Origin of the sequence: Luteimonas sp. MC1895 (assembly GCF_016457215.1) — a bacterium.
Lineage (GTDB): Bacteria > Pseudomonadota > Gammaproteobacteria > Xanthomonadales > Xanthomonadaceae > Luteimonas.
This window is the reverse complement of record NZ_JAEMDY010000001.1, coordinates 856,788-1,085,851: the sequence shown is the minus strand read 5'-3', so window position 1 is coordinate 1,085,851 and position 229,064 is coordinate 856,788. Positions and strand designations below refer to the sequence as shown.

At 71.4% G+C, this 229,064-nt stretch carries 194 protein-coding genes, 3 tRNA genes, 9 pseudogenes and 2 riboswitches (2 of these 208 cut by a window edge); of the genes and pseudogenes, 91 read left to right on the top strand and 115 right to left on the bottom strand.

Annotation, left to right across the window (positions count from 1 at the left end; translation table 11 throughout):
- Window positions 1-62: the 5' end (the start) of a phosphoenolpyruvate carboxykinase (GTP) gene (locus JG616_RS04775; RefSeq protein WP_199391821.1), read on the bottom strand. It extends 1,723 nt beyond the left edge of the window; only the first 62 of its 1,785 coding nucleotides appear in the window; its start codon is at window positions 60-62; its stop codon lies off the left edge, out of view.
- Window positions 63-168: 106 nt separating this feature from the next.
- Window positions 169-750, bottom strand: a complete 582-nt coding sequence (locus tag JG616_RS04770; protein WP_234446566.1) for a TetR/AcrR family transcriptional regulator — start codon at window positions 748-750, stop codon at window positions 169-171.
- 184 nt (window positions 751-934) lie between these two features.
- On the opposite strand from JG616_RS04770, the gene JG616_RS04765 reads away from it, so the two are divergent.
- Window positions 935-3,409: an acyl-CoA dehydrogenase gene (locus JG616_RS04765; RefSeq protein WP_199391820.1), complete on the top strand. Its 2,475-nt coding sequence runs from the start codon at window positions 935-937 to the stop codon at window positions 3,407-3,409.
- Window positions 3,410-3,465: 56 nt separating this feature from the next.
- Here JG616_RS04765 and JG616_RS04760 read toward each other — a convergent pair whose 3' ends face one another.
- From JG616_RS04760 to JG616_RS04745, 4 genes are read right to left on the bottom strand one after another with little or no spacing between them, the layout of a single operon-like run.
- The gene (locus JG616_RS04760; RefSeq protein WP_199391819.1) at window positions 3,466-4,692 is read right to left on the bottom strand and encodes an NAD-dependent epimerase/dehydratase family protein; all 1,227 of its coding nucleotides are present in this window, start codon (window positions 4,690-4,692) and stop codon (window positions 3,466-3,468) included.
- Window positions 4,670-6,043: an MFS transporter gene (locus JG616_RS04755; RefSeq protein WP_199391818.1), complete on the bottom strand. Its 1,374-nt coding sequence runs from the start codon at window positions 6,041-6,043 to the stop codon at window positions 4,670-4,672. The genes JG616_RS04760 and JG616_RS04755 overlap by 23 nt, the downstream gene beginning before the upstream one ends.
- Entirely contained in the window at window positions 6,040-7,935 is a 1,896-nt protein-coding gene (locus tag JG616_RS04750; protein WP_199391817.1) for a M48 family metallopeptidase, read from the bottom strand. Before JG616_RS04750 ends, JG616_RS04755 begins: the two co-directional genes overlap by 4 nt.
- Before the next feature lie 6 nt (window positions 7,936-7,941).
- Window positions 7,942-8,544, bottom strand: a complete 603-nt coding sequence (locus JG616_RS04745; protein ID WP_199391816.1) for a LemA family protein — start codon at window positions 8,542-8,544, stop codon at window positions 7,942-7,944.
- Window positions 8,545-8,627: 83 nt separating this feature from the next.
- On the opposite strand from JG616_RS04745, the pseudogene JG616_RS04740 reads away from it, so the two are divergent.
- A pseudogene (locus tag JG616_RS04740) lies at window positions 8,628-9,917 on the top strand (serine hydrolase domain-containing protein); the annotation flags it as partial.
- Window positions 9,918-10,139: 222 nt separating this feature from the next.
- Window positions 10,140-10,622, top strand: a pseudogene (locus JG616_RS13615) (hypothetical protein); the annotation flags it as partial.
- Between the two features lie 795 nt (window positions 10,623-11,417).
- Here JG616_RS13615 and gcvH read toward each other — a convergent pair.
- From gcvH to JG616_RS04705, 6 genes are all read right to left on the bottom strand, one after another.
- Window positions 11,418-11,810 (bottom strand): glycine cleavage system protein GcvH, encoded by a 393-nt coding sequence (gene gcvH / locus JG616_RS04730; protein WP_199360309.1) that lies wholly within the window; start codon window positions 11,808-11,810, stop codon window positions 11,418-11,420.
- 68 nt (window positions 11,811-11,878) lie between these two features.
- Window positions 11,879-12,979, bottom strand: coding sequence for a glycine cleavage system aminomethyltransferase GcvT (gcvT, locus tag JG616_RS04725; RefSeq protein ID WP_199391813.1), 1,101 nt, complete (start codon window positions 12,977-12,979; stop codon window positions 11,879-11,881).
- Window positions 12,980-13,092: 113 nt separating this feature from the next.
- The gene (locus tag JG616_RS04720; RefSeq protein ID WP_199391812.1) at window positions 13,093-13,533 is read right to left on the bottom strand and encodes an NfeD family protein; all 441 of its coding nucleotides are present in this window, start codon (window positions 13,531-13,533) and stop codon (window positions 13,093-13,095) included.
- 2 nt (window positions 13,534-13,535) lie between these two features.
- Window positions 13,536-14,498 carry an SPFH domain-containing protein gene (locus JG616_RS04715; protein ID WP_199391811.1) on the bottom strand — a complete coding sequence of 321 codons (963 nt, stop codon included), beginning with the start codon at window positions 14,496-14,498 and terminating at the stop codon, window positions 13,536-13,538.
- Between the two features lie 92 nt (window positions 14,499-14,590).
- Window positions 14,591-14,794, bottom strand: coding sequence for a hemin uptake protein HemP (locus JG616_RS04710; protein WP_199360301.1), 204 nt, complete (start codon window positions 14,792-14,794; stop codon window positions 14,591-14,593).
- A gap of 67 nt (window positions 14,795-14,861) precedes the next feature.
- Window positions 14,862-15,830, bottom strand: coding sequence for an aldo/keto reductase (locus tag JG616_RS04705; protein WP_199360298.1), 969 nt, complete (start codon window positions 15,828-15,830; stop codon window positions 14,862-14,864).
- A gap of 85 nt (window positions 15,831-15,915) precedes the next feature.
- On the opposite strand from JG616_RS04705, the gene JG616_RS04700 reads away from it, so the two are divergent.
- The 4 genes from JG616_RS04700 to dusB all read left to right on the top strand — a co-directional run bounded on the left by JG616_RS04700 (window position 15,916) and on the right by dusB (window position 20,432).
- Entirely contained in the window at window positions 15,916-17,046 is a 1,131-nt protein-coding gene (locus tag JG616_RS04700) for a GGDEF domain-containing protein (RefSeq protein WP_199360296.1), read from the top strand.
- A gap of 82 nt (window positions 17,047-17,128) precedes the next feature.
- Window positions 17,129-18,427: a nucleoside transporter C-terminal domain-containing protein gene (locus JG616_RS04695; RefSeq protein ID WP_199360294.1), complete on the top strand. Its 1,299-nt coding sequence runs from the start codon at window positions 17,129-17,131 to the stop codon at window positions 18,425-18,427.
- Window positions 18,428-18,437: 10 nt separating this feature from the next.
- The gene (locus JG616_RS04690; RefSeq protein ID WP_199391810.1) at window positions 18,438-19,406 is read left to right on the top strand and encodes a ribokinase; all 969 of its coding nucleotides are present in this window, start codon (window positions 18,438-18,440) and stop codon (window positions 19,404-19,406) included.
- Between the two features lie 27 nt (window positions 19,407-19,433).
- On the top strand, window positions 19,434-20,432 hold the full coding sequence (gene dusB, locus JG616_RS04685) for a tRNA dihydrouridine synthase DusB (protein ID WP_199360289.1): 999 nt from the start codon (window positions 19,434-19,436) through the stop codon (window positions 20,430-20,432).
- Window positions 20,433-20,512: 80 nt separating this feature from the next.
- Here dusB and JG616_RS04680 read toward each other — a convergent pair.
- Window positions 20,513-21,451 (bottom strand): annotated as a pseudogene (locus tag JG616_RS04680) (metal-dependent hydrolase); the annotation flags it as partial.
- A gap of 132 nt (window positions 21,452-21,583) precedes the next feature.
- Here JG616_RS04680 and metK point away from each other — a divergent pair.
- The gene (gene metK / locus JG616_RS04675; protein WP_199391808.1) at window positions 21,584-22,792 is read left to right on the top strand and encodes a methionine adenosyltransferase; all 1,209 of its coding nucleotides are present in this window, start codon (window positions 21,584-21,586) and stop codon (window positions 22,790-22,792) included.
- Between the two features lie 363 nt (window positions 22,793-23,155).
- Here the strand turns inward: metK and JG616_RS04670 are convergent, their stop codons facing one another.
- A complete protein-coding gene (locus JG616_RS04670) occupies window positions 23,156-25,426 on the bottom strand; it encodes a prolyl oligopeptidase family serine peptidase (protein ID WP_235972970.1) in 2,271 nt (756 codons plus the stop codon).
- A 329-nt stretch (window positions 25,427-25,755) separates the two neighbouring features.
- Window positions 25,756-27,507, bottom strand: a complete 1,752-nt coding sequence (locus JG616_RS04665; protein WP_199391807.1) for a LysM domain-containing protein — start codon at window positions 27,505-27,507, stop codon at window positions 25,756-25,758.
- Window positions 27,508-27,645: 138 nt separating this feature from the next.
- Window positions 27,646-27,731, top strand: a riboswitch (S-adenosyl-L-homocysteine riboswitch).
- Window positions 27,732-27,781: 50 nt separating this feature from the next.
- Between JG616_RS04665 and ahcY the strand changes: the two genes are divergently transcribed.
- Window positions 27,782-29,245 (top strand): adenosylhomocysteinase, encoded by a 1,464-nt coding sequence (ahcY, locus tag JG616_RS04660; RefSeq protein ID WP_199360280.1) that lies wholly within the window; start codon window positions 27,782-27,784, stop codon window positions 29,243-29,245.
- A gap of 66 nt (window positions 29,246-29,311) precedes the next feature.
- On the opposite strand, the gene JG616_RS04655 is transcribed toward ahcY, so the two are convergent.
- Entirely contained in the window at window positions 29,312-29,716 is a 405-nt protein-coding gene (locus tag JG616_RS04655; RefSeq protein ID WP_199360278.1) for a hypothetical protein, read from the bottom strand.
- Between the two features lie 26 nt (window positions 29,717-29,742).
- Entirely contained in the window at window positions 29,743-30,903 is a 1,161-nt protein-coding gene (locus JG616_RS04650) for a zinc-dependent alcohol dehydrogenase (RefSeq protein ID WP_199391806.1), read from the bottom strand.
- 178 nt (window positions 30,904-31,081) lie between these two features.
- On the opposite strand from JG616_RS04650, the gene metF reads away from it, so the two are divergent.
- From metF to JG616_RS04635, 3 genes are all read left to right on the top strand, one after another.
- Window positions 31,082-31,906: a methylenetetrahydrofolate reductase [NAD(P)H] gene (metF, locus tag JG616_RS04645; RefSeq protein WP_199360274.1), complete on the top strand. Its 825-nt coding sequence runs from the start codon at window positions 31,082-31,084 to the stop codon at window positions 31,904-31,906.
- A gap of 98 nt (window positions 31,907-32,004) precedes the next feature.
- A complete protein-coding gene (locus JG616_RS04640) occupies window positions 32,005-32,595 on the top strand; it encodes a DUF4124 domain-containing protein (protein WP_199391805.1) in 591 nt (196 codons plus the stop codon).
- Between the two features lie 43 nt (window positions 32,596-32,638).
- Window positions 32,639-33,556, top strand: a complete 918-nt coding sequence (locus JG616_RS04635; RefSeq protein ID WP_199360271.1) for a branched-chain amino acid transaminase — start codon at window positions 32,639-32,641, stop codon at window positions 33,554-33,556.
- An 18-nt stretch (window positions 33,557-33,574) separates the two neighbouring features.
- Here the strand turns inward: JG616_RS04635 and JG616_RS04630 are convergent, their stop codons facing one another.
- The 7 genes from JG616_RS04630 to JG616_RS04600 all read right to left on the bottom strand — a co-directional run bounded on the left by JG616_RS04630 (window position 33,575) and on the right by JG616_RS04600 (window position 39,785).
- A complete protein-coding gene (locus tag JG616_RS04630) occupies window positions 33,575-34,927 on the bottom strand; it encodes a HAMP domain-containing sensor histidine kinase (RefSeq protein ID WP_235972873.1) in 1,353 nt (450 codons plus the stop codon).
- Window positions 34,914-35,597 carry a response regulator transcription factor gene (locus JG616_RS04625; protein WP_191729758.1) on the bottom strand — a complete coding sequence of 228 codons (684 nt, stop codon included), beginning with the start codon at window positions 35,595-35,597 and terminating at the stop codon, window positions 34,914-34,916. Before JG616_RS04625 ends, JG616_RS04630 begins: the two co-directional genes overlap by 14 nt.
- A 9-nt stretch (window positions 35,598-35,606) precedes the next feature.
- A complete protein-coding gene (locus tag JG616_RS04620; RefSeq protein WP_199360269.1) occupies window positions 35,607-36,089 on the bottom strand; it encodes a hypothetical protein in 483 nt (160 codons plus the stop codon).
- Window positions 36,090-36,378: 289 nt separating this feature from the next.
- Entirely contained in the window at window positions 36,379-37,308 is a 930-nt protein-coding gene (rimK, locus tag JG616_RS04615) for a 30S ribosomal protein S6--L-glutamate ligase (RefSeq protein ID WP_199360268.1), read from the bottom strand.
- Window positions 37,309-37,328: 20 nt separating this feature from the next.
- The gene (locus JG616_RS04610) at window positions 37,329-37,706 is read right to left on the bottom strand and encodes a DUF6746 family protein (RefSeq protein WP_199360267.1); all 378 of its coding nucleotides are present in this window, start codon (window positions 37,704-37,706) and stop codon (window positions 37,329-37,331) included.
- 92 nt (window positions 37,707-37,798) lie between these two features.
- A tRNA-Gly gene (locus JG616_RS04605) sits at window positions 37,799-37,872 on the bottom strand.
- A gap of 77 nt (window positions 37,873-37,949) precedes the next feature.
- On the bottom strand, window positions 37,950-39,785 hold the full coding sequence (locus JG616_RS04600) for an autotransporter domain-containing protein (protein ID WP_199391803.1): 1,836 nt from the start codon (window positions 39,783-39,785) through the stop codon (window positions 37,950-37,952).
- Between the two features lie 151 nt (window positions 39,786-39,936).
- Between JG616_RS04600 and thiS the strand changes: the two genes are divergently transcribed.
- The 4 genes from thiS to JG616_RS04580 all read left to right on the top strand — a co-directional run bounded on the left by thiS (window position 39,937) and on the right by JG616_RS04580 (window position 43,733).
- Window positions 39,937-40,137 (top strand): sulfur carrier protein ThiS, encoded by a 201-nt coding sequence (gene thiS / locus JG616_RS04595; protein WP_199391968.1) that lies wholly within the window; start codon window positions 39,937-39,939, stop codon window positions 40,135-40,137.
- A gap of 28 nt (window positions 40,138-40,165) precedes the next feature.
- Window positions 40,166-40,966, top strand: coding sequence for a thiazole synthase (locus JG616_RS04590; protein ID WP_199391802.1), 801 nt, complete (start codon window positions 40,166-40,168; stop codon window positions 40,964-40,966).
- Window positions 40,967-41,141: 175 nt separating this feature from the next.
- Window positions 41,142-41,882: a tRNA (guanosine(46)-N7)-methyltransferase TrmB gene (gene trmB / locus JG616_RS04585; RefSeq protein ID WP_199360264.1), complete on the top strand. Its 741-nt coding sequence runs from the start codon at window positions 41,142-41,144 to the stop codon at window positions 41,880-41,882.
- A 9-nt stretch (window positions 41,883-41,891) separates the two neighbouring features.
- Complete coding sequence (locus JG616_RS04580) at window positions 41,892-43,733, top strand: SLC13 family permease (protein WP_199391801.1); 1,842 nt, start codon at window positions 41,892-41,894, stop codon at window positions 43,731-43,733.
- Window positions 43,734-43,742: 9 nt separating this feature from the next.
- Here JG616_RS04580 and JG616_RS04575 read toward each other — a convergent pair whose 3' ends face one another.
- On the bottom strand, window positions 43,743-44,078 hold the full coding sequence (locus JG616_RS04575) for a Rieske 2Fe-2S domain-containing protein (RefSeq protein ID WP_343224974.1): 336 nt from the start codon (window positions 44,076-44,078) through the stop codon (window positions 43,743-43,745).
- An 85-nt stretch (window positions 44,079-44,163) separates the two neighbouring features.
- Between JG616_RS04575 and JG616_RS04570 the strand changes: the two genes are divergently transcribed.
- The 4 genes from JG616_RS04570 (at window position 44,164) to JG616_RS04555 (ending at window position 47,224) form a co-directional block, all read left to right on the top strand.
- Window positions 44,164-44,460: a hypothetical protein gene (locus tag JG616_RS04570; protein WP_199391799.1), complete on the top strand. Its 297-nt coding sequence runs from the start codon at window positions 44,164-44,166 to the stop codon at window positions 44,458-44,460.
- A 26-nt stretch (window positions 44,461-44,486) separates the two neighbouring features.
- Entirely contained in the window at window positions 44,487-45,203 is a 717-nt protein-coding gene (locus JG616_RS04565) for a fumarylacetoacetate hydrolase family protein (RefSeq protein WP_199360260.1), read from the top strand.
- Between the two features lie 32 nt (window positions 45,204-45,235).
- Complete coding sequence (mscL, locus tag JG616_RS04560; protein ID WP_199391798.1) at window positions 45,236-45,646, top strand: large-conductance mechanosensitive channel protein MscL; 411 nt, start codon at window positions 45,236-45,238, stop codon at window positions 45,644-45,646.
- Between the two features lie 93 nt (window positions 45,647-45,739).
- Window positions 45,740-47,224, top strand: a complete 1,485-nt coding sequence (locus JG616_RS04555; RefSeq protein WP_199391797.1) for a M28 family peptidase — start codon at window positions 45,740-45,742, stop codon at window positions 47,222-47,224.
- 25 nt (window positions 47,225-47,249) lie between these two features.
- On the opposite strand, the gene JG616_RS04550 is transcribed toward JG616_RS04555, so the two are convergent.
- The 5 genes and pseudogenes from JG616_RS04550 to JG616_RS04530 form a co-directional block, all read right to left on the bottom strand.
- Window positions 47,250-48,917, bottom strand: coding sequence for a hypothetical protein (locus tag JG616_RS04550; protein ID WP_199391796.1), 1,668 nt, complete (start codon window positions 48,915-48,917; stop codon window positions 47,250-47,252).
- A pseudogene (locus JG616_RS04545) lies at window positions 48,914-49,651 on the bottom strand (TrmH family RNA methyltransferase); the annotation flags it as partial. The pseudogene JG616_RS04545 and the gene JG616_RS04550, both read right to left, overlap by 4 nt.
- Window positions 49,652-49,654: 3 nt before the next feature.
- Complete coding sequence (locus JG616_RS04540) at window positions 49,655-51,145, bottom strand: alanine/glycine:cation symporter family protein (RefSeq protein WP_199391794.1); 1,491 nt, start codon at window positions 51,143-51,145, stop codon at window positions 49,655-49,657.
- 125 nt (window positions 51,146-51,270) lie between these two features.
- Entirely contained in the window at window positions 51,271-54,414 is a 3,144-nt protein-coding gene (locus JG616_RS04535) for an efflux RND transporter permease subunit (RefSeq protein WP_199391793.1), read from the bottom strand.
- Window positions 54,415-54,417: 3 nt separating this feature from the next.
- Window positions 54,418-55,572, bottom strand: coding sequence for an efflux RND transporter periplasmic adaptor subunit (locus JG616_RS04530; protein WP_199391792.1), 1,155 nt, complete (start codon window positions 55,570-55,572; stop codon window positions 54,418-54,420).
- Between the two features lie 171 nt (window positions 55,573-55,743).
- Here JG616_RS04530 and cysK point away from each other — a divergent pair, with 171 nt between their 5' ends.
- Window positions 55,744-56,700, top strand: coding sequence for a cysteine synthase A (cysK, locus tag JG616_RS04525; protein WP_199391791.1), 957 nt, complete (start codon window positions 55,744-55,746; stop codon window positions 56,698-56,700).
- Window positions 56,701-56,882: 182 nt separating this feature from the next.
- On the opposite strand, the gene JG616_RS04520 is transcribed toward cysK, so the two are convergent.
- From JG616_RS04520 to lptF, 6 genes are all read right to left on the bottom strand, one after another.
- Window positions 56,883-57,890 carry a class I fructose-bisphosphate aldolase gene (locus JG616_RS04520; protein ID WP_199391790.1) on the bottom strand — a complete coding sequence of 336 codons (1,008 nt, stop codon included), beginning with the start codon at window positions 57,888-57,890 and terminating at the stop codon, window positions 56,883-56,885.
- Between the two features lie 67 nt (window positions 57,891-57,957).
- Complete coding sequence (gene pyk, locus JG616_RS04515; protein ID WP_199391789.1) at window positions 57,958-59,424, bottom strand: pyruvate kinase; 1,467 nt, start codon at window positions 59,422-59,424, stop codon at window positions 57,958-57,960.
- A gap of 87 nt (window positions 59,425-59,511) precedes the next feature.
- A complete protein-coding gene (locus JG616_RS04510) occupies window positions 59,512-60,687 on the bottom strand; it encodes a phosphoglycerate kinase (protein WP_199391788.1) in 1,176 nt (391 codons plus the stop codon).
- Between the two features lie 463 nt (window positions 60,688-61,150).
- On the bottom strand, window positions 61,151-61,621 hold the full coding sequence (locus tag JG616_RS04505; RefSeq protein ID WP_235972968.1) for a hypothetical protein: 471 nt from the start codon (window positions 61,619-61,621) through the stop codon (window positions 61,151-61,153).
- Window positions 61,622-61,773: 152 nt separating this feature from the next.
- A complete protein-coding gene (lptG, locus tag JG616_RS04500) occupies window positions 61,774-62,883 on the bottom strand; it encodes an LPS export ABC transporter permease LptG (RefSeq protein WP_199360248.1) in 1,110 nt (369 codons plus the stop codon).
- A complete protein-coding gene (gene lptF / locus JG616_RS04495; RefSeq protein WP_199391787.1) occupies window positions 62,880-63,977 on the bottom strand; it encodes an LPS export ABC transporter permease LptF in 1,098 nt (365 codons plus the stop codon). Before lptF ends, lptG begins: the two co-directional genes overlap by 4 nt.
- Before the next feature lie 143 nt (window positions 63,978-64,120).
- Here lptF and JG616_RS04490 point away from each other — a divergent pair, with 143 nt between their 5' ends.
- The 3 genes from JG616_RS04490 to JG616_RS04480 all read left to right on the top strand — a co-directional run bounded on the left by JG616_RS04490 (window position 64,121) and on the right by JG616_RS04480 (window position 69,009).
- Window positions 64,121-65,602, top strand: coding sequence for a leucyl aminopeptidase (locus tag JG616_RS04490; RefSeq protein WP_199391786.1), 1,482 nt, complete (start codon window positions 64,121-64,123; stop codon window positions 65,600-65,602).
- A 67-nt stretch (window positions 65,603-65,669) separates the two neighbouring features.
- Complete coding sequence (locus JG616_RS04485; RefSeq protein ID WP_199391785.1) at window positions 65,670-66,110, top strand: DNA polymerase III subunit chi; 441 nt, start codon at window positions 65,670-65,672, stop codon at window positions 66,108-66,110.
- Window positions 66,111-66,153: 43 nt separating this feature from the next.
- The gene (locus JG616_RS04480; RefSeq protein WP_199391784.1) at window positions 66,154-69,009 is read left to right on the top strand and encodes a valine--tRNA ligase; all 2,856 of its coding nucleotides are present in this window, start codon (window positions 66,154-66,156) and stop codon (window positions 69,007-69,009) included.
- A gap of 28 nt (window positions 69,010-69,037) precedes the next feature.
- Here the strand turns inward: JG616_RS04480 and rimI are convergent, their stop codons facing one another.
- From rimI to pssA, 3 genes and pseudogenes are all read right to left on the bottom strand, one after another.
- The gene (gene rimI, locus JG616_RS04475) at window positions 69,038-69,481 is read right to left on the bottom strand and encodes a ribosomal protein S18-alanine N-acetyltransferase (protein WP_199391966.1); all 444 of its coding nucleotides are present in this window, start codon (window positions 69,479-69,481) and stop codon (window positions 69,038-69,040) included.
- A 32-nt stretch (window positions 69,482-69,513) separates the two neighbouring features.
- A pseudogene (locus JG616_RS13610) lies at window positions 69,514-69,672 on the bottom strand (alanine acetyltransferase); the annotation flags it as partial.
- Window positions 69,673-69,788: 116 nt separating this feature from the next.
- Entirely contained in the window at window positions 69,789-70,559 is a 771-nt protein-coding gene (gene pssA, locus JG616_RS04465) for a CDP-diacylglycerol--serine O-phosphatidyltransferase (protein WP_199360243.1), read from the bottom strand.
- A 131-nt stretch (window positions 70,560-70,690) separates the two neighbouring features.
- Here pssA and JG616_RS04460 point away from each other — a divergent pair, with 131 nt between their 5' ends.
- From JG616_RS04460 to JG616_RS04445, 4 genes are all read left to right on the top strand, one after another.
- Complete coding sequence (locus tag JG616_RS04460) at window positions 70,691-71,077, top strand: DUF4124 domain-containing protein (RefSeq protein ID WP_199391783.1); 387 nt, start codon at window positions 70,691-70,693, stop codon at window positions 71,075-71,077.
- Between the two features lie 20 nt (window positions 71,078-71,097).
- Window positions 71,098-71,376, top strand: coding sequence for a DUF4124 domain-containing protein (locus JG616_RS04455; RefSeq protein WP_199391782.1), 279 nt, complete (start codon window positions 71,098-71,100; stop codon window positions 71,374-71,376).
- A 74-nt stretch (window positions 71,377-71,450) separates the two neighbouring features.
- Complete coding sequence (locus JG616_RS04450) at window positions 71,451-73,178, top strand: proline--tRNA ligase (RefSeq protein ID WP_199391781.1); 1,728 nt, start codon at window positions 71,451-71,453, stop codon at window positions 73,176-73,178.
- 124 nt (window positions 73,179-73,302) lie between these two features.
- The gene (locus JG616_RS04445) at window positions 73,303-73,674 is read left to right on the top strand and encodes an H-NS histone family protein (RefSeq protein ID WP_199360239.1); all 372 of its coding nucleotides are present in this window, start codon (window positions 73,303-73,305) and stop codon (window positions 73,672-73,674) included.
- A 297-nt stretch (window positions 73,675-73,971) separates the two neighbouring features.
- Here JG616_RS04445 and JG616_RS04440 read toward each other — a convergent pair whose 3' ends face one another.
- Window positions 73,972-75,216, bottom strand: a complete 1,245-nt coding sequence (locus JG616_RS04440) for a threonine/serine exporter family protein (RefSeq protein ID WP_199360238.1) — start codon at window positions 75,214-75,216, stop codon at window positions 73,972-73,974.
- Window positions 75,217-75,266: 50 nt separating this feature from the next.
- Between JG616_RS04440 and JG616_RS04435 the strand changes: the two genes are divergently transcribed.
- The 5 genes from JG616_RS04435 to JG616_RS04415 all read left to right on the top strand — a co-directional run bounded on the left by JG616_RS04435 (window position 75,267) and on the right by JG616_RS04415 (window position 80,563).
- Entirely contained in the window at window positions 75,267-76,376 is a 1,110-nt protein-coding gene (locus JG616_RS04435) for an ABC transporter permease (protein WP_199360237.1), read from the top strand.
- Window positions 76,373-77,173, top strand: coding sequence for an ATP-binding cassette domain-containing protein (locus JG616_RS04430; RefSeq protein WP_343224973.1), 801 nt, complete (start codon window positions 76,373-76,375; stop codon window positions 77,171-77,173). Before JG616_RS04435 ends, JG616_RS04430 begins: the two co-directional genes overlap by 4 nt.
- A gap of 4 nt (window positions 77,174-77,177) precedes the next feature.
- The gene (locus JG616_RS04425) at window positions 77,178-78,104 is read left to right on the top strand and encodes an MlaD family protein (protein WP_199360236.1); all 927 of its coding nucleotides are present in this window, start codon (window positions 77,178-77,180) and stop codon (window positions 78,102-78,104) included.
- A complete protein-coding gene (locus tag JG616_RS04420; RefSeq protein ID WP_199360235.1) occupies window positions 78,101-78,745 on the top strand; it encodes an ABC-type transport auxiliary lipoprotein family protein in 645 nt (214 codons plus the stop codon). Before JG616_RS04425 ends, JG616_RS04420 begins: the two co-directional genes overlap by 4 nt.
- Window positions 78,746-78,901: 156 nt before the next feature.
- A complete protein-coding gene (locus JG616_RS04415; RefSeq protein ID WP_199391780.1) occupies window positions 78,902-80,563 on the top strand; it encodes an electron transfer flavoprotein-ubiquinone oxidoreductase in 1,662 nt (553 codons plus the stop codon).
- Window positions 80,564-80,573: 10 nt separating this feature from the next.
- Here JG616_RS04415 and JG616_RS04410 read toward each other — a convergent pair whose 3' ends face one another.
- Entirely contained in the window at window positions 80,574-82,034 is a 1,461-nt protein-coding gene (locus JG616_RS04410; RefSeq protein ID WP_199391779.1) for a hypothetical protein, read from the bottom strand.
- Window positions 82,035-82,160: 126 nt separating this feature from the next.
- Between JG616_RS04410 and JG616_RS04405 the strand changes: the two genes are divergently transcribed.
- Entirely contained in the window at window positions 82,161-84,449 is a 2,289-nt protein-coding gene (locus tag JG616_RS04405) for a hypothetical protein (RefSeq protein WP_199391778.1), read from the top strand.
- Window positions 84,450-84,455: 6 nt separating this feature from the next.
- Here JG616_RS04405 and JG616_RS04400 read toward each other — a convergent pair whose 3' ends face one another.
- Complete coding sequence (locus JG616_RS04400) at window positions 84,456-85,985, bottom strand: hypothetical protein (protein ID WP_199391777.1); 1,530 nt, start codon at window positions 85,983-85,985, stop codon at window positions 84,456-84,458.
- A gap of 128 nt (window positions 85,986-86,113) precedes the next feature.
- On the opposite strand from JG616_RS04400, the gene JG616_RS04395 reads away from it, so the two are divergent.
- From JG616_RS04395 to JG616_RS04370, 6 genes are all read left to right on the top strand, one after another.
- Entirely contained in the window at window positions 86,114-87,217 is a 1,104-nt protein-coding gene (locus JG616_RS04395; RefSeq protein WP_199391776.1) for a DegT/DnrJ/EryC1/StrS family aminotransferase, read from the top strand.
- Window positions 87,202-88,158 (top strand): glycosyltransferase family 2 protein, encoded by a 957-nt coding sequence (locus JG616_RS04390; protein WP_199391775.1) that lies wholly within the window; start codon window positions 87,202-87,204, stop codon window positions 88,156-88,158. Before JG616_RS04395 ends, JG616_RS04390 begins: the two co-directional genes overlap by 16 nt.
- Window positions 88,158-89,147, top strand: a complete 990-nt coding sequence (locus JG616_RS04385; protein ID WP_199391774.1) for a WxcM-like domain-containing protein — start codon at window positions 88,158-88,160, stop codon at window positions 89,145-89,147. The genes JG616_RS04390 and JG616_RS04385 overlap by 1 nt, the downstream gene beginning before the upstream one ends.
- A complete protein-coding gene (locus tag JG616_RS04380; protein WP_199360227.1) occupies window positions 89,144-89,551 on the top strand; it encodes a GtrA family protein in 408 nt (135 codons plus the stop codon). The genes JG616_RS04385 and JG616_RS04380 overlap by 4 nt, the downstream gene beginning before the upstream one ends.
- Before the next feature lie 70 nt (window positions 89,552-89,621).
- On the top strand, window positions 89,622-90,374 hold the full coding sequence (locus JG616_RS04375; protein ID WP_199360226.1) for an electron transfer flavoprotein subunit beta/FixA family protein: 753 nt from the start codon (window positions 89,622-89,624) through the stop codon (window positions 90,372-90,374).
- A complete protein-coding gene (locus tag JG616_RS04370; protein WP_199360225.1) occupies window positions 90,374-91,315 on the top strand; it encodes an electron transfer flavoprotein subunit alpha/FixB family protein in 942 nt (313 codons plus the stop codon). Before JG616_RS04375 ends, JG616_RS04370 begins: the two co-directional genes overlap by 1 nt.
- Before the next feature lie 70 nt (window positions 91,316-91,385).
- Here the strand turns inward: JG616_RS04370 and JG616_RS04365 are convergent, their stop codons facing one another.
- Window positions 91,386-92,216: a class I SAM-dependent methyltransferase gene (locus tag JG616_RS04365; protein WP_199360224.1), complete on the bottom strand. Its 831-nt coding sequence runs from the start codon at window positions 92,214-92,216 to the stop codon at window positions 91,386-91,388.
- A gap of 29 nt (window positions 92,217-92,245) precedes the next feature.
- Entirely contained in the window at window positions 92,246-92,614 is a 369-nt protein-coding gene (locus JG616_RS04360; RefSeq protein ID WP_199360223.1) for an EamA family transporter, read from the bottom strand.
- Between the two features lie 178 nt (window positions 92,615-92,792).
- On the opposite strand from JG616_RS04360, the gene JG616_RS04355 reads away from it, so the two are divergent.
- Window positions 92,793-94,700, top strand: a complete 1,908-nt coding sequence (locus tag JG616_RS04355) for a DUF2142 domain-containing protein (RefSeq protein WP_199360222.1) — start codon at window positions 92,793-92,795, stop codon at window positions 94,698-94,700.
- 1 nt (window position 94,701) lies between these two features.
- Window positions 94,702-95,745 (top strand): glycosyltransferase family 2 protein, encoded by a 1,044-nt coding sequence (locus JG616_RS04350; protein WP_199360221.1) that lies wholly within the window; start codon window positions 94,702-94,704, stop codon window positions 95,743-95,745.
- A 45-nt stretch (window positions 95,746-95,790) separates the two neighbouring features.
- Here JG616_RS04350 and JG616_RS04345 read toward each other — a convergent pair whose 3' ends face one another.
- From JG616_RS04345 to JG616_RS04280, 14 genes are all read right to left on the bottom strand, one after another.
- Entirely contained in the window at window positions 95,791-96,423 is a 633-nt protein-coding gene (locus JG616_RS04345; protein WP_199391773.1) for a CoA transferase subunit B, read from the bottom strand.
- Window positions 96,423-97,154: a CoA transferase subunit A gene (locus JG616_RS04340; RefSeq protein WP_199360219.1), complete on the bottom strand. Its 732-nt coding sequence runs from the start codon at window positions 97,152-97,154 to the stop codon at window positions 96,423-96,425. Before JG616_RS04340 ends, JG616_RS04345 begins: the two co-directional genes overlap by 1 nt.
- An 81-nt stretch (window positions 97,155-97,235) precedes the next feature.
- Entirely contained in the window at window positions 97,236-100,742 is a 3,507-nt protein-coding gene (locus JG616_RS04335; protein WP_199360218.1) for a glycosyltransferase, read from the bottom strand.
- Window positions 100,739-102,115 carry an ABC transporter ATP-binding protein gene (locus JG616_RS04330; protein WP_199360217.1) on the bottom strand — a complete coding sequence of 459 codons (1,377 nt, stop codon included), beginning with the start codon at window positions 102,113-102,115 and terminating at the stop codon, window positions 100,739-100,741. Before JG616_RS04330 ends, JG616_RS04335 begins: the two co-directional genes overlap by 4 nt.
- Complete coding sequence (locus JG616_RS04325) at window positions 102,105-102,953, bottom strand: ABC transporter permease (RefSeq protein ID WP_199360216.1); 849 nt, start codon at window positions 102,951-102,953, stop codon at window positions 102,105-102,107. Before JG616_RS04325 ends, JG616_RS04330 begins: the two co-directional genes overlap by 11 nt.
- A gap of 27 nt (window positions 102,954-102,980) precedes the next feature.
- Window positions 102,981-103,520 carry a hypothetical protein gene (locus JG616_RS04320; protein WP_199391772.1) on the bottom strand — a complete coding sequence of 180 codons (540 nt, stop codon included), beginning with the start codon at window positions 103,518-103,520 and terminating at the stop codon, window positions 102,981-102,983.
- Between the two features lie 43 nt (window positions 103,521-103,563).
- Window positions 103,564-105,873: a glycosyltransferase family 2 protein gene (locus tag JG616_RS04315; RefSeq protein ID WP_199360214.1), complete on the bottom strand. Its 2,310-nt coding sequence runs from the start codon at window positions 105,871-105,873 to the stop codon at window positions 103,564-103,566.
- A complete protein-coding gene (locus tag JG616_RS13775; RefSeq protein ID WP_199391771.1) occupies window positions 105,870-108,155 on the bottom strand; it encodes a glycosyltransferase family 2 protein in 2,286 nt (761 codons plus the stop codon). The genes JG616_RS04315 and JG616_RS13775 overlap by 4 nt, the downstream gene beginning before the upstream one ends.
- Window positions 108,152-109,126 (bottom strand): hypothetical protein, encoded by a 975-nt coding sequence (locus JG616_RS04305; protein ID WP_199360212.1) that lies wholly within the window; start codon window positions 109,124-109,126, stop codon window positions 108,152-108,154. The genes JG616_RS13775 and JG616_RS04305 overlap by 4 nt, the downstream gene beginning before the upstream one ends.
- Window positions 109,123-110,319 (bottom strand): cystathionine gamma-synthase, encoded by a 1,197-nt coding sequence (locus JG616_RS04300; RefSeq protein ID WP_199391770.1) that lies wholly within the window; start codon window positions 110,317-110,319, stop codon window positions 109,123-109,125. Before JG616_RS04300 ends, JG616_RS04305 begins: the two co-directional genes overlap by 4 nt.
- 83 nt (window positions 110,320-110,402) lie before the next feature.
- On the bottom strand, window positions 110,403-111,779 hold the full coding sequence (locus tag JG616_RS04295; RefSeq protein WP_199391769.1) for a pyridoxal-phosphate dependent enzyme: 1,377 nt from the start codon (window positions 111,777-111,779) through the stop codon (window positions 110,403-110,405).
- Window positions 111,780-111,937: 158 nt separating this feature from the next.
- Complete coding sequence (locus JG616_RS04290; RefSeq protein ID WP_132998966.1) at window positions 111,938-112,156, bottom strand: YdcH family protein; 219 nt, start codon at window positions 112,154-112,156, stop codon at window positions 111,938-111,940.
- Between the two features lie 341 nt (window positions 112,157-112,497).
- The gene (locus tag JG616_RS04285; protein WP_199391768.1) at window positions 112,498-113,082 is read right to left on the bottom strand and encodes a hypothetical protein; all 585 of its coding nucleotides are present in this window, start codon (window positions 113,080-113,082) and stop codon (window positions 112,498-112,500) included.
- Window positions 113,079-113,465: a DUF4398 domain-containing protein gene (locus JG616_RS04280; protein WP_199360208.1), complete on the bottom strand. Its 387-nt coding sequence runs from the start codon at window positions 113,463-113,465 to the stop codon at window positions 113,079-113,081. The genes JG616_RS04285 and JG616_RS04280 overlap by 4 nt, the downstream gene beginning before the upstream one ends.
- 97 nt (window positions 113,466-113,562) lie before the next feature.
- Between JG616_RS04280 and JG616_RS04275 the strand changes: the two genes are divergently transcribed.
- Window positions 113,563-114,675: a PilT/PilU family type 4a pilus ATPase gene (locus tag JG616_RS04275; protein ID WP_199360207.1), complete on the top strand. Its 1,113-nt coding sequence runs from the start codon at window positions 113,563-113,565 to the stop codon at window positions 114,673-114,675.
- A gap of 179 nt (window positions 114,676-114,854) precedes the next feature.
- Here JG616_RS04275 and maiA read toward each other — a convergent pair whose 3' ends face one another.
- The 6 genes from maiA to rplM all read right to left on the bottom strand — a co-directional run bounded on the left by maiA (window position 114,855) and on the right by rplM (window position 118,683).
- The gene (gene maiA, locus JG616_RS04270) at window positions 114,855-115,571 is read right to left on the bottom strand and encodes a maleylacetoacetate isomerase (protein ID WP_199391767.1); all 717 of its coding nucleotides are present in this window, start codon (window positions 115,569-115,571) and stop codon (window positions 114,855-114,857) included.
- A gap of 54 nt (window positions 115,572-115,625) precedes the next feature.
- On the bottom strand, window positions 115,626-116,615 hold the full coding sequence (locus JG616_RS04265; RefSeq protein WP_199391766.1) for a fumarylacetoacetate hydrolase family protein: 990 nt from the start codon (window positions 116,613-116,615) through the stop codon (window positions 115,626-115,628).
- Window positions 116,616-116,823: 208 nt separating this feature from the next.
- Complete coding sequence (locus JG616_RS04260; RefSeq protein WP_199360204.1) at window positions 116,824-117,624, bottom strand: 2OG-Fe dioxygenase family protein; 801 nt, start codon at window positions 117,622-117,624, stop codon at window positions 116,824-116,826.
- A gap of 108 nt (window positions 117,625-117,732) precedes the next feature.
- Window positions 117,733-117,807 (bottom strand) — tRNA-Gln (locus JG616_RS04255).
- Window positions 117,808-117,858: 51 nt separating this feature from the next.
- Window positions 117,859-118,251: a 30S ribosomal protein S9 gene (gene rpsI, locus JG616_RS04250; RefSeq protein ID WP_199360203.1), complete on the bottom strand. Its 393-nt coding sequence runs from the start codon at window positions 118,249-118,251 to the stop codon at window positions 117,859-117,861.
- 3 nt (window positions 118,252-118,254) lie between these two features.
- Window positions 118,255-118,683 carry a 50S ribosomal protein L13 gene (gene rplM, locus JG616_RS04245; RefSeq protein WP_199360202.1) on the bottom strand — a complete coding sequence of 143 codons (429 nt, stop codon included), beginning with the start codon at window positions 118,681-118,683 and terminating at the stop codon, window positions 118,255-118,257.
- A gap of 216 nt (window positions 118,684-118,899) precedes the next feature.
- Here rplM and coq7 point away from each other — a divergent pair, with 216 nt between their 5' ends.
- A complete protein-coding gene (gene coq7, locus JG616_RS04240; RefSeq protein ID WP_199360201.1) occupies window positions 118,900-119,547 on the top strand; it encodes a 2-polyprenyl-3-methyl-6-methoxy-1,4-benzoquinone monooxygenase in 648 nt (215 codons plus the stop codon).
- A 111-nt stretch (window positions 119,548-119,658) separates the two neighbouring features.
- Here the strand turns inward: coq7 and sugE are convergent, their stop codons facing one another.
- On the bottom strand, window positions 119,659-119,976 hold the full coding sequence (gene sugE / locus JG616_RS04235; protein WP_199360200.1) for a quaternary ammonium compound efflux SMR transporter SugE: 318 nt from the start codon (window positions 119,974-119,976) through the stop codon (window positions 119,659-119,661).
- A 169-nt stretch (window positions 119,977-120,145) separates the two neighbouring features.
- The gene (speD, locus tag JG616_RS04230; RefSeq protein ID WP_144891047.1) at window positions 120,146-120,937 is read right to left on the bottom strand and encodes an adenosylmethionine decarboxylase; all 792 of its coding nucleotides are present in this window, start codon (window positions 120,935-120,937) and stop codon (window positions 120,146-120,148) included.
- 218 nt (window positions 120,938-121,155) lie between these two features.
- Here speD and crp point away from each other — a divergent pair, with 218 nt between their 5' ends.
- The 3 genes from crp (at window position 121,156) to JG616_RS04215 (ending at window position 123,095) form a co-directional block, all read left to right on the top strand.
- Window positions 121,156-121,788, top strand: coding sequence for a cAMP-activated global transcriptional regulator CRP (crp, locus tag JG616_RS04225; protein WP_234446562.1), 633 nt, complete (start codon window positions 121,156-121,158; stop codon window positions 121,786-121,788).
- A 5-nt stretch (window positions 121,789-121,793) separates the two neighbouring features.
- Entirely contained in the window at window positions 121,794-122,264 is a 471-nt protein-coding gene (locus tag JG616_RS04220; RefSeq protein WP_199360198.1) for a GNAT family N-acetyltransferase, read from the top strand.
- A 78-nt stretch (window positions 122,265-122,342) separates the two neighbouring features.
- A complete protein-coding gene (locus JG616_RS04215; RefSeq protein WP_199360197.1) occupies window positions 122,343-123,095 on the top strand; it encodes a sulfite exporter TauE/SafE family protein in 753 nt (250 codons plus the stop codon).
- Here JG616_RS04215 and JG616_RS04210 read toward each other — a convergent pair.
- From JG616_RS04210 to JG616_RS04195, 4 genes and pseudogenes are all read right to left on the bottom strand, one after another.
- Window positions 123,074-123,856, bottom strand: a complete 783-nt coding sequence (locus JG616_RS04210) for a haloacid dehalogenase-like hydrolase (RefSeq protein ID WP_199391765.1) — start codon at window positions 123,854-123,856, stop codon at window positions 123,074-123,076. The two genes, JG616_RS04215 and JG616_RS04210, sit on opposite strands and share 22 nt — an antisense overlap.
- Complete coding sequence (gene trpC / locus JG616_RS04205) at window positions 123,853-124,674, bottom strand: indole-3-glycerol phosphate synthase TrpC (protein ID WP_199391764.1); 822 nt, start codon at window positions 124,672-124,674, stop codon at window positions 123,853-123,855. The genes JG616_RS04210 and trpC overlap by 4 nt, the downstream gene beginning before the upstream one ends.
- Before the next feature lie 179 nt (window positions 124,675-124,853).
- Window positions 124,854-125,876 (bottom strand): annotated as a pseudogene (gene trpD / locus JG616_RS04200) (anthranilate phosphoribosyltransferase); the annotation flags it as partial.
- A 74-nt stretch (window positions 125,877-125,950) separates the two neighbouring features.
- Window positions 125,951-126,535 carry an aminodeoxychorismate/anthranilate synthase component II gene (locus tag JG616_RS04195; RefSeq protein WP_199391964.1) on the bottom strand — a complete coding sequence of 195 codons (585 nt, stop codon included), beginning with the start codon at window positions 126,533-126,535 and terminating at the stop codon, window positions 125,951-125,953.
- Between the two features lie 208 nt (window positions 126,536-126,743).
- Between JG616_RS04195 and coxB the strand changes: the two genes are divergently transcribed.
- The 4 genes from coxB to JG616_RS04175 are packed head-to-tail and all read left to right on the top strand — an operon-like array spanning window position 126,744 to window position 131,023.
- Window positions 126,744-127,565, top strand: a complete 822-nt coding sequence (coxB, locus tag JG616_RS04190; RefSeq protein ID WP_235972868.1) for a cytochrome c oxidase subunit II — start codon at window positions 126,744-126,746, stop codon at window positions 127,563-127,565.
- On the top strand, window positions 127,562-130,078 hold the full coding sequence (gene ctaD / locus JG616_RS04185; protein WP_199391762.1) for a cytochrome c oxidase subunit I: 2,517 nt from the start codon (window positions 127,562-127,564) through the stop codon (window positions 130,076-130,078). The genes coxB and ctaD overlap by 4 nt, the downstream gene beginning before the upstream one ends.
- A complete protein-coding gene (locus JG616_RS04180; RefSeq protein WP_199360190.1) occupies window positions 130,075-130,494 on the top strand; it encodes a hypothetical protein in 420 nt (139 codons plus the stop codon). Before ctaD ends, JG616_RS04180 begins: the two co-directional genes overlap by 4 nt.
- Window position 130,495: 1 nt before the next feature.
- Window positions 130,496-131,023, top strand: a complete 528-nt coding sequence (locus tag JG616_RS04175; RefSeq protein WP_199360189.1) for a DUF2231 domain-containing protein — start codon at window positions 130,496-130,498, stop codon at window positions 131,021-131,023.
- Window positions 131,024-131,053: 30 nt separating this feature from the next.
- Here the strand turns inward: JG616_RS04175 and JG616_RS04170 are convergent, their stop codons facing one another.
- Window positions 131,054-131,512 carry a CopD family protein gene (locus tag JG616_RS04170; protein ID WP_199360188.1) on the bottom strand — a complete coding sequence of 153 codons (459 nt, stop codon included), beginning with the start codon at window positions 131,510-131,512 and terminating at the stop codon, window positions 131,054-131,056.
- 60 nt (window positions 131,513-131,572) lie between these two features.
- Here JG616_RS04170 and JG616_RS04165 point away from each other — a divergent pair, with 60 nt between their 5' ends.
- Window positions 131,573-132,469, top strand: coding sequence for a cytochrome c oxidase assembly protein (locus tag JG616_RS04165; RefSeq protein ID WP_199391761.1), 897 nt, complete (start codon window positions 131,573-131,575; stop codon window positions 132,467-132,469).
- 21 nt (window positions 132,470-132,490) lie between these two features.
- Here the strand turns inward: JG616_RS04165 and trpE are convergent, their stop codons facing one another.
- The 4 genes from trpE to JG616_RS04145 all read right to left on the bottom strand — a co-directional run bounded on the left by trpE (window position 132,491) and on the right by JG616_RS04145 (window position 136,016).
- Window positions 132,491-133,969, bottom strand: coding sequence for an anthranilate synthase component I (gene trpE / locus JG616_RS04160; protein WP_199360186.1), 1,479 nt, complete (start codon window positions 133,967-133,969; stop codon window positions 132,491-132,493).
- On the bottom strand, window positions 133,966-134,922 hold the full coding sequence (gene yegS / locus JG616_RS04155; RefSeq protein WP_199391760.1) for a lipid kinase YegS: 957 nt from the start codon (window positions 134,920-134,922) through the stop codon (window positions 133,966-133,968). Before yegS ends, trpE begins: the two co-directional genes overlap by 4 nt.
- The gene (rpe, locus tag JG616_RS04150; protein ID WP_199391759.1) at window positions 134,919-135,605 is read right to left on the bottom strand and encodes a ribulose-phosphate 3-epimerase; all 687 of its coding nucleotides are present in this window, start codon (window positions 135,603-135,605) and stop codon (window positions 134,919-134,921) included. Before rpe ends, yegS begins: the two co-directional genes overlap by 4 nt.
- A gap of 81 nt (window positions 135,606-135,686) precedes the next feature.
- The gene (locus JG616_RS04145; RefSeq protein ID WP_199360183.1) at window positions 135,687-136,016 is read right to left on the bottom strand and encodes a DnaJ domain-containing protein; all 330 of its coding nucleotides are present in this window, start codon (window positions 136,014-136,016) and stop codon (window positions 135,687-135,689) included.
- A gap of 79 nt (window positions 136,017-136,095) precedes the next feature.
- Between JG616_RS04145 and JG616_RS04140 the strand changes: the two genes are divergently transcribed.
- Entirely contained in the window at window positions 136,096-137,034 is a 939-nt protein-coding gene (locus JG616_RS04140) for a phosphoribosylaminoimidazolesuccinocarboxamide synthase (RefSeq protein WP_199391758.1), read from the top strand.
- On the opposite strand, the gene glnE is transcribed toward JG616_RS04140, so the two are convergent.
- The 7 genes from glnE to JG616_RS04105 all read right to left on the bottom strand — a co-directional run bounded on the left by glnE (window position 137,018) and on the right by JG616_RS04105 (window position 147,013).
- Entirely contained in the window at window positions 137,018-139,843 is a 2,826-nt protein-coding gene (glnE, locus tag JG616_RS04135) for a bifunctional [glutamate--ammonia ligase]-adenylyl-L-tyrosine phosphorylase/[glutamate--ammonia-ligase] adenylyltransferase (RefSeq protein ID WP_199391757.1), read from the bottom strand. The two genes, JG616_RS04140 and glnE, sit on opposite strands and share 17 nt — an antisense overlap.
- A gap of 152 nt (window positions 139,844-139,995) precedes the next feature.
- Window positions 139,996-141,612 carry an NAD(P)/FAD-dependent oxidoreductase gene (locus JG616_RS04130; protein ID WP_199391756.1) on the bottom strand — a complete coding sequence of 539 codons (1,617 nt, stop codon included), beginning with the start codon at window positions 141,610-141,612 and terminating at the stop codon, window positions 139,996-139,998.
- 8 nt (window positions 141,613-141,620) lie between these two features.
- Window positions 141,621-142,790: a UDP-N-acetylglucosamine--N-acetylmuramyl-(pentapeptide) pyrophosphoryl-undecaprenol N-acetylglucosamine transferase gene (locus JG616_RS04125; RefSeq protein ID WP_199391755.1), complete on the bottom strand. Its 1,170-nt coding sequence runs from the start codon at window positions 142,788-142,790 to the stop codon at window positions 141,621-141,623.
- A 3-nt stretch (window positions 142,791-142,793) separates the two neighbouring features.
- Window positions 142,794-143,705 carry a DUF808 domain-containing protein gene (locus JG616_RS04120; RefSeq protein ID WP_199391754.1) on the bottom strand — a complete coding sequence of 304 codons (912 nt, stop codon included), beginning with the start codon at window positions 143,703-143,705 and terminating at the stop codon, window positions 142,794-142,796.
- 634 nt (window positions 143,706-144,339) lie between these two features.
- Complete coding sequence (gene groL / locus JG616_RS04115) at window positions 144,340-145,980, bottom strand: chaperonin GroEL (protein ID WP_199360177.1); 1,641 nt, start codon at window positions 145,978-145,980, stop codon at window positions 144,340-144,342.
- 84 nt (window positions 145,981-146,064) lie between these two features.
- Window positions 146,065-146,352 carry a co-chaperone GroES gene (locus tag JG616_RS04110; protein WP_199391753.1) on the bottom strand — a complete coding sequence of 96 codons (288 nt, stop codon included), beginning with the start codon at window positions 146,350-146,352 and terminating at the stop codon, window positions 146,065-146,067.
- Window positions 146,353-146,515: 163 nt separating this feature from the next.
- Window positions 146,516-147,013 (bottom strand): acyloxyacyl hydrolase, encoded by a 498-nt coding sequence (locus tag JG616_RS04105; RefSeq protein WP_199391752.1) that lies wholly within the window; start codon window positions 147,011-147,013, stop codon window positions 146,516-146,518.
- Between the two features lie 152 nt (window positions 147,014-147,165).
- Here JG616_RS04105 and JG616_RS04100 point away from each other — a divergent pair, with 152 nt between their 5' ends.
- From JG616_RS04100 to purD, 12 genes are all read left to right on the top strand, one after another.
- Window positions 147,166-149,064, top strand: coding sequence for an endonuclease (locus JG616_RS04100; protein WP_199391751.1), 1,899 nt, complete (start codon window positions 147,166-147,168; stop codon window positions 149,062-149,064).
- A gap of 628 nt (window positions 149,065-149,692) precedes the next feature.
- Entirely contained in the window at window positions 149,693-152,128 is a 2,436-nt protein-coding gene (locus JG616_RS04095; RefSeq protein WP_343224983.1) for a protein-disulfide reductase DsbD, read from the top strand.
- The gene (locus JG616_RS04090) at window positions 152,128-152,727 is read left to right on the top strand and encodes a TlpA disulfide reductase family protein (RefSeq protein ID WP_199360173.1); all 600 of its coding nucleotides are present in this window, start codon (window positions 152,128-152,130) and stop codon (window positions 152,725-152,727) included. Before JG616_RS04095 ends, JG616_RS04090 begins: the two co-directional genes overlap by 1 nt.
- Before the next feature lie 114 nt (window positions 152,728-152,841).
- A complete protein-coding gene (gene aroQ, locus JG616_RS04085; protein ID WP_199360172.1) occupies window positions 152,842-153,288 on the top strand; it encodes a type II 3-dehydroquinate dehydratase in 447 nt (148 codons plus the stop codon).
- Window positions 153,289-153,356: 68 nt separating this feature from the next.
- Complete coding sequence (accB, locus tag JG616_RS04080) at window positions 153,357-153,836, top strand: acetyl-CoA carboxylase biotin carboxyl carrier protein (protein ID WP_199360171.1); 480 nt, start codon at window positions 153,357-153,359, stop codon at window positions 153,834-153,836.
- Between the two features lie 10 nt (window positions 153,837-153,846).
- A complete protein-coding gene (gene accC / locus JG616_RS04075; protein WP_199360170.1) occupies window positions 153,847-155,214 on the top strand; it encodes an acetyl-CoA carboxylase biotin carboxylase subunit in 1,368 nt (455 codons plus the stop codon).
- Between the two features lie 132 nt (window positions 155,215-155,346).
- Window positions 155,347-157,344, top strand: a complete 1,998-nt coding sequence (locus tag JG616_RS04070) for a hypothetical protein (protein ID WP_199391750.1) — start codon at window positions 155,347-155,349, stop codon at window positions 157,342-157,344.
- A gap of 86 nt (window positions 157,345-157,430) precedes the next feature.
- The gene (gene prmA, locus JG616_RS04065) at window positions 157,431-158,348 is read left to right on the top strand and encodes a 50S ribosomal protein L11 methyltransferase (RefSeq protein WP_199391749.1); all 918 of its coding nucleotides are present in this window, start codon (window positions 157,431-157,433) and stop codon (window positions 158,346-158,348) included.
- A gap of 40 nt (window positions 158,349-158,388) precedes the next feature.
- Window positions 158,389-159,522, top strand: a complete 1,134-nt coding sequence (locus JG616_RS04060; RefSeq protein WP_199391748.1) for a DUF3426 domain-containing protein — start codon at window positions 158,389-158,391, stop codon at window positions 159,520-159,522.
- An 84-nt stretch (window positions 159,523-159,606) separates the two neighbouring features.
- Window positions 159,607-159,879: a DNA-binding transcriptional regulator Fis gene (gene fis, locus JG616_RS04055; protein WP_199360167.1), complete on the top strand. Its 273-nt coding sequence runs from the start codon at window positions 159,607-159,609 to the stop codon at window positions 159,877-159,879.
- A 67-nt stretch (window positions 159,880-159,946) separates the two neighbouring features.
- Window positions 159,947-161,530 (top strand): bifunctional phosphoribosylaminoimidazolecarboxamide formyltransferase/IMP cyclohydrolase, encoded by a 1,584-nt coding sequence (purH, locus tag JG616_RS04050; protein ID WP_199391747.1) that lies wholly within the window; start codon window positions 159,947-159,949, stop codon window positions 161,528-161,530.
- A 13-nt stretch (window positions 161,531-161,543) separates the two neighbouring features.
- Complete coding sequence (gene purD / locus JG616_RS04045; RefSeq protein ID WP_199360165.1) at window positions 161,544-162,830, top strand: phosphoribosylamine--glycine ligase; 1,287 nt, start codon at window positions 161,544-161,546, stop codon at window positions 162,828-162,830.
- A 21-nt stretch (window positions 162,831-162,851) separates the two neighbouring features.
- Here purD and JG616_RS04040 read toward each other — a convergent pair whose 3' ends face one another.
- From JG616_RS04040 to JG616_RS04030, 3 genes are read right to left on the bottom strand one after another with little or no spacing between them, the layout of a single operon-like run.
- A complete protein-coding gene (locus tag JG616_RS04040) occupies window positions 162,852-163,343 on the bottom strand; it encodes a TPM domain-containing protein (protein ID WP_343224971.1) in 492 nt (163 codons plus the stop codon).
- Window positions 163,344-163,351: 8 nt separating this feature from the next.
- On the bottom strand, window positions 163,352-164,242 hold the full coding sequence (locus JG616_RS04035; RefSeq protein ID WP_199391961.1) for a TPM domain-containing protein: 891 nt from the start codon (window positions 164,240-164,242) through the stop codon (window positions 163,352-163,354).
- A gap of 45 nt (window positions 164,243-164,287) precedes the next feature.
- Window positions 164,288-164,902 (bottom strand): LemA family protein, encoded by a 615-nt coding sequence (locus tag JG616_RS04030; protein WP_199391745.1) that lies wholly within the window; start codon window positions 164,900-164,902, stop codon window positions 164,288-164,290.
- A 130-nt stretch (window positions 164,903-165,032) separates the two neighbouring features.
- On the opposite strand from JG616_RS04030, the gene JG616_RS04025 reads away from it, so the two are divergent.
- Window positions 165,033-166,943 (top strand): MFS transporter, encoded by a 1,911-nt coding sequence (locus tag JG616_RS04025; protein WP_199391744.1) that lies wholly within the window; start codon window positions 165,033-165,035, stop codon window positions 166,941-166,943.
- A 92-nt stretch (window positions 166,944-167,035) separates the two neighbouring features.
- On the opposite strand, the gene JG616_RS04020 is transcribed toward JG616_RS04025, so the two are convergent.
- Genes JG616_RS04020 through JG616_RS04005 form a run of 4 tightly spaced genes read right to left on the bottom strand, consistent with a single transcriptional unit; the run spans window position 167,036 to window position 170,127 of the window.
- Entirely contained in the window at window positions 167,036-168,049 is a 1,014-nt protein-coding gene (locus JG616_RS04020) for a hypothetical protein (protein WP_199360929.1), read from the bottom strand.
- 41 nt (window positions 168,050-168,090) lie between these two features.
- Window positions 168,091-169,029, bottom strand: coding sequence for an NAD(+) diphosphatase (nudC, locus tag JG616_RS04015; protein WP_199391743.1), 939 nt, complete (start codon window positions 169,027-169,029; stop codon window positions 168,091-168,093).
- Window positions 169,026-169,400 (bottom strand): iron-sulfur cluster insertion protein ErpA, encoded by a 375-nt coding sequence (erpA, locus tag JG616_RS04010; protein WP_199360160.1) that lies wholly within the window; start codon window positions 169,398-169,400, stop codon window positions 169,026-169,028. Before erpA ends, nudC begins: the two co-directional genes overlap by 4 nt.
- A gap of 31 nt (window positions 169,401-169,431) precedes the next feature.
- Window positions 169,432-170,127 carry a DUF6776 family protein gene (locus JG616_RS04005; protein ID WP_199360159.1) on the bottom strand — a complete coding sequence of 232 codons (696 nt, stop codon included), beginning with the start codon at window positions 170,125-170,127 and terminating at the stop codon, window positions 169,432-169,434.
- Window positions 170,128-170,214: 87 nt separating this feature from the next.
- Here JG616_RS04005 and JG616_RS04000 point away from each other — a divergent pair, with 87 nt between their 5' ends.
- The 3 genes from JG616_RS04000 (at window position 170,215) to JG616_RS03990 (ending at window position 175,328) form a co-directional block, all read left to right on the top strand.
- On the top strand, window positions 170,215-170,796 hold the full coding sequence (locus tag JG616_RS04000; RefSeq protein ID WP_199360158.1) for a DUF4126 domain-containing protein: 582 nt from the start codon (window positions 170,215-170,217) through the stop codon (window positions 170,794-170,796).
- Between the two features lie 162 nt (window positions 170,797-170,958).
- Window positions 170,959-172,773: an EAL domain-containing response regulator gene (locus tag JG616_RS03995; protein ID WP_234446558.1), complete on the top strand. Its 1,815-nt coding sequence runs from the start codon at window positions 170,959-170,961 to the stop codon at window positions 172,771-172,773.
- A gap of 2 nt (window positions 172,774-172,775) precedes the next feature.
- Window positions 172,776-175,328: a hybrid sensor histidine kinase/response regulator gene (locus JG616_RS03990; RefSeq protein WP_235972865.1), complete on the top strand. Its 2,553-nt coding sequence runs from the start codon at window positions 172,776-172,778 to the stop codon at window positions 175,326-175,328.
- A 70-nt stretch (window positions 175,329-175,398) separates the two neighbouring features.
- Here the strand turns inward: JG616_RS03990 and bfr are convergent, their stop codons facing one another.
- From bfr to JG616_RS03975, 3 genes and pseudogenes are all read right to left on the bottom strand, one after another.
- A complete protein-coding gene (gene bfr, locus JG616_RS03985) occupies window positions 175,399-175,869 on the bottom strand; it encodes a bacterioferritin (protein ID WP_199360156.1) in 471 nt (156 codons plus the stop codon).
- A gap of 206 nt (window positions 175,870-176,075) precedes the next feature.
- Window positions 176,076-176,282, bottom strand: coding sequence for a (2Fe-2S)-binding protein (locus tag JG616_RS03980; protein WP_199360155.1), 207 nt, complete (start codon window positions 176,280-176,282; stop codon window positions 176,076-176,078).
- A gap of 208 nt (window positions 176,283-176,490) precedes the next feature.
- Window positions 176,491-176,982, bottom strand: a pseudogene (locus JG616_RS03975) (RNA pyrophosphohydrolase); the annotation flags it as partial.
- Window positions 176,983-177,136: 154 nt separating this feature from the next.
- Here JG616_RS03975 and JG616_RS03970 point away from each other — a divergent pair.
- Window positions 177,137-177,213 (top strand) — tRNA-Met (locus tag JG616_RS03970).
- A gap of 82 nt (window positions 177,214-177,295) precedes the next feature.
- Here JG616_RS03970 and JG616_RS03965 read toward each other — a convergent pair.
- The 12 genes and pseudogenes from JG616_RS03965 to JG616_RS13770 all read right to left on the bottom strand — a co-directional run bounded on the left by JG616_RS03965 (window position 177,296) and on the right by JG616_RS13770 (window position 188,964).
- Window positions 177,296-179,407, bottom strand: a complete 2,112-nt coding sequence (locus JG616_RS03965; protein ID WP_199391741.1) for a hypothetical protein — start codon at window positions 179,405-179,407, stop codon at window positions 177,296-177,298.
- Between the two features lie 12 nt (window positions 179,408-179,419).
- The gene (locus JG616_RS03960) at window positions 179,420-180,220 is read right to left on the bottom strand and encodes a CbbQ/NirQ/NorQ/GpvN family protein (RefSeq protein ID WP_343224970.1); all 801 of its coding nucleotides are present in this window, start codon (window positions 180,218-180,220) and stop codon (window positions 179,420-179,422) included.
- A gap of 3 nt (window positions 180,221-180,223) precedes the next feature.
- Window positions 180,224-181,591 (bottom strand): cbb3-type cytochrome c oxidase subunit I, encoded by a 1,368-nt coding sequence (locus tag JG616_RS03955; RefSeq protein ID WP_199391740.1) that lies wholly within the window; start codon window positions 181,589-181,591, stop codon window positions 180,224-180,226.
- 38 nt (window positions 181,592-181,629) lie between these two features.
- Window positions 181,630-182,466 (bottom strand): c-type cytochrome, encoded by an 837-nt coding sequence (locus JG616_RS03950; protein ID WP_199391739.1) that lies wholly within the window; start codon window positions 182,464-182,466, stop codon window positions 181,630-181,632.
- Between the two features lie 10 nt (window positions 182,467-182,476).
- Window positions 182,477-182,602 carry a hypothetical protein gene (locus JG616_RS13730; RefSeq protein ID WP_255527401.1) on the bottom strand — a complete coding sequence of 42 codons (126 nt, stop codon included), beginning with the start codon at window positions 182,600-182,602 and terminating at the stop codon, window positions 182,477-182,479.
- Window positions 182,603-182,706: 104 nt separating this feature from the next.
- The gene (locus JG616_RS03945) at window positions 182,707-183,441 is read right to left on the bottom strand and encodes an ABC transporter ATP-binding protein (protein ID WP_199391738.1); all 735 of its coding nucleotides are present in this window, start codon (window positions 183,439-183,441) and stop codon (window positions 182,707-182,709) included.
- The gene (locus JG616_RS03940) at window positions 183,434-184,633 is read right to left on the bottom strand and encodes an FtsX-like permease family protein (RefSeq protein WP_199360149.1); all 1,200 of its coding nucleotides are present in this window, start codon (window positions 184,631-184,633) and stop codon (window positions 183,434-183,436) included. Before JG616_RS03940 ends, JG616_RS03945 begins: the two co-directional genes overlap by 8 nt.
- Before the next feature lie 3 nt (window positions 184,634-184,636).
- Window positions 184,637-185,893, bottom strand: a complete 1,257-nt coding sequence (locus tag JG616_RS03935; RefSeq protein WP_199391737.1) for an efflux RND transporter periplasmic adaptor subunit — start codon at window positions 185,891-185,893, stop codon at window positions 184,637-184,639.
- A gap of 69 nt (window positions 185,894-185,962) precedes the next feature.
- Window positions 185,963-186,271 (bottom strand): BolA family protein, encoded by a 309-nt coding sequence (locus tag JG616_RS03930; RefSeq protein ID WP_199360147.1) that lies wholly within the window; start codon window positions 186,269-186,271, stop codon window positions 185,963-185,965.
- The gene (locus JG616_RS03925; RefSeq protein ID WP_199391736.1) at window positions 186,268-187,494 is read right to left on the bottom strand and encodes an acetate/propionate family kinase; all 1,227 of its coding nucleotides are present in this window, start codon (window positions 187,492-187,494) and stop codon (window positions 186,268-186,270) included. The genes JG616_RS03930 and JG616_RS03925 overlap by 4 nt, the downstream gene beginning before the upstream one ends.
- 20 nt (window positions 187,495-187,514) lie before the next feature.
- A pseudogene (locus tag JG616_RS03920) lies at window positions 187,515-188,444 on the bottom strand (bifunctional enoyl-CoA hydratase/phosphate acetyltransferase); the annotation flags it as partial.
- Window positions 188,445-188,517: 73 nt separating this feature from the next.
- On the bottom strand, window positions 188,518-188,964 hold the full coding sequence (locus tag JG616_RS13770) for a helix-turn-helix domain-containing protein (protein WP_199391735.1): 447 nt from the start codon (window positions 188,962-188,964) through the stop codon (window positions 188,518-188,520).
- A 189-nt stretch (window positions 188,965-189,153) separates the two neighbouring features.
- On the opposite strand from JG616_RS13770, the gene JG616_RS03910 reads away from it, so the two are divergent.
- The 5 genes from JG616_RS03910 to JG616_RS03890 all read left to right on the top strand — a co-directional run bounded on the left by JG616_RS03910 (window position 189,154) and on the right by JG616_RS03890 (window position 194,921).
- Window positions 189,154-189,891: a glycosyltransferase gene (locus JG616_RS03910; RefSeq protein ID WP_199391734.1), complete on the top strand. Its 738-nt coding sequence runs from the start codon at window positions 189,154-189,156 to the stop codon at window positions 189,889-189,891.
- A 94-nt stretch (window positions 189,892-189,985) separates the two neighbouring features.
- Window positions 189,986-192,601: a Fe/S-dependent 2-methylisocitrate dehydratase AcnD gene (gene acnD, locus JG616_RS03905; protein WP_199360144.1), complete on the top strand. Its 2,616-nt coding sequence runs from the start codon at window positions 189,986-189,988 to the stop codon at window positions 192,599-192,601.
- Between the two features lie 110 nt (window positions 192,602-192,711).
- Window positions 192,712-193,905, top strand: coding sequence for a 2-methylaconitate cis-trans isomerase PrpF (gene prpF, locus JG616_RS03900; protein ID WP_199391733.1), 1,194 nt, complete (start codon window positions 192,712-192,714; stop codon window positions 193,903-193,905).
- Between the two features lie 3 nt (window positions 193,906-193,908).
- Window positions 193,909-194,268 carry a 6-carboxytetrahydropterin synthase QueD gene (gene queD, locus JG616_RS03895; protein WP_199360142.1) on the top strand — a complete coding sequence of 120 codons (360 nt, stop codon included), beginning with the start codon at window positions 193,909-193,911 and terminating at the stop codon, window positions 194,266-194,268.
- 254 nt (window positions 194,269-194,522) lie between these two features.
- Window positions 194,523-194,921, top strand: coding sequence for a phasin family protein (locus JG616_RS03890; RefSeq protein WP_199360141.1), 399 nt, complete (start codon window positions 194,523-194,525; stop codon window positions 194,919-194,921).
- 107 nt (window positions 194,922-195,028) lie between these two features.
- Here the strand turns inward: JG616_RS03890 and JG616_RS03885 are convergent, their stop codons facing one another.
- Window positions 195,029-195,868 (bottom strand): chorismate mutase, encoded by an 840-nt coding sequence (locus tag JG616_RS03885; protein WP_235972863.1) that lies wholly within the window; start codon window positions 195,866-195,868, stop codon window positions 195,029-195,031.
- A 179-nt stretch (window positions 195,869-196,047) separates the two neighbouring features.
- Between JG616_RS03885 and JG616_RS03880 the strand changes: the two genes are divergently transcribed.
- The 3 genes from JG616_RS03880 (at window position 196,048) to JG616_RS03870 (ending at window position 199,522) form a co-directional block, all read left to right on the top strand.
- Entirely contained in the window at window positions 196,048-197,538 is a 1,491-nt protein-coding gene (locus tag JG616_RS03880) for a UbiD family decarboxylase (protein WP_199391732.1), read from the top strand.
- A gap of 69 nt (window positions 197,539-197,607) precedes the next feature.
- The gene (locus tag JG616_RS03875) at window positions 197,608-198,606 is read left to right on the top strand and encodes a peptidase U32 family protein (protein ID WP_199391731.1); all 999 of its coding nucleotides are present in this window, start codon (window positions 197,608-197,610) and stop codon (window positions 198,604-198,606) included.
- 28 nt (window positions 198,607-198,634) lie between these two features.
- A complete protein-coding gene (locus JG616_RS03870; RefSeq protein WP_199391730.1) occupies window positions 198,635-199,522 on the top strand; it encodes a U32 family peptidase in 888 nt (295 codons plus the stop codon).
- A gap of 69 nt (window positions 199,523-199,591) precedes the next feature.
- On the opposite strand, the gene JG616_RS03865 is transcribed toward JG616_RS03870, so the two are convergent.
- From JG616_RS03865 to bioD, 3 genes are all read right to left on the bottom strand, one after another.
- Window positions 199,592-202,783, bottom strand: coding sequence for a multidrug efflux RND transporter permease subunit (locus JG616_RS03865; RefSeq protein ID WP_199391729.1), 3,192 nt, complete (start codon window positions 202,781-202,783; stop codon window positions 199,592-199,594).
- Window positions 202,784-202,788: 5 nt separating this feature from the next.
- Complete coding sequence (locus tag JG616_RS03860; protein WP_199391728.1) at window positions 202,789-204,051, bottom strand: efflux RND transporter periplasmic adaptor subunit; 1,263 nt, start codon at window positions 204,049-204,051, stop codon at window positions 202,789-202,791.
- A gap of 73 nt (window positions 204,052-204,124) precedes the next feature.
- Window positions 204,125-204,883: a dethiobiotin synthase gene (gene bioD, locus JG616_RS03855; protein ID WP_199360135.1), complete on the bottom strand. Its 759-nt coding sequence runs from the start codon at window positions 204,881-204,883 to the stop codon at window positions 204,125-204,127.
- Here bioD and JG616_RS03850 point away from each other — a divergent pair.
- The 3 genes from JG616_RS03850 (at window position 204,882) to btuB (ending at window position 207,968) form a co-directional block, all read left to right on the top strand.
- Window positions 204,882-205,367: a GAF domain-containing protein gene (locus JG616_RS03850; RefSeq protein WP_199360134.1), complete on the top strand. Its 486-nt coding sequence runs from the start codon at window positions 204,882-204,884 to the stop codon at window positions 205,365-205,367. The two genes, bioD and JG616_RS03850, sit on opposite strands and share 2 nt — an antisense overlap.
- Complete coding sequence (locus tag JG616_RS03845) at window positions 205,364-205,714, top strand: TfoX/Sxy family protein (RefSeq protein ID WP_199391727.1); 351 nt, start codon at window positions 205,364-205,366, stop codon at window positions 205,712-205,714. Before JG616_RS03850 ends, JG616_RS03845 begins: the two co-directional genes overlap by 4 nt.
- A riboswitch (cobalamin riboswitch) is annotated at window positions 205,713-205,958 on the top strand. (Overlaps the previous gene by 2 nt.)
- A gap of 129 nt (window positions 205,959-206,087) precedes the next feature.
- Window positions 206,088-207,968, top strand: coding sequence for a TonB-dependent vitamin B12 receptor (btuB, locus tag JG616_RS03840; protein WP_199391726.1), 1,881 nt, complete (start codon window positions 206,088-206,090; stop codon window positions 207,966-207,968).
- A 204-nt stretch (window positions 207,969-208,172) separates the two neighbouring features.
- On the opposite strand, the gene gph is transcribed toward btuB, so the two are convergent.
- Genes gph through JG616_RS03825 form a run of 3 tightly spaced genes read right to left on the bottom strand, consistent with a single transcriptional unit; the run spans window position 208,173 to window position 210,882 of the window.
- Window positions 208,173-208,880 carry a phosphoglycolate phosphatase gene (gene gph / locus JG616_RS03835; RefSeq protein ID WP_199391725.1) on the bottom strand — a complete coding sequence of 236 codons (708 nt, stop codon included), beginning with the start codon at window positions 208,878-208,880 and terminating at the stop codon, window positions 208,173-208,175.
- 24 nt (window positions 208,881-208,904) lie between these two features.
- Complete coding sequence (locus JG616_RS03830) at window positions 208,905-210,200, bottom strand: HAMP domain-containing sensor histidine kinase (RefSeq protein WP_199391724.1); 1,296 nt, start codon at window positions 210,198-210,200, stop codon at window positions 208,905-208,907.
- Window positions 210,190-210,882: a response regulator transcription factor gene (locus JG616_RS03825; protein ID WP_199360129.1), complete on the bottom strand. Its 693-nt coding sequence runs from the start codon at window positions 210,880-210,882 to the stop codon at window positions 210,190-210,192. The genes JG616_RS03830 and JG616_RS03825 overlap by 11 nt, the downstream gene beginning before the upstream one ends.
- 118 nt (window positions 210,883-211,000) lie before the next feature.
- Between JG616_RS03825 and JG616_RS03820 the strand changes: the two genes are divergently transcribed.
- The 4 genes and pseudogenes from JG616_RS03820 to JG616_RS03805 form a co-directional block, all read left to right on the top strand.
- Window positions 211,001-212,716: a glycosyltransferase family 39 protein gene (locus JG616_RS03820; RefSeq protein ID WP_199391723.1), complete on the top strand. Its 1,716-nt coding sequence runs from the start codon at window positions 211,001-211,003 to the stop codon at window positions 212,714-212,716.
- Window positions 212,717-212,849: 133 nt separating this feature from the next.
- Window positions 212,850-214,511: a phosphoethanolamine--lipid A transferase gene (locus JG616_RS03815; RefSeq protein ID WP_199391722.1), complete on the top strand. Its 1,662-nt coding sequence runs from the start codon at window positions 212,850-212,852 to the stop codon at window positions 214,509-214,511.
- Between the two features lie 2 nt (window positions 214,512-214,513).
- On the top strand, window positions 214,514-215,287 hold the full coding sequence (locus JG616_RS03810; RefSeq protein ID WP_199391957.1) for a glycosyltransferase family 2 protein: 774 nt from the start codon (window positions 214,514-214,516) through the stop codon (window positions 215,285-215,287).
- Window positions 215,284-215,574, top strand: a pseudogene (locus JG616_RS03805) (lipid-A-disaccharide synthase N-terminal domain-containing protein); the annotation flags it as partial. The gene JG616_RS03810 and the pseudogene JG616_RS03805, both read left to right, overlap by 4 nt.
- A gap of 20 nt (window positions 215,575-215,594) precedes the next feature.
- Here JG616_RS03805 and dinB read toward each other — a convergent pair.
- Complete coding sequence (gene dinB, locus JG616_RS03800; protein WP_199391720.1) at window positions 215,595-216,662, bottom strand: DNA polymerase IV; 1,068 nt, start codon at window positions 216,660-216,662, stop codon at window positions 215,595-215,597.
- Between the two features lie 142 nt (window positions 216,663-216,804).
- Window positions 216,805-219,510 (bottom strand): bifunctional acetate--CoA ligase family protein/GNAT family N-acetyltransferase, encoded by a 2,706-nt coding sequence (locus JG616_RS03795; RefSeq protein WP_199391719.1) that lies wholly within the window; start codon window positions 219,508-219,510, stop codon window positions 216,805-216,807.
- A gap of 103 nt (window positions 219,511-219,613) precedes the next feature.
- Here JG616_RS03795 and iadA point away from each other — a divergent pair, with 103 nt between their 5' ends.
- The 6 genes from iadA (at window position 219,614) to JG616_RS03765 (ending at window position 228,257) form a co-directional block, all read left to right on the top strand.
- Window positions 219,614-220,780 carry a beta-aspartyl-peptidase gene (iadA, locus tag JG616_RS03790; protein WP_199391718.1) on the top strand — a complete coding sequence of 389 codons (1,167 nt, stop codon included), beginning with the start codon at window positions 219,614-219,616 and terminating at the stop codon, window positions 220,778-220,780.
- A gap of 15 nt (window positions 220,781-220,795) precedes the next feature.
- Window positions 220,796-221,635 carry a cyanophycinase gene (locus JG616_RS03785; protein ID WP_199391717.1) on the top strand — a complete coding sequence of 280 codons (840 nt, stop codon included), beginning with the start codon at window positions 220,796-220,798 and terminating at the stop codon, window positions 221,633-221,635.
- A gap of 18 nt (window positions 221,636-221,653) precedes the next feature.
- Window positions 221,654-224,440 carry a cyanophycin synthetase gene (cphA, locus tag JG616_RS03780; RefSeq protein ID WP_199360120.1) on the top strand — a complete coding sequence of 929 codons (2,787 nt, stop codon included), beginning with the start codon at window positions 221,654-221,656 and terminating at the stop codon, window positions 224,438-224,440.
- Window positions 224,441-224,454: 14 nt separating this feature from the next.
- The gene (locus JG616_RS03775; RefSeq protein ID WP_199391716.1) at window positions 224,455-226,251 is read left to right on the top strand and encodes a Mur ligase family protein; all 1,797 of its coding nucleotides are present in this window, start codon (window positions 224,455-224,457) and stop codon (window positions 226,249-226,251) included.
- 153 nt (window positions 226,252-226,404) lie between these two features.
- On the top strand, window positions 226,405-226,830 hold the full coding sequence (locus tag JG616_RS03770; RefSeq protein WP_199391715.1) for a DUF2231 domain-containing protein: 426 nt from the start codon (window positions 226,405-226,407) through the stop codon (window positions 226,828-226,830).
- Window positions 226,827-228,257 carry a sorbosone dehydrogenase family protein gene (locus JG616_RS03765; protein WP_199391714.1) on the top strand — a complete coding sequence of 477 codons (1,431 nt, stop codon included), beginning with the start codon at window positions 226,827-226,829 and terminating at the stop codon, window positions 228,255-228,257. The genes JG616_RS03770 and JG616_RS03765 overlap by 4 nt, the downstream gene beginning before the upstream one ends.
- Here the strand turns inward: JG616_RS03765 and JG616_RS03760 are convergent.
- Both JG616_RS03760 and JG616_RS03755 read right to left on the bottom strand, forming a co-directional pair.
- Window positions 228,254-228,718: a DUF2894 domain-containing protein gene (locus tag JG616_RS03760; RefSeq protein WP_235972861.1), complete on the bottom strand. Its 465-nt coding sequence runs from the start codon at window positions 228,716-228,718 to the stop codon at window positions 228,254-228,256. The genes JG616_RS03765 and JG616_RS03760 overlap by 4 nt on opposite strands.
- Before the next feature lie 2 nt (window positions 228,719-228,720).
- On the bottom strand, window positions 228,721-229,064 hold the final stretch of the coding sequence (locus tag JG616_RS03755; protein ID WP_199391713.1) for an OmpA family protein. Its footprint extends 406 nt past the window's final position; 344 of the gene's 750 nt are visible here — the last part of the coding sequence; the start codon falls outside the window, past its right edge; it ends in the stop codon at window positions 228,721-228,723.

Below are 229,064 nucleotides of genomic sequence, written 5' to 3'. Positions count from 1 at the left end.
TGCAGGGACGCAAGCCGGGTGCCGGGCGACGCTTCCGCGCCCTGCTGGGGAACTGCAATCATGTCTCGCGCCTCCGGAGTGCGCTTTTTTCAGGCAGGACCCGCAATTCTAGCGAGCGGGGACCGTGCCGCCGTGCTGCACCGCGTCATCGCGCGGCGCACCGGCGTCTCAACCGGGGACGAGCGTGCGCTCCATGTGCGACACGTACTCGTCGAACTCCTCCTGCGGCATGCGCGCCTGGTGCAGCTGCAGGTTGAGCTGGAGGAAGCCGACATAGGCGGCGTAGGTCAGCCGCGCGCGATGGCGCGCCTCGGTCCGCCCAAGCCCGGCCTGGCGGAAGGACGCCGTGAGGTAGTCCAGGCGGCGCTGCGACACGCGGCCGATCACCGGCTGCACCGCCGGATGGTCGGGCGCCTTCAGCAGCGCGCTGTACACGATGTGCGACTTGAACTCGCGCGCCACCATCTGGAACAGCGCGCGCAGGCGGTCGCGCGGGTCCGGGACGGCTTCGAGCTTTCCGAAGACATCCTGCTCCTCGTAGGCCTCCCAGCGTTCAAGCGCCGCCTGCAGCAGCGCGTCGCGCGACGGGAAGTGCCAGTAGAAGCTGCCCTTGGTCACGCCCAGCCGGCGCGCCAGCGGTTCCACCGCGAGCGCGGAGACCCCCTGCTCGGCGATGAGGTCCAGCGCGGCCTCGGCCCAGTCCCCGGCGCTGAGCCGGCTGCGTTCACCCTTGGCGGCGGTGGTCTTCATGCCGCCGAGTGTATCCATACGCTTGGGTGCGGGACAGCGCCGGGAGCCCACGGACGCGTTGACAGGCCGCCGCGGCGATGTCCATACTCGCCCGTATGGGCCAGTCTAGGGGATTCCGCCATTGGCGGAATACACGCTGGCCTCCATCAGCCAAGGCGGGCGCAATGCTCGCGGAGACCATGCCATGAGTATCGTCGTCCCCTTCCTCGTCCTGGTACTGGTCGGCGCCTTCGCCGCCTACCACCGCATGCGCCTGGCCACCTGGGCCGCGATCACCGCCGCCGCCCTCGCCGCGTGCTGGCTGCTGGGCGCGCACCGCGGCGCCACCATCGCGGCCATCGTGGTCGCCGTCCTGGTCGCCCTTCCGCTGCTGCTGCCCTTCATCCGCAAGCCGCTGATGACCGCGCCGCTGCTGAAGATCTTCCGGCGGATCCTGCCGCCGCTGTCGCAGACCGAACGCATCGCGCTGGAGGCCGGCTCGGTCGGCTTCGAGGGCGAACTGTTCTCGGGCGCGCCGGACTGGAACGTGCTGATGTCGCAGCCCAGGCCGCAGCTCACCGCCGAGGAACAGGCCTTCCTCGACGGCCCGGTCGAGCAGCTCTGCCTGATGACCGACGACTGGGACATCACCCACGTGCGCGCCGACCTGCCGCCGGAGATGTGGCAGTTCATGAAGGACCACCGCTTCTTCGGGATGATCATCCCCAAGGAGTACGGCGGCCTGGGCTTCAGCGCGCTGGCGCACCACAAGGTGATCCAGAAGCTGGCCTCGATCTCGAGCGTCGTCAGTTCGACGGTGGGCGTGCCCAACTCGCTCGGACCGGGCGAGCTGCTGATGCACTACGGCACCCGGGCGCAGAAGGACCATTACCTGCCGCGCCTGGCCGACGGCCGCGACGTGCCCTGCTTCGCCCTGACCGGTCCCTTCGCGGGCTCCGATGCCACCTCCATCCCCGACTTCGGCATCGTCTGCAAGGGCGAATGGGACGGCGGCCAGGTGCTGGGCGTCAGGCTCACTTTCGACAAGCGCTACATCACCCTGGCACCGGTGGCGTCGCTGATCGGCCTGGCCTTCCGCATGTACGACCCGGATGGCCTGCTGGGCGACGTGCGCGACATCGGCATCACCCTGGCGCTGGTGCCGCGCGACGTCGAGGGCATGGACGTCGGCCGCCGCCACTTCCCGCTCAACTCGCCGTTCCAGAACGGTCCCGTGCGCGGGCATGAGGTGTTCGTGCCGCTGAGCCAGATCATCGGCGAGGAGAACGGCTTCGGCGAGGGCTGGCGCATGCTCAGCGAGTGCCTGTCGATCGGCCGCTCGATCACCCTGCCCTCCACCGCCAGCGGCGGCGCCAAGTCCGGCGCGGTCACCACCGGTGCCTACGCGCGCATCCGCAAGCAGTTCGGGCTTTCGATCGGCCGCTTCGAGGGCGTGGAAGAGGCGCTGGCGCGCATCGGCGGCAAGGCCTATGCGATCAGCGCGCTGTCACAGGCCACCGCCGCCGCCGTCGATCGCGGCGACGTACCGGCGGTGCCGTCCGCGATCGCCAAGTACCACTGCACCGAGATGGGCCGCGACGTCGCCAAGGACGTCATGGACGTCATCGGCGGCAAGGGCATCATCCTCGGCCCGCGCAATTTCGCCGGCCGCGCCTGGCAGGCCTCGCCGATCGCGATCACGGTCGAGGGCGCCAACATCATGACCCGCAGCCTGCTGATCTTCGGCCAGGGCGCGATCCTCTGCCATCCGTGGGTGATGAAGGAGATGAAGGCGGCGCAGGATCCGGATGAGCGCGCAGGCGTGGAAGCGTTCGACCGCGCGCTGTTCGGCCACGTCGGCTATGCGATCTCCAACGCCGTGCGCTCGGTGTGGTTCGGGATCACCGGCTCGCGCTTCGGCCGCGCGCCCGGCGACGACTACACCCGCCGCTACTTCCGCCGCCTCAACCGCCACTCCGCCAACCTGGCGCTGATGGCCGACGTTTCGATGCTGATGCTGGGCGGCAAGCTGAAGTTCAAGGAGTCGCTGTCGGGCCGCCTGGGCGACGTGCTGAGCCACCTGTACATGACCAGCGCGATGCTCAAGCGCCACCACGACGAAGGCGCGCCGGTCGCCGACCAGCCGCTGCTGGCCTGGGCCTACCACGACAGCATCCACAAGATCGAAACCGCGCTGTCGGCCGCGCTGCGCAACTTCCCGATCCGTCCGGTGGGCTGGCTGATGTGGATGCTGATCTTCCCGCTCGGCCGCCGCGCCGTGGCCCCGGGCGACCGCCTCGGCCACCGCGTCGCCGCGCTGCTGATGACCCCGAACGAAGGCCGCGACCGCCTCGCCTCCGGCGTGTTCACCACGCCGTGCGCGAACAACCCGGCCGGCCGCATCAACAGCTACCTGGCCGCGGCCATCGCGGCCGAGCCGGTCGAGCGCAAGTTCCTGAAGGCGCTGAAGAACAAGGGCATCGAGGCGCTGGACTTCGCCAGCCAGCTCGACGAGGGCGTGCGCGAGGGCTGGATCTCGGCGGAGGAGCGCACGCAGCTGGAGGACCTGCGCGCGATGACGCTCGACACCATCAGCGTCGACGACTTCGAGCCGCACGAACTGCGCGCGGCGACGTACTACGATGGCCAGCGACCCGACGGGACGCGCGAAGCGGCCTGAGCAGGACCCGAGGGCGCCCACGCGGCGCCCTCGTCATTCCAGGGATCCGCGCGCCGTCAGCGCCGCGCGTGCCACGCCGCGAGCACGGCGGCTTCGCGATCGGGCGCGAGCCCGGCCTTGGGCTGCGCCCGCCGCTCCGCGGGCAGCGAGCGCCACCAGGCGAGCGTGTCGCCCACCGTGTCCTCGAGGGGGCGCGTGCGCAGCCCGACCGCATGCGCACGTGAGGTGCTGATGTGGCCGAATCCGGCGTAGTCGCCGGCCGCGGGGATCCACGCCGGCATGTCCTGCCAGGGCGACACGCCCTGCGCCTCCAGGAAGTCCGCCGGCACCCACGTCAGCGTGGAGTCGTGGCCTGGCGGCTGCGGGCACGGGGCGCGCACGCAGTGGATGGTGTTCATCCGCCGCGAGACCTCCTGGCAGGTGGCCAGCAGGCGCCCCATGGTGATCGAGCCCGCGGGCGCATCGGCGTTGTAGATGCCCACGTGGCGCCGTTCCAGCGCCAGCAGCAGGAAGTCCGCGAGATCGCGCACGTCGATGAACTGGGTCGGGTCGTCCTGCGTCCCGGGTGCGAGGATCTCGCCGCCCCGGTCGGCCCGCGCCGGCCACCAGGTGAAGCGGTCGGTGGTGTCGCCGGGGCCGACGATCAGGCCGGGGCGGACAATCGTGGTGCGCCCGGGGAGTTCGGCCTCGGCCGCGCGCTCGCACAGCGCCTTGAGCCCGCCGTAGGTGTCGCCCGTGACATCGGTGACGGCCGGATCGGCAAGGACTGCGAGCAGCGCGTCCTCGTCCTGGCCCGGGCGATTGGTCTTCGCGTAGACCGAGATCGTCGACACCATCAGGTACTGCGCGACGCGAGGCGCCAGCAGGCGGGCCGAGCGGGTGACGTCGTCCGGGACGTAGGCGGAGGTGTCCAGCACCACGTCCCAGCGGCGGTCGCCTTCCAGCGCCGACAGGTCGCTCTTGCGGTCGCCGCGGAGCTGCTCGATGTCGGCGAACGCCTCACCGGCGAAGCGCTCCGGATTGCTCCTGCCGCGGTTGAACAGGGTCAGCCTGTGGCCCTTCGCCCGCGCCGCGGCGACGAAGTGCGGGCCGAGGAAGCCGGTTCCACCCAGCACGAGGACGTCCAGGGTCCCCGGACTCCGCGCCGCGGCCGCGCTGCCGGCGGCCGGTCCAGCGCCCGCGTCCGCCGCGACACCGAGGCCGCGGGCGCAGGCCGGAAGGGCCAGGGCGACGGCGCCGGCCAGGCCGGCCTTCAGCAGCTCACGTCGGCTTGGATGGTGCATGCGCAGGCTCCGCGGAGGGGTCCTGCGGGAGCGTGCGCTCGGCGCGGACCACGCGCCATGCGCCGTAGGTCATGCCCAGGGCGATGCCCAGGCCGGCCAGGAAGACCATGCCCGATCCCAGCACCGCCAGCGCCTTGTGCAGCCAGACGAAGGTGAGGTCGCCGCCGCGATAGACCGCGGTGTCGATCACCGCCTTGGCCTTGTAGCGCTGCTCGCGATCGACGCGGGTGTAGAGCGTCTCGCGCGCCGGCTTGGCCAGCGAGAACTCGCTGGCCCGGGTCACGATCTGCACGATCGCCACCAGCATCGGCAGCGGCGAAGCCGACAGCGCGGCGAAGCCGAGCATGATGGCGAACGCCGGCAGCAGCAGCAGCGGCGCGATCCCGTAGCGCTGCAGCAGGAAGCGCGTCAGCAGCAGCTGGATGGCGATGGTGAGGCCATTGATCGCCCAGTCCAGCGTCGAGTAGAACGCCGCGCGCTCCTCGGGTGTGGCGTACGCCGCGCGCACGATCCGCGCCTGCTCGTTGTAGAGCAGCGTGCCCACCCCGACGCCGAAGAACATCAGGATCGCCAGCGCACGCAGCAGCGGACGCTGCCACACCAGGCGCAGACCGGCGAGCACCGATCCGCCCATCGCCTGCCCTGCCATCGCGCCGCCCTGGCGCTCGCGTGCCAGCGCCCACGGCCGCAGCTTCATGATGCAGAGCAGGCAGATGCCGAGGAACCCCGCCGACACCAGCAACAGGTTGGCCACGCCCACCGGCTCGACCAGGAAGCGGGTGATCGCCGGACCGACCAGGGCGCCCACGGTCCCGCCCGCCGCGATGTAGCCGTAGACCTGCTTGGCCTGCGCGTTGTCGAACACGTCGGCCATGAAGCTCCAGAACACCGTCACCGCGAACAGGTTGAACACCGCTACCCAGACGAAGAACGCGGCGCCGCGGCCGGCCATCCCGCTGTCGAAGGCCCACCAGAAGCCGAGCAGGCAGGCGATGAAGACCAGGTAGACCGCCGGCAGGAACACGCGTCGCGGAAAGCGCGACACCAGCGCGCCGTACAGCGGCTGCAGCAGCACCATCGCGATGAACGTCGCGGTGAACAGCAGCTGCAGCATGAAGTCGCCGACCTCGATGCCCATGCGCTCGCCGAGCGCGATCAGCCCGCGCGGGAACACCGAGGCCGCGTCCGTGGACGCTCCCATCGCGTCGCGCACCGGGCGCAGCACGTAATAGCCGCAGAGCAGGCTGAAGAAGTACAGCATCGCCCACCACAGCGGCGGCGAGGCGGCCAGCTCGCGGCGCAGCCGGCCCATGGTGCCGGCGGACGCCACTGCGCCCGAATCGCTGCTCATCCGGCGGTTCCGATCCGGGCGACGTCGGGCGGCAGCGGACAGTGCAGCACGCCGCAGATCGTGCGCAGCAGTTCGGCTTCGGCCACCGAGATCCGGCCATCGTGGCTCGCGGCGGCGGTCACCGCTTCCACCATCAGCTGCTTGGCCAGCGGCTCGAGCGCGTCCAGCGCGGGCCAGACCTCGTCGAGCGCGAGCACGCCGTTGGTCGGCGGTGCATACGGCAGGTGGTCGCGCGGAAGCACGCGCTGCAGGCCGGCGAGGTAGGCGCGCTGCGCGGCCGCCGGGTCGCCCGGGTTGCCGGCATGGGCGACGACCGCCAGCAACGTCGCGAACTCCTCGCGCACGCTGCCGGGCTTGCGCCGGCCGAAGCGCGCATGCCGCCGCGGATCCAGCGACTCGCGCAGCTGCACTTCCAGCAGGCGGCCCAGGCAGTACTCGAACAGCGACACCTTGCCGTCGCAGTGGACCACGGCGTGCACGGTGTCGAGCAGGGTCTCGAGTTCGGGACGCGGGCGCCGGCGCAGCACCGGGAACGCGAGCGCGGCCAGCGGCAGGCGCTGCATCGGATGCAGCGCCTGCAGGTCGCCGCCATGCAGCGCCTTGGCCCCGCGCGCGACCTCGTCGCCGAGGCGCGCGGTGATCTCCGGCAGCTGGCGCCCGCGCAGCGCCGCGTCGTCGTCCAGCAGCAGGCCGAGCACCAGCGGCACCACCGCCTCGCGCGACTGCGCCAGGCTGCGCAGCGAAGCCGGCATGCCGTGCACGATGGCGTCGGCGCGCTGGTAGTCGTCGACCTCGGGGTGGCCCACCTGCGCGGCCACCATCGGCGGCGTCACGTCCAGCCGGGCGTCATGCGCTGGCAGGCGGCCGGCATGGACGTCCAGGCCCATCATCCGGTCCTCCTGCAGCCCCGACGGCGGGGTCAGCGACCACTGCCGGCGCAGGCCTTCCAGCTGTTCGCCGCGGAACCCGGGCTCCAGCGCCTGGATGCGCTCGAGGATCGGCGGATGGGTGGCGAACAGGCCGCTGAAGCCGACGCCATCGCCGAAGAGCATGTGGCTGGCCTCCTCGGCATCGGCCCGGTCGCTCAGGCGCGCGCCGTCGGGCAGGCCCGCGATCTTCTTCAGCGCACCCGCGAGGCCGGTGGTCTGGCGCGTGAACTGCACGGCCGACGCGTCGGCCAGCCGCTCGCGCGAGCGGCTGACGCTGGCCTTAATCATCCGGCCGAAGAACATGCCGATGCTGCCGACCACCAGGGCGACCAGCGCGGCCATCATCACCGCCGCCGCATTGCGGTCGCGGCTGCCGCCCAGGTACAGCACCTTGCGGCCGATCAGGCTGATCATGAGGATGCCGAACAGCACGCCCATCAGGCGGATGTTGAGGCGCATGTCGCCGTTGGCGACGTGGCTGAACTCGTGGGCGATCACGCCCTGCAGTTCGTCGCGGTTGAGGCGGTCGAGCGCGCCGCGGGTGACCGCGATGGCGGCGTCGCTGGGCGAGTAGCCGGCGGCAAAAGCGTTGATCGCCGATTCGCCTTCCATCACGTAGAGGCCGGGCACCGGCACGCCCGAGGCGATCGCGATCTCCTCGACGACATTGCGCAGGCGGCGCAGCGAGGCGTCGCCGGTGTCCTGCGGCACCGGCGTGCCGCCGAACTGCAGGGCGACCGCGTCACCGCCGCCGCGCAGCGTGGCGAGCCGGTACAGCGAGCCCAGTCCGATCACCGCCAGCGTGCCCAGGGTGACGACGGCCAGCAGTGGCCAGTTGGCACCGGCGACCAGCAGCACCGCCAGGTCGATCGCCAGCACCATGCCGATCACCGCCAGCGCGAACAGCACCACCAGGCGGGTGCTGTTGCGGCGCGCCTTCGTCTGCTGCTCGAAGAAGTTCATCGAGCGTCAGAACTGGACGTTCGGCGCCTCGCGGACCTCGGCGCGGTCGGCCGGGATCTCCAGCAGGGCCGCGGCGTCGAAGTTGAACATGCCCGCGACGATGCTCGACGGGAACACTTCGCGCCGGTTGTTGTAGGCCATCACCGAGTCGTTGAAGGCCTGGCGCGCGAAGGCGACGCGGTTCTCGGTCGAGGTGAGCTCCTCGGTGAGCTGCATCATGTTCTGGTTGGCCTTGAGGTCCGGATAGGCCTCGGCAACCATCATCAGGCGTCCCAGCGCGCCGTTGAGCACGCCCTGCGACTGCGCGAGCTCGGCCATCGCCGCCGGATCACCGGGACTCGCCTTGGCCGCGGCCAGGCCGGACACCGCCGCGCCACGGGCGGCGATCACCGCCTCCAGCGTTTCACGCTCGTGCTTGAGGTAGCCCTTGGCGGTCTCGACCAGGTTCGGGATCAGGTCGAAGCGGCGCTGCAGCTGCACGTCGATCTGGGCGAAGGCGTTGCGGAACGCGTTGCGGGCGGTGACGAGGCCGTTGTAGATGCCGACGCCCCAGCCGATCGCGACCACGATCACGACAACAAACACCAGCAGGATCAGCAGGCTGGACATGAAAGCTCCCCTTGTTCATGCAATTGCGGAATCAGGGGCATATGATCACCCCGCAGTCGCAGCATACGCAGGGGATACGCCCGATGAAAGACGCAGCGCGCACGCCTCGTCGCCTCCTCCTCGGCGCCGGCCTGGTCGCATGCCTGACGCCGATGGCGGTGGGCACCGCGGCACAGACGGAACTCCGCCGGGAAGCCTCCAGTCATGTGCAGTCACCTCCGGCGCAGTCCCGCGCGGTGGTGGCGGATGCCTCGCCCCTCCTGCCGCCCGGCACGAAGCCGATGCCACTGGCCGATGGCTTCGACGTCGCGCGCTTCGAGGCGATGGCGCAGGCGGTGGTCGCCAACCAGCGCGTGCCGGGCCTGGCCATGGCCATCGTGCACAAGGGCGAAGTGCTCAGCGCACGTGGCTACGGCATCACCGACGTCAGCAACGCCGAGCCGGTCGACGCGCATACCGTGTTCCGCCTGGCCTCGCTGTCCAAGCCCTTCGCCGGCACCGTCACCGGCCTGCTGGTGGCGGAAGGCTCGCTGCGCTGGGACAGCCACATCGCCGACTTCATGCCGGCGCTGCAGCTCGCCCGTCCGGATGCGGCGGCACGCCTCACCGTGGCCGACGTGCTCAGCCACCGCGTGGGCCTGGGCCGCAACACCTACGACCGCGACATCGAGCGCAACGTCGACTACCGCAGCCTGGTGCAGCGGCTGGCCAACGCGCCGATGACCTGCGACGTCGGCGACTGCTACAGCTACCAGAACGTCGCCTTCAGCCTGGTGGGCGACGTGGTGTCCGCGGCCTCGGGCCAGTTCTTCAGCGAGGCGGTGGCCGGCCGCATCTTCAAGCCGCTGGGCATGGACGATGCAAGCTACGGCCTCGAAGGCATCCAGGCGAGTCCGCGCTGGGCCAAGCCGCACGTGCGCGCCGGCGGCGGCTGGCGATCGCTGATGCCCAAGCCGACCTATTACCGCGTGGCGCCCGCGGCGGGCGTCAACGCCAGCATCAGCGACATGGCGCAGTGGCTGATCGCGCAGTCGGGCCGTCGTCCCGACGTGCTGCCGGCCCCGCTGCTGGCGACCCTGCAGCAGCCGCTGGTGTCGACCCCCGGCGAGATGCGCAGCTCGGGCTGGCGCCGCCAGCGTCTGGGCGATGCCGGCTATGCGCTCGGCTGGCGCGTCTATGACTATTCCGGACACCGCGTGGTCTTCCACGCCGGCGCGGTGCAGGGCTACCGCGGCCTGATGGCGATGATGCCGGAGCGCGAGATCGGGGTGGTGGTGCTGTGGAACGGCGAGAGCAGCCTGCCGACGGGCCTGCTGCCGACCATCCTCGACAGCGCGATCGGCCTGGCGCCGCAGCAGTGGCTGGACGTGGACTTCGCGGACGTCGACGAGCTGCTGCTCGCCAATGCCGGCGAGGATGCCGGCGCGGTGTCGATATCGACCGGACCCGAGGCTGCCGCCGGCAGCGGCGGCGGCGCGGCGTCGGACGCCCGGCCGGAGTAACGAAAAAGCCCCTCCCCCGCCTGGGCTGCGGGAGAGGGGCCTGATTGACGGCTATCGGGGTAGCGTTACATCAGCGGCGCGGGAGCGGCCGGGATGGAAACGACCGGGGCCTTGCGCGGCGCACGCTTCTTCGCCGCCTTCTTGGCGGTCTTCTTCGCGGCCTTCTTGGCGGTGGTCTTGCGACCGGCGGCCTTCTTGGCGGGCGCCTTCTTCGCGGTCTTGCGCACCGCCTTCTTGGCGGCGGCCTTCTTGGCGGGGCTCTTGCGGACAGCCTTCTTGGCGGTCTTCTTCGCCGTCTTCTTCGCCGTCTTCTTGGCAGCCTTCTTGGCCGTCTTCTTGGTGGCCTTCTTCGCGGTCTTCCGGGTGGCCTTCTTGGCCGTGGCCTTCTTCGCCGTCTTCCGGGTGGCCTTCTTCGCGGCTGCCTTCTTCGCCGTCTTCTTCACGGCCTTCTTGGCGACCTTCTTCTTCGCGACCTTCTTCGCGACCTTGCGCGGTGCCGCCTTGCGCGCGGCCTTCTTCGCGGTCTTCTTCACCGCTTTCTTGGCGACTTTCTTCTTCGCGACTTTCTTCGTGGCCATGGAATGGCTCTCCTCGTCAGTGGGACTTGCAGGTACTACTGCCCAGTACGAAACACACCGCGGGTATCGGACCCGCGATCAACCGACGACGCGCTGGGCGCGTCGCACCGGATCCTGTTCCCGGGCCATCCTTGCCCGGCATCTGCGGGGAGCGCGGACGCTCCCTGTGTCGGTCCCTCGACACGAAAAAACCCGCTGCGCGATGCGCCGCGGGTTGCCTGCTCTGGTTCGCCTGGAGTTTTCGCGGGGAAGACGACGCCTGAGTCCACCATGTCGACCATCCGGGCGGAGGACTGAGTTGTGTTGCGCGTTGTCGTCCGGTTCGCACTCACTCGCTTCTGTGGCCACGTGTTGTTGGGCGAAACCTAATCACGGTTTTTTTCGCTGTCAACACCCGTCGCCTGCGTGTCGTCACGCCACGTCGATGCAAGAGCGGACGCGATGCGTCCGCCGACGTCGTCCGCTGCGTGCCGCGTCGACGCCGGAACACGCACGCGCCTGCAGGCGTTTTCATCAAAGGGCTTGTTTCAAGGCGTTTGCGTTCGCGCTCGACGGATCGACGTGGCGCGCGCGCGTCCCGGCGAGGCGGAAGACCTGCGCGTCGCGTGCGTCGATCCGGGGCGCACATGACGCGCGCGCCGCATGCGCGCCGGAGCACGCCGGGAAGGTCGCAGGACATGATTTGCGCGAAAGTGCGCGAAGCTTCGCGACGTTTCCGCGACCCGGAAACGCGAACGCCGGGCAATGCCCGGCGTCCGTATCGACATGCCGCGCAGCGCGCGGCGGATGCCGGTCAGGCTTCCTCTTCGACCAGCGCCGCGTAGGCGTCCGGATCGAGCAGCTCGTTCGCCTGCTCCGGCTCGCTCGCTTCGAGCACGAACAGCCAGCCTTCGCCGAACGCGTCCTCGTTGATCGTTTCCGGCTTGTCGGCGAGTGCCTCGTTGATCGCGACGATCGTCCCCGACATCGGCGCATAGATGTCCGAGGCGGCCTTGACCGACTCCACCACCGCACAGGCGGTGCCGGCTTCGACGCTGTCGCCGACGGCGGGCAGGTCGACGTAGACCAGGTCGCCGAGGAGTCCCTGGGCATGGTCCGAGATGCCGACGGTGACCTTGCCGTCGCCTTCGACGCGGGCCCACTCGTGGGACTTCATGAACTTCAGGTCGCCAGGGATGTCACTCATGTCTGCTGCTCCGGATCGCCGTGGTTGGGAGGTGGGGGGCTAGTGTAGCCAAGCATCGCGGCCGTGGATCAAATGCCGTCGCGCGGCTGGCCATCGCGGACGAAGGGCCAGGCGACCACGCGCACCGGGACCTCGCGGCCGCGGATGTCCACCCGGACATCGCCCGGCTCGCCCGCCGGGATCCGCGCCAGCGCGATCGACTTGCCGATCGTCGGCGCGAAGGTGCCGGAGAGGATCTCGCCGTCGCCGCTGCCGGCCAGCACCTTCTGCCCGTGCCGCAGCACGCCCTTCTCGTCCATCACCAGGCCGATGAGCTGGCGCGCGTCGCCGCGGGCCTGCTGCGCTTCGAGCGTGGCGCGGCCGTTGAAGTCGCGGCCTTCGTCCAGCGCCACCGTCCAGCCGAGCCCGGCTTCGTACGGCGTCGCCGATTCGTCCATGTCCTGGCCATACAGCGGCAGGCCCGCTTCCAGGCGCAGCGTGTCGCGCGCGCCCAGGCCGGCCGGCTTCACGCCCGCGGCCACCAGCGCGTCCCAGAACGCCACCGCGTGCTCGTCCGGCAGTGCGACCTCGAACCCGTCCTCGCCGGTATAGCCGGTGCGCGCGATGAACAGCGGCGCGCCATCGGTCGAGCGGACGTCGCGGCTGGCAAAGCGGCCCAGCTTCGCGACCGCCGCGCGATCGTCGGGATGCACGAGCGCCGCCACCTTGTCGCGCGCCTGCGGTCCCTGCACGGCGATCATCGCCAGGTCGTCGCGGACGCGGATGTCGAGGTCGAAGCCCTCGGCCTGGGCCTCGATCCAGGCCAGGTCCTTGTCGCGCGTGCCGGCATTCACGACCAGGCGCTGGAAGTCGTCGCCGAGGTTGTAGACGATCAGGTCGTCGATGACCCCACCGTCCGCATCGAGCATGCAGGTGTACAGGGCCTTGCCCTGGACCTTGAGCTTGTCGATCGAGTTGGCCAGCAGCCGGCGCAGGAATTCGCGCACGCGCGCGCCGTGCAGGTCGACCACGGTCATGTGCGAGACGTCGAACATGCCCGCGTCGCGACGCACGGCGTGGTGCTCCTCGATCTGCGAGCCGTAGTTGATCGGCATGTCCCAGCCACCGAAGTCGACCATCTTCGCGCCGAGCGCGCGGTGGGACGCGTTGAGGACGGTCTTTCGGGTCATGGGATGTCGGCTCCTGTGCGGTGGAAGGCCATTATCGCCCTTCGCACGCCGACCGGCACGGCCACAGGCGATACGGCCCGTTGCCGTTCCCGGATCCTGTAGGGGACAAGGGGTCAGCCGGCCTCGCGGACTTCCAGGACCATGCCGCTGGCGCCGATGACGCGCACCCGCTGCCCGGCTTCGAGCTCGGGACCGCTCACGTCCCAGTAGGCGTCATCCATCTTCACCCTGCCCCGCCCGCCGACGATGGCGCGATCCAGCGCGACCACGCGCCCGACCAGCTGCTCGGCGCGGCGGTTGAGCAGCGGCCGGTCGCTCGGACGCTCGCGGCGACGCCCCCACCTCAGGTAGGCCAGCACCGCGACCACGCTCAGCGCCACGAACAGCACCACCTGTGCCAGGAGCGACAGGCCCGGGAACAACAGCACCGCCAGCCAGACGAAGGCCGCGGCAATCCCCATCCAGAGCAGGAATGCGCCCGGGATGAAGGTCTCCGCCGCGATCAGCGCCAGCGCGATCGCGGCCCAGACGATGGTGGGCGTGCTCCAGGCCATCGTCAGATCTCCGGCCGCCTGGCGTCGATCCGCGCACGCGTATCGACCTGCTGCTTGCCCAGCGCCTCCTTGCCCAGCTCGGCGATGCCCGCGATCGAGCCGATGATCCCGCTGGTTTCCATCGGCATCATCACGAACTTGGCGTTGGGCGCCGTGGCGAGCTCGCGGAAGGCCTCCACGTACTTCTGCGCGATGAAGTAGTTGATCGCCTGCACGTCGCCCGACGCGATCGCGTTCGACACCATCTCCGTGGCCTTCGCCTCCGCCTCGGCCAGCCGCTCGCGCGCCTCGGCCTCGCGGTAGGCCGCCTCGCGCTCGCCTTCGGCCTGCAGGATCGCCGCCTGCTTCTCGCCCTCGGCGCGCAGGATCGCCGAGCTGCGATGGCCTTCGGCCTCCAGGATCACGGCGCGACGGTCGCGCTCGGCCTTCATCTGCCGGCCCATGGAATCGATCAGGTCGCGCGGCGGCTGGATGTCGCGGATCTCGATGCGGGTGACCTTGATGCCCCAGGGATTGGTGGCGTGGTCGACCACGTTGAGCAGCTGGGCGTTGATCGTCTCGCGGTTGCTGAGCGACTCGTCCAGGTCCATCGAGCCGATCACCGTGCGGATGTTGGTCTGCACCAGCGCGATCGTGGCGATCTCGAGGTTGGACACCTCGTAGGCGGCCTTGGCGGCGTCAAGCACCTGGAAGAACACCACGCCGTCGACCTTCACCACGGCGTTGTCCTTGGTGATGACCTCCTGCGAGGGCACGTCGAGGACCTGCTCCATGACGTTGACCTTGCGGCCGATCGCCTGCATCACCGGAATCAGCAGGTGCAGTCCCGGCGACAGCGTGTGCGTGTACTTGCCGAAGCGCTCGACGGTCCACTCGAAGCCCTGCGGCACGATGCGCACCATCTTGAAGAAAAAGATGATGAACGCGAGCGCCAGTACGGCGGCAATGAACGTGGTTCCGGACATTCCATACCCTCCCCATGCAATGGTTTCGAGTATAGACGCGGCCCGGAGCGCATCCGTGACCGCACGCGGGCCACACCGCGTGCGCGGCGGACCTACTTGGTGAGGATGAGCTTGTCGTTGCGCGTATGCCGCAGGCGATAGAGCTCGTTGCCGTGGCGGATCAGCACTTCGCGCTGGCCATCGAGCAGGCGCAGGCTGTCGACTTCGGCACGCTCGACGGGCGCGTCTGCGCCGCCGGCCGACGGCAGGTCGTCGGCCGCTTCGAAGGCGGACGGATGGACGCGGGAGGCCAGCATGGGGGACACCTCATCGATCGATGACCTCCGATGCTAATGATTCTCATTTGCCTGTCAACTGCCGGGTTCAGCCGACGGTTGCGGCCTCGACCCGCTGCCAGACGCCGTCGTCGAGGCCCCGGGCCAGCTCCAGCGCGCCCAGGTTCGCCTGCAGCTGCCCGACCCGGCTGGCGCCGAGGATCACGCTGGACACGTGCGGGTTGCGCAGGCACCAGGCGATGGCCAGCGCCGCAGGCTCGACGCCCAGCTCGCGCGCGAGCACGGTGAAGCGGCGGGCACGCTCCAGCAGCCCGGGCCCCTCGCCGCCATCCAGCCGTTCGCGCAGCCAGGGCTCGCGCGCCGCGCGCGAACCGGCGGGAATGCCATCGCCGTACTTGCCGGTCAGCACTCCGGAGGCCAGTGGCGACCACACCGTCAGGCCCAGGCCGAGTTCGGCGTACAGCGATGCGTACTCCAGCTCCACGCGCCTGCGGTTGAACAGGTTGTACTCGGGCTGCTCCATGGTCGGCGGCTGCAGCTGCCGCGCGCGCGCCACCGCATGCGCCTCGCGCACCAGCGCCGCGGGCCATTCGGACGTGCCCCAGTACATCACCTTGCCCTGGCGGACCAGCGCGTCCATGGCGGCCACCGTCTCGGCCACCGGCACGTCCGGATCGGGCCGATGGCAGAAGTACAGGTCGAGGTAGTCCACGCGCAGCCGCTTCAGCGCGGCGTGGCAGGCGTCGTGCAGGTGCTTGCGGGACAGCCCGCGCTGCAGCGGCAGCGGGCTGGCCGCCGAGCCGAACATCGCCTTGCTCGACACCGCATACCCGTCGCGCGGCAGGCGCAGGTCGGCGATCACGTCGCCCATCATCCGCTCGGCCTCGCCGTGGGCGTAGCTCTCGGCGTTGTCGAAGAAGTTGACGCCATGGTCCCAGGCTGCGGCGACCAGGTTGCGCGCCTCACCGCGCGGGATGGCGCCGCCGAAGGTCGTCCAGGCGCCGAACGACAGCGCGGACAGCGCGAGTCCCGAGCTGCCAAGCCTGCGGTATTCCATGGTCGACGCCTCCAGCGCGCTGTGTTGGGCGGCAGTTTACGCAAGCCGCCGCGCTATCCTCCCCGCAGGGAAGGGAGCACGGACGATGCACGCCAGCGACGGCGGGATACGCGACACGCTGCAGCGCCTGCTGGCGCCGCCGGACCAGGTCATGCGCCGGCTGGGTGCGGGCAGCGAGCGCCTGGTCGCCCGGGTCCGGCTGCTGCTCTCGGTCCTGGCACTGGCGCTGCCGCTGTTCGCCGCGGCGACCGGCGCGGGCATGGGCGGGATCCTCGCCTGCCTCGGCGCGGTCGTGCTGGCCAATGCCGTCGCCCTCGCCTGGCTGGTGCTGGCGCGACAGGAGCGGAGCTGGCTGCCCTTCGCCACCTGCACCTGGGACACCAGCCTGGTCACCGCCACGCTGGTGGCGATCGCGCTGCGCGATCCCTCCGCCGCGACCACCGGAGTCGCGGCCTGGTCGTGCTACCTCCTGGTGATCCTGTCGGCGGCGCTGCGCGCCGATGGCCGGCTGGCGCTCTACACCGGCGGCCTGGCCCTGCTGCAGTACGGCCTGTTCGCGCTGGCGGCCTACCTGGGCAGGACGCCTCCCGAGGCGGCCCTCGCGCTGCAGCCGGTCGCGACACGCATCGGCGCCGAGGCCCTGCGCATGCTGCTGCTGGTCCTGGCCACCGGGCTCGCGGCGGTCGCGGTGCGACGGATGCAGGCGCTGGTGGAAACATCGGGACACGACGCCCTGACCGGCCTGCCCAACCGCTCCTGGCTGGTGCAGCGCATGCCGCACGTGTTCGCGAACGCGCGCAACTCGGGCGCCTCGCTGACCCTGGTGCTGCTCGACGTCGACCGCTTCAAGCGCGTCAACGACGAGGCCGGGCCGCAGGCCGGCGACCGCGCACTGCGCCACATCGCCTCGACCATGAGCGAGATGCTCGCCGACACGGAATCACTGGCCAGGATCGGCGGCCAGGAGTTCGTGATGCTGCTGCACGGCCCGGCCGGCAGCGCCTGGGAACGCCTCGATCGCCTGCGCCGCACCCTGGTCGAGCGCCCCTTCCTGCCCGAGCGCGGCCAGGACGCCTTCGTCTTCACCTTCAGCGCCGGCCTGGCGGCCTGGCCGCAGGACGGCAGCAGCACGTCGAGCCTGCTCGGCTGCGCGGACCGCCGGCTGAAGTCGGCCAAGGCCGCCGGCGGCAACCGGATCGTGGCCCGGGACCCCTGACCGCGGTTGCCCGGCCCTGCGGCCTGCACTACGCTGCCCCGTCGCCGCGCGCCCGCGGCAGGTCCAGGGGATCGGCTTCACGATGGAAGTATTGACGCGGATCGGCTTCGGCCTCTTCGGCCTGGCCGTGCTCATCGGGATCACCTGGCTGTTCTCCAACAACAAGGGCAGGGTCGACTGGAAGCTGGTCGTCACCGGGGTCACCCTGCAGATCGCGTTCGCGGCGCTGGTGCTGCTGGTGCCGGGCGGGCGCGAGGTCTTCGACTGGCTGGGCCAGCTGTTCGTGCGCGTGCTGGGCTTCGTCAACGCCGGCTCCGAGTTCATCTTCGGCAGCCTGATGGACGTCAGCACCTACGGCTTCATCTTCGCCTTCCAGGTGCTGCCGACGATCATCTTCTTCGCCTCGCTGATGGCGGTGCTGTACCACTTCGGCGTGATGCAGCTGGTGGTGCGCGCCATGGCCTGGGCGATCACCAAGGTGATGCGGGTGTCCGGCGCCGAAACCACCAGCGTCTGCGCCAGCGTCTTCATCGGCCAGACCGAGGCGCCGCTGACCGTGCGTCCCTACATCTCGCGCATGACCGAGTCCGAGCTGATCACGATGATGATCGGCGGCATGGCGCACATCGCCGGCGGCGTGCTGGCGGCCTACGTCGGCATGCTCGGCGCGGGCGATCCGGCGCAGCAGGCCTTCTACGCCAAGCACCTGCTGGCGGCCTCGATCATGGCGGCGCCGGCGACGCTGGTGATCGCCAAGATCCTGATCCCGGAAACCGGTGAGCCGCTGACCCGCGGCACGGTGAAGATGGAGGTCGAGAACACCACCAGCAACGTCATCGACGCCGCCGCGGCGGGCGCCGGAGACGGCCTGAAGCTCGCGCTCAACATCGGCGCGATGCTGCTGGCCTTCATCGCGCTCATCGCGATGATCAACGCGCCGCTGACCTGGCTGGGCGACGTCACCGGCGTGGCCGCGGCGATCGGCAAGCCCACCGACCTGTCGGCGATCTTCGGCTACGTGCTGGCGCCGGTGGCGTGGCTGATCGGCGTGCCGTGGTCGGATGCCGGCACCGTCGGCTCGCTGATCGGACAGAAGGTTGTGATCAACGAATTCGTCGCGTACCTGCAGCTGGCCGACATCGTCAACGGTCGCGTCGAGGGCGTCAGCCTGAGCGACGAGGGCCGCCTGATCGCGACCTACGCCCTGTGCGGCTTCGCCAACTTCAGCTCGATCGCGATCCAGATCGGCGGCATCGGCGGACTGGCGCCCGACCGCCGCCAGGACCTGGCCCGCTTCGGCCTGCGCGCGGTGCTGGGTGGAACGATCGCCACGCTGATGACCGCGACCATCGCCGGCGTGCTGACCCATATCGGCGCCTGAGGCCGGGGCGATGTCGCGCGTCGTCGTCGCCGGCTCCTTCAACGTCGACCACGTCTGGCACTGCGCGGCCCTGCCGCGCGCCGGCGAGACGCTGGCCGGGGCGTATTCCACCGGCCCGGGCGGCAAGGGCTTCAACCAGGCGGTCGCCGCGGCGCTTGCCGGCGCGGCCACCACCTTCGTCTGCGCGCTCGGCGACGACGATGGCGGACGCCTCGCGCGCGGGCTCGCGGCCAGCCACGGGATCGACCTGCGCGCCCACGCCAGCGAGGAGCCGACCGGGACCGCCGGCATCTACGTGGGCGACGACGGCAGCAACAGCATCGTCATCGGGCCGGGCGCGAACGCGACGCTGACGCCGGACTTCGTGGCCGCGCAGGGCGTGGCGATCGCCGCCGCCGACGTGGTCCTGGCCCAACTCGAGTCGCCGGTGGACGCCATCGTCGAGACCCTGCGACTGGCACGCGCCAGCGGGGCCCACACCGTGCTCAACCCGGCGCCGGCCAATGCCGACTGCAGCCGCGGGCTGCTGGCGGTGGCCGAGGTGCTGACCCCCAACGAAACCGAGTTCGCCGCCCTGCTCGCGCGCCACTGCGGCGGCGACGTCGATCCCGGCACCCTCGCCGGCATGGACCGCGAGCGCCTGCACCGGCTTTGCCGCACCCTGCTGCCGCGCGGGACCGTAGTGCTGACCCTGGGCGCCGCGGGCTGCTTCGTGTCGCACCGCGAAGACACGCTGCGTGGCGATACCCAGGCCCACTACCGCTGTCCGGCGGCGGCGGCCAAGGTCGTCGACACCACCGGTGCCGGCGACGCGTTCAACGGCGCCCTGGCGGCGTCACTGGCGCGCGTGCCGGCGCAGCCGTTCGCGGCCCACGTGCGCTTCGCCTCGCGCTACGCCGCGCTGTCCACCGAACGCCCCGGCGCAGCGGCCGCGATGCCGCGCGCCGAGGACGTCGCCGCGCGGTTTCCGGACGCCTGAAGCCGCACGATCGGCGACAATGGCGGCATGCGCATCGGTGCCCACGCCATCAGCCCCAATGTCGTCCTCGCGCCCATGGCCGGCGTGACCGACAAGCCGTTCCGGCTGCTGTGCAAGCGGCTGGGGGCGGGCCTGGCGATGTCGGAGATGACCACGTCCGACCCGCGCTTCTGGGGCACGGAGAAATCCCTGCGGCGCATGGACCACGCGGGCGAGCCCGATCCGGTGGGCGTGCAGATCGCCGGCACCGAGCCGTCCCAGCTGGCCGACGCCGCGCGCCACAACGTGGACCATGGCGCGCAGATCATCGACATCAACATGGGCTGCCCGGCCAAGAAGGTCTGCAACGCCTGGGCCGGCTCGGCGCTGATGCGCGACGAGGCGCTGGTGGCGCGGATCCTGGAGGCGGTGGTCGCCGCGGTCGACGTCCCGGTGACGCTGAAGATTCGCACCGGCTGGGCCGCCGACCAGCGCAACGCCGTGGCGATCGCACGCATCGCCGAGGACTGCGGCGTGCAGGCGCTGGCCGTGCACGGACGCACCCGCGACCAGCAGTACACCGGCCACGCCGAGTACGCGACCATCGCCGAGGTGAAGTCGCGGCTGCGCATCCCGGTGATCGCCAACGGCGACATCGAGACACCCGACAAGGCGGCCGACGTGCTGCGCGCGACCGGAGCCGACGCGGTGATGGTCGGGCGCGCCGCGCAGGGCCGGCCGTGGATCTTCCGCGAGATCGCGCACTTCCTCGCCACCGGCGAGCGCCTGCCGCCGCCCGCGCTGTCCGAGGTCCGCGACATCCTGCTCGGCCACCTCCACGACCTGCACGCCTTCTATGGCGAGCCGTCGGGCGTGCGCATCGCGCGCAAGCACCTCGGCTGGTACGCGAAGGACCGGCCGGAGAACGCGGCCTTCCGCGCCGTGGTCAACCGCGCCGCGACCGCGCGCGAGCAGCTCGCACTTACCCGCGACTACTTCGACGCGCTGTCGGCCGGCGTGGCGCCCGCGCTGCCCTCCGCCGCCTGATCGCGGCCGGCCACCGCGCCGGGGTCCTGCCAGATCCGCTGCCAGGTGTCGTCCCAGGCCCGGCCGATGTCGCGTTCGACCCGCAGCTGCCGCGGCGGGATCGGCTGCCAGCCGCCGCCGCGGCGCGCGACCGCGAAATTGAAGAAATAGTCGGGTTCGTTGCCCATGCGCAGGTCGCTGAGCACGAGCTCGCCCTCGACCTGCGTGGCCCGCATGAAGCCGCGGTTGAACCAGGCCAGGCGCTCGACGGCGGGGACAGCCGCGGCCTCGCGCAGTGCACGCAGGTCGGAGCCATGCGGTTCGAACCGCATCGCGCCGCGGTCGGCGGCCAGCGAGTGGAAGCCTTCCACGTAGCCGTCCGGCGTCATCGCGACCACCCGCCAGAGCAGGGTGTTGAACGGCATCGGCACGGAAAACCTCGGCGCCTCCGCCAGGCCGATGGCGGCCAGCGCGCGATCCGCCTCGCGGTCGACCATGGACTTGGCCAGCAGCGACCAGCCGAGATAGGCCGTGCTCAGCACCAGCCCGGCGGCGAGCGCCCGCTGCGCCGCCACCTGTCCACGCAGCAGGAACGCGGCGATGCAGGCCAGGAGCAGCCAGATCGTGTACAGCGGGTCGATGATGAACACGCTCGACCACATCACCGGCGGGAGCGGCAGCGGCCACAGCAACTGGGTCCCGTAGACGGTGAATGCATCGAGCAGCGGATGCGTCAGCAGCGCCAGCTGGATCGCCCAGAACCAGCGCCGCGGTGCCTGCGCCACGCGCCCGCCCCGGCGACGGAACCACGCCCACAGCAGCCAGCCGAGCAGCGGCAGGACGAACAGCGAGTGACTCGCGCCGCGATGCAGGGTCATCAGCGCCACCGGATCGTCGGTGAACAGCGCGATGGGCAGCGAGTCGAGGTCGGGCAGCGTGCCGAGCGCCGCGCCCGCCAGCAGTGCGGCGCGGCGGTGCCCGGGCGGCGCGATGGCGGCCGCGACGGCGCCGCCGAGGACGATCTGGGTCAGTGAATCCATCCGCGCATGCTAGCCGCGCGCGCCGCCGGCCGCGATCGCGAAGGCACGCGCGAGACGGCACAATGCGCCGGTGGCCGCACGCATGTATCATGCGCGCCCATCTCTCCATCCGAATCAAGGGATATAAGGCCGATGTCCAGCACCCTGTTCACCTCCGAATCGGTCTCCGAAGGCCATCCGGACAAGATCGCGGACCAGATCTCCGACGCGGTCCTCGACGCCATCCTGAGCCAGGACAAGGGCGCACGCGTGGCTTGCGAGACCATGGTCAAGACCGGCGTGGCGATCGTCGCCGGCGAGATCACCACCTCCGCGTGGATCGACCTCGAGGCCCTGACCCGCAAGGTGATCCTCGACATCGGCTATGACTCCTCGGACGTCGGCTTCGACGGCGCCACCTGCGGCGTGCTGAACCTGATCGGCAAGCAGAGCCCGCACATCGCCCAGGGCGTGGACCGCAAGAAGCCCGAGGAAATGGGCGCCGGCGACCAGGGCCTGATGTTCGGCTACGCCACCAACGAGACCTCGAGCTTCATGCCGGCGGCGATCCACCTGTCACACCGCCTGGTCGAGCAGCAGGCGCGCGTGCGCAAGAAGAAGCGCTCGCCGCTGCCGTGGCTGCGCCCCGACGCCAAGAGCCAGGTCACCCTGCGCTACGAGGACGGCGTGGCCGTGGCCATCGACGCCGTCGTGCTGTCGACCCAGCACGCGCCGGGCGTGAAGCAGAAGGACCTCATCGAGGCCGTCCGCGAAGAGATCCTCAAGCCCGTGCTGCCGGCCAAGTGGCTGCACAAGGGCACCAAGTACCACATCAACCCGACCGGCAAGTTCGAGATCGGCGGCCCCGTGGGCGACTGCGGCCTGACCGGCCGCAAGATCATCGTCGACACCTACGGCGGCTGGGCCCGCCACGGCGGCGGCGCGTTCTCGGGCAAGGATCCGTCCAAGGTCGACCGCTCGGCCGCATACGCCGCGCGCTACGTCGCCAAGAACGTCGTGGCCGCGGGCCTGGCCGACCGCTGCGAGGTGCAGTTGAGCTACGCCATCGGCGTGGCCGAGCCGACCTCGATCTCGGTCACCACCTTCGGCACCGGCAACGTCGGCGACGACGTCATCGAGCGCCTGATCCGCCGCCACTTCGACCTGCGCCCCTACGGCATCATCAGGATGCTCGACCTGGTGCACCCGATCTACCAGCGCACCGCCAGCTACGGCCACTTCGGCCGCAAGCCGGAAGAGGTCAGCTACGTCGACGCCGCCGGCAAGCAGCACACCGCCACCGCCTTCTCCTGGGAGAAGACCGACAAGGCCGAAGAACTCCGCAAGGCCGCAAAGCTGTAGCAGCGGCTGCGATCGCGGCTGTAGGAGCGGCTACAGCCGCGATCGCAGCCGCAGGAAACGCGAACAAGCCGGGCCGCATTGCGCGGCCCGTCTTTTTTTGTACCTGTCACGCTCCGCCACGCCGGCGTGCAGTGCCTAAGCGTGATCGCCCGCGATCGCTCCGCCGGAGTCCGCGGCCGCAGCCGCAGCCGCAGCCGCAGCCGCAGCCGCAGCGTCATCCGATTCCCAGGATGACGTCGCGGTTGCAGCAATCGCGGCTGTAGCCGCTCCTACAGGGGGCGGGTCGTCGCGAGGTGCGAGCGTTTGGGTTCCCGAATGGCGATGACGGTCGGGCCCGGAGCATAGGCCCGACCAGGACGCGGATCAGGGCCGGGGCTTCGCCTCCTTGACGTGACTCTCCAGCCACGCGTCGGTCTCGGCCAGCATGTGCAGGATCGACTCCCGCGCGCGGTAGCCGTGTGATTCCCGCGGCAGCATCACCAGGCGCGCCGTGCCGCCAAGGCCCTTGATCGCGGAGAACAGGCGCTCGCTCTGCATCGGGAAGGTGCCGGAGTTGTTGTCCTCCTCGCCGTGGATCAGCAGCACCGGCTCGTCGATGCGGTCGGCGTGGTCGAAGGGCGACATCGCATGATAGGTCTCGGTGGCCTGCCAGTAGTTGCGTTCCTCGGCCTGGAAGCCGAACGGCGTCAGCGAACGGTTGTAGGCGCCGCTGCGCGCGATGCCGGCGCGGAACAGGTCCGAGTGCGCCAGCAGGTTGGCGGTCATGAAGGCGCCGTAGGAATGCCCGCCGATGGCGATGCGCCCACGGTCGGCGACGCCGCGTTCGACGACCGCGTCCACCGCCGCCCGCGCGCTGCCCACCAGCTGCCTCACGTAGGTGTCGTTGGGCTCGGACTCGCCCTCGCCGACGATCGGCATCGTCGGGCCGTCAAGCACCGCATAGCCGCGCGCGAGGAAGGCCAGCGGCCCCCAGTAGCTGATGCGGTTGAACCGGTGCGGCGAACCGCGCACCTGGCTGGCGGCATCGGCGGATTTGAACTCGCGCGGGTAGGCCCACATCAGCATCGGCAGCGGGCCGTCGCGCGCGGCGTCATGGCCCGCGGGCAGGTAGAGGTCGGCGGTGAGCTCCACGCCGTCGTCGCGCGTGTAGCGGATCTGCTCCTTGGTCACGTCGCGCAGCGCGGGCGTCGGGTGCGGGAAGTCGGTCAGCGCCACCGGCTCGCCATCGGCGCCGGGGCGGCGCAGCAGCACGTTGGCGGTCTGCGTCGGCGATTCGCGCGTGGTCAGGATGCGCGAAGCCTCGGCATCGAGCAGCGCGAACGGCGCTTCGTACCACGGCGCCTGCGAGTGGAACAGCCGTTCGGTCCGCCCGCTGGCCAGGTCCTGGCGGTCGAGGAAGGGACGATCGCCCTCGGCCGAGGCGCCGTCGCCGATGCGGTAGATGGTCTCGCCTCCGCCGGTGGTGAGCAGGCGTGCGAAGCCGCGCGCGTCGAGCTGCATGACCGGCGTCCCGGGATCCGCGTACCGGTCCTCGTAGGAGCCTTCGCGCAGCAGGACCGGCGCCGCACCGGTGTCCGGCGCCAGGCGCCATTCGCGCAGCTGCCGCGTCTTCCACCACGACTCCTGCAGCAGGGCCAGGCTTCCATGGCCCCAGGACACGCCGCGATAGCGCGTCGACAGGTCGGCCAGAATCCGCGGCTCGCCGGCGAACGGTGCCGCGTGCGCGAACACGCGGTCGCGCACGGCCGCCTCGCGCGACGGATCGCCGCCGTCCTGGGCTTCGGCCCAGACCAGGGTCGCCGGCGCGTCCGAGCGCCAGGCGATGCGGCGCACGCCGGTGGCGACGGCGTCATTGCCGGTCGGCAGGCCTTCCACCAGCGGCAGCGTCGCCACGGTGTGGACCAGGCGGCCGTCGAGGTCGATCACGTCGATGCGGCGCGGGAAGCGCGAGTACGGGACCAGGTGGGAGAACGGCCGCTCGAGCCGCTGGCGCAGCAGGTGGCGGCCGTCCGGCGCCACCGAGGCACCGACGTACATCTCCGGCGCGCCGATGGCGCGGGTCCGGCCATCGAGGTCGACGCGCAGCAGCTGGCTGGTCATGTAGTACGCGAACAGCGCTTCGTCCTGCGGGTTCGACAGCAGGTCCTGGTAGGTGCGCAGGCTCTGCACCTGGCCGCTGCCGCGGGTCTCCTGGATGTTCGGCCCCGGCGGGATGCCGTCGTCGGACGGCGCTGCGCCCTGCCCGTCCGGACGCACCAGCGCGATGAGTCCGCTGCCGTCGGGCAGCCAGTCGAAGCCGCTGCCGGTGACGCTGCCCAGGGGTCGGTCGAGCAGGCGCCGGGCCTGGCCCGCCGCGACGTCGACCAGCCACAGCTCGACGCGACCCGCGCGCCGGTCGACCTGGCTGAAGGCGATGTGGCGCTGGTCCGGCGACCACTGCAGCGACCCGAGTGCCAGCGGCTGCGGCAGGCCCTGGATGCGGCGCTCGCGGCCACCGTCGACTTCCTGCAGCCACAGGTCGTCGATGAAGCTGAAGGCGCTCGCCGAATGCGTGCGCGGATGGATGCGCAGTCCGGCGAGCTTGAGTTCCGGCTGGGCGACGACGTCGATGCCCGGCAGCGCCGGCACCCGCATGTAGGCGAGCAGGTCGCGGCGCGGCGAAAGCGACAGCTGCGGCACGGCGGGCGCATCGACGATCGCGCGCAGCTCGGAGGCCGGCAGGCGGTAGCCGCCGGCGCTGGCGGGGTCACGGGCCGCGTCGGCGGTGGCGGCCTGCTCGCGGGCCTGCGAGGGCCCGGGGAGGAACGCCAGGCAGGCGAGCAGCAGCGGCGCGGACAGCAGTCTGGAAACGGGCGTGGGCAAGGCGAAGGTCCTGCAGGTGGCAAACTCCGAGCCTAGCCCGTCGACGCGGCAGGGGGACCGTGGCGACGGTCATGGTCGCTACGATCCGCCGGCCGCGGCGCTCAGCTGTCGTGCACCGTCACCGTGCCCGGCAGTTGCACGTAGTTGCCGTCACCGAAGTTGCCGTCAGCGCCGCCGGAGATGGTGAAGAGGCGTTCCGCACTGCCGTAGTCGGAGCCGCCCAGGTTGCGCGCCATCCCGATCGCGAAGTCGAAGCTGCTCACCGGGTTGCCGTCGTAGTCCTGGGTGAGGACCCGCAACCCCGTGTTCATGCCGCCACTCGCCTCCAGCGCGCCCTCGGCGTGGGCCTTGAGCTGCCCCATCTCGGCTTCGGTATAGGTGATGGTGACGGTATCACCGGGCTTGACCGGGCCGTCCTGCGCCTTGCCGACGTCGCCCGTCTGCGCGGCGTTGATCATCTGCGACGTGTTCTCGTCGGCCTTGATCGTGAACGCATACGCGCGCTCGGAGACGATCTCCTTGCCTTCGGCGTCGAACGTCTGCGTCAGCGTCATTGGCACGTTGCCGCTGTACTGCAGGTTGACCGTGCGCTCGGCGGTGCCGTCGGGATAGGTGGTGACCACCGAGTCACCGGTGTTCTGCGCGCCGTCGATGCCCAGCTCCAGCGGACCCAGCTTCACGTCGACCTTGGCCTGCGACGAGTAGTCGAGCTTCTCGATCGTCTTCACTTCGGACACCCCGGGGCCGTTGTCGGCCGGCATGGTGCCGGTGGCCACGAAATCGTTGTACGCGGCCAGGCCGTCGGGCGTGGACAGGTCGAACTCGGCAGTCTTGAGCGTCGCGCCGCTCAGGCTGGTGTCGTTGCCGAGCATCAGCTTGACCTGTTCGAAGTCCAGGCCGACGCCGTTGTAGGCGCTGATCGCCTCGGTCGGCCCTGCGGTCACGCGCACGGTGTCGGTGCCGGTCTTCTCGACCAGGAGGCTGGTTCCCTCCTCGCTGGTCACCTTGGTTTCGACGGCGACGTTGCGGAAGGTGGCCTTGAACTCGTTGCTCGCGTAGCTGGCCCCGTCGAGCCTGATGACCGTGCCGGTCGGCATGGACGCGGGATCGAAGGGATTGACGCTGGCGAGGTCGGTGGTCTTCGCCGCCTGTTCCGGCATCGAGACTTCGTACGACGCCTTGATCCCGTCGGTACGGCCGTACTCCAGGCCGGCCTGCTTGACGTCCACGCCGGCGTTCAGCGTGACCGAGACGTCGCTGGACACCGTATAGGTGGTCACGCCGTCGGTGGTCTTCTGGCCGGCGACGACCGTGCTGCTGCCGTCGATGCCGAAGCTCAGGCCCACGCCCTTCGAGTTCTTGACGCTCTCGGTGAACCCGCCGTTGGCGGTCAGCGCGACCGTGCCCTTGTCGGGATCGACGCCGACGCTCGCCCCGGTCGTGGTGCCGCTCGTGGTCTTGCTGCCGTTGGCGTCGGTGGTGGTGGTCTTGTCGGTCTGCTTGCCGCCGACGGTCACACCGTCATCCGACACGCCGACGCTGGCCTCGCTCTTCGAGCTCGTGCCATTGGCATCAGTACCGGTCCTGGCGGTGTCGTCTCCCGTGGCCTTGACCGAGCCGCCCCCGCTGCCATCCTCGGCCGCGGCCGCCGGCAGGTTGAGCAGATCGCCGGGGTAGAGGTGGTCGGGATTGGCCAGCTGCGGATTGGCGCCGATCAGCGCCTGCGGCGTGGTGCCGTTGGCCTTTGCGATGCTGTCGATGGTCTCGCCGCGCACCACTTCGTGCTGCTTCGGCGGGGGCGGCGGAGGCGGCGGCTGGACGGGCTGCTGGTATCCGATGGCGTTGACGGTCATGGGGGGCTTCCGGTTGTTCCAGGATTCGCGCCAGCCTAGGCAATCCGGGCCCTGCGCTACACCCGGTCGGACCCTAGGTGGTGCCACGCGGACCACCGGCCGGGGTCCGCGCGGCCTGCGCGTTATATAATCCGCGGCTCCGCCGAGGGGCGCTGCGATGGACCGGCTTCGATGAAGCCGCCCACCAGGCTCGGCGATGACGATCTGAACGGCGCCCGGTTCACCCCACCGACCCCTCCCGCGAGCGGGACAGGGCGCGAAACCGGAGCAAGAGATGAACGCCGTGACCAAGACCAGCCCTGAACGCCAGTTTTCAACCGATGGCGACTACAAGATCGCCGACATCTCCCTGGCCGACTGGGGCCGCAAGGAGATCGACATCGCCGAGCACGAGATGCCGGGCCTGATGTCCATCCGCCGCAAGCATGCCGCCGAGGCGCCGCTGAAGGGCGTGCGCGTGACCGGCTCGCTGCACATGACCATCCAGACCGCGGTCCTCATCGAGACCCTCAACGACATCGGCGCCGATGTGCGCTGGGCGTCGTGCAACATCTTCTCCACCCAGGACCACGCCGCCGCGGCGATCGCCGCCACCGGCACCCCCGTGTTCGCCTGGAAGGGCGAGACCCTGGAGGAGTACTGGGACTGCACGCTCGACGCACTCTCCTTCCCCGACGGCCAGGGCGGCTTCCTCGGCCCGCAGATGGTGGTCGACGACGGCGGCGACGTGACCCTGCTGATCCACAAGGGCTACGAGCTCGAGCAGGGCGACACGTCCTGGGTCGACGCGCCCGCGGGCAGCCACGAGGAGCAGGTGATCAAGAACCTGCTCAAGCGCGTCGCCAAGGAGCGCCCGGGCTACTGGACCAGGGTCGTCGCCGACTGGAAGGGCGTGTCCGAAGAGACCACCACCGGCGTGCACCGCCTGTACCAGCTGGCCCAGGACGGCAAGCTGCTGGTGCCCGCGATCAACGTCAACGACTCGGTCACCAAGTCGAAGTTCGACAACCTGTACGGCTGCCGCGAGTCGCTGGCCGACGGCCTGAAGCGCGCGCTCGACGTGATGCTGGCCGGCAAGGTGGCGGTGGTCTGCGGCTACGGCGACGTCGGCAAGGGCTGCGCGGCGTCGCTGCGCGCCTACGGTGCGCGCGTGATCGTCACCGAGATCGACCCGATCTGCGCGCTGCAGGCGGCGATGGAGGGCTACGAGGTCTCGACCGTCGAGGACAGCCTCGGCGAGGCCGACATCTACGTCACCACCACCGGCAACAAGGACATCATCCGCGTCGAGCACATGACCGCGATGAAGGACCAGGCCATCGTCTGCAACATCGGCCACTTCGACAACGAGATCCAGGTCGATGCGCTGAAGGCGCTGGCGGGCGTGGAGATCGTCAACATCAAGCCGCAGGTGGACAAGTTCATCCTGCCGAACGGCAACGCGATGTTCCTGCTGGCCGAAGGCCGCCTGGTGAACCTGGGCTGCGCCACCGGCCACCCGAGCTTCGTGATGTCGAACTCGTTCTCCAACCAGACGCTGGCGCAGATCGACCTGTGGGCGAAGAAGGACGAGTACGCCAACAAGGTCTACATCCTGCCGAAGAAGCTCGACGAGGAAGTCGCGCGCCTGCACCTGGAGAAGATCGGCGTGAAGCTGACGAAGCTCACGAAGGAACAGGCCGACTACATCGGCGTGCCGGTGGAAGGTCCGTTCAAGCCGGAGCACTACCGGTACTGATCCGGCCCATCCGGGACAGCGGAACGGGCGCCTTCGGGCGCCCGTTCCGTTTGTGGCATCGGGTGGTCAGTCCGATGCCAGCCACCACACCAGCGCGGCGACGCCGACGCCCACGGCGGCGAGCTTCAGCGGCGAGCGCTTCAGGTCCCCGGCCATGCCTTCGACGACGTCGACGCGGTCGGCGGCGATCAGCATGAGCCAGTGGCCGACGTTGTTCTCGCTGCGCCTGAAGGCGGCGCGACGCATCACGCCGCTCAGGCCCTTGGGCGGCAGGCGGGTGCCGAAGGTGCGCGAGTGCTCCGGACGCTCCAGCGACTTCAGGATTTCGACGGTCATCGGCTGCTGCGGCGGCGGGTCGCTCCAGGGGACGTCCAGCCGCGGCGGCGTGCGCTCCATCGGCACGGCCGGCCGGTTCTCGTGCGCGAGGTCGGCGCCCCAGCCGGGGATGTGGGCGAATCGGGCCTTGTCCATGGTGGTCTCCCGTGCGTTGCCGGCCATTACGCGTCACCCCGCGCGGAGGGTGGGATCAGCACCGGCTTGATGCAGTTGTCGCGCTTGTTGACGAAGATGTCGTAGGCATCGGCCACGTCTTCCAGCGGGATGCGGTGGGTGATCATCTCGCGCGGCGAGATGTGGCCGGCGCGGATGTGTTCGATCAGCCGCGGCAGGTGCCGTTTCACGCTGGCCTGGTTCATGCGCAGCGTCAGGCCCTTGTTGACCGCGTTCCCGATCGGAATCATGTTGAAGGTCGGACCGTAGACGCCCACGATCGAGATCCGACCGCCCTTGCGCACGCTGTTGATCGCCCAGTGCAGCGCGATCGCCGAGCCACCCTGCAGCATGGCGATCTTGCCGGTGAAGGTGTGGAACGCGCTGCCGCTGGCGTCGCAGCCCACCGCGTCGATGCAGACGTCGGCGCCCATCCAGTCGGTCATCTTCTTCAGATGGGTGGCCATGTCGTCGACTTCGGTGAAGTTGACCGTCTCGCAGTGGGCGAACCCGCGCGCGAACTCGAGCCGGTACTCCTCGCGGTCGACCACGATCACGCGACCGGCGCCGAAGAACCAGGCGCTCTTCGCCGCGAACAGTCCCACCGGGCCGGCACCGAACACCACGACGGTGTCGCCCTCGCGGATGTCGCCCATCTCGGCGGCCTGGTAGCCCGTGGGGAAGGCGTCGGTCAGCAGCACCGCGTCCTCGATGTGGATGTCGTCGGGGATCACCATCGGGCCGACGTCGGCGAAGGGCACGCGCACCAGTTCGGCCTGCCCGCCGTCATAGCCGCCCGCCGTGTGCGTGTAGCCGTAGAAGCCGCCCATCGCGCTGGCCTGCGAATTGACGTTGTGGCAGTTGCCGTACAGCTCCTTCTGGCAGAAGTAGCAGCTGCCGCAGAAGATGTTGAACGGCACCAGTACCCGGTCGCCGACCTTCAGGTTCTGCACCGATGGACCGACCTCCTCCACCACGCCGGTGAACTCGTGGCCCACGATCTGGCCGACCCGGGTGTCGGGCACCAGGCCGTTGTAGATGTGGATGTCCGAGCCGCAGATGCACGAGCGGGTGACGCGCACGATGGCGTCGTTGGGATGTTCGATGGAGGGCTCGGCGACGTTCTCGATGCGCATCCTGCGCGGGCGGCGGTAGGTGGTTGCCAGCATGCGGCTCTCCTGGTGGCGCGGCCGGGATTCGCCGGCAGGACGCCGACCTTGGGGCGGGGCCCGTGAACACGGCGCGTGCGTGCCGCCAGGGCGCCTGCAAGTTCTTCCGGACCCGATCTATCCATCCATCCCGATAAAGCGATAGACTTCGGGGCGATCCCCGTTTCCGTCAGCCGCGATGATCCCGATCAGCTTCGAGTTCTATCCGCCCAAGAACGACGAGCAGCGGACGCAGCTCGCCCGCACGGCGTCCAGGCTCAAGGCCTGGTCGCCGGAATACGTGTCCTGCACCTTCGGCGCCGGTGGCTCCACGCTCAGCTACACGGGCGACACGGTGCGCGCCCTGATCCAGGAGCACGGCCTGGTCGCCGCTCCCCACCTCTCCTGCGTCGGCGGCACGCGCGACGAGATCGCCGCGCTGCTGCACAGCTATCGCGCGCACGGCTGCGGCCGGATCGTCGCGCTGCGCGGCGACCTGCCGTCGGGCATGGGCCATCCCGGCGAGTTCCGCCAGGCGGCGGAGCTGGTCGCCTTCATCCGCGCCGAGCACGGCGACTGCTTCCACATCGAAGTGGCCTGCTATCCAGAGACGCACCCCCAGGCCGAGGATGCGCTCGCCGACCTTCGCCACTTCAAGGCCAAGGTCGACGCCGGCGCCGACGGTGCCATCACCCAGTACTTCTACAACGCCGACGCCTACTTCCGCTTCGTCGACGCCGCCCGCGCGCTCGGCGTCGAGGTGCCGATCGTTCCCGGGATCATGCCGATCGCGAACTTCAGCCAGCTGAAGCGGTTCTCGGAAGCCTGCGGCGCCGAGATCCCGCGCTGGCTGGGCAAGCGCATGGCCGCCCACGGCGACGATGCCGCCAGCATCCGCGAGCTCGCCTGCGACTTCGTGGCCAGCCTGTGCCGGCGCCTGGTCGAGGGCGGCGCCCCGGGCCTGCACTTCTACACCCTCAACCTGGCCAGGCCGACCGTCTCCGTGCTCGAGCGCCTGGGCTGAAGCCGACGTCCACCACGCCCGTCGGGCGTTCGCCGCGGTACCCTTTGCCGATGCCGTCCCCGCGCCACCCCGTCCTGGCTGCCGCGCTGCTATGGGCCGTGGCGATCGCCACCCTTGCGCCCGCACCGGCCCAGGCCCAGGTCCGGCGCTGCACGACGCCCGATGGCGGCACCGTATACACCGACCGCAGCTGCGGTTCGCTGGGCGCGGTGGAGACCCGGCCCGACACCGGTGCAGGCAGCACGCCCGGCGCGGCGCTGCGCTACCGCGGCGGCTGCTCGCGCCGCCTGCAGGACCTGATCTTCGAGGTCACCTCGGCAATCGATGCGCGCGACACCAACTGGCTGGCGCGCAGCTACCACTGGGCCGGCATGGGCCATCGCAACGGCTATGCAGTGCTCGAGCGGCTGGACGCGATCGCCCGCCGCCCGCTGCTCAACGTCACCGCGCTGCGGCCCGCGCAGACCGTGGTCGTTGCCGCGCCCGGGGCGCCGCAGGCGACGACCGCCGCACCGGCACCGCTGTCGGCCCTGGTCATGGGCACGGCGGCGACGGCGCCGCGGGAACCGCCGGCACCGCGGCGGCCGGTTGCGCTGCGCATCGACCAGGTGCTGTCCGACGGCGCCACGCCCTCGACCACCACGTTCGGCCTGCGCCGGCACATGGACTGCTGGTGGATCTCGCTCTGAGCCCGTGCGGCACAATGGCGATCCACCGGACAGGAGCCGCGCGATGCACTACCCCGAATGGATCTGGCACAACGGCGGCATCAAGCCCTGGGCCGAGGCCACCACCCACGTCATGGCGCACGGCCTGCACTACGGCTCGTCGGTGTTCGAGGGCATCCGCGCCTATGCGACCCCGGGCGGCAGCGCGATCTTCCGCCTGCAGGACCACACCCGCCGCCTGTTCGCCTCGGCGCGCATCTACGAGATGGCGATCCCCTACACCGCCGCGGAGCTCGACGCCGCCTGCCACGAGGTGGTCCGGCGCAACGGCCTGCAGCAGGCTTACCTGCGCCCGGTGGCGTGGCGCGGCCTCGGAGGCTTCGGCCTGAGCGCCGAGACGCCGATCGACGTCGCGGTGGCGTCCTGGCACATGGGTCCCTACCTGGGCGAAGGCGCGCTGACCGAAGGCATCGACGCCTGCGTCTCCAGCTGGCAGCGCTTCGCACCCAATACCATCCCCGCCGGGGCCAAGGCCGGCGGCAACTACCTCTCCGGCCAGCTGGTGGCGCGCGAGGCGCGCCGGCTGGGCTTCGGCGAGGGCATCGCGCTGGCCTCGACCGGCCTGCTCAGCGAGGGCGCGGGCGAGAACCTGTTCCTGGTCTTCGACGGCGCGCTGCACACCACGCCGGTCAGCGCGGCGCTGCTCAACGGCATCACCCGCGACTCGATCATCCGCCTGGCGCGCGACGCCGGCATCGAGGTGGTCGAGCGCGACCTGCCGCGCGAATACCTCTACCTCTGCGACGAGCTCTTCATGTGCGGCACCGCCGCCGAGATCACCCCGATCCGCTCGGTGGACGGCCGCCAGGTCGGCGCCGGGCGTGCCGGGCCGGTGACGCGGCGGCTGCAGGAGCTGTTCTTCGGACTGTTCGACGGCAGCACGCCCGACCGCCATGGCTGGCTGCAGCCGCTGCAGGGCTGAGCCGGGGCGCGGGCCGCGCTAGGCCCTGCCCGCGTCCGCCTCGGCATCGGCATCGAAGCTGAGCGTGGCCACCACGCCGCGCTCCGCGCCCGGGACCACCCGCACCTGCCACTCGTAGAGCCGGCACAGCCGGCGCACGATCGACAGGCCGATGCCGCCGCCGTGGGTGTGCTCGGCGTGGCTGCCGCGGTAGCCGCGCTCGAACAGGTGCGCGGCGTCCTCGGCGCTGAGGCCCGGCCCGGAATCGATCACGTCGATCGCGCGATCGTGCAGGCGCACCACCACGCTGCCGGCGGTGGTGTACTTGATGGCGTTGCCGATCAGGTTGCCCAGCGCCACCGAGACCGCCGCCTCGGGTGCATCCACCACCAGGCGTCCGGGGCCGCCGTCCAGTCGCAGCTCCAGCGCCTTGGCGCCCAGCTGCGGGCGGTGCGCGTCCAGCAGCTGCTCGGCCACCCGGTAGACGTCGGTGCTGCCGTGGCCGCGCTCGGCGCGCGACAGCAGCAGCAGGGCGCTGATCAGGTCGGTGCACTGGGCCTCGGCACGCTGGATGCGCTGCAGCCGCGCCAGCGACTTGTCGTCGAGCCCCGGGCGCGACAGCAGGAGTTCGGCCGCGCCCTTGATCACCGCCAGCGGCGTGCGCAGTTCATGGCTCACGTCGGCGTTGAACTCGCGGTCGCGCTGGACCACCTCGGTCAGGCGCGCGGCGTAGTCGTCCAGCGCGGTCGCCAACTCGCCGACTTCGTCATCGGGGAAGTGCGGCGCCAGCGCCGCCGGGCGCGCGCTCTCGTCCGAGGTGCTCAGGAGGTTGGCGAGTTCCGACACCGGGCGCATCACGCGCGAGGCCGACCACCAGCCGATGAAGCCGGCCAGCACCGTGAACAGCACCACCGCCGCGATGAGGATCAGCTTGATGCGCGCGCGCACCTCGGCCGTGCTGGTCATGTCCTGGGCGACGAAGAACCAGTAGTCCGGGTCCTTCTTCACCACCAGGCGGTAGACGAAGGGCTCGCCGCCCTCGACGCCGTTCATGTTGTAGACGCCGGACTCGAGCGGGATCCAGTCCGGCTGCGCGTTGTGCCACTTGTCCGGGCCGAAGACATAGGCGCGCACGCTGCCGAGCGGCGACAGCTGTGCCGACTGGTCCTGGTAGAAGCGCTCGGCGTAGTCGTCGAGGTTTTCCTTGAGCACCGTGCCGACCGCCTGGTCCTCGACCACCGCGCCGACATAGGCCGCGGCGATGGCGAACATCGCCGTCAGGCCCAGCCCGAGCAGGGCGAAGGACAGGATGATGCGGCTGCGCAGCCGGCGGCGGTAACGCCGGCGCCCGAGCCCCTTGGGCACGGGCGCCGCGTCGTCAGCTTGAGGCATCCGGTGCCGCGATCCGGTATCCGATGCCATGGCGGGTCTGCACCAGCTGGGTGGGGAACGGCTTGTCGATCACCGCCCGCAGCCCGTGGATGTGCACGCGCAGGCTGTCCGAATCCGGCAGCTCCTCGCCCCAGACCCGGGTCTCGAGCTCCTGGCGGGTGACCACCGCCGGCGACGCCTCCATCAGCGACTGCAGGATCTTCAGCGCCGTGGGATTGAGCTGCACCAGCTTGCCTGCGCGGCGCACCTCGAGCGTGTCGAGGTTGTACTCGAGGTCGGCGACCTCGAGCACGCGGGTCTGCACGCCCTTGCCTCGGCGTGCCAGCGCGTTCAGCCGCACCTCGACCTCCTGCAGCGCGAACGGCTTGATCAGGTAGTCGTCGGCGCCGGAGTCGAAGCCCGCCAGCTTGCTGTCCAGGCTGTCGCGCGCGGTGAGCATCAGCACCGGGGTCTGCTTGCGGGCTTCGTTGCGCAGCTTCCGGCAGACCTCGATGCCGTCCATGCCCGGGAGGTTGAGGTCCAGCACCACGGCGTCGAAGTCATGGACCACCGCCAGGTGCAGGCCGGTCACGCCGTCGGCGGCGAAGTCGACGGTATGGCCGCGGTCCTCCAGGTAGTCGCCCAGGTTGGCGGCGATGTCCTGGTTGTCTTCGATGACGAGTATGCGCACTGGATCTCCTCAGGGGTCGCTGACCGGGCCCTGTGCCCGCGGGTTGTAGCGGAAGAAGTCGCTGGCCGCTTCGCGGTGGCGGCGACGCTCGGCCACTGTCAGGCACAGCGTGGTGGGGCGGTGTGAACCGGTCGGCTTCTCGCGCCGGCAGACCAGGCGGCTGTCCTTGTGCGCACGCACCAGCAGCGTGTTGACCCGCTCCTGCTCGTTGAACAGCTCCACCTTCGCCTCCGGCGACATCTGGTTGATGCTCTGCGCGCCTGCCAGCAGGGTCGAGATGCGGCCCAGCGAATCCTGCACCACGCGGACGTCGTCGGCCGAGATCTCGACATAGGTCTCCCCGTCACCGAGGGCCTTGTTGATGGCCGCACGCTGCTCGTTGAACGAGGCGTTGAGATCCAGGCCCTTGTCCGGCTTGAAGGCCTGGTCGCCGGAATTGATCGTGGCCGACGCGGTGGCCGGGAGCAGGAGTGCCAGGAGTGAGAACAGCATCAACTTGTGCATCTATGGACCTCGCAGGACATGTGGATGATGCATGCGGCCGTATGCCGTGGGGGGCATGTCGTCCGATTCTGCCTGCGCCGGACGGGTCGCACAAATCCTCTGCGACGGCGTCCGGATGCCCGGCGCGTGCCGGTATACAAAATGGCCCGGGCAAGAACCTTGCCCGGGCCGAAAGAAGTGTTGCCCCGATGACCGCAATCCACCTGACGACAGAGACCTGGAGACGCACGAGGGATTTCGGTCGTGCCACGCTACCGGCCGGCGAATTAAAGGGCCGTTAAACCTGGCGCCTGCGGGAAGGTCTCATCCGCTTCCGAGACGCCATGCCCCCGCCTGCGGCTCCTGCCGCAACGAAGTCGATGATCGTTCCCGCCACGTCGACACCCGTGGAACGCTCGATGCCCTCCAGGCCGGGCGAGGCGTTGACCTCCAGCACCAGCGGTCCACGCGCGGACAGGATCAGGTCCACCCCCGCGACGCCCAGGCCGAGCACGTCGGCCGCGCGCACCGCGACCCCGGCCGCCCCGGCATCCAGGTCGAAGGCCTCGGCGGCCCCCCCGCGGTGCAGGTTGGCGCGGAAGTCCCCATCCGGCGCCTGGCGTCGCATCGCGGCGACCACGCGGTCGCCGACCACCAGGCAGCGGATGTCGGCGCCCCCGGCTTCGGCGATGAACTCCTGCAGCAGGAAGGTGGCGTACAGCCCGCGCAGCGCATCGACCACGCCCCGGGAAGCCGAAGGCTTCTCGGTCAGCATGACGCCGCGCCCCTGGCTGCCCTCGGTGAGCTTGATCACGTGCGGCGGCGCCCCGAGCATCGCCAGCAGGTCGTCGGTGTCGTCGGGGTTGTCGCCGAACACGGTCACCGGCATGTCGATGCCCTGGGCCGCCAGCAGCTGGTGGCAGCGCAGCTTGTCGCGCGCGGCCGCGATCGCCGCCGATGGATTGGGCGTGTGGCAGCCCATCAGCTCGAACTGGTGCAGCACCGCGTTGCCGTAGCGGTTGATCGAGGCGCCGATGCGCGGGACCACCGCGCCATAACCCGCCAGCGGCTGCCCCTTGTAGCGCAGCGCGAAGCCGTCCTTGCCGATGCGCATATAGCAGCGCAGCGGATCGAGCACGCGCACGCTGTGCCCGCGCAGGCGCGCCGCCTCGACCAGCCGGCGCGTGGAGTAGAGCTTGCTGTTGCGCGACAGGATCGCGAGCTTCATCGGGGCAGGCCGCGGGGCGCTCAGCGGACCAGCTTCGACGATGCGTCCAGGTAACGGCGGCCCTGTGCGCGCACGGTGTCGACCTCGTAGCGCTCGGAGGCGACGTGCACGGCCTCCAGCGATTCGGCCATCGCCTTGACCTCGGAATCGATGCGGCCCAGCGCGTTCTCGAGCGTGTAGGTCAGCTCGTGGATCTCCGCGGTGTCCTCGGGACCGAGCTCGTCCTTCGCCAGGATCGCGTCCAGCCGCGCGTTGTAGGCCGACAGCCGAGACAGCGCCTCCTCGAGCGACGCCGCCTGCTCGCCCTCGAAATGATCGGGGCGCGCGTCGGCGAGCGCGAAATCGGAGACGCCGAACGCCAGCATCAGGCCGGCGAAGAGCAGTGGAAGGGTCTTCATGGGCGGATCCTCGTGCAGGGGATCGCCGATGGTAGTGAATCCACGCGCCAGGCGCATGCGCCCGTGGGACGTGGCGGCGCATGCGGCGGAAGTGGAGCGGGCGATGGGAATCGAACCCACGCTAGCAGCTTGGGAAGCTGCAGTTCTACCATTGAACTACGCCCGCGCGTGGCGACCAGTCTAGGACCTGGCCGCCGGATTTGGCAACGGCGCGCGGCCCAAGCCGCGCACCGGCCGCGTCGCTCAGAAGCCGGCGCCGACGCTGGCGAACACCATCGCGTGCTTGCCGGCCTTCTGGCCGCTGTTGACGCTGGCACCGATGTCGGCGTCCAGGCCGAACAGCCGCGTGCGCGCGCCGAAGGTCAGCGTGGCCCAGGACTGGTCGTACTCGACGCCGGGCACCGCATAGGCCAGAGATCCCTGGATCGACTGCGAGCGCGCGAAGGCCTGGGCGGCCTCGTCCTCGAACTCGCGGTCCACGGTCAGCCGCGCATAGGGCGCCAGCGTGTCGTGGATGGCGTAGGAGAGCTGCCAGCCGGCGCTGCCGACCGTCGAGTCGAACTCCTGGTCGAGGTAGGCCAGTGAAGTCGACAGGCCCGGGTCGCTTTCGGCGAATCCGTCGACCTCGACGCGCTGCGCGACCACGCCCAGCACCGGGCCGTGGCGCAGCGGACCGTCGCCGAACTCCCAGCCACCCTGCACCGCCAGCGCCAGGCTGCTGCCGTCGGTCGAGCCGGCGTGGGTGCGCAGCACCGGGCCCAGCGGCACCTGGCGCTCGATGTCGAAGTCGATGCGGGTGTAGCCCAGCTGGGCGTTGACCCAGCCGCCGGACCCGCCGGTCCAGCCGATGTAGCCGCCGATCGAGGCCTCGGACTGGTCCCAGTTGCCGCGGCGCACGCCCCAGTCGTTGCCCTGCGCGCCGTAGCCGATGAAGCCGCCATAGGCCAGGCCCTCGCCGCCCCAGTCCATGCCGACCAGGAGCGCCGGACCGGTGCCGTCGTAATGGTCGCCGTGCGCGTAGCGCTGGAAGTCACCGCGAAGGTCGGCCCACCAGCGCGAGCCCTCGACGTCGCCGCGGTTGCCGATCTGAGCGCCCACGCGCTGGGCGCGGTTGCGGCCCGTGGCGGCCGCCGAATGCGGCAGCACCGCCATCTGCCGCGGCCCCTCGATCGCGGCGATCGCCAGGTCGGCCACGGCGACGTGCGCACCGCTGGCGGGATGCACGCCGTCGGCGAACAGATAGGTCTGCGCCGCGTCCGGGCTGACCAGGCTGGTGGGGTTGCAGGTCAGCGACTGCGCGGTGATCTGCGGCATGCAGGCGGTGCCGGTGACGTTGGTGATGCCGAACTGCCCGGGATCGGCCGCCACTTCGCGCAGGAAGGCGAAGGTGTCGACCGGGATCACGCTCAGCCCGTTGCCGGCGAGCGTGGTGAACAGCGCCTGGTTGTAGGCGGTGGCCAGCGCGGTGCCCTGCCCCGCCGCCGCCGGACCCTGCGCGCGGAAGGAGGGCGTCAGGCCGAGGTCGGGGATGTTCGGCACCAGCACGTAGCGCGCGCCTGCCGCCTGCAGGCTGCCGATGATGCCGACCTGCGCGGCCACGGCCCCGCCGATGATGGCCTGGGCATTGGCCGGGCTGGCGGTGGCTGCGAACAGGTCGTTGGCGCCGCCCCAGACGGTGTAGAGCGCATCCGCATCGGCGCGGCCGCCGTTGGCGGCAAGGTAGCGCGTCGCCTGGGTGGCCAGCGAAGGCGTGAAGCCGAGCGCGCCGGTGACGTCCACGCCGTTGCGGGACCCGCCCGCGGCGTAGTTGTCACCGTCCTGCCCGTTGCCGTTGGGCCGCGCGTCCGTGCCGTAGTGGTCGGCCAGCCACTGCGCCCAGACCAGGCCCGGATTGGTGGTGAACTGGCCGGTGACCGCGCGCACGTTGGCCGGCAGCAGCGGCCGGAAGTAGCCCGCGTCGGTGAGGCTGTCGCCGAAGAAGACCGTGTCCGAGAACGGCTGGTCATGGGCGGCGGCGGGCAGGACCGCCAGCGCCAGGGCGACGGCGAGCGCGGTGCGGGCGGTGCGGGACTTCGACATGCTGGCTCCTTGGCAATGGACCGTCGCGGCGCAGGGGCCGGACAGCGACCGCGCATCGTTCCACGCCGGGGCCGGCGCGCTCAATGTGCACTGCGGCATGCGCGCGCCGGCAGGCATGCATTCGCCGCGCGGGCGGGCGACAATGCCGGGCATGGAGATCATCCTCAACGGCGAGCCGCAGGCCCTGGCCGGCCCCTGCACCGTCCTCGCCCTGCTGGAATCCAATGGCCTGGCCGGGCGCAAGGTGGCGGTGGAGGTGAACGGCGCCATCGTGCCGCGCAGCCGCCACGCCGAACACGCGCTGAAGGCCGGCGACCGGATCGAGATCGTGCACGCGCTCGGGGGCGGCTGAGGGGCGGCGCTTGCGCGATAATGGCGCAATGACCAGCCAATACACCCTCGGCGACGACGCCCTCGTCATCGCCGGCAAGCGCTACCGGTCCCGCCTGCTCACCGGCACGGGCAAGTTCACCGGCCTCGAGCAGACCCGCGAGGCCACCGAGGCCGCGGGCGCGGAGATCGTGACCGTCGCGATCCGACGCACGAACATCGGCCAGGACCCGGGCGAGCCCAACCTGCTCGACGTCCTGCCGCCGGACCGCTACACCATCCTGCCCAATACCGCCGGCTGCTACACGGCAGAAGAAGCGGTGCGCACCTGCCGCCTCGCGCGCGAGCTGCTGGATGGCCACAACCTCACCAAGCTCGAGGTCCTGGGCGACCAGCGCACCCTGTTCCCGGACGTGGTGCAGACGCTCAAGGCCGCCGAGCAGCTGGTGGCCGACGGCTTCGAGGTCATGGTCTACACCTCGGACGACCCGATCCTGGCCAAGCGCCTGGAAGAGATCGGCTGCGTGGCGGTGATGCCGCTGGCCGCGCCGATCGGCTCGGGCCTCGGCATCCAGAACCGCTGGAACCTGCTCGAGATCGTCGAGAACGCCAAGGTGCCGATCATCGTCGACGCCGGCGTGGGCACCGCCTCGGACGCGGCGATCGCGATGGAGCTCGGCTGCGACGGCGTGCTCATGAACACCGCCATCGCCGGTGCGCGCGACCCGGTGCTGATGGCGCATGCGATGAAGCTTGCGGTCGAGGCCGGCCGCGCCGCCTTCCGCGCCGGCCGCATCCCGCGCAAGCGCTACGCCAGCGCCTCGTCGCCGGTCGACGGCCTCGTCGGCTGATGCAGCCGGCCGCACCACCTGTAGGAGCGGCTATAGCCGCGATCGCTTCACCTGTAGGAGCGGCTATAGCCGCGATCGCTTCACCTGTAGGAGCGGCTATAGCCGCGATCGCCGTTCGCCGGCCACGCGATGCAGATCGCGGCTATAGCCGCTCCTACAGTCTCTGCCGGGCGACATGACCGACCCCTTCTCCAGCCCCGGCTCCAAGACGCCGCCCAAGCCGTTCACCGTCGAGGACGGCAACCGCCGGGTGCGCAGCTTCGTGCTGCGCCAGGGCCGCTTCACCCCGGCGCAGCAGCGCGCGTTCGACGCGCAGTGGCCGCGGTTCGGGCTGGACTATGCGGGCCGTCCGCGCGACTTCGACGCGAGCTTCGGCCGCAGCGCGCCGCGGATCCTCGAGATCGGCTTCGGCAACGGCGAGGCCCTGCGCCACTCCGCCGCGCATGATCCGGATCGCGACCACATCGGCATCGAAGTGCATGCCCCCGGCGTTGGGCGCCTGCTCAACGCGCTGGCCGCCGACGGCAGCGGGCACGTGCGCCTGTACCACCATGACGCGGTCGAGGTGCTGCAGAACGAAGTCGCCGACGCCAGCCTCGATGAGGTCCGCATCTACTTCCCCGATCCCTGGCACAAGAAGCGCCACAACAAGCGCCGGCTGGTGAATCCCGACTTCGCCGCGCTGGTGGTGCGCAAGCTCGCGCCGGGCGGCCGCTTGCACCTCGCCACCGATTGGCAGGACTATGCGGAGCAGATGTGGGACGTGCTCGACGCCACGGCGGGGCTGCAGAACCGCGCGGGACCCCGCGGCCACGTGCCGCGGCCCGACTGGCGTCCACAGACGCACTTCGAGAGCCGTGGCCAGCGCCTCGGCCATGGGGTGTGGGACCTGCTCTACGACAGGACCGGGGACTAGACGCCACACATGGAGACGCTGGCCCTCACCACCGACATGAAGCTCGTGCTCGGGCTGGTCGCGCTGGTGATGGTGCTGTTCCTGTTCGAGCGCGTGCGCGCCGACCTGGTGGCGCTGGTGGTGCTGGTGGTGCTGGGCCTGACCGGGCTGGTCGCCGCGGAGGACATCTTCAGCGGCTTCTCGTCCAACGCGGTGATCAGCATCATCGCGACGATGATCCTGGGCACCGGCCTGGACCGCACCGGCGCCCTGAACCGCCTCGCCGCCTGGCTGCTGCGGCGTTCGAAGGGCATGGAGAAACGGCTGCTGCTCTATACCTCGGCGGTCGCCGGCATCAACTCGTCGTTCATGCAGAACCCGGCGGTGATGGCCCTCTACCTGCCGGTCGCCTCGCGCCTGGCCTCGCGCACCGGCCTCAGGCTGTCGCGTTTCCTGCTGCCGATCTGCGCCGCCATCATCATGGGCGGTTCGCTGACCATGGTCGGCAACTCGCCGCTGATCCTGCTCAACGACCTGCTCGTCGCCGCCAACGCCAACCTGCCGTCGGGCGTGGCCACGCTCGAGCCGCTGCCGATGTTCGCGCCGCTGCCGATCGGCCTGACCCTGCTGGTCATCGCGCTGGCCTACTTCCACTTCTTTGGCGACCGCCTGCTCGGCGGCGCCGGCGAGAGCGACGGCAGCGTCACGCCGGCGCGTACCCAGAGCTACTTCTCCCGCGCCTACGGCATCGACGGCGACGTGTTCGAACTCACCGTCAGTGCCGACAGCCCGCTGGTGGGGATGGCGCTGGGCGAGGCCGAGACCCTGCACGGGGCGCCGCTGCTGCTGGCGCTGAAGACCGGCAACGATTCGCGCCTGGCGCCGCCCGGCGATGCGCGCATCTGGGTTGGCAGCGTGATCGGCGCCATGGGCCCGCGGCAGCAGGTGGCGGACTTCGCGCAGAACAACATGCTGCGGATGTCGACGCGCCTGCGCGAGTTCGGCGACCTGTTCAATCCCAGCCGCGCCGGCATCTCCGAAGCGGTGGTGCCGCCGACCTCGAAGTTCATCGGCAAGAGCGCGGCCGAGCTCGCGATGCGCAAGAACTACGGCATCAGCCTGCTCGCGGTGAACCGCGACAAGGACGTGCTGCGCGACGACGTGCGCAGCCTGCCGCTGCGCGCCGGCGACATGCTGGTGCTGCACAGCATCTGGCAGGACCTGGCGCAGACCGCGGCCAACCGCGACTTCGTCGTGGTCACCGACTTCCCCAAGGGCGAACAGCGGCCGCACAAGTTCAAGGTGGCCATGGCGATCTTCGCGGTGACGATCCTGGTGGCCCTGGCCTCCGACCTGCCGACCTCGATCGCGCTGATGACCGGCGTCGCCGGCATGCTGGTCTGCGGCGTGCTGAAGATGGACGAGGCCTATGCCGCCATCAGCTGGAAGACGGTGTTCCTGATGGCCTGCCTGATCCCGCTGGGCTGGGCGATGGACACCAGCGGCGCGGCGGCCTGGATCGCCGGCCATACCATCGAGGAGCTGCCCGACGGCCTGCCGGTGTGGGTGATCCAGTTCACCGTGGCGGCGCTGACCTCGGCCTTCTCGCTGGTCATCAGCCACGTCGGCGCGACCATCGTGATGGTGCCGCTGGCGATCAACCTGGCCCTGGCAGCTGGCGGCGACCCGACGGCGTTCGCGCTGATCGTCGCGCTGTCGGCGTCGAACAACCTGGTGACCGCGTCCAATCCGGTGGTCTCGATGGTCACGGGCCCGGCCGACTACTCGGCGCGCGACCTCTGGCGCGTGGGCACGGCGCTGTCGGTCGCCTACCTGGTCGTGGTCGTGGGCATGGTCAACCTGCTGTTCTGAGGCGGCGGCTCAGGCGAGCCAGACGGCCCCGTCGCGCACCGCCACGGCGACCGCGCGCAGCGATTCCCCGCGGCAGGGTCCGGCCGTGCAGAGGCCCCCGACGGTCTCGAAACTGGCGCCGTGCACCGCGCACACCAGCAGCCCGTCCTTCGAAAGGATGAACTTGCCCGGCGCCCAGTCCAGTCGTCGGCCGGCGTGCGGGCAGACGTTGAGCCAGGCCCGCACGCCGCCATCGGGATCGCGGTGCAGGATCAGCGCCTCCACGCTCCCATCGACCGGTGCCTCGGCCGCGGCGAAGCCACCGGTCGCCAGGTCATCGAGCGCCAGCAGGGGTCCGTCAGGCACGCCGGTTAACGCTTCACTTACATCTTCCCGCGCCATCGGCCCGATACTCGCTCATCACCATCGCTTCACATTCTGGCACTACCGCATGATCAACCGCACCTTCCGCAGCGCCCACGCCCGCTTCGATGCCAGCCAGTTCGGCGCCATGTTCGCGCCGCGCAAGCCCAGGCATCCCTTGGCGCGCATCGCCGTGGGCCTGCTCGGGCTCGCCCTGCTGGCGGCGCTGCTGGTGGTGGGCGTGGTGGTCGGCACCGCGATGCTGGCCCTTGGCCTCGCGCGCCGGCTGCTGACCCGCCGCCCGTCGGCGCCCGCGCGCCGCGGCGCCATCGTCGACGCCGAGTACCGCGTGGTCGACCGCCCGGCGCACACCCTGCCCTACTGAGCGCATCGCGCTTCCCGGAGACATCCATGACCGACGTGATTCCCGCGCCGGCGCCGGTCCGCGTGCCGGTGCGCGGCGGCGGCGCCTTTCCCGTTCGCCGCGTGTACTGCGTCGGCCGCAACTTCGCCGACCACGCCCGCGAGATGGGCGCGCAGGCGCCGGCCTCGAAGGCCGAGCGCGGCGATCCGGTGTTCTTCGCCAAGCCGGCCGACGCCATCGTGACCAGCGGCGAGGTGCACTACCCGCCGGCCACCGCCGACCTGCACCACGAGGTCGAGCTGGTGGTCGCGCTGGGCCGCGATGCGCCCGAGGGACTGCTCGATCCGGCCGCGGCCGGAGCACTGGTGTTCGGCTACGGGGTGGGCCTCGACCTGACCCGCCGTGACCTGCAGGCGGCGGCCAAGAAGGCCGGCCTGCCCTGGGACACCGGCAAGGGCTTCGACGAATCCGCGCCGATGAGCGAACTGGTGCCGGCCGCGGACATCGGCGAGCTCGCGCCGCGGCGGCTGTCGCTTGCGGTCAACGGCGTCGAGCGCCAGGGCGCACCGCTGTCGGATTTCATCTGGGACGTGCCGGACATCCTGCACGAGCTCTCGAAGCTTTATCGGCTGCGCGCCGGCGACCTGGTGTTCATGGGCACGCCGGCCGGCGTCGCCGCCCTGCAGCCCGGCGACCGGTGCGAAGCGCGCCTGGACGATGCCATCGTGCTGCGCTGCCACGTCGCGCCGCCGCGCGCAGGCTAGTTTTCCGCCACCGTCCAACAGGAGAGACCGCGATGGGAATGATCAGTGAGTTCAGGGAATTCGCGATGCGCGGCAACGTCATCGACCTCGCCGTGGGCGTGGTGATCGGCGCGGCCTTCGGCAAGATCGTGACGGCGCTGGTCGACAACGTGATCATGCCGCCGATCGGCCTGCTCATCGGCGGCGTCGATTTCTCCGACCTGGCGATCACGTTGAAGGCCGCCAGCGTGGATGCCGCCGGTGAAGCCGTGCCCGCGGTGCAGATCGGCTACGGCGCGTTCCTCAATGCGCTGATCCAGTTCATCATCGTGGCGTTCGCGATCTTCATGGTGGTCAAGGCGATCAACCGCCTCAACCGCAAGCCGGAAGCCGCGCAGGCACCGGCGGAAATCCCGGAAGACGTGCAGCTGCTGCGCGAGATCCGCGACGCGCTGCGCCGCTGAGGGTCCGCGCGCGCAGGCGGGACCTTCCGCACATCGGCACCGGGCCGCGGCTTGCTAAGCTCGCGGCCCCGTTGCCTTCCACCGCGGAGCACCATGCGCCTGGTCCCGATCCTGCTCGCGACGGCGATCGCCGCCGCACTCCCGTCCACCGCCATCGCGCATGGCGCACGCAGCAGCGCCGATGGCGTTGCTGCAGGCCGCACGCCGGCGACCTCCGCGCCGTCTCCGCTCCGCGTGGCTGAAACCCGCATCTCCGATGCCTCGATGGCGGTCGCAGCGCAGCTGCGCGAGACCGCGCTGGCCAGCAGCCTGGCCTGGGACATCACCGAATCGCTCACCACCGAGGTGGGCCCGCGTCTGGCCGGCAGCGAGGCCGACGCCCGCGCCGTCGCCTGGGCGCAGGCGAAGTTCGCCGAGCTGGGCTTCGACCGCGTGTGGACCGAGCCGGTCACCTTCCCGAAGTGGGTCCGCCGCAGCGAGCGCGCCGAGGTGCTGGGTGCGAGCGCCCAGCCGCTGGTGATCACGGCACTGGGCGGCAGCCCGGCGGGCATGGTCGAGGCCGAGGTGGTGCGCTTCGCCGACCTGGCCGCGCTGGAAGCCGCGCCCGCCGGTTCGCTGGCCGGCAGGATCGCTTTCGTCGACTACCGCATGGAACGCGCGCGCGACGGCAGCGGCTACGGCCCGGGCTCGCGCGTGCGCAGCCGCGGTCCGTCGGCCGCGATCCGCGCCGGTGCCAGCGGCTTCCTCATGCGTTCGGCCGGCACCGACTCGCATCGCAACCCGCATACCGGCATCACCCGCTTCGACGAAGGCCTGGAGCCGGTGCCGTCGGCGGCGCTGTCGGTGCCGGACGCCGACCAGCTCGCGCGCCTGCTCGCGCGCGGTCCGGTGCGCCTGCGCCTGGCGCTCGACTGCGGCTGGGACGGCGAATACACCTCGCAGAACGTGATCGGCGAGATGACCGGTGCCAGCCGCCCGGACGAGGTCGTGCTGATCGGCGGCCATCTCGATTCCTGGGATCTGGGTACCGGCGCCGTGGACGATGCCGCCGGCATCGGCATCACCCTGTCGGCCGCGGTGCATATCGCCGCGCTGTCGCGGCGCCCTGCGCGCAGCATCCGCGTGGTCGCCTTCGCCAACGAGGAGCAGGGCCTGCACGGCGGCAACGCCTATGCCGCCGCGCACGGCGGCGAGGTGGCCCGCCACCAGCTGGTGGCCGAGAGCGACTTCGGTGCCGGACGCATCTACGGCTTCAATACCGGGGCCCCGGCACATGCCAGGGCCGCCGCCGCGCGGATCGCCGAGGCCCTGGCGCCACTGGGCATCGCGCCGCTGGACCAGGGCGGTCCGGGACCGGATGTGATCGCGATCTCCCGCGCGGGTGCCACGTGGGCCTGGCTCGGCCAGGATGGCAGCGACTATTTCGACCTGCACCACACGCCCGACGACACGCTGGACAAGATCGACCCGGCGGCGCTGGCGCAGAACGCGGCGGCCTACGCGGTGTTCGCCTACCTCGCCGCCGACGCCGAAGGCGACTTCGGCAGTGCGCCGGCGTCCACGGCGGCCCCGGACTGAGGGCGGCCGCAGCGGCCCACCCGCCTCACGGCCGCGGTACGCAGGCGACGACGGCTGGCGCCCCGCTGCCCTGGCCGCGCATCCAGCCGATCCAGTCCCGTCCGCCGGCACGCTGGCGCATCGCCAGCCCCGACACCAGGCCGTCGCCGTCCACCAGCAGCAGTCGCGGGCACGGCGCGTCCATCACCAGGCGCAACTGCCGGCCGTCTTCGCCAAGCCGGTTGGCCACCACGTCCATCTCCGGCGCGTCGGGCACCGGAAGGCGCGGCGCGTCCGCCGGCAGCGGCCGACCCAGCCAGCGCGTCTCGCGCCATGCGAAGACGGCCACGCCGGCCTCGCGCACGACCGGCAAGGCAGCGGCGAGCTCGTCGAAGACGGTTTCCCCCAGCGCGAGCTCCGGCCCGACCACGCCCACCGCCGCGGCCATCGCGGACTGCTCGGCGACCGCTTGCGCCCGGGCTCCGAGCAGTCCCATCCAGGCCTGGCTCGGCAGCAGCAGCACCGCCACGAGCACCATGGCGGCCAGCGCCCGCGTCCCGTTGCGCACGCCTGCCGCCGTGGCCAGCAGCAGGCCGGCCCAGAACAGGCTCGACCACACCACGTAGCGCGGCGCCAGCAGCTGCCCCGGATGGGCCTGGAAGTAGTCCAGCCTGACCAGCACGATCATCGCGCCGACCGCGAGGGCGAAGCAGGCCGTCCCGATGCTGGCATATGTCGCGGCGCTGCGCCGGCGCCAGGCGTGGCCCGCCAGCAGGCCGAACCAGGCCAGTCCCAGCAGCCCCGCGAGCACCTGCGGCCATGGGCCCGCCAGCGCCGGGCCGAAGGCGGAGCGGTAGCCTTCCGCGATCGCCTGCGCAGGCACCCGCGCCGCGGCCACGGGCAGCTGCGCGGCGACGTCGGGATCCAGCAGCGGCCAGGCCGCGTAGAGCAGCGGACCCGCCAGCCAGGCCAGCAGCATGGGCAGCTGCTGCAGCGGCGCCACCCGGGCGCCACCGCCGGTACCGCCGCCGAGATGCAGCAACAGCAGCGAGACGAGAAGTCCCGCGAACAGCACCGCCCACTGCCGCCGGCTGCCCCGCCGCAGGCCCAGCACCGCGGCGAAGCCGACGTAGCAGGCGATGCCACTGCCGAAGGAGAAGGTCGCGGCGAGCCCGCACAGCGCCGCCGCACCGGCGCCGCCGACCGGCCCGCGGCCATGCACCAGCGCGTACAGGCCGAGCGCGAGGAACAGGGTGACGAAGTAGGCGTGCACCGATTCGTTGCCGTGTCCGAGCGCACGCACGTTGCCCAGCCAGAACAGGCCAAGCACGATCGCCAGCAGGCCGGCCAGGCGCGCCTGCGCGGAGGCCAGGTCGCGGACCAGGCGCCAGTACACCAGCAGCGTCGCCAGCACCAGCACGATGCCGGCCAGCACCTGCAGCACCTGGCCCGCATCGAACAGCCGCAGGTCGAGCACGCGCACGATGTTCGGCAGCACTTCGTGGTGGCCGTTGTCGGACGCCAGGACGTCGCGGGGGAAGGACTGGCCCAGGAAGCGCGCCAGGTGGCGCCAGCCATCCGCATACGGCACCCGCGGTGCCAGCAGCCACATCGCCAGCAGGCCGGCGGCCGCGTACAGCAGCACGAGGGCGCGTCCCGCGAGCACCAGGACGCCGGTGCCGGCGCGTCCCCCGCCCGCCACCTGCCGGTTCAACGCGCCCGGTACCACTGGGCGAGCAGCACCGCGGTGGCCGCCGCGACGTTGAGGCTTTCCACCGCGCCGGTGCCCGGGATCGACAGCCGCAGGTCGCAGGCCTCGGCGAGCGCGGCCGACATGCCCTCGCCCTCGTGGCCCAGCACATAGACCAGGCGCTGTGGAAGCGCGGCGGCGAAGGCGTCGTCACCGCCCCGCACCAGCGTTGCGGCGAGCGCGAAGCCCGCTCCGCGCAGCTGGGCGATGGCATTGTCCTCGCGGCCCAGCCGCACCAGCGGCACGGCTTCCGCGCCGCCCTCGGCCACGCGCGCGGCGGCGCCCGACAGCTGCAGCGGCGAATGCTTGGGCAGCAGCACCGTCGCGCCGAAGTTCGCCGCCGAGCGCAGGATCGCGCCCAGGTTGTGCGGGTTGCCGACGCCGTCGAGCCACAGGGCGCAGGCGGGTCCCACGCCAAGCCCCCCCAGCCAGGTCGTCAGCGCCTGCGGCGCCTCGCGCAGGACGTCGGCGACCACGCCCTCGTGGTGGCTGCTGGCGGCGAGCTTGCGCAGGTCGTCCTCGTCCACCACGCGGTAGCCGACGCGGTTGGCCACGCACCACTTCAACAGCGGCTGCAGGCGCGGGATCAACGCCTCGGCCAGGTAAAGCTTGCGGATCGCCTCGGGGCGGCGCGCGAACACGGCCTGCACGGCATTGAAGCCGTGCAGGCGGATCTCGTCGCTGGAACCGGCCTTCGCCATCTACTTCTTCCGCATCCAGAAGGTGGCGTTGCGGATGCCCAGCGCCTCCGGATCGAACACCGGATCCTTGCCGGCCTTCCTCTGCGTCTCGTAGTCGCGCAGCGCGGCCAGGGCCGGCTTCTGCAGCATGAACAGCGCGATGATGTTGAGCCAGGCCATCAGGCCGACGCCGATGTCGCCCAGCGCCCAGGCCGTCTTCGCGTTGTGGTAGGCGCCGAAGATCACCATGCCGACGATCGCCAGGCGCAGCAGCAGGGTCGCCAGTGGCAGCGTGCGGTGGCCGGTGAGGTAGGTCAGGTTGGTCTCGGCCATGTAGTAATAGGCCATGATCGTGGTGAACGCGAAGAAGAACAGCGCCAGCGCCACGAAGCCCGAACCCCAGCCCGGCAGCGCGGTGTCGATGCCCGCCTGGACGAAGCCGGCGCCGGCCTCGATGCCGGGCAGCGCCTCCTGCAGCATCGCGCCATCCGGCCCGTGCACGTTGTACATGCCGGTGGCCAGCATCAGGAACGCGGTCGAGGTGCAGATCAGCATCGTGTCGAAGTAGATCGCCCAGGCCTGCACGTAGCCCTGCTTGGCCGGGTGCGAGACCTCCGCCGCGGCGGCCGCGTGTGGACCCGTGCCCTGGCCGGCCTCGTTGGCGTAGACGCCGCGGCGCACGCCCCACTCCACCGCCAGGCCCAGCATCGCGCCGAAGCCGGCGTCGAGTCCGAAGGCGCTGCTGAAGATGATGCGGAACATCTCCGGCAGAAAGTCGTAGTTCAGCACCATCACGAAGACGGCGGTGAGGATGTAGCCGATGGCCATGAACGGCACCACCAGTTCGGCGAAGGCCGCGATCCGCTTCACCCCGCCGAAGATGATCATGCTGAGCAGGATCGCCACCACCACGCCCACGCCCAGCTTCAGCGCGTCGCGCTGCGGCAGGCCCATCCATTCACCGTCGAGGTTGCCGCAGATCGCGCCGCCCTGGCAGGCATTGGCGATGCCGTCGGCGATCGCGTTGGCCTGCACGCCGGGCATCAGCAGGCCCGCGGCCAGCAGCGTGGCCAGCGCAAAGGCCAGCGCATACCACTTCATGCCCAGGCCCTTCTCGATGTAGTACGCGGGGCCGCCGCGGTAGCGCCCCTCGTTGTCCTTGTCCTTGTAGATCTGCGCCAGGCAGCACTCGATGTACGAGGTCGAGGCGCCGAGGAAGCCCATCACCCACATCCAGAAGATCGCGCCGGGGCCGCCGAAGGCGATCGCGGTGGCGACGCCGGCGATGTTGCCGATGCCGATGCGTCCGGCCATCGACATCGACAGCGCCTGGAACGAGGACACGCCGGCGTCGGATTTCTGTCCGCTGAAGGTCAGCCGGGTCATCTCGACCAGGCCGCGGACCTGCATGAAGCGGGTCCGGAAGGAGAACCAAAGGCCGGCGCCCAGGCAGAGCGCGATCAGCGCCTTGCTCCAGATGATGCCGTTGATGAACTCGAGGATCTGTTCCAAGGGACGCTGCTCCGGTGATGGGTCGCTGTGCACCGGAACCAGGACCTCCCCGACCGGAACCCGCCCGATTCTCCACGATCGGGCCCTCGACGCGAAAGGGCCGCGCGATGCGCGCGGCCGGCGCGTCAGGCGTGGCCGCCGACGCTGGGGACCTCGCGCTCCTGCCGCTCCAGTTCCCTGGTGATCGCCTGGGGCGAGCGCGTGAACGGCGCGAACAGGGTGTAGAACGCCGGCACCACGAACAGCGACAGCAGGGTCGAGAACGCCACGCCGGCGATGATCACCACGCCGATCGTGGCGCGGCTGGCCGACCCCGGCCCGCCGGCCAGCACCAGGGGCAGCGCACCGGCCGCGGTCGCGATCGAGGTCATCAGGATCGGCCGCAGGCGCACCGTCGAGGACTCGACGATCGCCTGCGCCACGCTGCGCCCTTCGTCGCGCAGCTGGTTGGCGAATTCGACGATCAGGATGCCGTTCTTGGCCGCCAGGCCGATCAGCATCACCACGCCGATCTGGCTGAAGAGGTTGAGCGTGCCGCCGGTCAGCGCCAGGCCGATCAGCGCGCCCAGCACCGCCAGCGGCACCGTCAGCATGATCACGAAGGGATGCACGAAGCTTTCGAACTGCGCCGCCATCACCAGGTAGACCACCAGCAGCGCCATGCCGAAGGTCAGCAGCACCGCGCCGCCGGCCTTGGTGAACTCGCGGCTCTCGCCCCGCCAGCCGACCTGCGCATAGTCGGGGAGCTCGGTGCGCACGACCTCGTCGAGGAAGGCCAGCGCGTCGCCCATCGGATAGCCGGGCGCGAGGCCGGCGCTGATGGTGATCGCGCGCATGCGGTCGAAGCGGTTGAGGCTGCCCGCCTCGGCCAGCTCGGACAATGTGACCAGGTTCGACAGCGGCACCAGCTCGCCGCTGCGCGAGCGCACCTCGATCGCGGCCAGGTCGGCCGGCTCGGCGCGGCCATCGCGGCCGGCCTGGACCAGCACGTCGTACTCCTCGCCTTCCTGCACGAAGGTGGTGACGCGGCGGCCGCCCATCATCGTCTCCAGCGCGCGGCCGATGTCGGTGACGCTGACGCCGAGGTCGGCCGCGCGCACGCGGTCGATGTTGACGCGCATCTGCGGGCGGGTCTCCTTGTAGTCGGAGTCGACCGAGAAGAAGCCGGGGTGCGACTCCATGCGCTGCATGACGATGTCGCGCCACTGCGCGATCTCGGCGTACTCGGGCCCGCCCAGCACCATCTGGATCGGCTGGCCACGGCTGCCCACCAGGCCGCCGCCCACGCGCGGCTGCGCCTGGATGCCGCTGAGCGTGCCCAGCTCCGAGCGCAGCGAATCGGCCACTTCGGCGGTGCTCTGCTCGCGCTTGTCCCAGTCCTGGAGGAAGACGATCACGTTGCCGGTGTGCATCTCCTCGCTCGCGCCCCAGCCGCCGGGCGCGCGGGAGTTGTAGCGGCGGATCGGGCTGCCGTCCTCGGCCACGCGCCTGGCGAAGACCTTCTCGACCTCCTTCACCTGCTGCACGGTGTAGTCGAAGCCGGCGCCCTCGGGCCCCATGATCGAGACGAAGAACGAGCCGCGGTCCTCGGCCGGCGCGAGCTCCGAGGGCACGATGCGCATGAGCCCCCAGGCCGCGAGGAAACAGGCCAGCATCACCAGCATCACGCCGCCCAGCACCTTCGCCGGGCGCGCGCCGGACATCGACTCCAGGCGCCGGCCATAGGCCGCGGTCACCGAAGCCAGGCGCGCGTTGAACCAGCGGTTGACCGGGTTGGACTTTTCCTCGCTGTGCGGCCGCACCATCTTCGAGGCCATCATCGGCGTCAGCGTCAGCGCCACGAACGCCGACAGCGCCACCGCGCCGGCCAGCGCCACCGAGAGCTCGCGGAACAGGCGTCCGGTGTTGCCCTCCATGAAGCCCACCGGCAGGAACACCGCGACCAGCACGGTCGTGGTCGCGATCACCGCGAAGGCCACCTGCTTCGTCCCACGCACCGATGCCACCAGGCGTGGCTCGCCCAGGTCGACGCGGCGCTGGATGTTCTCCAGCACCACGATCGCGTCGTCCACCACCAGGCCGATGGCCAGCACCAGCGCCAGCAGGGTCAGCAGGTTGATCGAGTAGCCGAACAGCAGCAGCGGGATGAACGCCGCCAGCAGGCAGACCGGGACCGTCACCGCCGGGATCAGCGCGGCGCGGAAGCTGCCGAGGAACAGCCAGATCACCACCAGCACCAGCGCCACCGCTTCGATCAGCGTCCAGTACACGCGCTTGATCGAGGCCTCGATGAAGACCGTATCGTCGAAGGCCACGAAGATGTCGGTGCCCTCGGGCAGGGTCTTCTGGATCTCCTCGGCCGCGCCGCGCGCCGCGCGGGTGACGTCGAGCGCGTTGGCGGTGGAGGTCTTGACGATGCCCAGGCCGATGTTGGGCTGGCCGTTGCTCTGGTAGTACGCGCGCCGTTCGGCCGAGGCCAGCTCGACCTCGGCCACGTCGCCCAGGCGCACCACGTAGCCATCCTCGCCCTTGCGCAGGGGCATCGCGGCGAAGTCCTGCGGCTCGACGTAGCTGCGCTCCACGCGCAGGGTGAAGTCGCGGGTGCCCGACTCCAGGCGCCCGGCGGGCAGCTCGACGTTCTCGGCGCGCAGCGCGGATTCGATGTCGTTGGCGGTGATGCCGCGCGCGGCCATCGCCGCGCTGTCCAGCCATACCCGCATGGCGTAGCGCTGGCGGCCGCCGATGCGCACCTGGGCGACGCCGTCCAGGCTGGACAGGCGGTCGACGATGTAGCGGTCGGCGTAGTCGGACAGCTGCAGCGTGTCCATCGTCTGCGAGCTCATGTTGAGCCAGATGATGGTGTCCGAATCGCTGTCGGCCTTCTCGACTTCCGGCGGATCGGCCTCGTCGGGCAGGCGGTCGGCCACGCCGCTGATCGCGTCGCGCACGTCGTTGGCCGCGGCTTCGATGTCGCGGTTGAGGGTGAACTCCAGCGTGACCGACGAGCGCCCGTTGCGGCTGCGCGACTGGATGGTCTCGATGCCCTCGATGCCGGACAGCGCATCCTCGAGCACCTGGGTGATGCGGGTTTCGACCACGGCCGCCGAGGCGCCCGGATAGCTCACGTCGACCGAGACAATCGGCGGGTCGATCGCCGGCAGCTCGCGCAGGGTCAGGCGCGAGAAGGCCATCACCCCGATCACCATCAGCAGCAGGCTCATGACCGTCGCGAAGACGGGGCGGCGGATCGAAAGGTCGGAAAGCACCATGACTCAACCCCCGGTGGCGTCGACGGCCGCCTTGCCGGCCGGCTCGCCGGCCTGTTCACCGGCCTGCTCACCGGCCTGTTCACCGGTGTCGCCCTCGGCGCCCGCGGCGGCCTCGACGATGCTCGCGCCCGGGCGCAGCTTGCCCGTGCCGTCGACCACGATGCGGTCGCCCGGCGCCAGGCCCGCGGTGATCTCGGCCAGGCCCGCCACCCGCGAGCCGATGGCCACCGTCACCTGCTCGACCGTGTCGTCGGGCCGCACGCGGTAGACGAAGGAGTCGCGGCCGACCTGGACCACGGAAATCTCGGGGACCATCAGCGCCTCGCGCTCGGCGCGCTCCAGCTCGATCTCCACCAGCATGCCCGGGCGCAGCAGGCGCTCGGGGTTGGCGAAGTCCGCGCGCACGCTGAACGCGCGGCTGCCCGGATCGACGCGCGAGCCGACGTTGCTGACCACGCCCTCGAAGCCGCGCCCGCGCCAGGCCGTGCTGGTGCCGGTGATGCGCTGGCCCACCGCGACGTTGGCCAGCTGCGCCTCCGGCACCGGGAAGTCGACGTAGACCGAGGACAGGTCGTCCAGGGTGGCGATGGCGGTGCCGGGCGTGATCAGCGCGCCGGGGCTGACCTGGCGCACGCCGAGCACGCCCCCGAACGGCGCGCGGATGGTGCGGTCGGCGAGGTTGGCCTGGATCTGGCGCACCTGGGCCAGGGCGCTGTCGCGCGTGGCGCGCTGGGTGTCGAGCGTGGCGCGGGCGATCAGCTGCTGCGCGGCGAGCTCCTGCTGGCGCTTCAGCATCCGGTCGGCCTCGTCGGCAGTGGCGCGCGCGGCGGCCAGCGCCGCCTGCTGCTGCTGGCCGCTGAGGGTGACCAGCGGCGCACCGGCCGCGACCACGTCGCCGCTGTCGAAATGCACCCGCTCCACGACCTCGCTGACCTTGGCCGTGACCTCGACCGACTCGCGCGCCTGCACCGTGCCCAGGGCGCGGATGCGGTCGTTGAACGGCCGCACCGCGACCGTCGTGGTGGTCACCACCGCCGCCGAGGGTCCACCCTCGCCGGGACCCTCGTCCCCGGCCGAGCAGGCCACGAGGGCCAGGGCGAGCAGGATGGCGCTGGCCACCTTGTAGGCGGGCCGGAGGGCAGGAACGGCGTGGGGCATCGTGGATTTCAACGGCTGGGCAAGTAAGCCGGTGATTCTATCGACCGCCTGTGTCGGCAACGTGTGCCATCAGGCCCGGTCGCGGGATGCGCCGTCCCGGTCAACCGGTGGCGCCCGCGTGCGTTACGGCGCACTCTGGCCCCGTCCCCTCCCCCGTTCCAGGACGAGCCCATGATCCACGAGAGCATCCTCGACACCATCGGTCGCACCCCGGTGGTGCGCCTGAACCGCATGGCCCCCGAAGGCGTCTCGCTGTACGCCAAGGTCGAGGCCTTCAATCCCGGCGGTTCGGTCAAGGACCGGCTGGCGCTCGCGGTCATCCTCGACGCCGAACAGCGCGGCCTGCTCAAGCCCGGCGACACCGTGGTCGAGGCGACCTCGGGCAATACCGGGGTGGCCCTGGCGATGGTCTGCGCGGCGCGCGGCTACCGCTTCGTGGCGACCATGGCCGACAGCTTCTCCATCGAGCGCCGCAAGCTGATGCGCGCCTATGGCGCCCGGGTGATCCTGACCCCGGCGGCCGAGCGCGGCAGCGGCATGGTGCGACGCGCGAAGGAGCTGGCCGACGAACACGGCTGGTTCCTGGCCAGCCAGTTCGCCAATCCGGCCAATCCCGCCTACCACCGCAGCACCACGGCCGCGGAGATCCTGCAGGACTTCGCCGGCCGCCGGCTGGACCATTTCGTCACCGGCTGGGGCACCGGCGGCACGCTGACCGGCGTGGGCGAGATGCTGAAGCTTGCGCGGCCCGGGGTGGAAGTGGTCGCCGCCGAGCCCGCGGTGGCCGCCCTGCTCCAGGGCGCCGAATTCACGCCGCACAAGATCCAGGGCTGGACGCCGGACTTCGTGCCCGAGGTGCTGAACCGCGAGGTCGCCGACCGCGTGCTGTCGGTGGCCGACGACGTGGCCATCGCCACCGCGCGCCGGCTGGCGGCCGAAGAGGGCATCTTCACCGGCATCTCCGCCGGCGCGACGCTGGCCGCGGCGCTGGAGGTGGCGAAGGACGCCGGCGACGGCGCCGTGATCCTGGCGATGCTCCCCGACACCGGCGAGCGCTACTTCTCCACCCCGCTGTTCGAAGGCGTGGCCGAAGGCAGCGACGACGACTGGCTGGCCGGGCTGCCCTGACCGCCGCAGCCCCTCTTCTCCTGTAGGAGCAGCTATAGCTGCGATCCCGGCCAGCCAAGACATCCGGCAATCGCAGCTATAGCTGCTCCTACAGCGCTAGCTGCTCCTACAGCGCTGCGGCGGCTCGCATCATGAAAAAGGGCGGCCATCGGGCCGCCCTTCTCGGTTCACCGCCGCTGCGATCAGCCGCGGGTCCACTGCCCCAGCGCGGCCAGGCCGTTGGCCCTGGCGCGGTCGTACACGGTGGACTGGGCCTTGGCGTAGTTGCCCACCAGGTCCTGCGACCACAGCTTCAGCGCCGCCGACTGCATGGCGCGGCCGTAGGAGAACGACAGCGGCCACGGGTTCGGGCCCATGCGGTTCATGGCATCCAGGTGCGCGGTGGCGTCGTCGTCGGACTGGCCGCCGGACAGGAACACGATGCCCGGCAGGATCGCCGGCACCGACGACTTCAGGCACATCAGGGTCGCCTCGGCCACCTCTTCGACCGGGGCCAGCTCGCCGCTGTCCTTGCCCGGCAGCACCATCGAGGCCTTGAGGATCGTGCCCTCGAGGGCGACGTTCTGGTTGTACAGCGCGTCGAACAGCGCGCGCAGCGACACCTCGGTGACCTCATAGCAGGTCTCGATGTCGTGGTTGCCGTCCATCAGGACTTCCGGCTCCACCATCGGCACCAGGCCCTGCTCCTGGCACAGCGCGGCATAGCGCGCCAGCGCGTGGGCATTGGCCTCGATGCAGGTGCCCGACGGGACGTCGTCGCCGATGTTGATCACCGCGCGCCACTTGGCGAAGCGGGCGCCCAGCTTGTAGTACTCCTCCAGGCGCGCGCGCAGGCCGTCGAGGCCTTCGGTCACCACTTCGCCCGGGAAGCCGGCCAGGGCATGGGTGCCCTTGTCGACCTTGATGCCCGGGATCATGCCGTTGTCGGACATGTACTGCGCGAAGGGCACGCCGTCCTTGGTCTTCTGGCGGATGGTCTCGTCGAACAGGATCGCGCCGCTGATGTACTCGTTGAGGTTCGGCGTCGACAGGAGCAGCTCGCGGTAGGCGCGGCGGTTCTCCTCGGTGTTCTCGATGCCGACCCCGGCGAAGCGCTTGGCAATCGTGCCCGTGGATTCGTCGATGGCGATGATGCCCTTGCCCGGGGCGACCATGGCGAGGGCGGTTTCGGCAAGCTGTTCGATGCTCATTATTCTGGGACTCCGGGCTGGCAGCGTGGCCGCCCAGTATAGCCGTTCGCCCCGCGCCGGGCCGCCGCTACAGGGTCCCGAGCCCCTGGGCGGCGCCGTCCTCGCCCACCTGGAGCAGGCGCAGGGTATTGGTCGCGCCGTGGGTCTCCATGGTCTCGCCGCTGGTGAACACCACGCGGTCGCCGGCCGACAGCAGCCCCCCCGCCACGAGCAGGCCCACCGCGTCGCGCGCGGCCTCGCGGGGACTCTGGCCGCGGCTGTCGTGGGCCACCGGGAACACGTCGCGCATCAGGCTCATCCGCCGGCGCGCGCCGGCATGGCGGGAGAACGCGTAGATCGGCGCGCTGGAGCGGAACCGCGACAGGAAGCGCGTGGTGCCCCCGGACTCGGTCATGGCCACGATCGCGGCCACGCCGATGTGCTCGCTGAGGAACATCGCCGCCATCGCGATCGCCTGGTCGGCGCGCTCCAGGCCGCGCTGGGCCTGCTCGAAATCGGTGTCGTGCTCGAACTGGCGCTCGGCGCCGACGCAGATCCGGCTCATCGCCTCCACCGCCGCCACCGGGTAGGCGCCGGCGGCCGTTTCGGCGGACAGCATCACCGCGTCGGTGCCGTCGATCACCGCATTGGCCACGTCCAGGACCTCGGCGCGCGTCGGCATCGGGCTCTCGACCATCGACTGCAGCATCTGGGTGGCGGTGATCACCACGCGGTTGCGCGCCAGGGTCTCGCGGATGATCTTCTTCTGCAGCCCCGGCAGCTCGGCGTCGCCGATCTCCACGCCCAGGTCTCCGCGCGCGACCATCACCACGTCGCTGGCGTCGATGATCTCGCCGAGGTTGGCGATCGCCTCGGTGCGCTCGATCTTCGACACCAGCGCGGCGTCGCTGCCGTGGGCGCGGGCCACCCGCCGCGCTTCCTGCATGTCCTCGGCGCTGCGGCAGAACGACACCGCGATGAAGTCGACGCCGATGTCGGCGGCCACCTTGACCAGTTCGCGGTCGTGGTCGGTGATCGCGCCGAGCGACAGCCCGCCGCCCTGCTTGTTGAGGCCCTTGCGGTCGGACAGCACGCCGTCGTTGAGCACGGTGGTGGCGATGGTCGCGCCCTCCACCGCCTGCACCCGCAGCTGCACCATGCCGTCGTCGAGCAGCAGCACGTCGCCGGGCGCCACGTCGGCGGGCAGTCCCAGGTAGCTCACGCCCACGCCGCGCGCGTCGCCCGGGGGCGCGTCGATGCGCGCGTGCAGGTCGAAGCGCTCGCCGGCACGCAGCTGCACGCGCCCGCCTTCGAACCGCTCGATGCGGATCTTGGGCCCCGGCAGGTCGGCGAGGATGCCGACCTCGACCCCGGCGCGCGCCGCGGCCTCGCGCACCTCGCGCGCGCGGCGGACATGGTCGTCCGGCACGCCGTGCGAGAGGTTGAGCCGCACCGCGTTGACCCCCGCGCGCACCAGCGCGTCGAGCACGCCGGATGCGTCCGTCGCCGGCCCGAGGGTGGCGAGGATGCGGGTACCGCGGCGGTATTCGGACATCGGGTGGCCTCGCACGGCAGCTGGGAAGACCCCAATGCTAGCCGAGCCCGGAGGACCGCGGCGCGCGCCGCGGCCCGCTTCGCGCGCTCAGCCGCCGCGCTGTTCCAGCGCCGCGACCGCGGGCAGCTCCTTGCCTTCGAGGAATTCGAGGAAGGCGCCGCCACCGGTGGAGATGTAGGACACGCCGTCGGCGATGCCGTACTTGTCGACCGCCGCCAGGGTGTCGCCACCCCCGGCGATCGAGAACGCCTTCGACGCCGCGATCGCGCGCGCCAGGGTTTCGGTGCCCTTGCCGAAGGCGTCGAACTCGAACACGCCCACCGGTCCGTTCCAGACCACGGTGCCGGCGCTGGCGATCATCGCGGCGTAGCGCTGCGCGGTCTCGGGGCCGATGTCGAGCACGAGATCATCCTGGCCGATGGCATCGACCGGCTTGACCGTCGCCTCGGCGTCGGCGGCGAAGGCGGTCGCGACCACCACGTCGGTGGGCACCGGGATGTCGGCGCCGCGGGCGCGGGCGTCGGCGATGATCTGCTTCGCGGTATCGACGAGGTCGGCCTCGTACAGCGACTTGCCCACGCCGTGTCCGGCGGCGGCGATGAAGGTGTTGGCGATGCCGCCGCCGACGATGAGCTGGTCGACCTTGCCGACCAGCGACGACAGCAGCTCCAGCTTGGTCGAAACCTTGGAGCCGGCCACGATCGCCAGCATCGGGCGCGCGGGCTCCTCGAGCGCCTTGCCCAGCGCGTCGAGCTCGGCCATCAGCAGGGGGCCACCCGCCGCCTGGGCCGCCTGCCGGATCACGCCATGGGTCGACGCCTGGGCACGGTGCGCGGTGCCGAAGGCATCCATGACGAAGACATCGCACAGCGCCGCATAGCGCTTGGACAGGGCGTCGTCGTCGGCCTTCTCGCCGACGTTCATGCGGCAGTTCTCCAGCAGCACCAGCTGGCCCGGGGCCACGTCGACGCCGTCGAGGTAGTCACGCACCAGCGGCACCTCGCGGCCGAGCAGCTCCGACAGCCGCGCCGCGACCGGCGCCAGCGAGTCGGCTTCGCTCCAGGCGCCCTCTTTCGGACGTCCCAGGTGCGACATGACCATCACCGCTGCGCCAGCGTCCAGCAGCGCGCGCAGGGTCGGCAGCGACGCCAGGATGCGCTGGTCGGAGGTCACGCGGCCATCGGCCACCGGCACGTTGAGGTCCTGTCGGACCAGCACGCGCTTGCCGGCGAGGTCGAGGTCGGTCATGCGGAGGATGGACATGGGAAGGGGCCGCCGGCTGTCAGGGGGCGCCATTGTCAGCGCGGGCGGCGCGCGTTTCAAACCTTGGCCTGATGTCCGCCGGTATTTCTTTCGGCTTCGGGAGGGAGGCGTGTCACTGCGAGGGGGGTATGGACCGCCGCCTCAGCCATCCATGGCTGAAGCGGCCACCGCGCACGTCCTTGTGCGCTGTCCATACCTCCCTCGCAGTGCCCCGCTTCGCCAGATTGGAAATTCCGACTTCGGTAAGCGCGATGCCCGACTGCCACGCGAGTGCATGACGAAGCGGCCGCAGCGCCGCATCGCTTTGGCGCGTGGCCTGCTGACGGGAAGTCAAGGAGGAGATGCCGGCCCGGGGGCCGGCATCGGGGGACATGAGCGGCAGCAGGCCATGCGTCAAAGCGCGGCGAACCAGAAGAAAGGCCCCGCATGGCGGGGCCTTCCAGAGGAGCGCCGGTGTGCGCCCTTATTCGCGATATCCGGAATCGTCCTTGTTGTGGATGATCCAGATGAGGTTGCCGCCGCTGTCCCAGCCCTTGCCGGCGAACACCAGTCGGCCCTGGCCCTTGTAGGCCATCTCGTAGCGGTGGCGGTCGGAGCCGAAGTAGAACGGGATGAACGCCTTGCCGGTGATGTAGACGCCCTGGTCGGTGGGCTCGCCGATGATGTCGGTGACCTGCTTCATCGGCATGCCGATCTGCAGCTGGGTGAACTTGCTGCCGGGAGCCGGCTTGCCGGTGATCTCGCCCTCCCAGTCGTTGAGGCCCTTCACCGTTTCCCCGTAACCCGCCTCGACCGCGGCGGAATCGGTCACTTCGCCTTCGGCGTTCATCCAGGCCGGCGCGTCCTTGGCCCCTGCCCCGCGGCGCGCGTCGGCGTTGCCGGCCACGAACAGGCTGGCGCCGACGATCACCGCCGCGGCGGCGACCACTCGCATGGTGCTGTGCATTGCTTGCTTCTCCCTGTGGTTTCGCCCCAGCGCCCGCGGCATCGCCACGGATTTCCCCTGCCGCGGGCCCTGGGGCTGCCGCCCCGCGACGAGCCCGGATTCTCCAACGCGGTGGACGGGCGGCGCAACCCGCCGCGCGGTCAGCCGCTGCGGCGGCGGAACAGCAGCCAGGAGACGGTGATCATCAGCAGCGGCGGCATCGCGTAGGCGAGGCGATAGTCGAAGCCGTAGACCGCGGCGAGCTTGGCGACCTGGTTCTGCAGCATCCAGAAGCCGAGCGCGAACACCACGCCGATGAAGAGCCGCCGGCCCAGGCCGCCGCTGCGCAGTGAACCGAATGCGAACGGGATCGCCGCCAGGCACAGCGCCAGCACGTTGACCGGGTAGAACCAGCGCGCCCAGTAGTGCTCCTCGTACTCGCTGGCGTCGAGCGCGTTGCGCTTGCGGTAGTCGATGCCCTGGGCCAGGTCGCTCGCCGACATGTAGCGCGGGCGGAACGCGCCCCCGGCGCTGGCGGCCAGCGCCTGCGCGTCGAGCCGGGACTCCCAGCGCTCCTCGTCCACCCGCACTTCGGTCACGGCGCGCTCCTCGAAGCTCACGCGGCGCACGTCGCGCAGCAACCAGCCGCTGCTGCGGTGCTCGGCCAGGCCGACCTGGGCGATCGACTCCAGGCGCCCGTCGGCATCGAACTCGAACATGCGCACGTCGTTGAGCTCCAGCCAGGCCTCGCCCGCCTCGCTGCGCTCGCGGCCGTCGCGGGCGTTGAGGAAGGTGTTGCCCTCTCGCGCCCACAGCCCCGAGTACTGGGCCACGATGACGTCGTTCGAACGCGCGGCGGCGCGCATCGCGTCGGCCGCGCGCTGCGCCCCGGGGCCCAGGGTCTCGCCGCTGAGCATCATCAGCGCGGTCAGCAGCGCCAGCGGCACCGCGACCGAGATGCTCAGCCGGCGCCGCGAGACGCCGAGCGCGCGCAGCGCGGTCAGCTCGGAGGTCGCGGCCAACTGCCCCAGCCCCATCAGCGAGCCGATCACCGCCGCGGTGGGGAACATGGTGTAGGCGCGGCGCGGGAGGGTGTAGGCGACATAGGTCAGGCCGCTGACGAAGCCGTAGTTGCCCTGGCCCATGTTCTTGACCTCGTCGGCCGCCGCCAGCACGGCGTCCAGGCCGACCAGCACGGTCCAGACCAGCAGGACGGTGGACACCACCACCCGCGCGACGTGCAGGTCGTGGATCCTCGGGAACGGCATCATCGTGCCTTCTCCGCGCCACGGCGCAGGCGCGGCGCGCCCACCTGGCCGTCGCGAAAGTACATCCAGGCGGAGAACGCCAGCAGGGGCAGCACCAGCCACCACAGGCCCAGCGGCAGCGGCAGCTTGCCGTCCTCCAGCCAGCGCGTGCCCAGCGACATGAAGTTCATCGCCACCACGTAGGCCAGGAAGCCCAGCGCGATGCGCCCGTAGCGCGCCTGGCGCGGCGGGCTGCGCGCCAGCGGCACCGCGAGGAGCGCGAAGGCCAGCGCCAGCAGCGGCGGCGCGATGCGCGCGTGCAGCTGGGCGCGGGCTTCGGCGCGCGGATCCGAAAGCAGGGCCAGGGTGGACGCGTACTCCGGATTGTCCCCCGCGGCGCGGGTCTCGGCGTCCGGCAGGCGGAGTTCATTGCGCTGGTAGCGCATCATCCGGTAGTCGAGGCCTTCGGCCAGCGGACCCTCGACGCGGAAGCCCTCGCCCAGGTCGAGGTAGCGCTCCGCGCCGTCCACGCTGAGGAATCCGGTGCGGGCGGTGGTCACGTCCATGCGCTCCTCGTCCTGGCGGTAGACGAACACCCGGCCCAGGGCCGAGCCCTCGCCCGACATCGCGCCAACGTAGACCACGCCGCTGCCGCCGGGCAGCTCGACGAAGCGCCCGGCCTCGAGGCCGGCGAGCAGCAGGTTGCGGTTGCCCTCGGCCACCATCCGCTGGGAGTAGTCGTTGGCCCAGGGGCCCAGCCACAGCGAGCAGGCGGCGATGAAGGCCACCACCGGCACCACCAGCATCATCAGCGGCCGCAGCAGCCGCGCGGGGCCCACCCCGGTGGCGACCAGCACCGGCATCTCGGAATCGCGGTACAGCCGGCCTATCGCCAGCAGCAGGCCGAGCATCAGGCCCAGCGGCAGGATCAGCGGCAGGTAGTTCAGCACCATCAGGCCGAGCTGCGAGAGCATCAGGCCCGCCGGGACCCGTCCGCGGGCGATATCGCCGAGAACGTCGGCGAACACGCCGCCAAGGCTCACGATCATCAGCACCACGAGGGCCGCGAAGGTGGACTGGGCGAATTCGCGGAACAGGTAGCGGTCGAGCTTCGGCATCCGGGGGCGGCCTTGCATTAGAATCGGGGGTTCGTCCATACACCGCCAGGGCCGCGCCGGGACACGGGCGCTGCGGCGCAACGCCGCATTCTGGACCGCGGATTGTAAGGAACACTTCACGCCAAACCCCAGTACAGGACCCCATGACCCTCGAATTCGCCCTGAACAACGCCGCCCCCGCCACCGCCGCCGTCGATTGCGTGGTGGTCGGTGCCTACGCCGACAAGACCCTGACGCCCGCCGCCCGCGCCCTCGACGAGGCCAGCGGTGGACGCCTGACGGCGCTTGCCGCGCGCGGCGACGTCGACGGTGCCACCGGCAAGGTCGCGATGCTGCACGACGTCGCCGGCGTCTCGGCGCCGCGCGTGCTGGTGGTCGGCCTGGGCGAGCCGGGCAAGTTCGCGGTTCCGCAGTACCTGAAGGCCATTGCCGACGCGGTGCGCGCGGTGAAGACCGGCCCGGTGCGCTCGGCCCTGCTGACCCTGTCCGAGGTCGAGGTCCCCGGCCGCGATGCCGCCTGGACGATCCGCCAGGCCGCCATCGCCGCCGGCCACGCCGCCTATCGCTACACCGCGACGCTGGGCGAGAAGAACCGCAAGCGCGGCGAGAAGGGCCTCGAGCGCCTCGAGATCGCCGGCAGCGACGCCGCCGCCCTGGCGCAGGGCCAGGCCATCGCCGCCGGCGTCGCCTTCACCCGCGAGCTGGGCCACCTGCCGCCGAACATCTGCAACCCGGCCTACCTCGCACAGCAGGCGCAGGAATTCGCCGCCAAGTTCGACAAGGCCTCCTGCGAGGTGCTCGAGCGCGAGGACATGGAGAAGCTCGGCATGGGCTCGCTGCTGGCGGTCGCCCGCGGCTCGGCCAACGCGCCGAAGCTCATCGTGCTGAAGTGGAACAACGGCGGTGATGCGAAGCCCTATGTGCTGGTCGGCAAGGGCATCACCTTCGACACCGGCGGCGTGAATCTCAAGACCCAGGGCGGCATCGAGGAGATGAAGTACGACATGCTCGGCGCCGGCTCGGTGCTGGGCACCTTCGTCGCCGCCGCGGGCATGGACCTGCCGGTGAACCTGGTGGTCGTGGTGCCGGCGGTCGAGAACGCCATCGACGGCAATTCGTACCGCCCCTCCGACATCCTCACCAGCATGTCCGGCAAGACCATCGAAGTCGGCAACACCGACGCCGAGGGCCGCCTGATCCTGTGCGACGCGCTGACCTATGCGCAGCGCTTCGAGCCGCAGGCGCTGGTCGACGTGGCCACGCTCACCGGCGCCTGCATGGTGGCGCTGGGCAGCTTCGCCACCGGCCTCATGACCAAGCACGACGACCTCGGCCAGGAACTGCTGGCGGCGGGCGAAGACGTGTTCGACCGCGCCTGGCGCCTGCCGCTGTGGGACGAGTACCAGACCATGCTCGATTCCAGCTTCGCCGACGTCTACAACATCGGCGGCCGCTGGGCCGGCGCGGTGACCGCGGGCTGCTTCCTGGCGCGCTTCACCGAAGGCCAGCGCTGGGCGCACCTCGACATCGCCGGCAGCGCCAGCCACAGCGGCAAGAACGGGCTGGCCACCGGCCGTCCGGTCGGCCTGCTGTCGCAGTGGCTGATGGACCAGGTCGCCCAGTAAGCCCCCGGGCCGGCGCGGGCTTCCGTTCGCGGGAGCCGGCCGGCCCTGCCGTCGACCGGGAACCCGCATGCGCGCCGATTTCTACCTGATTGCCAAGCCCCGCTTCCGCGACGAGCCGCTGCTGCTGGTCTGCGAACTGGCCAAGAAGGCCTGCGCGGCCAACCAGCCGATGCTGGTGCTGGCCCGCGACATGGAGCAGGCCGAGCGCCTCGACGACCTGATGTGGTCGTTCGAGCCCGACGCCTTCATCCCCCACGAGATCGCCGGCACCGGCTTCGATGACGACGAGGGCGGCGACGAGGCCGAGACCGACGTGCTCATCGTGCCGCCGGAGATCGACGCGCCGCTGCGCCCGCTGGTGCTGAACCTGCGCGACGCCGCGGTCGAAGGCGAGGTCGCGCGCGTGCTGGAAGTGGTGCCGGCGGATCCGTCCGCGCGCGATCCGCTGCGCGCCCGCTGGACCCAGTACAAGGCGCGCGGCTTCGCGCTCAACAAGTACGACATGTAACGCCGGGGCCCGCCCCCGCCCTGCCCGCTTTCCGAGTCCTCCGATGACCCTCGCCACCGGCTACGACCCCAGGTCCTTCGAATCCCGCCTCTATGCGCAATGGGAGTCCAGCGGCGCGTTCGCGCCCGCCGGCGACGGTCCCGCGTATTCGATCCTGCTGCCGCCGCCCAACGTCACCGGCACCCTGCACATGGGCCACGCGTTCCAGCACACGCTGCAGGACGCGCTGGTGCGCTACCACCGCATGCGCGGCTTCCGCACCCTGTGGCAGGTGGGCAGCGACCACGCGGGCATCGCCACCGAGATGGTGGTCGCGCGCAACCTCGAGCGCGAGGGCCGCGGCGAAACCCGCGATTCGCTGGGCCGCGAAGGCTTCATCGACAAGGTCTGGGAGTGGAAGGGGCAGTCGGGCGACACCATCGAGCGCCAGATGCGGCGCATGGGTGCCTCGGGCGACTGGTCGCGCAGCGTCTTCACCATGGATCCCGGCGCCTCGACCGCGGTGGTCGAGGCCTTCGTGCGCATGCACGCCGAGGGACTCATCTACCGCGGCCAGCGCCTGGTCAACTGGGACCCGGTGCTGCAGACCGCGATCTCCGACCTGGAGGTCGTCAGCGAGGAAGAAGACGGCCATCTGTGGTCGATCCGCTATCCGCTGGCCGACGGTGCCCGCTACGAACACGTCGAGCACGACGCCGACGGCAACGAGACGCTGCGCGAGACCCGCGACTACCTGGTCGTGGCCACCACGCGCCCGGAAACCATGCTCGGCGACACCGCGGTGATGGTGCATCCGGAGGACCCGCGCTACGCCGCGCTGCACGGCGCCTTCGTCGAACTGCCGCTGACCGGCCGCCGCATCCCGGTGATCAGCGACGAGTACGTCGAGCGCGACTTCGGCACCGGCGTGGTCAAGGTGACGCCCGCGCACGACTTCAACGACTATGCGGTCGGGCAGCGCCACGGCCTGCCGATGATCAACGTGCTGACCTCCGACGCGAGGATCGTCTCCGGTGACGAGGCGATCCCGACGCACTACCGCGGGCTGGACCGCTACGCGGCGCGCACGGCGGTACTCGACGACCTCGAGGCCGCCGGCCTGCTGGTGGAAGCGAAGCCGCACACGCTGCAGGTGCCGCGCGGCGACCGCACCGGCCAGGTCATCGAGCCGTGGCTGACCGACCAGTGGTTCGTGCGCATGGATGGACTCGGCGCGCGCGGGCTGGAACTCGCCGGCGGCGCCGACGCGACCGACGGCCAGGTGCGCTTCGTCCCCGGCAACTGGATCAACACCTACCGCCACTGGCTGGGCAACATCCAGGACTGGTGCATCAGCCGCCAGCTCTGGTGGGGCCACCGCATTCCCGCGTGGTACGGCAGCGGCGGCGAGATCTTCGTCGGCCACGACGAAGCCGAGGCGCGCGCCAAGGCGGACGCGGCCGGATACACCGGCCCGCTGTCGCAGGACGACGACGTGCTGGAAACCTGGTTCTCGTCCGCGCTGTGGCCCTTCAGCACCATGGGCTGGCCCGATGCGGAGGCCATGGCAGAGCGCGGCTACGACGACTTCGTGCCTTCGGACGTGCTGGTCACCGGCTTCGACATCATCTTCTTCTGGGTCGCCCGGATGATCATGATGACCGACCACCTGACCGGACAGCTGCCCTTCCGCGACGTCTACGTGACCGGCCTGGTGCGCGACAAGGACGGCCAGAAAATGTCGAAGTCGAAGGGCAACATCCTCGACCCGCTGGACATCATCGACGGCATCCCGCTCGACGACCTCGTCGCCAAGCGCACCGCCGGGCTGATGCAGCCGAAGATGGCCGACAAGATCGCGAAGGCCACCCGCAAGGAATTCCCGGACGGCATTCCCGCCTTCGGCGCCGACGCCCTGCGCTTCACCATGGCCGCGCTCGCCGGCCCCGGACGCGACATCAAGTTCGACCTGGCGCGTGCCGAGGGCTACAAGAACTTCTGCAACAAGCTGTGGAACGCCACGCGCTTCGTGCTGATGAACACCGAGGGCGCCGGGGCGATGGACGCCGCGCCGGCGGCGGTCACCGCGCCCGAGCAGTGGATCCTCGCCCGCCTGGCCGCGGTCACCGCCGAGGCCGAAGCGCACTTCGCCGGCTACCGCTTCGACCTGCTGTCGCAGGCGCTGTACGAGTTCGCGTGGAACGCGTTCTGCGACTGGTTCGTCGAGCTCGCCAAGCCCGCGCTCAACGGCAGCGACGCGCAGGCCGCCGCCAGCACCCGGCACACCCTGCTGTTCGTGCTCGAGCGCCTGCTCTGCCTGCTGCATCCGCTGGTGCCGTTCGTCACCGAAGAGCTGTGGCAGCAGGTCGCGCCGCGGCTCGGCATCGAGGGCGAGAGCATCATGGCGCGCGCCTATCCCCGCGCGGCGGACTTCGCCGGCCAGGACTTCTCGTCCGCGGCGGGCGACGTGGAATGGCTCAAGGCCATGGTGTCCGCCGTGCGCCGCATCCGCAGCGAACTCGGCGTGTCGCCGGCCAGGCCGATCCGCCTGCTGGTGGCGGGCGGTGGCGCGGCCGACGCCGAGCGGATCGCGCGCTTCGGCGCGCAGCTGGGCTTCCTGACCAGGGTCGAAGGCATCGAGGCCATCACCGGCGACCCGCCGCCGGCCGCCGCGGCCCTGGTCGGCGAGCTGAAGCTCTTCGTGCCGCTGGAAGGCCTGGTCGACCTCGACGCCGAGCGCACGCGCCTGGACAAGGAGCTCAAGCGCGTGGCCGGCGAACTGGCGAAGGCCAAGGGCAAGCTCGCCAGCGAGACCTTCGTCGCCAACGCACCCGCCGCCGTGGTCGAACAGGAGCGCACGCGCCTGGCCGACTGGACCGCGCAGCACGAGGCCCTCGCCGCGCAGCGGGCGCGGCTATAGAGCTTCTTCACCCCTGCAAAAAGAAGACTCAGTCGCTGAAGAGTTCCCGTGCCATCACGATCGCGTCCTCGCGGCCGTTGTTGGCGGCGGGGTAATAGCGCGGGCGGCGGCCGATCTCGTTGAAGCCTTCGTCCTCGTACAGCGCGATGGCCGCGGGGTTCGACGGCCGGACCTCGAGGAAGACGCGGCTGGCACCACGGCCGCGCGCGGCGTCGACCAGCGCACGCAGCAGGATGCGGCCATGGCCGCGGCCCTGCCGGGCCGGATCGACGCAGACGTTGAGCACATGCGCCTCGTCCGCGGCCACGCTCAGCACGCCGTGGCCGATGAAGGCGCCGCCTTCCAGCAGCACCCAGGCCGGATAGCCGGCGAACAGGCAGTCGCGGAAGATCCCGATCGACCACGGAAAGGGATAGGCGCGGCGCTCGACCACCATCACCGCATCGAGGTCCTCGATGCGCATCGGCCGCATGACCGGACGCACCGCGTCGGCCAGCGCGGCGCTCACGCCGGCGCGGCTCCGCGGCGCAGCGCGCGCAGCCGGGGCCACAGGGCGCGCTTGGCGGCGGCGTCGCCGCGCAGCGTCGCCAGCGGCGGCAGGCCGCGCAGCAGTTCGGCGGCGTCGCCGGATTCCGGCCCGCGCCCTGCCGCCCGCAACAGCGCGTGCGCCAGCGGATCGTCGGGCACGATGTCGGCCGCGCGCGGCGCGCGCGCCAGGACCTGGTGGCCCATCGCCGCCAGCACCTCGCGCTGCCACGGATCCCAGGCCAGCCCGGCCATCAGGCGCCGGCTCCGCGACGACCGCGCAGGCGCCACAGCCACAGCGCCGGACCCGACAGCGCATAGACGCCCAGCACCGCGAGCAGCGTCTTGGGCGGATCGATCCACAGCGCGATCAGCGCCGCCACCACCAGCAGCAGCGCGAAGAACGGCACCCGGTCGGAGCCCGGCCCGCTGCCGCTGCCCTTGAAGCTGGTGTAGCGGAACTGGCTGACCATCAGCAGCCCGCAGACCACGGTGATCGCCAGTGCCGCGTAGCGCAGCGCCTCGCCGCTGAGGTCGAGGCTGTGGAAGGTCCACACCGAGCTGGCCATGATGCCCGCGGCCGCGGGGCTGGCCAGGCCGATGAACCAGCGCTTGTCGATCTTGCCCACCTGGCTGTTGAAACGCGCCAGCCGCAGCGCAGCACAGGCGGCATACAGGAAGGCCGCCAGCCAGCCGATCTTGCCCAGGGTGGCGCCGTCGAGCTTCATCGACACCAGCGACCAGTGGTACATCACCAGCGCCGGCGCCATGCCGAAGCTCACCAGGTCGGACAGCGAGTCGTACTGCACGCCGAACTCGCTCTGGGTATTGGTCAGGCGGGCCACCCGGCCGTCGAGGCCATCGAGGATGGCGGCGACGAAGATCGCGATGCAGGCGGCCTCGATGCGGCCCTGCGAGGCGGCGATGATCGCGAAGAATCCCGCGAACAGCCCGCCCGTGGTGAACAGGTTGGGCAGCAGGTAGATGCCGCGGCCGCGCCGTGGCTTGGGGGGCAACTCGTCCATGGGGCAAGTGTAACCGCCGCCGCGGCGGGCCCGCGGGCGCAGGCACGGTCACGGAACCGGCCCGCGGCGCTTGCGCGGACCCGCCCCCGGTGCTGCAATCAGCGGCCACGCCCGCACGGCAGGAGTCCACCATGTACCGCTTCGTCCTTGGCGCCGTCCTGGCGTTCGCCGCCGCGCCGGCCATCGCCCAGCAGACCGCCGGCGAGGTCTACAAGTGGACCGACGCCAACGGCGTCACCCACTACTCGCAGACGCCGCCCGCCAGCGGCAAGTACGAGCACCGCCTGATCACCTCGTCGGGGGCGACGTCGCCGGCCGTGGCCGAAGCCGCGGCCGCGGCGCCGGTCAATCCGCAGTGCACCGCGGCCCGCGCCAACCTCACCGCCCTGCAGGCCGAAGGCGACGTGATGCACGACACCGACGGCGACGGCAAGCCCGACAAGGTGCTCGACGCGGCGCAGCGGACCAGCCAGCTCGAGCTGGCCCAGGCCGCGGCCAAGGCCTACTGCACGCCCTGACCGCCGGGAGCCGGCGCGCCATGCAGACCCGCTGGGCCGTGGTCGCCGGACTGGTTGCCGGCATCGCCGTGGCTTGGTGGTTCGCGCGCGAGGCGCCGGCGGCGGCCGAGGCCAGGCGCCAGCGCGCCGAACAGGCGGCCAGCGCGAACGCCGAGGACGCCCGCCCCGTGCTGTACCGCTGGACCGACGCCGCCGGCGTGCTCCAGGTCACGCAGGAGCCACCGCCGCGCGGGCGGCGCTACGAAACCGTCGACATCCAGCCGCGCGACGGCATCGAGGTCGACGGCGGCCGCCAGTAGGTGGCGGGCGCCGGGCAGCGCGCGTGCTGCATGGCACAATCACCGGCCGAACCACCAGACCGATGATGCCGCCGATGCGCCTGTCGCAGTTCCACCTCCACACCGAAAAGGAAACCCCGGCCGAAGCCGAGCTCGTCAGCCACAAGCTGATGCTCAAGGCGGGGATGATCCGCAAGCTTGCCGCCGGCATCTACACCTGGTCGCCGCTTGGCCTGCGCGTGCTGCGCAAGGTCGAGGCGGTGGTGCGCGAGGAAATGGACGCCGCCGGCGCGATCGAAGTGCTGATGCCGTCGATCCAGCCGCGGGAGCTGTGGGACGAGACCGGACGCTGGGAGAAGTTCGGCGGCCAGCTGCTGAAGATCCGCGACCGCAAGGACGCCGAGTACGCCTACGGCCCGACGCACGAAGAGGTCATCACCGACTTCGCGCGCCAGGAGCTGGCCAGTTACAAACAGCTGCCGGTGACCTTCTACCAGGTCCAGACCAAGTTCCGCGATGAGATCCGGCCGCGCTTCGGCGTGATGCGCGCGCGCGAGTTCCTGATGAAGGACGCCTACTCCTTCGACATCGACGCCGAGGGCATGGCGGCGTCCTACGCCAGGATGCACGCGGCCTACACCCGCATCTTCAGTCGGCTGGGCCTGCGCTTCCGCGCGGTGCTCGCCGATACCGGTGCGATCGGCGGTGACGCCTCGCAGGAGTTCCACGTCCTGGCCGACTCCGGCGAGGACGCCATCGCCTGGTCGGACACCGGCAACGGGGATGACCCGACCGGCTATGCCGCCAACGTCGAGACCGCCCGCGCGGCCGCACCAGGCCCGCGCCCGGCGCCGGCCGAGGCCATCCGCGCGATCGACACGCCCACGCAGAAGACCTGCGAGGCGGTGGCCGCATTGATGGGAATCCCGCTGGCGCGCACCGCGAAGTCGGTGGCGGTGATCGGCCAGGACGCGGAAGGCAGGCCGCAGTTCGTGCTGGTGCTGGTCCGCGGCGACCACGAGGTCAACGAGATCAAGCTGGCCAAGGTCGCGGGGCTGGCCGACTACCGCATGGCCACCGAAAGCGAGATCCTCGAGCACCTCGGCAGCGAACCCGGCTTCCTGGGCCCGGTGGCGCCGGCAAAGCCGGTGCGCGTGGTCGCCGACCTGGAGGTCACCGCGATGGCCGACTTCGTGGTCGGCGCCAACCGCCCCGGCGAACATATCGCCGGCGTCAACTGGGGCCGCGACCTGCCCGAGCCCGACGCCGTCGCCGACCTGCGCAACGTGGTCGAGGGCGACCGCGCCGAGGACGGCGGCACCCTGCGCCTGATGCGCGGCATCGAGGTTGGCCACATCTTCCAGCTTGGCGGCAAGTACGCCGAGGCGATGGGCTGCAAGGTGCTCGACGGCGCCGGCAAGGCCGCGGTGCCGATGATGGGCTGCTACGGCATCGGCGTGTCGCGCATCGTCGCGGCTGCCATCGAGCAGAACCACGACGCGGCCGGCATCGTCTGGCCGCAGGCGATGGCGCCGTGGACGGCGGCGGTCTGCATCATCAATCCGAAGAACGATCCGGCCGTGGCGGAAGCGGCGGCGGCCCTGCACGACGAACTCGCCGCGCGCGGCATCGACGTGGTGCTCGACGACCGCGGCCTGCGCCCGGGCCCGATGTTCGCCGACATGGAGCTGGTCGGCATCCCGCATCGCGTGGTGGTCTCCGGTCGTGGTCTCGAGGCCGGCACGTTCGAATATCGCGCGCGCACCGCGGGCGAGGCCGAACACCTGGATCGCGAAGCCCTGCTGCAGCGCCTGCCCGGCTGATCGCGGAATACCGGGGCGATTATCAGGCGGCGACGCGGGATATTTTGCCGCCCGCCGCGTGGACGATTAACATCGGCGCGTCGCCGATAATCGGCGCCACCTTCTGAAATCCACCGGAGATGCAATGTCCATCGACCTCAATACGCTTTCGGCCAGGGAACTCGAAACCCTGATCACGCAGGCGAAGAAGCGCAAGACCGTGCTCAAGAAGCGCAAGCCGATCACCACCGTGCGCGCGCGCCTGAAGGCGGCGGCGGCGGCCGAGGGCTACACCATCGCCGAACTGTTCGGCGGCGGTGCGTCGTCCGCCGGCACCGAGCCACGCGCGACCAAGGCCCCGCGCGCGCCGCGCAAGACCACCGGCATCAAGGTGGCGCCGAAGTACCGCAACCCGGCGAACGCCGAGCAGACCTGGACCGGCCGCGGCAAGCAGCCGCGCTGGATGGCCGAGGAAGTGTCCAAGGGCAAGAAGCCCGAGGATTTCCTGATCGCGTGATTGACGACCCCCGCTCCGGCGGGGGTTTTGTTTTTGCGGATGAGGACTCCGGCGGGGTCCACGCAGCCTGTCCCACGCACAGGCTCACGTCAACGAAGACGCAACGGCCGGCCCCGCGCTCGGGCTTTTCCTGCCACAGGATCGCGAAAGAGGTCGGACCCGTCGCGGATGCAGGGGGGATGGCCAGAGCCGGCCATGGATGGCCCGCGGCCGGAACTGGGAGCAGGACAGCGAAGATTCCGGCTGGTCATCCCCCCTGCATCCGCGGCGGGCACCGCACAGCAGCGCCCCCCCGGATCAGAGGTTCCGGCGCGCCGGCAGCAGCAGGTTGCCGAAGATCAGGCCGGCGACGATCGACAGCAGGATGTTGATCACCGCCATCGCCGCGCTCTGGCCCGCGGCCACGTCCTGCTGCTGCACCGACGTGATCAGGGTGCGCACGCTGGCGCTGCCGGGCACCATCAGGATGATGCCGGGCACCCGCACCACCGCGCCCGGGCGCCAGGCCCAGCGCGCATAGCCGTTGCCGGCGGCCGTCACCACCAGCGCCGCCAGGAAGATGCCGAACTCCGCGCCCCAGGCAAGTCCGGCCTTGCGCGACACCAGATAGCCCGTGGCCGCGGCCAGCGCCACGAGCAGCCAGTCGCGACCCTTCGCCCGGAACAGCACCGCGAAGGCGATCGACGCCACCGCCAGCCCGCACCATTCCACCCAGTCCGGCTGCGGCCGCCAGGCCCGCACCTGCGGCACGACGCCCAGCATTTCCATGCCGACCATGGCGACCATCGTGCCCACGGTGAGCATGATCATCGTCGCCACCGCGCCGGCGAAGCGCGCCGTGCCCGACATCAGGTGCTGGCTGGTCAGTTCGTTCACCGCGTTGGTGAGCGCAAGGCCGGGCATGAGCACGATCAGCGCCGAGATGATCACGGTGTTGAGGTTCAGCGGCGCCACCCAGGCCGCCACCATGATGGTGATCGCGGCCGCCACCATCGCGCTGACCGCGTCGTTGGCCTCGCGCAGCCGCGGCCGCGTGCGCGCCGCGACCTGCAGCAGACCGATGACCAGGCCGACCACCGCCGCCGTGCCGATGTCCAGCCACGGCAGCCGCAGCAGGCCGGCGATGCCCACGGCGGCGAGGCCGAAGCCCAGCACCTGCATCAGGTTTTGCCGCCGCGTCAGCGGCCGGTCCAGCGCGCGCAGCGCGGCGTGTCCTTCGGCCAGGCCGATGCGACCGGCCAGCACGTCCTCGGCGATGCGGTCGACGTCGCACAGCCGGCCGAGGTCGTTCTCGCCGGGCGGCAGGCGCAGCACGCGCGTGGCGTCGCCGTCGCCCGGCGGACGCATCGGATCGCTGAAGGACAGCACCATGCCGGTGGGGTTGGTCCACGGCTCGCACTCGAGGCCCAGGCGCTGCGCCACCAGCTCCAGCGCGCCTTCCAGGCGGGGCGTGGTGGTGCCGTAGGCGTGCAGGTGTTCGGCCAGCTCGACCATGAAGGCGATGCGGGCGGCGTAGGCTTCCTGGGGAAACGGGCGCGACATGCACAAAGGATGGCACGCGCGATCGACCCTGTGTTCGGTATCCTCCGCGCATGCCCGCCACGACCGCCAGCACTCCGACGCTCGCACTCGACGACGGCACGCTGCGCCTTGCAGGCAGCTGGACGCTGGAGCAGGCCGGGGCGGTGACGTCGGTGCTGGCCGACGCGCCCGGGGGCGCGAACGCGGTCGACGCGACCGCCGTCGAGCGCCTGGACTCCATGGGCGTGCTGCAGCTGCTGCGCTACGCGCACCGGCAGGGACTGGGCGACGACGCGATCCGCTATCGCGAGGACCACATGGCGCTGGTGGCCGCGATCGAGGACGTGGCCGACGACCGCCCGAAGAAGCGCCGCGAATACGGCGTCGCCGCGGCGCTGGCGCGGCTGGGTGAGACCATGCACCTCAACGGCCGCGAGATCGTGGCCCTGGTGAGCTTCCTCGGCGAAAGCCTGGTCAAGCTCGCCCGCATCGCGCGCGAGCCGCGCCGCCTGCGCGTCACCTCCACCGTCCACCACATGGAGCAGGTGGGCCTGGACGCGATGCCGCTGGTGGCCCTGCTGTCGTTCATGGTCGGGGCGGTGATCGCCTACCTCGGCTCGAGCATCCTCGCCGACTTCGGCGCGACCATCTTCGTCGTCGAACTGGTGGGGATCGCCTTCCTGCGCGAATTCGGCGTGCTGCTGACCGCGATCCTGCTCGCTGGCCGCACCGCCAGTGCGTTCACCGCGCAGATCGGGATCATGGTCACCCGCGAGGAGGTCGACGCGGTGCGCACGCTGGGCATGGATCCGATGGAGCTGCTGGTGCTGCCGCGGCTGCTGGCGCTGCTGCTCATGCTGCCGCTGCTGACCTTCATCGCGATGATCGCGGGCCTGCTCGGCGGCATGGCGGTGGCCGCCTTCGAGCTCGACATTCCGCCCCAGGCGTTCGCGACCCGGCTGCAGGACACCATGGAGCTGCGCCACTTCTTCGTGGGCATGTCCAAGGCGCCGGTGTTCGCGCTGGTCATCGGCCTGATCGGCTGCCTGGAAGGGCTGCAGGTCCAGGGCACTGCGCAGTCGCTGGGCGAGCGCACCACGTCCAGCGTGGTGCAGACGATCTCGATGGTGATCCTGCTCGACGCCTTCGCCGCGATCTGGTTCATGCAGGTGGGCTGGTGAGCGCCGACGCCGCGCGACCGGTGGTCCGCGTGAGCGGGCTGGGCAACCGCTTCGGTGCCCAGGTGGTGCACGAGGGCCTCGACCTGGAGGTGCGCGAGGGCGAGATCCTCGGCGTGGTCGGCGGCTCGGGCAGCGGCAAGTCGGTGCTCATGCGCTCGATCATCGGGCTGCGCACGCCGGACGAGGGCGAGATCGAAGTACTGGGCGTGGACGGACGCGCCGGCGACGACGCCAGCCGGCTGCATATCGAACGCAATACCGGCGTGCTGTTCCAGGACGGCGCGCTGTTCTCGTCGCTGACCGTGGGCGAGAACGTCGAGGTGCCGCTGAAGGAGCACCACCCGAACCTGCCCGACGGCCTGCGCCGCGAGCTCGCCCTGCTCAAGGTCAAGCTGGCCGGCCTGCCCGCGGACGCGATCAACAAGCTGCCCTCGCAGCTGTCCGGCGGCATGCGCAAGCGCGCCGGCCTTGCGCGCGCGCTGGCCATGGACCCGCCGCTGCTGTTCCTCGACGAGCCTACCGCCGGGCTCGATCCGATCGGCGCGGCCGCCTTCGACAGCCTTATCCTCACCCTGCGCCAGGCGCTCGGGCTGACCGTCTTCATCATCACCCACGACCTGGACACGCTGTACGCTATCTGCGACCGGGTGGCGGTCATTGCCGACCGCCGGATCGTGGCGACGGGGCCGCTGGACGAGATCGAACGCCTCGAGCATCCGTGGGTGCAGGAATACTTCAACGGCCCGCGCGGTCGCGCGGCACGAGAGGCGGGCGAACGCGCCGCCGTGGAACCCTGATCGCATGGAAACCAAGGCCAATTACGTCCTCATCGGCGCCTTCACCCTGGTGGTGGCGGTGGCCATGCTGCTGTTCGGGCTGTGGATGGCGAAATACTCCAGCGACCGCAGCTGGCAGACCTACCACGTGGTGTTCGACGAGCCGGTCACCGGACTGACCGAGGGCGGCACCGTGCAGTACAACGGCATCGCGGTGGGTACCGTGGATGCGCTGACCCTGGCGCCGCAGGACCCGCGCCGCGTGGTGGCGCGCATCCGCGTCGGCGCCGAGGTTCCGGTGAAGGTCGACACCCGCGCCAAACTGTCGATGGCCGGGCTCACCGGTTCGCCCTTCATCCAGCTCACCGGTGGCAGCCCGGACGCGCCGCGCCTGGCGGCGCGCGACGGCGACGACATCCCGGTGATCCTGACCGAGGCCTCGGCGCTGCAGAACATCGCCGACACCGCCAACCGCCTGGTGGCGCGCCTGGACGAAGTGCTGAGCGACGAGAATGTGGCGCGCATCGCCGCCACGCTCGAGAACATCGAGGGCATGACCGGCGCCGTGGCCGGGCAGCGCGAGGACCTGGCCGCGCTGATCGTCAACGCGCGCGTGGCCAGCGAGAAGCTGGTCGAGACCGTGGAGACCTCCAACCGCGCGATGACCGGCATCGACCGCGAGCTGGTGCAGAAGCTGCCCGGCATGGTGGAGCGCCTGGAGTCGACGCTGGCGCGGATCGACACCGCCGCCGGCAGCGCCGACGCGATCCTCGGCGAGAACCGCAACGCCATCAACAGCTTCGCCAACGACGGCCTGGCCCAGCTCGGCCCGACGCTGGCCGAGCTGCGCTCGCTGGTGCGCGACCTGCGCCGGATCAGCGACCGCTTCGATTCCAATCCCGCGCGCTACCTGCTCGGCCGCGACGCGCCGAAGGAGTTCGAACCCGAATGAAGCCGACCATCGCCATCGCCCGGCTCGCCGTCCTTGCCGCGCCGCTGCTGCTGGGCGCCTGTTCCCTGCTCGGCGGCGGCGAGCGTGAGGCGGGCACGATTTATGCACCCGCGCCGCAGATCCAGGCCGACGCCGCGTGGCCGCGCGTGGACTGGCAGCTCGCGGTCAATACACCCACCGCGGCCCGCACCGTCGACACCTTCCGCATCGCGGTGCGCCCGGTGCCAGGAGAACTGCAGGTTTACGCCGGCGCCAGCTGGGCGCGGGCGCCCTCGGACATGGTCGAGGACGTGATCCTGCGGACGCTGGAAGATTCCGGCCGGGTGCCCGGCGTGGCCCGGCGCGGCAGCGGCATCGCGCCCGACTATCGCCTGCTGCTCGACCTGCGCCGCTTCGAAGCCGACTACGCCGGCACCGGCAGCCCCGTCGCGACCATCGAGCTGCACGCGAAGCTGCTGCACACGCGCGAACAGGGCATTGCCGCCTCGCAGACCTTCACCATCACCGAGCCGGCGGCCGCCACGGACGTGGGCAGCGTGGCCGAGGCCTATACGCGCGCGCTGGGGGTGCTGGGCCGCGACGTCGCCGCCTGGACCCTGGACGCCGGCGAGCAGCACGCCCGCCAACGCCCGCCCCTGTAGGAGCGGCCACGGCCGCGATCCGGCCGCGCCGCCTGCGCGCGGTCGCGGCCATCCCCGCTCCCGCGGGCCTGGCGGCGGCGGTTTCGACGCGCGCCGGGTTTGCCGCCCGCGGCCGCAGCCGCGACAATCCCGTACTTCGCCGAATGGGCCGCCCGCATGAACCCGCAAGCTGACCCCAGCGTCACCGTCGACATCCCCGAGCCCGAGCGCGACGTCATGGAATACGACGTCGTCACCGTGGGCGCGGGCCCGGCGGGCCTCGCCTTCGCGATCCGCCTCAAGCAGGTCAACCCCGACATTTCGGTCTGCGTGATCGAGAAGTCGAGCACGATCGGCGCGCACATCCTGTCCGGCGCGGTGATCGAGCCGGGCCCGCTCGATACCCTGCTTCCGGGCTGGCGCGACAACCCGCCACCGGTCTGCGTGCCCGCGACCGAGGACGAACTCTGGTACCTGACGAAGGACGGCGGTCGCAGGTTCCCGGTCGTGCCGCCAGGCATGCGCAACCACGGCAACCTGATCGTCAGCCTCGGCGCGATGTGCGCCTGGCTCGCGCCGCAGGCGGAAGCGCTGGGCGTGGAGATCTACCCTGGCTTCGCCGCCGCGCAGACCCTGCACGCCGACGACGGCACGGTCATCGGCGTGCGCATCGGCGACATGGGCGTCGCGCGCGACGGCTCGGAGAAGCCCGGCTATACCGCCGGCATCGACATCCACGCCAAGGTGACCGTGCTGGCCGAAGGCGCGCGCGGCCACCTCACCAAGCGCCTGGTCAAGCGCTTCGCGCTGGATGCCGACAGCGATCCGCAGGCGTATTCGATCGGCACCAAGGAGCTGTGGCAGCTGCCGGCCGGGCGCGGCATTCCCGGGAAGATCGTGCACTCGCTGGGCTGGCCCGCGGACAGCGGTACCTACGGCGGCAGCTTCCTCTACCACCTGGAGAACGACCAGGTCGCATTGGGCTATGTCAGCGGGCTCGACTACAAGGATCCCGAGTACCGGCCGTGGGAGGCCTTCCAGCAGTGGAAGAACCACCCCACGGTCAAGCCGCTGCTCGAGGGCGGCAATATCCTGTCCGCCGGCGCGCGGGCCATCGTCACCGGCGGCTGGCAGTCGCTGCCGAAGGTGGAGATGCCGGGCGCGCTGTTGATCGGCGATACCGCGGGCCTGCTCAACGTGCCGAAGATCAAGGGCACCCACCAGGCGATCCGCAGCGGCATGCTCGCCGCCGAGCACCTGGCCGCCAGCGCGCTTGCGCCCGCGGGCTTCGACGCGAAGCTGCGCGACTCCGACGCCGTGCGCGAGCTGCGCGCGGTGCGCAACGTCAAGCCCGGCTTCAAGAAGGGCCTGTGGTTCGGCCTGGCCAACGCCGCGCTGGAAACCGCGCTGGGCGGGCGCACGCCCTGGACGATGAAGGTCACGCCCGACTGGTCGTCGCTGCGCAAGCTGGACGAAGCCGCCTCACCCGATCGCGGTTGGGGCCCTCGCGAGCTCGCCCCGCGCGACCGCCTGGCCGGCGTCTACTTCGCCGCGACCGAGCACGACGAGGACCAGCCGGTGCACCTGCTGGTGCACGACACCACGGTCTGCGTCACCCGCTGCGCCGAGGAATACGGCAACCCCTGCACCCGCTTCTGCCCCGCCGGCGTCTACGAGATCGTCGACGATCCGGATGGCCCGGCCGGCACCGGCAAGCGGCTGCAGATCAACGCCGCGAACTGCGTGCACTGCAAGACCTGCGACATCAAGGATCCCTACGAGATCATCACCTGGGTCACGCCGGAAGGCGGTTCGGGGCCGAACTACCAGAACCTCTGAGTCGCGCGCTTCAGGGCGCGCGGGCGCGCTCGGCGGCCGCGCGCTGCGCGGGATGGCGCCGGAGGTACTGGTCGGAGAACAGCTGCAGCCGGCCCTCGCGCAGGATGCCGATGAGTTCCACGCGACGCTCCGGCGGCAGCACGCAGATGTCCATGCCGGGGAAACAGTCTTCGGGCACCGGGCCTGCCGGATCCTGCGCCACCCGCGCCAGGTCGTCGGCCATCTTGAGATGCGACCCTTCGATCCCGGGCTGCTGTTCGCGCGCATACCCGCTGACCAGGACCTGCACCGCCAGCACCGTGGCCGCGGCCAGCGCCAGCGCATGGCCGGTGCGCGCGGTGCCCGCTGCAGGCGCGCGGGACGCGCTGCCCACGCGCGCCATCGCCATGAGCAGCAGCGCCGCCACCCCGAACTGGTAGAAACTGATGTAGCGCGGCTGGTCCAGGTACGCGGTGCCGAGCGCCGAGACCCTGACCATCAGCACCGCGGCCACGTGCGCATAGAACATCAGCATCAGCAGCACCGCGGCCAGCCAGGTCGAGCCTGCGCGCAGGCGCAGCGCCGACCACCAGAACCAGGCGTGCGCCAGCAGCATCACGGCCCCCAGCGCGTTGCGCAGCAGGAGCGCGCGGTCGCCCGCCAGCGCGGTGAGCGACTCCTTGCCCAGCAGGCCGGATGACGCCGGGATGGCGAACCAGGCCCAGGCCTCGCGCCACAGCACGGCCAGCGACGCGATGCGCTCCGGCAGCGGGCGGTTGAACACCGCCAGCGTCGTGCCCGAGGTGGTGCCGTACAGCGCGTACAGGCCGCGGCTCGCCACCAGGCCCAGCGCCATCAGCGCGAGCAGCACGGCCACCCGGCGCAGGCTCCGCTCGCGGAACGCGTACAGCAGCAGGGCCAGCCCCAGCGCCGCGCAGTACAGGAAGGCCGAGTCGTCGGCGACCACGCCCAGCACGAAGGCCGCCAGCGCCAGCGGCCACCCGCGCCCGCCCTGCAGTGCCCGCCATGCCGCCAGCGCCATCAGCAGCGCCAGCGCGTACAGCGCGAACCACATCGTCACCATCGGGTAGACGTAGATGAAGGTGCTGTTGAGCGAGAGCAGCACCGCCGCCACGGCGACGAAGCCGAGGCGGAAGGCGAATGGCCGCGGCGCTCCAGGCGCATCGGCCACCGCGAGGCGGTACAGCACCGCGAGCGCGAGCACGGCAAACACGATGCCCAGCAGCCCCTCGAGCATGAAGTCGAGCCCGAACCAGCGCGCGTTGACCGCCATCACCAGCTTCATCAGCGGCTGCGCGTGGTCGACGCCGGCGCGCTGGACGAAGAAGTTGGCCGGGCCGACCTGCCCGGAGGCCAGGTCGCGCAGCAGCGGATGCACGTGGTTCCAGTTGTCCGAGGCGATCAGCGGCCAGGCGACGGCGCGCACGTAGATCGCGGCGTTTGCCACCACCAGGGCCAGCAGGCCCCACATCAGGGCGCTCCGCACGCGCTCACCGCGCATTCCAACGTCGACAGCTGCCACGCCACCTCCACCACGCGACCGGTCCGCGATCATATCCGAGGACCTCGGCCGCACCGGGCCGCTATGATCCGGCGGATGCTCACCGATACCGACGCCGCACCTCCGGCGCCCCGAGGGCGCCCGTGGGCCCAGATCCTGCTGCCTGCGATGGTGTTCGCGATGGTCTTCGGCATCGCCTGCCTGCACTACCAGGGCCAGACCCTGGCCCGCGGCCCCGACCAGGCGGACATGCTGCTCGCGCTTTTCAACGAGGCCAGCCATGCGATCGAGGAGGAGGGCCTGCTCGCGGCGATGTACACCGAGGGCGTGCGCGCCGGCGAGTCGAACTGGTCGAACCCGAACTACCACATGCTGTATCCGCTCTACCTCAACTGGGCGGGCGCCGACGCGTCGCCGGCGGCCACCCTCGACCGCCTGAACCTGGTCATCGTGCTGCACCTCGCGCTGCTGGGCGCGGGCGCCTATGCCCTGGCGCGTGCGCTGGGCGTGCGCGTGGTGCCCGCGGTCCTGGTCGGGCTGGCGATTCCCTGGTTCCCCGCAGTCCGCAGCGCGGCGGGCTGGCCGCACATCATCGCCGGCATGGCCTGGATCCCCTGGGTGCTGGCCGCGCAGGTCGCGCTGTACCGGGGATCGGGCTGGCGGCTCCAGGTGCCACGGGCCATCGGCCTGGTGATGGCGGCGACCCTGCTGGCGCACGCGCACCCGGCGCAGAACATGGTGTTCGCGGGCTGGGCCTCGGCGGCGGTCTGGCTGCTGGTGTGCGCCCAGGTGCTGGCGGCACGCGACCGCGACGGGCTGCGACGGCTTGCGCGCAGCAGCGGCTGGCTCGCGCTGTCGGCCCTGCTGGTGCTGGCGCTGTGCTGGCCCTGGCTGCGCGAGATCCTCGCCTTCCATGGCCGCTCGATCCGCTGGCTGGGCGAAGTCGGCGGCTTCGTCGTCGGCGACCAGCCGGTGCCGGAGCACGCCCTGCGCTACCACGCACTGGCGCCGGCCGACGCCGGCCAGCTGGTGGCGTTCCGGGTGCAGCCCGGCATCGGCAACGCCTACCTCGGTGCCGCGGTGCTCGTCGCGGCGATGGGCGTGCTGTCCCGGGGCATGCGGTCCCGGGGCGTGCGGTCGCGGGGCGTGCTGTCGGATGACGTGCCGTCGCCGGGCATGCCGGCTGCGCCGCAGACCCGTTGCGCGCGCGCCATGCTGGTCTGCGGCCTGCTCGCGGCGCTCTTCTGCTTCGCACCCTTGGCGCCGCTGCTGACGGCGCTTCCGCTCGCGAACAAGGTGCGCGAGCTCACCTGGTGGTCGTGCCTGGCGGTGCTCCTGCTGGTGCCGCTGGTGCCGCTGGGCCTGCAGGCGCTGCAGCGCAGAGGCGAAGCCGGGTCCGCACCCTGGCGCAGCCCCTGGGCGTGGCTCGGCCTGGTCGGCCTCGTCCTCGCCACGGTGGCGACCGTCGGCTCCGGGGTCCCGTGGCGGCCCGTCGCCCTGCTCACCCTGGGCCTCGCGTTCGCGGCGCTGGCGTGGACACTGTTCGCGCCCAACGGACAGCGCGGCGGGGTCGCGGTGGCCTGCGCGCTGCTGCTGTTCGCCACCGCCTGGACCCCGTTCCGGCACAACATCCGATTCGACTACCACGACGCGATGCTGTTCCATCCCGACCGGGTGCAGGCACATGCCGACGCCGCCGCGCTCGCCGCGCGGCTCGACGGCCTCGACCGCTACCGCTTCCTCATGGCCGACAGCGTCGACAACGCGCACCTCCTGACCCACGCCTGGACGCTGCACGGATTCCGCTCGATCCATGGCGGCATCGGACCCACCGAATACGCGAAGTACATGCTGCTCTCGCAGGCCAACCCGATGGTCGCCGCGCTCTATGGCGTGCGCTGGTCGGTCTGGCCCGACGCCCACGCCCGCGCCGGCGACGAGGCGCTGCGCCCGGGGCTGGTCCTGCGCACGCACGAGGAGGCCCTGCCGCGCCTGTTCTTCCTGTCGGGTGGCCTGGACGTGGTCGCCGACCCGGTGGAGCACCTGCGCCAGTCCGGCGATGCCTCGCCGTTGCGCGCCACGGTGCGCAGCGCGCATCTTCCCGCCGGAGTGGACGCGACGGCCCTCGCCGGCCCGGGGCGGCTGGGCGGCGCGGTGGACCTGCGGCACAACGGCCGGACCCGACTGGAGGCAGGAGTCGAGGCGGAGGGCCCGGGCCTGCTGATCCTCAACGAGGATCCCGCAGCGCGCTGGCGCGCGACGCTGGATGGTCGCCCGACGCCGATGTTCCGGGTGAACGGCTACCAGACCGCGCTGTTCATTCCCGCGGCGGGGCCGCACGAGGTCCGCATCGAGCGCCCGGGGCGGCTGTTCGGCGGATCCTGATCGCGCTCAGGGCTGGCTCGGCGCCGCGCCGGAACCGGCGCACACATCCTGCGCGGACGCCAGCCGACCGTGGCCGTCGGGTTCGAACGCGAGCACGGGCATGGCTCCCATCGCACAGGCCTGGGTCGGCGGCGCGACCGTCAGTCCCAGTTCGTAGCGTGGCTTGCGTCCGCCAGGCGTCGACACCTGGTAGCAGGGCGTGGGCCCGGCGGCGAACACGATCCACTGCTGCGCGAAGCCACGCTTGTAGCGCAGGTAGAGCGTGCCGTTGCCGCACCAGGGAGACGGGCCATCCAGCCCGGCCAGGCCGACCACGGGCGCGGCGGCGATCGCGTCGCGATGCGCCTCCACGACCTCGAGCATCCGCCGGTTGACCGCTTCGCCGGCGGCGTAGCGCAGCGCGAGTTCGATGCGCGCCTCGCGGTGCGCGGACACCGCGATCGCGGCCACGGCCAGCGCGACGACCACCGGCAGCGCCCGGCGCGCGCGGCCCCGGCCGGCCTGCGGGGCGGCCTGCGCCAGCGCCAGCGCGACACCGATGATCGCGGCCATCCACGGCAGCCATGCGTAGGCGCGATAGCCCGGCATGTTGTGCGGGATCACCGCGTAGGGCAGCGCCAGCACCACGATCGTGGCGACCAGCCAGGCCAGCCGCATGCGCATGGCCGGCAGCCGCGCCATGGCGAGCATGGCGCACGCGGCGAGCAGCGTCGCGACCGCCGTATAACCCACGAACAGCGTCCCAAAGGCCTGCCACAGCGCCGCGGGCGCCAGTTCGACCGCATACGACGGACTGCTGGTGTCGGGCGAGAACAGGCCGGCGACGAAGGGATTGCGGTCCAGCGCGCTCCAGGCCATGGCACCCGCCGGCACCGCCACGAACAGCAGCGACACCGCCAGTCGGGCTGAACGCGACAGCGCCTCCGTCCGCTGGCCAGGCGCCCGGGCCTCGTGGTGGTCGAGGACCCAGAGCAGACCCAGCAGCAGCAAAGGCGGCAGCAGGAAGTCCTCTTTCGCGAACGCGCTCGCCAGGTAGACCAGTGCCGCCACGACGCACCAGGCGACGCGCGCCCGGCGCCAGCCGTGCCAGAGCAGCAGCAGGCTGGCCAGTCCCAGGCCGTGCGAAACCAGGTTGGTCATCAGCCCGAGGTATTTGCCGTGTTCGAACGCCGCGGCATGGCTGAACAGCACGGCGCTGGCCGCCGCGGCCGGCAGCAGGCCGATGCCGACGCCGAACACGCGCGAGACCAGCAGCATCGCCAGCCACGCCACCACGACCGTGGACGCGGCCAGCACCGCGTAGCTCAGCCAGAAGCCGCCGGCGGCGACGAGGAAGATGATGTTGGCCGAGACCGGGCGCTTCCAGTGCCAGCCCATGTCGGCGAGCGCGCCCGACAGGAACGAGAAGTCGTCGGGGTAGTACGGGAACGGCCGGCTGGGCGTCAGCAGGTAGGCGAACGCGAGGTATGCGGCCGCGAGCACCAGCAGCAGGCCGAGCGGATGCAGGCCGCGGCCGTGCGTGCGTGCATCTTGCATGGTCGCGAACCCCATCGCGCTCCACCCTGTTCCGTGATCGGCGGCATCATAGCGTGGGGCCGGCGGCGCACAGGGGACACGCGGCGGCCGTCTGGCAGAATACGCGGTCCTAAGGCCCGGCAGGATCCATGCGAGACGCCGCCATTCCAGTCAACTCGCTCGCCCGACAGATCGCGCCGCTGCGCGATGCGCTGCTGGCTGCGATCGCGGAGGTGGTGGACGGCGGGCACTACGTCCTCGGCGCGGGCGTGGAGGCCTTCGAGGCCGCGTTCGCGTCCTACTGCGGCGTCGCGCACTGCGTGGGCGTCGCCAACGGCAGCGACGCCCTGGAGCTCGCGCTCCGTGCGGTCGGCGTCACCGCAGGTGACCGGGTCGCGCTGCCGGCCAACGCCGCCATGTACGCGACCGGCGCCGCGCTCGCCTGTGGCGCGGAGCCGGTGTTCGTCGATGTCGCCAGCGACGCGACGCTGGATCCAGCGGCGCTCGCAGATGCCATCAAGGCCGGCGCGCTGCGCGCCGTGGTGGCGACGCACCTGTACGGCCGCCTGGCCGACATCGACGCGATCGCCCGGCTGTGCGCGGAGCACGGCGTCGCGCTGGTCGAGGACTGTGCCCAGGCGCATGGCGCGCGCGCCGCCGACGGCCGGCGTGCCGGCGCCTTCGGCGACGCCGCGGCGTTCAGCTTCTATCCGACCAAGAACCTGGGCGCGATCGGCGATGCCGGCGCGGTGACCTGCAGCGACCCCGCGCTTGCGCAACGGCTGCGCGCGCTGCGCCAGTACGGCTGGGAGCGCAAGTACGTCAACGCGCTGGCCGGTGGTCGCAACAGCCGCCTCGATGAGCTGCAGGCGCGCGTGCTGCTGCTGAAGCTGCCGCTGCTCGACAGCTGGAACCGACGCCGGCGCGAGATCGCCAACCGCTATTCGCGCGGGATCCGCAACGCCGGCATCGTCGTCCCCGCGCCGGCCGGCGAGGAGTACGTGGCCCACCTGTACGTGGTGCACAGCGAGCGGCGCGACGCGCTGCGCGCGCACCTCTCCCACTCCGGGATCGCCAGCGACGTGCACTATCCGCTGCCCGACCACTGGCAGCCTTGCTTCGCCGGACGCCATCGCCAGCAGTCGCTGCCGGTGACCGAGCGCCACGCACGCACGGCGCTGACCCTGCCCTGCTTCCCCGAGCTGACCGACGATGAAGCCGGGAAGGTGATCGACGCATGCAACCGGTTCTGAAGCCCGCGCTGAGCATCGTGGTGCCGGTGTACTGCAACGCCGGTTCGATCCCGCAGCTGCTGGCGGCCCTGCGCAGGCTGGCGCCGCAGGTCGAGGGTGGACTCGAAGCCGTGTTCGTGATCGACGGCAGTCCGGATGCCAGCCACGCCCTGCTGCGCGAGGCGCTGCCGTCGGCCGGATTCCCGGCGCGCCTGGTCGAACTCACCCGTAACTTCGGCGCCTTCCCGGCGATCCGGGTCGGCCTCGAGCGCGCCCGCGGCGAGGTCATCGCGGTGCTCGCGGCCGACATGCAGGAGCCGCCGGAGCTTGCGCTGGAGTTCCTGGCCGCCCTGCGCGGAGGCGCCGCCGACGTCTGCTTCGGGGTGCGCGAGGGACGCGACGACCCGCTGGCCGGCCGGCTGCTGTCGACCGCGTTCTGGTCGATGTACCGCCGCTTCGTGATGTCGGACATTCCGCGCGGCGGGGTCGACGTCTTCGCGCTGACCGCCGACTTCCGCGACCGCCTGGTCACGCTGCGCGAAGCGCATACCAACCTGGTGGCGCAGCTGTTCTGGCTCGGCGGACGGCGGGTGTTCGTGCCCTATGCCCGCCTGCGCCGCGCGCATGGCCGCAGCGCGTGGACCCTGCGCAAGAAGGTCGCCTACTTCCTCGACAGCGTATTCGCCTTCAGCGACCTGCCGGTCCGCATCCTGCTCATGACCGGCGGGCTGGCCCTGGTGACCGCGGCGCTGCTGGCGGCGGTGGTGATCGTCGCGCGCATCTCCGGCTGGGTCACCGTGCCCGGCTACGCGGCCACGGTGTTCACCATCCTGTTCTTCGGCGCCATCAACTCCCTGGGCCTGGGAGTGGTCGGCAGCTATGCCTGGCGCGCCTTCGAGAACACCAAGGCGCGCCCGCTCGCGCTGGTGCACTCCGAGGAAACCTTCGAGGACGATCGCTGATGGACTACTTCGTGCACCCCAACGCGCTGTGCGAGAGCGACGACATCGGCGCCGGCACGCGCATCTGGGCGTTCGCGCACGTGCTGCCGGGCGCGCGCATCGGCCGCGACTGCAACATCTGCGACGGGGTGTTCATCGAAGGCGACGCGGTGATCGGCGACCGCAGCACCATCAAGTGCGGGGTCCAGGTCTGGGACGCGGTGCGCCTGGGCAACGACGTCTTCGTCGGCCCCAACGCCACCTTCAGCAACGACGTCTTCCCACGCAGCCGGCAGCGCCCCGAGCGCTATGTGGAGACCGTGGTCGAGGACGGCGCCTCCATTGGCGCCAACGCCACCCTGTTGCCGGGGGTGCGCATCGGCCGCGGCGCCATGATCGGCGCCGGCGCGGTGATCACGCGCTCGGTCCCCGCCAACGCGATCGTGGTGGGCAACCCGGCGCGCATCGTCGGCTATACCGATGCCGACGAGGACGGAGGCCGCGGCACGGCCGCGCGCGCCGCCGCGCCGGAGCGCGCGCAAACGCAGCGGGATCGCCAGGACGCTGCCATGCCCGGCAGCGACGACGGGACGGGGCATGCCGATGGCGCGCGCCTGCAGCGGCTCGCGCGCTTCGTCGACGTGCGCGGCTCGCTGTCCGTGGGCGAATTCAGCCGCGACCTGCCCTTCGAGCCCGCCCGCTACTTCCTGGTGTTCGACGTCCCGTCGCGCGAGACCCGCGGCGAGCATGCGCACCGCCAGTGCCACCAGTTCCTGCTCTGCGTGCACGGCTCGGTCAAGGTGCTGGCCGACGATGGCCGCCATCGCCGGGCCTTCGTCCTCGACTCGCCCGACACCGGCCTGCACCTGCCGCCGATGACCTGGGGAACGCAGTACCGCTACTCGCCCGACGCCGTCCTGCTGGTCTTCGCCTCGCATGCCTACGACGCCGGCGACTACATCCGCGACTACGACGAGTTCCTGGCGCTGGCGACCGGCGAGGGCCCATGAGCCGTCCCGCCGGCCCGCCGCGGCCGGCAGCGGGTGGCGCCACGACCGCCGCCACCCTGCTCCGCTTCCTCCTGACCGGCGGTGCCAACACCCTGGCCAGCCTGGGCGTGTACTGGCTGCTGCTGCCCTGGCTCCGGCCGCAGGCGGCCTATGCCGCCAGCTTCGTCTTCGGCGTCTGCCTGGGCTACCTGCTGCACAGCCGCTACGCCTTCCGCGTGCGGCACAGCTGGCGCGGATTCGCCGCCTGGCCGCTGGTCTGCCTGGCAGGCTGGGCGGCGGGTGCGTCGATGCTGGCGCTCTCCATCGGCCCGCTGGGCCTGGATGCGCGCCTGGCGCCGCTGCTGTCGGTCGCCGCCAGCGTGCCGGTGACCTTCCTGCTCGGCCGCCGGGTCCTGCGGGCCTGATTCGCGCCCGCGGCCATGGCCGGCTAAAATCGCGGGTTTCCGCCCTACCCCCCAAGGACGCACCGCAACGATGAAGATCCTCGTCGGCTACAAGCGAGTGGTGGACTACAACGTCCGCATCCAGGTCAAGCCGGACGGCACCGGCGTGGTCACCGACGGCGTCAAGCTGTCGGCCAATCCCTTCGACGAGATCGCGCTGGAGGAGGCGCTGCGCCTGCGCGACAAGGGCATCGCCACCGAGGTCGTGGTCGCCACCATCGCCCCCGCCGACGCCCAGGCCCACCTGCGCAACGGCCTGGCGATGGGCGCCAACCGTGCGATCCACGTGGTGGTCGACGCCGGCCAGGAGGTGCAGCCGCTGGCGGCGGCCCGCGCGCTGCTGAAGCTGGTCGAGAAGGAATCGCCCGACCTGGTGATCCTAGGCAAGCAGGCGATCGACGACGACGCCAACCAGACCGGCCAGATGCTGGCCACGCTCTGGGGCCGTCCGCAGGCCACCTTCGCCAGCAAGGTCGAGGTCGCCGATGGCAAGGCCACCGTCACCCGCGAGGTCGACGCCGGCCTGGAAACGCTCGAGGTCGACCTGCCGGCCGTGGTCACCACCGACCTGCGCCTGAACGAGCCGCGCTTCATCAAGCTGCCCGACATCATGAAAGCCAAGTCCAAGCCGATGGACACCATCGCCTGGGCCGAGCTCGGCGTCGACGAGGGCCAGGGCCTGAAAACCACGCAGTACGCCGCGCCCGCGAAGCGCAGCAAGGGCGTGATGGTGAAGGACGCGGCCGAACTCGTCGCCGCACTCAAGGACAAGGGGCTGCTCTGATGGCCAAGGTACTCATCGTCGCCGAACACCACGACGGCAAGCTCAACGGCTCCACCGCGAAGTGCGTCAGCGCCGCGCAGGCACTCTCGCCCGAGGCCATCGACATCGTGGTGCTGGCCGCCGACCCGGCGACCGTCGCCGCGGACGCCGCGCAGCTCGCCGGCGTCACCCGCGTGCTGACCGTCGCCAACGAGGCCAATGCGAACGCCATCGCCCAGGTGCTGGCGCCGCAGGTCGCCAGGCTGGCCGACCGCTACAGCCACGTCTTCGGCCCCAGCTCGACCTTCGGCAAGGACCTGATGCCCTGCGTGGCCGCGCTGCTGGGCGTGCCGCAGGTGTCCGACCTGATGGGCGTCGAGGGCGAATACACCTTCAAGCGCCCGATCTACGCCGGCAATGCGATCGTCACCGTCGAGGCCCCGGCGGGCCAGACCGTGGTCGCCACCGTGCGCACCGCGTCTTGGAAGGAAGCGGCCAAGGGCGGCAGCGCCGCGGTCGAGGCGGCCAGCGTCGACGCGACCCTGCCCACGCACACCCGCTTCGTCGGCCTGGCCGCGGGCAGCACCGACCGCCCCGACCTGCAGGGCGCGAAGCGCGTGGTCTCCGGCGGCCGCGGCGTGGGCTCGGCCGAGAACTTCGAGGTCATCTACAAGTTCGCCGACAAGCTCGGCGCCGCCGTGGGCGCATCGCGCGCCGCGGTCGACGCCGGCTACTGCCCCAACGAGATGCAGGTCGGCCAGACCGGCAAGATCATCGCCCCGGAGCTCTACGTCGCGATCGGCATCAGCGGCGCGATCCAGCACCTGACCGGCATCAAGGACGCCGGCACGATCGTCGCGATCAACAAGGACGCGGATGCGGCGATCTTCGAGATCGCGGACATCGGGCTGGTGGGGGATCTGTTCCAGGTGCTGCCGGAGTTGGAAGCGGCGCTGGGCTGAGGCTACCGGTCGCGGCAGGCCCCGGTCGCAGGGGCCTGCCGTCCGCCTCGCGCGCAGGACCGCGCAGTCTTCAGGGCTTGCGCAGCAACCAGACCTCGATGTCGGGGGGGAGCACGGCAAGCAGCGGCGTTGCCACGGTGACCGCACCCGCGAGCAGCGCTGCCTTGGCCACCGGCACGTCCCTTGAATAGCGGATGCGGGAATACAGTCCGCGGATCGCGACTGACGGCAGCACCATGGTCTCTGCCAACTCGAATCCATGACGCGCGGCCAGCGCCCGCATCACCGCGGTGTCGAAATAGTGGACGTGGGGCGAAGGGAACCCGAGCTGCCACATCCGTTCGAATGTGCGCGCCAGGTGCAGGCGCGCCATCATCTTCGAAAGCCGGTACAGGAATCCGCGGCGCGAGGGCGAGTTCACGATCAGCCAGCCGCCGTGTGAAAGATGCCGGGAGACCGCCGCCAGCGTGGCGTTGACGTCGGGAATGTGCTCGAGCACGTCGTTGAAAACGATGAGGTCGAAACGCTCGTCGGCCCCAAGCACGTCAGGAAAGAAACCACTGCGCACCGCCAGTCCACGCGCACGTGCCGCGGCGGCGACGGAGGCGTCAGGCTCGATTCCCACAGTATCGAAGCCGGCACCCGCCGCCTCGATGAACCAGCCGTGCGCGCACCCCACATCGAGCAGGCGAGGCCGTAATGTCCGGACCGGTACCGGGAGTGTCCCGAGTCGCTGCAGCAGCCGCGCGAAGTTAGCTCGCCTGAGCGCCTGGAGCCCATCGTGTCGCGCCGCCTCGTCCAGGTCGCCTCCCGCGGCCTGCTCGAGGATATGCGGCTCGAGCGTGCTGCCTTCATAGGTGCAGGCGGTGCAGCACAGATGCCACGGCTGCACGCCCGTCACCAGCTCCGCCCCGCAGGCGGGGCAACGGCTCAGGCCTGGGGCTTCCAGCCGGTCAACGCGATTCCCATCAGGATCACCAGCCCACCCGCGAGCGTTTGCCATCTAAGAGGCTCCCCAAGAAAGATCGCCGCAGCCACCGGAACCAGCAGGAACGACAGACCGTAGAACGGAAAGGCGAACGACAGCGGCACCCTCGACAACACGACCAGCCAGGTCACGGTTGCAAGCCCGTAGATCGCTAGGGCAGCCACGAGTGGCACGGTCAGCCAGGTGGAGGGCTGCGACAGCACGAGATGCGACGACGCCGTCTTGAACAGCACCTGCCCGAACGAGAGCATGGCGATGGTGCAGACGATCAGGGCCAGGTTCGCACCCGTCAGGTATTCCGCTTTGCTCACGTCAGTCCGGCCAATGGAACAGTCGTATTAGCATATCCGGTCCGCAAGTGGCCTGCACCCCGCTGGTACACTGCGCGGCCGTACTCCCCGCCCCAGGAACGCATACGTGCCCGCGAACTCTTCAGCCACGGATGGGCGCCGCACACGGCTCGCAACGGGCACTGTTCGGTTCGAATGGATGCACCGCCGACCGCGCCGCTCGCTGGCGCTGCTCGCAGTGCTCGCTTTTCTCGCGGCGAGCGTGCTGATCGGCGGCTATCTCCAGTCACGGGCCAAACTGAAGTTCGACCTGCAGTCGCCGGTCGCCACGCAGCTGCAGGTCTTTCATTCGACCGATGGCCTGTTCCGCGAGGCCGACTCGCACTCGGAGACCGCGGCCGCGGGCACGAAACGCATGCGGCTGCGAATCCCGGCGGGCTACAGCGAGCACCTGCGGATCGACCCGGCGCCGGGCGGACCCGTGCTGCGCCTCTGCAAGCTCGGCGCGCGCGATGGACGGCTCGTGCTGTACGACATCGCAGGGACCAACCAGCTGGCGGCGCACATCGATGCCGGCTGCCTCGTGCTGGAACCGCATGCCGGTGCGGAAGATCCGTTCGTCGTCCTCATCGCCCAGGGCGTGGTGGCAGAAGACCACGTGCGCGGTTGGAGGGTAGCCATGGCGCTCTCCGCACTCCTGCTCGCGGCGGCGCTGCTTGTCGGGCTGCAGCTGGCCGAGAGCATCGAGCGCCTCTCGCTGGCCTCGCGCAGGCTCTTCGAGACGGCGTCGCGGCACGCGCACTGGCTCGCTTTTGGATCGATGCTGCTTCTCGGGGGCCAGATCCTGCATGCGCTGCCGCCGAACGGGGTGCCCGATGAGCCCGCGCACCTGAGCAAGATTGCGAAGATGCACGGCGGCGTTCTCCTTGGTGATTCGGGCCACGAGCCGGTGGTCGATGTGGCCGCGATGTACGGCGAGCTATGGGGCGGCGTCCCGCGGCCCGAGGCACTCGACCGCTCCGTGCTGGAGCGGCAGCTGGAACAGCCACTGGCCTGCGACCGCGCACCCCGCGCTCTTCCCAGGTCCGCGGACCAGTACGCGCCGCACCTCTATGTCGCACCAACCCTCGCGATGGCGGCGTCGTGCGGGATGGGCGCAAGCTTCGGTGGCTTCCTCGATACCGCCCGGATCTTCAACCTGCTGCTGGGTGCCTTCCTAGTCGCGTTCGGGATCCGCCAGGCCGGCCACGGCAAATGGGCGCTGTTCATTGTTGCAATGCTGCCGATGACCATCAGCCAGGTGGCGTCGATCAGTGCGGATTCGATGCTCCTCTCCCTGACCCTGTGCTTCATCGGCTACGTCTCCGGCGTGGCTTCGGGCAAGGTTGGCTGGAGCCAGGCACGCATCGTGCTCCCGCTGCTCGCCGTCGGGCTCGCATTCGCCAAGCCCGGGGCTGCATGGATCCTGGCCGCGGTGCTTTTCTGCTATCCCGCATTCCGCGACAACCGCCGGCGCTTCGCCGCGCTGGCGGCCACCTCCATGCTGCTGCCGTGGCTGATCCACGTGGGCTGGACCCTGTGGTCCGCGGGGAACGCCCACTACGGCCCCGGTGTCGACCCTGAGCAGAACAGGGCGCTGCTCCTGGAGCAGCCGGGAGTGGTCGCGCGCATGGCGTTCAATACCTTCCTTGGCGACGGTTTGCCCCATCTCTACAACTCCATGATCGGCCGGCTTGGCTGGCTTGACATCCCGCTGTCCCCCTGGGCCTACGTCGCAGGCGGATGGATGCTGTTCGCCAGCGTCTGGACGAATCCCGATGACATGCGCCTGCCCATGTGGGTGCGCGTCCTCGCCCTGATGGCAGCTGGTGGCTCGCTATTGCTTCTCGCGCTCCCCTTGCTTCTGACCTGGACGCAGCCGGGCGCGCCTGTCATCCAGGGCCTGCAGGGTCGCTACTTCCTGCCCACCCTCGCCTTCGTGCTCGTCTTCTGCGCTCTGCGCGCGACACCGGTGGCGCGCCTGGTACTGCTGGCATGCGTCCTCTGCGCCCCCATGCTTTCGCTGGATGCACTTTCCAGCATCCATTTGCGCTACCACGGTTCCTGACATGATCCAGTCTGCCGTAGACCAGACCCTCCGCTCCCGCAACGCCCGCCCGCACGTCGCTGCGGTGCTCCCCTGTTACCGGGTGACCGCCCACATCCTCGACGTCCTGGCGCGCATGCCGGCGATCGTCGACACGATCGTGGTCGTGGACGACGCCTGTCCGGACGGTTCAGGCCGACTGGTCGAGGGGTCGTGCCAGGATCCGCGCGTGCGCGTCCACTACAACGGGCAGAACCAGGGCGTGGGCGGTGCCGTGCTCAACGGCTACAGGGTGGCGATCGCCGCGGGTGCCGACGTCATCGTCAAGATCGATGGCGACGGCCAGATGGATCCGGGGCTGGTCACGCGCTTCATCGCGCCGATCCTCGCCGGTGAAGCCGACTACACCAAGGGCAATCGCTTCTTCGACCTGACCAACATCACCCGCATGCCGCCGTTGCGCATCTTCGGCAACGCGGTGCTGTCGTTCATGGCCAAGCTGTCCACCGGTTACTGGGACCTGTTCGACCCCACCAACGGATACACGGCCATCCACGCGGCGGTGGCCGGACGGCTGCCGTTCGACCGGATCAGCAAGCGCTACTTCTTCGAGACCGACATGCTGTTCCGCCTCAACACGCTGCGGGCGGTGGCGGTGGACGTGCCGATGGACGCGCACTACGGCGACGAGGTCAGCAACCTGCGCATCTCGCGCATCCTGGGCGAGTTCCTCGCCAAGCACGCGCGCAATCTCTGCAAGCGCATCTTCTACAACTACTTCCTGCGCGACATGTCGCTGGCGTCGATCGAGCTGGTGGCGGGTGCCGTGCTGGTGGCCGGAGGCACGCTCTTCGGCGCGTCGGCCTGGCTGCAGTCGATGCAGGCCGGGGTGCCGACGCCCGCCGGCACGGTGATGCTGGCGGCACTGCCGATCATCCTCGGGCTGCAGTTCCTGCTGGCTTTCCTGGGCTATGACATCGGTTCGGTGCCACGCCGTCCCATGCACAGGTCGGCGGTCGCGCGCATCCCTGCAGCGGCGGCGCCGGACGTGCCTGCGGGCGGCTGAACAGGCGGGCGGCGCCTGGACGCCGGCCCGCCCGCAACGGGGATTTCAGCCCGCGGAGAACGGCACCCCTGTGCAACCGCGCAGGTCGGCCTCGTCCACGCCTTCCGCGGCCTCCACCAGCACCAGCCCGCCAGGCGTGACGTCGAACACCGCCAGGTCGGTGATGATCCGGCTGACCACGCCCACGCCGGTGAGCGGAAGCGTGCACTCGGGCAGGATCTTCGGCTCACCGGCCTTCGTGCAGTGCTCCATCAGCACCACCACGCGCTTCACGCCGGCCACCAGGTCCATCGCGCCACCCATGCCCTTGACCATCTTGCCGGGCACCATCCAGTTGGCCAGGTCACCCTTGTCGGTGACTTCCATCGCCCCCAGGATCGCAAGGTCGATGTGGCCGCCGCGGATCATGGCGAAGGAGTCGTGGCTGCCGAAATAGCTGGCGCCCCTGCGCGCGGTCACGGTCTGCTTGCCGGCGTTGATCAGGTCGGCGTCGAGTTCGTCCTCGGTCGGGAACGGGCCGATGCCGAGCAGGCCGTTCTCGCTCTGCAGCCACACGTCCACGCCTTCGGGGATGTGGTTGGCCACCAGCGTCGGCAGGCCGATGCCGAGATTCACGTACATGCCGTCGGCAAGCTCGCGCGCGGCGCGCTGTGCCATCTGGTCGCGGGTCCAGGCCATCACTTCGCTCCTTCGCGCACGGTGCGCTGTTCGATGCGCTTCTCGGGGCTCGCGTTGACCACGATGCGGTCGACGTAGATCCCGGGCAGGTGCACCTGGTCCGGGTCGATGGCGCCCACCTCCACCAGCTCCTCGACCTCGGCCACGCAGACCCTGCCGGCCATGGCGCAGGCCGGGTTGAAGTTGCGCGCGGTCTTGCGGAACACCAGGTTGCCGGCGCGGTCGGCCTTCCATGCCTTCACCAGCGACACGTCCGCGGTGAGCGCGGTCTCCATCACATAGTGCTTGCCGTCGAACTCGCGCGTCTCCTTGCCCTCGGCCACCACGGTGCCGTAGCCGGTGGCGGTGAAGAACGCCGGAATGCCGGCGCCGCCGGCGCGCAGGCGCTCGGCCAGGGTGCCCTGCGGATTGAACTCGAGTTCGAGCTCGCCGGCGAGGAACTGGCGCTCGAACTCCTTGTTCTCGCCCACGTAGGACGAAATCATCTTGCGGATCTGCCGCGTCGCGAGCAGCTGGCCCAGGCCGAAGCCGTCGACGCCGGCGTTGTTGGAGATGGCGGTCAGCCCGTTGACGCCCGAGTCGCGCAGCGCGGCGATCAGGGCTTCCGGGATCCCGCAGAGGCCGAAGCCGCCCACCGCGAGCGTCTGTCCATCGGCGACGACGTCGCGCAGCGCGCTGGCGGCATCGAGGAAGACCTTTCCCGGCGATCGGGTGTCGGGTGTGGCGGCCAAGGCAGGCTCCTGGTCACGGATGGAACGGGCATGGTACCGGCCCGAGCACCGGCGCTGCACTGCCCTTTGGTGCAGTGTGCGTCAGCGCCTGGCCGCGGCGGCCTGCGCTGCGGCGATGGCCGCCAGGCGCGCATCGACGTCGGGATACGGCGTGGCGTCCATGACCGTCGACAGTGCCGACCACAGCGCGGACTCGGAAAAACGCGTGCGGATGAAGGCCAGGCCGGCCTCCGACGCGTTGCGCCAGGCCGCGTCGTCGCCCGCGAGCATTGCGACCTGGTGCGCGAAGGCCTCGGCCTGGTCGGCCACGCGCAGCGCCTCCGCGTCCTCCAGGCCCTGTGCGCCGACGGTGGTGGTCACGCAGGGCACCCCATGGCGCAGCGACTCCAGGACCTTGCCCTTGACGCCGGCGCCGAAGCGCAGGGGCGCGACCGCCACCCGCGCGCGCGCGTACGCGGCCATGAGGTCTTCTTCCGTGAGCGCGCCGGTCACCTCGACGTCCGGGCCCGCGAAGGCCAGGATCTCCGGCCCGGGGTCCGCTCCCGCCACCACCATCCGCAGCCCCGGGCAGGCCGCGCGCACGTGCGGCCAGGCCTCGGCCAGGAACCAGGCCACGGCGTCGGCGTTGGGCGCGTGGGCGAAGCCGCCCACGAACAGCACGCTATCGCGCGCACCAAGCCGCTCGGCCTCGCCCAGCCGCTCAGGCACGCCGCCATATGCGAACAGCGGCACGGTCAGCGCCCGGACCGCCGCCCCATGGCCGTCACGCCAGGCCTGCACGTGCCGGGTCTCGGCTTCGGCCGGGTACAGCACCGCGTCCACGCGCGCCCACACACCCTCCTCCAGGCGCCGGATGTCGACCACCTGTCGCCCGAGTGCCGGGGAAGGTTCCAGCGCGTGCTGCGCCGCCAGGCGCAGGTGGTGCACGTCGTGTCCGTAGTACACGACGCGGGCGCTGGATCGCCGGCGCACCGCGTCGACCAGCGCGTCGGCCACGTGCGGGCGGCTCAGCAGCGCGTAGTCCAGGCAGGCGCCGTGCGCGTTCAGCCAATCGTCGAACCCGACGAGGCCCTCGCCGACGATCTCGATGCCGTGCATCAGCAGCAGGTCGCGCGCGCGCGGATCCGGGTCCGGGGCGTGGCTCCAGAACTTCAGCTCGAAGCCCCGTTCCTGCAGCAGGCGCATCAGCTGCCACATCGCGCGCGAGCCAGCGTCCTGGTCGGTCCGCGGCAGGTGGCGGTCCGCCACCAGCACGAGCTTCTTCCGCTGCGCGCGGCTTCGCGCCAGGAACGGATGCTGGCCCCGGGGAAGCTGGTCGCGTTCCAGGATCGCAGCCCAGCGTTCGAAGAAGCGCACGCGGTTTTCCGCCTGCCAGGCCTTGCCGCCCTCGCCCGCATCGGTGCCGTGTGACAGCCCTTCCTGGTGAACCACGGTCGACCAGGGTTGGTAAAAAGTGCGGATCCCGTGCTCGCGCAGGCGGAAAGCGAGATCGGTGTCCTCGTAGTACGCCGGCGCATAGCGCTCGTCGAAGCCGCCCACGTCGCGAAGGGTCTGCGTCCTGAGCAGGATCGAGGCGCCCGACACGTAGTCCACTTCGCGCACCGCCGCGTGGGCCGGATCGGCGGGATCGCCGCCGCGGCCGACGTTGCAGCCGTCGCCGTCGGACCAGACGATCCCGCCAGCCTCCTGCAGCCGTCCGTCGGGATAGACCAGCCGCGACCCGGCCAGGCCGCAGGCACCATGCAGCTGGAAGGCCAGGAGCAGGCCGTCCAGCCAGCCCGGGGTGACCAGCGTGTCGTTGTTGAGGAAGTGTACGAACGCAGCGCGCACCAGCGGCAGCGCGGCGTTCATCGAGCGCAGGAAGCCGAGGTTGGCCGGGTGGCGGTGGTAGCGCAGGCCGGGCACGCGGGCGAAGCGGTCCATGTCCGGTTCGCCCGAGGCGTCCTCCACCAGGATCACCTCGAAGGGCACGCCGGCGCCGGCGTCGCGGATTGACTCCAGGCAGGCCCGGGTGGCGGCGAACTGGCCGTGCGCGGCCACGACGATCGATACCGTGGGCTCGGCCACCACATCGAACGCCAGGTCCGCGATCGGCAGGTCGGCGCGCGCGGGCGGAGACGGAAGCGACGACGGCTGCGCTGCGGGCGCATCCCCGATCACGTCGTCCGCGGGAAACCGCGGCAGCGCGGTCGGCTGCGCGGCAGGCGGATCCAGCACGCCCTGCGGCATCGCCGGTGGCTCGGGCGCGGCGCTGCGCATGCTGCGCATCCAGCGCCAGCTGCGGCTGGTCACGATCTGTTCGATGAAGGCCTGCTGCGCCGCGAGCAGGTCGCGCAACCTGGCCTCGCGTCCGGAATGCGCAGCCACGGCGCCGGCGTGGTGCTGCGCCAGGGCGTCGTAGGCATCGCGGGCCTGGGCGAACGCGTCGCGGAGGGTGCCGCCTGCCTCGGCCTGGCGCGCCAGCAGCGCGGCCTGGTCCGCGGCGAGCGTGCGCAGGGCGAGTGCGTCGGCCTCAAGAATCGCCCGCCACGAGCCCTCCTCCAGCGCCTCCACTGACAGACGCGCCCGGGCACGCGTGGCTTCGGCCAGCGCCTTCGCCTGGGCAGCTTCGGTCGCCTCCAGCGCGGCGATGCGCAGGTTGGCCTCGTGCAGCGCCGTGGCAAGCCCGGTGGCGTCGGCCTCGCGGCGCACGGCCTCGACGGCGCGGTTCCGCGCGTCGACCTGGGTCTCGTATTCGGCCACGGCGTCGGCGAAGGCCGCCGCGCGCAGATCGTCCATGGCCGCGGCGTCGGGCACGCGGAGGTCGTAGACCTCGTTGGCGGGCAGCTCGATCCGGCCGAGCTCGGACATGTCCGCCAGGTCGAATGCGACCACGCATGCCTGCGCAATCGCGCCTGGCTCGGCGTTGCGGCTGCGGCTCAACCCGACGTACAGCACGCCGTCGGCGATCGCCAGGCCGCGGACATATCCGTCCAGCGGCCAGGCACCTGCGGCTTCGAAGCCGCGATAGCAGCGCAGCGTGCGCGCCTCCGAATCGCACAGCCACACGCGGTCGCCATCGGAGAGCAGCGAATGCGGCTGTGACAGGCCGCGCAGCATCACCTCGCCGGTCTCGACGTCGTAGACCTCGCCGGCACCGCGGGTGGCGCCCTTGTAGCCCCGATGGGCGTGGAAGGTGCCGAAGCGCGAGGCCAGCAGCCGGCCTTGGTGGACACAGCAGGAATTGACGTGCTGTGCGTCTTCCTCGCCCGGCTGCGCCCAGTGGCGCAGCTCAGTGAAGGCGTGGTCGAACTCGAATACCGCGTTGAGCTGGGTCGCGACGACGTAGACCCGGCCGTCGTGCCAGAGCACGTCGTGCAGGTCCAGCGAACGCTCCACCAGCTGCACGCGCACCGCGTCGCGCCCACGCAGCCAGCGCAGCTCCGCGCGGCCCTCGGCCTGCCGCGCCAGCAGCGCGCCGCCGGGCAGGAGCGCGATGCCGGTGGTGTCGACGTGCGACCAGCGCTCCACGGCGCCGTCGACAATCGCGAACACGCCGCCACCGTTCACCGACGACACCAGCAGGCGTCCGGCGGGCCAGCCGCTCATCCCATGCTCCGCAGCCCGCCGGTCGCGGCGCCCAGCGTGAACACCGCCTCCATGTCGGCCACGCCCTCGGCGTGTCGCACTTCACCGGCCACGGTCAGGATGATGGCATCGGTGCGCCGGTCGATGGCGTGGATCTCCACGCCGTCTTCGTCGAGGCGCGACACGCCCACGGTCACGAAGTACTGTCCGCGCAGGAGCGCGCAGCGCAGGTCGAACTCGCCGATCGCGGTGGTACCGGCGTCGCAGGCGTAGAGTTCGCCCGTCGACACGAGGGTGTTGGCGCTGTACAGGACCGAGCCGGTCACCGTGCACACGCGCACCCCGAAGATTAGCCTGTCCAGTGCCTCGCGGAAGTGGTAGCGCACGAGCAAGCGGAAGGGTTCGCGACCATGCACCAGCGGCCCATGGCCGTGCCCGCCCACGACCAGGCAGTCGGCGGTCAGCGCGCGGCCATCGCCCAGGCGGGTCTCGTCGCGGTTATAGCCCGGGCGGGTGTGGAACTGGTCGCGCGCCCCGCCCTCCAGGAAGCGCTGCAGGTCGCGTTCCTCCAGCGCGGCCTCGTCGCCGGGCGGTGTTGCGGCATCCGCCTCCGTTCCGGGGCCCGCCTCGTCCGGCGCGTCCCCGCTTACGGCCGGGTTGTCGCCGAAGACCACCCGCAGGTACTGCTTCACGGCCGACTGCGCGTCGCCATCGTAGATCAGCCGGCCGCGATCGAGCACCACGCCGCGGTCGCAGAGCTGCAGCACCGATTCGATGGCGTGGGTCACGAATAGGAGCGTGCAGCCCTGCTGGCGCATCTCTTCGATGCGCTTGAAGCACTTGCGCTGGAAGTAGATGTCGCCGACCGAAAGCGCCTCGTCGACGATCAGCACGTCGGGATCGGTATGCACCGCGACCGCGAACGCAAGGCGCATGAACATGCCGCTGGAGTAGGTCTTCACCTGCTGGTCGACGTGGCCGCCGATCTCGGCGAAGGCGAGGATCCGATCCATGCGCTCGTCCACCTGCCGCTGGCTGAGGCCGAGCAGGCTGGCGTTCATGCGCACGTTCTCGCGACCGGTGAACTCGGGATTGAAGCCCGCGCCCAGCTCCAGCAGGGCGGCAATTCGCGCCGACACCGTCAGCTCGCCCGTGCTCGGCTGCAGGATGCCGGCGATGATCTGCAGCAGCGTGGACTTGCCCGAGCCGTTGCGGCCGATGACGCCGATCGCCTCGCCGCGCCGGATGTCCAGGTCCACGCCGCGCAGTGCGTGAAAATGCTCGACCCTGCGCGCGCCCGGCGCAAGCACGTGCAGCAGCTGCTGGTAGGGCTTGTCGAACATCGGGAACGACTTGCCGATGCCGCGCAGGCGGACCACGACCTCAGAGGACATCGGCAAACCCCCGGCTGCTGATCCGGAACCAGGCGTAGGTCGCGTAAAGCACCACCAGGCTGGCCAAGCCACGCCAGGCCAGGCCGGTCCAGTCCGGCGGACGACCCCACAGCGCGACCTCGCGCACCTGGTCGATGAAGAAGGTCAGCGGATTGAGCGCGAAGATGGCCTGGTAGCGCTCGGGCAGCGCGTCCACGGGGACGATCGCCGACGACAGGAACAGCAGGGCCGTCACCACCACGGGCACGGCCTGGTTGATGTCGCGGATGTAGACGCCAAGCGACGACACCAGCCAGCCCGTGGCCACCGCCAGCAGCGCCAGCGGCAGCAGCACCACGGGCGCGAGCGCGATCCACGGTGAGAGGGTGCCCACCATCAACGCGCACAGCACCGCGAACACCACAAGGTTGGCGAGCAGATGGAAGCCGGCGGACAGCATCACCGTCCACGGCAGGATGTGCAGCGGGAACACGACTCGCTTGACGTAGTTGCCGTTGTCAACCATCAGCCGCGGCGAGCGCGCGAGGCACTCGGCGAAGAAGCCGTGCACCATGATCCCGAGGAACAGCACGATCCCGAACGGCACCTCGGCATCGGCCGTCTGGCTCCAGCGCGCCCCGAGGATTTCGCCGAAGGCCACGGTGTAGATCAGCAGCATCATCAGCGGTCCGAGCAGCGACCACAGCAGGCCGAAGCTGGCGCCGCGATAGCGTCCCAGGATGTCGCGCGCCACCAGCTCCCGGGTCAGGTCCCGGTACTGGAGTAGCGCCGAGAACGGCGCCCGCGCGCGGAGCCTCCAACGCGCAGGGGGCCTGGCCAGGAAGGGCGCGTCACGCATGTGGTCGAACGGCGCTCGGTGCACCGGTCACTGGATGACCAGCGTCGCGTTGAAGCTGCAGGTGGCCTGGGTGGCGCGGTCGACCACCGCCGAGAGTTCGTAGCTGCCTGCGGGCAGGCCATCGAGCGCGAGCAACAGGTCGAAGCCGGCACCTGCCAGCGCCTCGCTGCCGAGCGCCTGGGCCACGTCGGGGCGCTGGGTGCTGCCGGCGGACAGCGGGGCGGCGAAGCTGGCCGTGGCGCCCCGCAGGACGAACAGGGCATCGGCCGGGACCTGCAGCGCGGCATCGGCCACCCACCCGCCGAACAGCGCGCTGCCCGTGGCCGGCAGGGCCACCGCCTGCGGGCTGCCGCCGTTGATGGCGTCCAAGGCGCAGTGGCCAGCGGCGAGTGCATCCGCCGCCGGGGTGAACGCTTCGGCCCACACGGCCGCCGGGCCGGGGGCCGCGGCGCGGGTGTCATCGGCGGCTGGCGGGACCGCAGGCGGGGCGCCGACGGGCTCGTCGCCGCACGCGGCCAGGAGGGCGGCGGCGAGCAGCGCCGTTGCCAGCAGAATCTTCTTGTCCATGCAGGTATCCAGGGGTGGGTTGGGATGCATCAGGAAGCTCGGGTCACACGTCGGCGACGAATGCGCCCGGCCAGTCGCGCGGCGGGAACGCCAGCAGGTAAAGCGTGTCGGTCACGCTGAGGTTCGGGCTGTAGAAGGGATCGTACTGCAGTGCCGCGCCCCAGCGATCGCGCATGTAGACCACTTCGCCGTTGAAACGCTCGGCCTTCTCGGGCGAGTCCTCGTAGCCGCGGGTGGCGGATTCGTGGTGGTAGAGCTCGGCGAAGGGGGTCCACACGTTGCGGTAGCCGGCCTGGCGCAGGCGCAGGCAGAAATCCACGTCGTTGAACGCGACATTGAGCTGCGGGTCCAGGCCGTCGACGCGTTCGTAGGCCTCGCGCGTGACCACCAGACAGGCCGCGGTCACGGCGCACAGCTCCTGGGCTAGGCGCGCCCGGCTCATATGGCCCGGGTAGCCGCGGCCGTAGCCCGAGTAGGCGTGCGCGGCCACGCCGTGCGCGCCGATGATGACGCCGGCGTGCTGGATGGTGTCGTTGGGGTAGTAGAGCATCGCGCCCACCGCCCCCACTCCCGGCCGGCAGGCGTGTCCGACCATCTCCTCCAGCCAGCTGGGCGTGATGACGGTGATGTCGTTGTTCATCAGGCACAGCAGCGTGCCCTTGGCCGCCGCGGCCGCGAGGTTGTTGATCTCGGAGTAGTTGAACGGCGCGTCGTGCGGCAGCACCCGCACCCGGGTCTCGCCTGCCAGCGACGCCAGGTAGTCGCGCGTCTGCGCTTCCCGTGACTGGTTGTCGACGATGACGATCTCGTAGGCGGGATAGGTGGTCGTCCCGAGGATCGAGTCGACGCAGGCGCGTAGCAGCTCAACCCGGTCGCGCGTGGGGATGATGATGCTCACTAGCGGCGCCGGGTCGGGCACGGCATAGCGCACCCGGTAGTTGCCGCGCTGGCCGGGAATGTCCTCCACCCGCCCGGACGAGCCGGTACGCTCCAGGTGCCCGGCGATGGCGCGCAGCCCGGCGTGGTGGGCGTAGTCCTTCTCCTGCGGCGCGAGCGCGGTTGACCCCGCGATCGCCCGCCAGTGGTACAGCACCTTCGGGATGTGGCCGACCTGGCCGGGAGCCAGGCGCTCGATGCAGCGCAGCGCAAGGTCCCAGTCCTGGCTGCCTTCGATGCCCATCCGGAAGCCGCCGACCTCGCGCACCAGTGCCGCCTCGTACGCACCCAGGTGGCTGATGCAGTTGTGCGACAGGAACAGGTCGTAGTTCCAGTCCGACTTCATGTAGGGATCGAAGCGGCGGCCTTGCTCGTCGATCTTGTCCTCGTCGGTGAACACCACCTTCCACTCGGGGAAGCGGTTGATGGCGCCCGCCAGCTCGGCCAACGCGGCCGGATGCAACTCGTCGTCGTGGTCGAGCAGGACCAGCCAGTCACCCCCGGCGATGCCGATCGCGCTGTTCGAGGCCGCCGAGATGTGGCCGTTCTCCTCGCGGTGCACGACCCGGATGCGGGGATCCTCGGCGGCCATGCGGTCGAGCAGCCGGCGCACGTGCGGACTGGGCGAGGCGTCGTTGGCCAGGCACAGCTCCCAGCGCCCGTAGGCCTGGCGGCGCACGCTGTCCACGCACTTGCGCAGCCAGCGCTCCTCGGTGTTGTAGACCGGCACGATGATCGAGAACAGCGGCTGCACCGGCAGCGCCGCGGCCTGCCGGGCCAGGGCGTCCAGGGCCTCGGGTGACTGCGCGTCGTACAGCTGGAGCCAGGTGTCGTAGCCCACCTCGACGTCGCCGGTGGGTGGCGCGGCGTAGCGCGCATTGAGGCGGCCCGCGAAGGCCGCCGGCCCACCCGACAGCAGGCTGCCGCCGAGCGCCGCGGCCAGGCGCAGCCGCGCGCCCGCCCCCTGCGTGTCCGCGAACAGGGAGCCCAGCATCGTGCGCGCCGCCTCCGCGCGGCCGAGCCGGCGCAGGCGCAGCCCGGACATCCGGAACCGGCACACCGCGAGCGCGGGATCGAAGCGCAGGCTGCGCACCGGATTGGAGAACAGCACGACGGCGCGCATGCCCCCGTCGCCGGTGCTGCGCAGCGGCACGAAGACCTTGTGGCGCTCGAGTTCCGGGTCGCCGTAGTCGGGGTAGAAAAAGCTCCACAGCTCGGGGCCTTCGAGGCGTTCGAGCGCGAGCTCGACCTCGTACCACCCGGCCTCGAGCCCGCCCGCCGGCAGTTCGCAGCGGAAGAACGGGTCGTTGCCGACCGCCTCCCAGGCGTCGTCGCCGAGGTGGCGCAGGTGGTTGTGCGGGCGCAGCGGCACGCCGATGCCGCCGTGGGCCGGCGGCGCGGTGTCGTGATCCTTCATCGTGGAGTCCAGCGTCCTGTGTCGTGTCGGGGGTCGGCCGCGCGCGCGCCCAAGTGGCGCAGCCACGCGTGCAGACCGCTGCGCGGCGGCGAGGCCAGCGTGTTGGCGGCGCCATGCTGCAGCGAAAGATTGGGGCTGTAGGCCGGGTCGTCGTCGAGCACGGCGCCCCAGCGCTCCACCATGAAGGCCACTTCGGAATGGAAGCGGCGCAGCTTGTCCTCGGTGTCCTCGCTGCCACGGCTGGCCGATTCGTGGTGGTAGAGCTCCGCGTGCGGCGTCCAGACGTTGCGGTAGCCAGCCGCGCGCAGGCGCAGGCAGAAGTCGACGTCGTTGAAGGCGACCTGAAGTTGCTCGTCGAGGCCGCCGACTTCGTCCCAGACCGACTTGCGGATCGCCAGGCAGGCGGCGGTGACCGCCGACATCTCCTGCACCAGGGCGGCACGGCCGGCTTCACCGGCGGCGCCTCGCGGCGCGCGCGAGTACACATGACCGGCCACGCCCCCGAGGCCCAACACCACGCCCGCGTGCTGGATCGTGTCGTCGGGATAGTAGAGCATCGCGCCCACCGCGCCCACGCCGGGGCGCAGCGCCTGCGAAACGAGCTCGTCCAGCCAGTCGGGCGTCAGCACCTCGATGTCGTTGTTGACCAGGACCACCACGCTGCCGGTGGCCTCGGCCACCGCGCGGTTGTTGAGCGCGGAGTAGTTGAACGGCCGCTCGTCGCGCAGCACCCGCACGTCCGGGCGCGACGCGATGGTGGCGAGATACTCCAGCGTGTCCGGCCCGGTCGAGCCGTTGTCGACCACCAGCACTTCGAAGTCGGGATAGCTGCTGAGCGCGATGATGCTGTCCACGCACTGGCGCAGCAGGTCGACGCGGTCGCGCGTGGGAATGACGATGCTGGCGCGTGGAGGCTGTGCCGGGAGCGGCCAGCGCAGGCGGGCGCCGTCGCGCCACGCCGGCTCCACGGCCGCGACGCGTTCGCCCAGCAGGTCGGCCAGGGCCCCGCGGCGGGCGGCTCCGGCAGCCGCTGCATCCACGGCCGGCACGGCGTCGGGCCAGTGCGCCAGCACCAGCGGCAGGTGCAGCACCGGGGCGGTGGCATCCAGGCAGCGCAGCGCGAGATCGGCCGCCAACGCGGGGGCGTGGTCGGCACGAAACCCTCCCACCGCACGCACGCGCTCCAGCGCGAATACCGCGCCAGCGCCGATGTAGTCGCGAGCCAGGAAGAGATCGAAGTTCCAGGCAGGGCGGAACACCGGTGCGAAGCGCCGGCCGTCGGCGTCTAGGCGGTCGCCGTCGGCGTAGGCCAGGGCCGTATCGGGCCGGCGACCCAGCGCATCGGAGTAGGCGAGCAGCGCGTGCGGCGCCAGCCGCGGCAGGCCTTCGAGCACCATCAGGTGGCTTCCCGACGCTGCCGAAAGTGCCTGGTTCCAGGCGCCGGCGTCGTCCGCGCGGCCCTCGATCCAGCGCACGCGCCGGCTGCGGGCCAGGGCCGCAGCCGCCAGTGGCCGTGCGCCGGCACCGCCGACCAGGAGCAGCTCCCAGTCGGGACAGGCCTGGGCCAGCACCGCGTCGATGCAGGCCGCGGCCTCGGCACCATGCGCGTCCGGAAGCGGCAGCAGCAGTGACAGCAGGGGCCGCACCGGCAACCGGCTGGCGATCGGCCGCAGGGCGTCGAGCGCGGCGGGCGCGAGGGTGTCGTGCTCGCCGATCCAGGCCTGGTAGGGATCGCCGCTCACGCCCAGCGCGCGGGCGCCCCCGTCGAGGAGCCACGCGCAGGCCGCCGACGCCCCGCCCGGGCCATCCGCGAGCGTTCTTGCGCGTGCCATCACCGCCGCGGCCGACGCCGGGCAGCCACGGGCCTCCTGGTCGAGCAGCTCGATCAGGAGGGCGGCGGGATCGACGGGCTCCGCGCGCAGGGCGTGGAGGGTGAAGGCACCGGGCGTTTCGCTGGGATCGAAGCGAACCGGCCCAGCCAGCGCCGGGGCATGCACGACCGCGGTCCAGGCGCCGGGGCCGTCGGGATGCAGCTCGACGCGCCCGGCTTCGCTCCAGCCGCCACCGTGGTCGAGATACAGGCAGGGACGTTCGAGCGCGTCGCCCTCGATGTGCGCGGTGATGCGCAGCAGCCCCCCCGACAGGCACTCCGGCGGAAGCGCCGCCTGGAAGTACGGATCGTGCCCAAGGGCGCGCCAGCGGCCGGCGCCCAGTGCCTGGAGATGGTGCAGCGGAGAGAGCTCCAGCCGCCGCGGCGCGCGCGCCGATGCTGTCCCGTTCACCGGGCACCTCCGCGGAGCCGATGCATCCAGCGCCGCCAGAACACGTTCTCCACCGCGTGCCGCACCTGCGCGACCTCTGCCTGCAGCGCGGTGACCGCCTTCAGGGTCGTGGCGTGGGCGGCATCTGCCGCTTCGCGACTGCCGGCGGCGCGCGCCAGCGCGGCCAGCCCTGCGAGCGCCTCGTCCTGCGCCAAGAGCCGCGCGTCCAGGGCCTGGACCGCGCCGGCCAGCGCCTGCTGCGCCTGGTCCAGCCGTCCCTGCCCCTCGACCAGCGCCTGCAGGCCGGCGTCGAGGCGCGACTGGCCCGCCACGTGTCCGGCCAGCCCCTCGGCATGCGCGGCCTGCCGTTCGCCAAGGCCGGCGGTCAGGTTGACCAGGGCGGCCAAGCGGTCGGCGGCGTCGGCGAGCTCCCGCCCCATCCGCGCGGATGCTGCCCGTGCGGGCACCAGCTCCGCGGCGAGGTGCTCGCACAGCTCGCCCAGTCCGGCGGACGGGCCGGCATCGCCATCCCGCCGCAGCACTAGCTCGAGCAGCGCGCCATCCGGCCAGTCCAGGTCGCGCAGGTCGAATTCGACCGCCGGCCGATCCAGGTCGCTGGAAAACGACAACGCCCCGCCGTCGACCGGACTGTCCAGGCGCTCCACCGCCAGCATCAGTCGGCGGCCAAGGTCAACCATCGGCGCGTCGCCAATGGCCAGGCGCAGCAGCCGGTAACGCCCCGGCACTGCAGCCGGCTCGAGCTGGATGAAATCGATCAAGCCCTCGGGCCGCGCGAACTGCAGCCGCACGCCGCCACCGGCCATCCGGACATCCGTCGCTGCGGCGGCATCAGGACCATAGCCCTGCCCGGCCACGCGATGGCGCAGGCGCGGACCCTCCTCACCGTCGGGCACCACGCCGGCGAGCGCAAAGGCCAGCACGGCCGAGGTCGCCGGGGCGGCCTCGGAGCGCGCGTCGGCGCCTGGGATCATGGGGTGGTGGACGCCAGCGCCCGGTCCAGATCCGCCCACAGGTCCTCCACGTCCTCCACGCCCACGCTCAACCGCACCAGGTCCTCGCTGATGCCCAGCACCGCGCGGCGTTCCACGGGCACGGAGGCATGGGTCATCACCGCCGGGTGGTTGACCAGGCTTTCGACGCCGCCCAGCGACTCGGCCAGGGTGAACAGCTGCAGGCGCTCGCAGAAGCGCTGTGCGCCCGCGTATCCGCCGGCGACCCGCACCGAGACGATGCCGCCGCCGCCGTCCATCTGGCGCCTGGCCAGCGCATGCTGCGGATGCGACTCCAGACCCGGGTAGATCACGTCCACGACGCCGGCATGCTCCAGCAGGCGACCGGCCAGTTCGGCCGCGTTGTCGCAGTGCGCGCGCATGCGCAGGTGCAGGGTCTTCAGTCCGCGCAGCGCGAGGAAGCTGTCGAACGGCCCCTGCACCGCGCCCACCGAGTTCTGCAGGAAGGCGAGCTGTTCGGCGAGCGCGTCGTTGCCGCCGACCACCACCATGCCGCCGACCATGTCGGAGTGGCCGTTGAGGTACTTGGTGGCCGAATGCAGCACGAGGTCGGCGCCGTGTTCGAGCGGACGCTGCAGGATCGGCGAGGCGAAGGTGTTGTCGACCACCACCAGCAACTCGTGCCTGCGCGCGATCTCGGCGATCGCGGCGAGGTCGACGATCTTGAGCATCGGATTGGTCGGCGTCTCCACCCAGACCATGCGCGTCTTCGGCGTGATCGCGGCCTCGAAGGCCGCCGGGTCGGTGAGGTCGACGAAGCTGAAGTCAAGCGCCGCGCTGCGGCGGCGCACCCGTTCGAACAGCCGGTAGCTGCCGCCGTAGAGGTCGTCCATCGCGACCACGTGGTCGCCGCTGTCGAGCAGCTCGAGCACCGTGGAAGACGCCGCCAGTCCCGACGCGAAGGCGAAGCCGCGGCTGCCGCCCTCGAGTCCGGCGACGCAGCGCTCGTAGGCGAAGCGGGTCGGATTGTGGGTGCGCGAGTACTCGAAGCCCTGGTGGACGCCCGGGCTGGACTGGGCGTAGGTGGACGTCGCGTAGATCGGCACCATCACCGCGCCGGTCGAGGGATCCGGCGACTGTCCGGCATGGATCGCCCGGGTCCCGTGGCCCCAACCTGCGGCGTCGCCGCCAGCCTGATCACGATCCTTGCGCATGCCGGTATATCCGCTTGAAAAGACCGCGAATTGTAGCACCGGCACCGCAGCCTGCCTGCCCTGGAGGGGTCCGCGACTGACCCTCAGCTGACCCGCCGGCGCAGCCAGTTCAACAGGTCGATCCGGGTGATCAGCCCCAGGAAACGCTCGCGATCCATCACGATCGCGACCTTGCCGCCGTCGAACACCGGCAGCAGGGATTCCACCGGCGACTTCACGTCCAGGACCTCGAGCTTGCTGACCATCGCGGTGGACACCGGGTCACGGAAGCGATCCTCGTTGCCGTAGACGTGCATCAGCACGTCCGACTCGTCGAGGATGCCGGCCAGGCGCTCGCCGTCCATCACCGGCAGCTGCGAGATCTCGTACAGCTTCATCCGCTGGTAGGCGGTGACCAGCAGGTCGTTGGGACCGACCACCACGGTGTCGCGCTGCGAGTACGGACGCAGGATCAGGTCGCGCAGGTCGCCGTGCTGCTGGCGCTCGAGGAAGCCGTTGTCGAGCATCCAGTAGTCGTTGTACATCTTCGACAGGTACTTGTTGCCGGTGTCGCAGACGAACACCAGCACCTTCTTCGGCTCCGTCTGCTCGCGGCAGTACTTCAGCGCCGCCGCCAACAGGGTGCCGGTGGACGACCCGCCCAGGATGCCCTCCTTCGCCAGCAGCTCGCGCCCGGCCAGGAAGCTCTCCCTGTCGCTGATCGCGTAGGCCTTCCTGACGCGGGAAAAGTCGGAGATCGACGGCAGGAAGTCCTCGCCGATGCCCTCGACCATCCAGCTCCCCGACTTCTCCGACAGGGTGCCTTCGTTGATGTACTCGGCCAGGATCGAGCCCACCGGGTCCGCCAGCACCATTTCGACGTGCGGGGCGTGTTCGGCGAAGCAGCGCGACAGGCCGCTCATGGTCCCCGAACTGCCGCAACCGAAGACCACCGCGTCGACGCCGCCGACCTCGGCCATCTGGCGCAGGATCTCGGGGCCGGTGCCGGTCTCGTGCGCGGCCGGGTTGTCCGGGTTGCCGAACTGGTTGATGAAGTACGCACCCGGGGTCTCGCTGGCGATGCGCGCGGCGAGGTCCTGGTAGTAGTCGGGATGGCCCTTGGCCACGTCGGAACGGGTCAGCACGACCTCGGCGCCCATCGCCTTGAGGTTGAAGATCTTCTCCCGGCTCATCTTGTCCGGGACCACCAGGATGAGCCTGTAGCCCTTCTGCTGGGCCACCAGCGCCAGGCCGATGCCGGTGTTGCCGGCGGTGCCTTCGACCAGGGTGTCGCCGGGCCTGATGTCGCCGCGCGCCTCGGCCGCCTCGATCATGCTCATGCCGATGCGGTCCTTGATCGACCCGCCAGGATTCTGGCTCTCGAGCTTGAAGTACAGCTCGCAGACACCGGCGTCGAGGCTGCGCGCCCGGACGATGGGCGTGTTGGCGATGAGTCCGAGGACGGAATCGTGGATGGGCATGCGGTGGTGCCTGTCGGCGAAAGAGACGCCGATTATCGCATCGCCCGCCGCATCCCGGGCCCGGCCGGGGAGTGGCGGCGCGGGCGGCGGCGCCCGACGAGGAGGACGCCGCCGCCCGCGACAGCCGGGCTGTCACGTGGGGGTGGGGGGAACTGCGGTCAGTGGGCGAGTGCCTGGTACATCACCGACAGGCGGTCCTTCGCGGCGAGCTTCTCGCGCTTCATCCGCGCCAGCGTGGTGTCGTCGATCGGCAGCACGCCGAGCTCGGCATCGAGCACTTTCTTGTCGAGTTCCTTGTGGTGGTGGTAGAGCTGCCTGAACTCCGGGTTGGCCTTGAACAGCGCGTCGAGTTCCGCCTGGGGTTGCCCTTCGAACATGGAGACCTCCTTCAGCCTTGGCCCGCGCCTGCGTGCCGCGCGGGCATGCAAAAACGCCCCGGGCCTTGCGGCACGGGGCGCATCGTGGGGGACGGTTCGCGACGGGTTCCAGACACCCTCCCTCGGGAGCGTCCGCGGGGGCTTGCCCGCGGCGACCGTCCCGCTGGAGTCGCTGCATTCCGTCACGATTCCTCCCTTCGAAGAGGCGGATCCGCCAACGGCGGACACCGGCCTCTGGGATCGACCCTACTCCTCCCTTCCGGGGTGGGCAAGGGTCCAGCCGGCCACGGCCTGAACGCTGGTCCGGAGGTGGCGGCGGGCCGTCCGCGAAGGCCCGGAGGTTAGTCTTCCAGCGATTTCAGCAGCTCCGCTTCCTGGCGCTTGAGCTCGGCCTCGCGCGCGCGGGCCGCGCGCAGGCGGTCGGCCTGGGTCCTGGCGACATCGTCCAGGGCACCCTCGGCGCGCTGGCGGGCGCCGGATTCCATCTCGGCCTCCAGGCGCAGGCGCTCGGCCTCCTCGGCCTGGATCTGGGCCTGGATGCGCAGGCGTTCAGCTTCGGCGCGCGCCCGCGCCGCGTCCTGGCGGCTGGCCTCGACCAGCAGTTCGCTGCGCTCCCGGTCCAGCCGGTCGATCTGGCGGCGCGCAAGCTCGGTGGCGGCGGCGATCTCGGCGGTCGCGAGGCGCCACTCCGCGACCTGGCGCGCGTCGGCCCTGGCCTGGGTGCCGCGGGTCCCCGCCAACGCGTCAAGCGCCTGGCGTGCGCGCAGCCGTTCGTAGGCGGCCAGCGGAGCGCGTTCGGGGTCGGCATCGAGGGCGCGCAGGCGGGCCTGGAGCGGCGCGGCATCGTCGCCGGCGCCCGACTGGGCCAGCGCGGCACCCGGAACCAGCAGGGCGGCGAGGGCCATCGCGAGGACAAGACGGTTCATCGCGCGCCCTCCGTGCCCAGCCGCTGGCGCAGCTCGGCTACTTCGTTGCGGCGCTGCAGGAGGGTGGCCTCGGTCTGGGCCTGCGCGCTGCGCGCGCTGGCCAGGTCGGCGGAAGCCTCGGACAGCGCGGCCAGGGCGCGGGCATCGCGCTCCTTGCCGGCGGCCATCGCCGCCTGGGCGCGGCTGAGCGCGGTGCGCGCGCGCTCCAGGTCGTCGACGGCGTACTGCTGCGCGTCGGCGGCGTCGGCCCGGGCCACGGCCTGCTGGGCCGCCGAGAGTTCGGCGGTCGGCGGCGGCAGGCTGGCACAACCGGCCAATGCCAGCGCAAGAACGAGACCTGCGCCATGCAGGCGCGGATTGAATTGTGCGAAGCTTGTGCGCATAAGGGGGCCGCCGCGGAGAGGGGAAACGCCCGGCCATTGTCAACAGCATCCGTCCGGACCGCAATCGCCGGGGCTGCGCTACTGGGGAATCCCGCGAATGGACATCGGCTACTTCCTGAAGCTGATGACGGAGAAGAACGCTTCCGACATGTTCCTGACCACCGGCGCGCCGGTGTACATCAAGGTCGAAGGCAAGCTCTATCCGCTCGGCAACACCGGCCTGCCGCCCGGCATGGTCAAGAAAATCGCCTATTCGCTGATGGACGAAGGCCAGGTGCCGCAGTTCGAACGCGACCTGGAGCTGAACATGGCACTGTCGCTGGCCGAGTCCGGCCGCTTCCGCGTCAACGTGTTCAAGCAGCGCGGCGAAGTCGGCATGGTCATCCGCGCCATCCGCAGCAGCATCCCCTCGATCGAGGAGCTGCAGCTGCCGCAGGTGCTGAAGGACATCATCATGGCCCCGCGCGGCCTGGTGCTGATCGTCGGCTCCACCGGCTCGGGCAAGTCGACCACGCTGGCGTCGATGATCGACTACCGCAACACCACCACGTCCGGGCACATCCTCACCATCGAGGATCCGATCGAGTACCTGCACCGGCACAAGAAATCGATCGTGAACCAGCGCGAGGTCGGCCTGGATACCCATGCGTTCCACAACGCGCTGAAGAACGCGATGCGCGAGGCGCCGGACGTCATCCTGATCGGCGAGATCCTGGACGCGACCACGATGGAGGCCGCGATCGCCTTCGCCGAGACCGGGCACCTGTGCCTGGCGACGCTGCACTCCAACAACGCCGACCAGACCATCGAGCGCATCCTCAATTTCTTCCCCGAGGCCGCGCACAAGAACGTGCTGATGAACCTCGCGCTGAACCTGCGCGCGGTGGTCAGCCAGCGCCTGGTGGTGGGCACCGACGGCCGCCGCATGCCGGCGACCGAGGTGCTGATCAACACGCCGATGATCCGCGACCTGCTGCGCCGCGGCCAGGTGCACGAGATCAAGCAGGCGATGGAGGAGTCGCTGGAGGAAGGCATCGAGACCTTCGACCAGTGCCTGTACCGGCTGTACAAGGAAGGCCGGATCGAGCGCGAGACCGCGCTGCGCGCCGCCGATTCGCGCGAGGGGCTGGACCTCAAGTTCCGCCTGTCCGAGGGCGGCGAGGGCGAGCACGACCCCTACGCGGACGTGTTCGACACCGGGCACGCCTGAGGGAGGCGGACGGTTTTCGATGGGTTGCGATTGCGGTTGCAACTGCAACTGCAAGTGAGACTGCGGCAGCGGAGCCAGTTTGCTGCGCGGGCTGTGGTGATCGCGGCTGTAGCCGCTCCTACAGGGATGGGGCCGCGCGGTGATCGCGGCTGTAGCCGCTCCTACAGGGGCCAGGTGCCTCAGCTGGCGGGTGCGTCGGGCTGGCGTTCGGGCCGGGCGGCGTCGAACGCGGGCAGCGCGAGGCAGCGTTCTTCGATCCGCGTGATCGCCGGATAGGCCGACATGTCGACGCCGAAGCGGCGGGCGTTGTAGACCTGCGGCACCAGGCAGCAGTCGGCGATGGTCGGCTGGTGGCCGTCGCAGAACTCGCCCGTGGACGGGTTGTCGACCAGCAGCGCCTCGAAGGCACGGAAGCCCGACTGGATCCAGTGCTTCACCCAGACCTCGCGCTCGGGCTGGGGCACGCCCCAATCCTGCTCCAGGTACTGCAGCACGCGCAGGTTGTTGAGCGGATGGATGTCGCAGGCCACGACCTGGGCCAGCGCGCGCACGCGTGCGCGGTCACGCGCGGTCGCGGGCAGCAGCGGCGGTTCGGGCCACATCTCGTCCAGGTACTCGAGGATCGCCAGCGACTGGCGCAGGTTGCGGTGGCCGTGCTGGAGCACCGGCACGAGCTCCTGCGGGTTGATCGCGGCGAAGTCGGGGGCGTGCTGTTCGCCGCCTCCGCGCACCAGGTGCACGGGCGCGATGTCGTACTTCAGCCCCTTGAGGTTGAGTCCGATGCGCACGCGGTAGGCCGCGCTCGAGCGCCAGTACGAGTGCAGGCACAGCGCGCCGTTGCCGTTGCCGTTGCCGTTGCCGTTGCCCTCGCCCGCCTCGCCGTCCGTTCCGGCCATCACGTCCTCCCCTGGCGGCCCCGGCATTCCTGCGGGGCCAGTCCCGCCGCGCGCTCAGGGCGCGGGCTGGTGCTCGATCAGCTGTTCGATGGCACCGAAGATCGACTCGCCGCGATCGTCGAGCATCTCGATGCGCACGCGGTCGCCGAAGGCCATGAAGGGCGTCCTCGGCTTGCCGTGCTTGAGGGCCTCGACGGTGCGCTTCTCGGCGAAGCACGAGGCGCCCAGCGAGGTGTCCTGGTTGGCGATCGTCCCCGAACCAACGATGGTTCCGGCCGAAAGCGGACGCGTCCGCGCGGCGTGGGCCACCAGCTGCGAGAAGTCGAACTGCATGTCGACGCCGGCCTCGGGCGCGCCGAACCATTCGCCGTTGACATGGGTCACCAGCGGGCGGTGCAGCTTGCTGCCGCGCCAGGCCTCGCCGAGCTCGTCGGGGGTCACGAACACCGGCGACAGGGCCGATCGCGGCTTGGACTGCAGGAAGCCGAAGCCCTTGGCCAGCTCGCCCGGGATCAGGTTGCGCAGGGAGACATCGTTGACCAGGCCGATGAGCTGGATGTGGCCGGCGGCCTCGTCCGGCGTGACCGCCATCGGCACGTCGTCGGTGATGACGACGATCTCGGCCTCGAGGTCGATGCCATGGTCCTCGCTGGTCACGCGCACCGGGTCGCGCGGTCCGAGGAAGCCGGCGCTCGTGGCCTGGTACATCAGCGGATCGGTGTAGAAGCTCTCCGGCACCTCGGCGCCACGGGCGCGGCGCACCCGCTCGACGTGCGGCAGGTAGGCCGAACCGTCGACGAATTCGTAGGCACGTGGCAACGGCGCCGCCAGCTGCGCCGGCTCCAGGTCGAACACGCCATCGGCGCTGCCGGCCTCGAGGGCATCGGCCAGCGCAACCAGCCGCGGCGCGACGTTCGACCAGTCCTCGAGCGCCTGCTGCATCGTCGCCGCGACCCCGGTCGCGCGCACCGCGCGCGCAAGATCCCGCGACACCACCACCAGCGTACCGTCGCGCCCGCCTTCCTTCAGGGAACCCAGCTTCATCGCCACTCCACGCCATTCACAGTCCGGCGATTGTAGCGGGGTGCGTCGGGGCGCGCGGCTGCGAAAGCGCGGTTGGCCACGGATGACGCGGATCGCGCGGATTTACGCGGATCAAGCCGGGAGCGGAGGCATCCGGGCCGGCGCACTTCACCGCCAGCCGGTTACAACCGGCCGCGCACAGCAGCCACCATCAGAAAGCAATCTTGCCTCAGACAGATCCGCGTAAATCCGCGCAATCCGCGTCATCCGTGGCAAGAAACACTTCTCGATCTTCCCCCTGGAACGCCCCCGCGCGGAACGTCAGCACCAGGGTGTCGCGATGCCCATGTCCGTCGGGATCCAGCGGCTGGATGGGCGTGGACTCGTGGATGACGCGGGTGTCGTCCATCAGCAGCAGCGACCAGGGCTCTTCGAGCGTGAAGCGGTGGCCGTCCGGGCCGGCGGCGTCGAAGACACGGGTTTCGCCGCCCTTGATGCCCTCGCGGCCCACCATGAAGACCCCGACGAAGTCCACGCCGTCGCGGTGCGCGCCCTCCGGCGTGGGGCGGCCGATGCCGTCGCTGGTGTCGATGCGGAACTGGTGCGCCTCGACGTGCCAGGGGCCGGCGTCGCGCACGCCGCTGCACAGGCCGCCAAGCGCGGCCAGCAGGCGCGACCAGGCCGGCTGCGACGCCAGCGCGGCAGAGAGCGGCTGGTACATGCGCGCCATGCCGCCGTGCAGCGCGTTGTAATCCAGCGATTGCCAATGGGCACGGTGCGGCGCCATCCGGACGTCGGCACCGTCGACCACGAAGCAGGAATGGCGGCGGCGCCGGTAGCGGCCGCCGTCGCGCAGGTATCCGTCGGGCGGAAGATCGTCCCAGCCCGTGCCCAGGCCGGCGATGCCCGCCACGGGGATGCCGGTCGTCGCCGCGACCGCCGCGGGCGACAGGACCGCATAGCCCTCGTCGCGGAGCGCGAGCTGTTCGCGGCCCTCGGGGGTGTACGGCGGCGGGAAGATGATGGCCATGGCGACGCCCTGGCGGCCGGGGAAGGCGCGGGCGTGGCCGCCGCCGCCTGGCGCCGGGCCCGGAAAGGACGAAGCCCGCGCGAGGCGGGCTTCGGACTTGTCGCGATGTGGCAGCCCCGGAAGGATTCGAACCTCCGAATGCCTGAGTCAGAGTCAGGTGCCTTACCGCTTGGCGACGGGGCTATGTAGCAATTGTAGCGCAGGATTCCGCGTACGGAATCCTGAATGCCGCGATCAGCGCTTCGAGAACTGGGTCGCGCGACGCGCCTTGTGCAGACCGACCTTCTTGCGCTCGACCTCGCGGGCGTCGCGGGTCATGAAGCCGGCCTTGCGCAGCTCGGACTTCAGGGTCTCGTCGTACTCCACCAGCGCGCGGGCGATACCCAGGCGGATGGCGCCGGCCTGGCCGGTGGTGCCGCCGCCGTGGGTGGTGACCATGATGTCGAAGCTTTCGGTGTTCTTGGTCAGCTCGAGCGGCTGGCGCACGATCATGCGCGCGGTCTCGCGGCCGAAGAACTCGTCGAGCGGACGGTCGTTGACGGTGATGTTGCCGGTACCGCGGCGCAGGAACACGCGGGCGGTGGAGGACTTGCGACGGCCGGTGCCGTAATTCTGGGTGATTGCCATGACTTAGATATCCAGGACTTGCGGCTGCTGGGCGGCGTGCGGGTGCTCGGAACCCTTGTACACCTTGAGCTTGCGGTACATCGCACGGCCCAGGGTGTTCTTCGGGAGCATGCCCTTGACCGAATGCTCGATGACCCGCTCGGGGTGGCGCTCCAGCGCCTGCCCCAGGGACTCGGACTTCAGGTTGCCGATGTACCCGGTGAAGCGGTAGTACATCTTGTCGGCGAGCTTGTTGCCGGTCACGTGGATCTTCTCGGCGTTGATCACGATGATGTAATCGCCGGTGTCGACGTGAGGGGTGTAGACGGGCTTGTGCTTGCCACGCAGGCGACGCGCGATCTCGGTGCTCAGGCGACCGAGGGTCTTGCCGGCGGCGTCGACCACGAACCAGTCGCGCTGGACGGTCTCGTTCTTGGCGGTAAAGGTCTTCATCGGGAAACTCTCAGGGGTGACTGGTCGGGCTGGTTGCGCTGGCCATCGCCGGCGGAACGTCGCCTCGCGTTTTCACGTTCAGGGAACGCAAGAGGCGGAATTGTACCGGGCCACGGCAGCCATCGCAACTTGCCGGCCCCGGCGGCCTGCGCGTCCCCGTGCCGTGCGCCGGCGGGCTGCCTGTACGCCCTGCCATCCGCATCCCACAATGTCCGCATGACGACCCGTTCCCGCACCCTGTCGCCCCTCGACCGCCTGCTGGCGGATGCCCAGAACGCGCTGGAGACCGTGGCCGGGCGGCCGCGCGCCGAGCGCCCCAACCCCGGCGCCGGCGAGCCCGAAGTGGAGCTCGACGACGCCGAGCGGCGGCACGCCGCGGGGCTGATGCGGATCAACCACGTCGGCGAGGTCTGTGCCCAGGCGCTGTATGTCGGACAGGCCACCGTGGCGCGTGATCCGGCCACGCGCGCCCACCTGCTCGAGGCGGCGCAGGAAGAAACCGACCACCTGGCCTGGTGCGACGACCGCCTGCGCGAGCTGGACAGCCGGCCGAGCCTCTTCAACCCGCTCTGGTACGCGGGGAGCTATGCGATCGGCCTGCTGGCCGGGCTGCGCGGCGATGGCTGGAACCTCGGCTTCGTGGTCGAGACCGAACGCCAGGTGGAGGCCCATCTGGAGGAGCACCTGCAGACCCTGCCCGGAGCCGACCTGCGCAGCCGCGCGATCCTCGAGACCATGAAGGCCGACGAGGCCCGCCATGCCGACAACGCGGAAGCCGCCGGCGCCCGCGTCCTGCCGCAGCCGATCCCGACCCTGATGGCCGCGGCGTCGAAGGTCATGAAGACCGTCGCCTACCGCCTGTAGGAGCGGCTACAGCCGAGATCCCGCGCACCGACCTGCAGGAGCGGCTACAGCCGCGATCGGGGTGCGCAGGAGCGATCGCGGCTGTAGCCGCTCCTACAGGTGCAAGGTGGCTCAGCCGGAAACCAGCTTCAGCCCCACCACTCCGCCCACGATCATCGCGATGCACGCCAGCCGCGCAGGCGACGCGCTCTCGCCGAACACCAGGATGCCGAAGGCCGCCACGCCAACCGCGCCAATCCCGGTCCAGATCGCGTAGCCGGTGCCGATCGGGATCGCCCTGAGCGCCTGCGACAGGCACCAGAAGCTCACCACCATCGCCGCGACGGTGCCGAGGCTCGGCCAGAGCCGGGTCCAGCCTTCGGTGTACTTCAGCCCGAGTGCCCAGACCACTTCGAACAGGCCTGCCACCACCAGATAAATCCACGCCATTGCTGGTCTCCTTCGCGCTGCCCGGGACCATGCGCCGGCGCTGCGCCGCAAATGAAAAAACGGTCCGGAGCCTTCGCTCCGGACCGCCGTCGGTCTCCGTTCCGCGGACCGTGTCCGCGCGCGGGCCGTCCCGCTGGTGCCCAACGCCGCGTGACCTGCGGCAGAGGGATCACTCGACCAGGTTGCGCCCGTGGAACAGCTCCTCGATCTCGCGCTTGAGCAGCGCCTCGATCTTCATGCGTTCCTTGAACGACAGGTTCCGGGCCTTTTCCTCGAACAGGTACTGGTCGAGGTCGAAGTCCTTCAGGTGCATCTTCGTGTGGAAGATGTTTTCCTGGTAGACGTTGACGTCGAACATCTCGTAGCGCGCCTTGATGTTCTTCGCCAGGAAGTCCTGGATCGAATTGATCTTGTGGTCGATGTAATGCTTCTTGCCCTTGATGTCGCGGGTGAAGCCGCGCACGCGGTAGTCGGCGATGACGATGTCCGACTCGAAGCTCTCGATCAGGTAGTTCAGCGCCTTCAGCGGCGAGATCACGCCGCAGGTCGCCACGTCGATGTCCGCGCGGAACGTCGCAATGCCCGCCTGCGGGTGCGTTTCCGGGTAGGTGTGGACGGTGATGTGGCTCTTGTCCAGGTGCGCGACCACCGCATCCGAGATCACGCCCTTGGCGTCGGCCTTGTCGATCACCGGCTGCTCGGAGATGAGGATCGTCACCGACGCGCCCTGCGGATCGTAGTCCTGGCGCGCGATGTTGAGGATGTTCGCGCCGATGATCTCCGCCACGTCCGTGAGGATCTGCGTGAGGCGATCGGCGTTGTATTCCTCGTCGATGTATTCGATGTAGCGCTGGCGCTCGTCCTTGGAGACGGCGTAGCACACGTCATAGATGTTGAAGCTCAGGGCCTTGGTGAGGTTGTTGAATCCCTGCAGCTTCAGGCGAGGCAGCGGTTTGACCACGTCGTGCGGACCCCGGTTCGGGCGGAAAGTGCGCGATTATGCGCCATTGCCCCCCCGCCCGCGAGTGAAGCGCCGCCGGGGCCGGCCGGGCGGGGCCCCAACGCGTTTGCCGGATGGGTCAGGACGGCCTACTCTTGCTTCATCCCCCGTTCAAGCTTTCCATGACTATCAGCCCTGTGGCCATCCTGACAACCTTGAGACGTCCCCAGCATCCCCTGATGCCATCGCCGGCGACGATCGAACGCTTTCTCGCGCACTGCCATCGCCGCCGCTATCCGCCGCGCACCGAGGTGTTCCGCCCGGGCGACCAGGCCGGGACCATGTATTACGTGGTCAGCGGGTCGGTCACCATCATCACCGAGGAGGACGACGGTCGCGAACTGATCCTCGGCTACTTCGGACCCGGCGAATTCGTCGGCGAGATGGGCCTCTTCATCGAGTCCGACGTGCGCGAAGTGGTGCTGCGCACCCGGGTGCAGACCGAACTGGCCGAGATCAGCTACGAGCGGTTGTACCAGCTGTTCGACGGTTCGCTGTCCGGCGACGCCACGCAGATCGTCTACGCGATCGGCGCCCAGCTGTCGCGGCGGCTGCTCGACACCAGCCGCAAGGCCGGACGCCTGGCCTTCCTCGACGTCACCGACCGCATCACCCGCACCCTGCACGACCTCACCCGCGAGCCGGAGGCGATGACCCATCCCGACGGCACCCAGCTGCGGGTGTCGCGCCAGGAGCTCGCGCGCCTGGTCGGCTGCTCGCGCGAGATGGCCGGCCGCGTGCTGAAGAAGCTCCAGGCCGACGGCAAGCTGCACGCCCGCGGCAAGACCATCGTCCTCTACGGCACCCGCTGACGCCGATGGTCGCGGCGTTCGAATCCAGGGGCACCCTGCCGGACGCGGACCTGCGCAGCGCCTCGGCGATCGACGCCGACGACGTCGCCGCCCTGCTCAGCGCGCTGGGCTACCCCTGCGACACCGGCGACGCCGCGCGCCGCATCGCCACCATCACCGCCAACGACCGGCAGGCCCTGGTCGTCGCACGCTGCGGCGGCATGGTCTGCGGACTGGTCGCGATCGACTTCATGTATTACCTGCCGCTGGATACCACCACCTGCCGGATCACCGCCCTGGTGGTCTCGCCCGGCGCGCAGGGCCGTGGGCTCGGCCGGCAGCTGCTGCGCGAAGCCGAGCGCCGCGCCCGCTCCGCCGGGGCCGCGCGCATCGAACTGACCAGCGGATCGCAGCGCGCCGAGGCCCACGCCTTCTACCGGGCCTGCGGATTCGGCGACGGGACATTGCGCTTCATCAAGCGCCTCGGCGACGCTTGACCGGCGACAACGCCACCACCACGCCAGCCGGCTAGTCTTGCCGCCTGCAGGGTGCCGCGTGGCGCCCGGATGCCGCGCATGGACCTGATCGACAGCCACTTCCTGATGTTCGTCGCCATCGGACTGGGCGCACAGCTCGTGGACGGTGCGCTGGGAATGGCCTTCGGGCTGGTCTCCTCCTCGATCCTGCTGGCGATGGGCATGCCGCCGGCGGCGGTGAGCGCCAGCGTGCACACGGCCGAGGTGTTCACCACCGGCGTCTCCGGCGCCGCGCACGGCATGCTGGGCAACGTCGATCGCCGCCTGATGCTGCGCCTGGCGGTGCCGGGCGTGGTCGGCGGCGTGATCGGCGCGTACGCGCTCAGCCGCATCGATGGCGCGACGATCAAACCCTGGATCCACGCCTACCTGCTGGTGCTGGCGGTGCTGATCCTGGTGCGTGCGCTGGGCCGGCGCGTGCCGCGGCGCGAGGTGAAGCGCGTGGGCCTGCTCGGCTTCGTCTCCGGCCTGCTCGACGCCATCGGCGGCGGCGGCTGGGGCCCCATGGCGACCTCCACCCTGCTGGCGAACGGCGGCGAAGCGCGCACCAGCATCGGCACGGTCAGCGCATCCGAGTTCGCGGTGACCCTGGCGATCTCGATCACCTTCCTGTTCTCGGTCGGCCTCGACCACTGGCGGATCATCATCGGCCTGCTGCTGGGCGGCGTGATCGCCGCGCCACTGGCGGCGCTGCTGGTGCGGCACGTGCGCGAGCGCCTGGTGCTGCTGGCGGTCGGCGTGCTGGTGATGGGGATCTCGCTCTACCAGATCTACCGCGCGCTCGCCGGCTGAGCCGGATCGGACGGCAGCCGGCCGTCGTCTCCCACCGCGACGGCCACGGGTTCGCCGCCCCGCCCCGGGCAGCCCCAGTTGAGGATCGGCGTCGCAGGCGGAAGCTCGCGGACGAAGCGGGCGATCGCGCCCGGCTTCGGATTCACCACCACCGGCCTGCGCGCGGCGTGCAGCAGCGGCAGGTCGGCGCTCGAGTCGGAATAGGCCGCGTCGATGTCGCCCCAGCCGAGCTCGCGCAGCATGCGCACCTTTTCTTCGTTGTGGCAGTGGCGCGCCGCGACCACCGCGCCGAAGCGCGGGCCGGCCAGGGTGCCGACCACGGGCACGTCCTCGTGGGCGGCAAACGCCAGGATCGCGCGGGCCAGTTCCGGCGGCGCGCCGGTGGCCACCACGACGTGGTCGCCGCGCTCGCGGTGGGCGTGGAAGACCTCCAGCGCCAGCGGCAGCAGGCGGCCGCGGATCTCCTCGACGTGCTGCGCGACATAGGCGTCGGTGAGCGCATCCAGGTCGCGCACGCGGTGGAAGCCGACCGTGCCGGCCCAGACGAAACCGGAGATGCCCGCGCGGCGGGTCGGCAGGAAGGCGACCATCGGACCGAACACCGGGGCCAGCAGCAGCGCGAGCATCCGCCGCCACCAGCTGCGCTTGATCAGCCAGACGAACAGGTGGCTGCCGGAGTCGCCGTCGTAGAGGGTGTGGTCGAAGTCGAAGACGACCAGCGGGGCATCATCGCGAGGCACCGCGTACCGCGGCCCGCTCACGTCCCGAACATCCCGCGCAGCGCGCTTCCCGGATCCTCGGCGCGCATGAAGGCCTCGCCGACCAGGAAGGCATCCACGCCGGCACCGCGCAGTAGCGCGACGTCGTCGGCGGTCATCACGCCGCTCTCGGTCACCAGCCGGCGGTCTTCCGGGGCCATCGCTTTCAGCGCCAGCGTCGTGTCCAGCGACACCTCGAAGCTGCGCAGGTCGCGGTTGTTCACGCCCAGCAGCGGCGCGCGCCCGGCGACCGTGGGCAGGCGCAGCGCGCGCTCAAACTCGTTGGCGTCATGCACTTCGGCCAACACGTCCATGCCGAGCTCCAGCGCCTGCACGCAGAGGTCGCTCGCAAGCAGATCGTCCAGCCCGGCCAGGATCAGCAGCACGCAGTCGGCGCCCAGCACGCGCGCCTCGTCGACCTGGTAGCCGTCGACGATGAAATCCTTGCGCAGCACCGGCAGCGAGCAGGCCTCGCGCGCCTGCTGGAGGTAAGCGTCGGCGCCCTGGAAGAAGTCGACGTCGGTCAGCACCGACAGGCAGGCCGCGCCGCCGGCCTCGTAGCTGCGCGCGATCGCGGCGGGATCGAAGTCGGCGCGGATCACGCCCTTCGACGGGCTGGCCTTCTTGACCTCGGCGATCACCGCGGTCTGCCCGGCGGCAATCTTCGCCTCGATCGCCGCGGCGAAACCGCGCGCCGGGGGCGCGTCGGCCAGGCGCAGGAAGATCTCGGCGCGTGACGCGCGAAGGTTGCGCTCCGCAACTTCCTCGCGCTTGCGCGCGAGGATGCGGGCCAGCACGTCGGGGGCGTGGCCAGTGTTCATTCGCGTGCTCCAGCGTCGGCCGCTGGAGTGATCGCGGCTGTAGCCGCTCCTACAGGACGGCCCGGGGTGATCGCGGCTGTAGCCGCTCCTGCAGGACGGCCCGGGGTGATCGCGGCTGTAGCCGCTCCTGCAGGGGGCTCGACTGTGGGAGCGGCTACAGCCGCGATCGCAGCCTCGCCGAGTTCCCGGGTGGTGGCCACGAACGCATCGAGCTTCGCGCGCGCCGCGCCCGATGCGATCGTCGCACGCGCCAGTTCGACGCCGCTGGCGATCGAATCCGCCACGCCGGCGACGTACAGCGCCGCGCCCGCGTTGAGCGCGACGATATGCCCGGGCAGGCCGTCGGCGTCGGTGATCGCCTGCAGCACCATCGCCTTCGACTCCAGCGCACCCTCGACCTTGAGGTTGCGGCTGGCGGCCATCGGGATGCCGAAGTCCTCCGGGTGCAGTTCGTACTCGCGCACCCGACCGTCGCGCAGCTCGCCGACCAGGGTTCCCGCACCCAGCGAGATCTCGTCCATGCCGTCGCGGCCCCAGACCACCAGCGCGCGCTCGGCGCCCAGCTCCTGCAGCACGCGCACCTGGATGCCGACCAGGTCGGGATGGAACACGCCCATCAGGATCGACGGCGCATCCGCGGGATTGGTCAGGGGTCCGAGGATGTTGAACAGCGTGCGCACGCCCATCTCGCGGCGCACCGGCGCGACCACCTTCATCGCGGGGTGGTAGGCCGGCGCGTACATGAAGCCGATGCCGGTGCGCGCGATCGACTCGGCGACGGCTTCCGGCGGCAGTTCGATGGCCGCGCCCAGCGACTCGTACGCATCCGCGCTGCCCGACGTGGACGACACGCTGCGCCCGCCGTGCTTGGCCACCCGCCCGCCGGCGGCGGCGATCACGAAGCTCGACGCGGTGGAGATGTTGAAGGTGTTGGCGCCATCACCGCCGGTGCCGACGATGTCGACCAGGTGGGTGCGGTCGGCCACGTCGACCCGGCGCGCCAGCTCGCGCATCGCGCGCGCGGCACCGGTGATCTCGCCCACCGTTTCCTTCTTCACCCGCAGCCCGATCATGATCGCCGCGGTCATCTGCGGCGACACGTCACCACGCATCACCTGCCGCATGAGGTCGAACATCTCGTCCTCGAAGATCTCGCGGTGTTCGATGGTGCGCTGCAGGGCTTCCTGGGGGGTGATGGGCATGGTCGGGGCTGGCTTCTTCAGGGAACGGGGGATGCCGGGGCGCGCGTGCGCCGGTCGCGGCGTCGCCGCGGGCCTCAGGCCGCGACGTCGAGGAAGTTCTTCAGCAGCGCGTGACCGTGCTGGCTGAGGATCGACTCCGGATGGAACTGCACGCCGTGGACCGGGTGCTCGCGGTGGCGCAGGCCCATGATCTCCTCGCGGCTGCCGTCGTCGTTCTCGGTCCAGGCCGTGACCTCGAGGCAGTCGGGCAGGCTGTCCTGCTCCACCACCAGCGAATGGTAGCGCGTGGCGTCGTACCCGTCCGGCAGGCCGGCGAACACACCGTTCCCGGCGTGGCGGATCGGCGAGGTCTTGCCGTGCATGATCCGGCCCGCGCGCACCACGCGTCCGCCGTAGGCCTGGCCGAGCGCCTGGTGGCCCAGGCAGACGCCGAGGATCGGCGTGGTCGGGCCCAGCCGCTCGATCACCTCGATCGAGACGCCGGCCTCGTTGGGCGTGCACGGTCCCGGCGAGATCACGATGTGGCTCGGCCCGAGGCGCGCGATGTCGTCGACCGTCAGCGCATCGTTGCGCACCACCTCGACCTCGGCGCCCAGCACCTGCAGGTACTGCACGAGGTTGAAGGTGAAGCTGTCGTAGTTGTCGATCATCAGCAGCACGGATGGCCCCTGCAGGCGCGCGGCGTAGGGCCGCCGGAAGCCGTCCATTCTCGCCGAAAGCCCGGACGCGGTGCGCGTTCACATTCGCTGTCCACAGCCGTGGCTAGCCTGTGGCGATCGCGCCGGGGCTGCCCGCGGCGTCGGCGGCCACGAGGAGGGGACCACCATCGCGACCATCGCACCCTGCGCGCGCCCGACGGCCGCCGCGTTGGCGCTGCTCGCCGCCGCGGGCTGTGCCGGGCCGCAGTCGACGCTGGATCCGGCCGGGCCGGCGGCGGAGGCCATTGCCGGCATCTGGTGGGCGATGTTCTGGGGCGCGCTGGCGGTCTGGCTGATGGTGATGGGGCTGGTGTCCTGGGCACTCTTCCGCGGCCGCAACACCCGCGCGCTGGCGAAACCGCAGCGGCTCATCGTCGGCGGCGGGCTGGTGCTGCCGCCGGTGCTGCTGGCGGGGCTGCTGGTCTACGGCTCGGTGTCCAGCGCGCGGATCACCGGGCTCGGCCAGCAGGTCGACCAGCGCGTGGACGTGGTCGCCGGGCGCTGGCGCTGGCACTTCCGCTACCGCGACGCTGACGGTCGCGTGGTGGCGGAGTCGCTCGACGTGCTGTCGATGCCGCGCGGGCGGATGGTCGAATTCCGCATCACCAGCGCCGACGTCATCCATTCGTTCTGGATCCCGCGCCTGGGCGGCAAGGTCGACGCCATCCCCGGGCGCGTGAACCGCCTGCGCCTGCGCGCCGACGGTGCGGGCCGTATCCGCGGGCAGTGCGCCGAGTACTGCGGCACCGGCCACGCCCGCATGGCCTTCGAGGTGCTGGTGCAGGATGACGCCGGCCATCAGGCGTGGCTCGCACAGCGGGCGGGCGGCGTTCCGGCGGCGGTCGCGGCCGCCGACGCCGCTGCCGTCGAAGCGCTGGACGCGCTGGGCCCGGGCGACGCCGTCCGCGTGGACACCGTGGACGATGCCGTCGATGCCGATGCCGATGCCGATGTCGATGTCGATGTCGATGGCGGGGAGGCGCCACGATGACCGCTCCGACCAATCCCGCAACCACGCCGGAAGACGCGCGCCTGCAGGCGCTGCATGAGACCTGGTCCACGCCGCCGGGCTGGCGCGGCCGCCTGACCGCGGTCAACCACTCCACGATCGGCCTGCGCTTCATCGTCACCGGCCTCGCCTTCTTCCTGATCGGCGGCATGCTGTCGATGTTCATCCGGCTGCAGCTGGCCTGGTTCGGCAACGAAGTGCTGGATCCGCAGCGCTACGCCGAATTCGTGACCATGCACGGCACCACGATGATGTTCCTGTTCGCGGTGCCGATCATGGAGGGCTTCGCGCTCTACCTCGTGCCCAAGATGATCGGCGCGCGCGACCTGCCCTTCCCGCGGCTGTCGGCGTTCGGCTTCTGGTGCTACCTGTTCGGCGGGCTGTTCCTCTACTCCAGCTTCCTGTTCGACGCGGTGCCGGACTCGGGCTGGTTCATGTACGTGCCGCTCACCGACGCCACCTGGTCGCCCGGGCTCAACGCCGACTTCTGGCTGATCGGCGTCACCTTCTCCGAGATCGCCGCCGTGGCCGCGGCGGTGGAGATGATCGTGGCGATCCTGGTCTGCCGCGCGCCCGGCATGGACCTGCGGCGCATCCCGCTGTTCGCGTGGGCGATGCTGGTGACCTCGTTCATGATCGTCTTCGGCTTCCCGCCGCTGATCCTCGCCAGCATCCTGCTGGAGATCCAGCGCGCCTTCGGCTTCGTGTTCTTCGATCCGGCGCTGGGCGGCGATCCGCTGCTGTGGCAGCACCTGTTCTGGCTGTTCGGGCACCCCGAGGTCTACATCATCTTCCTGCCGGCCGCGGGAGTGGTCTCGATGGTGGTGTCGACCTTCGCGCGACGTCCGATGGTCGGCTACACCTGGATCGTGCTGGCGCTGGTCGGCACCGGCTTCCTCAGCTTCGGGCTGTGGGTGCACCACATGTTCACCGTCGGCATCCCCCTGCTGGCGCTGGCGCTGTTCAGCGCCGCGAGCATGGCGGTGGCGATCCCGATGGGCATCCAGGTGTTCGCCTGGATCGCGACGCTGTGGGCCGGGCGCCCCTGGCTGCGCGTGCCGACGCTGTACCTGTTCGGCTTCTTCTTCGTCTTCGTGCCCGGCGGGCTCACCGGCGTGATGGTGGCGATGGTGCCCTTCGACTGGCAGGCGCACGACAGCCACTTCGTGGTCGCGCACCTGCACCACGTGCTGATCGGCGGGCTGATGTTCCCGCTGTTCGCCGGCCTCTATTACTGGCTGCCGCTGGTGAGCGGGCGCGAGCCGTCGGAGAGCCTCAGCCGCACCGCGTTCTGGCTGGTCTTCCTCGGCTTCAACCTGACCTTCCTGCCGATGTACTTCACCGGCCTGCTGGGCATGCCGCGACGCGCCTACACCTATCTTCCGGAGCTCGGGTTCCACTGGCTCAACCTGGTGTCGACCGCCGCCGGCTTCGTGCTGGCCGTCGGAATGGTGGCGGTGCTGGCGGACCTGGTGCTGAGCCTCCGGCATGGACCGCGCGCGCGCCGCAATCCATGGCGCGCCGGCACGCTGGAGTGGGCCGTGCAGCACCCGGTTCCGCCCTACACGTTCGCGTCGGTGCCGCGCGTCCAGGGCCGCGATCCGCTGTGGGCCGATCCGCTGCTCGCGGACGCCGCCGCACGGCCGGACGGACTGCTCGGCGACGCGCGCCACGGCGTGCGCGAGCTGCTCGGCAGCAGCCTGCTGGATGCGCGGCCCGAGCAGGTGATCCGCGTCTCCGGCCCGACCTGGCTGCCGCTGCTGGCCGCGCTTGCGCTGGCGGTGCTGCTGGCCTGCTTCATCGCCAAGCTCTACTGGGCCGTGCTGCTGCTCGTGCTGCCGCTGCTCGCGCTGCTCTGGCGCTGGGCCTGGACCACCGGCGATCCCGGCGGGCCCGACGCGGTCGAGGCCGAGCCAGGACTTGTGCTGCCCACGCAGGGCGCCGCGCGCAACGCGCCGGGCTGGTGGGCGCTGGTGATGTCGCTGCTGGTCGACGGCTCGCTGTTCGCGTCGCTGGTCTTCAGCTACTTCTACCTGTGGCTCGGGACGGAGGCCTGGCCGCCGGCGGGCATCGGGGTCGCGGGCTGGCCGGCGGCCATCGCCGCGCTGGTCCTGCTGATCGCCTGCGCCGGAACGGCATGGGTCGCGACGCGTGCGCTGCAGGCCGACGCGCGCGGACGCGCCGCGGGCGCGTGGATGGCGACCGTCGTGCTCGGCGCCGGCTTCATCGCGGCGCAGGCCTGGGCCATGGCGGCCACCGGAGCGCCCGCCGTTCACGCCTACGCATCGGTGGCCTGGACGCTCGCGGGCTTCCATGCCGTGCACGTGCTGTTGGCGATGCTGTTCGCGACCTTCGTCGCGGCGCGTCTGCGCCGCGGCCTGGTGACCGCGGCGCGTCCGCTGGAGGCGCGCGTCACCACCGCGCTCTGGCGCTACGTGGTGGGCCAGGGCGTGGTCGCCTGGGGCGTCCTCCACCTGTTCCCGAGGCTGGCGTGACCGGCGCGCGCCCGGACGGGCCACACCTGGACGGCGTGCGCCTGGACGGCGTCCTCTCGCCCTGGCGCCTTACCGGCATCGCCGCGCCGATGCTGCTCTGGGCGCTGCACCTGGTCGTGGTGTATTCGCTGCAGGGCGTCACCTGCGCCGAGGGCCTGGCGTTGACCCGCCATGCCGGCCTGACCGCACTGGCCTGGTCGGTCCTGGCGCTGACCGCGGTCACGTTCACCCTGCTGGCGTGGCTGGGACGCCGCGCCTGGCGCGGCTGGCGTGCCGCCCAGGCCGACCGCTCCGCGCCCGCGCTTGCCGCGCGACGCCGCTTCGCCGCGGCGGCCAGCGGCGCGCTCTGCGTGCTCTCCGCGGTCGCGGTGCTGTTCACCACCATCCCCGTGCTGCTGCTTCCGGGCTGTGCCTGACATGGCCGAATCACTCAAGCCGCCGACCCCGCCGCAGCTCACCCGCACCGTCGAAAGCCGCGTGGCGATCCGCAAGCACCCGCTGCACCCGATGCTGGTGGTGTTCCCGATCGCATTCCTGCTCGTGGTCTCGGTGACCGACGTGCTGTACCTGTGGAGCGGCCTGGCGTTCTGGGCGCAGCTGTCGCAGGTGCTGAGCGGCGCAGGCCTGGCGATGGGGCTCGTGGCCGCCGCGGTCGGCACCGTCGACCTGCTGCTGATCCGGGTGGTGCGGCGGCATGTCTCCGCGTGGAGCCATGCGCTCTCGGGGGTGATGGTGCTGGCGGTGGCCGCGGCCAACACCTGGCTGCGCTGGGGCGATCCGGTTGCGGCGGTCTGGCCCTGGGGGCTGCTGCTGTCGTCGCTGATGACGGTGCTGGTCGGCGTGGCCGGCTGGCTGGGTGGCGGACTCAGCTTCCATCACGGGATTGGCGTCGCCGGACATCCCGGCAGCGAGGACCGCGGTCCCGACGCCCCGCCGGAGGCGTGAGGCGTGCGCCCCGCTCCCGGCCTGTGCCATTCACGGCTTCGCGTCGGCACCCGGCGGCGGCGGCAGGTCGCCGACGGTCTGCGGCTTGGCACCGGTGAGCGCCGCGATGGCGAGCAGCAAGGCCAGCGGCGTCCAGCCCAGCAGCCCGTAGAACAGCGCACCGTGGCGATCGCGGCCCTGGCCCAGCTCGTAGAGCACCAGCCCCATGTAGAGATGCAGGAACACGGCGCCGGCCACGATCACCAGCTTCATCACCAGCCAGGCACCGCTCGGCCCGTAGGCGATCAGCACCATCCCGCTGGCCACCGCCACCAGCGCCGCGGGCGTGGCCATGCGGAAGTAGAGCGTGTTGGCGGTGGCATTGAAGTAGCCGGCGGCGGCATCGCGCTGGCCACGGTGCCGCGCCACGAACAGCCGCGGCAGGAAGAACAGTCCGGCGAACCAGAGGACCATCGCCGAGACATGCAGGATCTTCAGCCAGAAATACATGCGCCATTCCCCTCGGATTCACCGCAGTGTGCCCGCTCCGGCGCGAAGCAGCCGTGGTGGGTGCGCCGGGCGTGGGCCCGCGTCGCTGCCGGCGTGCTGCTCGCCGGGCTACCGGCCGGCAGCGTGCTGGCGCACGCGGGGCACGACCATCCGCCCACGCTGGCCACCGCGTTCTCGCCTTCGCCGTGGCTCCTCGTCCCGCTCGCCGCCTGGGTGCTGCTGTACGCCGTCGGGCTCCGGCGGCTCTGGGGACGCGCGGGCGTCGGTGCCGGTGTCGGGCGCGCGGGCTTCGCCAGCGCCGCCGTCGGCGTCCTGGTCCTGCTGCTGTCGACCACCTGGCCGCTCGATGCCTATGGCGAATGGTCGCTGGCCGCGCACATCGCCCAGCACATGCTGCTGATCGCCTTCGTGCCGCCGCTGCTGCTGGCCGGGCAGCCGCTGGCGGTGGCCGCGCACGCGCTGCCGGCCACGCTGGCGCGGCGGCTGCACCGGACGCTCGGCGCGGCCCAGGCGCGCGCCGCCGCTTCGCTCACGGCTGCTTCGGTCACGCACGGCGTGGTGCTGTGCGCATGGCATCTGCCGGCGGCCACGACGGCTGCGCTGGAAAGCGATCCCGTCCACTGGGCCATGCACGGCACCTTCCTTGCCTCCGGCGTGTGGCTGTGGGCGGCGATGTGGACGCGCATCCGCGATCCGCACGTCGGCGTCGGCGCGGGCGTGGTGGCGATGGTCGCGGTGATGATGCAGATGGGCTTCCTGGGCGCGCTGATGACGTTCTCGGCGCGGCCGCTGTACGCCATCTACGCCGAACGCGCACCGCAGCTGGGCCTGGACGTCATGGCCGACCAGCAGCTGGCCGGCGTGCTGATGTGGGTACCGAGCTGCGTGCCCTACCTCGCCGGCGCGATGTGGCTGCTGTGGCACGGCTTCGCGCGCCTGGAGCGACGCCTGCGCTGAGCGCGGGCGCGCCTCGGCGCGTCACAGCCCGCCGGCCGCCTGCGCCACCGCGCGGAACAGCGCGCGGCCCTTGTTCATCGTCTCTTCCCATTCCTTGACCGGATCGGAGTCGTAGACGATGCCGGCGCCGGCCTGCACGTGCAGGTGGCCGTCCTGGATCACCGCGGTGCGGATGGCGATGGCCATGTCGGCGTCGCCGTTCCAGGCGATGTAGCCGATGCTGCCGGCATAGACGTTGCGGCGGATCGGCTCGAGCTCGCGGATCACTTCCAGCGCGCGGATCTTCGGCGCGCCGCTGACCGTGCCCGCGGGAAAGGTCGCGCGCAGCACATCGGCGTAGGACAGGCCGTCGCGCACGCGCCCGGTGACCTCGCTGACGATGTGCATGACGTGGCTGTAGCGCTCGACCACGAACTGCTCGCCCACCTCGACCGTGCCCGGCGCGGACACGTGGCCGACGTCGTTGCGGCCGAGGTCGACCAGCATCAGGTGTTCCGCGCGCTCCTTGGGGTCGGCCAGCAGCTCGGCTTCGAGCGCGGCGTCTTCGGCCGGCGTGGCGCCGCGCGGGCGCGTGCCGGCGATCGGGCGCACGGTGACTTCGCCGCCCTGCATGCGCACCAGGATCTCGGGCGAGCTGCCGACCACCTGGGTGCCGCCGACGTCGAGGAAGTACATGTACGGCGACGGATTGAGCGCGCGCAGCGCACGGTACACGTCGACCGGGCGCGCCTCGAACGGCACCGTCAGCCGCTGCGACAGCACCACCTGGAACACGTCGCCACCGGCGATGTACTCCTTCACCTTGGCCACCGCGTCGATGAAGCCTTCGCGGGTGAAGCCGGAGACGAAATCGCCTTCGGCCAGCGCCGCCGGCCGCAGGGTCTCGGGATAGCCGGTGCCGGCCTGGCGCAGCCGGTGCACCAGCGCGTCCAGCCGGCGCTGCGCGCGCGCCAGGGCCCGCGGCTCGCGCGGGTCGGCATGCACCACCAGGTACAGCCGGCCCTTGAGGTTGTCGAACACCGCCAGCTCGTCGCACTGCATCAGCAGGATGTCGGGCGTGCCGAGGTCGTCGCGCAGGCCGGCCTCCGCGGCCAGGCGTGGCTCGATGTAGCCGATGCACTCGAAGCCGAACCAGCCGACCAGGCCGCCGCTGAACCCGGGCAGGCCCTCGACGTCCGGCACCGACTGCTCCGCGCGCAGGCGCTCGACCTCGGCGAAGGGATCGTCGACGTCACGCTGCTCGACGATTTCGCCGTGCTCGCGCAGCGCGTAGCGGTGGCCGCGGAACTCGTGCACGCGGGTGGCCGGCAGGCCGATGATCGAGTAGCGGCCGAAGCGCTCGCCGCCCTCGACCGATTCGAACAGGCAGCTGTGCGGGCCGTCGGCCAGCTTCAGGTAGACCGAGAGCGGCGTGTCGAGATCGGACAGCACTTCGCGCACCACCGGGATGCGGGTGTGGCCGGCGTCGGCAAGGGTCTGGAACTGGTCGGGCGTCATCATCCGGCAAGCTTCGCAGATCCATCGCCATCGAGCAGCGCGCAGCCCGCCGGCAGGTGCATGCGCAGCCGTTGCGCGGCCACCTCGATGCGGAAGCGGGCGGACTCCACCGGCTCGCCATCCAGGTTGAGCACGATCGGTTCGCGCGCCTCGATCTCGACCCACGGCAGGCGCGCGCGCACCGCCACGCGCTCGAGCGCGGCATGCCGGCCTTCGGCGATCAGGGTGCCCATCGTCGCCGCGACCTCGCCTTCGAGCGTCGGCACGATGGTCAGGTCGAGCAGGCCGTCGTCGATCAGCGCATCCGGGCACAGCGCCTGTCCGCCGCCGGCCTGGCGCCCGTTGCCGATGCCCAGCGCGATGAACTCGCCCTCCCACGCGAATCCCGGGCCACGCAGCCGCGCGGCGACCGGCTCGATCCGGCCCAGCTGCGCGAGTCCCGTCACCAGGTAGGCGAGGCCGCCAAGCAGCTTCTTCAGGCCGTCGTCGGTCTCCTGCGTGACCTGGGTCCCGAACCCGCCGCTGGCGAGGTTGGCGGCCCAGTGCGATGTCCCGGCGACGTCCAGGCGCAGCAGGTCGATCGGCCGGGCCGGCTGCGACAGCACCAGCTCCAGCGCGGCCAGCGCATCGGGCGGCAGTCCCGCGGCCGAGGCGAAGTCGTTCGCCGTACCCAGCGGCACCAGGCCCAGCGCCGGCAGCGCCCAGGCATCGGCGTCGCGACCGGCCAGCGCCGCCGCGACCTCGCTCAGCGTGCCGTCGCCGCCGGCGGCGACGATGGCCTGCACGCCGCTGGCGATCGCGTCGTCGACCTCGCGCGCGGCGTCACCCTCTTCCCAGGTCACCCGCACGTCCAGCACCACGCCGCGATCGCGCATCGCGTGCACCGCGTCGCGCAGTGCGTCGTCGCCGGCCGATTTGCCGTTGAGCACCAGCCGCCAGCGCGGCGGCGCGCTCACACGCCCCCGGCCGCGCAGGCGCGCGCGGCTTCGGCGCGCATGGCCTCGATCACCGCGGCGTAGTCGGGCTTGCCGAAGATCGCCGAGCCGGCGACGAAGGTGTCGGCACCGGCGGCGGCGATCGCGCCGATGTTGTCGGGCTTCACCCCGCCGTCGATCTCCAGGCGCACCGCGCGCCCGCTGGCGTCGATGCGCTCGCGCACCTTGCGCAGCTTGTCCAGCGCCGAGGGAATGAAGGCCTGGCCGCCGAAGCCGGGATTGACCGACATCAGCAGCACCAGGTCGAGTTCGTCCAGCACGTAGTCGAGGACGTCGACCGGCGTCGCCGGGTTCAGCACCAGGCCCGGCTGGCAGCCGGCGGCGCGGATCAGCTGGATGGTGCGGTGCACGTGCGAACTGGCTTCGGGATGGAAGCTGATCAGGGTGGCGCCGGCCTCGGCGAAATCGCCGACGATGCGGTCCACCGGCGAGACCATCAGGTGCACGTCGATCGGCGCGGTCACGCCGTGCTTGCGCAGCGCCGAGCACACCAGCGGGCCGATGGTGAGGTTGGGCACGTAATGGTTGTCCATCACGTCGAAGTGCACCCAGTCGGCGCCGGCCGCGAGCACGTTGTCGACCTCCTCGCCGAGGCGCGCGAAGTCCGCCGAGAGGATGGAGGGGGCGATGACGGTGGGCTGCATGGTGGGCTCGCGTTGGACACGGGGGAGTTGGGCGCCGCGCCGCCGGCTGCGGCGGGCGTCAGGGGCGGGACAGGCGTTGGCCTAGCGGCGGCCGCGGGCCTTGCGGATGCGGTCGTAGGCGCGGTTGATCTCGGCGGCGCGCTTCTGCGCCTGGTCGAGCAGCTCGGGCGCCGCGCCCGCCATGCGGTCGGGATGGTACTGCGCCATCAGCCGCCGGTAGGCGAGGTCGAGCTCGGTGTCGCTGGCGTCGCGCTCCAGCCCCAGCACCGTGTACGCGTCGTTGCCGGCGACCCGGAACCAGTCGCTGTCGAAGGCGTGCCCGATGAGCAGCCCGATCAGGCCGCCCGCCGGGTGGCGCATCAGCAGCCAGCCGGCGATGAACCCCAGGACCTTTCCATACCATCGCTTCATGCGCGCGATTCTACCGTGGCCGCCCGCACGCCTGGCCGTGCATCGCTACAATGCCCCCCCGACGGCTCCAAGACGACCCATGGCAACGACCCTGCTCGAAGCCCACCTGCCCGGGCTCGAACTGCTCCACCGCGGCAAGGTCCGCGATGTGTACGCGCTCCCGTCCGGTTCCGGTCCCGAGGCGTTCGGCCCACTGCTGCTGATGGTCGCGACCGACCGCCTCAGCGCCTTCGACGTCGTGCTGCCCGACGCCATCCCCGGCAAGGGCGAGATGCTCTGCCAGGTGTCGAACTTCTGGTTCGACCGCACCGAGCACCTGGTGCGCAACCACCTCACCGGCATCGAGGTGGCATCGGTGCTGCCCGACGGCGTGGATCCGGAGCCCTACCGCCTGCGCGCCGTGGTCACCCGGCGCCTGAAGCCGGTGCCGGTCGAGGCGATCGCCCGCGGCTACCTCATCGGCAGCGGCTGGAAGGATTACCAGCGCACCGGGCGCGTGAGCGGCATCCCGCTGCCCGACGGCCTGCGCCAGGCGGAGAAGCTGCCCCAGCCGATCTTCACCCCGTCGACCAAGGCCGCCGTCGGCGACCACGACGAGAACATCGACTTCGACACCATGGTGCGGACCATCGGCGCCGAGCTGGCCGAGCAGGTCCGCGACGCGACGCTGCGGCTGTACGCCTTCGCGGCGGAGTTCGCGGCCGCGCGCGGGATCATCCTTGCCGACACCAAGTTCGAGTTCGGCACCGATGCCGACGGCCGCCTGTACGTGATGGACGAGATGCTGACCCCGGACTCCTCGCGCTACTGGCCGGCGGATGCCTACGAGGTCGGCACCAGCCCGCCGAGCTACGACAAGCAGTTCGTGCGCGACTGGCTGGAGACCCAGGACTGGGACAAGACCGCGCCCGGTCCGCGCCTGCCGCCCGAGGTCATCGAGCGCACGCGCGCGAAATACGCCGAGGCCCTGCAGCGCCTGGCCGGGATCGGCGCCGGCGAGGCTAGTCCGGCGGCGTGATCCCCGTGGCGGGCGCGAGGCCCGCCGCCGCGAACGCAGCGCGGATCGACACGCGTGCGGCGTCGAGGCCCTCGCTGTCCACCGGCACCAGTCGCGCGCGCCGGTCGAGCGTGCGCTCCAGCCCCAGGGCCACCAGCCGCGCGTGGGCCGCGCACAGCGCGTCGGCGCAGGCTGCATCCAGCCGCCCGATGTCCCGGCACGCCTCCAGCAGCGCCGGCGTGGCCCGCGGCTGCAGCAGCCCCGGCTGCGCGGCCGCGCCACCCAGCACCAGGGCCTGCAGCAGGAATTCCAGGTCGACCAGGCCGCCCTCGCCCTGCTTGAGGTCGAACATCGCGGCGTCCCCGCGGTCCAGGCTCGCGCGCATCCGCGCACGCATGCCCGAGACGTCGGCCGCCAGCGTCGCCACATCGCGCGGGCGCGCCAGCGCCGCCGCGCGCACCGCCTCGAACGCGGCACCCAGGCCGGCGTCGCCGGCCACGCAGCGCGCGCGCACCAGCGCCTGGTGCTCCCAGGTCCAGGCGCGCTCGCGCTGGTACTCGCCGTAGGCCGCGAGCGACGACACCAGCAATCCGCTGCCGCCATCAGGGCGCAGGCGCACGTCGACCTCGTACAGCCGTCCGGCACCGGTGGTCGTGCCGAGCAGCAGCACGATCTTCTGCGCCAGGCGCGCGAACCAGCGCTGCGCCTCCAGCGGCCGCGGCCCGTCGGACTGCGCGTCGCCCGGCGCGTCGTACAGGAACACCAGGTCGAGGTCGGAGCCGATGCCCAGCTCCTCGCCGCCCAGGCTGCCGTAGCCGATCACCGCGAACGGCGCATCGGGCACCAGGCCGTGCGCGGCCTGCATCTCGCGCCGCGCCAGCTCGACCACCGCGGCGACCACGCCGTCGGCCAGCCAGGCCAGCTGGCGCGCACTGTCGACCGCGGCGAGGCGGCCGTCGAGCGTGGCCAGCGCGACGCGGAAGCTCAGCGCCTGGCGGGTCTCGTTGAGCGCGAACAGCGCGCCCTCGATGTCGTCGCGCTGCAGCGCCGCGGCGCAGGCCGCCTCGATCTGCCCGCGCCCGGGCATCGGGCCCTCCACGCGCAGGTCGAGCAGTTCGTCGAGCAGCAGCGGATGCGCCGCGACACGCTCGGCGAGGAAGGCGCTGCGGGTGACCAGGTCGGTCAGGCGCGACAGGGCCGCCGGCTGCTCGTCGAGCAGGGCCAGGTAGCTCGCCCGCCGCAGGATGTTGTGCAGGAGCGCCAGCAGCCGGCGCATCGCCTGCAGCGGACGGTCGGCCGGCGCGCTGGCCTGCAGCATCACCGGCATGACCCGGTCGAGCCGCGCACGGGCCGCGTCCGACAGGTCGCGCACGCTGGGCGAGCGGGCGAAATCGCGCAGCGCGGCGTCCACCTCGCCCGGGTCGCCGAAGCCGGCCGCGGCCAGCACGCCGGCGTCGCCGCCCTCGGGCAGCGCGCGCCAGTAGCTGGCGACGTCGCTGCTCACGCCGGCATGGGCGTCGTCACGCTGCGCCAGCAGGGCCCCGAACTCCGCGGCCACCCGCGCGCGCACCGGCGCCAGGCTGGCGAGGAACGCACCCCAGTCGCCATGGCCCAGGCCGCGGGCGATGCGCAGGCGGTCGAGCGGCGCGTCGGGCAGGACATGGGTCTGCGCATCACGCAGCATCTGCAGGCGGTTCTCGACCCGGCGCAGGAACAGGTAGGACGCGGCCAGCTCGCCGGCGGCACCGGCCTCGACCTGCCGCGCGACGCGCAGCGCCTCGAGCATCGGCAGCAGCCGGCGGCCGCGCAGCGCGGGCTCGCGTCCGCCGCGGACCAGCTGCAGGGCCTGCACCAGGAACTCGATCTCGCGGATGCCGCCGGCCCCGCGCTTGATGTCGTCGGCCAGCTCCTGGCGCGCGACCTCGGCGGCGATCGCCGCCTTCATATCGCGCAGGCCGGCCAGCGCCCCGTAGTCCAGGTAGCGGCGGTAGACGAACGGCCGCAGCGAGGCGAGGAAGCGCTCGCCGGCCTCGAGGTCGCCGGCCACCGGGCGCGCCTTCTGCCAGGCGTACCGCTCCCAGTCCCGGCCCTCGCGCTGGAAGTACTGCTCCATCGCCGCGAAGCTCAGCGCCACCCGGCCGGCGTTGCCGAAGGGTCGCAGGCGCAGGTCGACCCGGTGGCAGAAGCCGTCGACCGTGGGCTCGTCGAGCAGCTTGGCCAGCGCCCGGCCCAGGCGCGCGAAGTACTCCTCGGCGGCCAGCGGCCGCGGCCCGTCGCTGTCGCCGGCGGCCTCGTAGGCGTAGACCAGGTCGATGTCGGAGCTGAAGTTGAGCTCCCCGCCGCCCAGCTTGCCGAGCGCGAACACCACCAGGCGGACGGGCGCGCCGCTGGCGTCGCGGACGTGACCGTGGCGCACGGCGAACCCGCCCTCCAGCGCCGCCAGCGCCAGCTGCAGGCAGTCCTCCGCCAGCCGGGTGCTGCCGGCCAGGGTGGCGCCGACCTCGTCCAGGCCCTCGACGTCCCGCCAGACCATGCGTGCCGAGCAGGCGGTGCGCCAGCGGCGCAGCTGCCCCGGCCAGTCGTCCGGCGCCGCCGGATCGAGCTGCGGCGGGGCCGGCATCGCCGACGGGTCGTCGACCAGGGCCTCCAGCGCCGCCGGCTGGCGGGCGAAGACCTCCAGCGCGAAATCGCTGGCCTCGGCGACCCGGCGCAGCGCGTCTCCGGCCCGCGCGACCGCGTCGGCGGGCAGGCGCTCCAGCAGGCGGGACACGTGGGCGTCGAGGTCACTCGACAGCGCGGCGGCGTCGGCAGGATCCGGGGTCGGGCTCATGCGCCGATTGTGGCAGGCAAAAAAAAGCCCGGAGCGGCGGACCGCTCCGGGCTTTGCTCCCTCCCCCACGTCGGGTGCGGATCGATCGTGAAGGAAGCGTTATGCAACTTGCACGCTGCAGCGCAAAACGAGACTGGCCGGTACAGCATTCGTCAAGTGCCGACGGGCAGCCTGCGCCCGAAGTCGCGCGCGATCTCGCGGGCCGCGTTGCGCCCCGGCAATCCGGTCACGCCGCCACCGGGATGGGTGCCCGAGCCGCACAGGTAGAGGCCCGGGAGCGCGCCGCGATAGTTGCCCTGGCCCAGCACCGGGCGCGCCGAGAACAGCTGGTCCAGCCCCAGGGCGCCATGGAAGATGTCGCCCCCGACCAGGCCGAAACGCCGCTCCAGGTCGAGCGGCGACAGCGCCTCGTAGCCGAGCACGCTGGCGCGGAAGTTGGGCGCGACCGCGTCGACGGTGTCGATCATCAGCCGCGCCACGGTGTCCCGGTGCGCGTCCCAGCCGCCGTCGACGTCCGGGTGCACGTGCTGGCAGAACAGGCTGGCAACGTGCTGGCCGGGCGGCGCCAGGGTGTCGTCGAGCGTCGAGGAAATGACCAGTTCGACGATCGGCGCGCGCGCCCAGCCGGCGTTGTGCTCCTTGGACTTCGCATCGAAATAGGCCTGCTCGAAATAGCGCAGCGAGTGCCCGACCAGGATCCCGCTCTGGTGGTGCGGCTGCAGCGCCGTGCCCGGCGCCGCGGTGAAGTCGGGGAGCTCGGACAGCGCCACGTTCATGCGGAAGGTGCCGGAGCCGCAGCGGTAGCGCGCGAAGCGCTGCGCGGTGTCCTCGTCGAGGTGCTCGCGCGGGACCAGCGCGGTGTAGAGCAGCTTCGGGTTGATGTTGCCCGCCACCGCCTTCGCGCGCAGCGCGCGGCCGTCGGCCAGCGCCACGCCCACGGCGCGGCCGCCTTCCACCAGCACCTGCGCGACCTCGGCGCCGGTCTCGACCACCACCCCGCGGGCCGCGCACTCGGCGGCCATGGCCTGGGTGATCGCACCCATGCCGCCGATGGCGTGGCCCCAGGCGCCGGGCTTGCCGTTGACCTCGCCGAACACGTGGTGCAGCAGGACATAGGCCGAGCCCGGGGTGTACGGGCTGGCGAAGTTGCCGACCACCGAATCCCAGCCCAGGGCGGCCTTCAGTGGCCCGGATTCGAACCAGTGGTCGAGCAGGTCGCCCGCGGACCTGGTGAACAGGTCCAGCAGGTCGCGCCGCCCGCGCATGTCGAGCCGCCCGAGCCGCCGCGCGACGGTGGCCGAGGCCAGCCAGTCGGCCAGCACGAAGCCGTCGGACACGTTGGGTGGCGTCAGCAGGGTCAGCTCGCGCAGCACGGCGACCACGCGCTCCAGCATCGCGTAGTACTGGGGCAGGCGCTCGGCGTCGCGGGCCGACCAGCGCGCGACCTCGGCCAGGCCATGGTCGCCGCCGAGCCGGAAGGCGCGTCCGTCGGGCAGCGGCAGGAAGTTCGAGTACGGCCGCTCGACCACGCGCAGGCCATGTCCGGCCAGGCGCAGGTCGGCGATCACGCACGGGTTGAGCAGGCTCACCGTGTAGCTGGCGACCGAATTGCGGAAGCCGGGATGGAATTCCTCGGTCACCGCCGCGCCGCCCACGATGCCGCGGCGCTCCAGCACCCGCACCTTCAGTCCGGCGCCGGCCAGGTAGGCGGCGCAGACCAGGCCGTTGTGGCCGCCGCCGATGATGATGACGTCGTCGGTGGTGCCCACGGCTGGAGTCAGTCCCCGCGCCGGTCGACGTCGCCGCGGTGTCCCGGCTCCGCGCCTGCGGCGAGCAGCGCCTCCACCGCGTCGGCCAGGCGCGCGGCGGCGTCGGGTCGCCCCAGCCGCGAGGCGGCCGCCGCGGCCTCGGCGAGCTGCGAGGGATCCGCGAACAGCTGGCGAAGGCGCTGCGCCAGCGCCTCGGCAGTGAAGCCGTCGCCGTCCTCGCGCATGCACCAGCCGGCGCCGAGGCGTTCGAGCGCCTGGGCATTGCCCAGTTGCTCGGCGCGCGACCCGCCCTGGGGGATCGGCACCAGGATCGCCGGGCGCCCGACCACCAGCAGGTCGGCGATGGTGGTCGCACCCGCGCGGGTGATGATCAGGTGGGAGTCGCGCAGGCGCGCGGCCATGTCGTCGAAAAAGGGCTCCAGCTCGGCTTCGATCCCGGCGTCGCGCAGCAGGGTGGCGACCGCCGCGGCATCGTCGCCGCGGTACTGCAGCGACAGGCGCAGGCGCGCGCGCAGGCCTTCGGGCAGCAGCGCCAGCGCCGGCGGCAGCACCCGCCCGAACACCGCAGCGCCCTGGCTTCCGCCGACCACCAGCAGGCGCAGCGGCGCCCCGCCGGTCTGCGAGGGATAGGGCGCCCGCGCCGCGGCCAGGATGCCGGCGCGCACCGGGTTGCCGGTTTCGACCAGCGTGGCGCGCGCGCCGTCGTCGACCCCTTCCAGCCCGCCGAAGGACGTGGCCACCCGGTCGGCGAAGCGCAGCAGCTGGCGGTTGGCGAGGCTCAGGCGCGAGCCCTGCTCATGCAGCAGCAGCGGAAGCCCCAGGCTGCGCCCGGCCAGCGCCGGGGCGAAACTGGGATAGCCGCCGAAGCCCGCCACCAGGCCGACCCCGCGACGCTTCATGTCCACCCGCGCCAACAGCGTGGCGCGTGCGATCACCGCGGCCGCGGCCAGCTTGCCGCCGAGGCCGCCGGCCAGGCTGCGCGCCGGCAGCACCACGTGCGGCAGGCCCTCTAGCGCCTGGGTGAAACGCGCGCCGCGGGCCTCCGTGTAGAGCACGACCTCGCGCCCGCGCGCCTGCAGCTCGCGCGCCAGGGCCTCGGCCGGGAACAGGTGCCCGCCGGTGCCGCCGGCGGCCAGTGCGATCGTGGCGCGCCCCGCGCGCCCTGCCCCTTCGCGCATGACTCAGTGCGCCGCGACCGCGGGCTTGCCGCGCACGCGGTTCACCAGCGTGACCGCGCCGGCGACCAGCGCGCCGACCACGATGCCCACGACCAGGCTGATGCCGGTATCCGCGACGAAGGCGGGCACGCCCCGGCCCTCCAGCACCTCGAGCACGTGGTGCAGGGCGTCGATGTTGTGCACGAAGATGCCGCCGCCCACCAGGAACATGGCGATGGTGCCGACGACGCCGAGCGTCTTCATCAGCCACGGCGCCACGTAGACCAGGCCACGCCCCAGCGGCGCCAGCGCGCCCTCGCGCTTGTCCAGCCACAGGCCGACGTCGTCCATCTTCACGATCGCGGCCACCAGGCCGTAGATCAGCAGGGTGACGCCGAGCGCGATCACCGACAGCGAGACCGTGCGCGTCAGCAGGGGCTCGTCGGCCACCACCGCCAGCGACAGCACGATGATCTCGGCCGAGAGGATGAAGTCGGTGCGCACCGCGCCGCGGATCTTCTTCTTCTCCAGCTCGCGCGGGGTCTCGCCAGAGGCCAGCACCGCCTGCGCGCGCGCCTCCGGGTCGGGCTTCTCGTGGCGGTGGAAGAGCTTCTCCACCACCTTCTCGAAGCCCTCGTAGCAGAGGTAGGCGCCGCCCACCATCATCAGCGGCACCACCAGCACCGGCACCAGCCAGCTGATCAGCAGCGCCGCCGGCACCATGATCAGCTTGTTGACCAGCGATCCCTTGAACACGCCCCAGACCACCGGCAGCTCGCGATTGGCCTTCACGCCAGCGACCTGCTGCGCGTTGAGCGCCAGGTCGTCGCCGATCACGCCCGCGGTCTTCTTGGCGGCCACCTTGGTCAGGACCGAGACGTCGTCGAGCAGGGTCGCGATGTCGTCGAGGAGGGTGAGCAGTGAGGCGCCGGCCATGGGGTTCGTCGTTTCGGTCAGGAGCCGCGGATTGTCGCATCGCCTCCGGGATCGGGCGATACGCCCCCGTCACGGACTTTCGCCCCCTTCCATGGGCGGGGTCGGGGTGTGCGGTGCCCGCCGCGGATGCAGGGGGGGATGCCTTGCTATGCAGCGCCCGCCGCGGATGCAGGGGGGATGACCAGCCGGAATCTTCGCTGTCCTGCTCCCAGTTCCGGCCGCCGGCCATCCATGGCCGGCTCTGGTCATCCCCCCTGCATCCACGGCGGGTCCGACTTCTTTCGCAATCCTGTGGCGGGACAAAGCCGAACGGCGCGGCAGGCCGTCGCGTCCTCGTCAATGTGAGTCCGGCGCGCCCCTGTTGATCAGAATTTTCCCGGCGCAGCGACTTTGCTCTGCAGTCCGAAGCGATAAAGGCCGGAGCCCGTCCCGCGTACAGGGGGTGTGCGGAGAGCCGGCCATGGATGGCCGGCGCCCGGCCGCTGGCAGCAGGACGCGGAGACGGCCGGCGCAGCACACCCCCTGTGCGCGGGACGGGCCGCGTGGACCACCACGCAGTCCCGTTCTGCAGCCGAAAAAAAAGGACCCCGCCGAAGCGGGGTCCTCCATGATGCAGTGACGCAGTCGCGCTGGATCAGAAATCCATGCCGCCCATGCCGCCCATGCCACCGCCGCCGCCCATCGCGGGCTCTTCCTTCTTCGGCAGCTCGGCCACCATCGCTTCGGTCGTGATCATCAGGCCGGCGATCGAGGCCGCATTCTGCAGCGCGGTGCGGGTGACCTTGGTCGGGTCCAGGATGCCGAACTCGACCATGTCGCCGAACTCGCCGTTGGCGGCGTTGTAGCCGAAGTTGCCGGTGCCGTCCTTGACCTTGTTGACGATGACCGACGGCTCTTCACCGGCGTTGGCGACGATCTCGCGCAGCGGCGATTCCATCGCGCGGAGCGCGATCTCGATGCCATGGTTCTGGTCTTCGTTGGCACCCTTCAGGCCTTCGATGGCGGTCTTGGCGCGCAGCAGCGCAACGCCGCCGCCCGGGACCACACCTTCTTCGACGGCCGCACGCGTGGCGTGCAGGGCGTCTTCGACGCGGGCCTTCTTTTCCTTCATCTCGATCTCGGTCGAGGCACCGACCTTGATCACCGCAACGCCGCCGGCCAGCTTGGCCACGCGCTCCTGCAGCTTCTCGCGGTCGTAGTCGGAGGAGGTCTCCTCGATCTGCGCCTTGATCTGCTTGATGCGGCCTTCGATGCCCGTCGACTCGCCGGCGCCATCAATGATCGTGGTGTTCTCCTTCGAGACCTGCACCTTCTTCGCGCGGCCGAGGTCCTTGATCGTCGCCTTCTCGAGCGTCAGGCCCACTTCCTCGGAGATCACGGTGCCACCGGTCAGGATGGCCATGTCTTCCAGCATCGCCTTGCGACGGTCGCCGAAGCCCGGGGCCTTGACGGCCACGACCTTGACGATGCCACGGATGGTGTTCACCACCAGCGTCGCCAGGGCTTCGCCCTCGACTTCCTCGGCCACGATCAGCAGCGGCTTGCCGGACTTGGCCACGCCTTCCAGCACGGGCAGCAGGTCGCGGACGTTCGAGATCTTCTTGTCGTGCAGCAGGATGAAGGGATCATCCAGCTCGGCCGACATCGACTGCTGGTTGTTGATGAAGTACGGCGAGAGGTAGCCGCGGTCGAACTGCATGCCCTCGACCACGTCGAGTTCGTTCTCGAGGCCCGAGCCTTCCTCGACCGTGATCACGCCTTCCTTGCCGACCTTGTCCATCGCCTGGGCGATCAGGTCGCCGATGTTGGCGTCGGAGTTGGCGGAGATGGTGCCGACCTGGGCGATTTCCTTCGAGGTCGACGACGGCTTCGAGATGTTCTTCAGCTCGGCGACGGCGGCGATCACGGCCTGGTCGATGCCGCGCTTGAGGTCCATCGGGTTCATGCCGGCGGCGACCGCCTTCATGCCCTCGCGGATGAAGGCCTGGGCCAGCACGGTCGCGGTGGTGGTGCCGTCACCGGCGTTGTCGGAGGTGCGCGAGGCGACTTCCTTCACCATCTGCGCGCCCATGTTCTCGAACTTGTCGGCCAGCTCGATCTCCTTGGCGACGGACACGCCGTCCTTGGTGATCGTGGGCGAGCCGAAGCTCTTGTCGAGCACGACGTTGCGGCCCTTGGGGCCAAGCGTCGCCTTGACGGCGTTGGCGAGCACGTTGACGCCACGCACCATCTTGGCGCGCGCGTCTTCGCCGAAGCGGATTTCCTTCGCGGACATGTGTATTACCTCGGATTTGGATCAGGAGAGGGTTGGGTCAGAGCCCGGGCCAGAGCCCGGGAATTGCGAGGCGCTGCAGCGCGCTCAGCCGACGATGGCGAGGATGTCGTCCTCGCGCACGATCTTGTATTCGGTGCCTTCGTGCTTGTACGCCGAGCCCGAGTACTGGCCATAGATGACCTTGTCGCCGACCTTGACCTTCGGCGCGCGCAGGCTGCCGCTGTCCAGGGCCTTGCCCTCGCCCACGGCGACGACTTCGCCCCGGGTCGGCTTTTCCTTGGCGTTGTCCGGGATCAGGATGCCGCCGGCGGAAACTTCATCGGCTTCGATCGGCTTGACGACCACGCGGTCGTAGAGCGGCTTCAGGTTCATGCAATCCTCACAAGTGATTGGTTTGTAACGACTAAGGGGCAAATCGGTCGCATATTCTGGCAGTCGGGGATGCCGAGTGCCAGAGGACGCGCCGCGAAAAACCCGGCGGACCGGGATGTCCGAGAGATGGGGGGCCGCGGCGGGAGTTCAAGGGGTGCCGACGTCAGAAGCGCCAGGCACCCACCAGGGCGGTCTCGCCGTTGTTCGGGCTGTGCAGGCTGGCGTTGGAGATGTGCCGGACCGACAGCGAGAACCGGTCCCAGCGCCAGCCCACCGAGGTCACGAACTGGGGATCGCCCGACAGGGCGTCGGTCTCCCCTGACTGCGCCCCGATGGCCGCGCCCAGGGTCAGGCCGTTGTCGGTGCGCTCGTAGCGCAGGCCGACGTAGCCGACCCAGACGTCGTCCTCCAGGTCCCGGTCGGTGACCGGGCCACGCCCGTCGACGTAGATGAGTCCGGTCTGGGCCCGGAGCACGGCATTGTCGAGGTCGCGCAGCTTCGGCACCCAGGCGATCGAGGCCGTACGGGTGAACTCGCGGTCGGTGGTCGTCGAAGCCCCGGCGGCCAGTTCGATGTCGCTGCCGGCCGCGGCCAGCGGCGCCGCGGCCAGTGCCAACGCCACCACTCCGGAGCGCAGCGCGGAGCCGCAGGGAAGTTGCATGGGAAAGCCTTCGATGAATGGGGACGCAGCATCGAAAGCATACGGACGGCATGTCGCGCCGGCGTGCAGGCAAGCGGGAAAGTGTGTCGCCCGGCGCGACATTGTCATATCGCGGGGGTAAATTGCCCCGTCCAATTGGGGAGAGACACCGAATGCGTCCCGAGCGTTCCACTCTGTTCTGCGCGATCGCCCTTGCGGCCGCGGCCACCTTCCCGGCGCATGCCGAGGTCTTCATCAACGAGATCCACTACGACAACGCCGGCACCGACGTCGGCGAGGCGATCGAAGTGGTGGGCAGCGCCGGCGAGAACCTGGCCGGCTACCAGCTGGTCCTCTACAACGGCAGCAACGGCCAGTCCTATTCCACCAGCACGCTGCCCGCCGGCGTCGCGGCCACCTGCGGCGGCAACGTGCGCTTCGCCACGGTCAACTACCCCGTCGATGGCCTGCAGAACGGCTCGCCCGACGGCGTCGCCCTGGTCGACCCGCAGGGCAACGTGGTCCAGTTCCTGAGCTACGAAGGCACGATGACCGCCACGAACGGGCCGGCCGCGGGCATGGCCAGCGAGGACATCGGCGTCTCGGAACCCAACAACACGCCGGTCGGCACCTCGCTGCAGCTCGGCGGCACCGGCAACGTCCAGGCCGACTTCACCTGGGCGGGATCGGCCACCGCGACCTTCGGCACCTGCAACAACAGCCAGACCTTCGGCGAGGCCGGCAATGCCGCGCCGACCGTGGTCGACACCTTCCCGGCGCAGGGTTCGAGCGACTTCCCCTACGCCGCCGACATGACGGTCACCTTCAGCGAGCCGGTCATCGTCCAGCCGGGCGCGTTCCGCCTGAGCTGCGAAGGCGTGCCCCGCCGCCGCACCACGACGCTCGACCACGCCACCCAGGCGACCAGCTTCACCCTGACCCCCGTGCGTCCGCTGGTGCCGGGACAGGCCTGCTCGCTGCAGATCGACGCCAGCCGGATCGTGGACCTCGACGCGACCGCCCCGGAGTCCAGCACCACCGTGGCCTTCCGCGTGAAGCACGCCGACCGGGGCAGCGGCAACGGGGAGTATTACGGCCTGGTCAACGCATCGAGCCCCGACCAGCTGCGCTGCTCGCTGCACGAGACCATCCGCGGCCACGTCGCCTATCCCTACAGCGGCAGCGGCACCAACACCTGGACCATCCTCGAGATCGCCGACGAGGATCCCAACGACGCCGGCAGGATCCTCGACGTCTACCGCAACCGGACCTACGCCAAGGGCAGCGACCGGGCCGGCTCGGGCGGCAGCAACAAGTACAACCGCGAGCACACCTGGCCGAACTCGCTCGGCTTCCCCAGCAACAGCGTGGGCGGCCTGCCGAACGCGCCGTACACCGACACGCACATGCTTTACCTGAGCGACGAGGTCTACAACTCGAACCGCGGCAACATGCCGTTCGCCAACTGCGACGCCGGCTGCTCGGAACGCGCGACCGAGTCCTACAACGGCCGCGGCGGCGGCACCGGCGTCTACCCGGGCAACTCGAACTGGGTCGCGGGTGCGAACGGCAATGGCGGCTCGTTCGAGGTCTGGGGCGCACGCCGCGGCGACATGGCGCGCGCGGTGATGTACATGGCGATCCGCTACGAGGGCGGCCAGCACCCGACCACCGCCCAGCGCGAACCCGACCTCGAGCTCACCGACAACCGCAGCCTGATCGTCAGCACCAGCTCGCTGGAAGCGCCGGCCTACATGGGCCTGCTGTCGACCCTGGTCGAGTGGCACCTGGCCGACCCGCCGGATGCGGCGGAGCGCGCGCGCAACGAGGTCGTGTTCGCCTACCAGGGCAACCGCAACCCGTTCATCGACCACCCGGAGTGGGGCACGACGGCGCTGTTCACTTCGACCACGCCCGGCACCTGCGAACTGGCGACGCCGACGCCCACGCCGCCGCGCAACCCGCGCATCCGTGACCCGCGCGAGCGCGTGACGGCTCCGGCACCGGCGCTGGCACCGGCATCGGCACCGGCCCGCAGCAGCAGCGCGGCCAAGGCCAGGCTCCTGCGCTGAGTCGGGGTCAGGGCGATTGAAGAGGGGGCGCCGGGGAACCGGCGCCCTTTTCTTTTGGCTCTTCTCGCACGCGAGGCATACGCCGGGTGCAGCGTCGCGGCGCTTCGACGCATGGCCTGCTGCCGCTCATGTCCCCCGGTGCCGGCCCGGAGGGCCGTCACCTCCTCCTTGACTTCCCGTCAGCAGGCCACGCGCCAAAGCGGTGTGGCTTTGCCCGCGCTCCGCCCAACGGCAAGGGCGGGCGTTTGCTTCTCCAGACCGCGACAAGGGTCGGGCCTGCCGCGGATGCAGGGGGGATGACCAGAGCCGGCCATGGATGGCCGGCGGCCGGATGATGGGAGCAGGACGCGGAGACATCCGGCTGGGCATCCTCCCTGCATCCGCGGCAGGCAGCGCGCGCCTGCTCGAGGCACCCGCTGCAACGAAAAGCGTGGGCGCAAGACCTGTCCCATGCGAGGCGGACAGGCGCCAGACCAACTCGCTCGGCTACCCTAGCGGGCCGCCTCCACCTCGCCGCACCGCCTTGAACCTGCAGTCCTTCATCCGTCGCGGCACCCTCGCGCTCCGCACAGCGCTGTTCCTGCGCAAGGAGCCGGCGGACCGGACGTGGCGCCTGCCCGGCCTGTCTGTGATCGCGGCCCTGCTGCTGGCGTCACCGGCCGCGCTGGCCATCGACATGGACGACCTGCTGCCGGTGGACGAGGCCTTCGTGCTGCGCGCCGAGGCCACGGGGCCGGATCGCATCGAGCTCAGCTGGGCGATCGCCGACGGCTACTACCTGTATCGCCACCGCATGGGCGCGGAGCCGGTGGATGGCGGTTTCCGCGCCGCGCCGGCGGGCCTGCAGCTGCCGGCCGGCAAGCGGCACACCGACGAGTTCTTCGGCGCGGTCGAGACCTACCGGGGTCGCGTCGAAGCCGTCCTGCCCGGCACCGCCACCGGCCCGGTCACCCGGCTCAAGGTCCGCTACCAGGGCTGTGCCGACCTCGGCATCTGCTATCCGCCGCAGACCCGCACGATCACGGTCGCCCTGCCGGCACCGACGGCCGGCACCCCGCCCGGCCGTGGCCAGCCGGATGCCGGCTTCTCGGCGCTCGGCCAGTCGCTGGGCAGTGGGCCGCGCCCGCTCGCCCTGCCCGGCGCGGCCGGCGCGATGCCGCTGCCCGAGGACCAGGCCTTCGCGTTCGAGGCCATCGCCGACGGCGGCAACACCATCCTGATGCGCCTGACGCCGGCGCCGGGCTACTACATCTACCGCGACCAGAGCCGCTTCCAGCTCGAGGCCGAGGGCATCCGTGCCGGCGCGCCGCGCTGGCCGCGCGGCACGGCCCACCGCGACGAATACTTCGGCGACGTGGTGGTGTATTTCGACGGCGTGGACGTGCCGCTGCCGCTGCTGCGCAGCCACGCGGAGCCGCGCCAGGCCACGCTGAGCGCCACCTTCCAGGGCTGCCAGGCCGACGGCATCTGCTATCCGCCGATGACGCGCCGCGTGCGCGTCGCCCTGCCGGCGGGCACGGTGACGCCGCAGGCCGACGTTGCCGGGCCGGGCGTGCCGGCGACGCCGGCCGGCCCGGGCGCCCCGGGCGCGACCGCAGCGGCGTCCGCCGACGCCACCCGTGCCAGCGGATCCACCGTCGGTTCCGACGGGCTGCCCGTTGACGCCGCAACGGCGGGCGCCGCCGAAGCCGACGGCGCGGTTGCCGGCCTGGAAGCCGGCCGCGCCGCGCGCGATGCCAGCGCCACTGCCGGCACCGCTGTGGGCACCGCGACCGCGGGCACCGCGACCGCCGGCCCGGGCGCAACCGCCGACAACGCCGCCCGCAGCACGCCCCCGGCCAGCGGTGCCGGCGGACTGGCCCTGGCCCTGCTGCTGGCGCTTGGCGGCGGCGTGCTCCTGAACGTCATGCCCTGCGTGCTGCCCATCCTGTCACTCAAGGTGCTGGGCCTGGCGCAGGGCGGCGGTGGCCGCGCCCACGCGCGCCGCCATGCACTCTGGTACACCGCGGGCGTCGTCACCGCCTTCGCCGTCGTGGGCCTGGCGGTGCTGGCGCTGCGCGCGGCCGGCCAGGCGCTGGGCTGGGGCTTCCAGCTGCAGCAGCCCGGCTTCGTCGCCGCGCTGGTGCTGCTGATGGCGGCGGTGGGCCTCAGCCTGTCGGGCGTCTTCAGCATTGGCGGCAGCGCCAACCTCGGCCAGGGCCTCGCGTCGCGGACCGGCCCGGTCGGCGATTTCTTCACCGGCGTTCTGGCCTGCGTCGTCGCCAGCCCCTGCATCGCGCCCTTCATGGGCGGCGCCCTGGCGTACGCCTTCACCGCGACCCCGGCGGTGGCGGTCCTGGTGTTCCTGGCACTGGGTCTGGGGCTGGCCCTGCCCTTCCTGCTGGTGGGCTTCGTGCCCGGGCTGGCCGAGCGCCTCCCGCGCCCCGGCGCCTGGATGGACACGCTCAAGCAGGTCATGGCCTTCCCCATGTACCTGACCGCGATCTGGCTGGCCTGGGTGCTGGGTCGCCAGCGCGGCGTGGACGCCATGGCCCTGGTTGCCGCCGGCGTGGCGGTGATGGCGCTGGCGCTGTGGTGGCTCGAGCGCGCGCGCATGCGCGGCGGCTGGCTGCGGCGCCTGCCGGCGGTGGCCCTGCTCGCGGTGGCGCTGTCGTCGGCCTGGCTGGCCGGTCGCCTGCCCGCACCCGCGTCGCCGGCGGCGGCGGTCGCGGCCGACGGCGCCACAGTCGCGTATTCGGCGGCGCGGCTGCAGGCGCTGCGCGACGCCGGGACCCCGGTCTTCGTGAACATGACCGCCGACTGGTGCGTGACCTGCAAGGCCAACGAGCGCACGACGCTGTCCAGCGACGCCTTCCGCGACGCGCTGCAGCGCACCGGCGCGGTCTACATGGTGGGCGACTGGACCAATGTCGACCCTGGGATCAGCGCCTTCCTCGAGCAGCATCGCGCCGTCGGCGTGCCGCTGTACGTGGTCTACCCGCGCGGCGGCGGCGGCGGCGAGGTCCTGCCCGCCGTGCTCGACCGCGACGTGGCGGTCGCCGCGCTCGAACGGGCGGCGCGCTGATGGGCACGCGGACGATCCTGCTGGTGGCGCTGGTGGCGGGCGTGCTCGGCGTGGTCGCCGGCCTGGCGGTGAATGGGCCGGGACCGCTGCTGCGCACCGAACTCGGCCAGCGCGCGGTCCAGCAGGCGATGGGCGCGGTCGCGCCACCGACGCCCGACGGCCTGGCCGTGGCCACGCGCGGCGGGCCGGTACCCGCGATCACCCTTCCCGACCTGGCCGGCACGCCGCGCACCCTGCCCGCTGACTTCGGCGGCCGCCCGCTGCTGGTCAACCTCTGGGCCAGCTGGTGCGGTCCCTGCATCGAGGAAATGCCCGAACTCGACCGCTACGCCGCCGCCCAGGGCACGTCGGGCGTCCAGGTGATCGGGATCGCGCTCGATGACCAAGCATCGGTCGACGCCTTCCTCGAGCGCATCCCGGTGCGCTATCCGATCGTGCTCGACGCCCCGGGGCCGCGCGACGCCGGGGTCCAGCTGGGCAATCCGCGTGGGGTGCTGCCCTATACCGTGCTGGTCTCGGCCGACGGTCGCCTGCTCAAGCAGCGGATCGGTCCCTTCACCCACGGCGAGCTCGACGCGTGGGCGCGCATCGACGAGTGATTCAAACGACCGATTAAAACTGCGCTTTGTCGCAGAAGTTCGGCGATCTGGACAGCAACGGCGGCTTGGCGCAGACTGGCCGCCGTTTTTACGCCGGGCACCGCGCCGCACTGAATGGACCGGATCCTCGTCCTCCACGGCCCCAATCTCAACCTGCTCGGCAGCCGCGAGCCGGAGATCTATGGCCGTGACACGCTGGCTGCGATCGACGCGACCCTGCTCGCACGGATCGAGGCCGCGGGCTTGGCGTTCGAGAGCCTGCAGTCGAACGCCGAGCACGTGCTGGTCGACCGCATCCAGGCGGCGGCCGGCGATGGCACCCGCTTCGTGCTGTTCAACCCCGCCGCCTTCACCCACACCTCGGTGGCCCTGCGCGATGCGCTGGCCGCGGTCGCGGTTCCGTTCATCGAGGTGCACCTGTCCAATCCGCACGCCCGCGAGCCCTTCCGCCGCCAGAGCTATTTCAGCGACCTGGCGGTCGGCGTGGTCGCGGGCTTCGGCGCCGCGAGCTATTTCCTTGCCCTGGACGCCGCCCTGGCCCGCCTTGCGCCGGCGTCCTGATCCGTCCCCGTATCCCCATCCCGTATCCATCGCCGGCGTCCGCGCCCGGCACTACCCGAGAGGCCCGCATGGACCTGAGAAAAATCAAGAAGCTGATCGACCTGCTCGAGGACTCCAACCTCGCCGAGATCGAGATCAAGGAGGGCGAGGAATCGGTCCGCCTGGCGCGCACGCCGCGCACCGGCTACGGCCCGGTGCAGCCGTCGCCGCACTACGCGCCCCCCGCCGAAGCGGTCATGCCGATGCAGTCCCCCGTCCAGGCCGCCACCGGCGGCGCGCGCCCGGCCGAGCCCAGCGGCCCGTCGCTGCCCGACGGCCACGTGGTGCGCTCGCCGATGGTCGGCACCTTCTACGCCTCGCCGGCGCCGGACAAGCCGCCCTTCGTCACCGTCGGCCAGACCGTCAACGCCGGTGACACGCTGGCCATCGTCGAGGCGATGAAGATGTTCAACCCGATCGAGGCCGACGTCGGCGGCACGGTGCTGGCGATCGTCGGCGAGAGCGGGCAGCCGGTCGAGTTCGACCAGCCGCTGTTCGTGATCGGCTGAGGCCGCCGGCATGCTCGACAAGGTCGTCATCGCCAACCGCGGCGAGATCGCGCTGCGCATCCTGCGCGCCTGCCATGCGCTGGGCATCCGCACGGTGGCGGTGCACTCCACCGTGGACCGCAACCTCAAGCACGTGGCCATGGCCGACGAGTCGGTCTGCATCGGCCCCGCGCCGTCGCCGCAGAGCTACCTCGACATGGCCAGCATCATCGCCGCGGCCGAGGTCACCGACGCGCAGGCGATCCACCCCGGCTACGGCTTCCTGGCCGAGAACGCCGACTTCGCCGAGCGCGTGGAGCAGTCGGGCTTCGTCTTCATCGGCCCCAAGGCCGACACCATCCGCATGATGGGCGACAAGGTGGAGGCGATCCGCGCGATGAAGGAGGCCGGCGTGCCCTGCGTGCCCGGCTCCGGCGGCCCGCTGGGCGACGACCCGGCCGAGAACGTCCGCGTTGCGCGCGAGATCGGCTATCCGGTGATCGTCAAGGCGTCGGGCGGCGGCGGCGGCCGCGGCATGCGCGTGGTGCAGACCGAGGCGGCGCTGGTGAACGCCATCGCGACCACCAAGCAGGAGGCCAAGGCGGCCTTCGGCAACGACATGGTCTACATGGAGAAGTTCCTCGAGAACCCGCGCCACATCGAGATCCAGGTGCTGGCCGATGGCCAGGGCCAGGCCATCCACCTCGGCGAGCGCGACTGCTCGATGCAGCGCCGCCACCAGAAGGTGGTGGAGGAAGCGCCCGCGCCCGGCATCACCGACGCCATGCGCGAGGAGATCGGCCGCGTCTGCGTCGAGGCCTGCCTGCGCATCGGCTACCGCGGCGCCGGCACCTTCGAGTTCCTGTTCGAGGACGGGCGCTTCTACTTCATCGAGATGAACACCCGCATCCAGGTCGAGCACCCGGTCACCGAGATGGTCACCGGCATCGACCTGATCCGCGAGCAGCTGATGATCGCCGCCGGGCGCCCGCTGTCGATCCGCCAGGAAGACGTGGTGATGCGCGGACATGCCATCGAATGCCGGATCAACGCCGAGGATCCCGACAGCTTCCTGCCCTGCCCGGGCCGGATCCAGCACTTCCACGCTCCCGGCGGCCCGGGCGTGCGCGTCGACAGCCATGTCTACGAGGGCTACACCGTCCCGGCCAACTACGACTCGATGATCGGCAAGCTGATCGTCCACGGGGCCGACCGCGAGCAGGCGATCTGCCGCATGCGCGTCGCGCTGTCGGAGATGGTCATCGACGGCATCCGCACCAACATCCCGCTGCAGCAGCGCATCCTCGCCGACACCGGCTTCGAGGAAGGCGGGCGCAACATCCACTACCTGGAAAAGCGCCTGGCCGAGCGCAAGGAGAAGTCGCTCTCCCTGCTGTGAGCCGGGCCGGGCGCCCGCTCTTCCGCCGGCGGCACGATGTGGCAGCGCATCACGGCCGCCGGCCGGCCCTCGCATATGCTCGGGACACGCCGGGCACGGGGGCCGGTCCAACGACCATGGGAGAGAGGATCGATGCGTTATCGCAGGAACAGGCTCGCGACCGTCGTAGTGGGCGGCCTTCTGGTGACGGCTGCGGCCGGGATCACCTTTGCACAGCCGCGCACCGCGGCCCCGGCGCCGAAAGGAGCGACCAGCGCCGCCAGCAGCGTGGAGCGGCCATGGAGCGTGGGCGGCGGCGACATCGCCATCCGCTGGAACCATGACCTCGCCGGCGACCTCGGGCTGCGCATCGCGCCGGGCTCGGTCCACGGCCAGCGCGCGACCGACGGCTCGGAGCGGTTTTCCCTCCAGGACAGCCGCCGTCTGCAGTTCCTGGTGACCAACGGCTATGCCCGCGAGATGGCCGGCGGTGCGCTGCAGGCACGCGGTGGCTACGCGATCCAGTTCAAGGGCGGCAGCATCGACCTCGACGGCTTCCGCCTGGTCCCGCGCCGGGTGAAGCCGGGCATGGAGCCCGAATTCGACCTCGTCGACGCGCAGGGCGTGGCCTGGTTCCACGTCGACCATGTGATGCACGAACTGCTCGACGACCCGCCGTCGCTGACCATCGGCTCGTCGGACATCCGCATCAGCGAGCGCCTGGCCCAGCGCCTGGGCGCCCCGCATGCCGCCGGCATGGCCATCGCCGAGCTGCAGCTCGACGCGGCGGTGCTGGCGCGCGGCAGCGGGGACCTGCAGCCGCAGGCCAACTACATCACGTGGCACGGCCAGGCGGCGCCCAACGGCGGCACCTACCAGAACGACATCTTCATGCTCAGCACGTTCACCCAGTTCTCGCGCTGCCAGGGCTGCACGGGCAACGCCGGAAGCGGCACGATGGTGATCACGCCGTCGGCGACGCTGAAGAACAACGTCAACGAGGGCAGCATCACCGCCACCGTGCCCGGCGACCCGCTCGGCACCAGCACCGCGCTGTGGACCGCCACCATCCCCTGGTACCAGAAGTTCACTGCGCCCTCGCCGCCATACAACAACGACCAGCATCCCTACCTGATCTGGAACATGTACCGCACCAACCCCGACGGCAGCCTCGAGCAGATCGGCCGCTCGGGGGTGAAGCACGCCTACCTGACCACCAACGGCAGTTGCCTGGACAGCGGCGACCACCACGGCCACGCACTGGGCCGCGGCTGCACCGATACCTATTCGGTCGGCAACAACGACTACACCCAGGGCATGACCTCGCGCGACGAGATCCTGCCGTCGTCCGGGCTGTGGGGCCGCTGCGGCTCGGTGTTCGACACCAACTGCGACGGGGTGATGAACAACTCGCCGGGCGACAGCTACAGCTACCGCATGCTGGTCAACGAAGCCCAGGTCTCGCCCACCGCCAACCCCGGCGCGGGCTGGCTGTTCGAGTCCTGGTACGTGGCGCGCGCCGACATCAACATCTACAACTCGATGTCGACCCGGGTGACGACGCCCGGCTGGACGGGCAGCACCTGGAACATCGCCTCCAGCAGCGAGCGCCTGGGCTCGGCGATCGACCGCTGGTTCGACGTCGCGCCGCCGCTGCCCAACCCGCGCAATCCGCACATGAATCCCAACAAGGAACGCCGGCTCATCACCGAGCTGGTGGACGGCGGCGCACGCGCCAAGCTGGCGGTGAAGGCGCGCCGGCTGGTGGGCGGCGGCTGGGAGTACCACTACGCGCTGATGAACTTCGAGTTCGCGTTCGCGATGACCGAAGGCGCATCACCCAACCTGCGCATCACCTCCACGCAGGGCTTCGACGCGTTCGCGCTCGCGACCGCCTCGGGCGCCAGCATCACCTCGACCACGTTCCGCGACGGCGACCTGCAGTCCGGCAACGACTGGGACTTCGTGGCCGGCGCGGACAGCGTCGAGTGGAGCGCCGGCAGCGCCGGCCGCACGCTCGGCTGGGGCGAGCTGTACTCGTTCACGGTGCGCTCGTCCAAGGCGCCGGTGGCCGGTACCGCCACCCTGCGTGCCGACGGCAGCGGGCGTGGCACCGCCTTCGAGGTGGCGACCCTGGTCCCGGGCGCCTGACCCACGACGCCGGCCCGGGACATCCCCGGGCCGGCGCGTGACGCGCTGCCGGTACCATGCAGGCCTCCCCGGCCGACCGACACGCGATGCCCTTCCTCGAACTTACCCTGCACTGCCGCGAATCCGAGCAGCCCCGCTACGAGAACGCGCTCGACGACGTCGGCGCGCTGGCGGTGACCATGCTCGACGCCGACGCCGGCACCCGCAACGAAGACGCGATCCTGGAGCCCGGCGTGGGCGAGACGCCGCTGTGGGCCTCGATCACCCTGACCGCGCTGTTTCCGCACGACGCCGACGCCCTGCTGCTGCTCGCCGCGCTGGAGAGCTTCGATCCCGGGCTGGACTGGGGCCGCGCCTCCTTCCGCAAGGTCGAGGACCAGGACTGGGAGCGGGCCTGGATGGACCAGTACGTGCCGCTGCGCTTCGGCCGGCGGACCTGGATCGTGCCCTGGAACCGCGACCTGCCGGCCGACACCGGCGCCGATGCGGCCGTGGTGCGGCTGGACCCGGGGCTGGCCTTCGGATCGGGCACCCACCCCACGACCGCCCTGTGCCTGCGCTGGCTCGACGGCCTCGCCGGCGACGGCATGCTCGACGGCGTGCGCGTGCTCGATTTCGGCTGCGGCAGCGGCATCCTCGCGCTGGCCGCGCTCAAGCTCGGCGCCGCACACGCCACCGGCATCGACAACGACCCGCAGGCCCTGCAGGCCACGGCCGACAATGCCCAGCGCAACGGCGTCGACGCGCGGATGGCGGTGCACGCGCCCGGTGACGCCCCGGCCGGTACGTGGCCGGTGGTGGTGGCGAACATCCTCGCCGCCGCGCTCGACACGCTGGCGGACACCATCGCCGGATGCGTGGCGCCGGGCGGACGGCTCGCGCTCTCGGGCATCCTCGACGGGCAGCAGGCGCCGCTGCTTGCGCGCTATGGCGAGTGGTTCGAGCAACTGCGGGTCGAGGTCGATGGTGACTGGGTTCGCATTGACGGCATCCGCCGCGGCTGAGCGCTGCCGCGCGCGCGCGGCGCGTGCTTGAATAGCCGCCATGTTCGTCAACTGCCCGTTCTGCCGCGGACTGGTCGCCACCGACCCGGTGACCGACCTGCCGCCCGAACGCTGCCCGCGCTGCGCGGCGCAGCTGCGCGGGGCGCCCGGGGCGGCCCTGCGCGAGCCCGCCGACGACGCCCGCAGCGGCGTGGCCGCGGCGATGGCCGAAGCGTTCGGCAACCTGGATGACGCGGTCGACGGCGGCGGTGCCGCCGATCCCGCCGCGGACCGCGCCGCGCAGCCGGCGATCTCGATCGCGAACCTGCTGCAGGACACGCCCGCACCCGTGATCGTGGTGGCAGAACCTGCCACCGTGGACCCGGCCAGCAGGGACTCTGTCGTTGCGGACCCTGCCAATGCGGACCCTGCCCTCGCAGGCTCAACAACTGCGGCCGTGGCGCCTGCGGCCCTTGCATCACATGCGGACGGCTCTGACGGGGCGGGCAGTTCGCCCGTCGGGCCGCCGGCGACGGAACCGGTCGCGTCGGCCCCTGCCGCTCGGTCGGTGTCGGTGCCAGAGGCACCTCCGGTGCATGGAGAGACTCCGGCGCACACCCCGACGGCGCCGACGACAGCAACGGCAACGACGGGGACCGCCCCGCGCCCGCGCCGCACGGCGCCGAGCTTCGCCCGTGGCCGCACGCCGGGCTCTGCCGATGCGCCGGCCGGCCGCCGCGGGTGGCTGCCCGCCGCGATCACCGCGCTGGCCCTGCTGCTCGGCCTGCAGTGGCTACTCGCCGACCGCGCGCGCCTGGCCGCCGATCCGGGCTGGCGGCCGCTGGTCGCTGGTGCCTGCAGCGTGCTGCGCTGCAGCCTGCCGCCCTGGCGCGAGCCGGCCGCGTTCGCCCTGCTCGAGCGGGACGTGCGTCCGCATCCCGGAACGCCGGGTGCACTGCGCATCGTCGCGAGCTTCCGCAACCAGGCCGCCTGGGCCCAGCCCTGGCCCGAGGTCGTGCTGACGCTGTCGGACATCGACGGCCGGCCACTGGGCGCGCGCGCCTTCCTGCCCGCCGAATACCTCGGCGGCGAGCCGCCCGCCGCGCTGCTGGAGAGCGGCGAAGGCGCGGTGATCCGCATGGACGTGCTGGAGCCCGCACCGGGCGCGGTCGGCTTTTCCTTCGACTTCCGCTGAGGCCCGGCCGATGGCAGCGGCGAGGCGGTCGCGCTAGACTCGGTCGCCTTCGCGCGCCAGGCGCGAGCAGGTCCAGGGGTCCGATTGAACGCCGCCGACACCAACGAGCCGCAGCCCCGCGGCACGCAGCGGGCGCCGCTGCGTGAGCACGTGGCCACCGCCGTGCGCCGCTACATCCGCGACCTGGACGGCTGCGATGCGGAAAACCTCTACCTGATCGCGCTGCGCGAGCTCGAGATCCCGCTGTTCGTCGAAGTGCTGAACCACTGCGAAGGCAACCAGAGCCGTGCCGCGGCCATGCTCGGCATCCACCGCGCGACCCTGCGCCGCAAGCTGCGCGACTACGACATCGTCTGATCCGGCCGCCCGGGCGGTCCGCCCCCGCGCCGTATAATCGCGGTTTCCCCGCTGCCTTTCCCACGCAATGACCACCGATCGCCTGCCCCTGCGCCGGGCCCTGCTGTCCGTGTCCGACAAGACCGGACTGGTTGAACTCGCCCGCGTCCTCGCCGCGCGCGGCGTGGAGCTGCTGTCCACCGGTGGCACCGCGCGCGCCCTGCGCGAGGCCGGGCTCGCGGTGCGCGACGTGGCCGACGCCACGGGCTTCCCCGAGATGATGGACGGCCGGGTCAAGACCCTGCACCCGGTGGTGCACGGCGGACTCCTCGGTCGCGCCGGCATCGACGAGGCGGTGATGGCCGAGCACGGCATCGGCGCCATCGACCTGCTGGTGCTGAACCTGTATCCCTTCGAATCGGTGACCGCGAAGGCCGGCTGCAGCCTGGCCGAGGCGGTCGAGAACATCGACATCGGCGGGCCGGCGATGCTGCGCTCGGCGGCGAAGAACTTCGCCCGCGTGGCCGTGGCGACCGATCCCGCGCAGTACGCCGGCATCGTCGACGAACTGGGCGCCCACGACGGCACGCTGTCGGCCGCCACACGCTTCGCGCTGTCGGTGGCCGCGTTCAACCGCGTGGCGCAGTACGACGCCGCGATCGGCAACTACCTGTCGGCGATCGGCGACGCGTCGGCCGCGGTGCCCGTGCGCGGCGACTATCCGGCGCAGGTCAACGCCAGTTTCGTCAAGGTGATGGACCTGCGTTACGGCGAGAACCCGCACCAGTCCGGCGCCTTCTACCGCGACCTGTACCCGGTGCCGGGGACGCTGGCGACCTTCACCCAGCTGCAGGGCAAGGAGCTGTCGTACAACAACCTCGCCGACGCCGATTCGGCCTGGGAGTGTGTGCGCCAGTTCGACGCTCCGGCCTGCGTGATCGTCAAGCACGCCAACCCCTGCGGCGTCGCCACCGCGGCCGATGGCGGCGCGGCCTACGAGCGCGCCTTCGCCACCGACCCGACCTCGGCCTTCGGCGGCATCATCGCCTTCAACGTGCCGGTGGACGCTGCGACCGCCAAGTCGATCCTCGACCGCCAGTTCGTCGAGGTGCTGATCGCGCCGGGTTACGCGCCCGATGCGCTGGCGTACTGCGCGAAGAAGGCCAACGTGCGCGTGCTGCGGATCCCGCCGGGCGAGGGCCGCAACCTGTTCGACAGCAAGCGCATCGGCTCGGGCCTGCTGATGCAGGCGGCCGACAACCGTGGGATGACCACCGGAGAGCTGAAGCAGGTGTCGGAGCGCGCGCCAAGCGCGGCCGAGCTGCGCGACCTGCTGTTCGCCTGGCGGGTGGCGAAGTACGTCAAGTCGAACGCCATCGTGTACGCGAAGGACAACGCCACGGTCGGCGTCGGCGCCGGGCAGATGAGCCGGGTGTATTCGGCGCGGATCGCCGGCATCAAGGCGGCCGACGCGGGGCTGGTGGTCGAGGGCTCGGTGATGGCGTCGGACGCGTTCTTTCCGTTCCGCGACGGGCTGGACGCGGCGGCCGAAGCCGGCATCCGCGCGGTGATCCAGCCGGGCGGTTCGATGCGCGACGCGGAAGTGATCGCGGCCGCGGACGAACACGACATCGCCATGGTGTTCACCGGCATCCGGCATTTCCGGCATTGAGGCGGAGCGGACGATGAAAGTGCTGGTCGTGGGTTCGGGTGGGCGCGAGCATGCGCTGGCGTGGAAGCTGGCGCAGTCGCCGCGTGTCGACGAGGTGCTGGTCGCGCCGGGCAATGCCGGCACGGCGGTCGAGGCGAGTTGCCGCAACGTGGCCACCGCGGCGACCGACATCGAGGGCCTGCTGGCGCTGGCGCGCGGCGAGGGCGTGGCGTTCACCGTGGTCGGGCCCGAGGCGCCCCTGGTGGCCGGCATCGTCGACCGCTTCCGCGCCGCCGGCCTGCGGATCTTCGGACCGACGGCGGCGGCCGCTCAGCTCGAGGGCAGCAAGGCTTACGCCAAGGCCTTCCTCGCCCGCCACCGCATCCCGACCGCGCACTACGCGGTGTTCACCGAGCTGGAACCCGCGCTGGCGCACGTGCGCGCACATGGCGCGCCGATCGTGGTCAAGGCCGACGGCCTCGCCGCCGGCAAGGGCGTCGTGGTGGCGATGACGATGGACGAGGCCGAGGCCGCGCTCCACGACATGCTCGCCGGCAACGCCTTCGGCGAGGCGGGCGCGCGCGTGGTGGTCGAGGAATTCCTCGACGGCGAGGAAGCCAGCTTCATCGCCATGGTCGACGGCCGCACCGCGCTGCCGATGGCCACCAGCCAGGACCACAAGCGCGTGGGCGACGGCGACACCGGTCCCAACACCGGCGGCATGGGTGCCTATTCGCCGGCGCCGGTGGTCACGCCCGACGTGCATGCGCGGATCATGCGCGAGGTGATCGAGCCGACCGTCGCCGGCATGGCCGCCGACGGCGCGCCCTTCACCGGCTTCCTGTACGCGGGGCTGATGATCGACGCCGACGGCGCGCCCAAAGTCATCGAGTTCAACGTGCGCTTCGGCGATCCGGAGACGCAGCCGGTGATGATGCGCCTGCGCTCGGACTTCGCTGCGCTGGTCGAAGCCGGCATCGATGGCACGCTCGACGCCGCGGTGGCCGACTGGGATCCGCGGCCCGCGCTGGGCGTGGTGATGGCGGCCGAAGGCTACCCGGCGACCCCGCGCCTGGGCGACCCGATCAACAGCCTCGACGTGCCGCCGCTCGCCGACACCAAGGCCTTCCACGCCGGCACCCGCCTCGACGGCGAACATGCCGTCACCGCCGGCGGCCGCGTGCTCTGCGTCTGCGCCCTGGGCGACAGCGTGGCCGACGCGCAGCAGCGCGCCTATGCCGAGGTCGCCGGCATTTCCTGGCCCGGCGAGTTCCACCGCCACGACATCGGCTGGCGGGCGATCGCGCGCGAACGCGGCTGAGCCGCGGCGCCGCGCCTGCACTCAGAGCAGGCGCGGCAGGTCGGGCAGCTCGTTCTCGTCGGGGTCACCGGGCGCCTGCGGGAAGTGGCGCGCCAGGAGCTCCGACACGGCTTCGACGCCGGCGATCGCGGCCGCCTCGGGCTCACCCGCCTGCAGCCGCGCCTCCATCAGCCGGCACGCGACCGCCCACTCGGCGTCCGCGACCAGCCCGTCCAGGCCACGGTCGGCGACGATCTCGATGCGGTGGTCAACCAGGAGGAGATAGACCAGCACGCCGTTGTTGGCCTGCGTATCCCATACCCGCAGTTCGGAAAACACCTCGTCCGCGCGTTCCCGCGCCGTCAGGCCGCGCAGCGCGCGCCACGCCGGCAATGCAGGCTCCACCGCGAAGCAGACCTCGCCTCGGTGGCGCCGTTCGCCTTCGGCCACCGCTCCCGCGATCCGCTGCAGGCGACCAGCAGGGAACAGGCGACCCGGTGACGGCGCGAAGAGGTGCCGGAAGAGACGCGCCACGCCCGCCATCACCAGCTCCCCGAGGCGCCACCGCCTCCGCTCATGCCGCCACCGCCGGACCAGCCACCGCCGCCGAAGCCGCCACCACCACCGCCGAATCCCCCGCCGCCCCAGCCACCGCCTCCAAACCCGCCCCAGCCACCGTGGCGCACGTAGCGACCGCCGGAGGTGCGCGACAGCCCGTAAAGGAACCCGAACACGGCCGCGGCGCCGCCAAGGCCGAGGGCCGCCGAGACCAGCCAGGCCACGCCGCCGGCCGCGCCGCCGGTGAACAGCCCGCGCAGCGCGGCCGGTGCGCGCCCGAACACGCCGCGCACCAGGGTCGCGGCCACGAAGGCCGCGAACAGCGCACCCAGCCAGTTGCCGCCGCCCGCGGGCGCGGGGCCGCGATGGTCGGCGATCGGTTCGGGCAGCGGCTCGCCCTCGATCAGCCGCACCAGCACGGCGGTGCCGTCGACCAGTCCGCCGCCGTAGTCGCCGGCGCGGAACTTAGGCGCCATGTATTCCTGGATGATGCGCCCGGCGGTGATGTCGGGAATCGCGCCTTCGAGGCCGTAGCCGGGCTGGATGCGCACGCGCCGGTCGTCGCGCGCGACCAGCACCAGCACGGCGTCGTCGACGCCTTCGCGGCCGATGCGCCAGGCGTCGAAGACCCGCTGCGCGTACTGCTCGATGGTCTCGGGCCGCGTGCTCGCGACCACCAGCACCTGCAGCTGGCTGCCCTTGCTCCGCTGCAGGTCCAGCGCCTGCCGCTCCAGCTGCGCGCGCCGGGCCGGCTCCAGCGTGCCGGTGGTGTCGACCACCGGCGAATCCAGCGGCGGGATCGCGGCCAGCGGCTGGGCATGCGCGGGAGCCCATGCCAGGCAGGCGAGCAGGAGCGCCAGCAGCAGGGCCGGCAGTCCGACCGACGCCGTGGCTCGCGCCGTGGCCACCGCGGCCGGCCGTCAGCCGGCCGGCTGCGGCTGCGGGGCCGTCGCGGCAGGATCGGGCCCACCGAAGTCGACCGCCGGCGCCTCCTGGATCGCGCGTTCGTTCTCGACGCTGAAGTTCGGCCGCGGGCCGTAGCCGAACATCTTCGCGATCAGGTTCTGCGGGAACGAGCGCACATAGATGTTGTAGTCCTGCACCAGCTGGATGTAGCGGCCGCGTGCGACGGCGATGCGGTTCTCGGTGCCTTCCAGCTGGGTCTGCAGGTCGAGGAAGCCGCGGTCGGCCTTGAGGTTGGGATAGTTCTCCACCACCACCATCAGCCGCGACAGCGCGCTCGACAGCTCGCCCTGGGCCTGCTGGAACTGCTCCAGCGAGGCGGGATCGCCGGCATCGACGTTGATCTCGCCGACTTTCGCGCGGGCCTCGGTCACCGCCGTCAGCACCTGTTGCTCGTGCGCCGCATAGCCCTTGACCGTGCTGACGAGGTTCGGGACCAGGTCGGCGCGGCGCTTGTACTGGTTGAGCACTTCGGACCAGCCGGCGTTGACGGCCTCGTCCTTCTGCTGGATCTGGTTGTAGCCGCAGCCGCTGAGCATCAGGGCGAGCACGAGCAGGACGAGATGGCGCATGGACGGGCTCCGAGGGGTGGACGCGCGCATTCCAGCACCGGCCGGCGCAAGGCGCAATGAAGGCAGGCCGCACCGCCGCGGGCCGGTTGCCGGCGTCTGCTAGGCTCGCCACGCATCCACGGGGACCGGCATGGCGTACTCACAGTTCCAGCTGCTGCGCGAGCGGCGCTTCCTGCCCTATTTCGCCGTGCAGGCGCTGGGCGCCTTCAACGACAACGTCTACCGCCAGGCGATCATCGGCCTGCTGTTCTACCTGGGCGTCGACAGCGGGCAGCGCACGCTCTACACCAACCTCGCGCCGGCCTTGTTCATCCTGCCCTACTTCCTGTTTTCGGCGATCGCCGGGCAGTTCGCGGAGAAGCTGGAGAAGCAGCGGCTGATCGTGATCACCACGGCGATGGAGATCGGGATCATGACGCTCGCCGGCATCGGCTTCCTGCTCGGCAACATGCCGCTGCTGCTGGTGGCGCTGTTCGCGACCGGCATGCAGTCGACGCTGTTCGGGCCGGTCAAGTATTCGATCCTGCCCGCGGTGCTCAAACCCGAGGAGCTCACCGGCGGCAACGGCCTGGTCGAGATGGGGACGTCGCTGTCGATCCTCGCCGGCATGATCTACGGCGGCCTGGTGTTCCAGGTCGCGGGCAGCTGGGGCGCGGAAGCGGCCGCGGCCTCGGTGATCGCGCTGGCCGTCACCGGCAACCTGGTGGCGCGCCTGGTCCCGCGCGTCGACGCCGGCGCGCCGGAGCTCCAGGTCAACTGGAACCCGGTGCCGGAATCGGTCCGGATCTGGACGCTCACCCGGCGCACGCCGGCGGTGCGCAACGCGATCCTCGGCGTGTCCTGGTTCTGGTTCGTGGGCACGGTGCTGACCGCGCAGCTGCCCAACTATGCCGAGCTGCACCTGGGCGCCGCCGAGCGTTCGACCAGCCTCTACATCTTCGGCCTGGCGCTGTTCTCGGTCGGCGTGGGCACGGGCTCGCTGCTGTGCGAGAAGCTCTCGGCGCGCACGGTGGAAATCGGGCTGGTGCCGCTGGGGGCGCTCGGCATCAGCGCCTTCATGCTCGACCTCTATTTCGCGCGCAGCGGGCTCGCACCGCAGGCCGGCCTCGACATCGCCGGATTCCTGGCCGCCGACAACGGCTGGCGCATCGCCATCGACCTCACCGGCATCGGCTTCTCCTGCGGCCTGTTCATCGTGCCGCTGTTCGCGCTGATCCAGAGCCGCACGCCGAAGCAGGAAATGGCGCGGGTGTTTGCCGGGCTCAACATCCAGAACGCGGCCTTCATCGTCGCCGCGGCGGTGACCGGGCTGGCCCTGCAGCAGGTGCTGGGCTGGAGCATCCCGCAGGTGTTCCTGGCGGTGGCGATCGCCAACCTGCTGGTCGCGACCTGGATCTTCACCATCGTGCCCGAGTTCGCGATGCGCTTCGTCAGCTGGCTGCTGGTGCGCACGCTGTACCGGCTGGAACTGCACGGCATCGAGCGCCACGTGCCCGACGAGGGCCCGGCGCTCCTGGTCTGCAACCACGTCAGCTACATGGACGCGCTGGTGCTGGCGGCGAGCATCCCGCGGCCGGTGCGCTTCGTCATGTACTACCGGATCTTCCAGATCCCGGTGATGCGCTGGATCTTCAGGGCGGCCGGCGCGATTCCGATCGCGAGCCCGAAGGAAGACCGGGCGATGATGGAGCGCGCCTTCGACGCCATCGACGCGGCGCTGGCCGAGGGCGAGCTGGTGCTGATCTTTCCCGAGGGGCGACTGACCCGCGACGGCGCGATCGCGCCGTTCAAATCCGGCGTCGAACGCATCCTCGCGCGCCGGCCGGTGCCGGTGGTGCCGATGGCGCTGCGCAACATGTGGAGCAGCATGTGGAGCCGACGCAGCGCGGCCGCCGCCAGCGGGCAGATGGCCCGCATGCGCCTGCCGCGCCGCTTCCGCGCCCACGTGGCGGTGATGGCCGAGGCACCGGTTCCCGGTGCCGCCGCCGACGCCGCGATGCTGGAGGCACGGGTGCGCGCCCTGCGCGGCGACAACCCCTGACCCTCCGACACCCTTCTGTAGGAGCGGCTACAGCCGCGATCGCCGCCCCGCCCCGAGCCCTGATCGCGGCTGTAGCCGCTCCTACAGGAACGTCAGTTGACCCAGCCGGCCACGACGAACAGCGCCAGCACCGCCAGCCAGGCCAGCAGCACGCGCCAGACCAGGGACATGGCGTCGCGCAGCGCCTGGACCAGGGGCAGGTCGAGTGCTTCGGCCACCCCCGGAGGCTCCGGCAGCGTCGCGTCCGCATCGCCGGGCGCGATGCCGAAGCCGCCCATCGCCGCAACGGCGGCCACGTCGCTCATCGACCCGGCGGGCTGCGCGGCAGCCGGGGCATGGGCGGCGAGGTCGCCTGCCTCCTCGTCCAGCTCCCAGCGCACGCTGGCGCGGCCCACGGCCGCCAGCATGTCGGTCCCGGCGCGCAGGGCGGCGCCGCCGGCGCCCTTCCAGGCCGAGACCACCACGTCGAAGTTGCCGACGAGCGCCAGCGACAGCGCCATCAGCTGCGCCACCGGCCAGTCGAGGACCGCCAGCAGCCGCCGGGCGCCAGCGACGGTGCCCGTGGGCAGGTAAAGGGCGGGCTCGTCCTCGGCGGCGTAGGCCACCAGGCGGTAGAGGAGCGCGCCGACCGCGCCCAGCACCACGAACCAGAACAGCACGCCGAACCAGCGCCTGAGCGCCGCGACGAAGACCCGACCGACCTCGTCGCGGGTGTGGCCTGCGCCGGTCGCGGCCGCCGGGCGCAGCCGGGCGAGCGCTTCGCCGCGCGACGCCGCATCCGGCGCGTCGACCACCGCCTGGACGTCGACGTCGAGATCGCGTGGACCCCAGGCGTAGAACACCGCGGCCACGCCGAACACCAGCGCCGGCAGGCCGAAGGCGACGCCATCCAGCAGCCACTGCACAAAGCCGACCACCAGCACCACCGGCACCAGCGCCAGCGCCAGGCCCCAACCGCCACGCCAGAAGCCATCGTCGCGGAACCGCCGCCCGAGCCAGTCGAGCAGCGCGCGGAACCAGCCGTAGTCGCGCAGGGCCGCCGCCAGGGACGGCGCCATGTGGCCGAGGACCAGGGCCACCACCACCGCGAAGAGGGTCGAGAACATGCGCCGATTCTAGCGCCGGCGGCCGCGGGCCACGCGCGCGGTCAGGCCCGGGCGTGCCAGCGCTCGATCAGCCAGCGCGAGATCGAGATGGTCGGCGACAGCAGCAGGCCGTCGGGATCGGTCTCGCCGCGCAGCGCGGCCCCGACCTCGTCGCGCGAGAACCAGCGCGCATCCTCCAGCTCGTCGCTGGGGCAGTACGGCACGTCGGGCGCGGCCTCGGCCTCGAAGCCCAGCATCAGTGAAGACGGAAACGGCCAGGGCTGCGACCCCAGGTAGCCGCAGCCGAGCACGCGCACCGAGGACTCCTCGAAGACCTCGCGCACCACGGTCTGCTCGAGCGATTCGCCCGGCTCGACGAAGCCCGCCAGCACCGAATAGCGCCGAGGCGCCCAGCCCGGGCCGCGGCCCAGCAGCAGGCGCTCGCCGTCGCTGACCGCGACGATCACCACCGGGTCGGTGCGCGGGTAATGCTCGAGGTCGCAGGCGGCGCAGTGGCCGAGCCAGCCGGCGCGGCGGAACGCCAGCGCGCCGCCGCAGGCGCCGCAGAACCGGTGCCGCGCACGCCAGTGCAGCACCGCCCGCGCCTGGGCGAAGGCGGTGGCCTCGAAGTCGGGCCAGGTCGCCGCGGCGCTGCGCAGGTCGATGCGGGCGGCCGCGGCCTCGTCCGTCGCGGCGGTATCGGCTGCGTCGGCGGTGCCGGCGGGGCCATCCGCCAACGCTTCCTCGCGCAGCGCGAACCAGCCTTCCTCGCCGCGCAGCCCGAGGAACAGCGCGTCACCTGGACCTTCGGCCAGCTCCGCCGCAGGCGGTGCCAGCAGCGCGCCGGCGGTGGTCGCGCGCGCGCGGCCTTCGGCATCGATCACCAGCGCGCGGCCGCCGGCCCACAGCCGGGCCAGCGCGGCGCTGTCGTCACGGAGGTTCTCGGCGCGGTCCAACGGCGCCTCGACGAAGGCGTACGGCGCCACGCGCCGCAGGGTCATGCGGTGAAGCTGCTGCCGCAGCCGCAGGTCGACTTCGCGTTGGGATTGCGGATGGTGAACTGCGCGCCGTGCAGGCTCTCGACGTAATCGACCGAGGCGCCCATCAGGTACTGCAGGCTGAGCGGGTCGACCAGCAGCGTCATGCCGTCGGTGGCGACCGCCAGGTCGTCCTCGCCCTGCTCCTCGTCGAACTCGAAGCCGTACTGGAAGCCCGAGCAGCCGCCGCCCTGGATGTAGACGCGCAGCTTGAGCGCGGCATTGCCCTCGCCGGCGATCAGCTCGCGCACCTTGGCTGCCGCCGCGGTGGTGAATTCAAGCGGACGATCCAGGCTCTGGTAGCCCGGCGCGGACAGATCGATGGTGGTGCTCATGCCATCAGGATGGAGGCTGCCGCCCCGGGCTTCAAGCGTCCGGCGCGGAACGTGGCGTCGCCGACGTCGCCTCGGCCCAGGTGAACGACTGCTCCACGGCCGGCCCGCGCGGCGGCGCCAGGCGCACGATCACGCGCAGCGGCTTGAAGCCGTCGGGCAGGATCAGGTCGCCTTCGACCTGCTGGAAGTACTTGAACGAGTAGTCGATGCCCGGCGCATCGCCGGTCTGCCGCAGGTCGTTCCAGTCCAGGCGCTCCAGGCTGTCGTTGCGCGAGCCCTCGACCTCGACGCTCAGGCGGCCGCTGCTCACCGCCGCCCGGTTCAGGGTCTGGGTCAGGGTGGCGGTGAAATGCCAGGCGCCCTCGCCCTGCGACTGCAGGCGCAGGCCGTGCACGGTCAGGCCGCGGCGCTGGCTGGTGCTGCCGACCAGGCGCTCGTAGAAGGCGACGTCGGCACGCAGCGCCGAGATCTCCTCGTCGCGCTCGGCCAGCATCAGCTGCAGGTCGCGGTTGGCTTCGCGGCTGACCTGGTCGGAGCGGGTCAGCGTGGCCACGTCCTGGCGCAGTCCGTCGAGCTCGGCGCGCAGCGGACCTTCGTCGCTGGCGCCCGCGTCGTTGGCGACCGTCCACGCGCCCCAGATGCCGAAGAGCAGGCAGGCGGCCAGCACGGCCATCAGGACCAGGTGCAGGCGCGGGTGCGGATGCTCGGGAGGTGGCGAGTCGGGCATCCCGGCATGGTAACTCCGGATCCCCGGCGCGTGGACCACGCCCGCGTGCCTATACTCCGCGCCAGTGCCATCCCACGGAGCGCCGCCATGTCCGAAGCCCATCTGTTCGCGGCCGGCGTGCTGCTGGCCTGGCTGGCCGGCATCCGGGTCTACCTGACGGTCTTCGGCGTCGGCCTGGCCGGCGCGATGGGCTGGCTCGAGCTGCCCTCCGCCCTCGAGGTCACCGCATCGCCCTGGGTGATGGGCATCTCCGGCGTGCTGGCCCTGGTGGAATTCTTCACCGACAAGATCCCCGGCGTCGATTCCGGCTGGGACTTCCTGCAGACCCTGGCCCGCGTACCCGCCGGCGCCTTCCTGGCCGCGGCGGCGCTCTCGCCCGACGGCGACCTCTCGGCCGGCATGCTCGCCACCGGCGCCGGCGTCGCGCTGGGCAGCCACGCGCTCAAGGCCGGCAGCCGGGTGCTGATCAACGCCTCGCCCGAACCGCTCAGCAACTGGAGCGCCTCGGTCACCGAGGACGTCGCCGCGGTCGGCCTGCTGGCACTCGCCCTGGCCAATCCGCTGCTGGCGCTGGGCATCGCGCTGACCCTGAGCCTGCTGCTGGCGCTGGCCCTCTGGTGGGTCTGGCGCCGGCTGTTCCGGCGGCGGCCGGCCATGCCGGCACGCTGACCGGCCGCCCCCGCGACCATCGCGCGATCCGCTCGCGGTTTCTTGTAGGCTTGTCCGTTCGGGGGGCGGCGCACGCGCCGGGCCTCCGTATTGCCCAGACGGAGAAGTCCCGCAGTGAGCGCAGCACCCGGATCGCGGACCGCAGTGGACATGGGGACGGCCGTGCCGACGCCCGTCCGTCCCGCGCGGGCCGAGTTCCCGCCCGCGCACTACTGGCGGCGCTGGTCGGCCGACGCCGGCCCTCCGGAACCCGTGCGCAGCGATCTCCCGCCCGCCGAGCCGCCGCCGCCACCCGTGACTCCGCCAGTGGCGGCCGACGGGACGACCGAGGCGCCCTATCGCGTGCTGGTGGTCGAGGACGACCTCAGCCAGGCGCTGTTTGCCGAAAGCGTGCTCTGCGGCGCCGGCATGCAGGCCGCCGTGGTCTCGGTGGCCAGCGAGGTGATGGGTTCGCTGGAGACGTTCCGCCCGGACCTGGTGCTGATGGACCTGCACATGCCGGGCATGGACGGCGTCGAACTCACCCACCTGATCCGCGACCACGCCGCGCACGGGCACGTGCCGATCGTCTTCCTCACCGGCGATCCGGATCCCGAGCGCCAGTTCGAAGCGCTGGAGACCGGCGCCGACGACTTCCTCACCAAGCCGGTGCGGCCACGCCACCTGATCGCCGCAGTGCAGAGCCGCGTGCGCCGCGCGCGCACGCTGGCCAGCGAGCGCAGCGGCGGCGGACGGCATCCGGTCACCGGGCTGTACACCCGCTCGCACATGCTGCAGCGGCTGAACGCGATGATTCCCGGAGACGGCCGCGGCGCCCTGTACATGGTCGAGGTGGCCGGCATCGGCGTGCTGCGCGACCGCTACGGCTACACCGGTCTCGAGCAGCTGCTCACCGATGCCGCGGCGCGCGTGGGCGAAGCCGCCACCGGCAACGCGGTGTCGCGCCTGAGCGACGGCATCTACCTCGTGCACGCGGCCGAGGTCGATGCCGCGCAGCTGCCGGAAAGCGCGCGCGCGCTGCGCGACGCACTGGGACGCGCGGGCTTCAGCGTCAACGAGGAGGCGGTGCGCCTGCGCGCCTTCGTCGGCTACACCTCGCTGGCGCATGGCTACGGCGACGCCAGCAGCGCGCTGGGCGCGGCCGAGCGCGCGCTGCGCGAGGCCCGCACCCAGCCGACCGCCGTCGCCGGCTACCAGCCGCCGCGCCAGCGCGACCATGACCAGGCCATGGCCGAAGCCGTGCGCCAGGCGCTGGCCGAGAACCGCTTCCAGCTCAGCTTCCAGCCGGTGGTCGCGGTGGCCGGCGGCGAAGAGGCCCAGTTCCAGACCCTGCTGCGCATGCGCCAGGCCGACGGCACCCTGCTGGCCGCGGCGGACTTCCTGCCCGCCGCCGACGCCGCCGACCTGATGCACGACATCGACCTGCGCGTGCTCGAGCTGGCGGTGACCGTGCTGCACCAGCGCGCCGACGCCGGCAAGCCGGTGCGCCTGTTCGTCTCGCAGTCGGCGCGCAGCCTGGCGCGCGACAGCCACGCCGAGCACGTGCTCGGCATGCTGTCGGCCTATGGCGTCGAGGGCGGGCGCATCGTGATCGACGTGCGCCAGGACGAGGCCCTGATCCATGCCCTGGCCCTGCGCGAGTTCTGCGATGCGATGGTGCCTGCCGGCGTGCAGCTGTGCCTGGGCCAGTACCAGTCGGGACGCGAGGCGGATGCGCTGCTGGGCCAGCTGCCGCTGGGCTTCGTGCGCCTGTCACCACGCTATTCGCAGAAGCTCGACGATCCGGCCGTGCGCGATGAAATGCGCCAGGCGATCGATCGCGCGCACCGCCTGGGCCTGTGCGTGATCGGCCAGCACGTGGAGGATCCGCAGGCGGCCGCCACGCTGTGGATGAGCGGCGTCGACTTCATCCAGGGCAACCTGGTGCAGCACGTCGCGGGCGAAATGGACTTCGACTTCCACCACTCGGTGCTCTGACCATGACCACACGCGGACGCCCCACGGCCCTCATGATGCGCTGGCTTGCGCTCGGCGCCGCGGCAGGCGCCGCGCTGACCCTGGTGCTGGACGTGATGGGGATGGAAGGCCCCTGGCAGCACGCCGCGCTGGTGCTGGTGCTGCTGGCGCTGTTCGCGGTGATCGCGCTCCACGTCGGGCTGCACCGGCGCGACCAGCAGATCGAGGAAGCCGACGAGCGCGCGCGTCGCGACGAGGGGGTGATGGAGCAGCTGCAGGCGCAGATCGAGCAGCATACCCAGCTCGAGCAACAGCTGCGCCAGGCCAAGCAGGCCGCGGAATCGGCGGTGATGGCCAAGGGCGAGTTCCTGGCCACGATGAGCCACGAGATCCGCACGCCGCTCAACGGCATCGTGCCGATGCTCGACCTGCTGATGCACGCGCGCCTGGCCTCCGACCACGCCGAGCTGGTGCGCACGGCCTACACCTCGTCGCAGCAGATGCTGCGCATCGTCGACGACATCCTCGACTACTCGAAGCTCGAGGCCGACCGCCTCGAGCTCGAGACCACCAGCTTCAACCTGCGCGAGCTGCTCGACGGCGTGCTGCAGCTGCTGGAGCGCCCGGCGCAGGGCAAGGGCCTGCGCATGAACCTGACCGTCGACCCGGCAGTGCGCCTGGCGGTGCGCGGCGACCCGGTGCGCCTGCGCCAGGTGCTGGGCAACCTGGTCTCGAATGCGGTCAAGTTCACCGAGCGCGGTTCGGTGTCGGTGTCGGTGCGCCGGATCGGCGAGACCGCGGCCCAGCACCAGCTGCGCTTCGAGGTCCGCGACACCGGCATCGGCATCGCCGCGACGTCGCAGCCGCGCCTGTTCCAGGCCTTCAGCCAGGCCGACGCCTCGACCACCCGCCTCTACGGCGGCACCGGGCTGGGGCTCGCCATCTCCAAGCGCATCGTCGACCTGATGGGCGGACGCATCGGCGTCGACTCCGAGCCCGGCCACGGCGCGACCTTCTGGTTCGAGGTGCCGCTGCTGAAGGCCGCCGGGGACATGCAGAACACGGTCGAGGACAGCACCTCGCGCGGCCGCCTGCTCCTGCTCAGCGCGGACCCGCGCCTGCGCCTTCGCCTGTCGATGCTGCTGCCGAACTGGGGCCTCCGCGTGAGCTCGGTCGAGACCACGCAGGAAGCCCTCGACCGGCTGCGCACCGCCGCCAACCAGGGCGCGCCCTGGGCCTACTCCCTCGTGCTGGCGGACCTCGCCGGCATGCGCAGCACCGCGGTGGCCCTGCACCGAAACCTCGGCCGACAGGCCGTCTACGGCGACCTCAAGCTCGTCTGCCTGTACGGAGACGACCCGGTCCCCGAAGAGCTCCAGCGCAGCGTCACGCTTCTCAGCCGGCAGGCCCCCGATGCCGATCTCCGCGCCGCCCTCCTCGGAGGGAATTCCGCGCCGACACCGGATCCCAGGGAGCTCGCCACCATGGCCGCCATCCGTCCCGCCCCAAGCTCGACAGCCCCCGTGCGCGCCGCGCGCGTGCTGCTGGTCGAGGACAACCCCGTGAACCTGATGGTGGGCCAGCGCCTGCTGTCGGTGCTGGGCATCACCTGCGACACCGCCAGCAACGGCGAAGCGGCCGTGCTGCGCATGGAGGCCTCGCGCTACGACATCGTGCTGATGGACTGCCAGATGCCGGTGATGGACGGCTACACGGCGACCCGCCGGTGGCGCGAGATGGAAGCCGCCGACGACGACGGCCGCCACGTGCCGATCATCGCCATGACCGCGAACGCCATGGCCGGCGACCGCCAGAAGTGCCTCGACGCCGGCATGGACGACTACCTCGCCAAGCCGGTGACCCGCAGCGAGCTCGAGCGTACGCTCGCGCGCTGGTGGAACGCCGAGACCGCCGCGGCCGCGGCGCAGCGCGAGTCCTACGAGGTCGATCCGCTGACCGGTGACATGATCGGCCCTGCGGCGGACGCGGACCTGGCGGTGGAATTCGTCGACGGGCTCCCGCTTCCGCAGGAGCCGGACGTCGCGGACGTGTCCGCCTGGAGCGACCTTTCGACGGAGTCCGCGCCGGCCCCGGTGACCGTGCCTCTAGCGGCGTCGTCGGCCCCCGTGGCCGTGCCTGTTCCGGCCGCGTCGACGACGGCGTCACCGCCTGTCGCCGATCCGGGGATCGCACCGCCCCCGGCCGCCCCCGCGGTGCCGCCGCAGGTGCTGCCGCCGGTGCTCGACCACGAGATACTCGACGAGCTGCGCGCGATGCTCGGCGGCGACCTGGACCACCTGGTCGATGTCTTCCTGACGGATACGCCGCGCCTGATCGCCGCGCTCGAGCAGGCGGCCACCGGTCCGGACTACGACGCGCTGCGCGATGCCGCGCACTCGCTGAAGTCCTCCAGCGCGAACCTCGGCGCGCTGTCGCTGTCGGCGGCCGCCAAGCGCGTGGAGCTTGGCGCACGCGAACGGCTTCTGGAGCGTCCCGCCGTGGCGGTGGCCCTGGTGGCCAACGAGTTCAACCGCGCGCGCGCGGCGCTCAAAGCGGCGAGTCCGGCCCAGGCCTGAGCGGCCCACGGGCCCGGAACGCGGACAGGCCCGCCGAAGCGGGCCTGTCCGGGTGCAGCGGGCGCGTGGCTCAGCTGCCCATCTTGGACTGCAGGTAGTTCTGCTCGCCGACGCGGTTGATCAGGTCGAGCTGGGTCTCGATCCAGTCGACGTGCTCTTCCTCGGAATCGAGGATGTCCTTGAACAGCCGGCCGCTGGTGTAGTCCTTGACGCCGTCGCAGTACTCGATCGCCTCGCGCAGCAGCGGCAGGCCGTCGAGTTCGAGCGAGAGGTCGCATTCGAGGATCTCGCGCGGCGACTCGCCCACGCGCAGCTTGCCCAGGGCCTGGAAGTTCGGCAGTCCCTCGAGGAACAGGATGCGGTCCGCCAGCTGGTCGGCGTGCTTCATCTCGTCGATCGATTCCTCGTACTCGTGCTTGGCGAGGTCTTCGAGGCCCCAGTTCTTCAGCATCTTGGCGTGCAGGAAGTACTGGTTGATCGCGGTCAGCTCGTTGTAGAGCGCCTTGTTGAGGAACTCGATGACCTTGGGGTCGCCCTTCATGGGATGCCTCCGGCTGGAATGGGGATGCCGGGACTGTATCGCCTGCGCCCATGTCGTGCCGGAACGCGAATCGTGATCATCCGCAGTCCGGTTGATGGTGGCCGCTCAGACGGCCTGGATCATGCCCGACTGGATCATGCCCGACTGGATCAGGCCGACTGGATCAGCCCGACTGGATCAGGCCGACTGGATCATGCCCGACTGGATCAGGCGGCCTCGGCCAGCGGAAGTTCGCGCAGGACCCGGCGGGCGCCGGCCTCGGCGTCGAGCAGGGCCGCGGCCGTGCCGACACAGCTGCCGCAGCTGGCGCCGCAGCCGGTGCGCATCGTGAGCTCGGCCATGCTGGCGCAGCCGGCGGCTGCCGCCTGGCGGATCTCGTGGTCGGTCACACCGTTGCAGATACAGACGTACACGGCATTGCTCGCGGAACCGGGGACGGGGCCATTGTCCGCGCACATGAGAATGATTGTCAATGCTGAGTGAGGATCAGTCGCATCAGTTGGAGTCGCCCGTCGAGCGGCGGATGCCGGCCGGCCCCCGGGTGCCGCCCCGCGCGCGCTCGGCGGCGCCGCCCGGCCCGGGTCGGCCGCGGCTGCGCTGGGTTTCCAGGCCGATGGTCGGCACCGCGGCCGCGCCGGCCACCTGCCGCGCGAACGGCGCCAGGTGCTGCAGCGCGCGCACGTAGACCCCGCGCTTGAAGGTGACCACGTGCTCCAGCGGGTACCAGAAATCCACCCAGCGCCAGTGGTCGAACTCCGGCTTGTGGGTCAGGTCCAGGCGCAGGTCGGCATCGGCGCCGGTGAAGCGCAGCAGATACCAGACCTGCTTCTGTCCGATGCAGACCAGGCGGTCGTTGCGGCGCACGGCCCGCGCGGGCAGCCGGTAGCGCAGCCAGCCCGGCGTGACCCCGAGGACGTCGACGTGCGCCGGCGTCAGCCCGGTCTCCTCGCGAAGCTCGCGGTACATCGCCTCGAGCGGCGTCTCGTCCGAGTTCATCCCGCCCTGCGGGAACTGCCAGCCGTCGCGACGCACCCGCCGCGCCCAGAACACCCGGCCGTCGGGGTGCATCAACACGATGCCCACGTTGGGGCGATAGCCGTCCGGATCGATCACGATGCGGACTCCTGAGTCTTTCGACGCCTGTGGCGTCACTGCGATCGACTCTGCCACGCGGCGCCGGGGGGGACAAGCCGAGGCCGGGGATTTGACGGCGACCGGTCGCCGGGTAGACAATTGCTGGCTCGACGCGCCCTGCGCGCGAGTCCATGGCTATGTAGCTCAGCTGGTTAGAGCACAGCACTCATAATGCTGGGGTCGGTGGTTCGAGTCCACCCATAGCCACCAGAATCACGAGCCGGATCAACGGCTTGCATGATCAGAGCCCGCGTCCGCCGCGGGCTTTTCCGTTTCCGAGCCCAGGCACGACTCAGCGCGCCAGCAGCCTCCGCGTCCAGTCCAGCAGCACCAGCGGCAGCCGCTCCGGCGTCGCGAGCACGGCATAGCCGTCCTGGCCGAAGACCTTGGGCAGGTAGCCGGGGGCCTGCAGGTCGACGGTCAGGCAGAAGGGAAAGATGCCCTGCAACCGGGCCTCGGTCACCGATTGCCGCATGTCCTCGACCCCGAAGCGCCCGTCGTAGCGGTCGGCGTCGTTGGGCTTGCCGTCGGACAACATCAGCAGCAGGCGATGCTCGGCGGGCTGGCGCATCAGCAGTGCCGTCGCGTGGCGGATCGCGGCGCCGGCACGCGTGTAGCGTTCCGGCTCCAGGCCGGCGATGCGCAGTGCGACCTCCTGGCCGTAGGCCTCGTCGAAGGCCTTCAGCATGCGCAGGGTCACCCCGTGCGGGCCTTCGCCGGAAAAGGCCATGACCGAGAACGGTTCGCCCAGGCCCTGCAGGGCCATGCACACCAGCAGCAGCGCTTCGCGTTCGACGTCGATCACGCGCCGGCCGCTGCCGATGAAGCCGTCGGTGGAGCCGCTGGCATCCACCAGCAGCGAGACCGCGATGCTGCGCCGGCCGGGGCGGCGGGCCTCGTACAGGCCTTCGCGCAGGAAGCCGCCGGCGCGCAGGTCGGCACGGCCTTCGACGCAGGCATCGATGTCCACGTCCTCGCCGTCGCTCTGCCTGCGCAGGCGCACGCGCTCCGGCCGCAGGGCCTCGAACTGGCGACGGATGCCGTCGAGGTGCGAGCGATGGCGGGCCAGCGTCGCGTCGACCCAGCCCGGATCACCGGGCACCGGCGGCATCATGCGCACGGTGGTCCCGTGCTCGATGTAGGACGCGCTCGCGTGGTCCCACTCGGGATAGCGGGAGCGGGTGCCGCCGGCGTCGGGGTCGTCGAAGTCGATCTTCGCGCGGCTGGCGGGCGGGTCGTCGGAGAGCAGCACTTCGCGCGGCGGATCGGGCGCGGCGACCATCCGCGTGGACGCCAGCTCCGACAGCATGTCGCCGTACTCGTCGGCGCTGGTCTCGTCGTCGCGGTCGACCGGGCGCTGCAACCCGAAGGGGTCCTCGGCGACCTCGTGCGGGGCGTCCTGCTGGATCATCCATACGCCGGGTTCGCCGCCCTTGTCCTCGTCCGCGGTCGCTTCGCGTTCCTCGGGGCGCCGCTCCATCCGCGCGCTGCGGACGGGCCCCGGGTCGTCCGCGTCGTGCCCGGGGGCCCGGCCATCGACCATCCGGGCCATGGCGCCCGCCGAACGCAGTTCGCCCGTCCACCAGTCGCGGTACAGCGGCATGGGGCCCAGCCGTCGCACGTCGGCGGCGTCAAGGGCCCACTCCCGGAGCAGCATCTCGGCCTGGCCGAGCGGATCATCGCCTCCGCAGGAAGCGGTGACAGGCGGGGTGCCAGGCGCGGTGCCGACAGGGCCCAGAGGGCCGACCGGCTCGCCCGCGCCCGGATCACCCGGATCGACCAGCTCGCACACCTCGCCCGGCTCGCCTTCGAGGATGCTCCGCACCAGTCGCTCCAGCGGCTGCCTCGCCGGGGCGAACGCGGCGAGCGGCGGGCGCGCCGCCAGCGCCAATCGGCGGAGCCGCCGCAGTGCCGGCAGCAGGCCAGGGAACCCGCGAGCGACCGCCGCTTCGGCGGCCTGCGCCTCGAGCACCAGCGCGGTGTCGCGCAGGAGCGGATTGCCCTGCCCTGCAATCACCTGCACGTGGCCACGCAGGGCGCGGCAGGCCTGCTGCATCGCCATCGCGCGGTAGAGCTCCGAGGCTTCACCCATGTCGCAGGTGCCCAGATGGGCCGGCAGCCACAGGGTATCCCCGCTCGTGGCCGGCACGGCCTGGCGATGGCGCGGATGGGCGCGGTGGTGGAACAGGCGGTGCAGCACGGTCGGCCGCGCCGGCGGCAGCGCCACGCGGATCGGCAGGCTGGTGCCGAACGCGGCCGACACCAGCAGGTCCAGGCGCCGGACCAGCGACGCGAGCGCGACCGGCGCATCGGGTTCGCGCGCGTAGTGGCGCCGCCAGGTGTCGCGAATGAACACCGTCGCGTGCCGCGCCACGTCGACGACGACATCCTCGGCCTCGGCCACGTCGGCGGCCGCCTAGGGGAACATCGCGTCGACGAGTTCGCGCATCGCGCCGAGCAGGGTCGGGTCGTCGCTGAGCGGCGCGACCACCGCCGCGTTGCAGGCCTCGCGCAGGCCGATGCCACTGGCCACCAGGCGCCCGGCGGCGATCAGCAGGCGCGTGCTCGGCACTTCCGCCAGGCCGCGGTCGCGCAGCGCGCGCAGGCGGCCAGCCAGCTCGACCAGCGCCATTGCCGTGCCGCCGTCCACGCCGCTTTCGTTGCCGACGATCGCGGCTTCCGCCGGCGCCTCGGGAAAGCCCAGCTCGATCGCGACGAAGCGCTGCCGCGTGCTCGGCTTGAGGTCCTTGAGCATGCGCTGGTAGCCGGGGTTGTAGGACACCACCAGCTGGAAACCCGGCGCCGCCTCCAGCGTCTCGCCGGTGCGGTCGATCGGCAGGATGCGCCGGTAGTCGGTGAGCGGATGCAGGACGACGATGGTGTCCTGTCGCGCCTCGACCACTTCGTCGAGGTAGCAGATCGCGCCCTCGCGTACGGCGCGGGTCAGCGGACCGTCCTGCCAGACGGTGTCGTCGTGGCGGATCAGGAAGCGGCCGATCAGGTCGCTGGCGGTGAGGTCGTCATGGCAGGCGACAGTGATCAGCGGCCGCCCGAGCCGCCAGGCCATGTGTTCGACGAAGCGGGTCTTGCCGCAGCCGGTGGGGCCCTTGAGCATGACCGCCAGCCCGCCGGCGTGGCACTGCTCGACGATGCCGACCTCGTTGCCGGTGGGCAGGTAGTACGGGCCGGCATCGGCCGGCCCCGCGTGCTCGAGCACCGGTCAGCGTTCCTGTGCGACCCGCAGCCCGGCGTCGCCATCGTCCGCGACCACGTCGAAGCGCGGCCGGTAGCGGAAGAAGTCGTAGATGAACATCGCCACGCCCGTGGCGAAGATCGTCGCGGTCAGGATCAGCATCAGGAAGTGCACCTGGATCTTGAGCTGGGCGTCGAGATAGCCCATGCCCATGATGCGCTCGAGATAGACCTGGGCGATGCCGGCGGTGCCGAACGACAGCGTCATGCCGAACATGCCCGTGACCTGCAGCCAGAACGCCCAGTAGCCGAGCGGCGAGTATCTGTCCTGCGGGCGGTTGGTCAGCCCCGGCAGGGCGTAGGTGATCATCGCCATCACGATCATCGCGTAGGCGCCGTAGAAGGCCGAGTGCGCGTGCATCGCGGTGACCAGGGTGCCGTGCGTCCACTTGTTGACGCTGGGCCAGGTGTGGGCGAGGCCCAGCAGGCCGGCGCCGAACAGCGCGAAGATCGCGCTGCCGATGGTCCAGTGCAGGGCCAGGCTGTTGGGATGCTTCACGCCGCCCCGCCGCATCGCCGCATAGGCATAGATCGCCATCGCGGCCAGCGCCAGCGGCTCCAGCGCGCTGAAGAAGCCGCCGATCGGCAGCCAGATATGCGGCACGCCCACCCAGTAGTAATGATGCGCGGTGCCGAGGATGCCGGCGAAGAACACCAGGCCCACGATCACGTACAGCCACTTCTCCATCACCTCGCGATCGATGCCGGACAGGCGGATCAGCAGGTAGGCGAGGAAGCCGGCCATGATCATCATCCACACGCCCTCGACCCACAGGTGGATCGTCCACCAGCGGTAGAAGATCGACACCGTGTAGTTCTCGTAGTGCAGCAGCGCGGGGATGTACAGCACCGCCGACAGCGCGAGCCCGCCCAGCAGCACGCCCTCGGTGGTCGTGAACCGCCCGGACCGCTTGATGGTCATGCCGATGTTGTAGAGGAACATCAGCATGCAGATCACGATCACGATCTTGTGCGGCAGCGGCTGCTCGAGCAGCTTGTTGCCGGTGCCGTAGCGGAACAGGTAGCCGATGACCGCGGTGACGCCCATCACCGTCCACAGGCCGAGCTGCCAGTAGGCGAGCTTCGTGCTGTACAGCTCGGTGCGCGACTCGTCCGGCACCATCCAGTAGGTGGCGCCCATGAAGCCCGTCAGCACCCAGACGATCAGCAGGTTGGTGTGGATCGTCTTGGTGACGTCGAACGGCAGGATGTACAGCAGCGGGTCCGGCCCGAGGTACTTCGCGGCCGACAGCAGCCCGAACACGATCTGCAGCCCGAACAGCACCATGGCCACGGCGAAGTACCAGTAGGCCACTGATTGGGACTTGTAACGCATGGAAGATCTCCCGGTGCCGGCGCAGGACGCCGCCAGTCTTATTTCATCGATCCAAGGAAGGCCACGAGCTGGTCGACCTGCTCTGCGGTCAGGCTGTCCGCATAGGTGTTGGGCATGAACGAGGTGCCTTCCGCCGAGAACATGGCGCCCGGCACCAGGTGTGCGCTCGGGTTCACGATCGACTCGCGGATGTAGCCTTCGACGTCGGTCGCGCTGCCGGTGTAGTCCGGGGATGCGAGCGTCTGCGCCGCGCGCTCGGCCATGCCGGCCATCGACGGACCGGCCAGCTGCACGCCCGGCTGCAGCGAGTGGCAGGCGGTGCAGACCGGCACCGCGGTTGCGAACAGGTGTTCGCCGATGGCGCGGGGATCACTGTCGGCCCGCACCGGCCTGACGTCCTGCGCCGCGGCCTGCCCCGTGCCCTGCGCGGCCACGTTGACGGTTCCGCCGGCCACCAGGATGGGACGCGGCGGCCAGCCCTGGTTGTCGACCTTCGACACCCAGTCGAGGAACTTGACCAGGTTCTCGATCTCGATCTCGCTGAGGTCCTGCGTCGGCATCAGCCGGCGATGGCGCTGCTCGTCGTAGAACTGCGACGGATCGCGCATATAGGCCTTGAGGTAGGCCTCGCCGCGGTGCTGCGCGATCTTGGTCAGGTCGGGCGCGTAGTAGGCGCCTTCGCCGAACAGGGTGTGGCAGTTGATGCAGTTGTACTTGTGCCAGACATCCTTGCCGTGGGTGATTTCCGGCGTGATGTCCGCTGCATTGGTGAGGTCGTCGAAGCGCGTGTGGCTGTACAGGGTCAGGCCGAGGAATGCCACGGCGGCGAGGCCTGTTGCGACGATGGCGAAGATCCGGGACTGCCGCTTGTTCATGGGACCTTCCTCAGACGGCGATCGAGGGCCAGTAGGAAATCGCGGTGTAGGCGGCGTAGACCACGGCGACCGCCATCAGCAGAAGGACGAACGATCCCACCCAGCGCACGGCTGTCATCAGGCTTGTCGCGTTCATTCGATGCTCCCCGGACTGGCTTTCAGGCGGTTCCGTTGCCGGGCCACTGTGTCACCCCTCGGGCCCGCGTGCAAACCGGGGGCAAGACCGGTTGCGCGGCAGCGTCACGCCCCCGGCGGTACCGCCGCAGCGCGCGCCTGGTTGCGTTCGTCCGAAACCACTTCGCCGTCCACCAGGGTGATCGTGCGGTCGCAGCTCTCGGACAGGCGCGGATCGTGGGTCACTACCAGCACGGCGCAGCCGAACTGCGCGTTGAACCGGCGCAGCAGTTCGAACACATCGGCCGCGGTCCTGGTGTCGAGGTTGCCGGTGGGTTCGTCGGCCAGCAGCAGCGACGGCTTCGTGACCAGCGCGCGCGCGATCGCCACGCGCTGCTGCTGGCCACCCGACAGCTGGTCGGGACGGCGGTCAGTGAACTTCTCCAGGCCGACGTCGGCCAGCAGGCCGCGCGCGGCTTCGAGGATCTCGGGCGTGGGCCTGCCGTGCGCCACCATCCACGGCATCAGCACGTTCTCGAGCGCAGTGAACGCGCCGATCAGGTGGTGGAACTGGAAGACGAAGCCGATGTGCCGGCCACGCAGCGCGGTGCGGCCTTCGTCATCCATGTCGCGGGTCGGCGTGCCGCGCAGGTAAAGCTCGCCGTCGGTGGGCGAATCCAGCAGGCCGATGAGGTTGAGCAGGGTGCTCTTGCCGGAACCCGACGGGCCGACCAGGGCCGCGAAGTCGGCGCGGTCCAGGCACAGGTCGATGCCGTGCAGCACCTCGACCTCGTTGGGCTGGCCGATGTTGTAGGACTTGCGCAGGCCCTCGAGGCGCAGGACGTCATTGGGCTCAGCCACGGATCGCCTCCACCGGGTCGAGTCGCGAGGCACGTGACGCGGGCACAAGCGCCGCTCCGATGCCCGACAGCGTGGCCAGCGCCATCGCCGCCGGCACCAGCGCCGGCGGCATCGGGATCTCGAACAGCCCGGGGCCCAGGTTGTTGAAGGCCCACACCAGGCCCCAGCCCGCGAGCGCGCCGAGCAGCGCACCCGCCAGTCCCAGCACCGCGCCCTGGACCAGGAAGACCAGCAGCATCTGCCGGCGCCGCGTGCCCATCGCGCGCAGGATGCCGATCTCGCGCGTGCGCTGGGCCACGCTCACCGCGAGCACGCTGGCGATGCCCAGGGCCACCGACAGCGCCACGAAGACGCTGATCATGCGCGTGGACATGCTTTGGGAGCTCAGCGCGTTCATCAGCTGGGCATTGGTGTCCATCCAGCTTTCGGCCTTCAGCCCGGTGAGGCCGGCCACCCGCGTGGCGATGCGGTCGGCGCCGAACAGGTCCTGCACGGTCATGTCGATCACGGTCACGCCGCCCGGCAGGGCCAGCAACGACTGCGCCTGCTTGAGGTCGAGGTAGACATAACGGGCATCGAGTTCGCGCACGCCCAGCTCGAAGATGCCGGCGACGTTGACGATCGCCTCGCGTCCCTCGCCGGCATCGAGCCGCAGCTTGCCGCCCAGGCGCAGGCCAAGATCCTCGGCCAGCTTGCTGCCCACAACCGCGTTGCCGGAGCCGACCTCCAGCCGTCCCTCGACGACGTGTTCGTCCAGCGGGATCACGCGCAGGTAGCGCGGCATGTCCACGCCGACCAGCGCGACCGACTCGGCGGCGCTGCCGCGGCGCCCGAAGGCCGGGCCCGACACCACCGGAGACACCGCGGCGACGCCCGGCAGGCGATCCAGCACGTCGCGCACCTCGAGCCAGTTGTCGATCGGCCGCAGCGCCTGCGGGCGCGGGTCCTCCAGCACCAGCTGCAGGGTCCCGGGGGGCACCGGCGCGACGCGGTTGACCTCGCGCGGGGCCTCCACGCGCACATGCGCCTGCGTGCCCAGCGTGCGGTCGATGATGTTGGCCTGCAGCCCGGCGATCAGCGCGGTGACGAAGACGATCACCGAGACGCCCACCGCGATCCCGAACAGGATCAGCAGCGTCTGCGCCCGGCCGTGGCGCAGGAAGCGCATCGCGATGGTGGACTCGATCCACACGGCTCAGTCGAACTGGACCGGAAGCTCGCCGCGGCTGTCGCTGTCGGAGGCCGCAGGCAAGGGCTGGTCGTCGATGCGCACGCGGCTGCCGTCCGCCGGCAGCATCGCGGGTTCGAGCGCACCGGCCGCCAGCACCCGGTCCCCGGCCACCAGGCCCTCCAGCACTTCGCTTGCGCCGAGCCCGCGCAGGCCCAGCCGCACGGGCACGCGCGCGACGCGGCCGTCGCGCACGCGCACGACCCCGGCGCGGTCGGACGCGTCGCTGTCGCCGACAAGCGCGTCGTTGGGCACCACCACGGCCTGCTCGCGGCGGCCGGTGAGGATGGTGGCGGTCACGGTCATGTCGGCGCGCACGAAATCGACGCCGGGATCGATGCGCAGGCGCACGTCGACGGTGCCGCGCGCGGGGTCGATGCCGGGCGCGACGTGGTGCACGGTGGCCTGGAACGGCCGGTCGGGAAAGGCGTCGGCGATGCAGGTCGCGGACTGGCCGACCTCCAGCCGCGCCAGGTTCTTCTCGTCCAGCGGCAGCAGGATCTCGCCGGGCGCATCGCGCGCGATCTCCAGCATGACGTCGCCCGGGGTCACGGTGTCGCCGGGCTCGACGTTGCGCACCAGCACGGTGCCGGAAACGGTGGCGCGGATCACGGCGCGTGCGAGCTCGGCTTCGGCCGCCTGCAGGCGCTCGCGGGCCTGGGCCTCGAAGGCGCCGCCGGCCAGGGCGTCGAGCGCCACGCGCGCTTGGCGCTCGGCGGCACGCGCGGCGACTTCGGCCTGGGCCGCCTGCTCCACGCTCTCGCGCGACACCAGCTGCTCGCGGCCGAGATCACGGCGGCGTGCCAGGTCACGTTCGGCCTGGACGCGGGCGGCGCGCGCCTGCGCCAGCCGCGCCTCGGCATCGGGGCGCTCGGCCTGCCGCAGCGCGTCGAGGGCGGCGCGCGCCTCGTCGCGACGGGCCTCGAGGTCGCGGGCCCGCAGCACCACCAGCACGTCGCCCTCCTCGACCCGGTCGCCCTCCATCACCCGGCGCTCCAGCACCAGCCCGGCGATCTCGGCGCCGACCTGCACCCGCGACAGCGACGCGGCGCGCCCGGTGGCGACGACGTTCTGCACCATCGGCCCCGTCTGCACCACGTAGCCCGGAAGCTCCGGGCCGCGCCAGCGCGCAAAGCCCCAGGCCAGCACCGCTGCCACCACCAGGATGGCCGCTGCGAGTCCCCACGTCCGCCGTCCACCGCGCATCGCCATCGCGTGTTCCATCGGGAAAGGCCTCATGGTGGCCCGACGGCCGCCGCTACGGCAACGCGGCGCCGGCGCCGGTGCCGCCGATCAGGCCGGGTCGTGCCGGCTGCCGCCCCTGCAGCGCGGCGAATCGGGCGCCGCGCCCTGTGCGGCCCATTCGGCCGCGGTGTAGGTGTGCAGGGCGAGCGCGTGGATCTCGCCCATCAGCCCGCCCAGCGCGGCGTATACCGCCTGGTGCCGGCGCACCGGCGACCGGCCTGCGAAGGCCTCGCTGGCAATGACGGCCTTGTAGTGGGTTTCCAGCCCGCGGCTGTGCAGATGGCTTTCGTCCAGCACCTCGAGGTGGCTGGGCGACAGCGCGCCGAGCGCGGCGTGGATGCGGTCGAGCTTGCTCATGCCGGCATTATCGCCGATCGCGCCTGCAGGGCCGCGATCCACTCCTCGTTGGTCGCCTCGACGCCGACGCGCACGCGGCTGCCGCCGGTCGAGATCAGCGCTGCGTGCGCGGCGTTGGCCGCGTCGTCCAGCGCCACGCCGAGGAAGGCCAGGTCGCGGCACACGCGCTCGCGGATGAAGGCATTGTGCTCGCCGACGCCCGCGGTGAAGACCAGCAGGTCGAGCCCGCCCAGCACCGCGGCCAGCGCGCCGATCTCGCGCACGATGCGGCGCACGTACAGCGCCAGCGCGATCCGCGCGCGCTCGCCCGCCTCGCCTTCGTCGTCTTCGTGCCGGACGATCACCCGCGGCTCCGACGAGATGCCCGAGACGCCCAGCAGGCCGGAGCGGTGGTAGAGCAGCTGCCCCACCTCGTCCAGGCCCAGCTTCTCGATCTCCATCAGGTAGAGCAGCGCGCCGGGATCGAGCGCGCCGGTGCGCGTGCCCATCATCAGGCCGTCGAGGGCCGAGAAGCCCATCGTGGTGGCGACGCTGCGCAGGTCCTGCATCGCGCACAGGCTGGCCCCGCTGCCGAGGTGCGCGACCACGGTCCGGCCGCGGGCGATGTCGCCGTGGCGTTCGGGCAGGATCGTGGCCATGTAGGCGTAGGACAGGCCATGGAAGCCGTAGCGCCGCAGGCCGCGCTCCCAGGCGTCGTAGGGCAGCGGCAGGATCTGCTCGACCTTGGGCAGGGTGTGGTGGAAGCCGGTATCGAAGCAGGCGACCTGCGGCAGGCGCGGATACTCGCGCAGCAGGATGGCCACGGCCTCCAGCGCGAAGGGCTGGTGCAGCGGCGCGAGCGGGATGAAGCCGCGCAGGTCCTCGAGCACCGACGCGTCCACGCGCACCGGCTCGGAATACCGGCTGCCGCCGTGCACCACCCGGTGCGCGACCACGCCCACGCGGCGCCCGGCCAGGCGCGCGAGGATCCGGTCCCGGATCAGCGCCAGCGCGCTGCGGTAGGGCTGGCCGGCGTCGAGCGCGACCGCGAACGGCGCCACGCCGCTCTCGCCGAAGTCCGGGGCCGGCCCGCCAATGCCCTGGACCTTGCCGTTCCACAGCGCCGTGCGCGGCAGCGGATCGACGCCGCTGTCGTAGACCGCGAACTTGATGCTGGACGACCCGCAGTTGAGCACCACCACCAGGTCGGCGCCGGACGACGCCACGGCCGGCGCATCGGGCATGGCCGGCTCCACTGCGGCGCTCACGGCGGGCTCTTGCGGTAGTGGTGCGCCAGCATCAGCGCGATCGCGCACGACGCCATGCGCGATTCGCGCGGATCGGCGCGGCTGGTCAGCACCACCGGCACCCTGGCGCCCAGCACGATCCCGGCGCTGGCGGCCTGGCCCATGAAGATCAGCTGCTTGGCGAGCATGTTGCCGCTCTCCAGGTCCGGCACCACCAGGATGTCGGCCCGGCCGGCGACCGGCGACGCGATGCCCTTGGCCTGCGCGGCCTCCATCGACACCGCGTTGTCGAACGCCAGCGGCCCGTCGAGGACGCCCCCGGTGATCTGGCCGCGGTCGGCCATCTTGCACAGCGCGGCCGCATCGAGCGTGGCCTGCATCGACGGGTTCACCGTCTCCACCGCGGCCAGGATCGCGACCCGGGGTTTGTCGATCCCGAGCACGCGCGCCAGGTCGATCGCGTTCTGCACGATGTCGGCCTTCTGCATCAGGTCCGGCGCGAGGTTCACCGCGGCGTCGGTCACCAGGAACGGACGCGGATAGTGCGGCGTCTGGATCACGAAACAGTGGCTCACGCGCCGCTTGGTGCGCAGGCCCGACACCGAGGCCACGACCGCCGACATCAGCTCGTCGGTGTGCAGGCTGCCCTTGATCAGGATCTCGACCTCGCCATTGCGGGCCAGTTCGGCCGCACGCATCGCGGCGGCGTGGCTGTGCGCCACGTCCTCGACCGCGAGGCCGGAGATATCCAGGCCGGCGTCCGCGGCCGCCGCTTCGAGGCGGGCGCGCGGCGCCACCAGCACGGGTTCGACCAGGCCGGCATCACGCACGTCGAGCGCGGCGGCCAGGCTCAGGGCATCGCAGGGATGCACCATCGCCGCACGCACCGGCGCCAGCCCGGCGACGTGCTCGAGCAGGCGTGCGAGGCCGTCGTTGCCATTGGCATCGGTGCGGCGGACGGGACGGGCCTGCGCTCCTTCGGTCACCGGGCTCGCTGGCGCCGGCGGCATCGCGCGCGGGTCACTCACCCGCGCCGTCTTCCAGCTGCCTGGTGGCGGCGCGCTTGCCCATGCCGCGCAGCGCGGCGAGCGCCTGCACCTGCGCCGCGCGTGGCGCGGTCTTGCCGGCTTCCCAGTTGTAGATCGACTGGGCACTGACGCCCGCGAGCCGGCCGTACTCCGCCGCCGAAATTCCCAGCTTCTCGCGATGCGACTTCAGGCCCTTGGCCTGGAAGCGGACGCGGGGCGATTCTCCCTCGGCCCCTGGCGCCACGGCGCTGCGTTCCGCGCGTGGCGCGCGCAGGCCGGTTTTCAGCTGTTTCGAAAGCGCCGCGACTTCGCGCTTCAGCGCGGCGATATCGCGCCGGTAACCGGCATTGGCCTTGCGCAGGGGGTCGAGCTGGGTTTTCGTCTCCTTGCGGGCAAGACGCGCGATTTCGGATTTCAGGACGGTTGCGAGATTGGCCACCGGTCATTACTCCATAGAAGCAGCGGGGGATTAATGCCGCAGTCTAGGGTTTGAATGCGTCCTGCGTCGAATGCCGCATTTGCGGATTATCGTCAAACCTGCTGCTGGATTAATCACCGCCCTCACGCGGTCGACCGCACCAGGCGGCAGACTGGACACTGCGACGACCCCATGGACCGCGGAGCGACCGTGCTTTCGATCATCATCCCCGCGCATGACGAGGCGCCGGTGATTGGCGCCACGCTCGACGCCATCTTCGCCGCCACGCATGCCCGCCGCGCCGACGTGGACGTCATCGTCGTGGACGATGCCTCGACCGACGCCACGGCCGCCATCGCGCGCGACCGCGGCGCGCGCGTGATCCGGGTGGAGGTGCGCCATATCGCCGGGGCGCGCAATGCCGGTGCGGCGGCCGCCATGGGCGACCGGCTGCTGTTCGTGGATGCGGACACGCTGGTCAGTGCGCAGGCGGTGGACGCGGCGATGCATGCGCTCGATTCGGGTGCGGTGGGAGGCGGCACGGCGGTGCGCTTCATGCGTCCGCTGCCGCTGCGCGTACGCGTCCTGGAATCGGCGTCGATCGTCGCGTTCCGGATATTCGGCGTCACGCCGGGCTGCTTCATCTTCTGCACCCGGGCGGCATTCACGGCCGCGGGCGGATTCGATGAAGGCCTGTTCGTCGCCGAGGACGTGGCGCTCGGGCGCGCGCTGGCCCGGCAGGGACGCGTGGCGATCCTGCGCGAGCCGGTCGTCACCTCGGCGCGCAAGCTGCACACCTATTCGCTGGGCGAGAAGCTGCGCTTCAGCCTGCGCTTCCTGCTCGCGCCGAGGCGGGCGGCACGGACCCGCGACGCCCTGCCGCTGTGGTACGGGCCGCGGCGCCATGAACCGCCGGCGCGGCCGCCCGGGTCCGACGACCGGCCCTGACCGGCGGCACCCGATCGCTCACGGCACCAGGATCCAGGGCAAGCCGGCGCACGGCGATACAATGGAGGGTCCCCGCCCCACGCCCGTGCCCGCCATGACCGCCAGCCAGTACCGCAAGCCCCTTCCGGGAACCACGCTCGAATGGGTCGACGCCCGCGAGGCGGTGGAGGCCCTGCGCCCGGGCGCCTGGGCCCGCCTGCCCTACACGGCGCGCGTGCACGCGGAAAACATCGTCCGCCGCGCCGACCCCGCGCGCGTCGATGACTACCTGCTGCAGCTCATCGAGCGCCGGCGCGACCTCGACTTCCCCTGGTTCCCGGCGCGCGTGGTCTGCCACGACATCCTCGGGCAGACCGCCCTGGTCGACCTGGCCGGGCTGCGCGATGCGATCGCCGATGCCGGCGGTGACCCGGCGCAGGTGAATCCGGTGGTGCCGGTGCAGCTGATCGTCGACCACTCGCTGGCGGTGGAATGCGGCGGCTTCGATCCCGACGCCTTCACCCGCAACCGCGAGATCGAGGACCGCCGCAACGCGGATCGCTTCCACTTCATCGACTGGACGAAGCAGGCCTTCCGCAATGTCGACGTGATCCCGCCGGGCAACGGGATCATGCACCAGATCAACCTGGAGAAGATGTCGCCGGTGATCTACACGCAGGACGGCGTGGCCTTCCCGGATACCTGCGTCGGCACCGACAGCCACACGCCGCACGTCGACGCGCTGGGCGTGATCGCGATCGGCGTCGGCGGTCTGGAAGCCGAGAACGTCATGCTCGGCCGCGCGTCGTGGATGCGCACGCCGGAGATGGTGGCGGTTGAACTGGCCGGACGCCCGCAGCCGGGCATCACCGCCACCGACGTGGTGCTGGCGCTGACCGAGTTCCTGCGCCAGCAGAAGGTGGTGGGCGCCTATCTCGAGTTCCGTGGCGAAGGCGCCGCCGCGCTCACCATCGGCGACCGCGCGACGATTTCCAACATGGCGCCCGAATACGGCGCCACCGCGGCGATGTTCTTCATCGATGACAACACGCTCGACTACCTGCGCCTCACCGGCCGCACCGAGGAGCAGATCGCACTGGTGGAGACCTATGCGAAGACCGCCGGCCTGTGGGTGACCGATCTCATCGACGCGCAGTACGAGCGCACCCTGCACTTCGACCTGTCCAGCGTCGTGCGCAACATGGCCGGCCCGTCGAACCCGCACCGCCGCCTGCCGACCAGCGCGCTGGAAGAGCGCGGCATCGCCGGCGACCTTGCCGGCGCGCGCGCGCAGGAAGCCGAAGGCCTGCTGCCCGACGGCGCGGTGATCATCGCCGCCATCACCAGCTGCACCAACACCTCGAACCCGCGCAACGTGATCGCCGCCGCGCTGCTGGCGCGCAATGCCAATGCCCGCGGACTCACGCGCAAGCCCTGGGTCAAGACCTCGCTCGCCCCCGGCTCGCGCGCGGTGCAGCTGTACCTGGAAGAGGCGCAGCTGTTGGCCGAGCTCGAACAGCTGGGCTTCGGCATCGTCGGTTTCGCCTGCACCACCTGCAACGGCATGTCGGGCGCGCTGGATCCGGTGATCCAGCAGGAAGTGATCGACCGCGACCTGTACGCGGTGGCGGTGCTGTCGGGCAACCGCAACTTCGACGGCCGCATCCACCCTTACGCCAAGCAGGCCTTCCTCGCCTCGCCGCCGCTGGTGATCGCCTACGCGATCGCCGGCACCGTGCGCTTCGACATCGAGAAGGACGTGCTCGGCATCGACGCCGAGGGCCAGCCGGTCACGCTCAAGGACATCTGGCCCAGCGACGAGGAGATCGACGCCGTGGTCAAGGCCAGCGTCAAGCCGGAGCAGTTCCGCAAGGTCTACGAGCCGATGTTCCGCCTCCACGTCGATACCGGCGAGCGCGTGAGCCCGCTGTACGACTGGCGCCCGATGTCGACCTACATCCGCCGCCCGCCCTACTGGGAGGGCGCGCTCGCCGGCGAGCGTTCGCTCACCGGCATGCGTCCGCTGGCCGTACTCGGCGACAACATCACCACGGATCATCTGTCGCCCTCGAACGCGATCATGGCGTCCAGCGCCGCCGGCGAGTACCTGGCGAAGATGGGCGTGCCGGAAGAGGACTTCAACTCCTACGCCACCCATCGCGGCGACCACCTGACCGCGCAGCGCGCGACCTTCGCCAACCCGAAGCTGCAGAACGAGATGGTCCGCAACGAGGACGGCAGCGTCCGCCAGGGCTCGCTCGCGCGCGTCGAGCCCGAAGGCCAGGTCACCCGCATGTGGGAGGCGATCGAGACCTACATGGAGCGGCGCCAGCCGCTGGTGATCATCGCCGGCGCCGACTACGGTCAGGGCTCGAGCCGCGACTGGGCGGCCAAGGGCGTGCGCCTGGCGGGCGTGGAGGCGATCGTGGCCGAGGGCTTCGAGCGCATCCATCGCACCAACCTGGTGGGCATGGGGGTGCTCCCGCTGGAGTTCCAGCCGGGTACGACGCGGATCACGCTGGGCATCGACGGCACTGAGACCTTCGACGTCGTCGGCACGCCGGCGCCGGGTGCGACGCTGACGCTGTCGATCAACCGCGGCGACGGCTCCAGCGTCGAAGTGCCGGTCACCTGCCGCCTGGATTCGGACGAGGACGTCTCGGTGTACGAGGCCGGCGGCGTGCTGCAGCGCTTCGCGCAGGATTTCCTGGCGGCCTCGACAGCCGCGTAACGGGCGAAGGCATGCGATGCGGGTTCCCCGAAGGTGGGACCCCCGGCAGACCCGGCCGTCGCCCGCGGGCGCCGTGGGACAATGGCGCATAGCCCCAACGAGCGCTTTCCATGACCAGACGCCCCCACGCGCCTCAACTGAGGATCCCTGCCACCTACATGCGCGGCGGCACGTCCAAGGGCGTGTTCTTCCGCCTCCAAGACCTGCCCGAAGCGGCGCGCGTGCCCGGACCAGCGCGCGACGCGCTGCTGATGCGCGTGATCGGCTCGCCCGATCCCTACGCCAAGCACACGGACGGCATGGGCGGCGCGACCTCGTCGACCAGCAAGTGCGTGATCATCTCGAAGTCGACGCGGCCGGACCACGACGTCGACTACCTCTACGGCCAGGTCTCGATCGACACCGCCTTCGTCGACTGGTCGGGCAACTGCGGCAACCTCAGCACCGCGGTCGGGCCGTTCGCGATCGCCAACGGCTTCATCGCGCGCGACCGGCTGCCGGAGAACGGCACGTTCGCGGTGCGCGTATGGCAGGCCAACATCGGCAAGACCATCGTGGTGCACGTTCCGATCGCCAGCGGCGAGGTGCAGGAGGCCGGCGATTTCCAGCTCGACGGCGTGACCTTCCCGGCCGCCGAGATCGTGCTCGAGTTCCTGGATCCGTCGGATGACGACGGCGACGGCGGCGCGATGTTTCCCACCGGCAACCTGGTCGACGAGCTCGAGGTCCCGGGCATCGGCACCCTGCCGGCGACGATGCTGTCGGCCGGCATCCCGACGGTCTTCATCAATGCCGCCGACGTCGGCTACGACGGCACCGAGCTGCAGCCGGCGATCAACGAGGACCGCGCCGCGCTGGCGACGCTGGAGGCGATCCGCGTCGCCGGTGCCCTGCGCATGGGCCTGATCGCGACGCCGGAAGAGGCGGCGACGCGCCAGCACACGCCCAAGGTGGCCTTCGTCGCGCCGCCCAAGGGTTACGTCGCCAGCAGCGGCAAGGCCATCGCCGCCGGCGACATCCACCTCAACGTCCGTGCGCTGTCGATGGGCAAGCTGCACCACGCGATGATGGGCACCTGCGCGGTGGCCATCGGTACCGCGGCGGCCATTCCGGGCACCCTGGTCAACCTGGCGGCAGGCGGCGGCGCGCGCGAGGCGGTGCGCTTCGGGCATCCCTCCGGCACGCTGCGGGTGGGCGCGGAGGCGGCGCAGGTCGACGGCCGCTGGACGGCCACCAAGGCGATCATGAGCCGCAGCGCGCGGGTGCTGATGGAAGGCACCGTGCGCGTGCCGGCGGAGGGCTGAACCATGGACATCTTCAAGGTCTTCACCATCGAGTCGGCGCACCGCCTGCCCAACGTGCCCGAGGGCCACAAATGCGCGCGGCTGCACGGCCATTCGTTCCGGATCGAGCTGCACGTGTCCGGCGAGCCGGGCGCGGACACCGGCTGGGTCATGGACTTCGCCGACATCAAGGCGGCGTTCCGGCCGCTGTACGACCAGCTCGACCACCACTACCTCAACGACATCCCGGGGCTGGAGAACCCGACCAGCGAGCGGCTGGCGACGTGGATCTGGGAGCGGCTGAAGCCGGCGCTGCCGCTGCTCTCGGAAGTGGTGGTGCACGAAACCTGCACGTCCGGCTGCCGGTATCGCGGCCCGGGGTGACCGTTCTGGCGGGGCCTTCTGGCCGGCGAGGCCCCCCTGTAGGAGCGGCTACAGCCGCGATCGAGGTTACCGAAACGAATCGGCTATCGCGGCTGTAGCCGCTCCTACAGGTGGAGTCTGCGGTTGGGGTGATGGCGGCTTGGCGGAGGCTGGCTGAACGTGCCGACGAGCGGTTGTTGCGCTGCAACATCGGCTGGGCTATGCTGCACCGCACAAACCGGCAATTCCCTGCCGGACACCAGCAGGAGCCCGCCATGTACCAGAACATCAACGAGCAGTTCAGCGCCACCGCGCGCCAGTTCGCCGACACCGCCGCCCAGGTCAACCGCCTGGCCCTGGCCAGCGCCGAGAAGGCCTTCGGCCTGCAGCTGTCGACGCTCGAGCAGAACACCAACGCCGCCTTCGCCTTCTGGGGCGAGCTGGCCGAGGTCCGCGACATCGACGGCCTGAAGGCCGTGTGGCCGAAGGGCGTGCAGACCGCCCGCGAGAGCCTCGAGCGCTCGGTGAGCGCCGGCCAGGAAGTGTTCGGCCAGGCCGTGTCGACCAACGAAGCCATCGCGCAGATCGCCAAGGGCCAGGTCGAAGCCGCCCAGGCCAAGGCCGAGGACGCGGTGCAGACCGCCACCCGCGCCGCCGCCGGCAAGCGCAAGTAAGCGACGCGTCACAGCGGTCCCGGCAACGGGACCGGGGCATCGCGCGCCCCTCTCTCCCCGCGCGATGCCTGTCTACATCGACCCGGCAGCTTCGGCTGCCGGGTTTTTCATGTCCGGGCGCCGCGGGCGGCGCGCGCCAGCCGGGCCCCGCGGTTCAGGCCGATGCGCAGCGCCAGCGGCACCGATTCCCAAGGCAGGCGCTCGAGCGTGTTGCGCGCGGTCAGGCCAAGCTCGACGTCGCCGGTCAGCACCAGGCGGCGCTGGAAGAACAGGGTGTCGGCGTCCTCGAGCCGGCCGGCGAGCAGCAGCAGGTCGGTGGCGGTGCCGCCCACGCTGGCCTCGGGCGCGCCCTCGACCGCCTGCAGGCGGCCGCCGCGCAGCTCTATCACCCAGTGCAGGTCGAGGTCGGTGACGTCGATGCCGAGGCGTCGGCCCTCCATGAAGGCGAGGCTGCCATCGGCCACCGGCGTGGCCAGCACCGCGGCCATGCCACGCTCGAGCAGGCGCTGCTGCAGCCGCGGCGGCAGCGCGCGCAGCAGCGGCGCCCAGCGCCGGGGCGGCGGCACCAGGCGCAGGAGCGCGGCGACGGCCTGGGGAGGAAGGTGAATGCTCTGCATGGCGTGGCGGCTTCCAGTGGGTGGGGCGTGTGCCGGGGCGGCCGGAGCCGGGTCGATGCCCTGGACGCGGCGGGCGTCGGCGATGGCCAGGGCGACGAGTCCGTCCGCGGTCGACGGCGGCAGGCCGACGCGGCTGGCGAGCGCCTCGACGCGCTGGCGCACGCGGGCTTCCCGCTCCGGATCGGCCAGCGGACGCCCCGCGCGGACCTTGCAGCGTCCCGCGCGCACGGCCAGTCGCGCGCGTGCGCCCAAGAGCAGCACCAGCGCGTGGTCGATGCCGCCGATCGCCCTGCGCATGCGCGCCAGCGAAGCGTCCGCCCCCGTGTCCAAGCCGTCGCGACCTCCCCCCGATTCCAGGGCGCCAGCAGACCATCCGGACGGGCGGCGCGTCGCTGACCTGGGTCAACCGCGAGCGCACCGGCCCTGCCCGGCGCGCGCTTGACGCGGATCAGGGCGCGACCCGGCCCTGGACGCGACCCTGTCGCCCTCGACCATCCCCGGGGATCTGCTTGGCCTTCCACGACCTGCGCTCCTTCCTGTCGCGACTGGAGCGCGACGGCCAGCTGCGGCGCGTCGCGGCGCCCGTCGACCCGGTGCTGGAGTCGACGGCGCTGTGCCTGCGCGCCCTGCGCGAGGGAGGACCGGCGCTGCTGATGGAGCAGCCGGTCGGCGCGCGGCACGCGCTGCTGGGCAACCTGTTCGGCCACCGCAGGCGCATCGAGGCGGCCTTGGCCGGGCGCCCGCTGGCCTCGCTGCGCGAACTGGGCGAGCTGCTGGCCGCGATCAAGGAGCCGCGCTGGCCGTCGAGCCTGAAGCAGGCGCTGTCGACCTGGCCGGAGCTGGCGCAGTTGGCCCTGGTCGCGCCGCAGGCGGTGCGCGAGGCGGACTTCAACGACGAGGTGCTCGAAGGCGGCGACATCGACCTCTCGCGCCTGCCGATCCAGCATTGCTGGCCCGGCGACGCCGCACGCCTGATCACGCTCGGCCTGGTGGTGACCCGCGGCACCCGCAAGCCACGGCAGAACATCGGCATCTACCGCATGCAGGTGATCGGCGCGGACCGCGTGATCATGCGCTGGCTGCCGCACCGCGGCGGCGCGCTGGATTTCGCCGACTGGTGCGCCGACCGGCCCGGGGAACCCTTCCCGGTGGTGGTGGCGATCGGGGTCGATCCCGCGACCACGCTGGCCGCGGTGGCCCCGGTGCCGGACACGCTGTCGGAATACGAGTTCGCCGGCCTGTTGCGCGGCCAGCGCACGCGCACCTGGCGCAGCGAGCGCACCGGCCTGGACGCGCCGGCCGGCAGCGAGATCGTGCTGGAGGGCGTGATCCATCCCGGCGAGACCGCGCTGGAAGGCCCCTTCGGCGACCACACCGGCTACTACAACGCCGCCGCGCAGTTCCCGGTGCTGCGCATCGAACGCATGCGCCTGCGCCGCGACGCGATCTACCAGGGCAGCTACATGGGGCGTGCGCCCTTCGACGAGCCCTCGGTGCTGGCGATGGCGCTCAACGACCTCTTCGTGCCGATCCTGCGAAAGGTGTTCCCGGAGATCGTCGACTTCCACCTGCCGCCCGAAGCCTGCTCCTACCGGATCGCCGTGGTCTCGATCCGCAAGCAGTACCCGGGGCATGCGCGCCGGATCATGATGGCGGTCTGGTCCTACCTGCGGCAGTTCACCTACACCAAGTTCGTGATCGTCACCGACGAGGACATCGACGTGCGCGACTGGTCGCAGGTGGTGTGGGCCATATCCACGCGCGTCGACCCCGCGCGCGACACGATGCTGCTGGAGAACACGCCGATCGATTACCTGGACTTCGCCAGCCCCGTGGCGGGCGTGGGCTCCAAGCTGGGCATCGACGCCACCAACAAGCTGCCCGGCGAGACCAGCCGCGAATGGAGCCGGCCTATCGTGCCGGACGCCGACATCGAGCGGCGCGTGGACGCCCTTTGGAGCGGAGTGATGGCTGCGACCGTGCGATCCCCGCCGACCTGATCCAGGTCAAGGACGCCGGCTCTCCACGGCGGCGACGATGCCCCATTCATCGACGCGCTGGAGTTCCGCATGCAACTGGTCTGTCCCGCCGGCAATCTGCCGTCCCTGCAGGCGGCGGTCGACGCCGGCGCCAACGCGGTCTATGCCGGCCTGCGTGACCAGACCAACGCCCGCGCCTTCCCGGGGCTGAACTTCAGCGACGCCGAGCTCGCCGCCGGCATCCGCTACGCGCACGCCAGGGGCGCGAAGGTCTATCTCGCGCTCAACACCTATCCCGACAGCGCGCGCGTGGCGCAGTGGCACGCCGCGGTCGACACCGCCGCGGCCCTGGGCTGCGACGCGATCATCGCCGCCGAGATGTCGGTACTCGACTACGCAGCGCGCACCCATCCCGGCATGCCGCGGCACCTCTCGGTGCAAGGCTCGGCCACCACCGAGCCGGCGCTGCGCTACGCCTTCGAACGCTTCGGCATCAGCCGCGCGGTGCTCCCGCGCGTGCTCTCGATCCAGCAGGTGGAGCGGCTGTGCGAGCGCGCGCCGGTGGCGATCGAAGTCTTCGCCTTCGGCAGCCTGTGCATCATGGTCGAGGGTCGCTGCCAGCTGTCGAGCTACGTCACCGGCGCCTCGCCCAACCGCCACGGCGTGTGTTCGCCGGCGAAGTTCGTGCGCTGGGACGAGTTCGACGACGGCAGCCGCACCGCGCGCCTCAACGACGTGCTGATCGATCGCTTCCAGCCGGCCGAACCCGCGGGTTATCCGACGGTGTGCAAGGGCCGCTTCGACGTCGGCGGCGAGGTCTTCCACGCGCTCGAAGAGCCGACCAGCCTCAACACCCTGGAACTGCTGCCGCGACTGGCGAAGGCCGGCGTGGTGGCGCTGAAGATCGAAGGCCGCCAGCGCGGCGCGGCCTATGTCGCCTCGGTCACCCGCACCTGGCGCGCGGCCATCGACCGCCACCGCGCCGATCCGGCGGCGTGGGCGGTGCAACCCGGCTGGCAGCGCGAGCTGTCCGCACATGCCGAAGGCCACCAGACCACGCTCGGCCCCTACCACCGCGCCTGGCACTGACGTCCCCCGTATCAGCAAGGAACCCCGCATGAAGCTGAGCCTCGGCCCGCTGCAGTACTTCTGGCCGCGCGAGCGCACGCTGGCCTTCTACCGCGATGTCGCCGACTGGCCGGTCGACGTCGTCTACCTGGGCGAGACCGTGTGCAGCAAGCGCCGCGAGCTGCGCACCGTCGACTGGCTCGACCTGGCCGAACGCATGGCGGCCGCCGGCAAGGAGGTGGTGCTCTCGAGCTTGGCCCTGATCGAGGCCGAGTCCGAGCTCGGGGTGCTCGAGCGCCAGGTCGACCATGGGCGCTTCTGGCTGGAAGCCAACGACCTGTCCGCGCTGCAGCTTTGCCGCGTGGCCGGCCTGCCCTTCGTGGCCGGGCCCACGCTGGCCGTGTACAACCACCGCGCGCTGGCCCTGCTGGTCGAGGACGGACTGCGACGCTGGGTGCCCGGCGTGGAACAGAGCCGTGAGCTGGTCGCGGAGCTTCGCGACGGCATGCGCGACGACGGCCACGCCATGCCGGAACTCGAAGTCATCGCCTGGGGCCGCCTGCCGCTGTCGTTTTCGGCGCGCTGCTTCACCGCGCGCGCGCTCGACCTGCCCAAGGACCAGTGCGGCTTCCGCTGCATCGACCATCCCGACGGCTTGCCGCTGGCCACGCGCGAGGGCAAGCCGTTCCTGCGCATCAACGGCATCCAGGTGCAGGGCGACGAAACCACCGACCTCGGCCCGGAGCTGCCCGCGCTCGCGGCACTCGGCGTCGACCTGCTGCGGATCTATCCGCAGGCCGAGGGCACGCGCGGGATCGTCGAGCGCTTCGACGCCGCGCGCGGCGCGTCCGTACCTCTGCCGGCGCTGGGCGCGCGCAACGGCTACTGGCACGGCGAAGCGGGCATGACGCTGGCGGGACACGCGGCGGGCCGCTGACGGCCGCGCCCGGCCGCCAAGGGCTGACCGGTTGCGCACAAGGGCCGGATGGTTCCGGCCCTGCGGAGATCAGCCTGCAGCCGGCGGCAACGCGTCTCCATCGGCCCGTCGAGCGGCGGGTGCCGGATCGTCCAGCCGCTCGCCGAGTACGCGGCGGACGCTGACGAAGAACACCGGGATCAGCAGCAGGCCGAGGAAGGTCGCGAACAGCATGCCGCCGATCACGCCGGTGCCGAGCGCATGGCGCGCGTTGGCACCGGCGCCGGTGGACAGCGCCAACGGCAGCACGCCCATGATGAAGGCGAACGAGGTCATCAGGATCGGGCGGAAGCGCATGCGCGCGGCCTCGATCACCGCCTCGCGCAGCGGCTTGCCGGCCGCGCGCTCCAGCACCGCGAACTCGATGATCAGGATCGCGTTCTTGGCCGCCAGGCCGACGACCGTGACCATGCCGATCTTGAAGAAGATGTCGTTGGTCAGGCCCGGGCGCAGCATGGTGAAGACCACCGCGCCAAGGATGCCCAGCGGCACGATCAGCAGCACCGCCACCGGGATCGACCAGCTCTCGTAGAGCGCGGCCAGGCACAGGAACACCACGACGACCGACAGCACCAGCAGCAGGGTGGCCGTGTTGCCGGCGATGATCTCCTGGTAGGACATGCCGGCCCAGTCGTAACCGAAGCCCGCGGGGAGTTCATCGGTGACGATCCGCTCCATCGCCCCCATGGCCTCGCCCGAGCTGTGGCCCGGCGCCTGCGAGCCGACGATGTTCACCGCCGAATAGCCGTTGTAGCGGGTCAGCGACGGGGTGCTCATCGACCACTGCGAATCCACCACGCTGGTCAGCGGGATCATGTTGGGGGTGCCGTCGGCATCCGGGGCGGCCGGGGTGAAGAAGCGCGACAGCGAGCCGGGATCGGTGCGGTAGGCCGCGTCGGCGCGCATGTTCACCCGCTTCACGCGGCCGTCGGCGAAGTAGTCGTTGACGTACACCGGCGCCAGCATCAGCTGGATCGCGCTGTAGATGTCATTGACCGACAGGCCCATGGCCTGCGCCTGCACGCGGTCGACCGTCAGCTTCAGCTGCGGCGCGTCCTCCAGCGTGTTGGGCCGCACCGCGGTCAGCGCCGGATCCTGCGCCGCCGCGCCGAGCAGCTGGTTGCGCGCCGCGGTCAGCGCCTCGCGACCGAGGCCGGCGCGGTCCTGCAGGTACATGTCGAAGCCGCCGAACTGGCCCAGGCCCTGCACGGTCGGCAGGTTGACCACGAAGATCTGCGCGTCGCGGATGCCGTACAGCGCGCCGTTGGCGGCCTGCAGGAAGTCCTGCACGGTGCCTTCGCGGTCGCCCCAGTCGGTGAGCTTGATGAAGGCCATGCCGACGTTCTCGCCCTGGCCGACGAAGCTGAAGCCCGCCACCTGCATCATGCCCTCGTAGCCGGGCACCTGCTCCAGCGTGGCGCGCACGTCCTCGAACACCGCCTGCGTGCGCTGCAGGGTCGAACCCGGCGGCAGCTGCACGATCGCCATCGCATAGCCCTGGTCCTCTTCCGGCAGGAAGCTTCCCGGCAGGCGCGTGAACAGCAGGCCGGTGGCGACCACCAGCACCGCGAACACCAGCATCCAGCGCGGGGCATGGCTCACCGCGCTGCCGATATGCCGCACGTACACCGCAGCGATCCGGTCGTAGTAGCGGTTGAAGGTGCGAAAGACCACGTTCTGCCGCTTGCCCGTGCCTTCCGGGGCATTCGGGTCGTGCGGCTCGTGCTGCTTGAGGAAGGTCGCGCACAGCGCCGGGGTGAAGCCCAGCGCCAGGAAGGCCGAGAACGCCATCGCCACCGCGATGGTGATCGCGAACTGCTTGTAGATCTCGCCCGAGGCGCCGCCCTGCAGCGCGCTGGGGATGAACACCGCCGCCAGCACCACGGTGATCGCGACCACCGCGCCGGTGATCTGGTCCATCGCCTTGATCGTGGCCTCGCGCGGCGGCAGGTGTTCCTCGGCCATGATGCGTTCGACGTTCTCGATCACCACGATCGCGTCGTCGACCACGATGCCGATCGCCAGCACCATCGCGAACAGCGTCAGCTGGTTCACGGTGAAGCCGATGATGCTCAGGCCCAGGAAGGTGCCCAGCAGCGCGATCGGGATCACCAGGGTCGGGATGATGGTGGCGCGCAGGTTCTGCAGGAAGATCAGCATCACCAGGAACACCAGCACCATCGCTTCCATCAGCGACTTGACCACCTCCTTGATGGAGATGGTGACGAAGGTGGTGCTGTCGAAGGGCGAGAACCACTCGACGCCCTGCGGGAAGCTGCCCTGCAGCTCGTCCATGCGCGCGGTCACCGCCTCGGCCACGGTCAGCGCGTTGGCGCCGGGCAGCAGCTGGATCGCGAAGGCGCCGGTGGGCTGGCCGTTGAACTTGGTGTCGAAACCGTAGCCCTGGGCACCGATGTCGATCCGCGCCACGTCCTTGAGCCGCACCGTGCTGCCGTCGGCATCGGCGCGCAGGATGATGTCGCCGAACTGCTCGGGCGTGGCGAAGCGGCCCTCGGCCGAGACGGTGGCAGTGAAGCCCTGGCCTTCCGGCGCCGGGTCGGCGCCGATCGAGCCGGCGGCGAACTGCACGTTCTGCCCACGCACCGCCGCCAGCACCTGCGTCGCGGACAGGCCGTAGCCCTGCATCCGGTCCGGGTTGAGCCAGATGTTCATGGCGTACTCGGAGCCGAACTGCTGGGTGCTGCCGACGCCGGGCACGCGCGCGATCTGCTCGAGCACGCTGGCGCCGATCAGGTTGTTGAGCGCGTTGCGGTCGAACGACGGGTTGGACGAGCGCAGCGCCACCACCATCAGGAATCCGGCATTCGCCTTGGCCACCACCACGCCCTGCTGGGTGACCTCGGTCGGCAGGCGCGGCGTGGCCAGCGCGACCTTGTTCTGCACCTGGACCTGGGCGATGTCGGGATCGGTGCCGGTCTGGAAGGTCAGGGTGATGCTGGCGCGGCCCGAGGAGCTGGAGCTCGAGCTGAAGTACAGCAGGTTGTCGATGCCGGTGAGCTGCTGCTCGATCACCTGGGTGACCGCGCGCTCGGTGGTCGCGGCATCGGCGCCGGGATAGCCCGCGCCGACGGTGACCTGCGGCGGCGCCACGTTCGGGTAGGACTCGACGCCCATGTTGAGGAGCGCGATCACGCCCGACAGCGCGATCAGGATCGAGATGACCCAGGCGAAGACCGGATGGTCGATGAAGAAGCGGGGCATCGGCGTCAGCCCTGGTCGGCGGCGGGTGCGGCGGCAGCGTCGGCATCGGCGCCGCCGTCGTCAGTCGCCTGGTCGGCCTGGTCGGGATCGGGGCTGGCCCCGGCGCCGCCGGCAGCCCGGTCCGCGGCCGCAGGCCCGGCCGGCTTGGCGCCCGGCGCACCGGCCCCACCGGCCGCGTCGACGGGCGCGGCCGTGGCCGGCTCGCCCACGCGCGCACGCTGCAGGCCGGACACCACGACCTGGTCACCGGCTGCAAGGCCATCGGTCACGATCCAGTTGCCGGCCTCGGCGCGCGCGGTGGTGACGTCCTTGCGGGCGACGTTGCCGTCGGCGCCGACCACCAGCACGTAGGGGCCGGTGGCGTCGCGCTGCACCGCGGCCTGCGGCACCTGGTACACGCCGTGCTGCACGCCCAGCGTCGCGACCAGGGTCACGTAGGTGCCGGGTAGCAGCCGGCGGTCGGGATTGGGCAGGGTCGCGCGCAGCGACACCGCACCGGTTTCGGGGTCGACCACGTCGCCGGAGAAGTCCATCTCGCCGGGGTGGGCGTAGACACTGCCGTCGGGCAACAGCACCTGTACCGCGACGGGACCGTCGCGGTCGAGTCCCATGCCGCGGACGCGGTCGAGGTCGCCTGCGCCCATGCTGAAGTTCACGTACATCGGATCGATCTGGTCGACCGTGGTGAGGAGCGTCGCCGTCCCCTGCCCCACCAGGGCGCCCTCGGTCACCTGCTGCTTGCCGGCGCGGCCGGCGATCGGCGCACGCACCGTGGCGTAGCCCAGGTTGATGTTGGCGCTCTCCACCGTCGACTGCGCGGCCTGGACCGCGGCATTGGCGCTGCGCTCGGCGGCCAGCGCGTTGTCGAGATCGGACTGCGAGATGTACTTCTGCGGCGCGAGGCTGCGCGCGCGCGCGGCGGACGCGCGGGCATTGGCCTGGTTGGCGCGGGCCTGGGCCAGCGCGGCCTGGGCCTCGCCGGCGGCGGCCCGCAGCGGTGCCGGGTCGATCTCGAACAGCACCTGGCCTTCGGCCACGTCGCTGCCTTCCTGGTAAACGCGGCGCTGCACGACGCCCGGCACGCGGGCGCGCACGTCGGCGCTGCGGTAGGGCGCCAGGCGCCCGACCAGGTCCAGGCGCAGCGGCGCATCGGTGGGCTGCACCACCACCACCCCGAGCTCGGGCGGCGGCGGGGCCTGCTGTTCTTCCTCTCCTCCGCAGGCCGCCAGGGCCGCGAGCAGGATCGGGATCAGGACGATGCGGCGCATGGGAGGTCCTTGGGGGAGGAGATTCTGAACTCGCAAGTATGGCATCGCCACCCTGGCGCAAACGTGCAGGAAGTCAGGGACGGGCGGGTAAGGCGAGGCCGGTCCGGCCATCCGGCAGGCCGGCCCCGCCGGCGTCCGCGAGCGCCGCCGCAGCCCGCGAGAGGGTGGACGCCAGCGCGTCCGGGTCGCGTGGCGGCGCCACGTGCGGCAGGACGCCCAGGCAGGGGACGGGCAGCGCATCGCGCAGCAGCTCGAGATACCCAGGGCCACGTGCGAAGTCGGGATCGACCGCGCTGCCGACCCAGCCAAGCAGCGCACAGCCGTCGGCCTGGATGGCGCGCGCCGACAGCCGGGCATGGCTCAGGCAGCCCAGGCGCAGCCCCACCACCAGCAGCACCGGCAGGTCGAGGGCGCGTGCCAGGGCGGCGTGCTCGAGGCCATCGGCCAGCGGCGACAGCCAGCCGCCGGCGCCCTCGACCACGACCACGTCGGCGCCTGCGGCCAGGCGTGCGTGCGCGGCCAGGATCGGCGGCAGCGTGACCGTCATGCCCGCACCGCGCGCGGCCAGCTGCGGCGCGGTCGGCTCCGGGAGCGCCCAGGGATTGACGTCGCCGTACGGCGGCACGGGATCGCTCGCAGACTGGAGCGCCAGCGCGTCCTCGTTGCGCAGGCCCTCGGGCGTCACCTCGCAGCCCGCGGCGACCGGCTTCATCCCGACCGCCCGCAGGCCATGGGCGCGCAGCGCGTGCAGCAGGACCACGCTCGCAAGGCTCTTGCCGACCCCGGTATCGGTCCCGGTGACCAGCACCCCCCGCGCTACACTCGTGGCCATGTTCACGATCTCGCTTCCAAGCGGCGACAAGCCGCAACAATACGCCCAGCTCGCCGCCCAGGCGCGCGCCCTTCTGGCCGGCGAGCGCGACCGCGTCGCCAATGCCGCCAACCTGTCCGCGCTGGTCTACCACGCGCTGCCGGAGCTCAACTGGGTCGGCTTCTACTTCTACGACGGCACCGAGCTGGTGGTCGGCCCGTTCCAGGGCCAACCGGCCTGCGTGCGCATCCCGCTTGATCGCGGCGTGTGCGGCGCCGCGGCCAGCAGCGGCGAGACCCAGCGGGTTGAGGACGTCGAAGCCTTCCCCGGCCACATCGCCTGCGACGCCGCCTCGCGCTCCGAACTGGTTGTCCCGCTGTTCCACGGCGGCGCGCTGGTGGGCGTGTTCGACCTCGACAGTCCGGTTCCGGGCCGTTTCGACGTTGAAGACCAGCAGGGACTCGAGGAGATCGCACGCGTGTACGTGGAATCGCTGGTGACATGAGCGCGACGCCGCTCAAGATGCGCAACATCGGGCCGAAGTCGGCCGCATGGCTGCGCCAGGTCGGCCTCAGGACACCCGAGGACCTGATCGACGCGGGGCCGCTGGAAGCCTTCATGCGCATCAAGCGCGCCGGCTTCAAGCCCAGCCTCAACCTGCTCTACTCGCTCGAAGGCGCCCTGCGCGACTGCCACTGGCAGGACGTCCCGGATGACCGCCGGGTGGAACTGGTGACCGCCGCCGAAGTCGCCATCGCCGGGCTTCCGCCGCCACGCAACCGGCCGCCGGCCGGACCGGTCACCACCACGGTGATGCACGACGACGACGACGAGGCCGCGTCGATCGCTTAGACTGCGCGCACTTTCTGGTGACCCGAGGGGATTCCTCCAAGGGTTGAAACGGGAAGCCGGTGACCTTCGATCCGCCACGGCGGCGAGGCATTCCGGCGCTGCCCCCGCAACGGTAAGCGTGGAACACCCTGGCAACCGCCACTGTGCATCGCACGGGAAGGCGCCAGGGCCGGACGCGATCGGCACGCTGCCGCATCACGTCCTCCCGCGAGCCCGGAGACCGGCCAGGAAGACGACTGGTTGCGATGCGGAGGGCATTGCGGCGGCAGCGCGCCGTGGCTTTCCCCGCACGTCTCCTACCGTCGCATCCCGATGCCCGCAGCCTCCCTTGCGAACCCGTCGCGCGGGCGTGCGCGACGCAGTGGAGATCCCGATGAAACCGCAGTACCAGCTCCTTTCCCTTGCCGTGGCGCTTGCCCTGTCCCCGGCCGCGATGGCCGGCGGCGCGATCCAGGCCACCGATCTCGACACCGTCGTGGTCACCGCCACCCGCACCGCGATCAACGCCGAGGACGCCAACGTCCCGGTGCAGGTGCTCGACCGCGCGGTGATCGAGCGCAGCCAGGCCACGTCGCTGCTCGACCTGCTGCGCGGGCGCGCCGGCATCAACCTCGCCAACCAGGGCGGCCCCGGCAAGCTGTCGTCGCTGTTCCTGCGCGGCACGGAATCCGACCACGTGCTGGTGCTGGTGGACGGCGTGCGCATCGGCTCGGCCAGCGCCGGCATGGTGATGTTCCAGGACCTGCCGCTGGACCAGGTCGAACGCATCGAGATCGTCCGCGGTCCGCGTTCGAGCCTGTACGGCTCCGAGGCCGTCGGCGGCGTGATCCAGATCTTCACCCGCCGCGCCGGCGCCAATGCCGGGCTGCGCCCCAATGCCAGCCTGGGCATCGGCAGCAACGGTTTCCGCCAGGCCAGCGCCGGCATCGGCCGCAGCAGCGCGCGCGGCTGGTTCCAGGCCCAGGGCGCCTGGCAGCGCACCGACGGCATCGACTCCTGCCGCGGCACCGCCGAGGGCTGGGGTGCCGGCTGCTACGTCGACGAACCCGACCGCGACGGCTACCGCAATGCGTCGGCGAGCCTGCGCGGCGGTGGCACCGTCGGCGAGGTCTTCGAGCTGGAGGGCCATGCCCTGGTGGCCGATGCCTTCAACGAATACGACGGCACGGTCTTCGGCGGCAACGAGACCGACAACCGCCAGCAGGTCATCGGTGGCCGCCTGGGCTGGCGGCCGCGCGCGGGCCTCGACGTCAGCGCGCGTATCGGGCGCGCCGACGACAAGGCCACGACCCATTACGTCGACCCGGCCACCGGCACGCGCAGCTTCGCCAGCACGATCGACACGCGCCGCAATACGGCGTCGGTGCAGGGCGACATCACCGCGGGCGAGGACCAGGTGTTCAGCGCCGGCGTCGACTGGATGCGCGACCAGGTCACCGGCAGCACCGCGTTCACCGTGCGCGACCGCGACAACACCGGGCTGTTCCTCGCCTGGCAGGGCGGCTTCGGTGCCCATGACGTGGAGGCCAGCGTGCGCCACGACGACAACGAACAGTTCGGCGGGCACTCCACCGGCAGCCTCGGCTACGGGTTCGCGTTCGGCCACGGGCTTCGCTTCACCGCGAGCGCGGGCACCGGCTTCAAGGTGCCGACCTTCAACGACCTCTACTACCCCGGCGGCTGGGGCAATCCGGAGCTGCAGCCCGAGGAATCGGCGACGCTCAACCTCGGCATCGCACGGTTCGGCAAGCGCTGGAACTGGACCTTCAACGCCTTCCAGACCGATGTCGACCAGCTGATCGGCTATGACGTCGACTTCGCCCTGGTCAACGTCGACGAGGCGCGCATCCGTGGCGCCGAGCTCACCGGGTTCGTCTCGCTCGCGGGTTGGGACCTCAACGCCGAACTCAGCCACATCGACCCGCGCAACCGCAGCGCCGGCGTGAACCACGGCCACTGGCTGCCGCGGCGTTCGCGCAACACCGCGCGCGTGGACGTGGACCGCGCGTTCGGCGACGTGCGCCTTGGGCTGAGCGCGTTCGGCAGCGGCGCGCGCTACGACGACGCCGCCAACCAGGTCCGGCTGGGCGGCTACGGCACGCTGGACCTTCGGGTCGAAGTGGCGCTCAACGCTGACTGGACGCTGCAGGCGCGCGCCAGCAACGTCTTCGACCGCGCGTACGAGACCATCGCCTGGTACAACCAGCCCGGCCGCGAATACGGCCTGACGCTGCGCTACCAGCCCGCCGACTGAACCGGCGGGCCGCACCACACCGCCGCCCGAACCGACGGACCGCACCACCCCGCCGCCCACCCTGTAGGAGCGGCGATAGCCGCGATCACGACACCCCGATAGCAATCACCGCCACGACGGCGCGACAGCGATCGCGGCTGTAGCCGCTCCTACAGGGGGCGGGGTGATCGCGCGGCGGGATGTCGATCGCGGCTGTAGCCGCTCCTACGGGGAGTCTGTCGGGGAGCGGCTCAGGTGCGGCAGGGGGGCGAGGTCGTCAAGGACGGCGACGGCGCCGGCGCGTTCGAGGTCGAAGTCGCGGGGGTAGCCGTGGCGCAGCAGCACGAGGTCCATGCCGGCGGCCTTCGCGGCGCCGGCATCGGCTTCGGAATCACCGACCATCAGCGTGTCGCGTGGCGATACGCCGTGCAGCGCCGCGAGGTGCAGCAGCGGCAGCGCGTGCGGCTTGCGCTCGGGCAGCGTGTCGCCGCCGACGACGTGGGTGAAGTACCCGTCGATGCCCATCGCCTGCTCCAGCACGCGCGCCATGCGTTCGGGCTTGTTGGTCGCCATCGACATCGCCACGCCGGCACCGGCCAGCGCGTCGAGCGCTTCGCGGGTGCCCGGATACAGCCGCGCATGCAGCAGCAGGCAGTCCTCGTAGTGGACCATCAGCCGCGGCATCACCTCGGCGACATCGGCGCGGCTGCCGGCATGGCGCAGCGCGCTGTCCAGCAGCACGTGCGTGCCCAGGCCGATCCACGACCGCACCGTGGCTTCGTCCTCGCGGGAATGGCCGAGCTCGTCGAGCGTGCGGTTCACCGCCTCGGCGATGTCGGCGGCGCTGTCGACCAGGGTGCCGTCGAGGTCGAACAGGACCAGTGCATACGGGAAGGACACGCGGTGGCTCCTGGAGTCGGGGGGGAGGCACATTGTCGCCCCGACGGCGTGCGCGGGCTACGCGCCGGCGCCGGTGCGCGCCGACGACAGGTCCAGTCGGGTCGTCGTGCCCTGTCCCGGGCGTGATGCGATCGCAAGCGTCCAGCCGAGGTGCGCGCACAGCCGCGAGATCAGGTCCAGGCCGATCCCTCCGCGCTCGCGCCCGCCGCCGCCGCGCGCCATCCGTGCGTAGATCGCGCTGATCTCTTCCGGCGTCATGCCGTGTCCCGGATCCTCGATGACCACCGCACCAGCCTCGACGCGGATGTCGATCCGGCCGCTGTCGCTGTTCTCGATGGCGTTGCGCAGCAGGTTGCCGATCGCCGCCTGCACCACCGGCAGCGGCGCCACGATCTCGCAGGGCGGCAGCGTCCCGAGTGCCAGCACCAGGCCCTTCTCGCGGGCCATCGGCAGGTGGTCGTCGATGATCTCCGGCAGGAGCTGCGCCAGGTCGATGCGGTCGCTGGCCTGCGCCAGCCGCCCGGGGTCCTTGGCCAGCACCAGCAGCAGGGCGATCAGGCGCTCGATCTCGCGGCCGGTGCGGCTGATGCGCGCGATCTGCTGGCGCGCGCCCTCGGGCACGCCGGGCTGCGCGCCGGCCAGCTCGGCCGCGCCGCCGATCACCGCGATCGGCGTGCGCAGCTCGTGGCTCATGCTGTCGATGAAGACGCGCTCGCGCTGCACGTACAGCTCGTTGCGCGCGATGTAGTCGTTGAGCGCGTCGGCGATCACCGCCAGCTCGGCGCTGGCGTCGGGCGGCAGTTCGATGCGCTCGCCGCTGCGGTCGGGGCGCAGCCCGGCGATCGCCTGCGCGAACAGGCGCATCGGCCGCATCAGCCGGTCCACGCCCCAGCCGATCGCCAGGCCCAGCAGCACCACCATCACCAGCATCGCGCCCAGCACGCTGGCGGCGACATAGGCCTCGTGGCGCTCGAAGTCGCCGATGTCCAGCGCCAGCGCCCAAGGCTGGCCGTCGATCTCGCGGATCAGCACGGCCCACTCTTTGCCGTCGAACACCACCTCGTCGTGGAGGCCCGGCGCCATGCCTTCGAGCGCTGCCGGAAGCGGGCTGCCGGGTTCGTCGCCAAAGAGCAGCATGGTTTCCGTGTCGGCCCAGCGCTCGCCGGCCGACAGCGCCTGCCGGCCTTCGATGTGGTTGAACTCGGCTTCCAGCAGCGAGGTCCAGACCAGCTGCTCGGCGCGTTCGTTGATGATCCAGCCGTAGGCGTAGACCGCGATGGACACCAGCACCGCATAGGCCACCAGGCCCTGCACCATCCGCCGCCGCAGGCTCTTCCCGCCCCTAGCCGCCATCCTCGCCTCCCAGCGGTTCGCCCAGGCGGTAGCCGATCCGCGGCAGGGTGTGCAGCAGCTTCACCGGCCAGGGGCCGTCGATGCTGCGCCGGAGCTCGTAGACATGCGAGCGCAGCATGTCGCCGTCGGGCGGATCATCGCCCCACAGCGCCTGCTCCAGCCGATCGCGGGTGACCGCCGCCGGGCTGGCGCGCATCAGCACTTCCAGCAGCTTCCTGCAGGCCGGATAGAGGTGCAGGGTGCGGCCGGCGCGGGTGACGTCGAGCGTGGTCAGGTCGTAGCGCAGGTCGGCCACCTCGAGCACGCGGCCGCGCTGGCGGCCCTGGGCACGCGCGAGCAGCGCCTCGAGGCGGACCTCGAGCTCGGGCAGCTGGAAGGGCTTGGTCAGGTAGTCGTCGGCGCCGGCGCGGAAACCGGCGATCTTGTCCGGCAGCTCGTCGCGCGCGGTCAGCATCAGCACCGGCACGTCGTGGCCGGCCTCGCGCAGGCGCCGCAGCACCTCGCGCCCGTCCAGGCGCGGCAGCATCCAGTCGAGCACTACCGCGTCGTAGGCCTGGGTGGAGGCCAGGTGGTAGCCGGTCGGACCGTCGGGCGCGGCGTCGAGCAGGTGGCCGCGCGCCTCGAAATAATCGAAGAGGTTGGCGACCAGGCTCTGGTTGTCTTCCACGACCAGCAGGCGCATGCGGGGCTCCGGTGAGCGCGCCAGCCTGCGCCCGGAGACGTCGGAGCAGTGTCGGAACGCGGTCGGAACGCGGCGGCTCCGACGATTCTCCCACGCGGCGACGGCCACGATCGTGGCCATGCCGATCGCGCCCGCCGTCCCGTCCCCTTCCCCGCCTTCCTCCCGGTTCCGCCGGCTGCTGCTGCCGGCGCTGCTGGTCCTGCTGGCGCTGGCCGCGGGCATCGGCCTGCGCGAGCCCTCGCCGCCGGATGAACCGCGCTTCGTGCTGGCCGCCAAGACGATGGTGGAGGGTGGCGACTGGCTCGTTCCACGCCGCGGGCGCGAGTTCTACGCCGAGAAGCCGCCGGTGTTCATGTGGATGCAGGCCGCCAGCTGGACCCTGCTGCGCGACTGGCGGGTCGCCTTCCTGCTGCCCTCGCTGCTGGCGGCGCTGGCGACGCTGTGGCTGGTGCAGGACGCGGCCTGGCGGCTGTGGGGCACGCGCCACGCGCCCTGGGCCGCGGGCGCGCTGTTCGCCTGCCTCCAGTTCGGCCTGCAGGCCAAGCGCGCGCAGATCGACATGGTGCTGGTGGCGCTGACCACGCTCTCGCTGTGGGCGCTGCTGCGCTACCTGCTCGAATCACGCGAGCGCCGCTGGCTGGCGCTCGGCATGTTCGCCGCCGGGCTGGGCACGGTCACCAAGGGGGTCGGCTTCCTGCCGGTGCTGGTGCTGCTGCCCTGGCTGTGGGCGCGCCGCCAGCGGCCCGGGCCTTCGGGCGGCCACGCCGCGGCCGAGGCCGCGCTGGCGCTCGCCGCCTTCATCGCCGGCAGCGCAGTGTGGCTGGCACCGCTGGGCATCGCACTCCTGCGCCAGTCCGATCCCGCCCTGCAGGCCTATGCCCGGGAGCTGCTGTTCCGGCAGACCGGCACGCGCTACGTCAACGCCTGGCACCACGTGCAGCCGGCCTGGTACTACGCGCAGACCATCATGACCCTGTGGCTGCCCGGCGCCCTGCTGCTGCCGTGGCTGCTGCCGGCGTGGTGGCGACGGCTGCGCCGCGGCGATCCGCGCCACATGCTGCTGCTCGGCTGGGTGGCGCTGGTGCTGCTGTTCTTCTCGCTCAGCCCGGGCAAGCGCGAGGTCTATGTCTTCCCCGCGCTGCCCGCCGGGTGCCTGGCCGCGGCGCCGCTGCTTCCGGCGCTGTTCCGCCGCGCCGGCGTGCAGTGGCTGATGACCGGCTGGCTGCTGCTGTGCGGGGCGGTGCTGCTGGGCGCGGCGGCGAGCGGCCTGTCCGCAGCGGCCTGGGCCACCCACCTGGGCGAGCGCCGCGGAATCGCAGCGGCGGACATGCGCACGCTGCTGTGGGCGCTGGGCGCGCTGGGCACCGCGGCCTGGGGACTGGCCGCCGCACTGCGCGGCCGGCGCGTCGCGTTCGCGCTCGTGGTGTTCGTCGCCCTGCTGTGGACGAGCTACGGACTGGCGCTGGCGCCGGCGCTGGACGACTCGAGTTCCGGCCGCGCGCTGATGCGCGAGGTCTCCGCGGAGATTGGCGCGCAGGGCGAACTCGGGGCGATCGCCTGGCGCGAGCAGCACATGCTGCAGGCCGGGCGGCCGATGCACGAGTTCGGCTTCCGCCGGCCCTGGCACCTGCAGTGGCGCGACGCCGCCGCGTGGGTGGCCCAGGCGCCGGACCGGCGCTGGCTGTGGCTGCCGGAACGCGCGCTCGGCCCCTGCGTCGACCGCGGCCAGGCGCGGATGCTCGGCCATGCCAGCCGCGAGGACTGGTGGCTGGTGCCCGGCACGGCGATCCAGCCGCGCTGCAGCGTGCCTGCGTTCGCGCGCGACGACGGTTAACGAAGCACGAACTTCGCTCCAACGGCTCTCCGACACCGGCGCCGGGATCATCCCGCTGCCTCCCCGCGAAGACTGCAATGCACCCCGCACCCCCCACCCTGCCGTGTACCGGCGAGCCCGCGGAGCGCGCGCCATGGGCGTAATCGCCCTGCCGCTGCGCCAGCCGTCCACCCTGGCTGGCCGGCTCACCGCATGGCGGCCGGCGATGACGGTCGACGCCCTCGCGCTCTGGGCGAGCCTGTATTTCGCGATCGCCTGCAACCTGCCGTTCTGGCGCGCCGTGGCCGCGACCGGAGCGCTCCCGGGCCTCGCCGGCCTGATGGCCACGACCAGCCTGTTCGTGCTGGTGGTCGCGCTGCAGGCCTTCCTGCTGTGCCTGCTGCTGCACGGCCGCCTGGCCAGGCCGGTGCTGGCGGCGCTGCTCGTGCTGGCCGCGGTGTGCGCCCATTTCTCCAGCGCCTACGGGGTCTATTTCGACACCGACATGGTGCGCAACGTCCTGCACACCGACGTCCGCGAAGCCGGCGAGCTGCTGGCCTGGAGCACGGTGCCGACGCTTGCCGTGCTCGCCGGCCTGCCGCTGCTGGTGCTGTCGCGCATCCGGCTCATCCGGCGGCGGCCGGCGCGCGCGGCGCTCGCGCGCCTGGGCTGGATGCTCGCGCTGGCACTGGTCGCCGCCGGCAGCGCGCTGGCGGGCTTCCAGGACCTGTCGGCGCTGATGCGCAACCATCGCGAGCTGCGCCACCTGATCGTGCCCGGCAACGTCGTCGTGGCCAGCGCCACCCTGCTGCGCGACCAGGCGCGGACGCCGCCGCCGCGCAGGCCGCTGGGTCGTGATGCCGTGCTGGCCGCCCGGCCCGATGGCGCGCGGCCGCGCCTGCTGGTGCTGGTGGTGGGCGAAACGCTGCGCGCGCAGAACTGGGGCCTCAACGGCTACGCGCGCCAGACCACGCCGCGGCTCGCCGATTCGGCCGCCGTCAACTTCCCCGATGTCACCGCCTGCGGCACCAGCACCGAGGTCTCCCTGCCCTGCATGTTCTCGCCCGATGGCCGCGCCGGCTACGACAAGGCGCGCCTGGCCAACTCGGAATCGCTGCTGCACGTGCTCGAGCACGCCGGCGTGCACACCCTGTGGCGCGACAACCAGTCCGGCTGCAAGGGCGTCTGCACCGGCCTCGCCTTCGAATCGACCCGCACGCGCGCGCCCGGCGGCTGCGGCGCCGATGAATGCCACGACGCGGTGCTGCTCGACGGCCTGGACGCGGCCATCGACCGCTGGCCGGGCGACCAGGTGATCGTGCTGCACCAGCTCGGCAACCACGGCCCCGCCTACCACCGGCGCACGCCGGCGCGCCTGCTCCGCTACGCGCCCACCTGCGACACCGACGACCTCGGCCACTGCAGCCGCGAGCAGGTGGTGAACAGCTACGACAACGCGGTGCTGGCCACCGACGACCTGCTGGCCGACGTGATCACCCTGCTGGCCCGCCGCGACGAGCGCGACACCGCCCTGCTCTACCTGTCCGACCACGGCGAATCCCTGGGCGAGAACGGCCTGTACCTGCACGGCCTGCCCTGGGCGATCGCCCCGGACACGCAGAAGAAGGTACCGATGCTGGCCTGGCTGTCGCCGGGCATGGCCGCGGCGCGGCAGACCAGCCTGGCCTGCCTGCGCGGGACCGCCGCCACGCCCGCGAGCCACGACGACCTCTTCCACTCGGTGCTCGGCCTGTTCGACGTGCGCACCGCGCTCTACGACCGCGACCACGATGTCTTCTCGGGATGCAGCCCATGACCATGAACCTTGCCCACCCGCGACGCCCGCTGGCGCCGGCCCTCAGCGTGGTCGTGCCAGCCTGCAACGAAGCCGGCAACCTGCCCGGCCTGCTCGACGAGATCGATGCCGCCCTGCGCGACGTCGCCAGCTACGAGGTCATCTGCGTCGACGATGCCTCCGACGACGACACCGTCTCTGTCCTGGCGGCCTGCGCCGCCGCCAGTCCGCAGCTGCGCGTCCTCCGTCACCGGTCCCGCAGCGGCCAGAGCGCGGCGCTGCGCAACGGCGTCAAGGCCGCGCGCGCCGACTGGATCGCCACCCTCGATGGCGACGGCCAGAACGATCCCGCCGACCTGCCGCGGCTGCTCCTTGCACGCGAAGGCGCGGGCGCCGACGTGCGGCTGTTCGCGGGCTGGCGCGTGAAGCGCGAGGATTCCGCCAGCAAGCGCTGGGCGTCGCGCATCGCCAACGGCATCCGCGCACGGCTGCTCGGCGACGCCACGCCGGACACCGGCTGTGGCATCAAGCTGTTCGAGCGCGACGCCTTCCTCGACCTGCCCGCGTTCGACCACATGCACCGCTTCCTTCCGGCGCTGATGCAGCGCGCGGGCTGGCGCACGCTGAGCGTGCCGGTCAACCACCGGCCGCGCCTGCACGGCCAGAGCAAGTACGACAACCTCGGCCGCGCGCTGGTCGGGATCAGCGACCTGCGCGGCGTGCTGTGGCTGCTGCGGCGCCGGACCTGCGCCGTCGCCGAAGAGCGCATCGCGCGCGATGTTGAGGTGCTGCCATGAACGAGACCATCGCCGCCCTGGATTGGACCGGCATCGCGGTCACGCCGTGGAAGCTGATCGGCCTGTTCGGCGCGCTGCTGTTCGGCGCGCGCTGGCTGGTGCAATTCGGCGCCTCGCGGCGCGCCGGGCGCGCGGTGGTGCCGCGCAGCTTCTGGGTCATCAGCCTGTGCGGCAGCGCGATGACGCTGGCGTACTTCCTCTTCTCCGACAAGCAGGACGCGGTAGGCGTGCTGCAGAACCTGCTGCCGGCACTGACCGCGGCGTACAGCCTGAGGCTGGAGCTGCGCACCGCGCGGCCGGCGGCGCCTCAGGCGGATTCGAACAGCGGCGGCTGGACCGGCGCCTCTTCCGGATCGCGGAAGCCGGCAAGCCCGACGCCCGCCAACCGGTAGCGCGTCTGCGCCGGCAGCTGCACGCGCTCCTGCAGGGCCAGCGCGATCGCGGTGAACTCCTCCAGCGAGGCCGGCGGCAGGTCCGGCGTGTGGCTGCGGGTCAGGATGCGGAAGTCGGAGGTCTTGAGCTTCAGGACCACCGTGCGTCCCACCCGCGGGGTGCGCCGCGTGGCGTCCCAGGCCTTGCCCGCGAGCCGGCGCAGCGCGTCCTCGAACGCGTACAGCGGCAGGTCCTGCTCGAAGGTGTCCTCGCTGGAGATCGACTGCACCGGCTGGTCGGGCTCGACCGGGCGCTCGTCGATGCCGCGCGCGCGCCGGTACAGCCCGGCGCCGAAGCTGCCGAAGCGCGCCTGCAGCTCCTCCAGCGCGAAGCCGCGCAGGTCGCCCACGGTGGCCACGCCGATGTCGGCCAGCTTCTTCGCCATCACCTTGCCCACGCCGGGGATCTTCGAGACCGGCAGCGGCGTGAGGAAGGCCTCGACCTGCCCGGGCTTGACCACGAACTGGCCGTCTGGCTTGTTCCAGTCCGAGGCGATCTTGGCCAGGAACTTGTTGGGCGCGATGCCGGCCGAGGCGGTCAGCGACGTCGCCTCGCGGATCTCGGCGCGGATCCTGCGCGCCGACTCCGTGGCGCTCGGCGAGGCGATCTTCGGCACGGTCACGTCGAGGTAGGCCTCGTCCAGCGACAGCGGCTGCACCAGGTCGGTGTGCGCCAGGAAGATCTCCCGGACCTGCTTCGACGCGGCCTTGTAGCGGACGAAATCCGGGGGCACGAAGACCGCGTCGGGGCACAGGCGCTCGGCGCGCACCGCCGGCATCGCCGAGCGCACGCCGAACACCCGCGCCTCGTACGACGCCGCGCACACCACCGAGCGCGCGCCGCGCCAGGCCACGACCACAGGACGGCCGCGCAGCGACGGATCGTCGCGCTGTTCCACCGACGCGTAGAAGGCGTCCATGTCGATGTGGAGGATCTTGCGCATGCCGCGCATTATCCCCCCACCCCCCTGTAGGAGCGGCTACAGCCGCGATAGCCGCAATGCCCGCGATGCCTCGATGCCCGCGATGCCTGCGCCTGCGATACCTGCGATGCCCCGGTTCCGCCAATCGCGGCTGTAGCCGCTCCTACAGGGGTTGGGGCGGTGCGACGGGGAGGGTGACCAACATCAGCGTGGCGTCGTCCGGGTCGGGGACCACCTTGAAGCCGAGCCGCCGGCACATGGCGAGCATGGTGCTGTTCTCGCGCAGCACCTGGCCTTCGATCATCTCCAGCCCCATCCAGCGCGCGACCCCGATCATCTCCTGCATCAACTTCCAGCCCAGGCCCGCGCCCTTCAGGTCGGAGCGCACCATGATCCCGTACTCGCCGCGGCGGAAGTCGGAGTCGGCCAGCAGGCGCACGGCGCCCAGCATCTCGCCCGACTCGACGTCGATCGCCACCAGGGCCATCGAGCGCGCGTAGTCCAGCTGCACCAGCCGGGCGATGAAGTCGTGGCTGAAGTCACGCACGGCGCGGAAGAAGCGCAGGCGCAGGTCATCGGCGCTGACGTGCTCGAAGAAGCGGCGGAACATCGCGTCGTCCTCCGGGCGCACCGGGCGCACGAAAGCCGCGCGGCCATTGGACAGCTGGAGCGTGCGCTCGAGCTCGGTCGGATACGGGAACACCGCGAAGCGCGGGTGGCCGCGGCCGCGGTGCAGGCGCCTGGACGGCGCCAGCGCGATCCGCGCATCCAGCGCGACCGCGCCGCCGGCGTCGACCAGCAACGGGTTGATGTCGACTTCGCGCACTTCGGGAATGTCGGCCGCCAGCTGCGCCAGCTTCACCAGCACCAGGGCCAGCGCGCGCTCGTCGGCCGCCGGCACGTCACGGTAGGCGCGCAGGATGCGCGACACCCGCGTGCGCCCGATCAGCTCGTGCGCCAGGCGCAGGTCGAGCGGCGGCAGCGCCAGCGCTTTGTCGTCGATCAGCTCCACCGCGGTGCCGCCGCGGCCGAACACCACCACCGGGCCGAACACCGGATCGTCCGCGATCCCGGCGATCACCTCGCGCGCCTTCGCCCGCAGCACCATCGGGTGCACGCTGACGCCGTCGATGCGCGCGCCGGGCCGCAGCGCCCGCGCGCGGGCGATGATCTCCGCGGCCGCTTCGTGCACGGCGGCGGCGCTGTTGAGGTGCAGGCGCACGCCATCGACGTCGGACTTGTGCGCGATGTCCGGCGACAGCACCTTGACCGCCACCGTGCCCCCGCCCGCGAGCAGCGGCTGCGCGGCGGCCACGGCGGCCTCCGGGCTCGCGGCCAGCACGGGCGTGGCGATGTCGATGCCGTAGGCGGCGAGCAGGCGTGCGGTGGCTTCGGGGTCCAGCCATTCGCGGCCCTCGGCCAGCGCGCGGGCGACCAGTGCCTGCGCGGCGTCGCGATCCACCGCGAAATCCTCCGGCAGGCTCGGCGGCGTCTCCATCAGCGCGGCCTGCGCCTCGCGGTGGCGCACCAGGTACATGAAGCCGCGCACGGCCTCGGCCTCGCTGGCATAGGTCGGCACGCCGGCGCCGCCGAGGAGTTCCGAGGCGCCGCGGTCGTCGCCCAGCCACAGCGCCAGCACCGGCTTCTTCGCCGTGCCGCGTGGGCGGGCGGCCAGCACGCGCACCGTGGCCTCGGCGGTCTCGAGCGGATCCGACAGCACCGTGGGCACGTTGACCGCGAGCACGGCATCGTTGCCGGGATCGTCGAGCAGGGCCGCCAGGCCCGCGGCGTAGCGCTCGCCATCGGCGTCGCCCAGCAGGTCGACCGGGTTGCTGCGCGACCAGCCGCGGGCGAGCTCGCCGTCCAGCCGCGCCACGGTCGCATCGGCCAGCTTCGCCGGCCGCCCGCCGAGGTCCTGCAGCCGGTCGAGCGCAAGCAGGCCGGTCCCCGCGCCGTTGGTCAGCACCGCCAGGCGCTTGCCCGGCACGCTGCCGAGGTGCGACAGCGTCTCGGCCGCGGCGAACAGCTCGTCGAGTGCGTGCACGCGCAGCAGGCCGGCCCGGCGGAAGGCGGCGTCATAGACCGCGTCGGGCGTGGCCAGGGTGGCGGCGTGGGTCGCCAGCGGGCCCTCGCGCCGCGCGTGGCGCCCCGGGCGCACCACCACCACCGGCTTGCCGCGCGCCGCCGCGCGTGCCGCCGACAGGAACTTGCGCGCGTCGCGCACGCGTTCGAGGTAGAGCAGGATCGCGCGGGTGTGGCGGTCGGTGGCGAACCAGTCGAGCAGGTCGCCGAAATCGACGTCGACGGCGTCGCCCAGCGAGACCACGGCGGAAAAGCCCAGCCCGCGCGCGCTGGCCCACTCGATCATCGCCGCCCCGATCGCACCCGACTGCGACACCAGCGCAAGGTCGCCTGCGGGAGGCCGGTGCGCGGCGAAACTCGCGAACAGCTTCGAATGCGGCGCGATCACGCCCAGGCAGTTCGGCCCGACCACGCGCAGCCCGCGCTCGCGCGCGATCGCCTGCAGCGCCTCGTTGTGCGAACCGGGGCCCTCGCCCATGTCGCGGGTCAGCACGATCAGCGCGCGCGCGCCGGCGTCGGCGGCGCGCAGCGCCACCCGTGCCACCGTGGCCGGCGGCGTGGCCACCAGCACCAGCTCGGGCGCGAAGCCGAGCGCGTCCAGGCGCGGCGCGGTCGCCACGCCTTCAAGCTCCGGATAACGCTTGTTGACCACGCCGATGCGGCCATGGAAGCCGCCGTCGATGACCTGACGCAGCACCAGGCGACCCAGCGAACGTTCGCGCGGACTGCCGCCCACCAGCGCCACCGAGGCCGGCGAGAACACGGATCCGAGCGCGTAGGTACCCATGGATGGACGACCGGCCTCGAGGGGGACCCGACGATACCACCGCCTCCGGTGCAGCTCGCTTGACGCAGGACGCGGCGCTGTCCAACCTTCCGCGATGACGATGATGCTGGTCCGCAACGCGGACGTGTACGCCCCCGCGCCGCTTGGCCGGCACGACCTCCTGGTGGGCGGCGGCAAGGTGCTGTGGATGGGCGCGGACACAGCGGCGCTGCCCCCGGGCTTCGCTGCGACCGTCGTCGACCTCTCGGGCGCGCGCCTGGTGCCCGGTTTCATCGATGGCCACGTGCACGTGACCGGCGGCGGCGGCGAGGCCGGTTTCGCCAGCCGCGTGCCGGCGCCGATGCTGTCGCGCTACACCCGCGGCGGCGTGACCACGGTGGTCGGCCTGCTCGGCACCGACGACGTCGCCCGCGGCACGCGCGAGCTGGTCGCAGCCATCAACGGCTTGCGCGAGGAAGGCCTGTCGGCCTGGGGCCATGCCGGCGGCTACCACCTGCCCCCGGCGACGATCACCGGCAGCCTGCGCGCGGACCTCGCCTTCATCGACTGCCTCATCGGCGTGGGCGAGCTGGCGATCAGCGACCACCGCTCCAGCCAGCCGACGCTCGACGAACTGCTGCGCATCGCCTCCGAGACCCACGTGGCCGGGCTGATGACCGGCAAGGCCGGCATCGTCCACCTGCACCTGGGCGATGGCGCCCGCGGACTGGAGCTGGTGCGCCGCGCGCTCGACCAGAGCGAGCTGCCGCCGCGCGTGTTCAACCCGACCCATGTCAACCGGCGGCGTGCGTTGTTCGACGAAGCGATCGAGCTCGCACGGCGCGGCTGCTGCATCGACATCACGGCCTTCCCGGTGGCCGACGGCGAGGACGCCTGGAGCGCGGCCGACGCGCTGGTCCGCTATCTCGACAGCGGCGCGCCGCGCGGGCGGGTGACCGTCAGCTCCGACGCCGGCGGCTGCCTGCCCTGCTTCGACGAGCAGGGCCGCGTCTGCAGCATGGACGTCGGCCACTCGGGCGCGCTCATCGAGACCCTGCGCGAACTGCTCGCGCGCGGCGTCGCGCTCGAGGACGCGCTGCCGGCATTCACCTGCAATGTCGCCGACCTGCTGCGCCTGCCCGGCAAGGGCCGGATCGCGGTCGGCGCCGACGCCGACCTGGTGGCCCTGGACGCCGACGGCGCGATCAGCGACGTCTTCGCGATGGGCCTCCCGCACCTGCGCCAGGGGGCCGTCGTGCGCCGTGGTACGTTCGAAACGCAAGACACCTGAACAGCGGAGCCATTGATGCCAAGCAAACCCGTCAACGGGGAGCAACGCGGCTGGATCATCCCGATCGGCGGTGCCGAGGACAAGGACACCAACCCGCGCATCCTGTCGCGCTTCGTCGAACTCAGCGGCGGCGATGACGCCGACATCGTGGTGATCCCGACCGCCAGCCGACTCAAGGACAGCGGGCTCAACTACGAGGCGCTGTTCCGCGAGATGGGCGTGGCCGAGGTCGAGGTGATGGATTTCGACACCCGCCGCGACGCGCAGGAACCAAACCGCGTGCGGCGCCTGGCCGAAGCCAGCGGCATCTTCTTCACCGGCGGCAACCAGCTGCGGCTGTCGACGATCCTGGGCGGCACCGACGTCGCGCGCACGGTGCGTTCGGCCAACGCCCGCGGCGTCACCGTGGCCGGCACCAGCGCCGGCGCCGGGATCCTCAGCGAGCACATGATCGCGTTCGGCAAGGAGGGCTCGTCGCCCAGGGCCAGCAGCGTGCGCCTCGCGCCCGGGCTGGGCCTGACCAACCGCTTCATCATCGACCAGCATTTCCGCCAGCGCGACCGCCTCGGCCGCCTGACCGCCGCGCTGGCCTACAACCCGTTCGCGATCGGCATCGGCCTGGACGAGGACACCGCCGCCTTCATCTCGCCCGACGACACGCTGGAGGTCGAAGGCAGCGGCGCCGTGACCGTGGTCGATGCCCACGACCTGCAGTTCTCCTCGATGGCCCACGCCGACGAGGACGAGCCGGTCTGCATGCTCGGCCTGGGCGTGCACATCCTCATCGCCGGGGCCACCTTCAACCTGCACACGCGGCGCGCGTCCGCCGGACGACTCGCCACCCGAAAGACCTGACCCAGGGACACAACCTGCATGCGCATCCTCGAACGCTCCGTCTACGTTGGCCCGTCCCTGCATGCGCACTTCCCGGTGATCCGGCTGCTGCTCGACCTGGGCGAGCTGGAACAGTGGCCCACCGCGCGCCTGGGTCGCGGCTTCATCGACGGCCTGGTCGCGGCGCTGCCCGGACTGGCCGAGCACGGCTGCTCCTATCGCGAACCCGGCGGCTTCGTGCGCCGCATGCGCGAGGACGAGGGCACGTGGCTGGGGCACGTGCTCGAGCACGTGGCGATCGAACTGCAGAACATCGCCGGCGAGGACGTCACCTTCGGCAAGACCCGCAGCGTGGACGACCGGCCCGGCGTCTACACCGTGGTCTACGAATACACCCAGCGCGAGGAAGGCATCGCGGCCGGCGAGCTGGCGATGCGCCTGGTCGCGTCGCTGCTGCCGGAGTCGCTGCGTCCCGCCGGCAGCGTGCCCGACGACTGGGCCTGGGAGGAGGCGCGCGACGGTTTCATCCGCTATGCGCAGCGCCGCGCGCTCGGGCCGTCCACCGCCTCGCTGGTGCGCGCGGCCGAGGAACGCGGGATTCCGTGGCTCAGGCTCAACGAGCGCTCGCTGGTGCAGTTCGGCCACGGCCGCTACCAGCAGCGCATCCAGGCCACGGTCACCGGGCGCACGCCGCACATCGCGGTGGAGCTGGCCAGCGACAAGGAAGAGACCAACAAGATCCTCGGCTCGCTCGGCCTGCCGGTGCCGCGGCAGGTGCTGGTGACCAGCCAGACCGACGCACTGAAGGCCGCGCGCCGGCTGGGCGGCCCGGTGGTGCTCAAGCCGTACAACGGCAACCACGGCCGTGGCATCACCATCGACATCACCGGCGACGACGAGATCCGCGCCGCCTTCGTCGCCGCGCAGGAGCATTCGCGCTCGGTGATCGTCGAGACCTTCCAGCCCGGCGACGACCACCGCCTGCTGGTGGTCGACGGCCAGCTGGTCGCGGCCACGCGGCGCACGCCCGGGCACGTGGTCGGCGATGGCCGCAGCACCGTCGCCGCACTGCTCGATGAGGTCAACCGCGACCCGCGCCGCGGCGTCGGCCACGAGAAGGTGCTGACCCGCATCGAACTCGACCGCGAGGCGGCGCTGATGATGGCGCGCGTCGGCTACGACGAGGATTCAGTACCCAAGGACGGCGAAGTCGTCTACCTGCGCTCGACCGCCAACCTGTCGACCGGCGGCACCGCGACCGACGTCACCGACAGCATCCATCCCGACAACCGCGAGATGGCGGTGCGCGCGGTGCGCGCGATCGGCCTGGACGTGGGCGGGGTGGACTTCATCACCCCGGACATCTCGGAAAGCCATCGCCGCATCGGCGGCGCGATCTGCGAGGTCAACGCCGCGCCCGGATTCCGCATGCACGTGGCGCCCAGCGAGGGCACCGCGCGCGATGCCGCCGGCCCGGTGATCGACATGCTGTTCCCGCCGGGCTCGCCTGCGCGCGTGCCGATCGCCGCGGTGACCGGCACCAACGGCAAGACCACCACCGCGCGCATGCTCGCGCACATCGCCAAGATGGCCGGCCACACGCCGGGCCTGACCACCACCGACGGCGTCTACATCGACGGCCAGCGCACGGTCGAGGGCGACATGACCGGGCCGGTGTCCGCGCGCATGGTGCTGCGCGACCCGACCATCGACCTGGCGGTGCTCGAGACCGCGCGCGGCGGCCTGCTGCGCGCGGGCATGGGCGTGACCGAGGTCGACGTGGGCGCGGTGATCAACGTGCAGTCCGACCACCTGGGCCTCAAGGGCATCGACACCCTGGAACAGCTGGCCGAGATCAAGCGCATCGTGGTCGAGGTGGCCACCGGGTGCGCCGTGCTCAACGCCGACGATCCCAACGTGCTGCGGATGTCGGGCTACACCAAGGCGCGCACCATCTGCTACGTGACCATGAATCCGGGCCACCCGCTGGTACGCGAGCACGTGCGCGCCGGCGGCCGCGCCTGCGCGCTGGAAGAAGGCGTCAACGGGCACATGATCACGCTCTACGACAAGGGCAGCCACATTCCGCTGATGTGGACCCACCTGGTCCCGGCGACGCTCGAGGGCCGGGCGCTGCACAACGTGCAGAACGCGATGTTCGCCGCGTCGATGGCCTTCGCGATGGGCATCCGGCTCGACGACATCCGCCACGGCCTGCGCACCTTCGACACCACCTTCTTCCAGGCCCCGGGCCGGATGAACGTGTTCAACGAGCACCCGTTCAAGGTGCTGTTCGACTATGCGCACAACGCGCACGCGGTCGGGGTGATGGCCGACCTCGCGCAGCGGCTGGACGTGGAAGGCCGGCGCATCGTGGTGGTGGCCGGCCCCGGCGACCGCCGCGACGAGGACATCGTGGCGATCGCCAATGCCGTCGCCGGCCGCTTCGACCACTACATCTGCCGGCGCGACGACGGGCTGCGAGGCCGCGACGGCGACGAGGTGCCCAACATCATCGCCCGCGCGCTGCGCGAAGCCGGGGTCGCCGACGATGCGATCTCGGTCATCCCCGACGAACAGGCGGCGATCGACGCCGGCCTGCGCATGGGCGCGCCCGGCGACCTGCTGCTGGTGTTCGCCGATGCGCTGGCGCGCTCCTGGAAGCAGATCACCAAGTTCCGGCCGGAGGGCACCGCCGAGGCATCGCCCAGGGCGGTGCTGCCGCCGCCGCTGCCCGGCGCCGACGCCGTGCCGGCGTTCGAGTTCGAAGGCCTGGTGCGCGAGGAGCGCGGCCTGGTGTTCGCGCCGGACGAGGACAGCGACTGACTCCGGCCGCGACGATGAGCACCCCGCCGCCGTTCGACGACTCGCGCCGCCTGACCGGGCCCAACCTCTATTTCGCCGGCACCGGCGCGGTGCTGGAGACCGGCATCGGCGCACCGGTCGCGCCCGCGCTGCTCGACGCCTGGCGCCACGCCATCGCCCGCGCACGCGCCGCGCTGGACTGGCCGGAGGGGCCCACCCTCGCGCGTGAACATGCCACTGGCGCGAGCCTGGCCTTCACCGCGCCCGCCGATGCGCTCTATGCCGCCACCGAGGTCAACGAGTGGGCCTGGCTGTCCGCGCTGGCCGGCGCCGGCCTCGACATCGGCGAGCCGGCGCTGCAGCCGGGCCACGCGCCTTCCGGCGACGCGGGGGCGGCCCTGCGCATCCTGCGCGCGGTCGCGGCCGCGGAGCACCTGCCGCGCCTGGCCGCGCTGCGCCGGGCGGCGATGGTGCACGCGCTGCCGCTGCTGCTCGACGACGAGCAGCTGTCGATCGGCATGGGCAGCGGCAGCAGGACCTGGGACAACGCCAGCCTGCCCGCGCCCGACGAGGTGCCGTGGGAGGCGCTCCACGCCATCCCGGTGGCGCTGGTCACCGGATCCAACGGCAAGACCACCAGCGTCCGCCTGCTGACCGCCATCGCGATGGCCCACGGCTGGCACACCGCCAACAGCTGCACCGACGGCCTGTACCTCGACGGCGGGCTGATCGAGGAAGGGGACTATTCCGGTCCGGGCGGCGCGCGCGCGCTGCTGCGCCACCGGCAGGCGCAGGCAGCGATCCTCGAGACCGCGCGCGGCGGCATGCTGCGCCGCGGCCTGGGCGTCGAGCGCGCCGACGTCGCCTTGGTCACCAACGTCAGCCCCGATCATTTCGGCGAGTACGGCATCCACGACCTCGACGGCCTGGCCCAGGTCAAGCTGACCGTGGCGCGTGCGATCGCCGCCGATGGCACGGTGGTGCTCAACGCCGACAACGCCCTGCTGCGGCGGCACGCGGACTCGGTCCCGGCCCAGCTCGCCTGGTTCTCCTGCGACGACGACCATCCGCTGCTGCGCCAGGCCCGCGCCGACGGACGCGGCAGCTGCGGCGTGCGCGAGGGCCGGCTGCTGCTGTTCGACGGGACCCGTTCGCACGACCTCGGTGCCCTGTCCGACATGCCGCTGACCCTCGGCGGGCTGGCCGCCCACAACGTGCAGAACTGCGCCGGCGCCGCGCTGGCCGCCAGTCGCCTGGGCATCGGCGCGGAGACCATCGCCACCGTGCTCGGCCGCTTCGGCCGCGCGCACGGCGACAACCCCGGGCGCCTGCAGCGCTGGACCCTGGGCGGCGGCATCCAGGCCTGGGTCGACTACGCGCACAATCCCGACGGGCTGCAGCACCTGCTGGAGCTGGTGCGGCGCGCCCACGTCGGGCCCGGCCGCCTGCACCTGCTGCTGGGCCAGGCCGGCAACCGCAGCGACGCCGCCATCGCCGAGCTTGCCGCCACCGCGGCGGCCTTCGCCCCGGAGCGCATCGTGCTCAAGGACATGGATGGGGCCTACATGCGCGGGCGCGCCAGCGGCGCGGTCCCCGGGGTGCTGCGCGCGGCCCTGCTGGCCAGCGGCGTGCCGGCCGACGCCATCACCGAGTGCCTGGACGAGGTCGCCGCGGCGCGCATGATCCTGGCCGACGCGCGCGCCGGCGACAGCCTGGTCCTGCCGGTCCACGGCAGCGCCAGCCGCGCGCGGGTGGTGGCGCTTCTCGACCGGCTGCAGGACCAGGACTGGGCACCTGGCCAGCCCTTGCCCGTGGAGCCGGCCGGCGCCTAGTCCCGGGGCGGTCCGCAGCGTCTCGAACGCAGCGTCCGGGCCGTGCACGCGGCCGTGAAGGCCGGTTGGCTTACGATGGCCCGACCCGGCATGCAAGCGCATCCCGCCCCCTCGTCCGACGCCCGCGCAGGGCGTCCACTCCGGAGGACCGACATGGTCTCGACCGCCCCGCGCCGGCATGCACCGGCTTTCCATCCTCTCCATGCGCTGCTCCTCGGCGGTGCACTGGCCCTCTTCCTCGGCGGCCTGCTCAGCGACATCGGCTACTTCCGCACCTACGAGATCCAGTGGAACAACTTCGCGTCCTGGCTGATTGCCGGCGGCCTCGTGGTCGCGGGCGCGGCCCTGGTCTGCGCGTTGATCGGCCTCGCGCCGTCGCGCCGCACCCGCGGTTCCCTGCTCCACTTCGTGCTGTGGCTGGCGACCTGGATCGTCGGCTTCTTCAACGCGCTGATGCACGCGCGCGACGCCTGGGCCAGCATGCCAGGCGGCCTCGTGCTGTCGGTGATCACCGTCGTCCTCGCCATCGTCGCGACCTGGTTCGCGGCCAGTGCCCCGCGTATCGGAGGTGTCGCATGAAGCGCCTGAGCCTGCTTGCCGTGGCCACGTCGGCCATGGTGCTTGTCGCCTGCAACCCCGAGCCGGGCCCGATGCAGTACGGCAGCGATGTCGACCTGCCCGAACCCAAGCGCGGAATCCTGCCGCAGATGGTGATCGCCGATCCGTCCGAGTGGGGCGACCGCGTGCCGGTGGTGCCCGAGGGCTTCGAGGTGCGTGCGATCGCCACCGGCCTCGGCATCCCGCGCCAGACCCTGGTGCTGCCCAACGGCGACATCCTGGTGGCCGAGGGCCGCGGTGGCAACGCGCCCAAGCTCAAGCCCAAGGACGTCATCGCCGGCCCGATCAAGGCCAAGGGCACCACCGGGGTCCAGAGCGGCAACCGCCTGACGCTGCTGCGCGACGCCGATGGCAATGGCGAGTACGAAGTACAGACGGTGTTCGCCGAGAACCTCAATGCGCCCTATGGCATGGCCCTGATCGGCGATGACCTGTACGTGGCCAACCAGGACGCGGTGGTGCGCTTCGACTACCAGCCGGGCATGACCCAGGCCAGCGCCGGCGAACCCGAGGTGCTGACCCTGCTGCCGTCGGAGATCAACCACCACTGGACCAAGGCCATGACGGCCAGCGCCGACGGCCGCTTGCTGTACGTCGGCATCGGCTCCAACAGCAACATCACCGAGCGCGGCATGCTCGCCGAGCAGGACCGCGCGATGATCTGGGAGATCGACGTCGCCAGCGGCATGCATCGCCCCTACGCGACCGGCCTGCGCAACCCCACCGCGCTGGCGATCCAGCCCGGCAGCGGCCAGCTCTGGGCCGTGGTCAACGAGCGCGACGAGATCGGCCCCGACCTGGTGCCGGATTACCTGACCTCGGTGCGCGACGGCGGCTTCTACGGCTGGCCCTGGGCCTACTGGGGCAACCATGTGGATACCCGCGTGAAGCCGGAGAACCCGGAGAAGGTCGCCGCCTCGATCACGCCCGACTACAGCCTGGGCGCGCACGTGGCCTCGCTGGGCGTCGACTTCTCCAGCCCGGTGATGGGCCCGGAGTTCGCCGATGGCGCCTTCGTCGGCATGCACGGCAGCTGGAACCGCCCGGACCCGTCCGGCTACAAGGTGGTGTTCGTGCCGTTCCGCAACGGCCGCCCGGCCGGTGACCCGATCGACTTCGCCACCGGCTTCCGCGACGACGACGGCACCACCCGCGGCCGCCCGGTGGGCGTGACCGTGGATCCGCGCGGCGCGGTGATCATCGCCGACGACCTGGCCAACATCATCTGGCGCGTCTCGCGCGTGGGTGGTCCGGCGGTGTCGCCGGGGGCCGCCGTGGATGGTTCCACGGCCCCGGGTGATGCCACTACGGGTGCCGAAGCCGGTGCGAGTACCGAAGGCGCCGATGCGCCTGCCGACCCGGGCACCGCGCCGGACGCGCAGCCCTAGCCAGCGTCCGGCCCGCCGGCCGGAGGGCGCAGCGCCTTCCGTGCCGGCCGTGGCTTCGCCCGTTTCCGCGCCGGCTTCGTGCCGGCGCTTCCGTATGCGGCGTCCGCAGCGGGCGCCAGCTGCAGCGCCTGCAGCGCGGCCAGTGCGTCGACATAGGCGGTGAAGTGGCGCAGGTAGTCCGGCGACTGCGCATGCATCAGCCGGAACATGCGCAGGACCAGCGCGCGCGAATTCAGAGGTCCGGCGTCCGCCGGGGCCGGCGCCAGCGCGCGGCGGATGTGCTCGCGATTGCGCAGCGCGCCCGCTAGGGCGTGGATGCCGGTGAGGGCCGGCAGCTCCGGCCACTGGGCCGCGCCCGGCAACCCGGTGACCGCGGCATCGGCCTCGCGCGCCTGACGCCAATCCGCCAGCGCATCGAGCAGTCCGCCGATCGCGGACGGTTGTTTCGATCCCTCGTGCATGGCTACGGGGCTTCGGCAGTCGTGGCCACAGGGGCAGGCGCGGGTGTGGGCGGTGTCGAGGGTGCCTGTGCGGGTGCTGCGGGTGCTGCTGTCGGCGCTGGCGCTGGCGCTGGTGCCGAGGCCTGCGCCTGCCGCGGCCGCGGCATCGGGGCCATCTCCACGCGGCGGTTGCGCGCGCGGCCTTCGGCGTCGTCGTTGCTGGCCACCGGCTGTTCGGCGCCGAAGGCCGCGGCGAACACCGACGAGGCCGGCACGCCCTGCGCCACCAGCGCGCGGGTGACGGTGAGCGCGCGCTGCGCGGACAGCTCCAGGTTGTCGGCGAAGCGGCGGTTGCCGCCGTGCACCG

Coding starts and splice junctions, on each gene's coding strand:
- JG616_RS04770 (WP_234446566.1), bottom strand. CDS start 750: ATGAAGACCACCGCCGCCAAGGGTGAACGCAGCCGGCTCAGCGCCGGG.
- JG616_RS04765 (WP_199391820.1), top strand. CDS start 935: ATGAGTATCGTCGTCCCCTTCCTCGTCCTGGTACTGGTCGGCGCCTTC.
- JG616_RS04760 (WP_199391819.1), bottom strand. CDS start 4,692: ATGCACCATCCAAGCCGACGTGAGCTGCTGAAGGCCGGCCTGGCCGGC.
- JG616_RS04755 (WP_199391818.1), bottom strand. CDS start 6,043: ATGAGCAGCGATTCGGGCGCAGTGGCGTCCGCCGGCACCATGGGCCGG.
- JG616_RS04750 (WP_199391817.1), bottom strand. CDS start 7,935: ATGAACTTCTTCGAGCAGCAGACGAAGGCGCGCCGCAACAGCACCCGC.
- JG616_RS04745 (WP_199391816.1), bottom strand. CDS start 8,544: ATGTCCAGCCTGCTGATCCTGCTGGTGTTTGTTGTCGTGATCGTGGTC.
- gcvH (WP_199360309.1), bottom strand. CDS start 11,810: ATGAGTGACATCCCTGGCGACCTGAAGTTCATGAAGTCCCACGAGTGG.
- gcvT (WP_199391813.1), bottom strand. CDS start 12,979: ATGACCCGAAAGACCGTCCTCAACGCGTCCCACCGCGCGCTCGGCGCG.
- JG616_RS04720 (WP_199391812.1), bottom strand. CDS start 13,533: ATGGCCTGGAGCACGCCCACCATCGTCTGGGCCGCGATCGCGCTGGCG.
- JG616_RS04715 (WP_199391811.1), bottom strand. CDS start 14,498: ATGTCCGGAACCACGTTCATTGCCGCCGTACTGGCGCTCGCGTTCATC.
- JG616_RS04710 (WP_199360301.1), bottom strand. CDS start 14,794: ATGCTGGCCTCCCGCGTCCATCCGTCCGCCTTCGAAGCGGCCGACGAC.
- JG616_RS04705 (WP_199360298.1), bottom strand. CDS start 15,830: ATGGAATACCGCAGGCTTGGCAGCTCGGGACTCGCGCTGTCCGCGCTG.
- JG616_RS04700 (WP_199360296.1), top strand. CDS start 15,916: ATGCACGCCAGCGACGGCGGGATACGCGACACGCTGCAGCGCCTGCTG.
- JG616_RS04695 (WP_199360294.1), top strand. CDS start 17,129: ATGGAAGTATTGACGCGGATCGGCTTCGGCCTCTTCGGCCTGGCCGTG.
- JG616_RS04690 (WP_199391810.1), top strand. CDS start 18,438: ATGTCGCGCGTCGTCGTCGCCGGCTCCTTCAACGTCGACCACGTCTGG.
- dusB (WP_199360289.1), top strand. CDS start 19,434: ATGCGCATCGGTGCCCACGCCATCAGCCCCAATGTCGTCCTCGCGCCC.
- metK (WP_199391808.1), top strand. CDS start 21,584: ATGTCCAGCACCCTGTTCACCTCCGAATCGGTCTCCGAAGGCCATCCG.
- JG616_RS04670 (WP_235972970.1), bottom strand. CDS start 25,426: ATGCGGGTGCCGGCGCTGCCGGGCATCGACGTCGTCGCCCAGCCGGAA.
- JG616_RS04665 (WP_199391807.1), bottom strand. CDS start 27,507: ATGACCGTCAACGCCATCGGATACCAGCAGCCCGTCCAGCCGCCGCCT.
- ahcY (WP_199360280.1), top strand. CDS start 27,782: ATGAACGCCGTGACCAAGACCAGCCCTGAACGCCAGTTTTCAACCGAT.
- JG616_RS04655 (WP_199360278.1), bottom strand. CDS start 29,716: ATGGACAAGGCCCGATTCGCCCACATCCCCGGCTGGGGCGCCGACCTC.
- JG616_RS04650 (WP_199391806.1), bottom strand. CDS start 30,903: ATGCTGGCAACCACCTACCGCCGCCCGCGCAGGATGCGCATCGAGAAC.
- metF (WP_199360274.1), top strand. CDS start 31,082: ATGATCCCGATCAGCTTCGAGTTCTATCCGCCCAAGAACGACGAGCAG.
- JG616_RS04635 (WP_199360271.1), top strand. CDS start 32,639: ATGCACTACCCCGAATGGATCTGGCACAACGGCGGCATCAAGCCCTGG.
- JG616_RS04630 (WP_235972873.1), bottom strand. CDS start 34,927: ATGCCTCAAGCTGACGACGCGGCGCCCGTGCCCAAGGGGCTCGGGCGC.
- JG616_RS04620 (WP_199360269.1), bottom strand. CDS start 36,089: ATGCTGTTCTCACTCCTGGCACTCCTGCTCCCGGCCACCGCGTCGGCC.
- rimK (WP_199360268.1), bottom strand. CDS start 37,308: ATGAAGCTCGCGATCCTGTCGCGCAACAGCAAGCTCTACTCCACGCGC.
- JG616_RS04610 (WP_199360267.1), bottom strand. CDS start 37,706: ATGAAGACCCTTCCACTGCTCTTCGCCGGCCTGATGCTGGCGTTCGGC.
- JG616_RS04600 (WP_199391803.1), bottom strand. CDS start 39,785: ATGTCGAAGTCCCGCACCGCCCGCACCGCGCTCGCCGTCGCCCTGGCG.
- thiS (WP_199391968.1), top strand. CDS start 39,937: ATGGAGATCATCCTCAACGGCGAGCCGCAGGCCCTGGCCGGCCCCTGC.
- JG616_RS04590 (WP_199391802.1), top strand. CDS start 40,166: ATGACCAGCCAATACACCCTCGGCGACGACGCCCTCGTCATCGCCGGC.
- trmB (WP_199360264.1), top strand. CDS start 41,142: ATGACCGACCCCTTCTCCAGCCCCGGCTCCAAGACGCCGCCCAAGCCG.
- JG616_RS04580 (WP_199391801.1), top strand. CDS start 41,892: ATGGAGACGCTGGCCCTCACCACCGACATGAAGCTCGTGCTCGGGCTG.
- JG616_RS04570 (WP_199391799.1), top strand. CDS start 44,164: ATGATCAACCGCACCTTCCGCAGCGCCCACGCCCGCTTCGATGCCAGC.
- JG616_RS04565 (WP_199360260.1), top strand. CDS start 44,487: ATGACCGACGTGATTCCCGCGCCGGCGCCGGTCCGCGTGCCGGTGCGC.
- mscL (WP_199391798.1), top strand. CDS start 45,236: ATGGGAATGATCAGTGAGTTCAGGGAATTCGCGATGCGCGGCAACGTC.
- JG616_RS04555 (WP_199391797.1), top strand. CDS start 45,740: ATGCGCCTGGTCCCGATCCTGCTCGCGACGGCGATCGCCGCCGCACTC.
- JG616_RS04535 (WP_199391793.1), bottom strand. CDS start 54,414: ATGGTGCTTTCCGACCTTTCGATCCGCCGCCCCGTCTTCGCGACGGTC.
- JG616_RS04530 (WP_199391792.1), bottom strand. CDS start 55,572: ATGCCCCACGCCGTTCCTGCCCTCCGGCCCGCCTACAAGGTGGCCAGC.
- cysK (WP_199391791.1), top strand. CDS start 55,744: ATGATCCACGAGAGCATCCTCGACACCATCGGTCGCACCCCGGTGGTG.
- JG616_RS04520 (WP_199391790.1), bottom strand. CDS start 57,890: ATGAGCATCGAACAGCTTGCCGAAACCGCCCTCGCCATGGTCGCCCCG.
- pyk (WP_199391789.1), bottom strand. CDS start 59,424: ATGTCCGAATACCGCCGCGGTACCCGCATCCTCGCCACCCTCGGGCCG.
- JG616_RS04510 (WP_199391788.1), bottom strand. CDS start 60,687: ATGTCCATCCTCCGCATGACCGACCTCGACCTCGCCGGCAAGCGCGTG.
- JG616_RS04505 (WP_235972968.1), bottom strand. CDS start 61,621: ATGCGAGTGGTCGCCGCCGCGGCGGTGATCGTCGGCGCCAGCCTGTTC.
- lptG (WP_199360248.1), bottom strand. CDS start 62,883: ATGATGCCGTTCCCGAGGATCCACGACCTGCACGTCGCGCGGGTGGTG.
- lptF (WP_199391787.1), bottom strand. CDS start 63,977: ATGCCGAAGCTCGACCGCTACCTGTTCCGCGAATTCGCCCAGTCCACC.
- JG616_RS04490 (WP_199391786.1), top strand. CDS start 64,121: ATGACCCTCGAATTCGCCCTGAACAACGCCGCCCCCGCCACCGCCGCC.
- JG616_RS04485 (WP_199391785.1), top strand. CDS start 65,670: ATGCGCGCCGATTTCTACCTGATTGCCAAGCCCCGCTTCCGCGACGAG.
- JG616_RS04480 (WP_199391784.1), top strand. CDS start 66,154: ATGACCCTCGCCACCGGCTACGACCCCAGGTCCTTCGAATCCCGCCTC.
- rimI (WP_199391966.1), bottom strand. CDS start 69,481: ATGCGGCCGATGCGCATCGAGGACCTCGATGCGGTGATGGTGGTCGAG.
- pssA (WP_199360243.1), bottom strand. CDS start 70,559: ATGGACGAGTTGCCCCCCAAGCCACGGCGCGGCCGCGGCATCTACCTG.
- JG616_RS04460 (WP_199391783.1), top strand. CDS start 70,691: ATGTACCGCTTCGTCCTTGGCGCCGTCCTGGCGTTCGCCGCCGCGCCG.
- JG616_RS04455 (WP_199391782.1), top strand. CDS start 71,098: ATGCAGACCCGCTGGGCCGTGGTCGCCGGACTGGTTGCCGGCATCGCC.
- JG616_RS04450 (WP_199391781.1), top strand. CDS start 71,451: ATGCGCCTGTCGCAGTTCCACCTCCACACCGAAAAGGAAACCCCGGCC.
- JG616_RS04445 (WP_199360239.1), top strand. CDS start 73,303: ATGTCCATCGACCTCAATACGCTTTCGGCCAGGGAACTCGAAACCCTG.
- JG616_RS04440 (WP_199360238.1), bottom strand. CDS start 75,216: ATGTCGCGCCCGTTTCCCCAGGAAGCCTACGCCGCCCGCATCGCCTTC.
- JG616_RS04435 (WP_199360237.1), top strand. CDS start 75,267: ATGCCCGCCACGACCGCCAGCACTCCGACGCTCGCACTCGACGACGGC.
- JG616_RS04425 (WP_199360236.1), top strand. CDS start 77,178: ATGGAAACCAAGGCCAATTACGTCCTCATCGGCGCCTTCACCCTGGTG.
- JG616_RS04420 (WP_199360235.1), top strand. CDS start 78,101: ATGAAGCCGACCATCGCCATCGCCCGGCTCGCCGTCCTTGCCGCGCCG.
- JG616_RS04415 (WP_199391780.1), top strand. CDS start 78,902: ATGAACCCGCAAGCTGACCCCAGCGTCACCGTCGACATCCCCGAGCCC.
- JG616_RS04410 (WP_199391779.1), bottom strand. CDS start 82,034: ATGTGGGGCCTGCTGGCCCTGGTGGTGGCAAACGCCGCGATCTACGTG.
- JG616_RS04405 (WP_199391778.1), top strand. CDS start 82,161: ATGCTCACCGATACCGACGCCGCACCTCCGGCGCCCCGAGGGCGCCCG.
- JG616_RS04400 (WP_199391777.1), bottom strand. CDS start 85,985: ATGCAAGATGCACGCACGCACGGCCGCGGCCTGCATCCGCTCGGCCTG.
- JG616_RS04395 (WP_199391776.1), top strand. CDS start 86,114: ATGCGAGACGCCGCCATTCCAGTCAACTCGCTCGCCCGACAGATCGCG.
- JG616_RS04390 (WP_199391775.1), top strand. CDS start 87,202: ATGCAACCGGTTCTGAAGCCCGCGCTGAGCATCGTGGTGCCGGTGTAC.
- JG616_RS04385 (WP_199391774.1), top strand. CDS start 88,158: ATGGACTACTTCGTGCACCCCAACGCGCTGTGCGAGAGCGACGACATC.
- JG616_RS04380 (WP_199360227.1), top strand. CDS start 89,144: ATGAGCCGTCCCGCCGGCCCGCCGCGGCCGGCAGCGGGTGGCGCCACG.
- JG616_RS04375 (WP_199360226.1), top strand. CDS start 89,622: ATGAAGATCCTCGTCGGCTACAAGCGAGTGGTGGACTACAACGTCCGC.
- JG616_RS04370 (WP_199360225.1), top strand. CDS start 90,374: ATGGCCAAGGTACTCATCGTCGCCGAACACCACGACGGCAAGCTCAAC.
- JG616_RS04355 (WP_199360222.1), top strand. CDS start 92,793: ATGCACCGCCGACCGCGCCGCTCGCTGGCGCTGCTCGCAGTGCTCGCT.
- JG616_RS04350 (WP_199360221.1), top strand. CDS start 94,702: ATGATCCAGTCTGCCGTAGACCAGACCCTCCGCTCCCGCAACGCCCGC.
- JG616_RS04345 (WP_199391773.1), bottom strand. CDS start 96,423: ATGGCCTGGACCCGCGACCAGATGGCACAGCGCGCCGCGCGCGAGCTT.
- JG616_RS04335 (WP_199360218.1), bottom strand. CDS start 100,742: ATGAGCGGCTGGCCCGCCGGACGCCTGCTGGTGTCGTCGGTGAACGGT.
- JG616_RS04330 (WP_199360217.1), bottom strand. CDS start 102,115: ATGTCCTCTGAGGTCGTGGTCCGCCTGCGCGGCATCGGCAAGTCGTTC.
- JG616_RS04325 (WP_199360216.1), bottom strand. CDS start 102,953: ATGCGTGACGCGCCCTTCCTGGCCAGGCCCCCTGCGCGTTGGAGGCTC.
- JG616_RS04320 (WP_199391772.1), bottom strand. CDS start 103,520: ATGGACAAGAAGATTCTGCTGGCAACGGCGCTGCTCGCCGCCGCCCTC.
- JG616_RS04315 (WP_199360214.1), bottom strand. CDS start 105,873: ATGAAGGATCACGACACCGCGCCGCCGGCCCACGGCGGCATCGGCGTG.
- JG616_RS04305 (WP_199360212.1), bottom strand. CDS start 109,126: ATGATCCCAGGCGCCGACGCGCGCTCCGAGGCCGCCCCGGCGACCTCG.
- JG616_RS04300 (WP_199391770.1), bottom strand. CDS start 110,319: ATGCGCAAGGATCGTGATCAGGCTGGCGGCGACGCCGCAGGTTGGGGC.
- JG616_RS04295 (WP_199391769.1), bottom strand. CDS start 111,779: ATGCCCATCCACGATTCCGTCCTCGGACTCATCGCCAACACGCCCATC.
- JG616_RS04290 (WP_132998966.1), bottom strand. CDS start 112,156: ATGTTCGAAGGGCAACCCCAGGCGGAACTCGACGCGCTGTTCAAGGCC.
- JG616_RS04285 (WP_199391768.1), bottom strand. CDS start 113,082: ATGAACCGTCTTGTCCTCGCGATGGCCCTCGCCGCCCTGCTGGTTCCG.
- JG616_RS04280 (WP_199360208.1), bottom strand. CDS start 113,465: ATGCGCACAAGCTTCGCACAATTCAATCCGCGCCTGCATGGCGCAGGT.
- JG616_RS04275 (WP_199360207.1), top strand. CDS start 113,563: ATGGACATCGGCTACTTCCTGAAGCTGATGACGGAGAAGAACGCTTCC.
- maiA (WP_199391767.1), bottom strand. CDS start 115,571: ATGGCCGGAACGGACGGCGAGGCGGGCGAGGGCAACGGCAACGGCAAC.
- JG616_RS04265 (WP_199391766.1), bottom strand. CDS start 116,615: ATGAAGCTGGGTTCCCTGAAGGAAGGCGGGCGCGACGGTACGCTGGTG.
- JG616_RS04260 (WP_199360204.1), bottom strand. CDS start 117,624: ATGGCCATCATCTTCCCGCCGCCGTACACCCCCGAGGGCCGCGAACAG.
- rpsI (WP_199360203.1), bottom strand. CDS start 118,251: ATGGCAATCACCCAGAATTACGGCACCGGCCGTCGCAAGTCCTCCACC.
- rplM (WP_199360202.1), bottom strand. CDS start 118,683: ATGAAGACCTTTACCGCCAAGAACGAGACCGTCCAGCGCGACTGGTTC.
- coq7 (WP_199360201.1), top strand. CDS start 118,900: ATGACGACCCGTTCCCGCACCCTGTCGCCCCTCGACCGCCTGCTGGCG.
- sugE (WP_199360200.1), bottom strand. CDS start 119,976: ATGGCGTGGATTTATCTGGTGGTGGCAGGCCTGTTCGAAGTGGTCTGG.
- crp (WP_234446562.1), top strand. CDS start 121,156: ATGCCATCGCCGGCGACGATCGAACGCTTTCTCGCGCACTGCCATCGC.
- JG616_RS04220 (WP_199360198.1), top strand. CDS start 121,794: ATGGTCGCGGCGTTCGAATCCAGGGGCACCCTGCCGGACGCGGACCTG.
- JG616_RS04215 (WP_199360197.1), top strand. CDS start 122,343: ATGGACCTGATCGACAGCCACTTCCTGATGTTCGTCGCCATCGGACTG.
- trpC (WP_199391764.1), bottom strand. CDS start 124,674: ATGAACACTGGCCACGCCCCCGACGTGCTGGCCCGCATCCTCGCGCGC.
- ctaD (WP_199391762.1), top strand. CDS start 127,562: ATGACCGCTCCGACCAATCCCGCAACCACGCCGGAAGACGCGCGCCTG.
- JG616_RS04175 (WP_199360189.1), top strand. CDS start 130,496: ATGGCCGAATCACTCAAGCCGCCGACCCCGCCGCAGCTCACCCGCACC.
- JG616_RS04170 (WP_199360188.1), bottom strand. CDS start 131,512: ATGTATTTCTGGCTGAAGATCCTGCATGTCTCGGCGATGGTCCTCTGG.
- trpE (WP_199360186.1), bottom strand. CDS start 133,969: ATGATGACGCCCGACCAGTTCCAGACCCTTGCCGACGCCGGCCACACC.
- rpe (WP_199391759.1), bottom strand. CDS start 135,605: ATGCAGCCCACCGTCATCGCCCCCTCCATCCTCTCGGCGGACTTCGCG.
- JG616_RS04145 (WP_199360183.1), bottom strand. CDS start 136,016: ATGAAGCGATGGTATGGAAAGGTCCTGGGGTTCATCGCCGGCTGGCTG.
- JG616_RS04140 (WP_199391758.1), top strand. CDS start 136,096: ATGGCAACGACCCTGCTCGAAGCCCACCTGCCCGGGCTCGAACTGCTC.
- glnE (WP_199391757.1), bottom strand. CDS start 139,843: ATGAGCCCGACCCCGGATCCTGCCGACGCCGCCGCGCTGTCGAGTGAC.
- JG616_RS04125 (WP_199391755.1), bottom strand. CDS start 142,790: ATGCGCGAAGGGGCAGGGCGCGCGGGGCGCGCCACGATCGCACTGGCC.
- JG616_RS04120 (WP_199391754.1), bottom strand. CDS start 143,705: ATGGCCGGCGCCTCACTGCTCACCCTCCTCGACGACATCGCGACCCTG.
- groL (WP_199360177.1), bottom strand. CDS start 145,980: ATGTCCGCGAAGGAAATCCGCTTCGGCGAAGACGCGCGCGCCAAGATG.
- JG616_RS04110 (WP_199391753.1), bottom strand. CDS start 146,352: ATGAACCTGAAGCCGCTCTACGACCGCGTGGTCGTCAAGCCGATCGAA.
- JG616_RS04105 (WP_199391752.1), bottom strand. CDS start 147,013: ATGCAACTTCCCTGCGGCTCCGCGCTGCGCTCCGGAGTGGTGGCGTTG.
- JG616_RS04100 (WP_199391751.1), top strand. CDS start 147,166: ATGCGTCCCGAGCGTTCCACTCTGTTCTGCGCGATCGCCCTTGCGGCC.
- JG616_RS04090 (WP_199360173.1), top strand. CDS start 152,128: ATGGGCACGCGGACGATCCTGCTGGTGGCGCTGGTGGCGGGCGTGCTC.
- aroQ (WP_199360172.1), top strand. CDS start 152,842: ATGGACCGGATCCTCGTCCTCCACGGCCCCAATCTCAACCTGCTCGGC.
- accB (WP_199360171.1), top strand. CDS start 153,357: ATGGACCTGAGAAAAATCAAGAAGCTGATCGACCTGCTCGAGGACTCC.
- accC (WP_199360170.1), top strand. CDS start 153,847: ATGCTCGACAAGGTCGTCATCGCCAACCGCGGCGAGATCGCGCTGCGC.
- JG616_RS04070 (WP_199391750.1), top strand. CDS start 155,347: ATGCGTTATCGCAGGAACAGGCTCGCGACCGTCGTAGTGGGCGGCCTT.
- prmA (WP_199391749.1), top strand. CDS start 157,431: ATGCCCTTCCTCGAACTTACCCTGCACTGCCGCGAATCCGAGCAGCCC.
- JG616_RS04060 (WP_199391748.1), top strand. CDS start 158,389: ATGTTCGTCAACTGCCCGTTCTGCCGCGGACTGGTCGCCACCGACCCG.
- purH (WP_199391747.1), top strand. CDS start 159,947: ATGACCACCGATCGCCTGCCCCTGCGCCGGGCCCTGCTGTCCGTGTCC.
- purD (WP_199360165.1), top strand. CDS start 161,544: ATGAAAGTGCTGGTCGTGGGTTCGGGTGGGCGCGAGCATGCGCTGGCG.
- JG616_RS04030 (WP_199391745.1), bottom strand. CDS start 164,902: ATGCGCCATCTCGTCCTGCTCGTGCTCGCCCTGATGCTCAGCGGCTGC.
- JG616_RS04025 (WP_199391744.1), top strand. CDS start 165,033: ATGGCGTACTCACAGTTCCAGCTGCTGCGCGAGCGGCGCTTCCTGCCC.
- JG616_RS04020 (WP_199360929.1), bottom strand. CDS start 168,049: ATGTTCTCGACCCTCTTCGCGGTGGTGGTGGCCCTGGTCCTCGGCCAC.
- nudC (WP_199391743.1), bottom strand. CDS start 169,029: ATGACCCTGCGGCGCGTGGCGCCGTACGCCTTCGTCGAGGCGCCGTTG.
- erpA (WP_199360160.1), bottom strand. CDS start 169,400: ATGAGCACCACCATCGATCTGTCCGCGCCGGGCTACCAGAGCCTGGAT.
- JG616_RS04005 (WP_199360159.1), bottom strand. CDS start 170,127: ATGCCCGACTCGCCACCTCCCGAGCATCCGCACCCGCGCCTGCACCTG.
- JG616_RS04000 (WP_199360158.1), top strand. CDS start 170,215: ATGTCCGAAGCCCATCTGTTCGCGGCCGGCGTGCTGCTGGCCTGGCTG.
- JG616_RS03990 (WP_235972865.1), top strand. CDS start 172,776: ATGACCACACGCGGACGCCCCACGGCCCTCATGATGCGCTGGCTTGCG.
- bfr (WP_199360156.1), bottom strand. CDS start 175,869: ATGAAGGGCGACCCCAAGGTCATCGAGTTCCTCAACAAGGCGCTCTAC.
- JG616_RS03955 (WP_199391740.1), bottom strand. CDS start 181,591: ATGCGTTACAAGTCCCAATCAGTGGCCTACTGGTACTTCGCCGTGGCC.
- JG616_RS03950 (WP_199391739.1), bottom strand. CDS start 182,466: ATGAACAAGCGGCAGTCCCGGATCTTCGCCATCGTCGCAACAGGCCTC.
- JG616_RS13730 (WP_255527401.1), bottom strand. CDS start 182,602: ATGAACGCGACAAGCCTGATGACAGCCGTGCGCTGGGTGGGATCGTTC.
- JG616_RS03935 (WP_199391737.1), bottom strand. CDS start 185,893: ATGGAACACGCGATGGCGATGCGCGGTGGACGGCGGACGTGGGGACTC.
- JG616_RS03930 (WP_199360147.1), bottom strand. CDS start 186,271: ATGAGCAAGCTCGACCGCATCCACGCCGCGCTCGGCGCGCTGTCGCCC.
- JG616_RS03925 (WP_199391736.1), bottom strand. CDS start 187,494: ATGCCCGATGCGCCGGCCGTGGCGTCGTCCGGCGCCGACCTGGTGGTG.
- acnD (WP_199360144.1), top strand. CDS start 189,986: ATGACCGCCAGCCAGTACCGCAAGCCCCTTCCGGGAACCACGCTCGAA.
- prpF (WP_199391733.1), top strand. CDS start 192,712: ATGACCAGACGCCCCCACGCGCCTCAACTGAGGATCCCTGCCACCTAC.
- queD (WP_199360142.1), top strand. CDS start 193,909: ATGGACATCTTCAAGGTCTTCACCATCGAGTCGGCGCACCGCCTGCCC.
- JG616_RS03890 (WP_199360141.1), top strand. CDS start 194,523: ATGTACCAGAACATCAACGAGCAGTTCAGCGCCACCGCGCGCCAGTTC.
- JG616_RS03875 (WP_199391731.1), top strand. CDS start 197,608: ATGCAACTGGTCTGTCCCGCCGGCAATCTGCCGTCCCTGCAGGCGGCG.
- JG616_RS03870 (WP_199391730.1), top strand. CDS start 198,635: ATGAAGCTGAGCCTCGGCCCGCTGCAGTACTTCTGGCCGCGCGAGCGC.
- JG616_RS03865 (WP_199391729.1), bottom strand. CDS start 202,783: ATGCCCCGCTTCTTCATCGACCATCCGGTCTTCGCCTGGGTCATCTCG.
- JG616_RS03860 (WP_199391728.1), bottom strand. CDS start 204,051: ATGCGCCGCATCGTCCTGATCCCGATCCTGCTCGCGGCCCTGGCGGCC.
- JG616_RS03850 (WP_199360134.1), top strand. CDS start 204,882: ATGTTCACGATCTCGCTTCCAAGCGGCGACAAGCCGCAACAATACGCC.
- bioD (WP_199360135.1), bottom strand. CDS start 204,883: ATGGCCACGAGTGTAGCGCGGGGGGTGCTGGTCACCGGGACCGATACC.
- JG616_RS03845 (WP_199391727.1), top strand. CDS start 205,364: ATGAGCGCGACGCCGCTCAAGATGCGCAACATCGGGCCGAAGTCGGCC.
- btuB (WP_199391726.1), top strand. CDS start 206,088: ATGAAACCGCAGTACCAGCTCCTTTCCCTTGCCGTGGCGCTTGCCCTG.
- gph (WP_199391725.1), bottom strand. CDS start 208,880: ATGTGCCTCCCCCCCGACTCCAGGAGCCACCGCGTGTCCTTCCCGTAT.
- JG616_RS03830 (WP_199391724.1), bottom strand. CDS start 210,200: ATGGCGGCTAGGGGCGGGAAGAGCCTGCGGCGGCGGATGGTGCAGGGC.
- JG616_RS03825 (WP_199360129.1), bottom strand. CDS start 210,882: ATGCGCCTGCTGGTCGTGGAAGACAACCAGAGCCTGGTCGCCAACCTC.
- JG616_RS03820 (WP_199391723.1), top strand. CDS start 211,001: ATGCCGATCGCGCCCGCCGTCCCGTCCCCTTCCCCGCCTTCCTCCCGG.
- JG616_RS03815 (WP_199391722.1), top strand. CDS start 212,850: ATGGGCGTAATCGCCCTGCCGCTGCGCCAGCCGTCCACCCTGGCTGGC.
- JG616_RS03810 (WP_199391957.1), top strand. CDS start 214,514: ATGAACCTTGCCCACCCGCGACGCCCGCTGGCGCCGGCCCTCAGCGTG.
- dinB (WP_199391720.1), bottom strand. CDS start 216,662: ATGCGCAAGATCCTCCACATCGACATGGACGCCTTCTACGCGTCGGTG.
- JG616_RS03795 (WP_199391719.1), bottom strand. CDS start 219,510: ATGGGTACCTACGCGCTCGGATCCGTGTTCTCGCCGGCCTCGGTGGCG.
- iadA (WP_199391718.1), top strand. CDS start 219,614: ATGCTGGTCCGCAACGCGGACGTGTACGCCCCCGCGCCGCTTGGCCGG.
- JG616_RS03785 (WP_199391717.1), top strand. CDS start 220,796: ATGCCAAGCAAACCCGTCAACGGGGAGCAACGCGGCTGGATCATCCCG.
- cphA (WP_199360120.1), top strand. CDS start 221,654: ATGCGCATCCTCGAACGCTCCGTCTACGTTGGCCCGTCCCTGCATGCG.
- JG616_RS03775 (WP_199391716.1), top strand. CDS start 224,455: ATGAGCACCCCGCCGCCGTTCGACGACTCGCGCCGCCTGACCGGGCCC.
- JG616_RS03770 (WP_199391715.1), top strand. CDS start 226,405: ATGGTCTCGACCGCCCCGCGCCGGCATGCACCGGCTTTCCATCCTCTC.
- JG616_RS03765 (WP_199391714.1), top strand. CDS start 226,827: ATGAAGCGCCTGAGCCTGCTTGCCGTGGCCACGTCGGCCATGGTGCTT.
- JG616_RS03760 (WP_235972861.1), bottom strand. CDS start 228,718: ATGCACGAGGGATCGAAACAACCGTCCGCGATCGGCGGACTGCTCGAT.